The sequence below is a fragment of the Sphingomonas sp. genome (genome assembly GCF_024508665.1).
Lineage (GTDB): Bacteria > Pseudomonadota > Alphaproteobacteria > Sphingomonadales > Sphingomonadaceae > Sphingomonas.
On sequence record NZ_JANINP010000001.1, the window covers coordinates 229,447 to 460,132 of the forward strand.

A 230,686-nucleotide genomic window follows, 5' to 3' on the forward strand; every position below is an offset into this window, starting at 1 on the left:
GGCCAGACGGGGTATTATCAGGCGGCGTCACCACGGGTGTCGAGGAAAGCAAATACCAGGGCAATGAGGAACGCTGCGTCGAGTGGAAGGACGGCAAGCAGGATGGCACTTGCACTAAGCGTGCGAAGGTCGACCTGCCGTGTACTCGTCGCGTCATCAACCTGACTGTCAGCGTCCGCCTGCTCCGCGTTTCCGACAACATGCCGATCTGGTCCGACAACAAGCCGTCGCGTGACGAGACAAGCTGGTGCCAGGGCAAGGCGCCCTGGCGCACCACCGAGGAAGCGGTGTCGGCGATGATCAACGATCTGGCGCAGAAGATCCGGCTCGACGTGCGGCCGCGCTGGGAGACCTACAAGGTCCGCTTCCGCGAGGATCGCGCCGGCATGGACAAGGATATCGGCAGCGAATTCAAGGAAATCGTGAAACTGTCCAACCGCGACGTGACTTCGGCGTGCCGGCAATGGACCGATCTCAACGGCCGCCTGCCCAACCATCCATCGGTGCTCTACAATCTCGGCGTGTGTGCGGAAGCGAGCGGAAGGTATTCCGACGCCCAGTCCTTTTATCGTTCGGCGCAAGCAGCGCTACAGAAACGATCGAGCGACATGGCGGATTCGGCGGATCGCGTCGCGCGTCTGATGATCGCGCGCGCCGATGACGAAGAGCGGGCGCGGCGTACGGGCAATCCGCGCTAGCAGTCTTGCCCCCGCTGCGGCAGACTGAGCGCGATAGGAACGGGAGGGCGACAATGCGTTTCGCGATTGTGTTGGCCGCTGCGGTGGCGCTGGCAGGCTGTTCGATGGGGCAGGACATGTCTGCCACCGATTCCGCGGTGGCCGATTTCCACGCCAAACTGAACAACGGTCAATTCGCGGCGATCGCCGCCGCGGCCGGACCGGAAATGAAGAATGGCGGCGTCGATTTTCCCGTCTTTATCGAAAAGATCCACGCCAAGCTCGGCACCTTCCGGTCAACCGCGCGGCAGGGATTCAACGACAATATAAACAACGGCGATCATACCTTCACGGCGAGCTATGCCAGCGTCTATTCGAGCGGGCCGGCGAGCGAGAATTTCGTCTATCGGTTCAACAGCGGGAAGCCCGTCCTGATCGGCTACCACGTGGAGTCTGCGGCTCTGCTCAAATAGCTGGCCGGGTCTCAGCCATGCGCCTGAGTGTAGGCAGCAGCTCACGATAATCGGCGAAGATCGCATTGGCGCCCGGAACCTCGCCGCCGTCCGGAGCGAACACCGCGACGGGAACACCGGCAGCGCGCGCCGCGCCGACGTCGTAGATCGAGTCCCCGACAAATGCCGCTGGCCGGGCGTCATCGCACTTGCGCAGCATAAGGTCGATCGGTGCGCGATCCGGCTTCATCGCGGCAAGACCCGGTGTGTCGCCGCCGATGATGCAGGCAAAGCGATCGGTAAGGCGCAGTGCGTCGAGCAATGCGATCGACTGGCTTTCCCGTTTGTTGGTGACGATCGCGAGCGAGACACCGCGTGCCCGCAGATCATCGAGTGCCTCGATCACGCCAGGGAATGGCCGCGTATGATCGACGATATGCGTCGCGTAGAACTCGACCAGGCCGGGAAGAAGCTCGTCGAGCCGCTCATCTCCCCCCGTCGCCAGCAGCGCCCGCTGCAACATCACGCGCGACCCGCCGCCGATCATCGGGCGCACCTGGTCGATCGTCAGCGGCGCCCGCCCTATTTCCGCCAGCGCATGATTCACCGCCGCGGTCAGGTCGGCGACACTATCGACTAAAGTGCCGTCCAGGTCGAAGCCGACCAGGCCAAAGGGGAAATCGTTCATCCCGACGCCGCCTGCCAGCAACGCTATGGAAAAGGCAATATGTTCGTGGCAGGGCGCGAGCCACGGAGACCCCAGCCATGACCAAGCCAATCGCCGCGATCATCCTTGCCGCCGGCATGGGAACGCGGATGAAATCCGACCTGCACAAGGTTCTGCACCCAATCGCCGGGCGGCCGATGCTGCTCCATCTGATCGACAATGTGCAGGCGCTCGACGCGTCGCGGATCGTCGTCGTGGCGGGCGCGCGGCGTGAGCAGGTCGAGGCTGCGGTGACTCCGCTCGGAGTCGAAGTCGCGATCCAGACCGAACAACTCGGCACCGGCCATGCCGTGCAGCAGGCGGAGACCGCGCTGAGCGGGTTCGGTGGCGACGTGCTGATATTGTACGGCGACGTGCCGCTGGTCTCCGCTGCCACTATGGCGCGGATGATCGAGCGGCTGCACGGCGAGGGCGAGCCCAGTGTCGTGGTGCTCGGCTTCCGTCCGGCCGATGCCGCCGCTTATGGCCGCGTCATCGCCGATAAGGACGGCCGCATCGCGAAGATCGTGGAGTATAAGGACGCTTCGGCCGACGAGCGCGCGGTGACCCTGTGCAACTCGGGCCTGATGGCTGTGCGCTCCGCCGATCTGTTCCGATTGCTGGCCCAGGTGACCAACGACAATGCCGCCGGCGAATATTATCTCACCGATCTCGCCGAACTGGCGGTGAAGGATGGACGCGGCGCGGTGGTGGTCGAGACCGCCGCCGATGAAGTGGCCGGGGTCAACAGCCGCGCCGAGCTCGCCGCGGTCGATGCCAGCTGGCAGGCGAAGCGCCGTGTCCAGGCGATGGCAGAGGGGGCGACGTTGGTCGATCCGGCCACCGTCTGGTTCTCGTTCGACACGAAAGTCGGTCGCGACGTGCTGATCGAGCCCAATGTCTTTTTCGGTCCGGGCGTGTCGGTCGCCGATGGCGCGACGATCCGCGGCTTCAGCCATATCGAGGGCGCGACGATCGGCGCTGGCGCTGAGGTCGGCCCCTATGCCCGCCTGCGCCCCGGCGCGGTGCTCGGCGAGAAGTCCAAGGTCGGCAATTTCGTCGAGGTGAAGAAAGCAGTGCTCGGCAAGGGGGCCAAGGCCAATCACCTGACCTATCTGGGCGATGCCGAAATCGGCGCCGGCGCGAATATTGGCGCGGGCACGATTACCTGCAATTACGACGGCTTCTTCAAGTACAAGACGGTGATCGGGGAGGGGGCATTCGTCGGCTCCAACTCGGCTTTGGTCGCGCCGGTGACGATCGGCGCAGGGGCGATCGTCGGTGCGGGATCGACGGTTACCAAGGATGTGGAGGCTGACGCGTTGCGCCTCGTTCGCCCCGACCAGCAGACCAAGTCGGGCTGGGCGAAACGATTTCGCGAGATGATGGCCGCGAAGAAAGCTTCGAAATAGATTGACATGATATCATGATATGATATCTATATATCATGCGGTTCTTGGCCGACCTTCCCGACGATGATGTTCAATGGCTCGATCGCCAGGCGGCCGAGCAAGGTAAGTCGCGCGCCGCCATCGTTCGTGAGGCGATTGTCGCGTATCGCGCGGAAGCCAGCAAGGATTGGATCAAGCGAGGGTTCGGTTATTGGAAGGATCGCGACGATATCGGCGATGGTGTCGACTATCAGCGCGCGATCCGCGAAGATCGCGATAACGGCTGATCTTCCTTGGCCGACCCGATCTTTGACACGAACATCGTCGCCGATTGGCTACGTCAGCGTCGGCAGGCGGCGGCCGAACTGGAGCGCTATAAGCGTCACCGTATTAGCCGTATCACCTGGACCGAAATATTGGCGGGCGAGCCATTGGAAACGCGGCATCACGTTCAGGGGTTGATCGCTCCGTTCGAGATCGTCGAGGTCGATAGCCGTATTTCCATGGCGGCAGCGGATATTCGCTACAGGACCCGGATGAAGCTGCTCGACGCGCTGATACTTGCGACGGCGCAGGTCAACGGCGCGATTCTGGTTACCAGAAATACCAAGGATTTTCCGGCGAACATGCCGGGGATCCGTGTTCCCTATATCTTGTAAGAAAGCTCCCCAACCATGTGCGGAATCATCGGAATCGTTGGCAAGGAACAGGTCGCCGACCGGCTGGTCGAGGGACTGCGGCGGATGGAATATCGCGGCTATGATTCGGCCGGCGTCTGCACCGTCCAGGATGGCCAGCTGATCCGCCGCCGGGCGGAGGGCAAGCTCAAGAATTTGGAGGCAGTCCTTGCCGCCGATCCGGCGCCTGGTATGACCGGCATCGCGCATACCCGCTGGGCCACGCATGGCGCGCCGACCACCTCGAACGCACATCCACACGCGACCAAGGAAGTCGCACTTGTCCACAACGGGATCATCGAGAATTTCAAGCCGCTGCGCGAAGCGCTCCAGGCGCGCGGCCGCGTGTTCGAGAGCGAAACCGATACCGAAGTCGTCGCACATCTGGTCAGCGAGCAGGTCGAGGCAGGCAAATCGCCACAGGATGCGGTCAAGGCAGTTCTGCCGCAATTGCGTGGCGCCTTCGCGTTGGCGATCGCGTTCCGCGAACACGCCGACCTGTTGATCGGCGCGCGGCTCGGCTCGCCGCTTGTGGTCGGCTATGGCGACGGGGAGACCTATCTCGGTTCGGACGCGCTGGCGCTCGCCGGGCTGACGCAGCGGATCGCCTATCTCGATGAGGGCGATTGGGTCGTCATCACGCGCGAGGGCGCGCAGATTTTCGACGCGGAGAACAACCCCGTCGAGCGCGAAATCACCGTATCGGGCGCGATCGGTGCGATGATCGAGAAGGGCAATTACCGCCACTTCATGCTCAAGGAGATCCACGAGCAGCCGATCGTCGTCGCGCAGACCTTGCGCTCGTACATCCGCGGCGTCGAGCAGACCGTCGCGTTGCCGCAGATGGACTTCGACCTGTCGACGGTGAAGCGCATCACGATCGTTGCCTGCGGCACCAGCTTCTATGCCGGGCTCGTCGCCAAATATTGGTTCGAGAGTTTCGCGCGCGTTCCGGTCGATATCGATGTCGCCAGCGAGTTCCGCTATCGCGACCCGGTGTTCGAGGATGGCGGGCTGGCATTGTTCATCAGCCAGTCGGGCGAAACCGCCGACACGCTGGCGGCGCTGCGTCACGCGAAGAAAGCCGGGCAAAAGATCGCCGTCGTCGTCAACGTGCCGACCAGCACGATGGCGCGCGAGGCCGACCTGCTGCTGCCGACCCATGCCGGGCCGGAGATCGGCGTCGCCTCGACCAAGGCGTTCACCTGCCAGCTCGCGGTGCTCGCAGCGCTGGCCGCGCACCTTGCGGTGGTCAAGGGGCGGATGAGCCGCGAGGAAGAGGTCGCGGTGGTCAAGCAATTGATCGAGGCGCCGGCGGCGCTCAACGCCGCGCTCGCTTATGACGACGCGATCGCCGGCATGGCGCACCTCATCGCGCCGGCGCGCGACGTGCTCTATCTCGGCCGCGGACCCGACTATCCGCTGGCGCTGGAAGGCGCGCTGAAACTAAAGGAAATCAGCTACATCCACGCCGAAGGTTACGCGGCGGGTGAAATGAAGCATGGTCCGATCGCATTGATCGACGAGAATGTGCCGATCATCGTCATCGCCCCTTCAGGGCCGCTGTTCGAAAAGACCGTCAGCAACATGCAGGAAAGCCAGGCGCGCGGTGGCAAGATCGTGCTGATTTCCGACGCCGACGGACTGGCGGAAGCGGGCGACAGCTGCCTGGCGACGATCGAGATGCCGAAAGTTCATCCCCTGATCGCGCCGTTGGTGTACGCGGTGCCAGTACAGTTGCTCGCCTATCATGTGGCCGTGGTGAAGGGGACCGACGTGGATCAGCCGCGCAACCTCGCGAAATCGGTCACGGTCGAATGATTCTCACCGTCGTCGCCGGTATTATCGTCGGCCTGCTGCTTATCGGCGGGTTGATTGCGATCGTTCTGAGGTTGCCGTCCTCGAAGAGCCGCCTCGAACCGCATTCAATGGGCGGCGACTGGTGGCAGAACGACAACTCAAGCGGCGATGGCTCTGGCGGCGGTCACGGCGGAGGCCATTAGGCGTCGATGGCCGGATTAGAGTAACCAGCAGCATGGCCTACGCCCACACGTTCAAAGCCAACCCGCACTGGTTGCTGCGCAACCCAGCCCAATCGCTGGCGCACATCCCGGGCGATGACGGTCTGCCGATCGTCGGCAATTCGCTTCGCCTGTTGTCCGACCCGGTCAAGTTCGGGCGGGAGATGTTCGAGCGGTACGGGCCGGTCTATCGCAACCGCGCGCTCGGCAGCACCAGCGTAACCTTGCTGGGCCCCGACGCCAACGAGCTTGTCCTGTTCGATCGCGACCGCTTGTTCTCGTCCGAACAGGGCTGGGGACCTCTGCTCAACCTGCTGTTCCCGCGCGGCCTGATGCTGATGGATTTCGACAAGCATCGCGCCGATCGCAAGACCTTGTCGGTCGCCTTCAAGCCCGAGCCGATGCGGCATTACGCCACTCAACTCGATGCCGGTATCGCTGCCCGGATCGGCGAATGGGGCGGTCGGCTGCGCTTCTACGACGCGATCAAGAAGCTGACCCTCGATCTCGCCGCGACCAGTTTCCTCGGCGTATCGCTCGGGGCGGAGGCCGATCGCATCAACCAGGCATTCGTCGACGAGGTGCAGGCAAGCGTCGCGCCGATCCGCTCGCCGCTGCCGGGGACGATGATGCGGCGCGGCGTCAAGGCGCGGGCCTATCTGATCGACTGGTTCGAACGCGAGATCCCGGCGCGGCGGCGAGGCGCACGGGGCGGCAATGGCGAGGACTTCTTCTCGCAATTCTGCCGCGCGACCGACGACGATGGGCAGGAGCTATCGGCCGCCGCGATTGCCGATCACATGAATTTCCTGATGATGGCCGCGCACGACACGATCACCTCGTCGGCGACGACCCTGGTCATGCTGCTCGCCCGCAATCCCGATTGGCAGGAACGATTGCGCGAAGAGATTGCCGGCCTCGACGCACATTTGCCGCTGACCGAGCAGCTCGATCGCCTGACCTTGACCGACTACGCATTCCGCGAGGCGCTGCGCCTGATGCCGCCGGTGCCGTCGCTGCCGCGCCGCGCGCTACGCGATTTCAGTTTTGGCGGCTTCGACATTCCCGCCGGCACCAATGTCGGGATCGGCATCGCCTGGACCCACCGTATGGCCAGCATCTGGCCTGATCCGCTGCGATTCGACCCGATGCGCTTCACGCCCGAGGCGTCGAAAGGCCGGCATCGCTTCGCCTGGGTGCCCTATGGCGGCGGCGCGCATATGTGCCTCGGCCTGCATTTCGCGCAAATGCAGATGAAGCTGCTGATCGCGCACCTGCTGACGCGCTATCGGATCGAGATCGACTCAGGCGCCGGCGATGCCTGGCAGATGTTCCCGATTCCGCGGCCCAGGGACGGCCTGCCGATCAGGTTGATTCCCGCCTAGCCTGCCCGCGCCAGCTCGGCACACACTGCGGCAGTGTGCTCGTCGGCCGGGAAGGTGCAGTCGATGCGGATTTCGTCGAGCGTCACGTCGTGCGGCGCGGCGAACGTGGTGATCGTCTCGAAGAAACGCAGCTCGCCGCGCGGGCTAGCGAAGGTGAAGGTGACGATCGGGTCGCCGTCATCGTCGGCATCGCCGAGTTGCCAACGTTGGGGTACGCCGGGATAGGAGAGGGCGGCATCGAGCAGCGCGCGTGTGCGGCGGTCGGTGGGATTGGCGGCGAGATCATCGTGCAGGTGCCGCACGAACCGCCGCGCGACCTCCGGCCAGTTGAGAATAACCTGACGGAAGTCGTTGGGATCGAACAATTGGTGGATCAGGTTGCTGTGCGCACTTTGCCAATCGCCGAACAACAGTTTGTTCATCCGGATCGCCGCCTGATTGACCTCCAGCACTTCCCAATGCCGGCTGATAACGAAAGCGGGATAGGGTTCCTGATGGGCCAGGATCAGGTCGATCGCCTGGCGCACGCGATCGAGCGCGGGGGCCGCCAGTGCGCTTTCGGGATGGATCGCCGCATAGCCGGCGGCGCGGAGCAGCGCATTACGATCGCGCAGCGGCATGTCGAGCGCATCGGCCAGGCGCGCGACCATCTCGCGGCTGGCCCGCGCCTTGCCGGTTTCGATGCAGCTGAGATGACGGGTAGAAATCCCGGTATCGAGCGACAGGTCGAGCTGGCTCATACGCCGCGCGCCGCGCCATTCGCGCAGCACTTCGCCGACCGGGGAGAGGGGGGCAACGGAGGAACTAGCCACGAATCGTCCCGTATTCAGCAGTCTGCGGACAGCCTAGCCCAACCCACCTTGCGCGACACGCATCGATTACTGCCCGATAGCTGCGATAATCTCCGCATAGATATCGACCAGATCGGCAAGATCGGCCAACGCGACCGCTTCGTCGGTCTTGTGCATCGTCGCGTTCACCAGCCCGAATTCGACCGTCGGGCAGAGTTGCGACAGAAAGCGTGCATCGCTCGTCCCGCCAGTGGTCGACAAGGCGGGCACCACACCCGCGACCTTCTCGATCGCGCGCGTGACCAGCGCCGAAAATTCGCCCGGCTGGGTCAGAAACGCCTCGCCGGAAATGCGCGCGATCACTTGCGCTTCCGGGGCATGCGCCTTCACCGTCCGCTCGATCAGCGCGACCAGGTCTTCGCCATTCTGCTCGTCGTTGAACCGGATCGACATCCGCGCCGATGCCTTGGCGGGAATGACGTTGGTCGCCGGATTGCCGACGGTGACGTCGGTCACTTCGATGTTCGACGGCTGGAACCAGTGATTGCCGTGGTCGAGCTCGATCGCGTCGATCGCCGCCAGCGCCGCCACCAGCTTGGGGATCGGATTGTCGGCCAGATGCGGATAGGCGACATGGCCTTCGCGCCCTGGCACGTCGACCCAGATATTGACCGATCCGCGCCGCCCGATCTTGATCATATCGCCGAGCCGCGCGGTCGAGGTCGGCTCGCCGACTAGGCAATAATCGGGCTTGAGGCCGCGCGCCGCCATCCGGTCGAGGATCGCGCGCGTGCCGTAGATGGCGGGGCCTTCCTCGTCGCCGGTGATCAGCAAGCTGAGTGTCGGGCCGTCGACGCGTGCGGCGGCCGCGGCAAAGGCGGCGATCGCTCCTTTCATGTCGACCGCGCCGCGGCCGTAGAGCAAGTCCCCGCGAACCTCCGGCACGAATGCGCCGCTCGTCCAGCTGTCGCCTGGCGGCACCACGTCGAGATGCCCGGCAAAGGCGAAATGCGGTCCCTTGCCGTGGCGGATGGCGATCATGTTCTCGACCGGACCGTCCGGCTCCTCGCCGACTGTGAAGCGATCGATCTCGAATCCGATCACGCTCAGCGCCTGGGCGAGCACGTCGAACACTTCCCCTTTGGCAGGCGTCACGCTTTCGGCGGCGATCAACGCCTTGGTGAGTTCGACGACGTTGGGCACGGCATTCCTCGGCTGAACAGGCACTGCCTCTTGCCTTGCAACGACGGGAAGGGAAAGGTCCGCGCGTACGGGGGTGCGGAGAATTGCCAATGCCTGTTCTGTTCCTTCTCGCCGCCGCGGCGCTCACGCCGCAACAAGCCGATGACGGTGCGGTGGTCGATATCACTCCCGGCCATTGCCTGGCCGCCGCCGACCGGCTCGACGACGCCGTCCGCCTGGCACGCGCGATGCTCGACAGCAAGAGCGCGGCTGGTGGGCCGGACCGCACCCCTACCGAAGCGCGTGTCGCGCGGGCGCAGGCGGTGGCCGCGGCGATCCGGACGCGTTACCCCAAGGCCGTCGCGACCGAGGACGACCGCGACGACCTGTCGGGCGGCGACGTGATGCCGTTCGCCGAACAATGCCTGACCGCCAACACTCCGAAAGGGAAATAGGCCGTGCCCAAGCTCGACCTCGATGCCATCCCGCAGTCCAATGCCACCGGCTATCCCCCGGTCTACGCCGACATGGTGAAGGAGCGCTGGTACCGTCGCCTCGCCCCGGCCAGCGGCATCACCGATTTTGGCTTCAGCCACGTCACGATCAAGCCCGGTGCCTGGTCGTCACAGCGCCATTGGCACGAGGGCGAGGACGAGTTCGTCGTCATGCTGTCGGGTGAGGCGGTGTTGGTCGACGATGACGGCGAACATCCGATGCGCGCGGGCGACGTCGCCGCCTTCCCCAAGGGCGATGGCAACGGTCATGTGCTTCAGAATCGCTCCGACGCCGACTGCGTGTTCATCGCGGTAGGCGGCAAGGGGGAGAGCGATTGCCATTACCCCGATATCGACATGCATCTGGCCGCGGATGTCGGCGAGCAACGGCGAAAAGACGGTAGCCGATTCTGATCCTCAGCCGTGCGGCCTTTGGTTTTATGATGGCGCCGCGCCGCACTGGATGCTAGCGGAACGATCGGCCGGTCGTCGCTTGCGGGGCCGCCAATGAGGGAGTTCTGACAATTCGCCAGATCGCGGCTTTGCCGTACCGGACCGAAGGCGCCGCCAACGACGCTCCGATCCGCATCCTGCTCGTCACCTCGCGCGAAAACCGTCGCTGGGTCATCCCCAAGGGCAATCCGTCTTCGGGAATGCTCGCCCATGCCGCCGCCGCGATCGAGGCCGAGGAGGAAGCGGGGGTGCAGGGGCTCGTCTGCCCAACGCCGCTCGGCACCTATCGCTATCGCAAACGGCAAAAGAACGGCGCGTCGCTGATGATCGACGTCGAGGTCTTTCCGCTGGCGGTCAATCGCGAGCTCAGCGCCTGGAAGGAGCAGGGGGAGCGCGAACGGCGCTGGGTCAGCCTGGACGAGGCGGCATCGATGGTCGATGAGCCCGATCTCAGCGACCTCATCCGTTCGTTCGGCCCTTCCGAATTCAAGGCGGCCGCGCGCCGCACCGGCTTTGCCGCCGCTACCAAATCGAGGATCAGTCCCATGTTCGCCTGGTTTCAGCGCCTGTTGCCCAAGACGGGCAACTTCTTCGAGATGTTCGAGGCGCATGCGCAGACCGTCACCGCCGCCGCAGACGCATTGTCGCGGCTGCTCCAGGATGGCAACGGCGCGGCGTCCGATCATATTCGCGAAGTGATTGAGCGCGAAAATGACGCCGACGAGATCACGCGCTCGGTGCTAAAAACCGTGCGTGAAACGTTCCTGACGCCGTTCGACCGCGGCACCATCACCAGCCTGATCGGGTCGATGGACGATGCGATCGACGAGATGCAGGCCGCCGTGCAGGCGATCGACCTGTACGAGGTCCGCGAGTTCGAGCAGGAAATGAAGGACATGGCGGGGATCATCGTCGACGCCGCGCGGCTGACCGCAGAGGCGATGCCGCTGCTGCGCGATGTCGGCCACAACGCCGGGCGCCTGCATGAACTGACCGAGCGCCTGGTCCGGATGGAAGGCCATGCCGACGACATCCACCGTGCCGGGTTGAAGCGGGGATTCGTTGAATATAGCCGCGATGACACGGTGCGCTTCATCGTCGCGCGCGAAGTCTACAAGCATCTCGAACGGATCGTCGATGCCTTCGAGGACGTTGCCAACGAGATCGATGGCATCGTCATCGATCACGCCTGAGCCCAGACGATGCACGATCTCGCTTTCCCGCTGCTGGCCGGCCTGATCCTCGTCGCGCTGGCGTTCGACTTTTTGAACGGGCTGCACGACGCGGCCAATTCGATCGCGACCGTGGTCTCGACCAGATTGTTGAAGCCCGTTCATGCCGTGCTCTTTGCCGGCGTATTCAACTTCGCCGCCTATTTCCTAACCATCACTTTCCCCAGTTTGCACAAGGTTGCGTCGACGATTGGGCAGGGGCTGATCGACAAGAACCTGGTGACGCCAGGGGTGGTTTTCGGCGCGCTGATCGGCGCGATGTTCTGGAACATCGTGACCTGGCTGAAGGGCATTCCGTCATCCTCGAGCCACGCCCTGGTCGGCGGGATCATCGGCGCGGGCGTCGCGCATGCGGGCATGACCGGCATTCAGTGGAATGGGCTCAACAAGACGCTGATCGCGATCGTCTTGTCGCCAGTGCTCGGCATGATCCTGTCGATGCTGATCATGCTGGTGACGAGCTGGCTGTTCTCGCGTGCCAGCAACCGCGGCGCGGAACGCAGCTTCCGCGTGCTCCATATGATCTCGTCGGGCACCTATTCGCTCAGCCACGGCCTCAACGACGCGCAGAAGACGATGGGCATCATCACCGTGCTGCTGTTCTCGACCGGCTATCTGCACGGCAAGTTCGAAGTGCCGCATTGGGTCGCGATCAGCTGCTATATCGCGATGGGCCTGGGGACCTTGATGGGCGGTTGGAAGATCATCGAGACGATGGGCAGCCGCATCACCAAGCTGTCGCAGCATCAGGGGTTCAGCGCGTCGGCCGGGGGCACGATCATGGTGTTCACCGCATCGCTGCTCGGCATTCCAGTGTCGACCACGCATACGATTACCGGCTGTGTGATCGGTGCCGGCGTCGCCAAGCGCGCGAGCGCGGTGCGCTGGGGCGTTGCCGGCGATGTCGTCGTGGCCTGGATCGTGACGATCCCGGCGTCGGCAGCGGTCGGTGCGGTCTTCTATCTGCTGACGACGTTGTTCTGATCGGCAACAGCCTATGGTCAGGTCGGGCTGCGTAATCCGCGATAGTCGGTGCTGGCGGCGATCATGACCTCCTCGATCAGCGCGTAAGCCGCCTTCCAGGCCTCGATGGTCGCGTTGTCGATCGCCGGACCGCCATGCACGGTAACCATCCGCATCAAGGCGTCGCCCGCGAACGCATAATGGCGGTCCTCCACCCCGTAATCGACATGCCGCCGGGCGAGTTTGCCGAGTGCCGGCCGCATGGCATCCAATTTGCTCAGTCCGGTGACGATCCTGCCCAGCGTCTCGATCAGATGCCGGCCCTGTTCGGCCATGTCGATCCGGAACATCGATCGGGTTTCGGGAGCCAGTTCGAACAGGCGGCCATAGAACACCCGCGCGGCAGCATCGGTGTCGAGCACGATCTGAACGAAACTGTCTCTGACGAGATCGATCTGGTCGGTATCCATTGCCCGACGGTCAATGCGATCGCGGACGACGAGGCCGCATCATCCCCATCTACGTATTCGCCGGCGTGCGTTCGAACTTCTCGATCACCCATTCCTCTTCCTGGGCACCGGCGATCCAGTCCTGCATGAAGGGGTGGGTCAGCACGGCCTCGACATAGGCTGCCGCGAAGCGCGCGACCGGCAATTGATAGGTCACGATGCGCGTGCAGACGGGCGCATACATGATGTCGGCCGCGCCGAATTCCCCAAACAGGAACGGGCCGGTGCCGCCGAACCGGGCGCGAGCCTGCGCCCAGATTTCCATCAGCCGGGTCAGTTCGGCGACGACGTCGTCGTCCGGCCGCTTGGGCGGATAGACCTGGCGGATATTCATGCCATGCTTGTTGCGGAGCGCGGAGAATCCCGAATGCATTTCCGCCGCCATCGATCGCGCCATCGCCCGCGCGGCCTCGTCCTTGGGCCAGAACTTGCCGCCCCCGGTCTTGTCGTTGAGGAATTCGACGATCGCCAGACTGTCCCAGACGACGATGTCGCCATCCCACAGGATCGGCACCTTGCCCGACGAGGGCGCGAACTCATCGCCCTGGCGGCGCTTGTCCCAATCGCCGTCGTACAGCGGCACGACGACTTCCTCGAACGGCAGTCCCGATTGCTTGCACGCCAGCCAGCCGCGGAGCGACCAGCTGGAATAGGCCTTGTTGCCGATGATGAGCTTGAGCATGGTCGGGGGATAGAGGCGCGGGTGGGGCGCGGCAAGCGACGAACGCCAGGCGCAACCGCTGGGGTCGAAATCTCTTCCCGAGCATTGATGGCTTCATGACCGCGAACGCCTCGCCACGCATGATCCATATCGGCTGCTCGGGCTGGAACTACCGCCATTGGCGCGGCGCATTCTATCCGGAGAGCCTGCGGGCCAAGGACTGGTTCGCTTTCTATGCCGAGCAATTCGACACGGTCGAGATCAACAACAGCTTCTACCGGTTGCCGAAGGCCGAGACGTTCGATGTCTGGCGCGAACAGGCACCCCCCGGATTCCGCTACACGGTCAAGGCCAACCGCTTCATTACCCAAGCAAAGAAGCTGAAGGATTGCGAAGAGCCGGTCGCACGCATGATCGCGCCGACGCGGCATCTAAAGAATAAGTTGGGTCCCATCCTCTATCAGCTTCCGCCGATGCTCCGCATCAATCTCGACCGGCTCGAAACCTTCATGAAGCTTCTTCCGGCCGACCTCACGCATGTTTTCGAGTTTCGTGAGAAGAGCTGGTATGATGATGCAACACTCGCCTTGCTGGACCGCTACGGTGCCGGCTTCGTCGCGCACGATTTTCCCGGGACAGCCTCGCCGCGCTGGGCGTCAGGGGCTGTTGCCTATGTGCGTTTCCACGGCGGAGTCGGCAAATATTATGGCCGCTACCGCGACGAGGTCCTGCTGGACTGGAGCGATTGGCTGAAGCGCCAGATCGAAGCCGGGAAATCGATCTGGGCCTATTTCAACAACGATGGGGAGGCGGCGGCCATCCACGACGCCCTGACGTTGAAGGCCATGATGCGACAGGCTGCGGGCGGTTGAACGCCGCCTGCGGCCGATCACGCCATAGCGATGGAGGTGTTCGTGCCTCTGGCGCTTAGTCGCCGATCACTTCTCGGATCCTGTTGATCAGCGAGTCCACCGCGAAGGGCTTGGTCAGGACGTGCATGCCGCGCTCCAGCTGCTTGTTCCCGATGACCGCGTTTTCCGCATAGCCGGTGATGAAGAGAACCTTGAGATCAGGGCGTTCTACCCGCGCGGCATCGGCCAATTGGCGGCCGTTCATTCCGCGGGGAAGGCCGACATCGGTAACCAGCAGCTGGATCGCCGGTTGCGCCTGGAGGATCGCCAGCCCCGACGCCCCATCGCCGGCTTCGATCGCGGTATAGCCCAGATCGTCGAGAGCGTCCGCGATCAGCGCGCGAATGGCGGGCTCGTCATCGACCACCAGCACCGTCCCGCCTGCGGCGGAAGGGACGGGTGGTGCGTTATGGACGGATTCCGGTTGCGCATCCTCATTCGCATGCACGCGCGGAAAATAGAGGGACATCGTGGTGCCTTGGCCCAATTCGGAATAGATCCGCACCTGGCCGCCGGACTGGCGCACGAAACCATAGATCATGGACAAGCCAAGACCGGTCCCCTCACCGAGCGGCTTGGTCGTGTAGAAAGGGTCGAACGCGCGCTCGATCGTCTCCGCTGACATACCGGTGCCGGTGTCGGTCACGGATAGCGACACATATTGGCCGGGCGGCAAATCGCGATCGCGCGCGCCGACATGGTCGAGCCATTTGTTCGCCGTCTCGATCGTGATCCGGCCGCCATCGGGCATCGCGTCGCGCGCATTTATGCACAGGTTGAGCAGGGCGTTTTCGAGCTGATTGGGATCGATCAAGGTCGTCCATAAGCCGCCGGCGCCGACCACTTCGATCTCGATCTGGGGACCGACCGAGCGCCGCAGGAACTCTTCCATATTGGCGATCAGGCGGTTGATATCGGTGGGTTTGGGATCGAGCGTCTGGCGCCGCGAAAAGGCGAGCAGGCGGTGCGTGAGCGCTGCGGCGCGCTTGGTCGCGCTTCGCGCCATTTCGACATATTTGTCGATCTCCGCCGTGCGGCCCTGCCTGATGCGCATCTCGATCAACTCGAGGCCGCCGGAAATGCCGGTGAGGAGATTGTTGAAATCGTGCGCCAAGCCGCCGGTCAGCTGGCCGACCGCCTCCATCTTCTGTGCCTGGCGAAGCTGTTCCTGCGCCGCCTCGCTTTCGCGCGTGCGCTCCTCGACTTGGCGCTCGAGCGATTCGGCTAATGCGGCGAGGGACAATTCGGCGTGGCGCCGCTCGATTGCGGCCTGCGTACGATCGGCGACGTCGCGAACGAAGGTGATGTCCTCCGTGATCCAGGGGCGCGGTCCCTTGTCGTTGAGATAGAGCAAGGCGACGAAATTGTTATGATCGACCAGCGGCATGTTGAGCACCGCGCGCGCATGGATCGCTTCCAGCGCCGCGGCGGTCGGGGCGGTACGCGGGTCCTCGCGAGCATCGGCAATCGCAACCAGTTCGCCGCGTTTCAGATTCTCGATATAGGACCCATAATCGCGAAAATGCAGCACGCCCGCCAGGCTGGTGGTCCCCGCATTATTCCAGTCGCGCTCGATCGTGATCGTCTCCGCCACCGGATCGATGATGCCATAGCCCGCCCGGCTGACGCCCAACGTCGAACCCAGGATTTCGGCCGCCAGGAACGACATTGCGGCCGGGTCGTCCATCTGCCGTAGACGATCCCCCAGCGCGATCAACGCCGCCTGGTAGCTTTCGGTGCGGCGACGCAACGTGACGTCCTGCGAAACACCGACCATCTGCGAGATTCCGCCGCGGTCGTCATATTCCAGCCGCCCATTGACTTGGATCCAATGGAGCGAGCCATCCCGCCAACGTGCCCGATATTCGACGTCGAGATGTTCGCCGGTTGCCATCGACCGCTCGGCGGCAGCGCGCGCCGGATCGCGATCTTCGGGGTGGATCGCGGCGATCAGCTCATCATAGCCGAACGGTTCGTCCGCCGCTCGGCCGTAATGCGCCTTGCATTCCGGGGATGCGTGCAACGTCTTCGTGTTGAGCTCCATGGTCCACGCGGCGAGCCCGCCGGCGGTCAACGCGACACGCAAACGTTCCTGTGCCGCGCCGACGTTCTCGAGCTGCGTCCGGGCCTCATATTGGCGCAATCGCGCCCGCCGCGCCGCGCGAGCGAGACTGATAAGGGTGGTAGGGTGAAAGGGGCGTTCGAGGAACGTGACATTGCCTAGCGTCTCTAGCAGCCGCACCGCACCCGGATTGCGCTCGAGGCCACCGCCGCGCGCGGTCAGGACGATGAACGGGAAGTCGGACCATTCGGCCTGGTCCGCGATGAATCCAGCGAGATCGCGCAGATCGGCGCCGCGCAACGCCTCCTCAGTGACGATCGCGAATCCGGCGCCGCTGCGCAGCGTGCGGACGAACGACGGGAGATCAGGGGAGGCGGCCGCGTCGAGACCCGCTTCACGCAGCATGGCTTCTGCCACCATGGCATCGCGGCCATGCGGTGCCAGGATGACGGCGCCTTCGGCGATCGTACGATTCAAGGGCGGGTCATCCTCGCTTCACGTCGAGCAGACCAGCCTCGTCGCTGACCAGGCTCGGTACGCCACGGAGCACTCCCTGAAACGCGGTAAGCGGTTCGCCCAGCGTGATCCCTTCTTTATCGATCATGAATTCCCTAATCGTGTCCTCGTGAACGCCTGTTCGCTTCTTAACGACCGAAATCGCACGTCGGACCCGCCCCAACGCCTCGAAATAACGCAGCAGGATCACGGTATCGGCTAGGTAGGTGACATCAACGGGCGCCTTCATGTCGCCGACCAGGCCGTGCTGAGCGACGGTCAGGAAAGTGGTAGTCCCCTGGCGGTTCAAATATTGCAGCAACTCGTGCATGTGCAGGACCAGCGCCTGCTCCTCGGGCATCGCGGCCTGATAGCCGTTAAGGCTGTCGATCACGACGGTTCGCGCCCCGTGCGTCTCGACGCATACGCGCACGCGCTCGGAAAACTCCCCGGGGGTCAATTCGGCGGCGTCGATCTGCTCGATCGCCAGCCGTCCGGTATCGACCATCGCCTGAACGTCGATGCCCAACCCCCTCGATCGCTCGAACAACAGTCCGAGTTCCTCGTCGAAAATGAACATGGCCGCGCCTTCGCCACGTGATACCGCCGATGCGACGAAGCTGAGCGCGAGCAAGGACTTGCCGGTACCGGCGGGGCCAAGGATCAGGTTGCTCGCGCCGCGGTCGAAACCGCCACCGAGCAAATCGTTGAGGCGAGCATTCTCAATCGGCACGGTTTCGCGCTTGAACTCGAAGCGGTGCTCGGCGGACACCAAGCGGGGAAACACGCGAATGCCGCCCGTATCGATCACGAAGTCGTGATATCCGCCGCGATACCGGCGTCCGCGATATTTGAGCACGCGCATGCGTCGACGCTCAGGCCCGTAATTGGGGGATAATTCCTCTAGACGGATCACCGCATGGGCAACGCTGTGCACGGTTTTGTCCATGACGTCGGCGGTCAGGTCGTCGAGCATCATCACGGTCGCATCGTTGTGCGAAAAATAATGTTTCAGCGCCAGGATTTGGCGGCGATAGCGCAGTGAGCTCTGTGCGAGCAGGCGGATTTCGGACAGACTGTCGAGAACCACCCGCGCCGGCTGCAAGCGTTCGAACACCTCAAAAATCCGCCTCGTCGTCTCACCGAGTTCGAGATCGGATGAGTAGAGCAGGCTTTGTTGCTGTTCGTCGTTGAGCAAGCTTTCGGGCGGGACCAGTTCGAAAACCTCGAAATTCTCCGGGAAGGTCCACCCATGCGACGCGGCGCCGTCGCGCAGTTCCTCCTCGGTCTCCGACAAGGTGATGTAGAGTACCTTTTCACCCTGCTCCGCGCCGGCCATGAGAAACTGGCTGGCGAGGGTGGTTTTGCCGGTACCCGGGCTGCCCTCGACAAGAAATAACCTGCCCTTAGCTAGGCCGCCGGCAAGGATTTCGTCCAGGCCGGCGACGCCGGTTGCACAATTTCCCATCGAAACTCCATCGTTCGTAAAAATCGGACGTTAACGGTATCGCGTCCGTTACGAGTTGATATTGCTCAATGCTGGATGGGCGATTTTGATCCCTTCCTGTCGGCACTCGCGGGGTCATGCGGCCTCCCGCAAGGGCTAGGGATTTTCATTTTATCGATACAGATCAGCTGCTTGCGCAGTTGGTCGGTATTGTGGGGCGGGAGGTTGGGCAGTCGCGCAACAGCGAGCTCCGCGCGACGCCGATCACGCGCACGACCGGCACGCGCCGTTCACGACGCGCGGCGGTCGATGGATGGACGATGTTGGCCTGCGCCGGCGGGCGAGGCTCAGCCGCTTGCAGTCGGGACGATCAGATATTTCTCGCCGGTCTTCTTCGCACTGTAGGCGAGCAGGATGTCCTTATCGAGCGCCTCCGCGAGCGAGATCTCCGCGGTGTAATGGCTGGCGAAGGTGGTGCGGATTTCGGCGGCGACGCGCGCGCGCATGCGCCCGACCACCTCGGCGCCGGCCTTCATCAGAAACGGCGTGAGCAGGAAGCCGCCGACGCCCCAGGCAAATCCGACATCGGGGCCGATCAAGGTCGGCCCGAGGTCAAGCCGGCCATAGATATAGACCTGCTTGTGGGTATTCGAACCATAGCGACTATAGGTCGTCGCATTGCGGTTGGCGGCAACTTCCATCGCCGCGAGGATCTGGCCGGCCAGTTTGCCGCCGCCGATCGCGTCGAATGCCAGCGTAGCGCCGGTTTCGGCAAGCGCATCGACCAATTCGTCGCGGAAATTCTCCGACGTCGAATCGACCACATATTTGGCGCCGATATCGTGCAGGATCTTCGCCTGCTCGGCCGACCGGACGATATTCACCAGGCTCACGCCATCGGCGATGCAGATGCGGTTAAGCATCTGGCCGAGGTTGGAAGCAGCGGCAGTATGAACCAGGGCGGTATACCCTTCGGCGCGCATCGTCTCGACCATCGCCAGCGCGGTCAGCGGATTGACGAATGCCGACGCGCCTTCGCGTGCGGTTATGCCGTCGGGGAAGGGCAGCAGGTCGGTCAGCCGCGCCTTGCGATATTGCGTGTACATGCCGCCGCCGATCACCGCGACCATCTTGCCGACCAGATCTTCGGCGCCGTCGCCGGCGGCGATCACCGTGCCGGCGCCTTCATTGCCAACGGGCATCGATTCGTTAAGCCGCGCCCGCACCATCGGCATGCGCTGTTCGGGTATGCTGGCCGTCAGCACGGGACGATCGGCGGTACCGCCTTGTTCGAGCGTGGCGAGGTCCGCCGGGCCCGTCAGCAGGCCGAGGTCGGATGGATTGATCGGCGCGGCCTCGATCCGGACGATCACCTCTCCGGGTCCAGGCGGTGACAATTCGACATCGGCCAGCGACAATTCGAGCTTGCCGTCGGACACCAGCGAACGCAGTTCGAGGCCCTTGGTCGATGCGGTCATTCCATCCTCCCAGATTTTTCGATTGTCCGGTATGTAAACCGGGGCGGGATGGACGCAAGCCCGAACGTCAGGGTTTCGGCCGGCCCTCCGCTTTCCACTCCGGTTTGAAGCCGCCGCTCGCGAGCAGGCTCACCGGCGCGACCAGCGACCGGATCGCGTTGGTCATATAGTCGATATCGAGATTCTCGACGGTGTCGGTCGGCTGGTGATAGGTCGGCACCACCGCCCAGCCCGAGAAGGTGTGCGCGACGATCCCCTTGAGTGCGAGCGAGTAATTGTCCGACCGTTCGAAGAAATGCTGGTCGGGATAGGGGTCGGACGCGATCAGGGCGCCCCGGCTCTTCATCATGTCGAACAGGTTGGAGCGTTCGGAGCCGGTCATCATCAGGGATCCCTTGGGAAGCTTCGGATCCTGCGCGCCGATCATCTCGAACTCGATATTCGCGACGAGATCGGTCAGCGCCACCGGCGGATGCTCGCCGAACCAGGTCGAGCCGAGTCCGCCAATCTCCTCGCTGCCATAAGCGACGAACAGGATGCCGCGCTTCTGCCGCCCCATCGCGGCGAAGGCGCGCGCGAGTTCGATGACGGCGACGGTGCCGGAAGCATCGTCATTGGCGCCGGGCATGACAATGCCGTCCGGCCGCACGCCGAGATGGTCGAGATGCGCCGACAACAGGATCACGCCTGCCTTGGGATCGGTGCCCGGCAGATAGCCGATCGCATTGGTGGTGGTCGCCTTGGTGGTTTCGATCGGAACATGGATCGATATCTCGGCGCCTGCGGCGATACCGGCCAGCGCTTCGGCCGGTATCGTTGCGATCGTCATCGGCGGGCGACGGCTCGGCGTGCCCTCGATCGTCGTCGGCAAGGACGGTTTGCCGCCGATCATGGCCAGGAATTTGCGGCTGGCATCGCTCTCGGCGGTCAGCACCAATTTGACGCCCTTGCCGCGCAGCTTGCGGGCGAACGTCATCAGGTCGTCGGCCGGTCCGGTATAGAGGATCACGTCGGCCGCGGGGATGTCGCCATCGGGGCGCGTTACGATGACTGCCTTGCCGCCTGCGGTGCCGCCGCCCGTCAGCAACAGGTTGGCGCCCGCCACCGGTTTGCCGTCGACGGTCAGGACCGGCGGGGCGGCGATTGCGCGGCGGGTCAGCGGCGCGGTCTGGAGATAGGAATCCATGCCGGGCGCCCGGCGCAGTCCGAAATCGCGAAACAACGACGCGACATAGCCGGCGGCGATCGCCTCATCGGCGGTAGCGCTGCCGCGTCCGCGCAAGCCCGGCCCGGCGAGCAGCATCTCTTCGGCGAGGACTCGGTCGCGGTCGATCGTCGGCGGCGCCTTGTCGCGCGACAAGGCGGGAATCGCCGGCAACATTGCGAGCGCCAGCGCCGCGACCAGACTTATCTTTTTCATTGATGCTCCCCGGACCCGTCTGCGCGATCCTTAGGAAGGCCGGCGCGGGAAAGCTAGCCGAGCGCCTCGATCACCGCTGCGCGCAATTCGGGCATGCCGAGCCCCGTCTCGCTCGAGGTCGACAGGATGTCGGGATGTGCGGCCGGACGCTTGCGCGCTTCCTCGGCGGTCTGGGCAGCGACCTTGTCCAGCTCGGTCGGCTTGATCTTGTCCGCTTTGGTCAGGACCAGGCGGTAACTCACCGCTGCCTTGTCGAGCATGTCCATGATCTCGCGATCGACATCCTTGATGCCGTGCCGCGCGTCGATCAGCACCAACGCCCGCTTGAGCGCCTGGCGCCCGCGCAGGAAGTCGTTGACCAGGTACCGCCATTTCCTGACAACGTCCTTGGGCGCCTTGGCGAAACCATAGCCCGGCATGTCGACCAGCCGAAAGGCGAGGGGCTCGCCCACGTCGAAGAAGTTGAGCTCCTGTGTCCGACCCGGCGTGTTCGAGGTACGCGCCAGCGCGTTGCGGTTGGTCAGCTTGTTGAGCAGCGACGATTTGCCGACGTTCGACCGGCCGGCGAACGCGATTTCGGGCACCATCGGATCGGGCAGATGCTCGAGCGCCGGCGCGGATTTGAGGAATGCGACCGGGCCGGCGAAAATCTTGCGCGCCGTCTCGATCGCGTCCTCGTCGAACTCGCTCACGTTATTTGACCGCCGGTTGCTTGAGTGCGGGGTGCCGCGCGTAGAGAATACGCTGCTGCAGCACGGTCAACAGGTTGCTGGTGATCCAGTAGACCTGGAGCCCGACCGCGAACGGCGCCATCACGAACATCAGCACCCAGGGCATCAGCGCGAAGACCTGCTTCTGCGCATCGTCCATCGGCTGCGGGTTCATCTTGAACTGCAGCCACATCGAGATGCCGAGCAGGATCGGCACCACGCCGATCGCGATCATGTGCGGCGGGGTGAAGTTCAACAGGCCGAACAGGTTGAGTGGCGTCAGCGGATCCGGCGCGGACAGATCCTTGATCCAGCCGACAAACGGCTGGTGCCGCATTTCGATCGTCAGCATCAGCACCTTGTAGAGCGAATACATGATCGGAATCTGGAGGAAGGTCGGCAGGCAGCCGGCGAGCGGGTTGACCCCTTCGGCCTTGTACAGCGCCATTACTTCCTGTTGCTGGCGCTGCTTGTCATCCTTATGCTTTTCCTGCAGCGCCTTCATCTTCGGCTGGATCGCGCGCATCTGCGCCATCGAGGCGAACTGGCGCTGCGCGATCGGGAAGATCAGCAGACGGATTGTCACGGTCAGCAGCATGATGGCCACGCCGAAATTGCCGACCATGCGGAACAGCCAGTCGAGATAATAGAAGATCGGCTTTTCGATGATGCGGAACCAGCCCCAGTCGAGCGCATAGTCGAGCTTACTGACGCCGTCCTTGTCGGTATAATGGTCGAGCAGCCGCACTTCCTTCGCGCCGGCGAAGAAGCGGCTGGTCTGGGTCAGCCGCTGGCCGGGCGCCAGATCCTTGGCGATGCGCGAATAGTCGGCCTGATAGCCGCCCTTGCCGGTCGACTGGAACTCGCCGGCGAAGCCCGCCGCCTGATCGGGGATCAAGGCGGTCAGCCAATATTTATCGGTGAAGCCCAGCCAGCCGCCGGTGGACGAGAATTTTTGCGTCCCCTTGTCGACGTCCTTCCAATTGACGTCGTAATCGGCGGTGCCGTTGTGGACCGACATCGGGCCGACCTGGATCGACCAGGTGTCGAGATCCTTCGACGCCTCGGCGCGATTGACCAGGCCGTAAGGCGCGACCTTGATCGGCTGTGCAGCGCCATTGGCCACCGTCTGGCGGACGGTGAACATGTAGTCCTTGTCGACCGCGAGATTGATTTCGAAACGCTGGCCCTGGCCGTTGGTGGTGGTCAATATAAGCGGCTTGCCGGGGGCGAGGACGCTGCCGCTCGCGGTCCATACGGTGTCGGGCGAGGGCGGCTTGATGCCGGTGTCCTGCCAGCCGAACTCGGCGAAATAGGCGCCGGCCGTACCCGCCGGCGACAACAAGCGGATCGGCGGCGAGTTCTTGTCGACCGTATCCTTGTATTGGGTGAGGAGCAGATCGTCGATCCGCGCGCCCTTCAGGTTGATCGAGCCCTTGAGCGTCGGCGTGTCGATCGCGACGCGCTGCGCCGCGGTTTCGCCGAGCACGGCCTTGATGTCGCGAATCGCGCTCGGGCTGGCGGCGGTCGGAGCGCCGGGGCTGGGTTGGACCTGGGTCTTGCCGCCCTGGATCTTGGTGACCGGCGGATTGGCCGGCGGCAGGATGCGGTTCATCACCAGCGGCCAGGCGAACAGCAGCACTACCGCCAGGATCGCGAACGTGATGAAGTTGCGATTGTCGTTGTTCACGCGTTCAGGAACCTTCGATCAGAATTCTAGGGAACGGGATCGGGCCCGTACCCGCCCCAGGGATGACATCGGGCGATGCGTTTGACCGCCAGCCACCCGCCCTTCAACGCGCCATAGCGGCGAAGCGCGGTGATTGCATAGGCCGAACAGGACGGCTGATAGCGACAGGTCGGCGGCATGATCGCCGAGGGGCCGATTTGCCACAGCCGAACCAGCGCGATCAGCATTTTGGCGATCATCGCGACACCTTCGCCAGTGCTTTGGCCAAGTCGATTTTAAGCTGCGTGAAGTCCCGAGTCAGCGCGTCGGGGCGCCCGATCAGCACATGATCGGCGCCGGCGACGCCGCTGGTGCTCAGCACGTCATGCGCCAGCGCCCGGAAACGCCGCTTGATGCGGTTGCGCACCACCGCGTTGCCGATCTTCTTGGTGACGGTATAACCGACGCGCATCGTCGCATCATTGTCGTCGCGCGGGCGGACCAGCAGGACGAAGGCCGGCATCGGCGCGCGTTTGCCGCTGTTGGCCGCGAGGAAGTCACGACGCTTGGTCAGCGTGATCACGCTCTCCGTCGCCGGCGCCGAAACGGCACCAGCCCGCGTCCCTGACGGGAGCGGGCTGGCGAAATCCTGCGGCAAAGCAGGGTCGGGTGTTACGCCGACAGCTTCTTGCGGCCGCGATTGCGACGCGCACGGATCACATTGCGTCCGCCCACCGTCGCCATCCGCGCGCGGAAGCCGTGCCGGCGCGCACGCACCAGGTTGCTCGGCTGAAAAGTCCGCTTCATCGTTCATTCCCTGTACGTCGAAATTGAAAAGGGCCGCCACAGGGACGGCCTTGTGGGGTGGGCGCTTAAGCAAGAGCGCAGCCGAAGTCAATGTGGAACGGTCAGCCGGCATGGCGCGCAGATGGGAACGGTGTCTTGGCGATGCAAGGCACGTGAGATGGCGCCAAAATGGCGATAATCCCAATCACGCCGGCGGGATAGCAGGCTAAGCAGGGGGCAGGGAGCCCGCATGACCACCATCGTTTCGACCGTCGCCTATCTCGGACTGGAAGCACGCGCGGTCGAAGTGCAGGTGCAGCTGATCCCCGGGTTGCCAAAGTTCATCGTCGTCGGACTTGCCGACAAGGCGGTAGCGGAGAGCCGCGAGCGCGTGCGCGGAGCGATCGCGGCGATGGGGCTGTCGATGCCGCCCAAGCATATCGTCGTGAACCTGTCGCCGGCCGACTTGCCCAAGGAGGGGACGCATTTCGACTTGCCGATCGCGCTCGGCCTGCTCGGGGCGATGGGGGTGGTCGATGCAGAGACGCTGAGCGAATTGGTCGTGGTCGGCGAACTCGGGCTCAATGGCCGTATCGCGCCGTCGCCGGGCGTCCTGCTCGCCGCGCTCCATGCGTCGAGCGAAGGGAAGGGGCTGGTCTGCCCGGCGGCGCAGGGCGCGGAAGCGGCCTGGGCGGGATCGATCGACGTGATCGCCGCGCCCGACCTGATCGGCTTGCTCAATCACCTCAAGGGCAATCAGCTGATCGGCCCGCCGCAACCCGGCGAGGCTGCCGAACCTGTCGCTGGTCCCGATCTCCGGCAAGTCAAAGGGCAGGAAACCGCCAAGCGCGCGCTGGAGATCGCCGCGGCCGGCGCGCACAATCTATTGATGATCGGCCCGCCGGGCGCGGGCAAGTCGCTGATGGCCTCATGCTTGCCGGGCATCCTGCCACCGCTCGACGCCGCCGAGGCACTCGAAGTGTCGATGGTCCAATCGGTCGCCGGCACGCTCGACGGCGGACGGATCACGCGGGCCCGGCCTTATCGCGCCCCGCACCATTCGGCGTCGATGGCGGCTTTGGTCGGCGGTGGGCTCAAGGTGCGGCCGGGCGAAGTCAGCATGGCGCATCTCGGCGTGCTGTTCCTCGACGAGCTGCCCGAATTCCAGCGCGTCGTACTCGATTCGCTGCGCCAGCCGCTCGAGACCGGGACGGTCAGCGTCGCGCGGGCCAATGCGCATGTGACCTTTCCGGCGCGCGTGCAACTGATTGCGGCGATGAATCCGTGCCGGTGCGGCCATCTCGGCGACGCGTCGCTGGCCTGCGCCCGCGCGCCCAGATGCGCCGCCGACTATCAGGCCAAGGTGTCGGGGCCGCTGCTCGACCGTATCGACTTGCACGTCGAGGTGCAGTCGGTCAGCGCCGCCGACCTCGTCCTGCCGCCGCCGGCCGAGGGATCGGCGGAAGTCGCGCGGCGCGTGATGGCGGCGCGCGAGGTTCAGGCGCGGCGTTATGCCGACGAAGCGGCCCGCACCAATGCCGAGGCCGATGGCGATCTGCTCGAGGTAGTGGCGACGCCCGACGAAGCCGGGCGCACCTTGCTGGCCCAGGCGTCCGAGGCGATGCGGCTGTCGGCGCGCGGCTATACGCGCGTGCTCAGGGTCGCGCGGACCATCGCGGATCTCGCCGGCGCTCCCGATGTCGGGCGGGTCCATGTCGCCGAGGCGCTGAGCTATCGCCGCAGGGGCCCGTCCAGCTGAGGGACGGTGCTGCGGCTATAGAGTTGTATTCCCCCCGGAAAGCCGTCAGGCTGCTCTCGCGACTCGGGGGAGCATCTCGATGACGGGATGGATGGCGCCGGATCTGGCGCTGCATATCTGCCGCATTTCAGGACCCGCTGCGGTCAACGGGCGCCCGTCGGTGACGTTCACCGACGAGGATGCCGCAGCATCGGCCTGGGCGGCGTGCCTTCTCGCGAGACGATAGCCAACAGGAGAGTTCAAATGGAATGGATGTTGTTGCCGCTCAAGCGCTATGCCGATTTCCAGGGCCGGTCCCGCCGGATGGAATTCTGGATGTGGGTTCTGTTTACGCTCATCGTTGGGATCGTTTTGGGCCTCGTCGATGGCCTATTGGGTCTCCGGTTTGGGCCGAGCTCGTCGACCTACTACGCGTCCAGCGGAGCCGCCGGTTTTTCGACATTCTCCAGCATCGGCATTCTCGGGGGCTTATGGTCGCTGGCGACGCTGGTGCCTAATATCGCGGTCGCGGTGCGCCGCCTGCACGACACCAATCGTACCGGCTGGTGGCTGCTCTTGCCGGTAATTCCCTACGTCATCGGCTTGTTCATCATGCTGGGCGCTGCCGCCGGCCAAAACCTCGGCTTGGTCGCCATCGGCGGAATATTCACGCTCATCGGCTTGGTCTGTGCGATCGTGTTGCTCGTCTTCTACTGCTTGCCGGGCACGCCCGGTCCGAACCGCTTCGGACCCGATCCAATGGGGAGCACCGGCGATCTGGCGCAAACCTTCCGGTAAGCGCCGCCGCGCCGCGCGGTAGAGACGAGAAGAGGGGGACGGTTTACATGGAATGGATGTTCGTGCCGCTGAAGCGCTATGCCGAGTTTTCGGGGCGCTCCCGGCGGCAAGAATTCTGGATGTTCATGCTGCTGCAATTCCTGATCTGGACGGTGGCGGTTATCGCCATGATGGTGATGGGATTCGGTGCGTTGAGTATGGGCGGCGTGAACCCAGACGGCACGCCGCGCGTCGCCGGCGTAGCGGGGCTGTTTGCCTCGATGGGCATCTTCTTCCTCATCTTCGGGCTGATCTGGCTTGCCCTTTTCATTCCGTCGATTGCCGTCTCGGTACGGCGACTGCACGACACCGATCGCACCGGATTCTGGCTGCTTTTGCCGCCGGCAATCTATGTCTTGGCAATCGCCGTGATGCTTGCTGGTGCGGCCAATCAGAGTGGCACGACGGCGGCGATAGCCATTGTCCTGTCGCTGCTGCAGTGGGTGGCGTCCATCGTCTTGCTCGTTTTCTACTGCCTGCCGGGGACCAATGGACCGAACAAATATGGTCCGGATCCCTTGGGCGGCGTCGGCAATCTGTCGCAGACCTTCCAATAAGTTGCGCGGCGGCTTGTCCGGACGAAATCGTTCGTCCGGGCAGGCCGCTACCGCAGCATCGTTACGCGAAAAGGGCCGAGGGGACGGGCGCCCCCTCGGCAGCGGCGACCTCGCGATCTAAATTGCGCGGCGCTCGAACCCGAGCACTCTCGACAGTACCTGCCGGCTGGTGGATTACGGCAAATCCCCGGAAGCGCCCGGCAGGGCGCGGGCGACGGCGGTAAGCGGCGCGGAGAAGACGTCCCGCACCATGCTCGACGCGAACAATGCTGCCGCCAGACTGGCCACCCCAAGCATGGCATATTGGAAGATCGAGCTCCTATGCCTGCTCCGCTCCATCGCGTTGACCAGGCTGTCCTCGCGCGGCTGCCTGCGTCTTTCCGTGCTCGTTGGCTCGAATGGCCCTTCTTTCGCGGCGCCACTTTGGCCGAGCAGAGCCTGTATGTCGATCTTGTCCTGGCTTCTCAGGCCGGACGAATTGCCATGCTGCCAGACTACCCGGGCGACGATCACGGCAGAGCCACGGCGCAGTTCGGCATATTGCCCGATCGCCGGCGGCGTCGCGGACAAGGCGCCTATGCCGCGGCACGAGATGTTGCGAATGCGCGCGTCATGCCAGCCATCATCTTGACGTATGCGGCATATCAAATTGACCACCAGCCTCGTTTCGCGCCGCTTCTGCATGAATTCAGCCCACTCGCGCCCGAGGCGTTCGCGCGCAGTTGGAATTGAAGGAAACCTGGCGCTGCTCGTCGCCCGTGAGGGCATTGCCGCGTCTACGATACTCTGCAGACGCGGAGGTGCCGGGAGCGCGCTTTTCGCTCCAATCGGCGTCGCCATCGCGATGGTTGCGGGCAACCTGCAGATAGCGAACCGTCTTTGGACAAGGCATTTGGGGTAAAAGCATCGCTCGTGCCGATCGGACTCCCCTGGAAGACGGGCAGATGCGCCGAACAGAATTTGAATTGCCGCTCGGTTGTTTGGCTATTCCAGAGTGGGGCCGCGCCCTATTCCGGAAAACCGCGTAGGCGAGAACTGCAATTCAGAAACCATTCGCCTTGGACGCGACCTTGCATTGCGAGGACGTACCCTGACGCTACAATCGCGCGGAGGGGCGGCCATGTTTAGCAGCCCGCCAGGTCAATGGATGAATTTGTTCGACGCCTTGGCCTCCTGAGGGGCAAGTGTTTATCTTTTCTCTACTATCGCTGTGTCACGTATCGCTAAAGGAGTAGCCCTTTTGCGACCTAGAAGACGTGAGATCGGAAATCGTTTCGGTGCCAGATATATTGGCACCGTTGTTGTGCCGGTTCTTGTGCTGGCGCTCGGCCTCACGATTTTTGCTTTCTCCGCATTGCGATCGGCGGCGCAGCAGGCAGACCGGGTCGCTGTCGACAAACAGGCACAGGAAGTCGGCGTAGCCGTCAACGGGGCATTGGACGAGCTCGCCCAGAGCCAGAGCGGCGTCGCGATCTGGGACCCTGCGGTCAGCGAATTGCGCAAGCCGAAACCCGACTGGAATTGGTTCGACAACAATGTCGGAACCTGGCTGAACTTCGTGTACGCGCACGACGCGGACTTCGTTCTCGGGGCTGATGACCGGCCCGTTTACGGCATGGTAAACGGCCAGCGCGCGGCGCCGGCAGCCTTTTCACGGATAGCGGCAACTGCCCTACCATTGGTCGAGGCGGCGCGGGGTCGTACCCGCCGGCCACCCAATCCGCACGAACGCCTCCCCGGATTTCCCGCCAATCCCGGGTCGAGCGCAAGAACCTCGCCGCGCGCGATTCACGCGACGGACCTCGTCACGGTCGCCGGACGCCCTGCCGTTGTGAGCGTTATGCGGATGATCCCGGACACGCCAAAAGTGAGGGCGACGCCCGGCAAGGAACCTCTCCTCGTCAGCATCCGCTACCTCGACGCACGCTTCGCAAGCGGTCTGGCCAAGACGCAGTCCCTGTCCGGCGCCCGCGTAATGCGGCAACCAATACCGACCTCCGGCTGGCAGTTATTCCCGTTGGCCTCGAGCCGCGGGGAGCGCATCGGATATATAGTCTGGGAGGCTGACCAACCAGGGCGCGCTGTGTGGCGGGCGATGGCGCCCAGTGCAGGTCTTGCCGTGGGAGGCTTGTTGGCAGCGCTTGTCGCGCTCATGATCGGCGTCGCCAAGTTGTTGCGACGCGATGCCCGGTCGCTCGAGCAACTGGAAGCCGCTCACCTGGAACTCAAGGCCAGGGAGGCCCAGGCCCATCATCTGGCCTATCACGATACCCTCACGGGGCTGCCGAACCGCGCCTTTTTCGGCTCGGTTGTGGACCAGATGGTTGCGGCATCGCACGGACGGGATACTTGGGCCGTTCTCCTGGTCGACCTCGACCGTTTCAAGCAGGTAAATGACACGCTGGGGCACCTCGGTGGCGACATGCTGATCCAGCAGGTCGCCCAGCGGCTGAAATCCTTGTGTAGTACCGCCGACGTCGTTGCGCGGCTCGGCGGCGACGAGTTCGCCATTCTTCTGGGAGAACGTGGATCGCGCGATGAGATAGCGTCGATCGCCGACGCGATGATCGCTGCGCTTCGCCAACCGTTCGAGATACTCGGCACCCATGTGTTCATCGGCGCAAGCATCGGCATCGCTTGCTATCCCTCGTGTGGTGGCGACCGCTCCGAACTGATGCGCATGGCGGACATCGCCATGTACCGCGCCAAGGCCGAGGGGCGCGACGACTTCCGCTTCTTCACCGAAGACATGGATGAGAGCGTCAAGTTTCGGCGGGAGATCGAGCGGGATTTGCGCGAGGCGATCACTCACAAACGCGATCTCCACGTGCATTATCAACCGCAAATGGATCCGTCCGGCACTACGGTGATCGGCTTTGAGGCGCTGCTCAGGTGGGACCATCCCGAGCGCGGTCCGCTCTCTCCGCAAGTGTTTGTCCCGGTCGCAGAAGATACGGGCTTGATCCGTGAGCTTGGTTTGTGGGTGCTGAAGGAGGCTTGCAGTGTCGCCCGGGCGTGGCCGACCGTTTCGATCGCGGTCAATCTCTCACCCGTTCAGTTCCGCATGCGGGACTTCGTCGAGGAGGTGACGGCAATCGTCCGGGAATCCGGAACCAGCCCGGCGCAGATCGAGCTCGAGGTGACGGAGAGTGTTCTTCTCGACGATGACGAGATAGTCCGTACCGCCCTGCGCGAATTGCGGGCAGCCGGTTTTCGCATCGCGCTCGACGATTTCGGCACCGGTTATTCGAGCCTGAGCTATCTGAGCAAGTTCGAAGTCGACAAGATCAAGATCGACCGAAGCTTTACGAGCCGGATTGGGGAAACGGCCGACGCCGCGGCCATCATTTACGCGGTGGTCCGGCTCGGCCACGCTATGGGCCTGTCGGTGACCGCCGAAGGCGTCGAAACGACTGAGCAAAAGGCATTTCTCGAAATCGCAGGATGCAATGAGTTGCAGGGATTTCTATTTTCCCCGGCGGTAACGCCGGACGCTCTCGACGACTTCATGCGCACCCATCACCGAGCTGCTGCCTAGCCGGCGCTGCGAGCTAATGCGATAAGTCACGGCGCGGATAGCACGGTCATGTCGGGCCGCCCTGATTCTATGGGTGGCTGGCGACATAATCCATCACTGTCGAAAACGGCGCCACCCAGATGGTGTCGCCATGCTCCTTGAGATAAGCGAGGAGTTGCGCGTGCGCCTCGGCGGACACCTTCAAATAGTCGCCGCCGACGCCGTGAAAACCGATAACCAAGAGATCACCGGTCCGCTCGGCACTTTCGACCGCAGCGATCATATCAGCACCCGTTGTCTTCTCGTCGAACCAGCGGCACGGCACGTCCATCGGGTCCAGCGCATTGCCGCCGGGCCAGCCGGCGCTGCGGGCATAGCGTACCAGCCCGCTAGCGCGCAGTTCCGGTAGATAGTCCACGCCACCGGCAAGATGCTGACCGCATGGCGTGGCAAAGCTGTGCTGCATCTTGCCGTCGATCGCCGTCAGCATGGTATTCATCGTCCGGATTTCGGCGAGCATCATCGGGACGTCATAGGCTTCGCTGGTATCGAGCCTCCTCGCCGGCGGATAATTGGCTTGCGGACAGGCGTGCCGAACGGTGTGGTTCCCAAGCTCGTGGCCTTCGGTCGCTGCAGCCCGCCAGCGCTCGATCTGTTCCGGATTCAACGCGTTGCCGACGAGGAAAAATGTCCCTTTCAAGCCGGCCGCGTCGAGCGCTGGAATCGCGATGTCGAGATCCGATGGCAAAGCATCGTCGTAAGTCAGCACCACGGCCGCCTGTCTGCCGCCAGGCCATTGCCTCGCCTGAGCCTGGGACGCCATTAAAGCCATCCCGAGGAGCGCCGATCCGATACGTAATAGAGTCGCCGCCGTTCGCATCGTCATCCCCGATTTCAGATCGTGATAGCGCTAACTAGCTCGCGCGCGGCACGGAGGCAACGCGTCCTCCCGCGCACTCTCGATGAGATTTTCCCTTCCAGCGCTTTATATTTGTCTGAGTTTATATTAGGTGGAGCTGGAAAAATCGGGGAGCAGGATATGGTATTGGGGCGATGTGCGGTGCGCGGCGTAGTCGCATGGACGGCGCTTACCGCAGCATTTCTGGCCGCACCTACAGCATCGGCAGCCACCGCTGACAGGACTAAATTTGGCAAGCTTGCGGACGGGACCGTCGTCGAAGCCGTCAAGCTCAGCGGCGCCAATGGAGTCGTCGCGCGCGTCATTACTTACGGGGCGACTCTCCAGGCGTTCGAGGTGCCCGATCTAAATGGCAAGATCGCCGACGTCACGCTCGGCTACGATGATCTGCAAAGCTATATCGATCATCCCAACTACTGGGGCCAGACGATCGGGCGCTATGCCAATCGTATCGCCGGCGGTAAATTCTCCGTGGACGGCCGGGACTACCAACTGCCCCGGAACGACAAGACGAATTCGCTACATGGCGGCACCATTGGCTTCGACAAGAAGGTTTGGCGCATATTGGCGGTCGATAGCGGCCCGAAGGCCAAGGTCGTCCTGGGCCTGACCAGCCCGTCGGGCGATCAAGGCTATCCCGGAACGCTTGAAGTGAAGGTCACCTATACGCTCGACGACCAGGGCGACCTGACCATCGACTTCGACGCCACGAGCGACGCGCCGACGATCGTCAATCTGACCAATCATGCGCTCTTCAACATGGCCGGGGAGGGCGCGCCGGGTGGCATCCTGCGGCATCGTCTCACCGTTCCCGCCAGCCGCTACACACCCGTCAATGCCGCGTTGATCCCCACCGGCGAATTGCGCGCGGTCGCCGGCACGGTCTTCGACTTCACCAAGAGCCGAGTCATCGAGGACGGCATTCGTGACGGGCGCGACGCGCAAATCGTGATGGGCCATGGCTATGATCATAATTTCGTGCTCGACGCGGGGAAAACCCCGCAACCCAAGCTCGCGGCACGCCTGGAAGATCCCGTTTCCGGGCGCGTGTTGGAGGTGCTGACCGACCAGCCGGGCATCCAGGTCTATACCGGCAACTTCCTCGACGGCACGCTGGTCGGCAAGCGCGGACATCTTTATCGAATGGGCGACGGCATCGCGCTCGAACCGCAGCTCTTTCCGGACACACCCAACCGGCCGGCTTTCGGTTCCGCACGCGTAGCGCCGGGCGCGCCCTATCATCATCGGATGATCTTCCGGGTGTCCGCGGCGCGTTGACAAATTCGTGGGGCTGGACGGCCCTGCACCGCTGAAAGATCTGTCGAACGACGATCGATATCGTGCGGTGCAGGCGACCGCGGGAGGCGAACAATGTGGTCTCGCCATGGCGGGTTATGGCTGCTGCTTGGGCGACAATTCCTCATAATTGGAATGAGATGGCGTCGAATTGTCCGTCGCGGTTTTGCGCTTGTCGGTCTTTATGCTAGCGCTACCAAAAATAGCAGGGGAGGATTCGGATGCGGACTATTCTTCAACTGGCGGCCGCGGTTGCATGCATGGTCGCGGGGGTGGCGGACGGCCAGGAGCTTCGCCGCATCGACGTCGACTTGGCCAAAGCGAAGGCGCCGCTCGACCGCACCTTCAACTTTTCGGTCGGGGCCGATTATCCCGGAACCCTGATCCGTCCCGCGAGCCTCGCGCAACTCCGGATCGCGAGCAGCGAACTCGGCTTCCGCTATATCCGCTTCCACGCGATCTTTCACGATGTGCTGGGTACTGTGCACATCGAGAACGGCAAGACCGTGTACGATTGGCGCAAGATCGACCAACTCTACGACGCGTTCCGGGCAATGGGCATCCGGCCTTTCGTTGAACTCGGCTTCACGCCGCAGGCGATGGCGACGTCGCCGCAGACCATCTTCTACTGGAAAGGCAATACGTCGCATCCCGACCCCAAGGCGTGGCATGCCCTGGTCGACGCATTCGTCCGCCATCTGATCGCGCGTTATGGCGCGGCCGAGGTTCGGCAATGGTATTTCGAGGTGTGGAACGAGCCCAATCTCGCCGGCTTCTGGGAGAATGCCGACCAGCAGGCCTATTTCGATCTCTATGAGAATTCGGCGCGCACGATCAAGGCGATCGACCCCCGGCTCCGTATCGGCGGCCCATCCACGGCGGGCGCGGCATGGGTACCCGAGCTTCTCCGGTTCGCCGCCAACCGCAATGTCCCGATCGATTTCGTTACGACCCATACGTATGGCGTCGATGGCGGATTTCTCGACGAATACGGTCATGACGACAACAAATTGTCCCCCAATCCCGACGCGATAGTGGCCGACGTCCGGCGGGTGAGGGCGCAGATCGCGGGCTCGAAATTTCCAACCCTCCCGCTTTATTTCACCGAGTGGAGTTCAAGCTACAACCCGCGCGATCCCGTCCACGATTCCTATATCAGCGCTGCCTATATCCTCGGAAAACTGAAGGGCGCGCGCGGTCTGGTCCAGGGCATGAGCTACTGGACCTATTCCGACCTGTTCGAGGAAAGCGGTCCGCCGCCGACGCCATTTCATGGCGGCTTTGGGCTGATGACGCGCGAGGGCGTCCGCAAATCCGCCTGGTTCGCCTACAAATACCTCAACCTGCTGCGCGGCCGCGATGTTCCCTCGAACGATAATCAGACCGTCGCGGCGACCGAAAAGGGGCGCACCGGCGTTTTGTTCTGGGATTGGCGGCAACCCGAGCAGAAGGTCAGCAACCGGCCGTTCTTCACCAAGCTGCTCCCGGCGCAGAGGGCAGCGGAGACCGAGATCCGATTTTCCGGCATAGCGCCCGGCAACTATCGGCTGACAGTGCGGCGCACCGGCTATCATGCCAACGACGCGTACAGCCGCTACCTCGAAATGGGATCGCCTTCGGCGCTGAGCGCGGCCCAGCTGACCGAGCTGCAAAACCTGACGGCGGATCGGCCGGAGACGAACAGGATCGTGCGCGTCGGTGCCGGCGGGCGGTACGCGCTGCGCGTGCCGATGCGCACCAACGATGTCGTCCTCGCGCTGATCGAGCCGATCAAGAGCGCGCGCACCCGGTTGCAACCATGAAGATCGCGGCGACCGCGTTCACCCGTCGCGCCTTGTTGGGCGCTACGGCAGCCATGCCCTTGATGGGCGCTGCGAACAAAGCGCCGCGCGGGTCGGCAAGGCCGCTCGCGCCGACGCCGCCGATGGGCTGGAACAGCTGGAACAGCTTTGCCACCACGATCACCGAAGCGCAGGCGATAGAGACCGCGCAGATCATGGCGGCGAAGCTCCTGCCGGCGGGTTACGACATCTTCACCATCGACATCCAATGGTACGAGCCCGGTGCGACCAGCTACCAATATAGCGCCGACCCGCAGCCGGTGCTGGATGGTTTCGGGCGTCTCCTGCCAGCCCCCAACCGGTTCCCATCGAGCGCTGGCGGTAAGGGATTCGCACCGCTCGCTCAGCGGGTGCACCGCCTCGGGCTGCGTTTCGGCGTCCATCTGATGCGCGGCATTCCGCGCGGGGCGGTCGAGGCGAACCTGCCCATCCTCGGTACGCGCCATCGCGCGCGGGACATCGCGGATCGGACCAGCACCTGTTCGTGGAATCCGGACATGTTCGGCGTCGACATGCGCGCGCCCGGCGCCCAGGCTTATTATGACAGCGTCTTCGCTTTGCTCGCAGCCTGGGGCGTCGATTTCGTCAAGATGGACGACATGAGCCGTCCCTATGACGCGCACAGCCTCGAGATCGAGGCGGCGCATGCTGCCATTGCCAAGACCGGGCGCCCGATATTGCTGAGCCTTTCTCCCGGAGAGACGCCGGTGATCCGTGCCGACCATGTCCGGCGGTATGCGCAGATGTGGCGGATCAGCGACGATTTCTGGGACGAGTGGTCGATGCTCGAACAACAATTCGTACGGCTCGAGAACTGGTCCGGCCATGCCGGTCCCGACAGCTGGCCGGACGCCGACATGCTGCCGCTGGGACGCCTGGCGCTCGGCGCGCGCGATACCCGACTGACGGCGGACGAGCAGCGTACGCTGATGACTCTGTGGTCGATCGCACGCTCGCCGTTGATCATGGGCGGCGACCTGCGTCATCTCGACGATGCCACGCTGGCTCTTCTGACCAATCCCGAAGTGGTCGCGGTCAACCAGCGCAGCAGCTCCAACCGGCCGCATTATCTACGCGACGATGTCAGGATCTGGTCTGCGCGTGCCGACGATGGTGGCCATTATATCGCTCTGTTCAATACGTCAGGCCAAGCCCGTTCGATCACTCTGGATGCGGCCCAACTCGGCTTCGGTCGCGTGACCCGCGCACGGGACCTCTGGGCGCGTCGCGATCTGGCGATGTCGCCCATGGGAATCGAACGGCGCATCGCCAGCCACGGAGCCGACTTGCTGCGCCTATGGTGAGCGCGGCGGGCAGGAACGGGGAAAGCTGTCCGAATCCCTCCGCGCGATCCTAAGAGAACAATTTCTCCTGCCGCGCAAAATGGAGGAACAGCGGCAGCCACAGGCCGTCGGGCGCGCCGGGCTGGGACCATAAGCCAAAGCCATGACCGCCCCGGCTGAACAAATGCGTCTCGACCGTGATCTTGGCCGCGACCATCGCGTCGCGCAGCTTCGTCGTGTTGGCGACCGGCACGGTGTCGTCATCTTCGGCGTGGACCAGGAAAGTGGGTGTCGCCGCCGGTGTGACATTGAGATCCGGCGACCATTGCCGGATCTCGGCTGCGGTCGGCGGCCTGCCAAACAAGGAAGGCGCAGCGCCGCCATAGGCATAGGCCGGGTCGACGGTCTGCACGGGATAGATCGGCGCCGTCAGCAACGGCCGCGCGTCGATCCGATCCGTCGCGTCGGTCGGCGCGTAAAAAGGTGCGGAATGCCGCGTGGCAAGGGTCGCCGCCAGGAAGCCGCCGGCACTGAAGCCCATGACGCCGACCCGCGCCGGGTCGACGCTAAAGCGCGGTGCGTGGGCGCGGATGAGGCGGATCGCGCGCTGCGCGTCGGCGGGACCGACGCTTGCCGGGTCGGTCCAACCGTCCTGAGCCAAACGGTAGAACAGCACGAAGCAGGTAATACCGGCTCGGTTCAGGACATTGGCGATGCGATATCCTTCATGCTCGAAATAGTTCCAGGCGAAGCCTCCGCCGGGGATGATCAGCATGGCAGCGCCATTCGGTCGCGGCGCGCGAAGAGCGATCATTCGCGGCCTCGATATGCCCTTGATCCGCCGGCTGCTATAGGATGGGTCCGACGAGGATTGCTCGACAATCTCGGCCATGTTCGCATGTCGCGCGCCCGCTGGAGGACGCGGCCACAAGTCGACAATCTCACCGGGAGTCGTCGAGGCCTGCTGGGCCATCGCCGCCTCTCCCAAACCCATCGCCGAGGCGCCGGCGAATAGCAGGGGTGTCTGTACAAGATCGCGTCGTGATAGCTTCATCAGAAATCCTTCCTAGCGCCAAGTACCGGAAAACCTCGGCTGATCCTTGGGTCGTTTTGTCGACTCTTTGAAAGCATATTGCGCCTATGAAAGGTAGCGCTATCATTTTTGGTTGACGGATCAAACAATATGATGAATTCACGAGCATGGGATCGTTAGAGCGAGATCGCTCGGCGCCCGGATATCCGGCAAACGGAATGGAGGGGGTTCATGCAGGCGGGCGGACGGGCGTCGGGCATCGCTGCGGCTATGCGGGGCCGAGTTTCGAGCCCCGATAGGTCGCTGCTCGCGCGATGCTTGCCGCCCAGGGCGCGCCTTGGGCGAATGGCGCCCACGCTTTTCGCGATCGCGGCAGCGCTTCATTCGCCGGCCGCGGCGTCCGCACCGTTGACCGCGAGCGCGACTATCGATGCGCAGGCGCCCGGTGTCCGGATCGCACCCGAAGTCTATGGCCAGTTCTCCGAACAACTCGGTCGCGGCATTACCGACGGAATCTGGGTCGGTGAGGATTCGTCCATCCCGAACATCAACGGATATCGCAAGGACGTCGTCGAAGCGCTGAAAGACCTCCACGTGCCCGTGCTGCGCTGGCCGGGCGGCTGTTACGCGGACACGTACCGCTGGCGCGACGGCATCGGGCCACGCGCGCAGCGCCCGGTCACGCTCAACAAATGGTGGGGCAATAACGAAGAGCACAATGCGTTCGGCACCCATGAATATTTCAATTTCGCAGAGCTGATCGGGACCAAGACCTATCTCGGTATCAACATGGGTACCGCCACAGCGGGCGACGCAAAGGACTGGGTCGAATATGTGACGTCCCCCACCGGATCCGCGCTGGCGCAACTTCGCCGGGCTAACGGGCGCGAGCGGCCCTGGAAGGTCGACTACGCCGGTATCGGCAATGAAAGCTGGGGATGCGGCGGAAACCTGACTGCCGCCCAATACGCGCCGCTGATGCGCATGTTCGGCACGTTCGTACGGCAGGATGGGGGGCCGGAGATCGTCTCGGTCGGCCCGTCGGCGGGCGACTATGGCTGGACCGAAGAAATCATGAAGGCGCACGACCAGTTCAACGAACTGTCGCTGCATTATTACACGCTTCCGACGGGAGATTGGTCGCACCACGGGGCCGCGACGGGTTTTTCCAAGGCCGAGTGGTTTTCGACATTCGCGCAGACGCGACAGATGGACGAGCTGATCGCGCGGCACTCACTCATCATGGACAAGGCCGACCCTGCGAAGAAAGTCGGTCTGGCGGTCGACGAATGGGGGACGTGGTACGATACGCCGCCGGGCGCGCCCGCGCTCTGGCAGGCGAATACGTTGCGCGACGCCCTGGTGGCAGCCACCAATTTCAACATCTTTCATCGCCATGCCGATCGCGTCCGGATTGCGAACATCGCCCAGATGGTGAATGTTCTGCAGGCGGTGATCCTGACCGACGGCGCGAAAATGGTCCGCACGCCGACCTATTACGCCTTCTGGATGTATCGGCCGTTCCAGGGAGCCAGCGCGCTTCCTGTGACCATCGATAGCCCGATGGAGACGGCAGGAGCGAGCAGTGTGCCGGCAATAGACGTGACCGCGGCGCGCGCGCCGGACGGCGCTTTGTATGTCGGCATCGTCAACATTGACCCCGACCGGAACGCGACCGTCGATCTGGGCGTCGCCGTGAAGGGTGCGCGGAAGATTACGAGCCAGGTCCTCACCGGCGCGAAGATGGATTCGCAGAATCCGTTCGACGCGAGCGAGCAGGTGCGGCCTGCCGCCTTCCGCGGTGCAACCTGGGCGGCCGACAATAGGCTGCACGTCGACATGCCGGCCAAGTCGATCGTCGTTCTCGCGATCAAATGAACCGTCACTTCTGACGGGGACGGGCACGCAGTGCATTGCGACGATGACCGCCGCTGCCGCCGCGACGAGCCGATGGGGCGACAAAAGAGGAGGGTCCGTTGCCGTCACCGTTTATTGCCGCTGCGCTAGCGGCGCAGACCGCGACACTCGCGGTTTCCTCACCCGATCACCGCAATGAGATCGCGATATCCCGCGATGGCGCGACGTTCTCGATCCGACGCGATGGACAGCCGGTGATCGCGACCTCGCCTTTGGGCATTGAACTTGCCGATCGCCCCGCCTGGGCGCGGATGACGTTATCGCGTCGGGTCGATCGCGCAGTGGACCGAAATGTTAGGCTCGTCGCCGGAAAGTCCGCCATCGCCCGCGATCATTACCGCCAGTCGCTTCTCACGTTCCGCGAGGTCGATGGTCTGCGGCGGACGATCACGCTCGAGATCAGAGCTTATGACGATGGCATTGCCCTTCGTTACCTGATGACCGGCATGTCGAGCGCCGAGGTGACCGGCGAGCGTACCGCGTTCCGTATCGGCAGTCGCGATGACTGTCTCGTCAGCAAGACGACTGGCCCGCACGAGGCCAAGTTCTTCCCGGCCCGCATCGGGTCGTTGGCGGCCGGTGTCCGCTACGACGTTCCGATCGTATGCACTGCTTCCTCGGGCCGCATCGGCTACGCCATCGCCCAAGCCGATCTGGGGGGATATACCGGCTCCTCGCTGGTACGCGACGGCGATACGCTGAAGGTGGACCTGTCCCCAGTCCCCGGTCGTGCGCAGCCGGTGGTTCGCGCCGATCGCGACCTGCGGAGCGCTTGGCGGGTCATCATGCTCGCCGACCGCCCCGGCGACCTCATCGCGTCCAACCTGATCGGCAATCTCAATCCCATGCCGCGCGGCGACTTCAGCTGGGTCAGACCGGGCAAGGCAGCCTGGGACTGGTGGTCGGGTCCCCTTGCGGGAATGCCCGCGACCATGCCGAACTATCGGCGCTTCATCGATTTCGCCGCGCAGAACCGGCTGCCCTATTACCTGATCGATGCCGGCTGGGCGCTCGGCGCCGGTCCGTGTTGCGATGCGCTTCCCACCACGGACATCACGCAAGCGGCGCCCGGCGTCGATATGCCTGCGCTCGTCCGCTACGCGCGCGGGCGCAGCGTGAAGCTCCTGCTCTGGGTCCATTGGAAGCATCTGTCCGAGCGGATGGACGTCGCCCTGGATACCTATCAGCATTGGGGCATCGCCGGTGTGAAGGTCGACTTCATGGAGCGCGACGATGAGGAGATGGTCGCGTTCTACCGCAAGCTCGCGGCGGCGACGGCTCGGCGCCACCTCCTCCTCGACCTGCACGCGGCCTATCCCCCTGACGGTCTCAACCGCACATTCCCCAATTTCATCACACAGGAAGGCCTTCTGGGCGCCGAATACAACAAGCTCAGCAGCGAGGTGACGGCGTCGCACAACGTCTCGCTGGCTTATACGCGCATGCTCCTTGGACCGATGGACTATACCCCCGGGGGCATGCGCAGCGTCGCGCCCGGCGACTTCACGGTGCGCGACGTCGCGCCGCTCGTGAAGACGACCCGCGGCCAGGCGCTCGCGATGTACGTTGTCTACGAAAGTCCCCTCCAGATGGTCGCCGACAGCCCTGACGCCTATGCGGGAGCTGACGGGTTCGACTTCATCCGGTCGGTCCCGACCGCCTGGGACGAGACGCGCTTCCTGGCCGGCGAGACTGGCCGCAGCATCGTCCTCGCGCGCCGTAAGGGTTCGACCTGGTACATCGGCGCGATGACCGACGAGACGCCGCGTGCGATCAACGTTCCGCTGACGTTCCTGGCGCCGGGCCGGTACCGCGCCACGATCTGGCAGGACAGCGATCGACCGACGGCGGTTACACGTTCGGTCAGGGATGTCAGCCGGGGCGACGAACTGTCGCTATCGCTAGCGGGTAGCGGCGGTGCCGCAACGATCCTGGCACCGGTCGATCAGGTAGGGAGAGCGGGGAAACCGCATTGATCATGGGCAGCGTTGCAAGGAAGGGGCGATCAATGCCTGCGGCCGCGTGCTCGTGAAGCTGGATCGGCGATCCTTCATCGCTATGGCGGGCGCGTTCGCGTTCGCTCCGCCAGTCGGCGCCGACACCGTCCAAAGCATCGCGATTGGTCCTCCGACGGATGCCGGCGCGCTCGTTCCGGAGGATTTTCTCGGCCTGAGCTACGAGACGCCGCAGCTCTACAATCCTGCGTATTTCTCGCCCGACAACGGGCCGTTGATCGATGCATTTCGGGACATCGCACCCAACGGGGTGCTCCGCTTCGGCGGGTCGCTCAGCGCCTATACGCGGTGGCGGCGGCCCGGCGCCGATTTTGGCGCGGTGAAGGAGGAAGGCGCGATCGCCCAGCAGCGGAACTGGGAATGGAAGCTGCTCGACCCCGCTTTGGCCCATCCCGCGGCCGGTGCGATCACACCGGCAGCGTTGCGCAGCTTGCGCGGATTTCTCGACAGAACCGGCTGGCGGTGCGTCTACGGCCTCAATTTCGGCTCTGGGACGATTGCGCGCGCCGTCGACGAGGCGGAGCATGTCCACCGGATACTGGGCCCGCGCCTGTTATGCTTTCAGCTTGGAAACGAGCCGGATTTCTGGGCGGGAAACCCACTACTGCGGGGCCGGGACTATTCCTTCTCCCAATATTGGAGCGAATATACGTCTTACGTCGATGCGGTGCTGCGGCGCGTCCCAGGCGCTCCGTTTGCCGGGCCGGACGTCGCCATCAATCTCGACTGGATCGCGCAATTTGCCGAGCGTGCGGCGGGCGATGCGTTGTTCTGCAGCGGGCATTATTACGGGATGGGGCCGGCGTCCGATCCGCGCATGAATGCCCGGAAGTTGCTCGCCAACGGCAACGAGAAACTCGCCGAACAGATCGCCGCGGCCCGACGTATCGCGGCACTTACCGGGATGCGGTTCCGCATGACCGAAGGCAATTCATGTTTCGGCGGCGGAAAGGCCGGTGTCAGCGACGCCTTCGCCTCCGCGCTTTGGGGCCTCGACTACGCCCTGCGGACAGCCAGTGCGGGATATCTCGGCATCAATCTCCACGGCGGCGGCGACGGCCTCTATACGCCGATTGCATCGACTGCTGCCGGCCTCGTGCGGCGCCCGCTCCATTACGGCATGGCTTTCTTCGCGCCGTTTCTCGGCGCTCGCCTGCATGCTTGCCCTGTCGCGGACGGGATCAATGCTACCGCCTACCTTGCCGAGGGGCCGCGCCGCCGCACCCTGGCGATCGTGAACAAAACCGACGCGACAATGTCGTTTCGCTTCGCCGACGGGCTCGGGCTGACCCACCGGCCGACTGCGGGCCGCCTGCTTTGCGCGCCCACGCTCGACGACAAGGCGCGGACTAGAATCGAGGTCGTGGAGCTTGGCGGCGCGGCAACGCCGACAATCCCGCCTTATGCGGCGCTCGCGCTGCACTGGGACGAAAGGCCTAACGGGGAGACATCGCTATGAGCTCGGTCCGGCGCTGCGCCGCTTCAGTCTGTTCCCGTTACCCGATCGCGACGAGGACCATCAAAAGCGTCATCCATGCGCTGATCGCCATGGTGGCGGTAGCCAGCACGGCTGCGCCGGGCTGGTCCCAGATCCGCAACCTGTCGCAGGATTGGCTATTTCATCGCGGCGATGTCGCTGGGGGCGAGCGGCCACGGCTGGACGACCAGCGCTGGCAGCGAGTCGTCGTTCCGCATGATTGGGGAATCATGGACAAGCCCGATGGCTTGCCGCCATTCGACTCCCGGGCGGTCAGCGGACAGGATTCCGGCTATCTTCCTGGCGGAAAGGGCTGGTATCGCCGATATCTCACGCTGAGCCCGGTCGAGGCGGGCCGAGTGGCGCGGCTCAAGTTCGAAGCCGTGTACATGGACGCCGATGTCTGGCTCAACGGCGAGCATCTCGGCCGGCATCACTATGGCTATACGGCGTTCGCATTCGATCTGACGGGGAAGTTGCGGGCAGGCCGCAACGTTGTCGCTGTCCGGGTGAACCATGAGGATCCCGCCTCGCGCTGGTACGCGGGGTCCGGCATCATTCGTCCGGTCACGCTCGAGTTGCTGGACCGAGTCCATCTCGATCCGGACAGTGTCTTCGTCACCACGCCGGTCGCCATGCAACAGCGCGGCGTGGTGTCGGTGCATGCCGCCATCGCTAACCGGTCGAACGTACCAGTCCGCGTCGAACTAATTTCGCGCGTGATCTCCGCTACGGGCAAGGTGGTCGGCGAGGTTCGAGGCGTCCGATCGATCGCTTCTGGCGGACGCACAGAAGGCGACCAGACGCTGGGTTTGGTGCGTCCCGCTTTGTGGTCACCCGCCGCGCCCAACCTCTATACGCTAGTGCAGCAAGTGCGCGTCGGCGGCAGGTTGGTCGACGAGCGCCGCACCCGGTTCGGCCTGCGAACGATCACGCTCGATGCCCGCCAGGGCCTGCGCATCAACGGCCGGCCGCTGAAGCTTCGGGGCGGCAACATTCATCACGACAATTACATGCTCGGCGGCGCCGGCGCGCCCGACGCCGACCGGCGCAAGGTGCTGCTGATGAAGGCCGCCGGCTACAATGCGATCCGTAGCGCCCATAACCCTGCGAGCCAGGCGACGCTCGACGCGGCCGACGAGCTCGGAATGCTGGTGATCGACGAGGCGTTCGATGCCTGGAGCAAGAGCAAGAAAGACCGGGACTATGCTCGCTTTTTCGCCCAAGACTGGCCGCAGGACATCGACAAGCTGGTGCTGAGTGGCCGCAATCATCCCAGCGTGCTGTTCTGGAGCATCGGCAACGAAATACCCGAGCAGGGGACACCGGAAGGTGTCGCGATCGCCAGCCAACTCGCCCAGCGCGTCCGGGCGCTGGATTCCACGCGGCCGGTAACCCAGGCAGTGAGCATCGACCCCCCACAAAGCCGCGCACAATTCACCGACCTCGACGTCGCGGGGTACAATTATCGGGCGCAGCTGTTCGTGGACGAGCATAAGACCATGCCCGAGCAGGTCATGTTCACATCAGAATCCCTGCCCAAAGATGCGTTCACTTATTGGCGTGCGGTCGAAGCGAATCCCTGGGTCGTCGGCGATTTCGTGTGGACGGCGGTGGATTATCTCGGGGAAACGGGGATCGGCTGGATGGGCTATAGCCAGGACTGGCAAAGGCTCGGCCCCTATCCCTGGCATCTCGCTTATTGCGGCGAGATCGACGCCACCGGCCGCAAGCGGCCCGCGGCCTATTATCGCGAGATTCTCTGGAAGACCGGGATCGACCCCATTGCGGCGTTCGTCCGCCAGCCTGCGGGAACCGAGGATCTGCCCGATCGCTTCCTCTTCCCGATCTCGCCGCCGCATCTTGACTGGTCGCTGGACGATGTACACCCCAGCTGGACCTGGCCCGGGCAGGAGGGGAAGCCGCTCGACGTCGTCGTCTATTCCGAGTTTTCCGACGTGGAACTGGTGCTGAACGGACGAAGCCTGGGGCGGAAGGCGGTCGGGCTTGCCACGCAATATCAAGCGCATTTCGCTGTGCCCTATGAACCCGGCGACCTCGTCGCGATCGGCTACCGCGACGGCCGGCCTGCAGGTCGCTGGACTTTGCGCACCGCAGGTAAGGCTGCCCGGGTCGATGTGTCGTCGAACCGCCGGCAATTGCCTGCCAATGGCGAGGCGCTCGCTTATGTGACTGTCGAATTGAAGGATGCAGCCGGCACGTCGCTTTACGCCCGTGCAGCGGATCGCCGGGTGCGCGTCCGGGTGCGTGGCGCGGCGACGCTGGCGGGCATCGGCAATGGCGATCCGCGCGATGCGTCGAGTTTCCAGTCGGGCGTCCGCAGCACCTTTCACGGTAGGGTGGTCGCCGTCATCCGCTCGGGACTCAAGCCGGGTCCGGTCTTCATCCAGGTCGATACCGATGGAGTGCCTTCGCGGCAGATACGCCTGAGTGTCGCCCGTAACGCTCGGCCCGTAGGACGCGAACTAGACTAGCAATCCCTCAGAACCGGACGATGGCCTTGAGGACATGATCCGCTTCCTCGATCAGCTCGGGCAGGCGGGTGGGGAGGTCGTTGCCGGCGACGCTATGGGTGTGCAGCGCCTCGGTGGGAATATGCCCTTCGCGAATGGCCGCAATGACGCGATCGAAATCGGCCGCAAGCGCGTTGCGGCTGCCGATCAGCGTCGTTTCGCGTTTGTGGAATTCCGGATCCGGCAACACGAGGTCGCCGGGCGCCACGCCCACCAATACGAGCGCCCCGCCATGAGCGACGAATTGCAGGCTGTTTGCCATCGCGGCGAGAACGCCGGTAGCGTCGAGCACGACGTCGAACATCTCGCCCTCGGTCGCCAGCCGCATGGCCTCCGATAGATCGGCATCTGCCTTCTGGACATTGGCGAAGCCGAGCACGTCCCGTGCATAGTCCAGCCGGGTCTGCCGAGTATCTACCAACGTCACCTGCGCGCCATTGAGCCGCGAGAAGAGCGCGGTCCCCACGCCGATCGGGCCCGCGCCAACCACCAACACCCGATCGCCTGCTTTTGGTGCTCCGCGGGCCACGGCGTGAGCGCCTATCGCGAGGAACTCGACCATCGCTGCCTGATCGATCGTCAATCCTGTCGCGTCGATCACCGCATGCTCGGTCACGGCAAGCCGCTCGCACATGCCGCCGTCGCCATGCACGCCCAGGACCGTGATGTTCACGCAGGCATTCGGCTTGCCGTTTCTGCACGCGACGCAGCTGCCACAGGCAATATACGGGTTGACGGCGACAGTCTGGCCTACCCGCAGATTGGATCCAGGCGGGACATGTTCGATCTCGCCGCCAAGTTCGTGACCCATGACGCGCGGGTAGGTGAGGAAGGGATGCCGCCCTTCATAGATATGGTAGTCCGTTCCGCACAGGCCGACCCGACCAATGCGCACCAGGACCTCAGTCCCGCGCGGAACGGGATCCGGTCGCTCCACGAGCGTGAGACTGTGCGGTTCGTCGCAGACGATAGCTTTCACGTCATCCCCTCCATCGGGTGCTGCGCTTAGCCGGGGCCAAGCAGATATTGTCGAATCGTATATGCAAGGTAGGTGGCATATATAAAAATACCTCAGAGACTGCAGCAGCGGCGAAATGCGTGCGTGCTGCGGAAAAAAAAGGCCGGGCATCGGTGCCCGGCCCAGGAAGGGTTGTTGAGACCGCCAGTATTGTCCTGTCGGTGCAAATGCTCACCCGCATCAAGCCGTCGCGGGTAGAATCCGAAAGGTTATAGGCCCGACTTCGATCAGCCGGGGTTTAAGATCGCCGGGAAGTCCTTCAGCCAGTTTTTAGGGATATCCCAAAGCAACGACCAGCGGTCGTTTCGGAATTGTTACGGACCGGAATAAGGGGACGCCAGACCGGATAGGATGGGGTCGATCCGGAAGAGCTTGTCGACATCCCGCGCAAATTGCGATTCTCTGGAACTCGCTCGGGAGAGCCCACTACCGTTGCCCCCATCGATCCAAATTGCCGCCTAAAGCGACTGGCCCAGTCTGGTTTCGACTTCGGTACGATAGCTGCGACTGAGCAGGAGGCGCTTGCCGTTCTTGAGCACTACCTCGAATTCGCCATGGGACCGGCGTTCGAGATGCGCGACCGATTTGAGATTGACGATGCTCGATCGATGGATGCGAACGAAATTGAAGGGGTCCAGCCGGTCGGCCACGGCTCCCAGTCCTGCGCGATAGAGATGTTCTCGCCCCTCGACATGCAAGGTGACGTACATGCCGGCGGCCTCGATCCAGTCGATGTTTTCGGTCATCACGAGCTGGGTCGCGTTCCTGGTCCTGACCACCATCCAGTTCCAGATCGCGCCGGGCTCGGTCCGCTTTGCGGCAAGCTTGATCAACTCGGGGCCGAAAGCATTTGGATCACTCGCATCGCCGTTGCGGACCTCATCCAGGCGCTTTTTGACGCGAGCCATCGTGCGTGCGTAGCGCTCGTCGGTGAACGGCTTGAGCAAATAGTCGAGCGCTTCCGTTTCAAATGCCTGCAGCGCGAACTTGTCGTACGCCGTGACGAAGACAGTGAGCGGCATGTTTTCTGCACCCAGCGCGTCGATGACGCCGAAACCGTCGACGCCCGGCATCTGGATGTCGAGGAAGACGATGTCGGGTCGTTCCTCCTGGATCATCGCCGTCGCCGCGAGCCCGTTCTGTGCTTCGAGAACCCGACCGACCTCGCGATCGCTGGTAAGAAGGTCCGCCAGTCGTTTGCGCGCCGGCGCTTCGTCATCGACAACGAGGACGGTGATCGATCCCGGTTGTGGCTTCATGTTCTTGCTGCCCACTTGTCTGCTGCCCATTCGTCGTTGAGTGGCACACAGATGGTCACCTCGGTCCCTCCGCCGCGACGCGGCCGGATCGTCATGGCTCGCTCGCCCATGGCGGGATAGAGCGCGGCAAGACGTTCGCTCGTCACGCGGATACCCAAACCCGCCGCGCTTTCCATTCGCCAATTGGCAGGTAGTCCCACGCCATCGTCGAGTACCTGTATCTGCAGATGTCCGGCGGCTCGCCTAGCGACGACGTCGATAGCTCCTCCCGACAAACGGTGTTCGAGGCCATGGCGGATCGCGTTCTCGACCAGGGGCTGGAGCAGCATCGAGGGCACCATTATCGATAGCGCCGCCGGCTCTATATCGAGCTTCATCTCGATTCGATCCCCAAAGCGAAATCTCTGGATCGAAAGATAATGTTCCAGAAGCACCAGTTCCTGCGCCAACGATATCTCGGTCTTGTCCTTGCAATCGAGCGAACGCCGAAGCAGCGCGCCCAGATCGGCGATCATATTGCGCGCCAGTTCGGGGTCGGTGCCGATCTCCGACGAGATGGCATTCAACGTATTGAAGAGAAAATGCGGTTCGAGCTGAAGGCGCAAGGCGTTCAACCGCCATTCGAGCAGGTTCTTCTCGACCCGCCCCAGCTCGAGTTGCCCCGTCAAATAGCGATCATAGTATCTGAAGCATTGGAATATTCCCACTGCCGCGCAGTAGGTCATCCAGCCCCCGATGAAGTAATATATAGTGAATTCGCCGTTGGTCAGCGGATTCCACCATATTTGAGGGAGGGGGAGAAGGAGTAAGCCGGACAGATAGGTGTGGATCAGGCTGAAAGGGAGGCTCAGGAACAGAAAGAGCAGGATCACGCGAAAGAGGCTCCAGTCTTTCGACACCAGCTTTCGGTCGATCAGGAGCAAAGCCGGCGTGAGCAACGCCCAAGCCCAGGAATCGAGCACCTTCGCCGCCAGCGAGGGCCATTGGAAGCCCTTCAGCATATCCGGCAGGTAAAGGAATATGCCGAGCGCCGTCCATATGGCGATTATGATGGCCGCTGGCCTCACTCCCGTGCGCCAGGCCCGTTTCCACCAGAAGCTGGCGAGCGCGACATACCGAGGAACCGCACGCGTGTGTGGTTTCGTCGAGGAAGCGGTCGCAACTTGCCCGGTAAGATTCATCAATCGGTACTTTCGAAGCTCGGGCCCATCGCCGACCAGCCTATCCTCATTGCTTGCCCCAACAAGAGTTTTTGAACTGCAGTGAAGCGTGACCACCGGCGCTATCGACCGCGGTAGATCGAGGCACGACCATCTCTGGCGCCTGCCGCTATAGCGTCGGCTACCGGCGGCGATTCGCTTCATCCCGCTGCTCACAGTGTCATTGTCGTGCGAAACTGGCCGCAGTCTTCGGTCTGGCCAAGGCCATTGAGGCCGCGTTAGCCAAAAATGTTACGAAGCGGATTTCCGGTTGGGTATGCCGGACTCATGCCCGCCGAGCTGGATCATCCCGTGGTATTTTTTCTCTATTCTTACCACTAAGCTGAGGGAATCCATATAGTTTGGCATAGACGTCAATTTGAAATTATGGCCATCAAGAGAGATCGGCAATGGCGGATCAGGCTAATTCTGGACGACAGGGCGACAATCATCCGGGGAACTAGACGGTGGTGACGGCGCCGGACGAACCCCGGAGTTGAATCAGGCCGGAGAGGCTGCGTGAATGTGGTTCGTACATTTGCGCTGGATTATCCCAGCGCTCGCGGCCATCGGGCCGGATTCAATCTGCACTCGCCCTACCTGGGCAGGGCGCCGTACGCCGGCGATCGATTAATCATGCCCAAAATTGATAGCGCTACCATTAATGCGGCCGGGCGGTCATTTTTTGGCTGCATGTGTCGCGGCGAAAACGGTGTCGATCATTTTCAGATGTGCGCAGGAGATCATCCGCAACGCTTTTGAAGAGTTGCTTAGTTCTCATGAATCTAAACAAATATAAATGGGGAGGAATTGATGGATAAACGGTCGTTACTTTTGAGTTCTAGCATCTCTGCTCTCGTTCTTCTGGCTGCTGTCTATGCTGATCCAGCGACCGCGCAAGAAGTCGGCCCTGTCGCAAACAATCAGGACATGCAAAAAGACCAGGAGAGTGATGACCGCGAAGACAGCGACATCATCATTACCGCCCGCCGCAAGGCGCTGAACGACTCTATCGCGATCAAGAAGAACGCCGACACGATCGTTGACTCGGTGACAGCGGACGAAGCGGGCAAACTCCCGGACAATTCGATCACCGAAGTTCTTCAACGCGTGTCGGGTGTGTCGATCTCACGTTTCACCGGGGTCAATGGCGGCAACACCGCGTTCCAGATCGAAGGTTCGGGCATTACCGTGCGCGGGCTGCCGTTCAATTCGAGCATGCTCAACGGCCAGCAATTGTTCAGCGCTAACGGCGCGAGCGCTATCAGCTGGAACGAAGTCACACCCGAGCTGATGGCAGGCGTTGACGTTTATAAGGCGACGCGCGCCGACCTCATCGAAGGCGGCGCCTCCTCGATCGATCTGCGCACGCATGTGCCCTTCGATTTCAAGGACACGCAGTTTAACGTCACCGTGGGCGGCAGCTATGGTACCCAGGCGAAAAAGGGTTCGCCCCGCATCTCCGCGATGTTCTCCAAGCGTTTCGATACCGGTATCGGCGAAATCGGCGTGTTGTGGGATTTTGCCTTCAGCCGCCTCTATCAGCAGAGCAGCGACCTGGCGGTTGGTGCGATGTTCGGCGAATATGTGCCGACCTCGACGCGTAGCGATAATCTCGCCTTTGTTCCCAGTTCGGTTACCTGGAGCACCAACGAGAACAAGCGTGACAGATACGGCGCGTATCAGGCCATTCAGTGGAAGCCGGCGTCGAACCTGACGCTGACCAACACCGTGTTCTTCTCGCAATATATCGAGCATAGCCGGGGAAACGGCGGCTCCGTAGGGGCGACCCCATCCGGGGTAGCGGCGCTTATGCCCGTCGTCGGCACCCCGGTTCAATATGATGCCAACGGCGCCTTCCGCAAAGGAACGCTCATGGTGGGATCGACCGGCAATTCGCTGGAATTCCAGAACACGACCACCCACACCAGCTGGCTGCCTTCCCAATATCAGATCGATTGCGGCGCTACCTATGGCGCTCCTTCCTCATCGATACAGTGGGACTGGACGCCAAACGCCCCCATACTGGCGCAATGCGGTCCTTACGCCACGTTGAACCCCAGCGGTTCGGCGAACGCCTCGCATACCAAGAATTCCACGCTGGATATTTCGCAGAGCTTCGTCTGGAACCCCGGAGACCGTGTCGCGGTGCGTGGCGGTGTGCAATACGTCAGTTCGCGTTCGACCGGGCAGCAAATCTATATTGGCCTCAATCAGAACAGCCCGTTGGTCAAAACAATGGACGTCGATCTGAGCGGCTCGCTGCCGAAGGTATCCGGCCTGTCCACTGCGGGCATCCTTGATCCTAACACGGCGTACCTAGCCCAATTTGGCTATCACGAACCCAAGAATAAGGGGACGATGCTGGCCGGTCATCTCGACCTTGAATACAGGGTCAGCGACAGCGGATTCCTGCGCACCATAACTATTGGCGCTCGCGCCGCCAGGCGGACTGAGAACGACAATTTCGTGGGGACCTATTGGGCTCCGCTGGGACAGTCATGGCAGTCGAATCCGTGGGGGTCGCATGTAGGCGACCCGACGTTTGGGCCGGGTAATATCCAGTATCTGAATAACCCGAACGTTCCAAAGTCCGATTGGCAAGTTGCCGCCTTCAAAAATTTCTTCGGTGGTCAAGTGACGGTCCCGGCAAATCTTTTGGTCGCTAGCAACTCTCTCTTGCAGAGCTACGACTGGTATCATTTGCTCACGACCTATAATAATCAGATTCCCAATGGGACTCGCGCCCAATATTGGACGCAATATATAGATCAAGGACTGAACAAAACCAACAGTCGCATCGATAATTTGGCGGCGTATGTCGAAGCTAGGTTCGCGCATGACCGGATTGGCTTCATTCCGGCGTTCTCGGGCAATATCGGCGTTCGTGTCTTCCACGATTCCCTGCGCGCGAGCGCTCTGCTTTCAACGCCGAATGCGTCGAACCTCGCGCTGAACCAGGCAGACAGCACGGCCTACTTCAATGCGCAGCAGGGTGTGCCGGGTGCGTCAACCGTTTATCCAACGCTCTACGGATTTACACAGGCCTATTATACGCAATTCCGAGACTATTCCTACACGCGCGTTCTGCCGTCATTTAACATCAAGTTCGATGTATCCGACAAGTTCAAGATCCGTGGCGCCGCATCGGTGTCTTCTGCTCCGCCCAATCTCAATGACATTCGCCCTGGCGGTTCGATCAGTGCCAGAACGCTCACGAACCCCACCAATTCGCTGGCGCCCCCAATTCTGACGGGTGTTGTCGTCAACGGCGGCGGCGCGAATTTGAAGCCGACCATGATCAAGAGCGAAGATCTGACGTTCGAATATTACCCCTCGGCATCGAGCTTCTTCTACCTTGATCTGTTCGCCAAGCAGATCGAGGATGAGCCGCTCTTCTATTCGTTCATCGCCAACAATCTTCCCATACCGGCCGTAGCCTATGCAAATGGCGCGACTCCTCCTCCCGCGGGGCAGCCGAATACGAATCCGGATATCACCAATACGACCCTGGATCTTCCGTGGGTCTATCTGCAGAACAAATCCTCGACGCAGACGGCTTATATCAAGGGCTTTGAAATCGGCGGGCGCAAGTTCTTCGACAAGCTGCCCGGAGTGCTTCGCGGACTGGGCATCGAAGCCAACCTGACCTTCATCGACAGCAGCAACCCTGCCCAGCAGGCCAATAACGTGCTGACTCCGCCTCCGGCCGGCGGCCTCCTTCCCGGGCTCACCCCTGCCGGTACGGTTCCGCAGACCTACCCGAACCTTCCTTACGCCGGGTTGTCGAAATGGGCCTACAACATCCAGTTGCTGTACAGCCGCGGCAAGGTCAATTTCCGTCTGGCGTATAACTGGCGCGACAAGGCGTTGCTGTCGACCAACGTCAATCCGCTGTCTTATGCCACCAGCGGCGGCAATCCCTACACGCTCAACACCAGCCCGACCAACTTTGACTCGGCCCATTCGTACCCCGTGTACAACATGGTGCCGGCCTATACGGCTCCGGCTGGTTACCTGGATATGGGCTTCGATTTCGCGGTGAACAAAAGCGTGTCCGTTTCATTCAACGCGAACAACCTTCTCAACACGGTTTCGCGAACGCTTCAGGAGCCCGTGCCTGGCGTGTTCGAGCCGTACGACTACAACGTCAGCGACCGGCGCTTTGACCTTACCGTTCGAGTGCGTCTGTGACGATCTGAACAGCGAAGGGCGCTTCTTCTCGGATCGCCCTTCCTATCCTCTGCAGGCATGGCAGCGAGCATGTTCATAGCGGGGTGTGTTTATGAACAGCGGTCACAAGCAACATATAGTCATTCTGGGTGGCGGCGCGGCTGGGTGGATAGCGGCCGCGCTGCTCGCCAAGAAGACGGATCGCCAGCGAACGCGCATCACTTTGGTCGAATCCGAGGAAATCGGCATCATCGGCGTCGGAGAGGCCACTGTGCCTGTCCTGGCGCAGCTAAACACATTGCTCGGCATTGACGAATTCGACTTCATTCGCCGGACCCAGGGCACTTTCAAGCTGGGCATTGAATTCTGCGACTGGGGCGTTGCCGGAAACCGGCATTTCCATGCGTTCAGCGACTATGGCCACGCCGTCGAAGGGGTGGCGACCCATCATTATTGGCTGAGGATGCGGCAAGCGGGCGAGGACCATCCGATCGACGATTATTCATTCGCCTACGCGGTTGCCAAGAACAACAATTTCGCTCCGAGCGATCCGCAGAATTCGCGCTATCACCACGCCTATCATTTCGACGCCGCGCTGTACGCCCGCTATCTGCGCGATGTGGCGACCGAGTTCGGCGTCGAACGCATCGAAGGCAAGATGACCCATGTCGACCTGGATGGCGAGTCCGGCAATATCGCCGCCATCCATCTGGCCAGTGGCGTTGCCGTTCGCGGCGACCTCTTCCTGGATTGCACCGGTTTCGCTGCCGCGTTGCTGGGAAAAGCGCTGGACACGCCGTTTATCGACTGGTCGCACTGGCTGCTTTGCAACAGCGCCATGGCCCTGCCATCGCGGCGCGTCGGTGCGCCGACACCGTTCACGCGATCGACCGCGCATGCCGGCGGCTGGCGCTGGACCATCCCGCTGCAACACCGCAGCGGCAACGGCATGGTCTATAGTTCCGATTTCTGGAGCGATGACGAAGCGCGCGAGGCGTTGCTGGGCGGCCTCGACGGCGAACCGCTCGCTGAGCCGCGGCTGTTCCGCTTCACCTCGGGGCATCGCAAGCAATTCTGGAACCGCAATTGCGTCGGGATCGGTTTTGCCTCCAACTTTCTTGAGCCGCTGGAATCAACCGGCCTGCAGTTGATCGTCATGGGGGTGCTGAAGCTGCTTCGGTTCTTCCCTGAGCGAACCGTCGACCCCGTGCTGCGCGACGAATACAACCGGCTGTCGACCTGCGAGATCGAGCGCATCCGTGACTTCATCATCGCGCATTATTACCTCTCGCGCCGTCCCGAGCCTGTATGGGCGGCATGCCGCGACATCGAGATCCCCGACAGTCTGCGGCAAAAGCTGGATGTCTGGAAAGCGAGCGGACAAATCGCACTGGGCGAAGCTGAATCCTATATGGAGCCGAGCTGGCTCGCCATCCTGCTGGGCAACGGCGTTATTCCAGGGCGCTACGACGTCTCGGCCGATCGCTATCCGCTGGAGCAGATCCGCACGGGCATGAAATTGCGCCGCGAAGAGATCATGCGTTCGGCGCAAATGGTGACGTCGCATCAGGAATTCATCGACCGTCACTGCAAGTCTGCCCAAACGGCACCGGCCGATGACGTTGCGTCGCGGCATCAGGCTCGCGCCCGATGAGATCGCAGGCAATTTTTATGAGGGATCGTCGTGAAAGGTAAGGGAAAGATACAGCTTGCGCAGGTCACATTGGCCGGCCTTCTTAGCCTGCAGGTAAACAGCGCCAATGCGAAGGACGCCGCGCCACGGGTCGTATGGGCCAAGGCCGGCGTAACCTTCGAGCAATATCATGACGATGCTCTAGCCTGCGGGATGAACGGCTTGGCCAGCAACATCGACAGTACAAAGGAAGTGAAGACGTTGGTGCGCGCGTCCCAGCAGTTGGAAGGCATCGACGCCAGCGCCCAGGCCTCCATGGACACGGCGGTCGGCCCGACGGGGCAGCCCGATCCGGTATCGGGCGCCGAGAATAGAGCCATTCAGCAACAGGGAATTATCGCCGCCGCTCGACCCGACAAGCAATATGCAGGTATCAAGGAAACGATGTTCCAGGTCGTGCGTCGCTGCATGATCGACCGCGGCTATACCAGGATTGTCCTGACCGAAAATCAGCGCAAGGACTATGACGGGATCAAGGGAGGGGCCGATGCGCGGCGCGCCTATATCCACGGACTGGCCAGCGATCCGCACGTGCTGGAAACGCAGCGGGAGGCTGTTGGGCGGTAGATCAGATCCAATGCTGTTCGGGCAAGTGCGACCTGTCGCGACGCGGTGCTATCCGAGGTCCGAGCTCTAGCCGAGGCGAGGGCAGTTTAACGCAGCGGCGCCTTCGCCTGGCAGGCCTGCGGCCTTAGCGAAATCGGCTCGCTATACCGCTTCATTCGGTTCTGGGTCCGGTTCGCAACATTTGTCATTTCTCGCGGCCCGTCAGCTTGTTCGGCTGAAAGGGATCGATATGATAGCGCTATCATAGGCGAGGCGCGGCGCGTGTGCGGCGGCTGAGCCATTAATCGTGGTTCGGTCATGCGCTCCTCTTTGGAAGGGGCGTGGTCCGAGCCCGGCAGATGCCGCCAGCAAGGATTGCTCGTGCATTCCCGCCGGCATCATGTGTGGAGAGGGTGGCATGAAGCACGGCCAGGTCGACAGCATTAAGAGTGGGTGGAAATGCCCGACCTAAGCAAACGAGACGTTCTGTTCGCATCGCTCGTGGCGGCCATGGGGCTGCAAGCGGGAACGCAGGCAAAGGCGACTGGCGGGATTTCCGGGGCGCAGGATGCGGCACTCGACATGCGTCCAGGCCGGTTCAGGTCGAGCGTCGCATCGCTCGAAACCTATCAGGCACCCGACTGGTTCCGGGACGCGAAGTTCGGCATCTGGTCGCACTGGGGGCCGCAAGCGGTGCCGGGCCAGGGCGACTGGTACGCGCGCTTCCTCTATGTGCCGGGGCACCCGCATTATGACTATCACGTCAAGACCTACGGCCATCCTTCCGAGTTCGGCTACAAGGACATCATCCCGTTGTGGAAGGCCGAGCGTTTCGACCCGGAAGCGCTGATGACAAAATATGCTGCCGCGGGCGCCAAATATTTCGTGTCGATGGGCGTCCATCACGACAATTTCGACCTATGGAATTCCAGGCACCATCGCTGGAACGCGGCGGCGATGGGGCCGAAGCGGGATATCGTCGGCGCTTGGAAGGCGGCTGCGAAGCGGCACGGCTTGCGCTTCGGCGTGTCCGAACATCTCGGCGCCAGTTATTGCTGGTGGTATCCCAACCATCTCTACGACCAATTCTGGCCGAGACTGGGCGTCAATTACGATGGCGCGGATCCCCGTTATGCCGACCTGTATCACGATAACCGGGACCAGCCGTACCTGAACAAGCTCGGCACCTGGTACACGACCAATCCGAAGTTTCAGCGCCACTGGTTCGATCGCATTCGCGATCTGGTGGATAGCTATCAACCCGATCTTCTTTATTCGGACGGCGGCATTCCGTTCGGCGAGGTCGGCCGGACACTGGTCGCCCATTTGTACAACAGCAGCGTCGCGCGGTCGGGAGAGCTCGAAGCCGTTTACGCGCACAAGAACCTTGGCTCGGGCGAGTTCCTCCCAAAGGCGGGGGTCCAGGATGTCGAGCGCGGGGTGCTGGAAGGGATCAACCCGCTGCCGTGGCAGACCGATACGTCGAACGGCGACTGGTTCTACAGCGAGAATGATCGCTTCAAGACCGCGCCCGAAGTGATCGGCATGCTGGCCGACATCGTCAGCAAGAACGGCAATCTGCTGCTCAATGTCGTCCAGCATGCCGACGGCAGCCTGCCGCCACAATCGGAAGAACTGCTCGCCGGGCTCGCGGCATGGATGAAGGTCAATGCCGAGGCGATCCACGGCACGCGTCCATGGAGGGCATATGGCGAGGGTCCCACCCGGCCGAAAGCGGGGGCATTCGCCGAATCCGGCACGTACACCGCCGAGGATATCCGGTTCACCACGAAGGGCGACGAACTCTTTGCCATCTTCCTCGGCGGCTTCGCCGGGGCGAGCGCGATCCGCTCGCTTGGGGGCAACGCACTGCCGGACGCTCGGATCGAGCGCGTAGACTTGCTCGGCGGGCCCAGGCTGCAGTTCCGCCGCGAAGCCGGTGCGCTGCAGCTGACGTTGCCGCGGCAGTCGAGCGGCGCACCTATTCCTGTGGTGCGGATACGCGGGCGAGGCCTGGTCTAGATTCTGCCGGCGGCCTGTCCACGCGCACCTTACCACCTTTGGAATCGCCCTTGCCCCAGACCCAAGACCCTTCATTCCAGGACGGATTGTACGCCATGCTAGGACGCTCGCGCTGGGCAGCCCGTCTGTCAGCCTTCGCTATTGCCCTTGGCATTTCCGCCGCGCTCGCACCGACGATGATCGCTCCTCAGGCGCACGCCCAAAGTGCGGTAGGACACCCTGACTGGCCCGGCAAAGGGGATATCTTCGTCGGCACCTGCTATCAGCCGGTCGATCGCTCGCCGGAACAGATCAAGCAGGACATCGCGATCATGAAGGCCGCGGGCTTCAACATGGTCCGCATGGGCGACCTGTCCTGGGATGCCTTCGAGCCCGAGGATGGCCGTTTCGCGTTCGAGTGGTTCGACGACATCCTCGCTCAAATGCACAAAGCGGGCATTCGGGTGATCGTGGATATCCCGGGCCAGCCCGCGCCGATCTGGATGCACAAACGCTACCCCGGCGTGGACCTGGTCAATCAGGACGGGGTCCGCCTCAATGCCGCGACCCGCTATTGGGACAATGTCAGCGACCCGGACTATCGTCGGCTGCTGCGCCGGCTCGCCGCGAAGATGATGCAGCGTTACGCGCACAATCCCGCGGTGATCGCGCTCGGCTACAATAACGAGATCGGCAACGGCCAGATGTCCTATTCGGCGGCCGATCGCGGCCGGTTCGTCGAATGGCTCAAGAAGCGCTACGGCTCGATCGAAGCGCTCAACAAGGCATGGGCGACGCAGCGTTGGTCGCGCCACATCAACAATTGGGACGAGGTCGACCTGCCTTATGTGCGGGGGCCGGGGCCGAACGAGCGCTATCTGGACCTGCGCCGCTATTGGTCCGACGATACGATCGGCGTCCTCAAGGATCTCGAGGCGGTTCGTAAGGTCTATGCACCCAATCTGCCGGTCGCCTCCAATCTCTGGCCAACCGCCTGGGGCAAGGGGTTCGACTATCTGCGATCGTGGGACGAGATTTCGACCTATGGGGCGCAGGGCTTCTATCCAGGCGACCCGCTGGGCGCGGGATTCGAAGTGATGATGAACAAGGCGTCGCATACGACGCCGATATGGTTCAACGAGTTCACTGCGGGCGGGGGCGGATATTATGGTGAGCCCGGACGCTCGCGCATGTGGGCCTATTTCGGCCTGCTTTATTATTCGCAGACCTTCCTCGCCTGGACGTTCAATTCACATCTCGGCGGCGAGGAGCAGGCCCTGTTCGGCCTGATCGACCATGATGACCGCCCGTCCTGGAAAGTCGACGAGTTCAAGCGGATCGCATCAGAATTCCGCACGCTCAAGACCATGGGCTTTCCACGCTATCGGACGCCGGAGGTGGCGATCCATTATTCCTTCGACACCAACTGGCTCACCAATCCGCCCGATGGGCCAAACACGATGAAGGAATATTTCAAAGGCAATTACACCGACCAGGTGAAAGCGGCGTTCGCGCCCTTCTTCCGCGATAATATCGACGCTGCCGTGATCGATATCGGCCACGACCCGATCGACAAATACAAATTGATCGTGCTGTCGAGCGCGTATCTCATCGATGATGCCACAGCGGCGGCGGTGCGGCACTATGTCGCAAATGGCGGTACCCTGATCATGACCGGATATTCGGCCAAGGTCGATGCGACCGGCAAGTGGTTCAACACGCCGCTTCCTGGCAGGCTCACCGACGTGTTCGGCCTACGCACCAACGAATTCTATCGCTCCTGGAACCCGCTCGTCGTCTCGTTCCAGGGTAAGCAATTGACGGGCTCCGACAATTATTACGAGGTACTTGAGCCCAGCACAGCAAAAACGCTGGCGGTGTTCGAGAACACGCCCACCAAGAGTCCCGCAATCACGGTCAACAAATACGGCAAGGGGCGCGCGATCTACTTGGCGACCGCCGCGCAAGCGCCGTTCATCGAGCCGTTGATCCGATCGCTCTACGGCGAGCTGGGGATAGAGCGCGGTCCGTCGACGCCGGAAGGAGTGGTCGCCCGCATGGTCGACGGTCGCACGCTCTACGTCAACACGATGAACGCATCCGCGACCGTGCGCTTCGAGGGAACCAAGACCGGAATCCTCTCGCACAAGAGCTACGTGCAGAAGATCGATCTGCAACCCTATGGCGCCGAACTGCTGCAATAGCACGACGCGCCAAGGGGCGGGGATGAAATGCCGGCGAGACCAAATGCCGATCACGAGAGGGGAAGAAAATTGAGTGACGGTGGCCATTTGGGAGCGACGCTGATGGCGATTGCGGCCTCTGGCATCGTCGGATCGGCGGTCGTGCTGGGGGCCGATCCGCCCGCTCGGTCGGCCAGCTTTCGCTGGACATCCTCTGCCCCGCTCATTTCCCCTCCCGCGAATGCCGGGCCGGACTTTTACGGCTTGAAGGACCCTTCGGTCGTTTACCATGAGGGCAAATATCATGTGTTCATGACCACTGCGACGAGCAAAGGCTGGGGACTGGCTTATACTTCCTTCAAGAATTGGAAGGATGCGTCAAAGGCGCCGATCGTAGGGTTGGACAGGTCTCCAATGGGACCAGGATATCGCGCCGCGCCGCAAGTTTTCTACTTTGCTCCGCACAAGCTCTGGTACCTCATTTATCAGGGAGGAGATCCGCTCTATTCGACCAGCACCAATATCAGCGATCCGACGTCGTGGAGCGCGCCGGCGCCGCTGTTCCAAACGGTGCCCGATATCGTCAAACAGGCGGATGGGAATCCGGCATGGCTCGATTTCTGGAACATCTGCGACGAGCGGAACTGTTATCTTTTCTTCACCAACGACCAGGGAAGTTTCTTCCGCGCCGAAACCTCGCTGGGGGAATTTCCCAAGGGATTTCATAACGTCACGCGCGTGATGCGGGGCAAGCGGGAGGACATGTTCGAAGCCGGCAACACCTATCGGATTGCCGGAACGAGCAACTATCTGACGCTGATCGAGGCGATCGGCCCCAAGGGTCGCTATTTCCGTGCCTGGAAGAGCGACAGCTTGGCCGGCAAGTGGAAACCGTTGACGCCGGACCGCATGAATGGCTTCGCAGGCTCCGGCACGGTGCGGTTCCAGGGACGAATGTGGTCCGAAGGCGTGTCTCACGGCGAAATGATCCGCTCCACCAGCGATCAGACTTTGGCGATCGATCCCTGCAAGCCGCTGCGATACCTCTACCAAGGGCTCGATAAGGTGGAGGGCAAGTCATACCAATATATCGAGCTGCCTTATCGGCTGGGTCTGATCACGGCGATCGGGCCCAATCCCATCAGCAGTATGTGCAAGAAATAATCGGCCGCTTTGGAAACTCGCCGCGCCGGCCAGACCAAAGCTCCTTGTCGCGCGGTCTAATCAGTTACGATTTGCCAGTTCGGGAGAGAATATTTTGGAGGACGTCGAGGTTGAGCGCGAGGGCCGACCGGAGATCAGCTCGTTGTTGAAGCCGATAGGTCGGCGAACATTGCTGAGCGGCATCGCTGCGCTCGCTTCAACGCGGGGTGTCGCTAGCGTGGCGCCGGCCCAGACCATGGCGGTGGGTCTCGATGCGCACGGTCATTTCCGTGCCGTGACCTTGCCGCCGGGCGGCTTTGCCTACACGCGGCTGCCTCATGGAGTGCAGCTCAGAGTCGGCGGCGTTTGGAAGAACCTGATCTTCTATGCGCCCGACACTGTGCGGATAAATGCTACGCTCGGCAAGAATTACTGGACCGGCGCTAGTCTGGTCGTCACCGCATCCCCGCAGGCGATGCCGTTCTCGATCAGCGAAACGCCGGAAACGCTGACGATCACCGGGCAGAAACTGCGTATCGAGGTCGACAAGGCGACCGGCGCGCTTCGCTTTTTCGATCGCGAGGGGCGGCTTTACACGAGCGAAAAGGCGGACGCGCCACAGAGCCTCAAGAAGCTGATGATCTCGGCCGCCCCGACCTATGAGGCGCAAAACACCCTGACGCTCCAGCCTGATGAATCGATTTACGGCTTCGGCTTCACCGCGGACGACAACAGCAACCGGCGCGGCAAGGATTTGCTGCTCGTCCAGACCAATGTCGGGATCATCATTCCGGTGATGATGTCGTCCCGCCGCTACGGCATCCTGTGGGACACTTATTCGCAGATGCGGTTCAAGGACGGCTCGGACGGCGCGTCTTTATGGGCCGAGAGCGCCCCGGGCGGCGTCGATTATTACTTCATGGCGGGTGAGACACCGGACGACGTCGTGCGCGCCTACCGCAAGCTTACCGGTGACGCGCCGATGTATCCGAAACAGGCATTCGGCCTGTTCATGAGCAAGGAGCGATACCCGACTCAACAGCGGTTGCTCGAGGTCGCGCGAACCTTTCGCCAGGAGGGCTTCCCGCTCGATTACATTGTCCAGGACTGGCAATATTGGGGAAGCGACAAGGATGGTACCTGGAGCGGCATGACCTGGGACCCGGTCCGCTATCCGGACCCGGTCGGAATGGCACGGCAAGTCCATGATCTCAATATGAAGCTGATGGTGTCGATCTGGCCGTCGATCGGCAACGACACCGCGCTCGCCCACGAGCTGGACGCGCATGGTCTGCGCTTCAAGCCATTGCACTGGATCTCCAAAAAAGCCCGCGTCTACGATGCCTACAGTCCGCTCGGGCGCCGCATCTATTTCAAGTACGTGAAGTCGGGACTGCTCGACAAAGGCGTCGACGCATTGTGGATGGACGGCACCGAGGTCGAAGTCAGCAGCGCGATGTGGAACGCCGCCGACAATGTCCGCGATACCAAGGCGCTTGGCTCGAACGCGCTGGGCGACTTCACCCGCTATCTCAGCCCCTATTCGCTGATGACCACGCTTGGCACGTATCAGGGCCAACGCGCGACGAGCGACAAGCGCGTCTTCACGCTGACCCGTTCGGCCTGGGCCGGCGCGCAGCGGACGGCCGCCGCCTCGTGGAGCGGGGACATCGCGTCGACCTGGGAGACGTTCCGGCAACAGATTTCCGGCGGCATCAACGTGACGGTGACGGGCAATCCCTATTGGACCCATGACACCGGCGGCTTCTTCGTCTCGGCCTTTCCCGGCGGCGAAAAGAACCCCGCCTGGCGCGAACTATACGCGCGCTGGTTACAATATGCCGCCTTCTGTCCGATCATGCGGATCCACGGGACCGACATCCAACGCGAACCCTATATCTTCAAGACGCTCGACCCGCAGGTCTACACCTCGCTGCTGGGCAGTGTGCAATTACGCTATCGGCTCCTTCCCTACACCTATTCGCTCAGCTGGAAGGTCACCTCGGACGGCTACACCCTGATGCGGCCGCTGATGATGGATTTCCCAGACGACCGCGCGACCGATACGATCGACGACAGCTTCATGTTCGGGCCCTCCTTCCTGGTCCATCCCGTCACCCGGGCGATGTATCATGTCGAATTGCCGCCGCCCCAAGTCGTGCCCGCGCAATTCCTTCGGACGGTGGACGGTCAACCGGGGCTGACGGCGCAATATTTCGAAGGGACCAATTTCGAAACCGCCAAGGGGCAGGTGGTCGATACCAAGATCGATCACGATTGGCCCGAGCCGCCGCTCGCCGACATTCCTGCAGGACTTTCCAGCCTGAACAACTTCTCGGCCCGGTGGCAGGGGTTTCTGATCGCGCCCGAGGACGGCGACTATGAGCTGAGCCTTGGTGGCGATGATGGCTTCCGGCTGATCTTGGACGGCCAGAAGGTCATCGACGATTGGGCGGCCGCGGCCGCTCGGTATCAAACCGTCGTCCGACGGTTTCGCGCCGGGGAGCGCGTGCCAGTCATGATCGAATATTTCCAGGCTGGCGGCAATCGCAGCCTGCGCTTCGGCTGGCGCTTGCCGAGCGAGCGCGGGGCACTCGCCACCGCCGATCCAACCGTCGACCTCGCCATGGAAACCTACCTTCCCGCCGGATCGGACTGGTTCGATTTCTGGACCAACGAGCGCTTCCGCGGCGGCCGGCGCGTATCGCGTCAGGCGCCGCTCGACCTCCTGCCGCTCTATGTTCGGGCCGGGTCAATCGTTCCGATGGGGCCAGCCGTGCAATTCGCAACCGAAGCTCCTGACGCACCTTACGAGATCCGCATCTATCCGGGCGCGAACGCCCGCTTTACGATCTACGAGGACGACAACGAGACCTATGCCTATGAGAAAGGGCAGCGTGCCACTTATGATCTCGTCTGGAACGACGAGGCGCGGACTCTGAGTATCGGAGCGCGCGCGGGCGCTTTCCCCGACATGGTGCGTCAACGCCAATTGAATCTGACGCTGATGATGCCCGGCAATGCGAGCGGCGCGTCACCGTCGGCGGCGACCGAAACCGTCATTTATAGCGGCAAGCCACTCAAGATCCGGTTGGCGTGACGCGCGCCGACGTCGCCGGTCGATTGGCCGGTCGGAACGAAGCGGGAAGAAGTCCGGTTTGACCGTCCACGCCCGCCGCGGCGTTTATTAAAGCGGCGATTCCTCGCTGCTGCCGAGCACGAACGGCTCGCGCGCCGCCGCTCCGAATATCGCTCGATCCGCTGAGCTCGATTTGTTCCTAGGCGGACTTCGCCTTTGTGAACTGGACTAGGGTTTTGCGAGAGCCGCCAATCGGCTCAGGCAGCCGTGCGACAGAGCTATCGTTTCAGTCGTTTGATCGTGGACAGTAAAAAGAAACTATGGTTCATGGTAGCGCTACCGGCGCATTGTTGGGAACCTTCCCGGAAGAGGAAGGCGAGAGCAGGAAGGGATTGGTAACCGCGGCGGCGGCCTCATCTCGATCTTCTCCCGTACCCGCTTTCTGGCGTCGGGGTGGTGGAGAGGGCAGTTTTTGATGAATCACGGGACGCGCGTTCAGGCGGAATGCCGTTGGGCGAACTTAAAACGACGTTTTCGCGCCGATGCCGCGATCCTGCGCCTCCTTTCGTTTTGCGTAGCCGCCGCCTTGCTCATTCCGGGAATTAGCGGCGCACAGACTGCGACCGACGAGCAACGCTCCGCGCGCAAGGCCGCGAATGCCGATCCGACGCTTGCCCCGGACTTGCTGTTGTCCGGTCGGGACATGGCGTGGTGGCGCGACGCGAAATTCGGGATCTTCGTGCATTGGGGCCTCTATGCCATTCCGGCGAAGGGCGAATGGCACATGTTCAACGACAAGGTGCCGGCGGACGAATATGCGAAGCTCGCCGCGCAGTTCAATCCGCGGCACTACGATCCGGATGCCTGGGCCAGGCTGGCACGGGACGCGGGCGCCCGGTACATGGTCATGACGGCCCGGCATCATGACGGGTTCTCGCTGTTCGACAGCCCATCCAGCTACGGCCATTACGATTCGGTCCATTCGGCCGCCCGTCGCGACCTGATCGCCCCCTTCGTCACCGCCGTTCGCCGCAACGGCTTGCGCGTCGGCCTCTATTATTCGCCGCTCGATTGGCGCTTTCCGGGCTATTTCCATCCGCGCGAGCTCCCGGAGAATGCACGCCTCCTCAAGCAGCAAACCTACGGCCAGGTCGAAGAGTTGATGCGCCACTATGGCAAGATCGACATCCTGTGGTGGGATGGCGGCTGGCTGGCGCATCGGGGGACTGACGCCGACGCGGCATGGTTCTGGGAGCCCGACAAGCTCAACCGCATGGTCCGCCGTTATCAGCCTAAGATCGTGATCAATCCACGGTCCGGTTGGCAGGGGGATTTCGACACCGAGGAGGGCGACCGGCCGATAACCGGGCCGATCCGCATGCGGCCTTGGGAAAAGACGTTCTCGCTCAATCGCTCGGCGTGGGGATACACGCGCGACGACAATACGATGCGTGTCGACGACGTCATCGTGTTGCTGGTCAACGCCGCCGTGCGAAACGGCAACGTCCTCGCAAACATGAGCCCGGATCCCGACGGCGTGGTGCCCGCGAAGCAGGTAGAGACGCTGCGAGGCATCGGGGCCTGGCTCCGACGATACGGCAAAGCGATCTATGGGACCCGGCCGGGGCCCTTGCAGCCGGTCGACGGCGTCTATGGCACCACGCAATCGCGCGGCAGAGTCTTCGTCCACGTTCTGAGCTGGCCGGGCGCCGAGCTGCGCATACCCTGGAACGGCGCCGTCGCGGATGTGCGCAATCTGTCTGGCGCAAGGCTGGCGTGGAGGCGGGGGGACGGAATGCTGTCGCTCGCGGTTCCCAGGGAATCACGCGGATACCCGGTCACGATACTCGAAATCCGGCGAGCTTCCCGGTGAACAATATCCGCTGTAGCGAAATGGGGAGGGACGGCATGAGAGTTGCGAGGCGTCAATTTCTTGCATCGGCCGCCGCGTTGTTTGCTGCGGGTTGCGCCGGCGACGGCGGCAGTCCGACATCGGCATCAGCGTCGACGCCTACGCCCGCCCCGTCTCCCACGCCTACGCCGGCTTCGACTAGCCTATTTCCGAATTACAACACGAATCCGCTACCGGCAGACCCAGCGGGCATGTCGAGCGGAGCCGCCGCCATCGCCGCGCGCATCCGGCTTGGCGTGAATATCGGCAATACGTTGGAAGCCATTGGCGGGGAAACCAATTGGGGCAACCCGATGATCACGCAGGATTTGATCATTACCGACAAGGCAGCGGGCTTCGACGCGATCCGACTGCCATGTGCCTGGGATGGATATTCCGACCCGGCCACCGCCAGGATCAGTGCGTCCTGGCTCGATCGCGTCAAGCAGGTGGTGCAATATTGCATCAACGCGAACATGTACGTGCTGCTCAATATTCATTGGGACGGCGGCTGGCTGGAAAACAATGTAACGCCTGCCAAGAAGGACGCCGTGGTCGCGAAACAGAGGGCATTCTGGGAGCAGATCGCGACGCATCTTCGCGATTTCGACGAGCGGCTGATGTTCGCCAGCGCCAACGAGCCCAATTGCGACACCGTGGAGCAGATGGACGTTCTCTACGCCTATCACCAGACGTTCGTCGACGCGGTCCGCTCGACGGGGGGCAAGAATGCTTACCGTGTGCTCGTGGTGCAACTGCCGAACGTCAGTATCGACTTGGCCAAGACGTTATGGACCCGCATGCCTGTCGATCGGGTTGCCGATCGCTTGATGGTCGAAGCGCATTACTATTCTCCTCCGAATTTTTGCATCTTGACCCAGGATGCGAGCTGGGGGCGGATGTTCTATTATTGGGGTAAGGATTTTCACTCGACGATCGAGCCGGATCGCAACGCCGCCTGGGGCGAGGAGGACGCCGTCGATCAGAGCATGGCGCTGGCAAACCAGTTGTTCGCGAGCAAGGGCGTTCCGGTGCTGCTCGGCGAATATGGCGCACCGCGGCGCTCCAACCCGCTCGATCTGTCCCTGCACCTGGCCTCGCGCGCGCACTGGATGAAATATGTAACGCAAAAGGCGCTGGCCAATGGTCTTCTTCCCTTCCTCTGGGACACGGGCGACCTCATCGATCGCCGAACCTATGCGATCAAGGACCAGCAGGGCCTCGACGCCGTCCTCGAAGGCGCCGGCAAGAAATGAGGGGTGCGTTGCCGCAACGGCGGGAGAGCGCCGTAGCAGGGGCGTGGCCCGTAGCATTCGCGTCTTCTTCCGCGGCGCCGGTCCCTGGATCCGGCCTCGGTGGGCACGGCGGCGCTCGATCCCGGGGTGGCGATAAAGCCCTCGGCCGAACCAGATCAGTCGCGATCCGCGAGGTCGCCGATCTCGCTGGAGGCTCGGTCGCTCGATTTCCAGCAATTGGGGTGTGCATGAAGATTCTGGCTGCAGCGGTCGTTCTCGTCTCGGCCCTGACGAGCTTGGCGCCCGCGGTTGCACGGGAAGTGCGGATCGTTCCTCGTCTCGATTTCCGGCCGGCGGCGCCGCCGCTCCCAATCCGCGTCGGTGGCCGCGCCATACAGCGCGGTACGGCGACCGCCCCCGATTATCAACGCCAATGGCCCGGCAGCTATTTCGAAACGGCATTCAAGGGCACCGCGATCTATCTGAAGATCGGAGCAGGCGACGTTATCCTGCACGTCCTGGTCGACGATCATCCGCCAATGCCGTTGGTCAAGCCGAGGGAAGGCGCGTATTTGCTCGACGGCCTTCCGTCCGGGCCGCACCGCGTGCGTGTCGAGGTCGTGACCGAGGGGCAGGCGGGGCCCAGCGGCTTCGGTGGATTCTATCCGGTGCCGGGGACGAAGGCGATGCCCGTCCGCGCCCGCGCCCGGCAGATCGAGTTCATTGGCGATTCCCATACAGTCGGCTACGGCAATACTTCGCCCGGCCGACAGTGCACTACCGACCAGGTCTGGGCCACTACCGACACCTCGCAAGGAATAGCGGGGTTGATCGCCCGACGGTACGGGGCGGATTATCAGGTCAATGCGATCTCCGGGCGCGGGGTCGTTCGGAACTATGGTGGTTTCGCGGCCGACACGCTGCCGATGGCCTATCCCTTCGTCCTGTTCGACAAGGCCCAACTTTATTCCGATGCCGGCTGGCGGCCGCAACTCATCGTCATCGCTTTGGGGACCAACGATTTCTCCACGCCGCTCAAGCCCGGCGAGAAATGGGCCACGCGAGATGCGCTGCATGCCGATTTCGAGGCAAGCTATGTCCGCTTCGTCCAGGACCTGCGGCGACGCAATCCGCGGGCGCAATTCGTGTTGTGGGCGACCGATCTTGCCGGCGGAGAAATCGACGCCGAAGTGCGGAAGGTAGTCGATAAATTGCGCGCAGCCGGCGAACGCCGGATCGGCTATGTAGCGGTGCGAGGGCTGGGGATGACTGGATGCGACTGGCATCCATCGACGGCCGATGACCGGACGATCGCCGACGCGATCATCAAGGTGATCGACGGGGGAAGGGCGGACTGACGCATCCTGCGGGCCGGATGAAAGGGATCGTCGGCAACGGCGAGCAGCGCTCGCGTGCGATCGGCGCCTCTGTGACTGCAATATTGAATTTGGGGTGAGGCATGACGGGATCTTTTCGTACACTCGTCGCCAGTCTGTCGCTGGCGTTGACGATCCACGGCGAAGCATGGGCCGCAAACGACCCGTTGGCACCTACGGGACGTTGGACCGCGGTCACGACGGGGCGGGCAGCAACCCCGCCCATGGGCTGGAACTCCTGGAACGCTTTCCACACGGATGTCACGGAAGCGAAGATACTCGCTTCGGCCCAGGCGATCGTCGACAGTGGATTGGCTCGAAAAGGCTATCGATACATCAACGTCGATGATGGCTGGTGGTTGAAGCGGCGGATGCCGGACGGCCGGATGATCGTGCGAACGTCGACCTTTCCATCGGCTGCGGTCGGCGGAACTGACCAGACCAGCCTGAAGCCGTTCACCGACCGTATTCACGCAATGGGTCTGAAGGCCGGCATCTATTCGGACATCGGGGCCAATACCTGTTCGCAGGCCTTTGCTCCCAATTCCCCGAATCTTCCCGAAGGCACTGCCGCCGAACGCGAAGTGGGGCTGTACGGCCATATCGATCAGGACATCCGACTTTATTTCAGCGATTGGGCATTCGACTATATCAAGGTCGATGGCTGCGGCATCCGCGCGTTCGGCCCGCAGAGCGAAGGTGTCAGATCGGGGCAGTATCGCGCACTCGGGCCGCTCGTCGACATCGAGGAAATTCGCCGGACCGACATTGCCGCCGTTCGCAAGCTCTACCAGCAAGTTGCCGATGCCTTGCGCCGCTCAAAACCCGAGGGCGATTACGTGTTTTCGATCTGTGCCTGGGGAGCGGCCGATGTCCGTGCCTGGGGCAAGGACGTGGGTAATCTTTCGCGGACCAGCGACGACCTCACTCCCAACTGGACCCGGATGCTGGCGAATTTCGACAGCGCGGCCAATCGGCCGCTGTATGCGCATCCGGGCTCCTGGAATGACCCCGATATGCTGTTCGTCGGACAAGGCGATTTCGACGAGCACCATTTAATGGAAGCGAAATCGCATTTCGCACTCTGGTCCATGCTGTCGGCGCCGCTTTTGATCGGATACGATCTGAGGGGCGCGCCACAACCGCTCATGGACATTCTCGGCAATCGCGACATCATCGCGATCGATCAGGACCCGGAGGGCAACCAGGCGGTGCTGGCTTACGACACCGACGACGTTCAGATCCTGGTGAAGATGCTTGGTAACGGGCACAAGGCCGTGGCGGTCTTCAACCGCGGACTCGCCCCCGCGGACGTGACGCTGACCGCCGACCATCTCAAATTCTCCCGGACCGCCCCGGTGACCCTCAGGAATCTCTGGACCGGTGCGACGCTCCCCGCTTTTTCCGGGGGAATGAAGATCCATCTCGCGCCGCGCGAGACGGTCGTGTTTGATGCCGTCGGAACGCGTGCCCTGGCGGACGGCATTTACCTGTCGGAAATGCCTGGGAGGGTGAATCCGGCGGTCGACGGGGTAACCATTCCTCAGCCTGACCCCACGATCCATCGCATGATCAATCCTTGGGCGAGCACAACCGACACGGGCGAGCCCCCCGCCTATACCGGATGGGGTGGTGCGCAGGCCGATGCCACACCCTATCGACAGGCCCTACGTATCCAGGGAAACATGTACGGGACCGGCCTGGGCGTTCTCGCCAACTCACGGTTCGAGGTCAGGGCCGACGGTAAATTCCGCCGCTTCGTCGCGGATGTCGGGGTCGACGATTCGACATTCGATACGGACGACGTCGTGACCTTTGCGGTCTATGGAGACGGCAAGCTTCTAACGATGTCCAAGCCGATCCGGTTTGGCCAGGCCGCACAGGTGTTGCGTGCCGATATCAAGGGAGTGAAGATCGTCGAGTTGGTGGCGCGCGGCAAGTCGGCGAGGAACAAGGTGCCTACCGTCGTAACTTGGGGAAACGCGGCGCTGCTCTACAACTAGAGGCGACTCGATCCGCGCGGACCGACGTCACTCTAACGAACACTCGCCGTTGCGCTGATCCGGTGCCCGTGACTTCCTGCAGATGCGGCCGAGGGCCCCGGCACAACATTCGCGCTCAAAAGCTCCATGGGCCAATTGGCGGATCAACCGTCGGGCTTTCCTTCCAAATTACCGGGAAACGGCGACGCTGTCAGCCACCACAGGATTCCCGCACGATCAGGTCGGTCGGCAGATGCACCGGCAAGTGTTCGGGCGAGAAATCGAGCACGCGCGACACCAGCAATCGCCCCGCCTCGGCAGTATCCTGGCGGATCGTGCTCAGTGTCGGCGTGCTCAACCGGCTGAGCAGCATGTCGTCATAGCCCACTACCGATACGTCCCCAGGTACTGTGCGACCGGCGCGCTTGATCGCGCGAATCGCGCCCAGGGCGATCAGGTCGCTCGACGCGACGATGCCGTCGAACACCACGCCGCGATGGAGCAGCCGAGCGACAGCTGCCTCCGCCGCCTCGAGTTCGAACTCGACGGCGACGACCAGATTGGGATCGGCCTCGAGCCCGCTTTCCTTGACGCCTTCGAGATAGCCGCGGCGGCGCTGCAACGCCTCGGGGTCGCTGCCGCCGAGGAACAGAATGTTGCGCCGGCCCATCCGAGCGAGATGCAGGGTCGCGCGCCGCCCGCCGAGCACATTGTCCGAACCGACGGAGCAATATTTCTGGCCGGCCATATGCGCGCCCCAGACCACGAAATGCCCGTTGGTCGAGGTCGCGAGTTGATTGAGCTGTTCGTGCAGCGCGCCCTGGCCCAGGAAAATCACCCCACTCGCGCGGCTGGTGGTGACGGCATGGACCAGATCGTCGTAATTTTCCGGTGAGGTGTGGCTGACGATGAAATCGCACGACCGCGCACGCGCCGCCTCGCCGATCTGCGCGATCAGTTCGAGGAAGAACGGGTGAGTCAGCGGTACCGGCCGACCACGCATGTGCGGGGTGACGATCGCGATCGAACCCTCGGCACCGATCGGTGCGGCGGGCATGTAATGGCGGAACGGATAGTCATGCTCGCGCGCCAATGCCCAGATGCGCTGCTTGGTCTTGGCACTGATTACCGGCTCGTCGTTGAGCGCGCGCGACACCGTCGATACCGAGACGCCCGCCAGCTTGGCGAGGTCCTGCAGCGTCGTATTGTTGTTGCTGTTGCTGCCCATTACGCCCAAGCTGACCCGCTAACCGGCGCCGACTTAAGGAGCGAAGGGCAGGTTTTGCAAGCGAACGAGGGGGACGCGGGCATTTCAGCAGCGACGCCGATGCGGCGGCCGCGGCTCACGATCGGCCAGATCTGGAACATGTGCTGCGGCCTGTTCGGGGTGCAGATCGTCTGGGGGCTGCAGAACGGCAGCACCAGCCGGATCTTCCAGACATTGGGCGCCGAGCTCGACCAATTGCCGATCCTGTGGATCGCGGCGCCGATCACCGGCCTGCTCGTCCAGCCGCTGATCGGGCATTGGAGCGATCGCACCTGGGGACCGCTCGGGCGGCGGCGGCCGTTCCTGCTGGCGGGATCGATCCTGACCGCAATCGCGCTGGTCGCGATGCCCAATGCCGCGAGCATCTGGACGGCGAGCCTGGCACTGTGGCTGCTCACCGCCTCGATCAATATCGCCGCCGAGCCGTTTCGCGCGCTCGTCGCCGATGCCCTGCCGGAGGAGCAGCGGACCGAAGGCTTTGCCGTGCAGGTCTTCTTCATCGGTGCCGGAGCGGTGTTCGCATCGGCGCTGCCCTGGATCCTTACGCACTGGTTCGGGGTCGCAGCCACCGCCGCGCCCGGGCTGCTGCCGCCGTCGGTACGCGTCACTTTCTATATCGGCGCGGTCGGGCTGCTCGCCGCGGTCGCCTGGACGGTCGCCACGACGACCGAGCGGCCGCCGGCCAGCCTTGCCGCCGACGCGCCCGACCTGATCGACCACGCAGTGCCAAGCACAACCGGCGCGGCGACACTTGCCCTGAGCGGAACATTATGGATGCTTGGCGGCGGCGCGATCGCGGGCTTCGCTTATGCGGAGCAGCTCGAGCGCGAAATATATGTGCTCGCCGCGATCGCCTTTCTGTTCGGACTCGCGCAACTCGCCGCGGTGGCGATGCGGCGCCGCGGCAGGCATTCACTCGGCGTGTTCGAGATTGTCGAGGACATATTGCACATGCCGCGCGTGCTGCGGCACCTCGCAATGGTGCAGTTCTTCACCTGGACCGCCTTGTTCGCGATGTGGATCTACACCGTGCCCGCTATCGCCGCCCACCATTATCACACCACCAATGCCAGTTCCGCGGCCTATAATGCCGGCGCCGATTGGGTGGGCGTGTTGTTCGCTGGCTATAACGGCGTGGCGGCAATCGCCGCCCTGGCGCTGCCATGGATCTCCGACCGGATCGGGCGGCGCACGGTCTATGCGGCCAGTCTTGGGCTCGGCGCGCTGGGCCTTGCCGGGTTCGTGTGGGTCGACGATCCGCGCTGGCTGTGGTTGCCGACGATCGGGATCGGGTGCGCCTGGGCAGCGATCCTGTCGCTGCCTTATGCAATGCTCGCCAGCGCGGTGCCGCCGCGAAAGATGGGCGTCTATATGGGCATCCACAACATGTTCCTGGTGCTGCCCCAACTCGTGGCAGCGACCGTGCTCGGCGCGATTGTCCATCATTGGCTCGATAACCAGGCGATCTTTGCCCTGGGACTAGCCGCGACCGCAATGGCGATCGCCGCGCTGACCGCGCTCTTCATCCCAAATTCGTGAAGACAGTTATGCAACTTTTGCATAAATGAACTTCTGCGCGAATCCCGAAATTTGGATTCTCCCGAGATACGAGGCGCAAAAACGGGGCTTGCGCGTTACGGAAATTTACGCAACAAAGCGCAAATCGTTGCAAAGGGCTGCAAGCGATGGAGACGCGCGCACCGCGAAAAGCCGGGCCGCACAGGAGGGGTGAAGGGGCAAATGGCACGCGACGACGCGCCGCATCAAATCCACCAACGATGATTCGCGCCGCGTGCCGGGCATGCAGCCTCGGCACGCGAGCAACGGGATAAGCCCCCGCATGAGGGGCGGGCATAGGGGAGTGATCGATGAAACACCTGGGTACCAGCCATAGCCGCGGCCTTCTGTGGAGCGGTGCGTCGCTGATGACGTTGGCGATCTTCGCCGCGACCGGCGCGCAAGCGCAGACCGCGCCGGAGGCCGCCGCCAGCCCGACCGCGGCGCCGCAAACGGATAGCGGCTCCCAGGCCCCCGATGACAACGACATCCTGATCGTCGGCGTGCGCCGCGCGCTGGGCGACGCCGCGGAGACCAAGCGCAACGCCGCGACGATTGTCGACTCGATCAGCGCGACCGACATCGGCTCGTTCCCCGACACTTCGGTATCGGGCGCCTTGTCGCGCATCCCCGGCATCACCGTGTCGCGGCTGCAATCGACCGACGATTCGACCCACCCGTCGGGTGAGGCGGCCGGCGTATTGGTCCGCGGCCTGACCCAGGTCCGTACCGAGTTCAACGGCCGCGACAGCTTCTCGGCCGATGCCGCGCGCGGGCTCAACTTCAACGACATCTCGCCCGAGCTCATGTCGCGCGTCGACGTCTACAAGAATCTGACCGCCGACATGATCGAGGGCGGCATCGCCGGCACGGTCGACCTGCGCACGCGCCTGCCGTTCGACCAGAACGGCCTGGTCGTGACCGGCAACGCAAAGGCGACCTATGGCGACCGCTCGAAGAAATGGACCGGTGAATTCTCCGCGCTGATCAGCGACACGTTCGATACGGAGATCGGCAAGTTCGGCTTCATGGCCGACTTCGCGCGCAGCCATGTGATCACGCGCACCGAGAGCGTGATCATGGACAAGATCGACACTTATTGTTCGGCCGGTGCGCTCAAGCCCGACGGCAGCGCCAATGTCGGCTCGGACGGAGCGATCGGCTGTACCGCCAATCCGTTCGGCGGCACCGGCTGGGCATACGCGCCCGACGGCGTGCGCTATTCGCAGGTCGATTACGACCGCACCCGCCGCGGCATCGCGCTGGCCGGGCAGTTCCAAGACAAATCGGAACGGTTCCTGCTGACCGTCCAATATACCGACTCCAAATATCACAATGCCTGGCTCGAGCGCGCCAGCCACGTGATCTTCGACGGCAATGCCTATGGCACGCCGGCGTTCAACCCGCGCAGCGGCACGATCCTGGGCGCGGCCGACGGCACCCCGGCTCTGGTGTTCGGCTCCAACGGCATGCTGCAATCGGGCGTGCTGACCCAGGGCCATGGCAGCTGGCTGGGCAGCTGGAGCGGCAACGACCAGGACGCGATCAATACCGGGTCGGCGGTCCCCGGCATGCCGTTCGTCAACAATTGCGGTACCGGCCATTGCACCACGCTGCGCGACGGCCTCTATTTCCAGAACGAAGCGCGCAATTTCGACCATAGCGAGGGCACGCGCGACTTCTCCGCGAATATCGACTGGAAGATCACCGACAATCTCAGGCTGACGCTCGACGGGCAGCGCATCACCGCGTCGACCAACAATAACGACATCCTCGTCGCGGTTGGGTCGATGGCTAACATGCAGTATAGCGTGAACGGCGACGGCACGCCCGAGGTCAAGTTGCTGCCGGGCTCCAACGTCAATTACGCGAGCGGCGGCCTGTCCAATCCGCACAATTACTGGATCCCGTTCATCCAGGGCCATGTCGAGGACAATGATGCCGACGAATGGGCGTTCAAGGGCGACCTGCAATATGATTTCGACAAGGGCGGCTGGCTCGACTCGCTGAAGGTCGGCGTGCGCTATGCCGACCGCAACCAGACGGTCCGCTATTCGACCTTCAACTGGACCCCGATCGCCGCGTCGTGGAATTGCAACGGCGCGGGCTTCAACGCCGATAACACCGCGCCCAATCCGGCGGCGGCCTGCAATTCCAACTTCAAGGGCTATGGCGCCGGCATCTGGGAATCGACCAGCCTGGGCAACGATTTCTACAATGGCAGCGCCTATAATAACGGCCCGCTGGTCTATCTGAACCGCGATACGCTGCAGAACTTCCCCAAGCTGCTGCAGTCGCTGAGCGGCGCCACCACCAACTCGCCGATCGCACCCGGCTATACCGCAATCTGCGACCGGCCCGAAGCGACGGTCGACAATTGCTTCACGCCGTCCGAAGTCACCAGGACGTCGGAACGGACCAAGGCCGCCTATGCCATGCTCAATTTCGGCGGTGATCAGCCGATCTTCGGCGGCGGCATCCGGGTGAAGGGCAATATCGGCGTCCGCGTGATCCGGACAGAAGTGACCAGCGACGGCGCGGTATCCTATCCGACGAGCACCGCCCTCAACCTGCTGCCGACGTGCGCGACGCCGCTGTCGGGCACCGCGATCGTCCAGCCGAGCTGCTATCTGACCCCCGCGGTCCTCGCCTTCGCGGCCGGCGGCGGGTCGCCGAACCAGCTCAAGGCGAGCTACACCAACGTGCTGCCCAGCTTCAACCTGCGGCTCGGCTTCGACAGCAAGACCTATGTTCGCTTCGGCTATTCGCGCGGCCTGTCGCGGCCCGATTTCGGCCTGCTGCGCAATTTCGTGTCGATCAACTCGCCGGTCATCAACACCGGGCCGGACTCGCCCTATATCGTCTACAACTCGCCGACCGCGGCGCATGTCGCGGCCAACGTCACCGGCTATAATTTCGTGTTCAACGCGGAATCGGGCTATGCCGGTCTCCGGCCGATGACCGCCGACCAGTTCGACCTCACCTTCGAACGCTATATGGGCAAGTCGTCCCTGTTCACGGTCGACCTGTTCTACAAGAAGCTCCACAACGCGATCTCGTACGGTCAGTTCGAGCGCCAGTTCACCAATAACGGTTCGACCCAGACGGTCCTGCTGCGCGGCCCGCGCAACGAGAAGAGCGGCGGCGAACTGAAAGGCTTCGAAGTCGGATATCAGACCTTCTTCGACTTCCTGCCCGGCCTGCTCTCGGGCCTCGGTATCCAGGCCAATTACACGTTCGTCGACCAATCGGGGATCAACAATTCGAACCTGATCGCGGTCGGCGCGCTCGATGCCGGCGGCACCGGCGGGCAGGGTGCGGGTCTGGACGTCAGCGGCGGACGCGGCGCGGTGATCGACTCGCACATGCTGGCCGGCATCTCGAAACACTCGTTCAACGTGGTCGGCCTCTACGAAAAGGGCCCGGTCGCGTTGCGCGTCGCGTACAATTGGCGGTCGCGCTTCCTGACCAACAACCTGGATTGCTGCATCGGCTTGCCGGTGTTCCAGAAAGCCGCCGGCTTCCTTGACGGGTCGCTCCGCATCTCGCTCGACAAGAGGTTCGAGATCGCGCTCGAGGGATCCAATCTGCTCAACACGCGAACCGTCTATCAGCAGCAGATTTTCGGCGACTCCAAGGCAACGCCGGGGGCCAAGCCGGTCTACATCGACTCCAACTGGGGCGTGGTCGACCGCCGCTTCTCGATTGGCGGCCGGTTCAAGTTCTGATTTCCTCCACTGGGCGCCGCCGCCACCCTTCCAAGTGCGGCGGCGCCTGATTTTTGTGAGGGAAGACCATCATGGCGCCGGCACCAGGACCAGAACCATCCCGCCCAGACCCGTTCAAGGTGGCCATCGTCGGCGGCGGCACTGCCGGGTGGATGGCGGCGTCGGCGCTGGTCAAACTGCTGCCCGCGCAAGACTATGCGATCACGCTGATCGAATCCGAGGAGATCGGCACGGTCGGCGTCGGCGAAGCGACTCTGCCGCACATCAAGATCTTCAACGACGCGCTGGGGATCGACGAGGCGCAATTCATGCGCGACACCCAGGCGGTCTTCAAGGCCGGGATCGAGTTCGTCGACTGGGACGTCCCTGGCGAGAGCTACGTCCATCCGTTCGGCACGTTCGGCGAACCCTGGGCCGGAGTCGATTTCCAGCATCACTGGGCGCGCGCCCGTGCCGCCGGCAAGGCAGCCGAGCTGCACGATTATTCCTATGCGATCGCGGTCTGTCGCAACGCCGCGTTCGAGCATCCGAACGAGGATCCCAAGTCGATCCGCTCGACCTATTCCTACGCCTATCATTTCGACGCCGGCCTCTATGCACGCTTTCTGCGCCGCTGGGCCGAGCCGCAAGGCGTCACGCGGATCGAGGGCAAGGTGGTCGACATCGTCCGCGATCCCGCGAGCGGCCATGTCGCCGCGCTTCGCCTGGAGTCCGGGATCGCGGTCGCCGGCGATCTGTTCATCGACTGCTCGGGTTTCCGCTCGCTGCTGGTCGGCGGGGCGATGGGTGTTGCGTGGCACGACTGGAGCGACTGGCTGCCCTGCGACCGCGCCTTCGCGATCCCCAGCATCCGCACCGAGCCACTGCTGCCCTTCACCCGGCTGACCGCGCGGGAAGCCGGCTGGACGTGGCGGATCGGGCTCCAGCACCGCACCGGCAACGGCTATGTCTTTTCCAGCCGCTTTACCGACGAGGAGCGTGCGCGCGACGTGCTGCTCGGTGCGCTCGACGCGCCGCCGCTCGGCGAGCCAAGGCTGCTGCGCTTCGAGGCGGGCCGCCGCGCCACCGCCTGGGCGGGCAATTGCGTCGCGATCGGGCTCGCCAGCGGGTTCCTGGAGCCGCTCGAATCGACCTCGATCTTCCTGATCCAGGCCGGGGTGATGGACCTGATCGGGCTGATGCCCACGCTGCGCACCGGAATCGATCCGCGGCTGGCGGCCGAATATAACCGGCTGTTCGAGGTCCATTACGATCGCATCCGCGACTTCCTCGTCCTCCATTACACCGCCAATCGCCGCCATGGTCAGCCGCTCTGGGACCATGTCCGCAGCATGGAACTGCCCGATACGCTCGCGCACAAGATCGCTTTGTTCGAAGCGTCGGCGGCGGCGCCCGATTACCGCTACGGCCTGTTCTCGCGCGACTCCTGGCTTGCGGTGCTGGTCGGTCAGGGGGTCCTGCCGCGCAGCTGGAACCCGCTGGCCGAGGCGATCCCGATCGACGAACTCGAAGCGCGGCTCGCCGACCTCAAATACCGGATCGAGGTCAATGCCGCCGACATGACCCCGCACGGCGACCTCGTGCGCTCCTATTGCCTCGCCCCCGCGCTGGAGCCGGCAGCATGACCGCGCCCGTTCAGCGCGGCGTGCAATCGCTCGTCCTGCTCGGCCGGGACGCGCCATTGTGGCTTGCGGCCAGCGTGCTCCGGGCGGCGCTCGCGCCCGCCGGCGTCGCGGTCACCGCGATCGAGCTGCCGAGCCTGCTCTATCCGGCGGACGTCTATGCGACCCTGCCGGGACTCGAGGCGCTCCACACCCGCCTCCGCCTCGACGAGGCTGGCCTGCTGCGGGCGACCGGCGGCGCCTTCTCGCTCGGACAGAATGTGGTCGACCTGCTCGGCACGCGGCCGCCCTTCCTCAATGCCTATGGCGGCTACGGCGCGCCGATCGAGGGCAACGACTTCTTTGCCTATTGGCTGAAGGCGCGCGGGCTCGGGCTCGATGTCGCGCTCGAGGATTTCTCGCTGACCGGCGCCGCCGCGCGCCAGGGTCGGGTGATGATCCCCGACGAAGCGAGCGAGATCTATGGCCGCGCCGATTACGCCTATCATTTGCCCGCCATCGCTTATGCCGCCGGCCTCAAATCGGTCGCGCAGCGGCTCGGCGTGGCGGCGCGCACCGCCAGTCATATCGCGATCGAGCGCGGCGAGGATGGCGACATCACCGCGCTGGTCGCCGATGGCGCGCGCGTCCCGGGCGATTTCTTCGTCGACGCGACCGGGACCGACGCCGCCTTGATCGGACGGACGCTCGGTATCGGCCAGGAAAGCTGGCGGGCGCATTTTCCGGCCGACCGCGTGTTCGTCGCGCGTGCCCAAGCCTTTGCGCCGGTGCCGACCTATGCCGAGATCCGCGCCTGGGACCGCGGCTGGACCGGCCTCTATCCGGCGCAGGCGGCGACGCATGTCGTCCATGCCTTCGACAGCGCGCTGATCGGCGACGAGCAAGCGTTGCAGGCGGCAGCGGCGGCGAGCGGGTTGGCGCTGGGCGACGCGGTGCTGCGGCCGTCCGACCCGGGGCGGCGCGAGCAGCCCTGGGCGCAGAATTGCGTCGCGATCGGCGCGGCGGCGTGCGCGCTCGATCCAATCCATACTCTCGACCTCCATGCGGTGCAGCTCGGGCTGGTCGCCCTGCTGACCTATTTCCCGACCGGCGATGCAGTCGCGCCGAGCCGCGCCGAATATAACCGGTTGATGCGATCGTCGTTCGAGCGGTTGCGTGACTATCAGGCAGCCTTCTATGCCTGCGCGCCGTTCGCCGGGCCGTTCTGGCGCGCCGCCCAGGCGGCGCCGCTGCCGCCCGCGCTCGCGCATATCGTCGACACCTTCCGCGCGCGCGGCGAGGTGCCGCCGATGGAGGATGACAGCATCGCGGCCGATCATTGGCGCGCTTTGCTGATCGGGCTCGGCATCGCACCCGAAAGCTATTCGCCGCGGATCGACACGACCGATCCCGAGGCGGTCAAGGCGCGGTTCCGGACGATGCTCGGTTTCGTCAAGGAAACGGTGCTGCGCCAGCCGATGCATGCCGAGGCGCTGGGAACCGCGCGTGGTTGACCCGATCCGCCTGCAGCGCGATCCGGCCGCGCTCGACAGCCTGCCGCGCATCGCCCGGCGCGGCGTGATCGCACCGGACGAATTCGCCGCGATCGTCGCCGCGGGCGCGCCCGTAGTACTCCACGGCCTGTTCGACACTTGGCCCGCGCTCGCCGCCGGGATGCAGGGTGCGGCGACGCTGAACGCCTATTTCCGCCGGCTCGACAGCGGGGCAGCGGTGCCGGTGATGGAGGCCCCCGCGCGGCATCGCGGGCAATTCGCTTATGGTCCCGACCTGCGCGAATTCACTTTCACCAGGCGCCAGGCGCCGCTGGGTTCCACGCTCGACCGCATCGAAGGGCTGATCGGCCAGCCCGATGCGCCGACCGTCGCGATCCAGATGCTGCGGCTCGACCAGGCGATGCCCGGTTTCGCCGAGCATAACCCGATGCCTTTGCTACCCGGAATCGGCGCGCGACTGTGGCTGGGTGGCGCGGTCCACACGCGGACGCACAACGATCGCGACCACAATCTCGCCTGCGTGATCGCCGGGCGGCGGCGCTTCGTTCTGTTTCCGCCCGAGCAGGTGAGCAACCTCTATGTCGGTCCGCCCGACAACCCGCCAGCGCTCTCGCTGGTCGATCCCGAGGCGCCCGATCTCGCCCGCTTCCCGCGTTACGTGGACGCCGTCGCCGCCGCGAGCCTCGCCTTGGTCGAACCAGGCGAGGCGCTCTTCCTGCCGCGCTACTGGTGGCACCACGTCATCTCGCTCGACGCCTATAACGCGATGGTCAATTACTGGTGGGGCGGCAGCGACGAGCCCAACCACGCTTTCCTGACCGCCTTGCTCGCGTTCCGCGATCTGCCGCCGGGCGAGCGCGATTACTGGCGCGAGATGATCGCGGCATACGTATTCGGCGAGCGCGGCGATGTGCTGTCGCATATCCCCGCACCACTCCAGGGGCCGTTCGGTCCGCTTTCTCCCACCGCGCGCACGGCGCTGCGTCAACAGCTTCGCGCCGCGCTCGGCAAACCTTCCTGATCTCTCCCCGAGGAACCTCCAGATGATCCTTCGTTCGCTTGCCCTGATTGCCGCACTCGGCTGGACCGCTTCCGCCGCGGCCGCCACTCGCGAATGCGCGCAATCGCCAGGCAAGGTGATCGAGATCTGCGTGTGGGTCGAGAACGGCCAGGCGCTCTACGAGGTGACCCGCAAGGGCGCGCAGCTCCTTGCGCCGTCCGAGCTCGGCCTGACCTTCAAGGGCGAGCCGGCCGCGCGCTTTTCGGCGATGGGCAATCCGCGCCGAGCCTCATCGGACACGAATTGGGAACAGCCTTGGGGCGAAGAGCGGGTGATCCGCGACAACCACAATGAACTGACCGTCACGCTCAATGGCGACACCGCGCTCAACAAGGCGGTCGACGTCACCTTCCGCCTGTTCGATGACGGCTTCGGCTTCCGCTACGACTACAAGGATGTGCCCGCCGGCCAGGACGTCGCGGTCACTGCCGAGCGCACCCAATTCCACACGCTCGGCGCCTATCAGGCCTGGTGGTATCAAGGACTGGGCCAGGAACGCGACGAATATCTCTATACCCAGACCGACGCGCGCCGCATCACACTCGCCGAGACGCCGCTGACGATGAAGGGTGCCAACGGCCTCTACCTCTCGTTCCACGAAGCGGCGATGATCGACTTCCCGTCGATGCTGCTTCAGGGCAATGGCGAGGGCACGTTGACCGCGTGGCTGATGCCTTGGCCCGACGGCACGCTGGCCAAGAAGACCGGCCCCTTCATCACGCCGTGGCGGACGGTGCTGATTGGAGAGACGCCGGGCGCGCTGGCCGACAGCCGGATCGAGCTCAACCTCAACGAACCGAGCAGGATCCCCGATATCCGGAAGTGGTTCACCCCCGGCAAGTTCGTCGGCGTGTGGTGGGAAATGCATCTCGACAAGACGACCTGGTCGAGCGGCATGCGGCACGGCGCGACCACAGCCAATGTCGAGCGCTATATCGACTTCGCCGCCAAATACGGCTTCAGCGGAGTCCTGGTCGAAGGGTGGAACCAGGGCTGGGACGGCGACTGGATCGCCAATGGCGACAAGTTCAGCTTCACCAAGCCCTATCCCGATTTCGACATCGCCGCGGTCACTGCTTACGCCAAGGCCAAGGGCGTGCAGTTGATCGGGCATAACGAGACCGGCGGCGGGGTGGTCAATTATGAAAACCAGCTCGACGACGCGATGAAATTCTACGCCAGCTACGGCGTCCATGCGGTCAAGACGGGCTATGTCCGCCATGCCGGCGACATCCTCGACCGCGAGGGCAAGGGCGAGTGGTTCGCCGGCCAGTTCATGGTCCGCCACAATCTTCTCGTCGCCGAGACCGCGGCGAAATACCGTATCGCGATCGACGCGCACGAGCCGGTCAAGGATACGGGTTTGCGCCGCACCTGGCCCAACATGATCGCCCGCGAAGGCGCGCGGGGACAGGAATATAATGCCTGGGGCGTGCCGACCAATCCGCCCGAACACATGACGATCCTGCCCTTCACTCGGCTGCTCGGCGGGCCGATGGATTTCACGCCGGGCATCTTCGATCTGGCGCACGGCAAGGACGACGTGACGCGGCGCGTGCAATCGACGCTTGCCACGCAGTTGGCCGAATATGTCGTGGTCTACAGCCCGATCCAGATGGCCGCCGATCTGCCCGAAAATTACGAGAAGAACCTGGCCGCGTTCCAGTTCATCCGCGACGTGCCGACCGACTGGGAAGTCTCCCGCACGCTGCAATCGGAAATCGGCGATTACGTCGTCGTCGTGCGCCAGCCGCGTGGCGGGCAGGACTGGTATCTGGGCGCGATCACGGACGAAAATGCGCGCACGCTGTCGCAGCCGCTGACCTTCCTGGCGCCGGGCAGGAAGTATGAGGCGCAGATCTATCGCGACGGACCCAACGCCGATTACCGCGTCAATCCGCTGCCGATCACGATCGAGAAGAAGGTGGTGACGTCAAACGACGTGCTACCGCTCGACCTCGCGCCGGGGGGCGGCACCGCGATCCGATTCCACGTTATACGCTGAGCGTCGCAAATGGCCGTGTGTGGACGGGCGCCTTTCCGACACGCTGCTGGCTAAGGTTTAGGCCATTTCGCTCTTTGCGATGTGACAGAGCTATGCGAACGCGCAGAGAACGGCGATAGATAGTCGGCGGTTAATTGCTAGCGATCAGAGCTATTCTGCAGCACGAGGCGTCTTCCTTGGATTTCGCGGCGGACGACGCGGGTAACCAAAGCACTGGCGTCCATTGCAGGCTTAGTTAATGGCGAGGGCCGCCCAGTTTCCGAGGGAGTCCAGTTGGAGCATGGTGACGCTTCGCCGCGTTCGCGGCTGACCGACGACGCCTTTAAGACGAACCCATCAAATGTGATCCGCGCCTCAATTGCGTACGTCCGAAGCGGCGCATACACCGGTTGGACATAAGCGAACGGACTGATCGAGTTGAACGATGCCGTGGCGAAATAAGCGTCGCTCAAAATGCGCGTGAAGCCGGCGAGTGAGAGCTTCGCGATGATGATCGCCACACGGGTATCCGCCGTCCAGTAACTGGCGCCGAGCTGGAAACCGAGCGAAAGGCGCTCCGAGTGGAAGCATGTGGTCAGCCATCATGAACGCCGTCACGTGCGGCGAGAAGGCGCGCTGATTGCCGGCACAGCCGGAAACCCACGCGCGAGAAACTTCGGGTCGTCGGCGGTGGTTCGCAATTTCACAAACTCGGCCGGCGCTCGTGTATGTGGTGGAAGAGCTCAAGAACCGGGTCGTATTGCGGCAGTGCGATTCTACGTCGGATTCGGCATGACGCGCCGCCCCGAGCAAGCGGTGAACTGTGGTCTAGAAATCCTCCGGGTGCTCGCCTATAGGCGTCCAAATCCTCGGTTCTAGGCCGCTACCAAGGCGGTCTGAACGATATGCGGGCGTGGTGGAACTGGTAGACGCGCCGGACTCAAAATCCGGTTCCGAAAGGAGTGTGGGTTCGATTCCCACCGCCCGCACCATCTTCAAGCTGGTTTGGTTTGCACAATCGGGCGACGGGCCCGTCGGGAATAGGCGAGGGCTTAAACCCGGCGCGCGATTACCGCCGCATAGCCGCCGAAGCGCCAGTCGGTCACATGGCCGACGGTTTCCTCCGTGCGCCAGCGATCGGGCTGGACGGGGCGCCATTCGACCGGCTCGGGCGACATGTTGAACACGCACAACACCGTCTCGTCGGGCGCCGACCGCTCGATCGCCAGGACCGTTTCACTCGCTTCGATCACGCGAGCATCGCCACACATCAACGCGTCACTCGATCGGCGGAACGCGAGCAGATGCCGCGTCAGGTTGAGCAAGGATTCCGGATCTCCGTCCTGGCGATCCACCGCCAGCGCGAGATGGTCGGCGCCGATCGGCAACCAGGGCGTGCCGGAGCTGAAGCCGGCATGATCGTTGGCGTCTTGGCGCCAGGGCATCGGTGTGCGCGCCCCGTCCCGCGATAGCGTCAGCGGCCAATTGGCGATCGCTTCGGGATCGCGCAGCGCATCGAACGGGATGTCGACCTGGGTCAGGCCGAGTTCCTCGCCATTGTACAGGAAGATGTTACCGCGCAGCGAGATGAGTAGCATCAGCTTCATCCGCGCGAAGGTGTCGCGGTGTTGGGGGGCTGCCCAGCGCGAGATTGCGCGCGGCGCGTCGTGATTCTCGAACGCCCAGCTTGGCCAGCCGGTGCCGGGCGCATCGGGCCATTGCGCGAGCGCGTCGCGCACCAGCGCAGGCGTCAACTTGTCGGCGTAGAGGAAATTGAAGCCATAGGCCGAATTAAGCCGGCGGTCCCCCTGGGTGAAGGCGTGCATTTCGGCCTCGGGGCTCGGGCCGCCGACCTCGGCGACGGTGAAGGTCGCGCCATATTTGTCGAGCAGTACCCGCAACCGCTCGAGGAATGCCGGTATCTGGGGTTGGCTCTGGTTATGGATATGTTGCTGGAAGTCGAATGAGCGCGTGCGCGGTCCCGCCGGGGCTGGCGGATTGTCGGTCAGCGCGGGGTCGTGCATCGAGAAGTTGATCGCATCGATGCGGAAACCGTCGACGCCGCGGTCGAGCCAGAATTTCGCCACGTCGAGCATCGCGTCCTGCACCGCCGGCAAGTGCATGTGCAACTGCGGCTGCTCGGGGAGGAAATTGTGCATGTAATATTGCCGGCGCGGTGCGCTCCAGGTCCAGGCCGGGCCGCCGAACACCGATTGCCAGTTGTTGGGCGGCGTGCCGTCGGGTTTGGCGTCGGCCCAGACATACCAATCGGCCTTGGGATTGGTGCGATCGGCGCGGCTCTCCAGGAACCAGGGGTGTCGGTCGCTGCTGTGCGAATAAACCTGGTCGATCAGCACCTTGAGCCCGAGCGTGTGTGCACGGGCGACCAGCGCGTCGAAATCGTCCAGCGTGCCGAAGATCGGGTCGACGTCGCAATAATCGGCCACATCATAGCCGAAATCGAGCATCGGCGAGGTGAAGAAGGGCGACAGCCAGATCGCGTCGACGCCCAGGCTCGCGACATGATCGAGATGCGCGGTGATGCCGGGCAAGTCGCCGATGCCGTCGCCATTGGTATCGGCGAAGCTGCGCGGATAGATTTGGTAGATCGCCGCTCCGCGCCACCATTCGCGCGCTGTCTGGACGGAGGGTAGGCGGGCGACGTCGTTCACTGGGCCTCGCAAATGATGAAGTCGAGAGGAGCGAGGCTGACCTTCAGGCTGCCCGGCGCGGTTGCTTTCGCTTCGCACGCACCGTGGAGCGCGGTGAAAGCGGAGGATTTGTCGTCGACCAGCACATTGGCGGTGAGCGGCGCGGTCGAGGTGTTGAACGCGATCAGCATTTCCTTGCCGGTATCGGGATCGAACCGTGACACGGCGAACAGGCCGGGTTTGTCGCCCCACGCGCGCGGTACCTGGCGCCCGCGGGTGAGCGCACGGTGGCTGGTGCGGGTGCGGGCGAGCTCGGCGATCGTCTTGAAGATCGGATTGTCGGTGCCGAAACTCGGTGTCGCTGTGGTCTTGGTCGTCCCGAGCAATTTGGTGTCGTTATAGACCGCGACCTTGCTGCCGAACATGTCCTCGCGCGCGAGCTGGTCGTTGCCCGTGCTGACGAAGCCCTGTTCGTCGCCATAATAAATGGTCGGCACCCCGCGCAGCGTCAGCAGCATGGCATGGCCGAGAATGACGCGCTTCAACACCTCTTCGTCGCTCGCCTGGGGGAAGCCGGCTTTTACGAACATCGAGAAGCGGCCCATGTCATGATTGCCGAGAAACGTCGGCAAGGTCCGCGCGGTAGCCTCTCCATCGGCATAAGCGGGGTCGCCGAAGAACATGTGGAACAGCTCGCTGGTCGGGGCGCCGCGGGCGACGGTGTCGGCCACCGCGCGCTCGAACGCGAAGTCGAGCACGGCGGGCAGTTTGTCGACCCGCGTGTGCGCCGCAAGCCGCGCGACGTCGAGGTCGCCGGTGAACACCTCACCGAAGATATGGAAGTTGGGGATGCCTTTGGCCTTGGCGCGCGCTAGCATCGCCGGGACGAACGCCTGCCAGAAGGCGGGGTCGACATGCTGCGCGGTGTCGATGCGATATCCGTCGATGCCGAAATCGTCGATCCACTTGCCGAAAATGTCGATCATGCCCGCGATCACGCGCGGGTTCTCTGTCATCAGATCATCGAGCCCACCGAAGTCCCCGAGCTGCGAATCCTCGGTCGAGAAGGTCGAATCGCCGCGATTATGGTAATAGATCGGGTCGTTGAGCCAGGCCGGGACCTTGGCTTTCTCCTCGCCCTTGGGAAGGTATGGCGTGTAGGCCCAGTCGGGGTCGGTCAGCTTGGCAAAATTCTCGGGCGTCGCGACGCCATCGCCGAGGAAGCCCGGATTGATCGCCGGACCGCTCGCGCCGCCCCTGCGCGTATAGGGATAGTCGGCACGGCCGCGGTAGGCGCACGGCTTGTCCGCTTCGCACTCGCGATACTTGATCACGTCCGCGGTGTGGTTGGCGATAATGTCCATATAGACCTTCATCCCACGCGCGTGTGCCGCGTCGACCAAGGCCTTGAAGTCGGCATTGGTGCCGAAATGCGGATCGACGCGGGTGAAGTCGGTGATCCAATAGCCGTGATAACCGGCGGACTCGCTGCCCTTGGGACCCTGGACCGGCTTGTTCTTGAAGATCGGCCCGACCCAGATCGCGGTCGCGCCGAGCGCCTGGATATAGTCGATCCGTTTGAGCAGCCCCTTGAGGTCGCCGCCGTGATAGAAGCCCTTGGCGGTCGGATCGAAGCCGGTGACGAGTCGGTCACCCTTCAGACCGCCGGCATCGTTCTTCGGATCGCCATTCTCGAACCGGTCGGGCAGGACGAAATAGATGACCTCGTCCTCGGGCAGGCGGTCGCGATAGGTCGATGCGGCCGCCGATGCCGGTGCAGGGCCGGAAGAGGCCAGTCCCGGTTGCGCGAGCGCAGACGCGAGCAAGGCGGCGAGTAGCGAGCGGCGGATCATGCGTGTTTCTCCAGAACGTTACCCCTCATCGACATCACGAAGTCGCGATGGCTGGGCAGCGTTTCCGCCTTGATGCGATAGGATTTGGCCAGGGTGTCGAGAAAGGGACCGACATCCTGCCCTGGTACGTTGTCGGCGAGCGGCGACCAGCTGTGCGGCATGATGCCTTGGCCGATCATCACTTGACCCCAGCTATCGTCGAGGAACAACTCGTCCTCCTCGCGGACGAACGCGCCGGCTTCGCGAAACAGCTCGATCTTTTCCGCCAGCGTTGCGGGAAGGGCGATCGCCCGGCAATGGTCCCAGAACGGCTCGCCGACGCGCTCGTTGGCGATATAATGCAGGACGATGAAATCTCGGATGCGCTGCCACTCGATGGTGGACAGGCGATTAAACGTGTCGCGCGCCGTGGCGACGTTCGACAAGTCGCCGGATAGCAAGGTGAGCAGCCGACCCAGCCCCGACTGGACGAGGTGGATGCTGGTGGATTCGAGCGGCTCCATGAAGCCTGCGGCGAGACCCAAAGCGACGCAATTATGCGACCAGAAATCCTGTCGGTGCCCGCTGGTGAAGCGGATCGGACGCGGGTCCGCGAGCGGCTTGCCTTCGATGTTGGCGAGCAGCAGTTCGCTCGCTTCTTCAACCGACATGAACTCGGAGCAGAAGACATGGCCGTTGCCGGTGCGGTGCTGCAGCGGAATGCGCCATTGCCAGCCGGCGGGTCGCGCCATCGACTGAGTATAGGGACGCAACTCCGGCCGTGTTTCGCTGGGCACCGCCAGGGCAGTGTCGCAGGGCAGAAAACGGCGCCAGTCGACGAAGGGTACGCCGAGTGCATTGCCAAGCAACAGGCTGCGAAATCCGGTGCAGTCGATGAAGAGCGTGCCCGCCACCTCGCGGTCGTGATCCAACCGCAGCGCACGGATATCCCCCGTTTCGCCATCGCGCTCGACGCTTTCGATCAGCCCTTCGACCCGCCGCACCCCGCGCTCTTCGGCATAGTCGCGAAGCATTGCCGCGAAGAGCGCCGCGTCGAAATGGTAGGCATAAGCCAGTTCGGTCGGCTTGCCATCGCGGCCTTCGGTAGTCGCGAACCGACCCAGGCGCGTGGCGGCGATGTTATAGCTGTAATCGCCATAGTCGCCTGCGACGCCGAGGTGCCGGCCGCGCAGCCAGAGTTGGCGGAAAGGGATCAGTCCGACGCCGCGCCCGACCTGGCCGAAGCTGTGGATGTAGCGACGCCCGGGACGCAGCCAATCGCTGAACTCGATCCCCAGCTTGAACGTAGCGTTGGTGCGCCGCAGGAACTCGTCTTGGTCGAGCCCAAGCCCAATGATCAAGTTGTGGATCTGCGGGATCGTCGCCTCGCCGACGCCGACCGTGCCGATCGCGTCGGATTCCACGAGGGTAATCGTCGCGCGGTTGCCGAGGAAGCGGGCGAGGATGGCGGCTGCCGTCCATCCTGCTGTCCCGCCGCCGGCGATGACGATGTCGAGCGACGTGGAATCAGTCATGTCAGGCCTTCACCGTCGAATGAGCCTCGCCGGCCACAACCGGCGAGGCTGTTCGTGTATCAGAACTTGAAAGTGAAGCCTCCGACGACCCGGCGGCCATAGGTCTGGTATTTGAGCCAAGCGCCGGGGAATGCCGCACCGTTCACGTCCGCGACCGTCGCCGACCGCGTGTTGGTCAGGTTCTGACCCTGAACGTATAGCGAGAGGCCATGCAGAGCCGATTGCGCCGGGAAATCGTAGCCGACCTGCGCGTCGTAGACGGTTTCGGCCAGCACTTGCTGACGATCGAGACCGCCGCTGAACAGGGAGAAGTCGCCGAGGAAGCCTGAGCGATACCGCATGCTGCCGCGCAGGCTGAAGCCATCGGCCTCGTAATAGACCGTCAAGTTGCCGACATATTTCGAATAGCCCGGAATAACCGTGACCCGGCCGGCAAAGTCCTTCACCTTCGTTTCGGTGTAGCCAAAACCACCGGTCAGACCGAAGCCGGAAAGCGCTTTGGTGAACAGGTCGAAGGGCAGCGTACCGGCGGCCTCGATGCCGTAAATATGCCCGCCATGCGTGTTCACCGGGCCGCTGAACTGGCCGATTGGCGAAGACGGCACGTTGCCGGCGGGTTTGGGGAAGCCAGAGTAATCGAAATTCAGGTCGAAGGCGCTGGGATCGATGTAAGTATTGATGTGCTTATAGAACGTCTGGAGCGCGATATAGCCCTTCGAACCGAAGTACTTTTCGAAATTGAGATCGAAGGCGGTCGCCTTGTACGGCCGCAACAGCGGGTTGCCGCCGCTGCCGACGTAGATCGGCGGCGTCCGCGAGTTGTCGATGCCGAAGTTCACGATATTGGTCAGCTGATCCATGCGAGGGCGCATGATCTGCTGCGACGCGGCAAACCGGATCACGAAGTCGTCCGAAAAACGGAAGTTGAGATTCATACTGGGCAGAACGATCCAATACGAGTCCTCGACGGTCGGCTTGGTCGCGCCCTTGGAAGTGAGCGAGGTACGAATGCCCTGCACGCCGATATTGCCGGTCAGCCTCACCGATCCGAGATCGGCGTTCAGGTTGGCCATCGCGTAGGGAGTCCAGACCTCTTCGGTGACGTCATAAGCTTGCGACGCCCCATATGGATTGGGAATGTACGACAGCACGCCCTTAGCGACGAGGACACGCGGATCGTAGGCCAGGATCGGGCCCAATCCCCTGTCGAGCTGCACCGGGTCGAGGAGGAGGTTCGACGGGATCGTCGCGGTCGTCGCGCCGCCCGGCGGCGAAAGGAAGGCCTCGTCCTGCGTCAACACCTTGGTGCGGTAGGTATAGTCGACGCCGACCTTGATCGACTTGACGAAGGCGCCGATGTCCTGCTCGATTTCTCCGCGGAGCTCGACCAGGTCGTCCTTGCTCTTGCGAATCTTGTCGTAACCGGCCTGAATCGGCGTGCCCGACCAGCCTTCGACGTCCGTCAGCACCAGCGCGGAGCTGGCGCCATTATAGTCGCTGGTGAAAACCGGCCCCTTGTCGGTCAGCTGGTAGCTAAGCGTTGCCGTTGGATTGGGTAGGGCGCGGCCAAGGCCGGCGGTGGTTTCCAGACGGTCATCCTTGCGGTCGGTGCGCGACCAGCTTGCGTCGAAAAGGGCGCGCGTCGACCCGCCATTGTCCCACTTCAGGTTGCCGGCGAGCGAGTACGTGCTGGCCACGCGATCGTTCGCGTAATTTTCGATGACGGGCGTTCCCTTCACCGTCGCCGACGTCACCAGCCCACGCGAGTCCGCAACGTAGCTCAGGATCTGATCGTGTCCGCAGCCGCCGCCGCAGTTGAGCGGCATCTCGAAACCACGCTGATCGATGCGGTCGACGAAACGGGAATAGAAGCCATCGACCGTCAGCATCAGGTCGTCGCTTGCCTTGACCTGGATCGTGCCATTGGCGCCGAAGCGCTTGAGCTTATCGGACTCCGACCAGGTCTTGATCCCGTTCATCCCATATTGGTTCGGCCCATAGGCGCCGTATCCCCAAGCGTTCCAATCGCGGGTCTGATACGGCTCATCGGTATAAGCCGCCGACAGGGCGATACCGATGCGGTCATTGGCGAACTTGTCGACATACGTGCCGTAGACGCGATAACCCAGGTCGCTCGTTCCCGGCTGTAGCTTCTGGTCGACATAGGTGCCGCGCGCGCCGACCGCGAGGATGCGCTTGCTAACGTCAAGTGGGCGAATGGTGCGCAGGTTGATGCTGCCGACCAAGCCGCCAGCGGTGAGATCGGCTTCCGACGACTTGTAGACGTCGACGCCCGCCAGGACTTCCGAGGGATATTGGTCGAATTCAACGGCGCGGCTGTCATTGGTGGTAGTCTGCTGACGGCCGTTGAGCGTGGTCGTCGAGAAATCCGGCCCGAAACCGCGGATCGAGATGATGTTGGCACGTCCGGCGCTACGCTGCGCAGAGATGCCCGGCAGACGCGCGATCGACTCGCCGATGCCGTTGTCGGGCAATTTGCCGATATCTTCCGACGACACCGACTCCACGATCTGCTCGGAATTCTTCTTCTTCGCGGTCGCGCTGGCCAACGCAGCGCGGAAACCGCTGACCACGATGTCCTGAGACGTATCGGCGTTGGCCTGATCGTCGGCTTGGGGAGCCGCCGCTGTCGGGGTCGTCTGAGCAAATGCCGGCGAAGCGATCACCGTCAGCGCGCCGGCAAGCGCGATGCCGCTTGCGCGCAGGGCAAGCTGGGTGCGACGGTTCGAACGGAAAGCAGTCATCAATTCCTCCCCTTGCGGCCGCGCCATATTTGGCTTGCGGCATCGACGCGGCCGACACGGCGCGTGCAGTTGCATTGCGATTATGTTGCAGCGGGGATGGGGCCAAGTTGGCCACATACGTATTCAAAGATTATGCATCGGCAGGTGTTGCCTGGCTGCATCGCCCTTCAGTGCGGTCCGGACGCCAGGATGCGGTAGCTCCATGGCGCCAGCGAGATGCCACTGGTTCGCGTCACCGTCACCGTCGAGCCGTTCGAGAAATCGACATAGGCACCGTCGCTTGGTCCATCGGCGAAGCTGACCGTCTGGGTGTCGCCGGACAGGTTGAACACAGCGAACACCTTGTCGCCATTCTTTTCGCGAACGAACGACAGCACTTTCGACGGAGCGCTATTGACCACTGGTGTCATCGCCGCGCCCCAAGGCGCGTTCCACAAAGCGGGGTGCGCCTTGCGAAAGGCAATCAGCCGCTTGAACAGATCGGCGTTAGGATGGTCGCGCCACTCGATCGCGTCGCGCTCGAAGAATTTGAGCCGTTTGGGATTGCCCGCTTCCTGGCCGTTGTAGATGAGCGGAATGCCTTCGCCGACGAACGACAGGGCGATCGCGTCGGGCAATGCCTTGCCGAAGCGCTCGAACTCGGTGCCTTCCCAGGCATTCTGGTCGTGGTTCTCGGTATAGACCATCCGCATCGCCTCGGCGGGCCAGGCGCTTTCGGTTTCCGAATAATAGCCGAATAGCGCGCCGACGTCGGCCTTGCCGGCAGCGATGTCGGCCATCGCGTTGTTCCATTTCAAGGCGTAGCTGGCATCGAACGCCTTGCGATGGACGTCGCGCTGGTCGAATTCGGCGAGCATGAAGACGGGCTTGATCCGGTCGAGTTCGCTTCGCGCATTCTCCCAGAAATCGAGTGGGACGTAGCCGGCGACGTCGCAGCGGAAGCCGTCCACGCCCGCCGTCTGCACCCAATATTTCATCGCGCCGGTCATGTAGCGGCGCAGGCCGGGCTTCGAATAGTCGAGATCGATGATGTCGGACCAGTCCCACCACGGCGTCGGACGGTTGGCGCCTTTCCAGTCATGCTCGTACCAATCGGGATGCGCGGCATGGATCGGATTGTCCCAAGCGGTGTGGTTGGCGACCCAGTCGAGGATGACATGCATGCCCAGGCGATGTGCCGCAGCGACGAAGGACTTCAGGTCGGCGCGGGTCCCGAGTTCGGGGTTCACGCCATAATAGTCGCGCACCGAATAGGGGCTGCCGAGGCTGCCTTTACGATGCTCGACGCCGATCGGGTGGGCCGGCATCAACCAGAGGATATCGACGCCGAGCGCCTTGAGGCGCGGCAGTTGCTTTTCCGCCGCACGGAACGTGCCCTCGGCCGTGAATTGACGAGTATTAATCTGATAGAGCACCGCGTCCTTCGACCAGGCTGGATGCCTCAGCGTGACATAGGGTTTGGGTGCATAGGGATCGGGCGCTTTGGTGGCTGCCGTCGCCTGGCTCAGTGAGAGGCCCGCCAGCAACGCAAGCGCGAACGATTTCAGCATCCTGTCCTCCCTTTTTATAACCCTCTCCCGCGAGCGGGAGAGGGCTTGTTGTCCGCATTGTGCCATGCTCGTCGTATCGTGCCGGCTGAATACGTATGTGATGGCGTTCCGGCCCTCGCTCCGCTCGCCTAGGCTCCCCCGATCGCCCCGCGACAGAGGGCGGCTGGGAGGGATGATTTGGCGGACACTCTTTACGCGCGCGGGCCCTATCGCGGTGCCTCGCTGCCCGCTACAGTCTTGCCCAACCGGCCGCAGGCGATGGCCGGTACGGGGAGAAGCCGTCGGGCGATGCTAACCGACAAACCGACGTCGTTCGATATAGCGCAACGCGCGGGCGTGTCCCAACCGACCGTGTCGCGCGCGCTGCGTGGCGATCCGACCGTCAGCGAAGCGACGCGCAAGCGGATCGAGGCGATCGCCGCGCAACTCAATTACAAGGTCGACAAGAACGCGTCCTCGCTGCGCAGCCGTCATACCAATACGTTGGCGTTGTTGTTCTTCGAGGATCCGACGCCTGACGATTCGTTGATCAATCCGTTCTTCCTATCGATGCTGGGGTCGATCGCGCGGACCTGCGCCTTGCGCGGCTACGACCTGCTCACGTCCTTTCAGCAGCTGTCGTCCAATTGGCATGTCGACTATGAGGACAGCCACAAGGCCGACGGCATCATCCTGCTCGGCTATGGCGACTACGAGACGTATCGCGCCCGGCTCGAACAGCTCGAGGCGCAGGGCACGCATTTCGTGCGTTGGGGATCGGTCCAGACCGGTCAGCCGGGGACGACGATTGGCTGCGACAATGTGCGTGGCGGGCGCGACGCGGTGGAACATCTGATCGGTCTCGGACGCCGGCGCATCGCCTTTTTGGGGCAAACATCCAGCCATTCGCCCGAACTTGCCGATCGGTATCGTGGCGCGTGCTCGGCGATGCTCGAAGCAGGCATCGATCCCGATCCGGCGCTTCAGGTCGACGCTATCACCACCGAGGCGTCGGGCTATGCGGCGGCGATCGAATTGTTACGGCGCGGGGTGGCTTTCGATTCTGTCTTCGCGGGCAGCGACCTCATCGCGATCGGCGCGATGCGGGCGTTCGAGGAAGCCGGGCTAGACGTGCCCGGCGACGTGTCGATCGTCGGGTTCGACGATATCCCGGCGGCCAGCCTGTCGCATCCGCCGCTGACCACGATCGCGCAGGATTATGCCAAGGCCGGGGCCGCCTTGGTCGACACGTTGCTGCGCCAGATCCGCGCGCAGCCAGTCGAAGCGGCGATGCTGCCGCCCCGCCTGGTGGTTCGGCGCTCGACGGCGCCCAAGGCATGAGCGAGCTTTCGGCGGAGAAACCGCGCCAGAGCTGGCGCGGGTTGTGGAATATTTCGTTTGGCTTCTTCGGCATCCAGATCGCGTTCGGACTGCAGAACGCCAATCTCAGCCGCATCTTTCAGACCTTGGGCAGCGATGTCGGGAGCCTCGCCCTGTTGGCGATCGCGGCTCCGGTCACCGGGCTGGTCGTGCAGCCGCTCATCGGCCATTTCAGCGACCGCACCTGGGGGCGGTTCGGACGACGCCGGCCGTATTTCCTGGCCGGGGCAGTGCTCGCGTCGCTGGCATTGCTCGGTATGCCCAATGCAACGACGCTGCTCGCCGCAGCTTTGTTGCTGTGGGTTCTGGACGCGTCGATCAACGTCTCGATGGAGCCGTTCCGCGCGTTCGTCGGCGATATGGTCGCACCGTCTCAGCGCACGGCGGGCTATGCGTTTCAGACGGGCTTTATCGGCGCGGGCGCGGTGATCGGCAGCCTCGCGCCGTTCGCGATGGCGAAGCTGGGAATCAGCAACGTCGCGCCGGCGGGCGAGATTCCGCCGTCGGTCCACTATGCCTTCTATCTCGGCGCGGCGTTGATCTTCGCGGCGGTGCTGTGGACGGTAGTGACGACGCGCGAATATTCCCCGGAACAGATGCGCGCATTCGGCGATATCGACGCAGGCGGAGAGCATGAAACTCCGATGGCGCCGCAGGGCGGCTGGTGGTGGCTGCTGGCGGGCTCGGCAGTCCTCGCCAGCGTCTGGTGGTTCGGACTGGAGCGCGATCTCTACGTGCTTGGGGGGGCGCTCGCAGCCTTCGGTATCCTGGGCCTGATCGCTGCGGCAATGGTGCGCGGTGGCGGCGACAACGCGCTCGTCCAGATCATGAGCGACCTGTCGCGGATGCCCGACCAGATGAAGCGGCTGGCGCTGGTCCAGTTCTTCTCCTGGCTCGCGCTGTTCATCATGTGGATCTACACCACCCCGGTGGTGGCGCAGTACGTGTTCCATTCGACCGACACCGCGGCGAAGGCGTATAACGATGGCGCCGATTGGGTCGGCGTATTGTTCTCGGTCTATAACGGCGTTGCGGCGCTTGCCGCATTCGTGCTGCCGATACTGGCGAAACGAATCGGGGCGCAAAAGACCCACATTCTGTGCCTGGTGATCGGCGCGGCCAGCTTCACGTCGCTGCTGGTCATTCGCGACCAGACGATGCTGCTGCTGCCGATGGTCGGGATCGGCTTCACCTGGGCGTCGATCCTGACCATGCCCTATGTCATCCTGGCCGGCGTGCTGCCGCAGCATAAGCTCGGCATCTATATGGGCATCTTCAATTTCTTCATCGTCGTGCCGCAGTTGCTGGTCGCGACAGTGATGGGCGCGATCATCCGAACGTTCTTTCCGACGGAGCCGGTCTGGACGATGGCGTGCGGCGCCGTGGTGCTGATGCTAGCGGCGGCGGCGATGCTGCGAGTGCAGGAGCCGAGAGCAGTCAGCGCGGCAGCGTGATCGTTGCCGCCAACCCGCCTTCGGGGCGGTTTTCCAGCCGGATATCGCCGCGTGCCTCGCGCACGATCGCCCGTGCCAACGCCAGGCCAAGGCCGATGCCGCCGGTTTCCTTGTTGCGCGATCCCTCGATCCGGGTGAACGCCTCGAACACCTCGGCAATGCGGTCAGGCGGAATGCCCGGGCCGTTGTCGCACACCACGATTTCGACCGCCTTGACATCGGACCGCAGGAAGACGTCCGCGCCGCCGCCATATTTGACCGCATTCTCGATCAGGTTGCGGATCGCGCGGCGCATCAGCGATGGCCGCAAATGCATCGTCAGCCGTTCGACTTCGGTGAACTCGACCGGCATGCCGAGGTCGCGAAAATCCTCGACCACCGCATCGACCAAAGCCGCCAGATCGACCTCGATCGCCTGCTCGCTCGGCCGCCCCAACCGCGCCAGCGACAATATGTCGTCGAGCGTGCGGTTCATCTCGTCGATCGTGTCCGCCATGCGCGCGCGGTCGTCGTCATCCTCGACTGACTCGATGCGAACACGTAACGCCGCTAGCGGTGTGCGCAGATCGTGCCCGATCGCGCCCAGCATGCGGTCCTTTTCCTCCAGCATCGCGGTTACGCGCGTGCGCAGGCCGTTGAACGCGGTGATCAGTGTGCGGACGTCGTGCGGACCGCTCTCGGTGATCGGCCCGTCGGCTTCGCCCGGATGGAAACGCTGCGCCGCCTTGGCCAGCGATCTTAGCGGCTGAGCGATACGGCGTGTCGCCAGCAACACCGGCAACAGGACGATTGCGTAGAGCACCAATGTCTGACCGATCAGCCGCGACAGGAACGGCCATTCCGAATCCTGCCACGGGACCGAGGCAGCCCACCAGCCGACCTTGGGCTGCTCGACGGCAATCAGCAGCTCGTGTTGTACGAAGCGATAGCGTTGCGCCCGGACGCGGGACATCCTGCCGAAACGCGGGTCGCCGGATTGCAACCGCCGGATTCCCGTGACCACCTGGCCGACGGGGATGCCGGCCTCGTTGAGGCGCGTACGCAGCGCTTCCTCTATATCGGGCCGTCGCCTCAGCCCGCCCTCGATCGGGTTGGAGGGCCAGGGGCGCGAGCGGAATCGGTCCCAGGGCGTCTCGTCGCCAATCGGGGGAGCGGGCGCAATGTCGAGCGGCTGATCATGCCGGTTGCGCGGCCCTTGCGAGGCGTCGACGATCCGTGCCGCGACGGGGCCGACCGTCTGTTCAAGGCGGAACGCCTGGCGGTCACGCAGGCTCAGCCCGAAATTGACCGCCTGCGCGACGAACAAGGCGATCGCGACCAGTACAGCCATCTGGCCGGGCAGGTTGCGCGGCCACACTCTCACAATCGCGTGACTTCCGCGGCGAGCGTGTAGCCGCCGCCCCATACCGTCTTGATCACGGTTGGGTTCTTGGGGTCGGGCTCGATCTTGCGCCGGAGCCGGCTAACCTGGTTGTCGATCGCGCGATCGAACGCCATCGCCTCTCGGCCCTGCGTCAGATCGAGCAACTGGTCGCGGGTCAGGACCTGGCGCGGCCGGAGGACAAGCGCCAGCAGCAGATTGTATTCGCCGGTCGACAACGGCACCGACACGCCTTCGCGGTCGACCAGCGCGCGTTCCCCGGACTTCAACACCCATCCGGCAAAGGCATAGGATCCGCTTTCGGGTGCATGCTGGCGCGCGCCATTACCCGCGGCGCGGCGCAGGATGACGCGGGCGCGGGTCGCCAGCTCGCGAGGCGAGAAAGGTTTGACGACATAATCGTCGGCACCCATTTCGAGCCCGACGATGCGGTCGGTCTCCTCGCTCTTGGCGGTCAACAGGATGACCGGAATGTCGCCAGTCGCCCGGATGTGACGGCACAGGCTCAACCCGTCTTCGCCGGGCATCATGATGTCGAGAATGATCAGGTCTATGGCATAGGCCGCCATCCGCGTGCGCGCGCTTTCGGCGTCGCCCGCCTGAGTGACGCGGAAGCCTTGTTTGGTCAAATATTGTGCCAGCGGCTCGCGGATCGAGCGCTCGTCATCGACCAGAAGAATGTGGGGAATGCCGCCCATCGGCACTTCGCTAAGCATCAATTGTCCCCCTGAAAAGCCCTGACGGCGAAAAGGCCCGATGAGGAAAGGTGGAGGGCCGGGCGGGTGAGGAGGGGCACCCGCCCGGCAGCCTGGGCATTATGGGGATTACTGCCCGGGCTTGTCCGTCGACGCGGGCGGCGGCGGGGGCATGTCGCCGCCACCGCGCATACCGCGCATCTGTCCCATCGCGTCGCGTGCCGCCTGGCGCTCGGCAGCATCGATCTTGCCGTCCTTATTGGTATCCATCCGGTCGAAGCGCCGCGCGGCCAGCGCGCGATATTCCTCGCGGTCGATCACGCCGTCGCCGTTGGTATCCAGCCGTGCGAACATCCGTCCGCCGAAGCCGCGGCCGGCGGGGCCGGCTGCCGGTGGTGGAGAGGACGCGCCGTCAGCGGGCGGTGGGGGAGGCGGCGCAGCGTCGGCCCCGCCCATCGCTCGACGCGGCTGCATCTCGTCTGGCGTCAGCTTGCCGTCCTTGTTGGTATCCAGGCGATCGAACCGGGCATCGGCCTGCGCCATCGCTTCGTCGCGCGACAGCACGCCATCGCCATTGGCATCGCCTCTCGCGGCCGGCGCGGTCTGCGCCGCGGTCGGCCCGACCAGTGCTACCGCCATGAAGCTTGCGCTCGCAAGCGCCGCGGCAAGAAACACTCGATTCATCCCGTTGTCCTCGATCGGGTGCAGGGCCATTCCCTGCCGTCGGGGGACTTGTGGTTCCTCTGTGTCGCTCGCGCATGTCAGTCCATGGCGAAATTGTCGCAAATTGTCGCAATAGAAGGGAAAATCCTGGCCTCAGGCGAAGATGGCGACGCTTTGCATCTGTTCGGCGATGGGCTCGCCATCGGCGTTCCAGATCATCATTTCCTGGCTCGAGCTCCCCGCCCTGGCATAATCGGCGTTGGTTCGGAGCAGCCACCATCCGTCGGTGGTTCGCGGCTGCGCGCCGAGCAGGTTGAGCTGCCAGGTCATCGAACTGCACGGTGCCGGCCCGCCGATCAGCTTGAGCGCGGCGGGCGGGAGGCAATCCGCCACCGCGATCAACTCGACCATTGGATCCAATCCATCGCGCTCGTTCAACCGCACCCAACGGAGCCACTCCGCCGGACCGACCGTCGCGTCGCGCCGATCGAGCAACTCGAAATTCTGCGCGAAGGAGACCGCGGAATTGCCTTTGAAGGTCGTGTCGCCAGGCCCCGGCCGCGGAAAGTCGGGGGCGGTTCCGACCTGATGATCGAGCTTGGAATCCACCGCGCTCATGAAGACGAAGGTCGCACGCAGTCCAAGCCCCGCCTCGCTTTCGACATCGGCCTGAATGAAGGCAGCGTTGCGGCCGCGCCGTAGTCGACTTGCGCGGATCACGATGTCGCCCGACAAGGGACCGATGAACGCGACCAGCGCGGACCGCAGCGGCGGGAGGTCGGTGTCGGATTGTTGCGCCGCATGGAGCGCGAGTGCCGCCGACAGGCCGCCATAGCTCGTGCGTCCCTGCAACCAGCTGTCGGGAATACTGCCCCGCCAACCGCCCTCGATCGGTTCGAATGCGTCGATGATCTGCTTCAAGCCCGGCATGAATTCCCCTTGTTCTTGTGATTATGCCGGCTGCGCGGCGAGCCGGTCTCGCAATTCGCGCTTGAGCACCTTGCCGATCGCGCTCCGTGGTAATTCGTCGATCGGGTGGAGTGCCGACAGGCGCTGCGTCTTGCCGAGCTGGTTGTTGGTCCAGGCCATGATCTCATCGGCCGAGGCATCGACGCCACTATTGGGGACGTAGAAGCCGACCGGGGTCTCACCCCATTTTTCCGACGGCACGCCGATCACGGTGCATTCCTGAACTGCGGGATGCTGCTTGAGCACCGCCTCGATATCGACCGGATAGATGTTGAAGCCGCCCGAGATGATCAGGTCCTTTTTGCGGTCCATCAGGATCAGGAAGCCGTCCTCGTCGAACCGGCCGATATCGCCGTGGCGGATGAAGCGATTGCCGTCCTTGTCGTACCATTCGGCCTCGGCGGTTGCCTGTTTGCGGCCGTGATAGCCGGTCATCATCGCCGGCGAGCGGCCGACGACCTCGCCCGTTTCGCCCTGCGCGACTTCGTTTCCGTCATCGTCGATCAGCCGCATGTCGTGGCCGGGCAGCGGTTGTCCGACCGTGTGAAGCTTGTCGGGGAAAGCGGTGCAGTCGAGCCCGGTCGAGGCGCCACCCTCGGTCATGCCGTAGAATTCGACCAGCCGCCCCGGCCAGCGTGCCAGGATGTCGGCCTTGAGGGCTGGTGAGAAAGGCGCGCTGGTCGAAGTCTTGAGCTTGAAGGCCGACAGATCGAACCGGTCGAAATCCGGCACCGCCATGATCCGCTGGTATTGCACCGGGACCAGCATCGCGTGCGTCACGTGGTGCTTTTCGGCGAGTTCGAGGAACGCGCGTGCGTCGAACTTCTTCATCAGCACCACGGTGCCGCCCCAGCCGAGCGTGGGAAGGAAACTGACCAACGTCGTGTTCGAGTAGAGCGGAGTCGAATTCATCGTCACCGCGTCACCATATCCGCCCGCCGAATTGCGCCCGATATGCGACCAGCGCATGGCATGCGACTGGACGATGCCCTTGGGCGTGCCTGTGGTCCCCGACGAATAGATGATATTGAAGCCGTCGGCCGGCGCGATCGCAACCGGGCGGGGTTTGCTGCCCGGTGGTGCCAGCCAGGTTTCGAATTCCGAGGTGTCGAGACGGATCTGTTTTGCGGCAACCGCCTGGTGGGCGATAGCTGCTTGGTTGTCGCCATCGAGAAAAACGATTGGCGCGCCGCAATCGGCGATCATCGCGGCAAGCGCCTCGGGGGTTGAGGATGGCGCGAGCGGTGCTGCGACGCAGCCGGCGCGCAACGTGCCGAGGAACACGGCTGCATAAGCGATCGACGAGGCCGAGATGATCGCTATCGATTGCCCCTGTCGGACGCCGTCGCGCTGCAGCGCCGCCGCGACGCGATCCATCATCGCATCGAGTTCGGCATAGCTATAGCTGCCTTCCGCATCGGCCACCGCGGTCTTGCCGCCGCGCTCCTTGGTATGTTCGCGAATAATGTCGGGCAGGGTAGCGAAGTCACTGGTGAGCAAGGCTTCGGCGCTCATGATCTCTCCTCAAACTTGCCGCGAACCGCTAGGCGAAGCCAACACGAAATGCCATACGCGATATTCGAAAAATAGAATCAGGGGGAAGCCGATGCTGTTCTACGATGCGGTCAATCCCGCGCCCAACCCACGGCGCGTGCGAATCTACCTCGCCGAAAAAGGGTTGACCGTTCCGAGCGAAAAGGTTTCGATTCCCAAGGGCGAGCATAGGGGAGAGGCATATCGCGCGGTCAATCCGCTCGGTCAGGTGCCGTGCCTGAAGCTGGATGACGGCACCGTCATCACCGAGAGCGTGTCGATCTGCCGCTATTTCGAGGCGCTCAATCCCGAGCCGCCCTTGTTCGGCGTCGGTGCGCAGGGGCAAGCGGAGGTCGATATGTGGACGCGCCGGGTCGAACTTCGCCTGATGACCCCGATCGCGATGGTGTGGGTGCACACGCATCCGCTCACGGCGCGCGTCGTGCCCAAGCAATATACCGAGTTCGGCGAAAGCAACCGCCCGCGGATCGACACCGTGATGCGCGAGTTCGACACCGCGCTGACCGAGCGCCAGTTCCTTGACGGAAAGGGATATTCGATGGCCGATATCGTGCTGCAGACGACGATCGATTTCGCCAAGTTCATCGGCGTCGACATGCCGGAGGACGCGACCGCGCTCAGCGCCTGGTACGACCGCGTCGCGTCGCGCCCGAGTGCGGCGGCATGAGCACAGGGATAGAGGGACGCGTCGCAATCGTCACGGGCGGCGGGACGGGGATCGGGGCGGCGACCGTCAGGATGCTCGCCGCCCAAGGCGTGCGTTGCGTCGTCAATTACGCGTCGAGCCGGGATGATGCCGAAGCAGTCGCAGCAGAAGCCGGCAACGGAGCGATCGCGGTCCAAGCCGATATCGTCGAGGATACCGCTTGCCGCGCGCTGGCCCAGGCCGCGCTCGATGCGTTCGGCCGGATCGACTTCCTCGTCAACAATGCCGGGCGGACCAAATTCGCCAATCATGAGGATTTCGATGCGCTCGACGCCGAGGATTTCGTCGACATCTATCGCCTCAACACCGTCGCCGCGTTTCAGATGGTGCGCGCCTGTGCGCCGGCGATGCGCGAACAGGATGCGTCGGCGGTGGTCAACGTCGCCAGCGTAGCCGGCGTATTCGGTATGGGATCGTCGGTCGCCTATGCCGCGTCGAAAGGCGCGCTGATCACCATGACCAAGAGCCTGGCGCGCGTGCTGGCGCCGCAGATTCGCGTCAACGCGGTCGCGCCCGGCTATGTCGGTACGGGATGGTTCGAGAAGAGGTTGGGCGCGGAAGGGTTCGAACGGCTCAACCAGAATATCGCCAGCCGCGTGCCAATGGGATTCGCCGCCGGCCCCGACGATATAGCGGGTCCGATCGTGCAATTGCTCGACCCGATAGCCCGTGCGATCACCGGCGAGGTGACGTTGCTCGATGCCGGCGGCCATCTCGACGTCGCCCTGACGCGGCGGCCGGGGAAGGAACAATAAGCGGGCCGGACGGGGGACTAGCCTTCGGCAACCGCAACCGATGGCGAGGGCACCCGGTCGAGTACTTTCCACAGGATGATGCCGAGCGCGATCGTCACCAGCAGCGCCGCCAGCAGGAAGTTCGCGCCGGTGAAACCGTGACGATCGCCCGCCGCTAGTGCCTGGGTAAGGACGAGCGGTCCGAGGATCGACGACACGCTACCCATGCTGCCGATCCCGCCCTGCAATTGCCCCTGGCGCGTGGCATCGACCATGCGCGACAGCAGGCCGTTAAAGGCAGGGAAGACGAAGCCCTGAAACGCGCTGATCGCCATCAGGACATAAGCCTGCCAGCCGGCGGTGGCGAAGGCGAACAGGTAAAAGGCGATGCCGGCGGAGCACATGCCAACGACCATCGCCTTGCGCTCACCGATGCGCCTGATCACCGGGCCGGTCAGACCGGCCTGTACGCACGCCATGATGAAGCCGACGAACGCCAGGCTCCAACCGATTGCGCGCGCGTCCCAGCCGAACCGCATCGTCGCCCAGAACGACCAGGTCGAGGGGTAGACCATGTGCGCGAGCTGCCAGATGAACCAGGCGAGCAATAACGGCGCGGCATTGCCGGCGTGGAACAGGGGCCGGAACGCGCCGACGATATGCGCATCGCGCAGGTGGAACGGGCGGCGATTCTCGAGCTTCAACGTTTCCGGCATGAACAGGAACATCGTCGCCGCATTGAGCAGCGCCAGCGCGGCGGCCGCGACGAACGGCGCCCGCGGACCGAAACTCGACAGCAGGCCGCCAAGCGCCGGACCCAGGATAAAGCCGATGCCGAATGCTGCGCCGATCAGCCCGAAGGTCGCGCCGCGTTTCTCCGGCGGGGTGACGTCGGCGATGACCGATCCCGCTGGGCCATAGACAGCTCCCGCCGCGCCGGCGATCGCGCGGCCTAGGAAAAGCCAGCCGAGCGTCGGCGCCCAGGCCATCAACGCATAGTCCATGCCGAAGCACAGCATCGAGGTCAGCAATATCGGCCGTCGCCCGAAGCGGTCGGACAGATTGCCGAGCACCGGCCCTGCGAAGAACTGCATCACAGAGAAAACGACGAGCATATAGCCGGCAACCCGCGTGGCCTGCTCGAGGTCGATGTGGCCGAGCTGCGTGATCAGCTTGGGGAAGACCGGCATGACGATGCCGAACCCGATCGTGTCGATCAGCACGGCGGTGAGCGCGATCGGCACGGCACGATTGTCGAAGCGCATTATTTCTCCCCGGCGACCGATTCTTGGCCGGCATCCGATTGCGGTGCCTGCTGCTCCTGATCCATACTCGTTTTGTTCCGATATCGCAAAGCGCCGCTCCGACAGAACAAGGAGCGGCGCTTGGGGGGACGTCAGGCGAGGTGGGCGACGAGATTGTCGAGCGTCATGCTGGTGCCGTTGGCGACGCCGAGCCGGATATAGTCGTCGAGATGCTCGTCCGAGCGGCAGACGATCTCTACCGTCATGCGGGTGCCGCCGTCATGATCGGCGAGCATCACGCGACCGAGCGCATCCATGGCCTCGAACTCGAGCAGATGCGGCGGTTCGATCCGCTTATAGGTGCCGGTGAATGCCATATGCGCGTGGCTGGGAGAGACGAAGACGAATTTGCCTCCGATGCGCAGATCGATCTCGCAGCGCGACAGCGGGTCGCCGCCGGCGTCCCACCACAGGCGCAGGCTCTCGGGCGTGGTCCAGGCGGTGAACACGGCGTCGGGCGATGCGGCGAAATCGCGGACGAAGCGAATGGCGTGGGCGGCGCGATCGATTGTGAAACCGGGGGCGTCGGCGGCGATAGCGGGGGCGGGCATTCAAGTCTCCTTCTTGGTGGCAAGGTGGCGGTCGAGATTGTCGAAGCGGCGGTCCCATTGGTCGCGAAAGCGGTCGATCCAATCGGCGGCATCCTTCATCGCCTCGGCGCGCAGTCGCCGCGGGCGGCGTTGTGCGTCGCGTCCGCCCTCGATCAGCCCGGCATGTTCGAGCACCTTGAGATGTTTCGAGATGGTCGGCTGGCTGAGCGCAAAGGGCTGCATGAGTTCGGACACGGTCGCCTCGCCCAGCGCCAGCCGGGCAAGGATCGCGCGACGAGTGGGATCGCTGAGTGCGGCGAAGGTCGCGTCGAGATAGGGCGATTCTATAGCCATGTGGCTATATAGCTAAATGGCTATCTAAGAGTCAAATTGATGCTTCGGCATTTAATCTCCCCTCTCTGCAAGGGAGGGGATTCAGGGGTGGGTAAGCGCGGGCGAGGCTCGATGCCCCGTCCGTCGCTGTTCTGGCGAGCGGCAGGAGAATCTCTAGCGACCGGCAGACGCGCTTCGCGCGCACCACCCCAACCCCTCCCTTGCGGGGAGGGGGGCTTCAACCTAGTCGGGCATCGTCTCGTACGCGGTCAAACCCTCCGGCAGCGTGACCCAGTCCGGCTTGTCGCGGACGAAGATCGCAAGCGTCGGCTTGAAGTGGGCCGGCTCGTCGAGCGAACCGGCATAGATGGTATGACTGTCATGCACGCCATGGATGCCGCCAAACACCAGCCCGCCGCACTCCGGGCAGGAATTGCGCGTGGCGTTGCCGCCACGCATCGCCGGGGAGTGGAACTGATGCGTGCGGCCGGTGATCGTCAGCGCGCTGGCGGCAAAGCCCATGAACGGAATGAACCCCGATCCCGATGCCTTGCGGCAGTCGGCGCAATAACAAAAGCCCATGCCGTCCGGCGCTCCCCGCGCTTCGTAGCGCAATTGCCCGCACAGGCATCCACCGGTGATCGTCGTCATCCGCCTCTCCGCTTGCCTTCATTCTTGAGCGCTTCGCGTTTGGTCAGGCCGCTCAATCGATGTTCGTTCGCTGCGACATAACGTGCGATTTCATCGGGATCTGTCCAGGCATATTGCCGCAGCGCCCAGCCGATCGCCTTGCGCAGGAAGAATTCAGGCGATCCGATCGACGGCTCGATACAGGCATAAAGCAGCTCGAGGTCCGTCGCACCTTTGGCCGGCAACTGGCAGAGGATTGCACTCCTCCGCTTCCACATATCGGCGTCGGTCGACCAGGCCAGCATCGTTTCGCGCATCTCCGCGCGATCGTTCTGCAGCAATGACCATAGCCGGTGCCCGGCGATTTCGTCGACATAGTCCCACCATGCGCCGGTGACGATCATCTCCTCGTACATCGGCAGCGCGTTGATCCGCTGAAACCGCCGCGCCGCCTTCACCGCGCTGAGCTCGATCGCCGCATAACGCTCCTCACGATATGTCGCGCCGCGCCACAAGGCGAGGACATCGGCTTGCCACGCCGCACTGTCGGACCAATCGAGTCCGGTGAAGACCAGCTTCAGCGCGGCGCGCCGCGGCACGGTCGGAACGCCGAGATAGGGCATCGCCGATTTCATGTACGCCTGCATCGCCGGCGCCCGTGCCGGTTCCGCTACGGCCTGCAGTGCTTCGCGGACCTGCGTCGTCAGGGGCTTTCCCGCCGGCTTGGAATGTGTCATCTCCGGACCATACCCGATATTCAGATTCGGTGAAGAGGAGAGGTTTGAATGGCATCCGCCGCCGAACTCGATCGTCCGTCCGACGCACTCGAGAATTTCCGTTCCGAAGTCCGCGACTGGCTCGCCGCCAATTTCCCCGCGTCGCTCAAGGGCAAGGGCAATGCTCTCGCCAGCGTCGAGGGGCCGACCCAGGAAACGCCGGAGATGACGGCGTGGCGCAAGGCAATGGGTGAAAAGGGCTGGGGCGTGCCGACCTGGCCGAAGGAATATGGCGGCGGCGGGCTCAGCCGTGCCGAGGCCAGGGTGCTGGCGGACGAGATGGCGCGCGTCGACGCGTGGAATCCGATCGGCGGCATGGGCGTGATGATGTTCGGTCCGACGTTGCTCGAATATGGCAATGAAGCACAGAAGCGCGAGCATATCCCGGCGATCGCCAAGGGCGAAGTGCGCTGGTGCCAGGGGTATTCCGAGCCGAATGCCGGCTCGGACCTCGCCAATCTCCAGACCTTCGCCGAGGACAAGGGCGATCATTATCTGGTCAACGGCCAGAAGACCTGGACTTCGGGCGGACAATGGGCGGACAAATGCTTCTGCCTCGTCCGTACCGACAAGACCGAAAAGCACAAGGGCATCAGCTTCCTGCTGATCGACATGACCTCACCCGGCGTCGAGGTGAAGCCGATCAAGATGATCAGCGGCATGTCTCCTTTCTGCGAGACCTTCTTCACCAACGTGAAGGTGCCCAAGGAGAATCTGGTCGGCGAGGAAGGGCAGGGCTGGACGATCGGCAAGCGCCTGCTCCAGCACGAACGTACCAATCTGTCGGGCGGCGGCTCGCGATTGCAGCCGAGCGGGCCGGGGCTGCCCGACATGGCCAAGAAATATGTCGGCACCGATGCCGAGGGTCGGATCGCCGATCCTGATCTCCGCGCGCGGATCGCCAAGTTCGAGATGGATTGGCGCGCCTTCCTGCTGACCGCGATGCGCGTCCAGGCCGAATCCAAGGCGAAGGGCGGCGTGTCCGAAGTATCGTCGATCCTCAAGACGATCGGCACCAAGCTCGGCCAGGAACGTGCCGAGCTGACGATCGAGATCAGGGGATTGCAGGGTCTGGGCTGGGGAGGCGAGGGCTTCAGTGAAGCCGAACTGCACGAGGTGCGCGCCTGGCTCTTCGGCAAGGCGACGACGATCTATGGTGGGTCGACCGAGATCCAGAACAACGTGATCGCCAAGCGCATCCTGGGGATGCTGGATCATCAATAATTTCCGTCGCCCCGGCGAAGGCCGGGGCCGCTGCGTAACTGAGCGCAGCCCTAATACTCTAGCGGCCCCGGCCTCCGCCGGGGCGACGAGGTAGAAAAATGGCCGTCCTCAACGAAGAACAGACGATGCTGCGCGACATGGCGCGCGAATGGACTCGCAACGAAAGCCCGGTGACCGCGTGGCGCAAGGTGCGCGATGCCGATACGGCGACGGGGTACGACCCCAATGTCTATACCGAGATGGCGCAGATGGGCTGGGCCGGGATCGTCATTCCCGAAGCCCAGGGCGGCTCCGATTTCGGCTGGCTCAGCCTGGGCCTGGTAATCGAGGAGCTCGGCCGCACGCTGACGGCGAGCCCCTTGTCGGCAAGCGCGGTCGCGGCGTCGGCGATCGTGCTCGGCGGCAGCGATGCCCAAAAGGATGCCTGGCTGCCCAGGATCGCGAGCGGCGAACTGGTCGCGACCTTCGCGCTCGATGAGGGGCCGCGTCACGATCCCGAGAATATCAAGACTGCGGTCAATGGCGGCAAGCTCAGCGGGACCAAGGCGTTCGTGGCGGAAGGCGACAGCGCCGGACTGTTCGTCGTCGCGGCGGCGGACGGGCTTTATCTGGTCGACGGCAATCAGGCGGGCGTGTCACGCTCGCGCCGCCACCTGACCGATTTCCGCAGTCACGCCGAAGTGACGTTCGACGCGGTCGAAGCCGACAAGCTGGCGAATGGCGGTGACAAACTGCTCGATCAGGTGCTCGACCGCGCCCGCGTGGTCGCCTCGGCCGAAATGCTCGGCATGGCGCAGCAGGCGTTCGAGACGACGCTCGATTATCTCAAGCAGCGGCGTCAGTTCGATCAGGTCCTGTCGACCTTCCAGGCGCTGCAACACCGTATGGCGGGCCTGTTCAGCGACATCGAACTGATGCGCTCGGCGGTGGAAGCCGGGCTTGCGGCAATCGACGCCGGCGGCGACACGCGCCAGGCGGCTCTGCTCGCCAAGACCAAGGCCAATGAAGTCGGTCACGCGATGAGCCGCGAAATGATCCAACTGCATGGCGGCATCGGCATGACGGACGAATATGATGCCGGCTTCTACCTCAAGCGCATGCGTGTGCTGGAAGCGGTATGGGGCAATACCGCCTACCTCCGCGACCGCTTCGCGCGCCTCGGCGGGTACTGAGGCAAATCTCCCTTGTGGTGATGTTTTCCGGGATCGGGTTTGGCCGGTCCCGGAAACATAAGCCTGTGCTATTTCCGCGTCGAACCGAGAATCCATAGCATTTTGCAACGCGAGTTGCGCTTGACGTAGCGTTACTCATAGTGCCTATTCGAGTTCCGGGTATGGAACCGCTCAAGCGTTCCGACCCGCTTGGGGAGAGGCACATGACCAAGACAAGGTTGCTTTGCGCCTGCGCGATTTCCGTATTTGCGGTATGCGCGGCATCTTCGGCGGCTGCGCAATCGACGCCGGCGGCGGACCCGCAGGACACCGGCAGCACACCGGATATCATCGTTACTGGATCGATCATCAGGGGGACGCCCGAGGATGCGGCGCTGCCGGTCAACGTGATCGGCGCCGATGAACTCCAGAAGCAAGGGTCACCGTCCGCTGTCGAATTGCTCAAGGCGTTGCCGACATCAAGCGCGGTACTTGGCGACTCGAACCAGTTCGACAGCCGTTCGCAAGGCGCGGAAGGCATCGCCACCGCCAACCTCCGTGGCTTATCGCCGCAGCGAACTCTCGTGTTGCTCAACAATCGGCGCCTGGTCACGGCCGGCAATGGTGTTCCCGCCGTCGATATCAATCTAATTCCGTCCGCGGCGATCGGCCGTATCGAAGTGCTCAAGGACGGTGCGGCGGCGACCTATGGATCGGACGCGGTCGCCGGCGTGGTCAATTTCATCACGCGTACCGACCAGGAAGGGTTTCGCGCTTCCGCCGCCTATCGTTGGGTCAAGGATACAGACGGCGATATCGACGCGTCGCTGAGCTACGGCCATGTCGGCAACGGCTTCCGGATGCTTGCCGCTATCGGCTTCAATAAGCGCGGCCAGTTGCTGGCACGCGATCGCGATTTCGCGGTCCAACCCTTTCTCAACAATCCGCAAGGCGGTTGGACCGGCGGTGGTAACCCGGCCAACTTCCTCCTGGTTGGTCCGAGTGCAACCCCGGGCGTCGTTACCCCTTATACGGGTGTCGTGGCCGATACGAGCTGCGTTCCGTTGGGCGGGTATCTCGGCGCAAACGGCCGTTGCTCGACACAATATACCGGGTTCGACACCCTGGTGGATCTCGAGAAGCGCATTACCGCCTTCACCGATGTCGAGGTCGATCTGGGTGGCAGCCACAAATTCGAGGTCACCGCGCTGTATGGACGCACGACGGTCCCGCATTACCTGACCTCGCCGTCCTACCTGCTGACGCAATTGCCCTCGACAGTGTCGCTCGGCGGTTCGGTGGCGAACACCAGCCTCGGCCTGGGTTTCTACGTACCGGCCAACAATCCGGGATTCATCGCATACAAGGCCGCCAATCCCTCGCTTTTCATCAGCCCGGTGACGGGCAATCCTTTACCGGCGAGTGGAGCTGTCTTCCCATTATTGTTGTTCCGCCCATATATGGCGGGCGGCAACCCCTCCACGCTCGGGGATTCGGGTGAGACCGGTTCGGCGCGCGGCATGCGCAAGTCGGAATCAATCCGTTTCACGGCCGAATTCAGCGGCAAATTGGCGCCGAATCTCAATTACAGCCTGTCGGCGACCTACCACCAATATTACCGCTATATCGACGGCTACGACTCGTTCGGCGACCGCATCCAATTGGCCTTGCGCGGTTTCGGAGGGCCCAACTGCACCGGGAACGTGCCGGGCGCGAACGGCTGTATGTGGCTCAACCCGTTCGGCAATGCGGTAACCGCTGGCGCGATCAACGGTACGACCAACCCGCAAGGCAATGCCGCTTTGGCCAATAGCAAGGCGCTGACTGACTGGTTCTTCGTGCGGTCATCGACCGCGGTCGATTCCCAACTGTTCGTGCTCGACGGCAATATCAGCGGCTCGACCGGTATCAAGCTGCCAGGCGGCGACATCCAGTTCGGCGTAGGCGCGCAATATCGCTACAATTGGTTCGATACGAAATATGCCGCGAACAACAATCTGGCGGCCAATCCCTGCCGCGACACGCCCATTACCGGCAACACAAACCCCGCGGCATGCGCACCGACATCGGGCGTCACGCCGAGTCCCGCGACAGGCGCGCTGGCATTCCTGGGTACCAACCGCGACAGTTTCCTGAAGGGCGGCGTCAAGGCCGTGTTCGCCGAATTGCAGCTTCCGGTGTTCGACAGCTTCAATGTCCAGGCGGCCGTGCGATACGAGGATTATGGCGGCTCGGTCGGTTCGACCGTCGATCCCCAGGTCCGCGCGCGTTGGCAGGTCACCGACTGGCTGGCGATCCGCGGCGGATACGGAACGACGTTTCGCGGCCCGACGCTGGCGAACATAACCAACAATTTCGTGACCGCGCTCCAGCTAATTGGGACGACGTTCAAGCCGGTAGACGTCTACGGCAACCCCGCGCTCAAGCCCGAAAGCTCCGAAAACTACTCGGCCGGCATTCTGTTGAAGTTCGGCGGGTTCAACGCCAGCGTGGACTATTTCCGTTACAACCTGACCGACGTCATCGTCAGCGATCCGCTGAGCGCGATGGTCGCTACATTGTTCCCGACGGGAATGCCCAATACCTGCGCCGCGAATGCGGGTCTTGCCGCCCGGTTCACCTTCTCGACCGGCGCGTGCACGGGGGCGACGACCGTTGCCAACATCGCGCGCGTCAAGACGATGTACCAGAACGGCGCTACCCAGCGTAACGACGGGCTCGATTTCAGCGTCAATTACCGGTCGAACCAGTTCCTTGGCTCAGATATCCGCTTCGGCATCGGCGCGGACGCCACGCGGACGCTGCACAACCGGATCAGCGCGATCTTCGTGGCAGGAACGAAGGTTCAGGACGCGTTCGATGGGGTCGGGCTGCTGAACTATCAATCGACATTATATCCGGTGCCGAAGTGGAAGGGGCAGGCGTATCTCGACCTTGGTGCCGGCCCGGTCGATGCAAGACTGACCGTCAACTATACCGGCGGGCTGCACGACCAGCGCTACGATACCAGGACGGGGCCATTCGCACCCAATTGCGCGCTGGGTTTGAAACCTGGGGCGACCGGTCCCTGTGTCGATAGCGGTCTGACACCGAACGCCGCGAGCATTCTGACCGGAGCGGACCTCAACGACTTCATCTCGGCCGACCTCAACGTCCAGGTGAAGCTTCCCTGGAAGAACATTGTCCTGACCGGAACGGTGTTCAACATCTTCGACGCGTCGCCGCCCTTCGCGCGAGAGGATTACAATTACGAGCCGTTCGTCGGGAATCCCTACGGCCGCATGTTCAAGCTCGGCCTGTCGACCAAGTTCTGACCTTGACTGACTGAGCCTTCTCTCCGGCCTCGCCGCGCCAGACCAGCGCGGCGGGGCCGTTCTTTTAGATAAACAGAAAGGTCGCCCTTCCCGTGTCCTCCCCCACGCACCTTCCCGAAGTCGAGGCGACGTTCGTCCCCAGACGCCGCGCACTGACGCTACTGCTGCTCACTTTCGCCTATTTCTTCAGCTACATGGACCGGCAGATCCTCGCGATCCTCAATGAGGATATCATCAAGAGTCTCCACCTGTCCGACGCCCAGATGGGCATTCTGGGCGGCATGGCGTTCGCGATCTTCTATGCCGGACTGGGGATACCCGTCGCCTGGCTCGCCGATCGCAGCAACCGCGTGCGGATCATCGCCGGAGCGCTGGCGATCTGGAGCGCCTTCACCGCATTGGGCGGGCTTGCCGGCAATTTCTGGCAGTTGCTCGGCGCACGGATCGGCGTCGGCATCGGTGAGGCCGGGTCGAGCCCGCCGAGCCATTCGATCATTGCCGACCTCTACCCGCCCGACAAGCGCGCATCGGCGATGTCGATCTATTCGCTCGGCGTCGGCCTTGGCGCGGCGTTCGGCACGATCATCGGCGGTGTTGTCGCGACCTATTATGGCTGGCGCATCGCGATGTACGTGATCGGCCTGCCCGGTTTGCTGCTGGCGGCGATCATCTGGGCCGTCGTGCCTGAGCCCAAGCGCGGCCTGTCCGACGCGCAGATCGCGATGGATGAGGCCAAGCCCTCGCTGATCGATGGCTTCACCACCTTGTTCGCCAACCGTGCCGCGCTCCACATCGTCGCCGGCTTCACGCTGACCTCGATGATCGGTTACGGCCTGACCGCATTCGGGCCCAGTTTCATGCAGCGTTCGTTCGGCTTCACGAAGCTCGACATCGCGCTGAAGGTGGCGCCCGCGGGGGCGATCATCGTCGCTGTCGCCGCTATCGCCAGCGGACGGATCGCCGACCGGCTGACGCGCCGCTATGGACAGTACAGCCAGTCGTTCATGGTGGCGGTTTTCAAGACGATCGGGCTGCCGCTGACCCTATGCGTCTATACCGCGACCAACCCGACCTTCGGCGTAGCGGCCTATTTCCTGTCGATCCTGTTTTCGACCGCCTATCTCGGCGTGACCTTCGCGCTGATCCAGTCGGAAGCGCCGGTTCGGCTGCGCGCGACCTGGGCAGCGATTACGTTGCTGGTCAACAATATGATTGGGCTGGGGCTCGGGCCATTTCTGGTCGGCATGTTGAGCGACGCGCTCAAGCCGACTTACGGCGCTGAGTCTCTGCGGTATTCAATGTTCGTCTTCAGCGCGATCACGCCCTGGGCGATCTTCCATTACTGGCGCGCGGGCGTGTTGCTCAAGCGCAAGGCGCTCGAGCGGAAGGCAGTGCAAGACGCGATTGCCGTCTGAGTATCGGCGGCGGATCAGCTCTCCGCCGCGCGGTCGTCGAACATGCCGAAGGCGAGGGTGGAAGCGTACATCGCTACCGCCCGATCGCGCGGCATCGCCGATGCCCATTTGCGCATGTCGAAGGCGGCATTCTGCAGCGCCATCAGCGACTGACTGACGATGAGCGCGTCGACCGGACGGACGGAGCCCTCGGCGGCGCCGTCCGACAGCATCCCGGCATAGCGCCGCGCGATGCGGTTCGAACGGTCGAGCATCGCCTGGCGGACCTGGCGCGGCAGGCCGGTCAGCGCGGTCGTGCGCAGCAATGGCCCGCGCTCGGAAAATTGGACGTCGAGCAAGGTCGCAATGATGCTCGACAGGCGATGCCACCAATCGCCATTGCTGTTTTCGCCGACCTGGATCGTTTCGGTGATCGTGTCGAAGCTGCGCTTGTAGCATTCGATGACCAGATCGTCCTTCGCATCGAGATGGTGGTAGAAGCTGCCCTTGGTGACATTGAGTTCCGACGCGATGCGCTGGACCGAGGCGCCGCGATAGCCGAGTTCGTTGATCAGGCGGGTCGCCGCGCGCAGGAACGCCTCGCGGCCCGGCTCCGCTTCCTCGTGCTCGATATCGAGGATCGACGGCTCCCATTTGGCGCCGGGGACCGCGATGCCGTGGCGGAACATGTCCATCAACCGCGCCTCGACGCGGTCGAACTGATCGAGGTCGTAACGCACGATCCAGGCCGGGATCCAGAAGGTGTTTTCGAGCAGCACGTGCGCGCGCGCGCCGAACAAATCCTTGAGGCGGCGGTTCTCGGGTTCCTCGCCCCATAGAGCGCGCGTCTTGCGGAAAATCTCGCGCCAGGCGGCCATCAGCCGGCCGAGCATGGGATCCTCCATTGCGCGAAGGTCGCTGAGCGTCGCCAGCGCGCGCTCCTCGTTCTCACGGATGCGCGCGAACCGCTCCATGTTGAGCGACAGATAGCGCGCGACCCGCGCCTCCGGGGTCGCCTCCATCTGGGCGGTGTCGAGCATTTCCCCCAAGGTTTCGAGCGTATGTTCGAAACACGCCTGGGCGAGGTCTTCCTTGCGCTTGAAATAATAGGTGACGCTCGTCGTGTTGAGTCCCACGCGGCGCGCAACATCGGCGAAGGTCATGCCCTTCGCGCTCTGTTCGTTTATCGCTTCGGACGCAGCGGCCAGGATCGCATTACGTTTCGCCTTGAAACGTTTCGTTCCCGTAACCTCGTCCAGTTCAGCAGTGTCGGCTTGCCCCATCCGTCCAGCTTAACATTTCCGTCACACGGAGCCAGCGGATTCCGCAACGCCATTTCGCTTTTCGTTGTTCGGGCATAGCGACAAAAAGAGGATTCAACGGCTTTACCGAAAACACGGTACGGTTTAGTCGGAGTCGCGACAGCCATAGGAGAGCAGCATCATGGACTTTACGCTGAGCGATCGCGAAACCTATTTCCGGGACCGTGTGCGAGCCTTTATCGACAAGGAGATCGCACCCCGCAACGCCGAATATCACAAGCAGTCCCACGAGGGTGAGCGCTGGAAAGTGATCCAGGTGATCGAGGACGTGAAGGAGATCGCCAAGGCGCAGGGCCTGTGGAATTTCTTCATGCCGCCGCATTCGGGCCAGACCCATGTCGATGACAGTTTCGAGTTCGAAGGAACGCAGCTTTCCAATCTCGAATATGCTCTTTGCGCCGAGGAAATGGGCAAGATCGGCTGGGCTTCGGAATGCTTTAACTGCTCGGCCCCCGACACCGGCAACATGGAAGTCCTGCACCGTTACGGCACGCTCGAGCAGAAGGAGCGCTGGTTGCGCCCGTTGATGGAAGGCAAGATTCGCTCGGCCTTCCTGATGACCGAACCTGCGGTCGCCTCGTCCGACGCCACCAACATCGAGACTTCGATGGTGCGCGACGGCGATCATTATGTCATCAACGGCCGCAAATGGTGGTCGTCTGGCGTCGGCGATCCGCGTTGCGCGGTCGCGATCGTGATGGGCAAGACCAATCCGGATGCCAAGCGTCATGCCCAGCAGAGCCAGATCCTGGTCCCGCTCGACGCGCCGGGCGTGAAGATCGAGAGGATGCTTTCGGTTTATGGGTATGATCATGCGCCGCACGGCCATGGTCAGGTGCTGCTAGAGAACGTCCGCGTGCCGGTCGACAATCTGCTGCTCGGCGAAGGGCGTGGTTTCGAGATCGCGCAGGGCCGGCTCGGACCGGGCCGCATTCACCATTGCATGCGCACGATCGGCGTCGCCGAGACCGGGATCGAGGCGATGGCCAAGCGCCTGCTCAGCCGTGTCGCGTTCGGCAAGCGCATCGCCGATCATTCGATCTGGGAGCAACGTATCGCGCGTGCCCGCATCGACATCGAGATGACGCGCCTGTTGTGCCTCAAGGCCGCGGACATGATGGATAAGGCGGGCAACAAATCGGCGCAGCTCGAGATCGCCATGATCAAGGTCCAGGCGCCGACCATGGCGCTGCAGATCCTCGACGACGCGATCCAGGCGCATGGCGGCGGCGGCGTGTCCGACGACTTCCCGCTGGCGCATCAATGGGCGGCAATGCGGACGTTGCGCTTCGCCGACGGTCCCGACGAGGTCCACAATCGCGCGATCGCGCGCAACGAGTTCGGGAAATATGCCGATTACAAGGCGGATATCCCTTCGAGCGGCGATCTAGGGGTTTCGCGTTAGGTGACCGTCGCCCCGGCGGAGGCCGGGGCCGCGATGTTGCAGGAACCAAAAGTTAGCGGCCCCGGCCTGCGCCGGGGCGACGGAGACAAAATGAAAGCAGCAGTTCTGTTCGAGCCGAAAAAGCCGCTCGAAATCCGTGATGTGACGGTCGACAAACCCGGACCGCATGAAGTGCTGATCCGTACGGTGGCGTGCGGCGTATGCCGGTCGGACCTGCATTTCGTCGATGGCGCCTATCCGACGCCGCTGCCGGCGATCCCGGGCCACGAGGCGGCGGGCATCGTCGAGGCGGTCGGCGATGAGGTTCGTACCGTCAAGGTCGGCGATGCCGTCGTCACCTGTCTGTCGGCGTTTTGCGGTCATTGCGAGTTTTGCGTCACGGGCCATATGTCGCTCTGCATATCGAGCGACACCAAGCGCCCACGCGACGCGGCACCGCGGCTCAGCATGAATGGCGAGCCGGTCAATCAGATGCTGAACCTCTCGGCCTATGCCGAGATGATGCTGGTCCACGAACATGCCTGCGTCGCGATCGATCCGGAAATGCCGCTCGACCGCGCGGCCCTGCTCGGCTGCGCGGTGACGACGGGCGCCGGCGCGGTGTTCAACGCCAGCCCGGTCACCCCCGGTGAGACGGTTTGCGTAGTCGGCTGCGGGGGCATCGGCCTCGCTGCGGTCAATGCCGCCAAGATCGCCGGGGCGGGCAAGATCATCGCGCTCGATCCGGTGCCCGAGAAGCGCGCGCTGGCCGAGAAGCTCGGCGCCACGCACAGCTTCGACGCAATGGCCGAAACCACGATTCCCGAAGTGGTCGAACTGACCAAGGGCGGCGTGCATCACGCGATCGAAGCGGTCGGCCGCGAGGCATCGGCGCAGACCGCGGTCAAGGTTCTGCGCCGCGGTGGCACCGCGACCATCCTGGGCATGATGCCGCTCGGCAGCCAGGTCGGCCTGTCCGCGCTCGATCTGCTCGGCAGCAAGAAGCTGCAGGGTGCACTGATGGGCGGCAACCGCTTCCCGGTCGACATCCCGCGGCTGGTCGATTTCTACATGCGCGGCATGCTCGATCTCGACACGATCATCGCCGATCGCATGCCGATCGAGCGGATCAACGATGCTTTCGACGAATTGCGCAAGGGCGACGCCGCGCGCTCGGTGATCACGTTCGGATAAGGATCGCCCGATGACCGCACATCCCGACGATGCCCCCAAGACGATCGAGGTCGCGGAGAAAGACCGTCTCGATCTGGTCAGGCTGACCGCGTGGATGGAGGCGAATGTCGAAGGATTTGCCGGACCGCTCGATTATTCCAAATTCGCCGGCGGGCAGTCGAACCCGACGTACAAGCTCCACGCCGCTTCGGGCGAGTATGTGCTGCGCCGCAAGCCGTTCGGCAACCTGCTGCCGTCGGCACATGCGGTCGACCGCGAATATCGCGTCATCGCCGGGTTGTACCCGACCGGGTTCCCGGTCGCGCAGCCCTATGGGCTGTGCACCGACCCGGAGGTGATCGGCACCGACTTTTACGTCATGGGGTTCGCCGACGGCCGCAACATCTGGGACGGCACCATGCCGGATTATGCGCCCGAAGAGCGCACCGGCGTCTATAACGCCATGTGCGATACGCTGGCGGCGCTGCATAATACCGATTTCGAGAAAGCCAGCCTGGCCGATTATGGCAAACCCGGCAATTATTTCGAGCGCCAGGTCGGTCGCTGGACCAAGCAATATCGCATGGCCGAGACCGAGCACATGCCGGCGGTCGAGAAGCTGATCGACTATCTGCCGCGCACCATTCCAGCACAGACGCGAACCTCGATCGTCCATGGCGATTACCGCATCGACAACATGATCTTCCACAAGACCGAAGGTCGCGTGATCGCCTTGCTCGATTGGGAATTGTCGACGCTCGGCGATCCGCTCGCCGATTTCAGCTATTTCCTGATGAGTTGGGTAACGGCACCCGAGGGCCGCTCGGGCGTAATGGGCAAGACGGGCGGCGACAGCGGCATCCCGACGCTGGAGGAGATGGTCGAGCGCTATTGCGCGGCGACCGGGCGCGACGGCGTGCCCGACCTCAACTGGTATTTCGCCTACAATCTGTTCCGCCTGACCGGCATCGTCCAGGGCATCAAGAAGCGCATTGTCGAAGGCACAGCGTCGTCGGCGCAGGCGGAGAAGTCCGCGGCGGGCGTTTATCGCCTGGCCGATGCGGCGTGGGACTTCGCGCAGAAGGCGGGGGCTTAACAACAGGCCGTCACCCCAGCGAAAGCTGGGGTCTCAAGCGGCGGCGCAATTCGGCACGAGATCCCAGCTTTCGCTGGGATGACGAGTAGGAGAGAAAGATGTCGCTATTCGACCTGACCGGAAAGGTCGCCGTCGTCACCGGATCATCGCGCGGGATCGGCAAGGCGAGCGTCTTCGAGCTTGCCGAGCACGGTGCGAAAGTCGTCGTATCGAGCCGCAAGCAGGACGCGTGCGATGAGGTTGCCGCGGAGATCAACGCCAAATATGGCGACGGCACCGCGATCGCGGTCGCGGCGAACATCTCCGACAAAGTCGGGCTGCAGCATCTGGTCGACGAGAGCCGCCGGGCGTTCGGCAAGATCGACATCCTCGTCTGCAACGCCGCGTCCAACCCCTATTACGGGCCGCAGGCGGACATCAGCGACGAGCAATTCCGCAAGATCCTCGACAACAATATCGTCTCCAACCACTGGTTGATCTCGATGGTCGTGCCGGAGATGCGCGCGCGCAAGGACGGCGCGATCATCATCATCTCGTCGATCGGCGGGTTGCGCGGGTCGACCGCGATCGGCGCCTATTGCATATCCAAGGCAGCCGACATGCAGCTCGCGCGTAACCTGGCGCACGAATATGGGCCGGACAATGTCCGCGTGAACTGCATAGCGCCCGGCTTGGTGAAGACCGATTTCGCGCGTGCCCTGTGGGAAAATCCGGAGCGGCAGAAGGCGGCCAACTCCAGTGTGCCGCTGCGTCGAATCGGCGAGCCCGAGGATATTGCGGGCGGTGTAGTGTTCCTGGCGTCGAAGGCGGCAGCGTTCACGACGGGTCAGACGATCGTGATGGATGGCGGAGTGACGATCTGATCTTGGCGTCACCCCGACGAAGGTCGGGGCCGCCAGGTTTCAGGGACCATAACATAGCGGCCCCGGCCTCCGCCGGGGCGACGGAGGTGGGAATGCGCTTCGAAGGCAAATCGATCATCGTCACCGGCGCGGGCTCGGGAATCGGCCGGGCCTCGGCGACCCTATTCGCGGCCGAGGGCGGCAGCGTCATCGCTGCCGACAAGTCCGAAGCGGTGCACGATACCGTCGAGGCCATCCTCAAGGCCGGCGGCACTGCCAAGGCGATCCAGATGGACGCTGGCGATGAAGGTGATGTCGAACGCACCGTCGCGCTCGCGGTAGCCGAACATGGCGGCCTCGACATCATCTACGCCAATGCCGGCATTTCTGGGGGAATCAGCGGCATCCTCGACAGCAGCGTCGAACTCTGGACGGAGGTCCTGCGGGTCAACCTTATCGGTCCGTTCCTGGCGATCAAACATGGCGCGCCCGAGATTATCAAGCGCGGGAAGGGCGCGATCGTCTGCACCGCCTCGGTCGCCGGCATCCGTTCCGGGGCAGGCGGCCCGGCCTATTCGGCGTCCAAAGCCGGCGTCATCAACCTTGTGACCACCGCCGCGCAGCAGCTCACCGGCACCAATGTCCGGGTCAACGCGATCTGCCCTGGGCTGATCGAGACCGGCATGACCGCGCGCGTGTTCGAATACGCCCGCGCCAACGACAAGATGGACAAGGTCGGCCGACTCAATCCGCTCAAGCGCGCCGGCGTGCCCGAGGAGATTGCCCGCGTCGCCTTGTTCCTGGCGAGCGACGACGCCAGCTACGTCAACGGCCAGGCCTGGGCGGTCGACGGCGGCCTGTCGTCGAGCCACCCGGTGACCCGTCAGGAATTCGGCAAGCCCGCCGTCTGAGGAGCAGAAGAGATGCTGTTGATCATGGGCACGGTGCGCTTACCCGAGGGCGGCCTAGAACGCGCCCGGGCGGCGATGGAAAAGATGGTCACCGCGAGCCGCGCCGAGGACGGCTGCTTCACTTATGCTTATGGCCAGGACGTGCTCGACCCTACCCTGATCCATGTCGTCGAACGCTGGCGTGACCGCGACGCGCTCAAGGCGCACGGCGCGTCCGCGCACATGGCGGAATGGCGCGCTGCGGGCGCCGATCTCGGCCTGCACGATCGCGATCTCAAACTCTACGATGCTGACGAAGGTACGCCGCTTTGATCGCCGTTTGACAGACTGGCGCGGACACCGCACCCTGCACGACGGCAGGGGAGGGTCGGGATGCGCAAGTTTCTCATCGGCTTGGTGACGCTTGGCGTGCTCGCATCTGCGGCGCCCGCCTTTGCGCAAGACAATGGTGGCGGTGGCGACGGTACCGGGGAAATCATCGTTACCGGGTCGCTGATCCGCAAGCGTAACAGCGATGATCAACCCAAGCCGGTCGTCCCACCCGCATCGGTGCAGATGCTTCGCCGGACGGCCGATTTCGCCATCCAGCAGGTCGTCGTGGAAAGCGACACGGTCAACGAGGACGACGCCAGGAAGGAAGTCCTGGCGATGGTGCGCAAGGCGATCGACCTGGCAGGCTCATCAGGGGTGCTGGTCGCGAGCGGCGATATCGTGGTCGAGCCGTTGACTATCGGCAACTACACTGACCTCAAGCCGCTTGACGGCGACGATGACGACAACGACCCGGACGACAAGATCGAGGGTCAATTCGTCAAATTCCTCGTCAAGGTGCCACTGGCCCCAGGGATCGAGGCCAGGATCGCGCTCGCCAAGATCGACCAATTCATCAAGAAAGTGCCGCAAGTCGGCCGGGCCCAGATGAAGCCGTTCAGCGACCTCACGCTGAGCGTGGTCAATCCTGAGCAGTATCGCGGTGCTATCATTGATCTCGTAGCCAAGGATACCGCCGCTACCAGCGCGAAGTTCGGGCCGGGCTACGGCGTCGAAGTGACCGGGCTCGACAAACCGGTGCAATGGAAGCGTGCAAGCATGACCGAGGTGCAGCTGTTCCTGCCGTCCAACAGCACCACACGGCCGCGCAACTGAGCGCCGGGAAAGGGGGGAAGTTGTGCGCATCATCGTCTATAGCCTAACCGCCGTCGCGATCCTTGCCGGCACCGTGCCGGCCACCGCGCAGGAAGTCATCGTCACGGCGCAGCGGCGCGCGGCAGGCGACTATAATGGCGGTTACGCCAACGGTGTCGTCTCCGCCCAGCGACCCATCATCACGCTCAAGCGCTCCGCCGATTATATCGTCCGCAGCGTCAAGCTGATCGGCGATGCGCGCGACGCGACGGTGAGGATGAACGATATCAACGCGACATTGCGCAACATGATCGCCACCGCACCCAAGGCCGGGGTCGAACTCGCGCTTGGCGACTATGTCGTCGAGCCGTTGACCGAGGCCAATTATCGCAACCTCGCTTATGCCAGCGATGGCCGGCCGGACACGTCGATGACGACGTTCCTGGTCAAGGTGAAGCTGGTGCCGGACATGGACATTCCGGCGGCCAAGACGAAGATCGATCGCTTTATCGACTCGGTGGCCAAAGTCGGCCGCTCGACGCTGGCGACGACGGGTGAGCCCACCCTGTCGGTCGTCAATCCTGATCAGTATCGCGGCCAGATCGCCGATCTGATCGCCGCCGACGCGGCGAAGATGTCGGCAAAGTTCGGCCCGGCTTATGGCGTCGAGGTCACCGGCCTCGACCGGCCGGTCGAATGGGCACGGGCGAGCCCGCTGGAAGTATTTTTGTACCTGCCCTCGACCTACATCGTTACGCGGCGATAATCCTCAGCCGCGCGGCTCGCGTTTCCGGATCAGCCCTTCCTGCGCGACGCTCGCGACGAGGCGGCCGTCGCGGGTGAAGATGCTGCCGCGGTTCATGCCTCGGCCATGGCCGGCCCAGGGGCTGTCCATCGCATAGAGCATCCATTCGTCGGCGCGGAACGCCTCGTGGAACCACATGGCGTGGTCGAGGCTGGCGGTCTGCATTCCCGGAGTCATCCAGTTGACGCCGTGCGGCATCATACTCGTCGACATCAGTCCCATGTCGCTCGCATAGGCCAGGATCGCGCGGTGCATCGCGGGATCGTTGCCAAATGGGGCGACGGCGCGGATCCAGCTATAGTTGATCGGCTCGCGCGCGGCGGGGGAGAACCAGTTGCGCGGGTAGAGCGGGCGAACGTCGATCGGGCTCGCCCAGCGCAGGAAACGCGCGCGATGTTCCTCGGGCATGTGTTGCGCCGCCTCGACGCGTAATTCGCTCTCGGATTTCAGCTCCTCGGGCGGCGGGATGTCGCTGGGGAACGCGTCCTGATGATGCAGCCCGTCCTCGGCCACCTGGAACGATGCAGCCATGTTGAGGATCGGCTGGCCGTTCTGTGTCGCGATCACGCGCCGCGTCGCGAAACTCTTGCCGTCGAAGTCGCGCACCACGCGATAGATGATCGGCAGCGCGTCGTCGCCAGCGCGCATGAAATAGGCGTGGAGCGAATGTGCGTCCTTGCCTTCCGCCGATCGCTGCGCCGCCTGCAGCGCCTGGCCGATCACCTGGCCGCCGAACACGCGGCCCTGGCCACCGGGGAGCTTCATGCCGCGATAGAGATCGGCATCGAGCTCCTCGACGTCGAGCAGGGCGACCAGCCCCTCGATGAGTTGCTCGGGCGTGCGCTTGGGGCGCGGGGTGGGATCTTCCTCAGCCATCAATAGCCGGCGTTACGCGCGATTTTGTCGGCGTGGAAGTTGGCGTCGCCGAACATCTCGGCCAGCACGCGCTGGCGCTTCATGTAGAAGCCGATGTCATATTCGTCGGTCATGCCGATGCCGCCGTGCATCTGCACGCCTTCCTGCACCGCCAGCATCGAGGCGAGTCCGGTCTGCGCCTTGGCGACCGACACAGCTTCGTCCGCACGATCAGCCCCGCTGTCGAGCATCTGCTGTGCGCGGAGCGTGGCGGCGCGCGCCACTTCCATTTCCGAATAGAGATGCGCGGCGCGGTGCTGGAGCGCCTGGAACGTGCCGATCACCACGCCGAACTGCTTGCGCTGCTTGAGATAATCGACCGTCATGTCCATCGCGCCCGCGCCGACGCCAAGCATCTCCGCCGACGCGCCCGTGCGACCAGCACGCAGCAGCCGGTTGAGCGGATCGCGCCCTGCGTCGACCTCGCCGATCACCGCGTCGGCGGTGACTTCGACATTGTCGAAATCGAGCCGTGCGGCGATGCTCGAATCCGCCAGCCGCTCGGGCGTGGCGGTCAGTCCGGCGGCGCCCTTGTCGACCGCGAACAATGTCACGCCATTTTCATCGGCATCCGACCCGGACGTGCGCGCGGCGACGATGATCAGGTCGGCGACATGCCCGTGCGTGACGAACTGCTTCTTGCCCGACAGGCGAAAGCCGTTGCCCGAGCGCTCGGCCTTCATGCCGACGCTGTCGCGAAACTTGGCCTGCTCGTCGATCGCCAGCGCGGCGACGGTCTCGCCGGCCAGGATGCCCGGGTAGAATTTGCCCGCTAGCGCGCTGCCCTTGAGCGCCTCGACCGCAGCGACGGCAGTGGCGAGGAACGGGGAGGGAGACAGGTTGCGCCCGATTTCCTCGAGCACCACGCCCGCCTCGACATGGCCGAGCCCGAGCCCGCCCTGGTCCTCGCCGATCAGGATGCCGGTGAAGCCCATTTCGGCGAAGCTCTTCCACAGATCGCGGCTGAAGCCGTCGGCATTGTTGGTGTCGCGCAGCTCGCGCAGGTGTCTGACCGGGGCATGTTCGCGCACGAAGTCCTTCGCGGTGTCCGCGAGCATGGATTGTTCGTCGTTGAGGTAGAGCGGCATTCGTTTCTCGCTTTCGTCATCCCAGCGAAAGCTGGGATCTTGTCGATCTTGGCGTGCGCTTGCGGCGCGAGATCCCAGCTTTCGCCGGGATGACGATCATCTGTCCGGCAATTCCAGAATCCGTTTCGAGATGATGTTGAGCTGCACCTCGCTGGTGCCGCCTTCGATCGAGTTCGCCTTGGTCCGCAGCCAGGCGCGTGGCGCGGCGCCGTTGTTCGACTCCTGGCTTTCCCATTCGAGCGCGTGGGATCCGCCCGCCGCCATCATCAACTCGTGGCGCGACTTGTTCAGTTCGGTGCCGTAATATTTCATCATCGACGGCTGGGCAGGGTGCGCCTTGCCGGCCTTCAATTCGTCGATGAACTTCTCCGACATCGCGGTGAACGCCTTGGCGCGCACCTCGAACAGCGCCATCTGCGCGCGCAGGATCGGATCGGCGAGCGTACCGTCATCGGCCAATCCAACGGTCTTCTTCGCGCCGTCGACCAGTGGGTTGCCGCCGGTCGAGCCGAGGCCCATGCCGCTGATCATCTCGCGCTCGTGACCGAGCAGATATTTGGCGACGTCCCAGCCCTTGTTCACTTCGTGAACGAGGTTTTCCTTGGGGACTTTCACATTGTCGAAGAAGGTTTCGCAGAACGGCGAATAGCCCGAGATCAGCAGGATCGGCTTGGTCGAGACGCCGGGGGTCGCCATGTCGAACAGCAGGAAGCTGATGCCGGCCTGCTTCACGCTCTTGTCGGTGCGGACGAGGCAGAAGATCCAGTCGGCATAATTCGCGTAGCTGGTCCACACCTTCTGGCCGTTGACCAGATAATGATCGCCTTTGTCCTCCGCCGAGGTCTGCAAGCCAGCGAGATCCGACCCGGCGCCGGGCTCCGAATAGCCCTGACACCAGCGGATCTCGCCCCGCGCGATTTTCGTCAGGTGTTCGAGCTTCTGCGCCTCGGTTCCGTATTTGAGCAGCGCCGGCCCGAGCATCGAGATACCGAACGAATTGAGCGGATTGCGGCATTTCAGCCGCGCCATTTCCTCACGCAGGATCTTGGTTTCGGCCGGCGACAGTCCGCCGCCGCCATATTCCTTCGGCCAGTCGGGCACGGTCCAGCCGCGCGCACCCATGACGTCCATCCATTGCTTCTGCGCCGGCGTCATCTTCGACTGGTCGCGCCCGCCCCAGACGACGTCGGCGTCGGACCGGACTGGCTCGCGCATTTCGGCGGGGCAGTTCGCTTCGAGCCAGGCGCGCGTCTCGGCGCGAAAGGTGTCGAGATCATCACTCATTGCATTGCTCCATGGGCCAGCCGCGCGACGGCAATGGCTTTGTGGTCGAGATAGGTATCGGCGATCGCCTGGACGCCGATCGGCAGGCCATCGGGATCGATGCCGATCGGAAAGCTGGTCGCGGGCAGCATCGGGAATGTGGCGAGACCGGGAAAAGCGAATTGCAGTCCAAACGGGGTCGGTTCGCCGTCGATGTCGAGCATCCGCTTGGGCAGCGGCGTGGCGTCGTGCGGGAAGGCAGTGACGCCGAGCGTCGGCGCGATTACAGCGTCATAGCTGCGGAACAGCTGGTTCCAGGCGCGTTTGTTGCGCGCCTGCTCGTCGCGCAGGTCGAACCATTGCACCAAGCTGGTCGGCGCCGATCCATCCTGCGGCACGCCGCGCGCGATCGTGATGTTGAGCATCTTCATGTAGTTGCGCTGCTGCGCCTCGAGATCGGGCAGCAGTTCGCTCTTGCGGTCGACCGAGACGCCAAGATCGTGGAGCGCGTCGGCTAGGCGGTCGAGCGCGTCGGCGATCGATGCCGCGACCTTTGCGAGAGGATGCGTATTGAGGACCAGGATGCGGTACTCGCTCGCCGGGCGGTTGTCGGCCTGTTTGAGCGGATGGTCGGACAAGATGTCGAGCGCGAGCGCCAGGTCGTCGGGATTGCGCGCCATCGGGCCGATCACCGACAATTCGCCCGGCGCGCCGTCGGTGCCGGGGAAGAAATGGCCATCGCGGTTAAGCGCCCCGAAGGTCGGCTTGTGCCCCCAGACGCCGTTGAAGGCGGCCGGCACGCGGATCGAGCCGCCGATATCGCTGCCGAGTTCGAGCGGCACCATGCCGGCGGCAAGCGCCACCGCTGCTCCGCCTGATGAGCCGCCCGCGACGCGATCATGATTGTGTGGGTTGTTGGTGCGCCCGTAGATCGGGTTGTTCGCCTGGAGGTCGGCGAGGAGCGGCGGAACATTGGTCTTGCCGAGAATCACCGCACCGGCGGCCTTGAGCCGCTTGACCGCCTCGGCATCCTCCCGAGCGACGAAATCGCGCGCCGCTTCCAAGCCCCAAGTCGTCTTGAGTCCGTCGAGGTCGAAGCTCTCCTTGACCGTCATCGGCACACCGAGCAGCGGTGCGGAATCGCCCGCCGCCAACCGTTGGTCCATTTCGTGCGCCTGGTGCCGGGCGCGGTCGAAATCGCGCACCACCACCGCGTTGAGCGGACCGTCGCGCGCCTCGATCCGCGCGATCGCCGCTTCGCATTCGAGCATTGCGGTAGTCTCGCCGGCGCGAATCGCCCTGGCGGTTTCGATCGCCGATTTTTCGGTCACGCGGTCAAGGACTTCCATAACTCCCTCTCCCCATCGGGGAGAGGGTTGGGGAGAGGGGCAGTGTGTCTCACCGCGCTCTCCAACTGCCCCTCTCCCGACGTCGCGCGGCCGACGCCGCGCTCGTCTGCCCTCTCCCCGGAGGGGAGAGGGCGATAATGCCTTAAAACTTCTCGCCAGCCTCCGCCTTGCGCCTCAGCAATGGCGACACCTCGACGCCGTTCGCCTCGAGCCCGGCCACCACCTTGTCGAGCCCGACGGTGTTGCCCCAGAACATCGGGCCGCCGCGATAGACCGGCCAGCCATAGCCGTAGATCCACACGACATCGATGTCCGACGCACGCTGCGCCATCCCTTCGTCGAGGATCTTCGCGCCCTCGTTGACCATAGGGTAGATCGTCGCGGCGATGATATCCTCGTCGGTGAAGTCCTTCTTCGGCTGATTCGAGCGGCTGCGGAAATCCTCGATAATCTCCGCGACTTCGGCCGAGGGCGTCGGGTTGCGGTTCTCGTCATAATCGTACCAGCCCTTGCCGGTCTTCTGCCCCCAGCGCCCGCGCGCGCACAGCACGTCGCGGATCGTGTCCTGCTTGGTCGGATCGCGGTGCCAGCCGATATCGACGCCAGCGAGGTCGCCCATCTGGAACACGCCCATCGGGAAGCCGAAATCGACCAAGGCCTTGTCGATCTGCTCGGGCCGCGCGCCCTGCATCAGCATCGCGTTTGCGGGCGCGTTGCGCGCCGACAGCATACGGTTGCCGATAAAGCCCGGGCACACGCCCGAAACCACCGCCACCTTGCCGATCGGCTTGGCGAGCGCCATCACCGTGGCCAGCACGTCGGGCGCGGTCTTGGCGCCGCGAACGACCTCCAGCAGCTTCATGACATTGGCCGGCGAGAAGAAGTGCATGCCCAGCACGTCCTGGGGACGGCCGGTCACCGACGCGATTTCGTCGACATTGAGGTAAGACGTGTTGGAAGCGAGGATCGCACCGGATTTGACGATTGTGTCGAGCTTGCCGAACAGCTCCTTCTTGACGTCCATATTCTCGTAGATCGCCTCGATGACGAGGTCGCAATCCTTGAGATCGTCGAGGCTCAGGCTGGGGGTCAGCAGCCCCATCATCTGCTCGACCTTTTCCTGTGTGAAGCGGCCGCGCTTGGCCGAATTCTCGTAATTCTTGCGGATCACGCCGACCCCGCGATCGAGCGCCTCCTGCGCGGTCTCGACGATCGTCACCGGAATGCCGGCGGTGAGGAAATTCATGCTGATTCCGCCGCCCATGGTGCCGGCGCCGACCACGCCGACCTTCTTGATCGGGCGCAGCTGGACATCGGCCGGGATGCCGTCGACCTTGGCCGCCTGACGCTCGGCGAAGAACATATAGCGCTGGGCAGCGGATTGCGTGCCCATCATCAGCTTCATGAATTCCTCGCGCTCGACCGCGATGCCCTCCTCGAACGTGCCACGGGTGGCTGCCTCGACGCAGCGGATGTTGGCGGCGGGCGCATCGAAACCGCGGAACTTGCGGGCATTGGCCTTCTTGAATTCCTCGACCGCGGCGGGATCGGCCGCGGCGGTCTTTTCCGAGGCGCGGGGCAGGGGGAATTTCCCGGCCACCTCATTGGCGAAGGCGATCGCGTCCGCTTCCAGGCTGTCCTCGCCGACGATCTTGTCGATTAGCCCGGCCTCGTGCGCGGCCTTGGCGGAGATGGGATCGCCGATCGCGGTCATCTGGAGCGCGAGCTTGACCCCGGCGATGCGCGGGATGCGCTGCGTGCCGCCGGCGCCCGGCAACAGGCCGAGCTTCACCTCGGGCGTGCCGATCTTCGCGGAGGGCACGGCAACGCGATAATGGCATCCGAGCGTGACCTCGCAGCCGCCTCCCAGCGCGGTGCCGTGGATCGCGGCGACGACCGGCTTGTCGAGCGCCTCGATCATGTCGATCACCGCGCCGAGGCCAGGACCCTTCATCGGCTTGCCGAATTCGGTGATGTCGGCACCGGCAAAGAAGGTGCGGCCGTCGCAACGGATCACCACAGCCTTGATCGTCGCATCGGCCTCGGCCTGCTTGATCCCGGCTTCGAGACCTTCGCGCACCGCCGCGCCGAGTGCGTTGACCGGCGGGTTGTTCGAAATGATCACGAGCACGTCGCCATGGCGTTCGGTGCGGATCGGCGAGGCGGGATTGTCGGACATTCTTCTCTCCTGAAATCGTCGCCCCGGCGGAGGCCGGGGCCGCTATGTTCTGGTCCGTTGCCGGCGATGCGGCCGGCGGCCCCGGCCTCCGCCGGGGCGACGGATTAGGTCAGCGACGAATAGATCAGCGTCTTCAGTTCGCGGCGGATCGGGTAAAGGCCCGACGGGCTGAGCTGGGTCATGAACACCATGTGCAGCCGCTCGACCGGGTCGATGAAGAACGCGGTCGAGAACATCCCGCCCCAATAATATTCGCCCGCCGATCCGGGGATCATCGTCTTGGCGACATCCTCGGTGACGGCGAAGCCCAGGCCGAAACCGGTCCCCGCATTTTGCGTCTCGCTGAACAGTGACCGCGACAGCGTCGACAGGTCTGATTTGCCCGGCAGATGGTTCATCGTCATCAGGTCGAGCGTCTTGCGCCCGAGCAGCCGAACGCCGTCCAACTCGCCGCCATTCGCGCACATCTGGCAGAAGCGATGATAGTCGAGCGCGGTCGATGCCAGTCCGCCGCCGCCCGACAGCAATTTGGGCTGGCGCCGCCATGCGCTTTCGCTCGCGCGGTCGTACATGACCCGGCCCTTGCCGGCGACGAAGGTGTAACAGTCGGTCAGGCGATCGACCTTGCCCTCGGGCACGACAAAGCCGGTATCGTCCATCTTGAGCGGTTTGAAGATCTTCTCGGCGAAATACTGGTCGAGCGGCATGCCCGACACGCGCTGGATCACCGCGCCGAGCACGTCGGTCGACACCGAATAGTTCCATGCCGTGCCGGGCGAGAATTCGAGCGGCAGCTGGCCGAGCGCGGCGACGAAGCCGTCGAGATCGTTACCACCATGCCAATTGTCGATCTTGCCCTCGCGATAGGCGGCATCGACATTGGTGCGGTTCTGAAAGCCATAGGTCAGGCCGGACGTGTGGCGGAGCAGATCCAGCATCCGCATCGGCTCGGCGGTCGGCGTCACCGGCAGGAACGGCACGCCGCCACCGCCGCCATTATAGACGCCGATCCCCTTGAATTCGGGCAGGACGTGATGGACCGGCGTGTCGACCGCGACCTTGCCCTCCTCGACCAGCATCATGAACCCGACCGAGGTGATCGGCTTGGTCATGCTGGCGATGCGGAAGATCGACCCCTCGTCGATCGCCTTGTCGGATCCTTCGACCGCCGCGCCCTGGCTCGAGAAATGGACGATCTCGCCGTCGCGGCTGATCAATATCTGCGCGTTCGGCAATTTGCCCGAATCGAGGTACCGTTCCTTCAGGAATGCCGGAATGCGGTTGAGGCGCGCGGCGTCGAAGCCATGCTTTTCGGGCGCTTTCATCAGCATCGCTCTTCCATACCCCTATTTCAAATTCCGACTCTCTATTGCCTTGAGCGCCGCTCGAATCAACTCTAACGTTGCAAAATCGCGCAGGCGAAGACCTGCATAGCCGAAGCTGGAGAGCGGATCCTTGTCAATGAATGGCGCACCCGAACCCGTAATTGCCCTCGATCCCGCCTGGCCGAAGGTTTCGCTGAAGGACGCGACCGCCGCGCTGACCGCGCCAGGCACCAAGTTCGAGATGGAAATGATCGAGATTCGCGGCGTGCCGACGCGTATCTGGAAATACGCGCCGCACGATCTGGGCGTGCTGCTCGATCTGTCGCGCACGCATGGGGCGCGGCTGTTCACCATCCTCGAGGACGAGCGCGTCAGCTATGAGGCGAATTACCGCGCCACGGCGGCGCTTGCCCGCGCATTCCAGGACATGGGCGTGGGCAAGGGCGATCGCGTCGCCTTCGCGACTCGCAACCTGCCCGAATGGCCGGTGATCTTCTTCGCGATCACGACGCTCGGCGCCATCGCGGTGCCGCTCAATGCCTGGTGGACCGGTGCCGAGCTTGAATATGGCATCAAGGATTCGGGGGCCAAGGTCCTGCTGGTCGACGCCGAGCGCTATGAGCGGATCAGGCCGCATCTGGCAGAGTTGACCAACGTCGAACGTCTGATCGTCGCCCGCTCGCCCGCGCCGATCGACGGCGCCATTGCACTCGAAGACATTATCGGCGGGCCGAAAAGCTGGGCGGATCTGCCGGCGGACGATCGGCCGCGAGTCGAGATCGACAGCGATGACGACGCGACGATCTTCTACACCAGCGGCACCACCGGCAATCCCAAGGGCGCGCTGGGCACGCACCGCAACCTCATGACCAACATCATGTCGGGCGGCTTCTCGGGCGCGCGCAGCTTCATCCGCCGCGGCGAGCCGATCCCCGACCCGACTCCGCGCACCAGCCTGACGGTGATCCCGATGTTCCACGTCACTGCCTGCTCGGCCGGGCTGATGGGGACCATGGCGAGCGGCAGCACCACCATCTTCATGCGTAAATGGGATACGGTGAAGGCGATGGAGATCATCGAGCGCGAGAAGGTTCACTTTACCGGCGGCGTGCCGACCATCGCCTGGCAGCTGCTCGAACATCCCGATCGCCACAAATACGACCTCTCCTCGATCGAGGCGATCGCTTATGGCGGCGCGCCCTCGGCGCCCGAGCTGGTCAAGAAGATCTATGAGGAATTCGGCGCGCTCCCCGGCAATGGCTGGGGCATGACCGAGACGATGGCGACGGTCACGCACCATTCGAGCGAGGATTATCTCAACCGCCCGACCAGCGCCGGCCCGCCGGTGGCGACCGCCGACCTCGAAATTCGCGCCGATGACGGGGTCACCGTGCTGCCGATCGGCGAGGTGGGCGAATTGTGGGCGCGCGGGCCGATGATCGTGAAGGGCTATTGGAACAAGCCCGAGGCCACGGCGGAAACCTTCGTCGACGGTTGGGTGCGCACCGGCGACCTCGCGCGGCTCGACGAAGAGGGGTTCCTCTATATCGTCGATCGCGCCAAGGACATGGTCATCCGCGGCGGCGAGAACATCTATTCGTCCGAAGTCGAGAACGCGCTCTATGAGCATCCGGCGGTGACCGATGCGGCGGTGATCGGCATCCCGCATCGAACCTTGGGCGAAGAGCCGGCGGCAGTCGTCCATCTCGCGCCCGGCACGTCCGCGACCGAGGCGGAATTGCAGGCCTGGGTGCGGGAACGGCTCGCGGCGTTCAAGGTGCCGGTGGCGATCCGTTTCGTGCACGAAACGCTGCCGCGCAACGCCAACGGGAAGATCCTGAAGAAGGATCTGAAGGGCTTGTTCGAGGATCGGGCGAGCGAGGCGGCTTAAGAGCTATCGACCTCGCGACGGCGCACGCTCCGGCGCGGTTTCGCGCGCAAAGCAGAGCGCCGCGAACCCGACCACCGCGGCCGCTGCCATATACCAGGCAGGGGCCAGCGGGTTGCCGGTGACGCCCGTCAGCCACGCCACGACGAACTGGGTCGAGCCGCCGAAGATCGAGATCGCCAGCGCATAGACGATCGCCAGCGCGCCCGAGCGGACGCGCGCCGGAAAATCCTCGGTGATGTGGACCAGCACCGCGCTCAGCGCGATTCCGATCAAGAGGCGCAACCCGCATCCCACGACGAACAGGCTCGCTTTGCCTGGCGCGATGGTCAGCAGCCAGAAAGCGGGCAGGGTGGCCAGGCAGACGACCAAAGTCGGTAGGATCATCGCCGGACGACGGCCGTAGCGATCGGCGAGCCACCCACCGAGCGGCGCGCCGATCGTTCCGCCAATGCCGACCGCGATCGTCGCCCAGAACGCAATGTCGGACGGCAGATGCAGCGTGGTCTTGGCGAAAGTCGTCAGGAAGTTGGTGACATAGGTCATGATTGTCCCCGACAATAACGCGAGGAAGGCGATGATCGCGGTGCGGCGATAATCGCGGAGCGGCGGCGCACGGATCGCCGGCGCGTCGCTGGGCAGGGTCTCGGGCAAGGTCCGCCGCAGGATGAGCCCGATCGGCACGACGCCGACGCCGAGCGCCAGCGCGATCCGCCAGCCCCAACTTGCGAGCGCCGCATCGTCCATGACTTGCGCCAATGCGAGTCCGATCAGGCCGGCGACCAGGACCGCGACATTCTGCCCGAACATTTGCATCGAAACGTACAGGCCGCGGCGGTGCGGCGGCGCCGCTTCGGCCAGGAACGCCGTGCTCGGGCCGACTTCTCCGCCCAGCGCGAATCCCTGGACGAGCCTCCAGAACAGTACGAGCAGCGGCGCGGCGATGCCGATCGCGGCGTAGGACGGCGTGAGCGCGACGCCCAGGCTGGCGATCCCGATCAGCGCGAACGACAACAGCATCATCGGCCGCCGTCCGAGGCGATCGCCGAGCACGCCGATCACCAGCCCGCCGAGCGGGCGGGTCAGAAATCCCGCGCCGAACGTGGCGAGGGCGGCGAGCAGGCTCGTTTGCGGGTCGGTGGCGGGGAAGAAAGTATTGCCGATCTCGACGGCGAAGAAAGTGAAGATCAGGAAATCGTAGAATTCGAGCGCGTTGCCGAGCGTCACGCCTACAACTTGGGAAGCGGTGACCCGCGGCGCGGTAATAATGCTCATCCTGCTCCCCAGCTCGTCGGCGGCATCAAGCGGTGTCGCGTGGCGCAAGTCAATCGCGGTGCGCTGGGGTTCGATGCACGCAGGCTATAGGTGGCCGGCGACGCCATTCGAATGGCTGACAACAAGGCTGGGCGTGAGTTGGAAGTCGATCTGGAGTGCCAAACCGGACGTCACCTCGGACTTGTTCCGGGGTCCAAGCCTCCACAGCGGAGTTCATGAGTTGCTGCACATTGGATGCCGGGACAAGCCCGGCATGACGGTTAAACTATCAGCACCAAAATCCGGCCGACGAAACTGTCCGAAATGGTGGCTTCCTTGCTGGCATGTTGACGGCGGAAGGCGTAACATTCTCTCATAAATACGGGGGGATGCCATGATGCGCTTCGCTGTCCGCCGCCCATTCCAATCGGCCGCTTTGATCGCCGCGATGCTGATCTTCGCCGCTGCGTGTACGACCAAGAAATCGTCGACTGCGCCGGCGCCAGGCATCGCCAACGCCGCTTGCCCGACACCGCAGAATATCCCGTCCGGGTTCGACTATCCGCAAAAGGCCGCCACGGTCGAAGGCTGGGTGACAAGCGGCAACGTCGCCCGCACGCGCCAGCACGGATGGAATGTGTGGGCCGCGCTCAACACGATGGCCGGCGGCAAGCCGATCTGGCAAAGCTGGTGCACCGAAACCCAGGCATTCGCGCCCGACCCCTCGGTCACCGCCAAGCTTGCCAAGACGCAGCCGGCGGTCGCGACGGTGCCAATGCGCAAGTTCAAGCTCAACAACGGATCGAGCGCCGGCGCCGATCCGATCAACTTTCCGGTCTCGCCGACCTATGCCGTGCCGCAGCCGGTGGTCGATCGCTATAAGGGCACGCCTTGCCTGCAAGGGACGACGCCCGCCGATTACGCTTTGGCCAACGGACCGACCTTGCAGAATAATGGCGACGTCATGGTCGCGGGGGTGATCTACAACCAGCCCGCATTCGACTGGATCCGCAACAACAAGCTCTATCTGCAATCGACGCTCAACGGCCTGATCCCGCCGCCCGATCAGACGAAGCAGATGGCGGCGATGCCCGACGGCTCGATCGTCCTCAAGCCGATGATGTGGCCGGTGGCGGCGGGCCAGTTCACCGCGCTGCCGATCTGGAACGATCCTGCATCGGATGACGGCGTCTATGCCGGCTTCGAAATCCAGAAGAAATGGCCAAAGGCCGTGGCGGTGACCACGACGCCGGCGGCGCAGGTCATACCTGCTTCGGTCAGCTTCCTCCACGGCGTGACGATGAACGGCAAGCCGCTCGGGCCCAACACCTATGCCAAGCCACGCGCGGTCGGGGTCGACCGCTTCTACAATTACAAGCCGGATCTCTCGAAGATGGCGCAATGCGATCGCGCGATCCTCGATGCCTCGGCTTATTATGCCTATGGCCGGATGTTCCAGCAGGGCGATTATCTGATCCTGATCGCGATGCACATCATGACCAAGGAGCAGCCTGCCTGGACGTTCCAGTCGGTATGGTGGAACGATATGCCGGGGACCAGTCCCTATGCCGCCGACCGGCCGAACCTGTCGCCGGTCGAGGCGCCGGGGCCGTGGCGCAATTATCTGATGGCGGCGACCTATGGCATCCCCGCGAGTCCGGGCAGCAACCAATGGCCGGTGGCGTTCAACCCTTATATCGAGCTTGCCGCCGACCATCCGATCAAGACCAATTGCATGAATTGTCATCACCGCGCGGCGTGGCCGGCGTCGAACACCGAATATCAGGCGCCGGGTGGTCCCAGCGCGCTCGACATCTTCGCGCTCAATAACGCGATCCTGAACGGCAAGATCGGCGTCGACTCCTTATGGTCGATCAGCGACCGCGCGCTGGCATCCGACGGCCGGACCGAGGCGGTCGCGGCCCGCAAATAGCCCGGGCTATCATAAGGGGGACCGGGGGCGGGCGACCGCCCCCGGCGATCAATCGAGCGCCAGGTCGACCGCGGCGAGCGCGTGGAGGCTGGTTGTATCGAACAACGGCACTGCGCTGTCCGATTGGTCGACCAGCAGCATGATCTCGGTGCAGCCGAGCACGATCGCTTGTGCGCCGCGCGCGACCAGCCGTGCGATCACCTCGCGATATGCGGCCCGCGACGCTGCTTCGGTCTTTCCCGCGACCAGTTCCTCGTAGATCACGCGATGAACCTCACGCCGGTCGTCGGCGTCGGGAATCAGTGTCTCGATCCCTGCGGCCGCTAGCCGGTCGCGATAAAAGGCCTTCTCCATGGTGAAGGCGGTGCCCAACAACCCGATGCGACTCAGCCCTGCCCGGCGGACCGCCGCCGCGGTCGGGTCGACCACATGGAGCAGCGGGACGCCGATCGCTGCCGATACGTCGTCCGCCATCAAATGCATCGTGTTGCTGCAGATCAAGACGAAATCCGCGCCACCCGCCTCCAGGCGTCGGGCCGCGTCCACCATTCGCGCAGTGAGCGAAGCCCAGGCGCCATCGCGTTGAAGTCGCTCGATTTCGCCAAAGTCGAGCGAGTAAAGAAGTATCTCGGCGGAATGCGCCCCGCCAAGACGTTCACGCACCGCGCGATTGATGATCGCATAATATTGCGCCGAGCTCTCCCAGCTCATGCCGCCGATAAGGCCGATCGTCTTCATCGTGTCGCTATGGCGTTTCCTGCTAAGGAAACCAAGAATCGGATATGATCGTTACGCTTCCGAAGAGGTTTGAAGAATAGCATGCTGACCGACAATTTCCTGCGGGGCCGCCGCCGCCGTGAGCTGAGCGATGAAGAAAAGGAAGCCATAGAGAGCGTCCTGACCGCGCCCGTGACGCTGCCGCGGCGCAAGGTGGTGACGAGTCGCGGCGATGTCGTCACGCGATCGACCTTCCTCATCTCGGGCTTCATGTGCCGTTACATGGACGGCGCCGACGGCCACCGGCAACTCGTGAGCATTCAGACACCGGGCGATTTCGTCGATCTGCACGGCTATCCGCTGCAACGGCTCGATCACGATATCGCCACGTTGAGCGAGTGCACCGTCGCCTATGCGCCGCATGACAAGCTGACGCAGATCATCGAGCGCTTGCCGCATCTTGGCCGCGTGCTGTGGTTCTCGACTCTGCTCGACGCTGCGATGCACCGCGAATGGATTTTCCGGCTCGGGCGGCTCGATGCGGTGGGACGCGTCGCCCATATGCTGTGCGAAACCTATTCGCGGCTCGACGCGGTCGGTCTGGTCGAGGATAACAGCTTCGCTTGGCCATTGACCCAGCAAGATCTTGGCGAGGCATGCGGACTGACCTCGGTCCACGTCAATCGGACGTTACGTGTCTTGCGCGAGGCGGGGATGGTCGAGGTTTCCGACCGCATCGTCACGATGATGGATTTCGATCGCCTTGCCTCGACCGGCGAATTCCAGCCCGATTACCTCTATTTCGACAACCATACCCGGACGCCCTGAGCGGGCGGTCCGAGCAAAATATACGCTTCCCCGGCGAAGGCCGGGGCCCAGCCGCATTCCGTTCTCGATACCTGGACGCCATCTCGAATTCGCCGAAGCTGGGCCCCGGCCTTCGCCGGGGAAGCGTGAAGCTGATCGAAGGTGCGAATATCAGTGCGTCGCGTTGATCACCGATTTGACCGCCGCCGCCCATCCGTCGAGCCGGGTCCGTCGCGCCTCGGCTGAAAGGCCGCAGCGGAAAGTGTCTATCTTGCCGCGCATGACCGAGGCGGCCTTCAGATCCGCGAACAGGCCGACGCCCACTCCGGCCAGCATCGCGGCACCCAGCGCGGTAGTTTCGGAGAAGCATGGCCGTTCGACCGCGACGTCGAGCATGTCGGCAAGATCCTGCGCGATCCAGTCGTTCGCCACCATGCCGCCGTCGATTCTCAATGTCTTCCAATCGGCGCCGTCGGCCGCGAAAGCGGTTTTCAGGTCGTTCGCCTGGTGCGCCATCGCCTCCAGTGCGGCCCGGACGATATGCGCTCGGGTCGCGGTGAAGCTCAGCCCCGAAATCGAGCCCCGCGCTTCGGCTTCCCACCATGGCGCTCCCAGGCCCGACAGCGCGGGGACCAGGTAGACTCCGGCATTGTCCTCGACCGATCGCACCAGTGCTTCGGTCTCGTCGGCGGTGGCGATCAGCTTGAGCGAATCGCGCAGCCATTGGACCAGGCTGCCGGCGACGAACACCGATCCCTCCAGTGCATAAGCGCGCCGCCCGTCGAGCTGCCACGCGACCGTCGCGAGCAGCCGGTTCTTCGACATCGGCTGGTGCGCGCCATATTGCGTCAGCACGAATGCTCCGGTGCCAAACGTCGCCTTGGTGTCGCCGGGCGCCAGGCAGGCCTGACCGATCGTCGCCGCTTGTTGATCGCCGGCCATGCCGCAGATCGGGATCGGCGCGCCGAACAACGTCGTGCTGCCATAATCTCCCGCGCAATCGACGATTTCGGGAAGCGCTTGGCGCGGTGCGGCGAACAATTCGATCAGACCGTCGTCCCAATGCCCGCTGCCGATCGCCATCAGCGCGGTCCGGCTGGCGTTGGTCGCGTCGGTGATATGCAGCCCGCCGCCATTTCCGGTCGCGGTCAATTTCCACACCAGCCAGGAATCGATCGTGCCGATCGCCAGCCGGTCACCGGCCGCCTTGAGCTGAGGCCAATTTGCCATCGCCCATCCGATCTTGGAGCCGGAGAAATAGGGGTCTAGCAGCAGTCCGGTGCGCGCCTGAACCGTGGGCTCGTGGCCGGCTTCCTTGAGCTCACGGCACCACGATGCTGTGCGGCGATCCTGCCAGACGATCGCAGGCGCCAGCGGCTCGCCGGTCTGTTTATCCCAGAACACCACTGTCTCGCGCTGATTGGTGATGCCGATCGCGGCCACTGCCTCCGGCCCGCCCGCCAGCTCGATCATTTTCCGAGCGCAGGCGACGGTGCGATCCCAAATCTCGGCGGCGTCGTGCTCGACCAGACCGGGGGCGGGGTAATGCTGCGTCAGCGCGGCCGACTCGCTGCCCAGGCATGTGCCGTTGGGCGCGAACAGCATCGCGCGGGTGGAAGTGGTACCTTCGTCGATGACCAGCAGTTTGTCGCCCATTTTGCGAAGCTAGCCGGGATTACTTTGCCCGCCAATGGCGCTACGGAAGCGTTATGACGAACGGCGAGAGCGGTGTGGGAGCGAATCTTTCGGCGACGGTTGGCGGCGCCGCCGCGGTCGCGCCCACCGGACCCGACCAGCCGCCGCTGCCCCCATCGCCGGAGGATGAGCCGCCGCCGGTCATCGACCCGCGGCGCGATCGCCTGCTTGCGGCGCTGACGCTGATTGCCGGGGTCGGGCTGGTGATCGGGCTGCCATTCGCGCTCAAGGCCGGCGCGGAATTCTTCCTGCCGATCACGATCGCGTTGGTCATATCGATCGCGCTCATCCCGGTGCTCGAATGGCTGGAGCGGCGGCGGCTTCCGTCGTGGCTCGCCGCGCTGATCTGCGTGCTGACCTTCCTGGCCGCGGCGAATGTGGCGCTGGCCGCGATCGTCGTCCCGGCGATCGAATTCTTCCGCCGCCTGCCCGAGCGAATCGACCGGATCCAGGCGAACCTGGCGCCGGTACTCGATCTGTATGCGAGCCTGGAAAAGTATATCAACAAGGCGGCGGCGCATATCGCCACCATCCCCAAGGTGCGGACCGCGACGCCGGTATCGCCGCCGAGTTCGCTGCTCGACCTCATCGCGACGTCCGCACCGACCGCTTTGGTGCAGATTTTCTTCGGCGTGCTGGTGGTGTTCTTCTTCCTGGCCGGCTGGACGCGGACGCGGCGTCGGACGATCACCAGCCGCGCGAGCTTCGGCGGCGCGATGGCGACGGCGCGCGTGATCCAGGACGTGGTCGACGACGTCTCGGCCTATCTGGGCACGATCACCGCGATCAACATCGTCCTCGGGCTGATCGTATCAGGCGCCCTGTGGCTGATCGGCATGCCCTATCCGCTGATGTGGGGCGGTATCGTCACCTTGCTCAACTACATTCCCTATTTCGGGCCGATCGTCGCCGCTCTGCTGCTTGCGGTCGGCGGACTGATGACCTTTCCCGACATCTGGGTGGCCTTGTTGCCCGCGGGAATCATGATCGGCTGTCACTTGCTGGAGGCCAATGCGGTGACGCCGTTCATCGTCGGCCATCGCCTGACGATCAGTCCGGTGCTGATCCTGATCTCGCTGAGTTTCTGGAGCTGGGTGTGGGGCACGCCCGGCGCGTTGCTCGCGGTGCCGTTGCTGATCATCATTCAGACCGTAATCGGCGCGGCGGGCAAGCCCGATATCGCGGGTTTCCTGTTCGAGCACGGCACGTTGGTCAGCGAACGCAAGCGCGGTCGCTGGGGCGTGCGACAAAACTGATTTGACCGCTGTTGACAGGGGGAGGCGGCTCGCTTAGTGGCCGCGCCTCACGCTTCCAAGCGGGTGTAGCTCAGTTGGTTAGAGCGCCGGCCTGTCACGCCGGAGGTCGCGGGTTCGAGCCCCGTCACTCGCGCCATTTTCGGCGTGAACTTCTCCAGATCGACGATTGCTGCGGGCCTCAGCGCCAGTGCCCGGTTTCCATCCAGCGCAGCATGCGGCGCATCGGCAGCAGCCACAGCCACACGATCCCTGTCACGACGTAGAACAGCAATTGCGCGACCGCAGGCCAGCGTCCGACCCAGGGCGACAGGCTGACGATGGCAATGCACCAGATCGCGATCAGGGCCAGGATGGCGAGCATGCCCACCGGCTTTTGCCAGCGCGGTGTCGGCGGCGGGTTCATAATGTGATCCATCCCTGTTCGGTAATGACGGCGTGGAGCGGTATATCCCACGGATCGACCGGCAGGTCCTCGACCTGCTGGACGCTCCAGGCGATACCGACCCGCCAGGCATCGCGAAAGCGCGCGAACGCGCCGTCATAATAGCCTGCGCCCTGGCCCAGACGATCAAGCTTCGCGTCGAATCCGAGCATCGGGGTCAGTATGATGTCGGGGAGCAGTTCGGCGGCGAGCGCCGAGGGCTGGCTGAGCCCGAACGGGCCGGCCTCCAGCGCCGCTTCGGTTTCCCAGGCCAGGAAGCGCATCGGTTCGCTGCGCACGGTGACATGGGGAAGGGCCAGCACGCATCCCGCCTCGACGGCGGCGCGCGCGAGCGGCGAAGGATCTGCTTCGCTGCCGATCGGGACATAGGAAGTGACGGTCATGCCGCGGTCGAGTCGGGCGCGGAAGGCGTCCGGCACCGCGATCGGAGGGGGCTTGGTGGCGACAAAGGCGTCACGCGCGGTGCGAAGCCTCGCTCGCAATGCCTGTTTGCCCTGAATATTCATGATTGGGTGGAGTGGCGGGACCACCGTGGACCGTTTGCCGGGTTATCCTCTGACGCACGGTACGTCAGGTGGGGACCATGTGCGTCGGACCAGGATCCGGGCAGGGACAGCCCCCATGGATGATGAATAGCCTCAGGGATAATAAAGGCTCGTATCGGGCAGTACCCGCCGGCCATGAACCTAGGCGCTCGGCGCCGGTTTCTCAAGGGTCTCGGCCAGCGCTTCGAGGCGGTCGGCGAGGCGATTGAGGAATGCCGGGCTGGGGCCGCCATCCGCCGAAGGCCGATTCTCGGCCTGATCGAGATTGTCGGCGAGCATCAGCGCGATCAGCAGCATGGTGCGCTCGGCGTTGAGACCGCCCGAAGCGCGGTTGGCCATCGCCCAACGCTGATCAAGCATTTCTCCCAACCGGCGAAGCTGGGCTTCCTCGCCATCGCGGCAAGCGACATTGTGACGGCGGTCGCCGATCGTCAGCGTGACCTCAGCCATTTCGCGCCCCCAGCGCGTCGAGCGCCGCGATCGCTTCGCCGACGCGGGCGCGCAGCGATTCGTGTCGTGTCTTCAGGTCCTGCGCGCTCTTGTCGCGCGCCGCGACGGCGCGTTCGATGCGGGCGAGCGCGGCGTCGATCCGATCGGTCGGGGAAGCGTCTGCCATCGGGGGGAGATAGCACGGCAAGGGGGCGCTACAACATCGTTTCGCCGCGCAAAGGGCTCGGACTCGCCGCCGGCGGGCGCCTTGAGCAACCCAAATAGTGCCGCATGGCTCCGACCGATGACGTCGCGATCGCCGCCATTGTGGCCGCTTCGGGAGCAAATACGCAGCGCCAGCGGTTGACGCGCCGCGTCGGCATCCCCAAAGGCTCCCGCGACAGACCGGCCCCATTCGCGCGTGCCGGCATCAGCAGCTCGAGGAGCGAAAACATGGCGGTGAAGGTTGCGATCAACGGGTTCGGGCGGATCGGACGTCTGGTAGCGCGCGCGATGCTCGCGCAGGGCGATACCGGCCTCGATCTGGTGGCGATCAACGATCTCGGCGATGCCAAGGCCAATGCCTGGCTGTTCAAGCGCGATTCGGTCCATGGTACCTGGCCGGGCGAGGTCCATGCCGAGGGGCAGGACATGGTGATCGACGGCAAGCGCATCCGCGTTACCGCGGAACGCGATCCGGGCAACCTTCCGCACAAGGAATTGGGCGTCGACCTGGTGCTCGAATGCACCGGCTTCTTTACCGATCGCGCCAGCTGCCAGAAGCATATCGATGCCGGCGCCAAGAAGGTGCTGATCTCGGCGCCGGGCAAGAATGTCGACCTGACCGTCGTCTATGGCGTCAACCACGACAAGCTGACCGCCGAGCATACGATCGTGTCGAACGCATCGTGCACGACCAACTGCCTGGCCCCGGTCGCCAAGGTGCTCAACGATGAAATCGGCATCGAGCGTGGCCTGATGACCACCGTCCATGCCTATACCAACGACCAGAAGATCCTCGATCAGATCCACTCCGATCTGCGCCGGGCGCGGGCCGCGGCTATGTCGATCATCCCGACCACGACCGGCGCCGCGCGCGCGGTCGGCGAAGTGCTGCCCGAACTGAAGGGCAAGCTTGACGGCTCGGCGATCCGCGTGCCGACCCCCGACGTGTCGTTGATCGACCTGACCTTCACGCCGAAGCGCGACGTGACCAAGGACGAGGTCAACGCGCTGCTCAAGGCGGCATCGGAAGGCAAGCTCAAGGGCGTGCTCGATTATACCGACGAGCCGCTCGTCTCGATCGACCTGATGGGGTCGCCCGCCTCGTCGACGGTCGACAGCCTCGAAACCGCGGTGCTCGAAGGCAAGCTGGTGCGCGTCGTCAGCTGGTACGATAATGAATGGGGCTTCTCGAACCGCATGGTCGACACCGCCAAGGCGATGGCGGCGCTGATCTGACTTTAAATTCCCCTCCCGCGTGCGGGAGGGGTTAGGGGAGGGCGTGTCGCCCCCGATCGAGGGCGACGCCCAGTCCGACAGACCCTCCCCCCAACCCCTCCCGCAAGCGGGAGGGGAGTTTTTCTTAGGAGTTTGGCATGGCGCGCAACTTCAAGACGCTCGACGACATGGGCGACATCGCCGGCAAGCGCGTGCTTGTCCGTGAGGATCTCAACGTGCCGATGGCCGATGGCCAGGTGACCGACGATACGCGTCTGCGCGCCGCGGTGCCGACGGTTGCCGAGCTCGCCGACAAGGGTGCCAAGGTCCTTATTCTCGCGCATTTCGGGCGGCCCAAGGGGCAGCGTAACCCGGAAATGAGCCTGGCGCTCGTCACGCGCCCGTTCGAGCAGGTGCTGGGCCGTCCGGTCCGTTTCATCGGCGACGAAGGCGCGGCGGAGGCGATCGCCACGCTGAAGGACGGCGATGTCGCGATCCTGGAGAACACCCGCTTCGATCCGGGCGAGGAAAAGAACGCGCCCGAGACGGTCGAGCGGCTCGCCGGGCTCGGCGACCTCTATGTCAACGATGCCTTCTCGGCCGCCCACCGCGCGCATGCTTCGACCGAAGGGTTGGCGCACAAGCTGCCGGCGTTCGCGGGGCGGCAGATGGAGGCGGAACTCGACGCGCTCGACAAGGCGCTCGGCAATCCCGAGCATCCGGTTGCAGCCGTGGTCGGTGGCGCCAAGGTGTCGACCAAGCTCGACGTGCTCAAGCACTTGGTCTCCAAGGTCGATCACCTGATCATCGGCGGCGGCATGGCCAATACGTTTCTCGCGGCGCGCGGGGTCGATGTCGGCAAGAGCCTGGCCGAGCACGATCTGACCGGCACCGCAGACGAGATTTTCGACGCCGCCGAAGCGGCGGGCTGCACGATCCATCTGCCTTATGACGTTGTCGTCGCGAAGGAATTCAGGCCGAATCCCCAAACCCGCACGGTCAATGTCCATGAGGTTCAGCCGGACGAGATGATCCTCGACATCGGTCCGGCCGCGACCGAGGCGCTGGGCGATGTGCTGAAAAATTGCCGCACTTTGGTCTGGAACGGCCCGCTCGGCGCGTTCGAAACGCCGCCCTTCGATGCCTCGACGATGACGCTGGCGAAGACGGTGGCCGCGCTGACGCGCGAAGGCTCGCTGGTGTCGGTGGCGGGTGGCGGCGATACCGTCGCCGCGCTCAACCAGGCGGGAGTCGCCGACGACATGACTTTCGTGTCGACTGCCGGCGGAGCCTTCCTCGAGTGGATGGAAGGTAAGGAACTTCCAGGAGTTAAGGCGCTAAGCTCTTAACGCTCGGCAAGCAGCGGACCGAGGACGGCCTCCAGGCTCCGCGCAGTAAAGGCAGTCGTCTTGGCGTAACGGACGCGGCCGTGGCGATCGATCACATAGCTCATCGGTACCGCCGATAGCGCGATATCGGGCCCGTCGACCCAAGTCGCCTGGGGATAAGGGATGTCGGACGCTGTTGCCTGGCCCGTGCCGTTGGAACCCGGATCGACCGAGATGCCGATCACTACCAGTCCCCGCGACAAATGAGTCCGGTAGTAGCGCGCCAGCAGGGGGATTTCGGCCCGGCACGGCACGCACCAGCTTGCCCAGTAATTGATCACGACCACGCGCCCGCGCAGGTCGGCCAGCGACATGCGTTGTCCGCCGGTCAATGTCATCCGCTGGGGGAGGCCGGGGCCGCCGGCCGTTGCCGGCGCGTGCAGGCCCAGCATCGCCAGTGCCAGCGTCATCATCGTGAACCGCCTTTGCATCGTGGCGATGTGATCCGTCGTTTCCACAGGGTCAACGGCGAGGTCGAGCGTGGCCGCCCGAATCGGGACGATTCTCTCAGCTTGTTGGCGCAGCAGGAGACGGCGCCGGCATAGGCTCGCTGAGCAGGGGCACGATCAACTGGTTGAGCGTGTCGAGCGTGAAGGCGCCTGCTTTGGCGTAGCGAATGCGCCCATCGCGCCCGATGATGATGTTGGTCGGCACGCCATTGCCGATGATATCATACGGGCCCTTGATCCGCCGCGTAGGCTGGATGTGCATCACCGCGAATAGCTTTTTCATCTGATAGGCCGGCACCGAATCCTCGGTCGCTACGGCGAAGACGCGCAGTCCGTATTTTTTCTGGAGCTCGTAATAGCGGTCGAGCAGCGGCAGCTCCTCGCGGCACGGCCCACACCACGTCGCCCAATAATTGAGCACGATGACCTGGCCGCGCAATTCGTCGCGAGTGATCTTGGTTCCGTCGATCAAGGTGAGCGTGAAATCGGGTGCCGGCTGGCCGACGACGACTTTCTCGTTGCGCGCGCCGAGTGCCGCCGCGGTTCCGGCTGCAAGGGCCAGCGCGATCAACGTTCCGCGGATCAACCGGCTGATCGCACGCATGATTTTCCCCTTAAGCCCCGTGCCGAAAGCTAGCCGCGCAACCCGGCGTGCGTCAATGGACTGTACATTCCGTTTCGGACCGATTATCCGCGCCGCCGTTTTCGCCATTTCGCTCGGGCTCGTGAGACCCGGCGGGCGCGGTCGGCTCTGCCAACCCGTGTTCCATGGTGACGACATTGGCATCGGCAGCCACTTGGATAATGACCAAGCCAGACGGTTCGACTCCGTCAAGACGGATAGCTCAATGGTTAGAGCATCAGGCTGTTAACCTGAGGGTCGCGGGTTCAACTCCCGCTCCGCCACCAAGCCCTGCAAAGGCTTTCCATGATGGGAGGCCGGTGGGGTGTTCAGGCGAAAGGCGAGCGACGGCTTCGGCCCGAGCGACCCCGAACGCCAACCGGTTCCCGGCTTTGCGCCGGCGAGGATACCGGCAGAGGTGCCCGGCGAGGCGCCGTTCCCACCGGGGTCGGGCCATGGCCCGATGGTCCGCGGAAACGGTCAGTCGCCGGGGCGCGCTGCCTCAATCGCCGGACCGCCGCGTGACTCGGTGAACATCCCCCGGCCGACCTTTCCCTTGATCTTCCTTCTCCAGCAGAATTGTTCAGGCATCACGTGGCGCGAGCGATAGCGTCGGCGAGCATTGGATTTCGATGCAAGGTCGCGGCGGCGATGTATTCGCTCGCGCGATTTCGCAGCGTTTCCGCGCCTCATGCACTTTGCTTTATATAAAGATTTCTACATATGCTGCGCTGCAGCATTTTTTGTCTTGCCTGCGCAACGATCCGCGCCTAACCGCGCCGCCCCGCCTGGATAATGGGATCCGGCGGAGAGAAGAGGAGGACCGGCGATGCGCAAGATCGTTACCATTGCCGAAAACCAGCGCGGTCTCCTCGTCAAGGATGGCCGCCTCATCAGCATCCTCGATTCCGGGCGTCATGGCCTGTGGGATTGGGGCAACCGGATGCGCGTCGAGATCGTCAGCGCCGAGGGCGTCTTCATGTCGCCTTGGGGCCCGATCATCGAAAAGCTCCATCCGGAGCTCGCGGCCGAGAATTTCGTGGTCGTGCGTCCGGGTGAAGGCCAGGTCGCGGTGGTCCGCACCGACGGCCGCGCAACGCAGATCGTGCTGCCGGGCAAGGTCGCGATGGTCTGGACGGTGTTGCAGGACGTCTCGGTCGAGATGTTCGACGTCGATGCCCGTCCGCAGCTGACCAGGGCCGAGCTCGTCGCGTTCGAGAATGCGGCGGTGGTTGGCACGGCGCCGGCAATCGTCACGGTGACGGTGCCCGAGGCAAATGCGGGCCTGGTGTTCTTCGACGGTGAACTCGTCGAGACGCAGGGTCCGGGCCGTCACGGCTACTGGCAGGTCGGGCGCAAGGTGTCCGCGCGGACGTTCGATACCCGGCCGGTGCCGGTCGAGATCACCGCGCAGGAGATCCTGACTCGTGACCGCGTCTCGCTGCGCGTCACGCTCACCAGCTTCGTGCAGGTGACCGACCCGAAGCAGGCGGCGCTGGGCGTGCCGGACTATGAGGCGCACGTCTACAAGCTCGTCCAGTTCGCGGTCCGTGAGGCCGTGGGCGGGCGGACGCTCGACGAAGTGCTCAACGACCGCGTGTCGGTCGACGAGCAGATCGTCGAACATGTCCGGCGCGAGCTCGGCGACATCGGAGTTCGGGTGACCGAACTCGGGGTCAAGGACGTGATCCTGCCGGGCGAGATGCGCGAGCTGATCAACAAGGTGGTCGAGGCGGAAAAGGTCGCGCAGGCGAACCTGATTCGCCGGCGCGAGGAGACTGCGGCGACGCGGTCGCTGCTCAACACCGCGAAGCTGATGGAGGATAACCCCACGCTGATGCGGCTGAAGGAGCTCGAAACCCTCGAGCGGATCACCGAGAAGATCGGGCGGATCGACGTCATGGCGTCGTCCGGCGAGGGACTGGACGCGGTGCTCGACCGCCTCGTCCACCTCAAGCCCAAGGCCTGACGAGAGAGCGGGGAGGGGCAGCCATGCCTCTCCCCGCTTTGTCTGTCGGGCCAATGGCGCAGCGCGGCTGGCATAATCGTTCTAACCGGTTACAGCGATCGTCGGCCCATTGCGGACCCGCCGGACGCTGTCTAACAGCCGCCCATTCATACGTATGCACAGATGGGGATCGACCATGCAGACCGCCGAAATGACCGCCAAGATCGCCGCCGGACACGGCTTCATCGCCGCGCTCGACCAGAGCGGCGGGTCGACCCCCAAGGCGCTCATGGGCTATGGCATCGAGGAAGGTTCGTGGTCGAGCGACGAAGAGATGTTCGACCTGATCCACCAGATGCGCGTGCGGATCATCACCGCGCCAGCCTTCGCCAGCGGCAAGGTGATCGCCGCGATCCTGTTCGAGCGCACCATGGATGGTCAGGCGAACGGAAAGCCGGTGCCCCAGGTGCTTCACGATATCGGCGTCGTCCCGTTCATCAAGATCGACAAGGGCCTGGAAGCCGAGGCCAATGGCGTCCAGCTGATGAAGCCGATGCCTGGCCTCGACGCTCTGCTCGATCGCGCGCGCGGGCTCGGCATGTTCGGGACCAAGGAGCGGTCGGTCGTCAATCTCGCCAATCGCGAGGGCATCGCCGCGATCGTCGCGCAGCAGTTCGAAGTGGCGCGGCAAGTGCTGAGCCACGGTCTGGTGCCGATCATCGAGCCCGAAGTGAACATCAAGAGCCCGGAGCGCGCCGGGGCGGATGCAATCCTGATGGACGAGATTCTCAAGGCGCTCGACGCCATGCCCGGCGACGACAAGGTGATGCTCAAACTGTCGTTGCCGGCCGAACCGGGGCTGTTCAAGCCGCTCACCGAGCATCCGCGCGTGCTTCACGTCGTCGCGCTGTCGGGCGGCTACAGCCGGACAGATGCATGCGCCGAACTGGCGAAGAACCCGGGCATCATCGCGAGCTTCAGCCGCGCGCTGCTCGAGGATTTGCGCCACCAGATGAGCGACGCCGAATTCGACCAAGCGCTGGGCGAGGCAATCGACGAGATTTATGAGGCGTCGGTCGACAAGGTCGCGGCGTAAATTTTAGACTCGGTTTCAGCAAAGCTGAACCGGTTGCGGCTCCGCCCGCTCCCCCACCCGGCCTCCCATAGAATACCCTAGTTGGGAGGCCGGGTGGGGGAGTGGGCCGGTGCCGATTCAGCGAAGCTGAAAAAGACTCTAGTCGCCCTCGCCAAGAATCTCGGCGAGACGATCGAGCCGTTTTTCCAGCATCGACCGCCGGTTGCGCGCCCAGCGTTCGACCGGCGTCAGGCCATCGGGCACGAGCGAGGCGGTCCGCACGCGTCCAACCTTTTCCGTCCGCACCACGCCGCATTGCTCGAGCACCTGCAGATGCTGGGCGACGGCCGTCACCGTGATGCCCAGCGGCTCGGCGAGCCGTGAGACCGATGCCGGCCCCTCCGCCAAGCGATCGACGATCGCGCGGCGCGTCGGGTCCCCCAGTGCCTGGAACAATCGGTCGAGATCGGGCGTCACCCGCTTAGCCTTCGATCACCTCGCCCAATTTGTCGAGCAGCACGCGCCAGCCATGCTCGCGCATCACCGGCCCGTCGGCATTTTCGAAGAACGCGACCTGATTGGTGCAGAGCAGATCGGTGCCCTCGCCATTGGCAAAGAGCTCGAACGTCGTCAGCGACACCGACATCGGCGCGCCGCCGATCGCCATCATGCTGGTGGTGACGACGCGGCTGCCCGGGACGATAGCCTGGAAGATGCCGTCGTCGGTCAGCGACACGCCCGGAAAGGGGCTGTCGTCGCCGAATCTGTAGCCGAGATGCTGTGCCCCGCCCGGGCGGAAATCGCTCTCGAAGGCGACGAGCTCGGTTTGATCGCTGGCCGCATACCAGCGCCGCTTGATGGCGGGGTCGCTGAGCGCCTCGAAGAGCTTGGCGGCATCCGCCTTGTAGCTGCGCTCGATCGTGAAGGTGGCGTGGGTGACGTGTCCATCCGGCATGACTCGCTCCGTTAGTGAAGTTTGGACTTCAGTAAAGCGGGGTCGATGATTAGTCAAGTCAAGACTTCACTGTTTCATATTGACGCTGCGTGGCCGAGGAGGAAAAGAGCGCTGCGCGGCAAGCGCGCTCAAGTCGGAGAGTGTCATGGTCGAGCGAGTCGGAGAGCAGAATCCGGATTGGAGCGCCGTCGACGCGTTCATCGTCGATCGCCTGCTCGGCGGCGACCCCGCGCTGTCGGCGACGCTCGCCGCCAATGCCGCCGGCGGATTGCCGGACATTGACGTGTCACCCGCACAGGGGCGGCTGCTTCACCTGTTCGCGCGGATGGCGGGCGCGCGGCGCATTCTCGAGATCGGCACGCTCGGCGGCTATTCTACGATCGAACTTGCCCGCGCTCTGCCCGCGGGCGGCAAGCTGATCTCGCTGGAGATCGAGCCGCACCATGCCGAGGTCGCGCGCAGCAACGTCGCGAAGGCCGGCTTGGGCGATCGCGTCGATATCCGCACCGGTCCTGCGCTCGCCTCGCTCCAAGCGATGATCGCCGCGGACGAAGGCCCGTTCGACTTCGTGTTCATCGATGCCGACAAACAGAATAACCCCGCCTATGTCCGCGCCGCGATCGCGATGTCGCGGCCCGGCACGGCAATCGTCGTCGATAACGTGATCCGCGAGGGCGGGGTGCTGGACGCCGCGAGCGAAGACGAGCGGATCCAGGGGACACGGGAACTGTTCGACGCGGTGGGAGCAGAGAAGCGCCTCACCGCAACCGCGGTGCAGACGGTCGGGGTCAAGAAATGGGACGGCTTCCTGATCGCAATAGTCGATTGACCCTCAGCCCGGCACCGGCAGCAAGGATTGGAGTGGTTGCCGGTATAGGGGACAGGTCTTAGGGGCGGCGGATGGACATTGAAGACCCGCTCGGCCCGCTCGACCCCGATTTCGCCGCCTCGTTCAAGCGCGACGATCGGCGTCCGCCCTGCCAGCTCTATCTGATCTCGCCGCTCGACGTGGGGGGCGCGTTTCCCGATCGGCTGGCGCGCGCGCTGGATGCCGGGCCGGTGGCGGCATTTCAGTTCCGGGTGAAAGGCATCGACCAGCATGAGGCGGCGCGGCTAGCCGAGCCGCTCCAGCGCCTCTGCGCGGAGCGGGACGTCGCATTCATCGTCAACGACAGCATCTCGCTGGCGAAGCGGCTTGGTGCCGACGGCGTCCATCTCGGCCAGGAAGATGGCGATCCGCGTGAGGCGCGGTCGGTGCTCGGGCCCGACGTGCAGATCGGTGTCACTTGCCACGACAGTCGCCACTTGGCGATGGAAGCCGGCGATGCCGGCGCCGATTATGTCGCGTTCGGTGCTTTCTATCCGACCACGACCAAAGATACGAAGCACCGTCCCGAGCCGGCGATCCTGAGCTGGTGGTCGACCTTGTTCGAACTGCCCTGTGTCGCGATCGGCGGAATCACGCCCGCCAATGCCGTGCCGCTCGTGGCGGCAGGCGCCGATTTCCTGGCCGTGTCCAGCGCGGTTTGGGGCGACGACGAGGCCGCGGCGGTGCGCGCGTTCGGTGCGGTGCTTGCCGGATCGGGGTCTGCTAGCTAAAGGCGCGGTTTCGCTCTTTCCAGCAGGTACATCGCATGAAGATCAGCGGCGTGGACATTCGTCCCGGCAATATCATCGAATATGAAGGCGGCATCTGGCGCGCCGTCAAGATTCAGCACACCCAGCCGGGCAAGGGTGGCGCGTATATGCAGGTCGAGCTCAAGAACCTGCGCGATGGCCGCAAGAATAATGTCCGCTTCCGCTCGGCGGAGACGGTCGAGCGCGTCCGCCTCGACACCAAGGATTTCCAGTTCCTGTTCGCCGACGGCGACACGCTTACCTTCATGGACAAGGAAACGTACGAACAGACCACGCTTCCGCGCGACCTGCTGGGTGACGCCGCGGCGTTCCTGCAGGACGGCATGGACGTGGTGATGGAGCTTTACGACGAGGACCCGATCAGCGTGCAGCTGCCCGACACGATCGAAGCGACGATCGTCGAGGCCGATGCGGTGGTGAAGGGCCAGACGGCCTCGTCGAGCTACAAGCCGGCGATCCTCGACAATGGCGTCCGCATCATGGTCCCGCCGCATATCGCCGCGGGAACCCGGATCGTTGTCGACGTGTACGAGCAGACCTACGTTCGCCGCGCGGACTGAGACCGAGCAGACGAGTCAAATAGCGGCGCTATTTGTTCGGTCCGCCGGTCCGGCCGGCGAGCGCAGCTCGAGCGACGGCGCTGGCCCTGCCAGCGACGGGATCGCGACTAAAGCCCCGCCCCAGCCCCTCTCCTGAAGGGGAGGGGCTCGATAGGATTGTTATGCCCAGCCATTCCGGCCTCTTCACCGTAATCGAGCGCGCCGCGCGCAAGGCGGCGCCGCGCTTGCGCCGTGACTTCAACGAGGTTCAGCACCTCCAGGTCAGCCGCAAGGGGCCGGCCGACTTTGTCTCGATGGCCGACAGGCGCGCCGAGGAGACCCTGGTCGAGGAACTGCGCAAGGCGCGTCCCGACTGGTCGATCCTGGCCGAGGAAGGCGGCGAGATCGCCGGCGATCCGAACAAGCCGCGCTTCATCATCGACCCGCTCGACGGTACGTCGAACTTCCTTCACGGTATCCCGCATTTCGCGATCTCGATCGGGGTCGAGGAGCCGATGGCGAACGGCAAGCGCGAGATTACGACTGCGCTCGTATATCAGCCGCTGACCGACGAGAGCTTCTGGGCGGAAAAAGGCAAGGGGGCCTGGCTGCAGGATGCGCGGCTGCGCGTGTCGTCGCGCCGTGACCTCGCCGATGCGCTGATCGCGACCGGCATCCCGTTCCTCGGTCACGGAAATTTCGCGCAATGGAGCCGTATCTTCGGCGCGGTCGCGCCAGAAGTCGCCGGCATCCGCCGACTCGGTTCGGCGGCGCTTGACCTTGCCTGGGTCGCGGCGGGCCGGTTCGACGGTTTCTGGGAATCGGACCTGCAGCCGTGGGATGTTGCCGCGGGGATGTTGATCGTCAAGGAAGCCGGCGGTTTCGTGACCGACTTCCGCGGCGGCGACCGCACGATGGAGCGTAACGAGTTCCTCGCCGCCAATGACGTGCTTCATTCCAAGCTGCACAAGTTGATCGCGGGTGCGTTGCGCTGAGGCACGGCTGGCGGTCGGGTTGCTGGCAAGTGCCGCGACCATCACTGCCTGCCCCGGTTGTTCCGGTGCCATTATGGGTATCTCGGGAAATTACATAACCCGACCTTAACGACGGCGGGACTATGCGAGCGCATGGTTTCGACGCCCTCTTCGACATCCCGGGACGACGCATTCCTGCGGACGCGGATCGAGGCGATCTATTCGATCGCGCTGGCAATGATCGGCATGGACTTGCTGGGCTCGGCGCTGATGGCCAGCCTTTTCTGGCAGCAGGGCAACAGGGTTTGGCTGGCAATTTGGGTGATCGCCAGCGGGATCGTCATCGGGTCGCGCGCGGTCGCGACCATGGCATACAAATCCGGTCGTTTTGCCAGCATTCCGAGTCGGCGTTGGGCGGCGTCGCTCACCGCGTTCGCAGCTGCATCGGGTCTGCTATGGGGTATCGCGCTCGGGCTGATCGTCGCGACCGGCACCGATAGTCAGGTCATGTTCGCGATTTGCGTTGCGCTGAGCGGCCTGACGTTGTCGATCGCACATGTCGCTTATTGGCCGATGTACGCCGCGTTCGAGATACCGGTGATGGTGGCCGCGGCGCTTGGATTCGTCGTCAGCGATCGGCCGGGTCATTGGCCGTTGGCGGGCGCCGCGACGGTGATGACGATCGTGTTGCTGAGCGTCAGCCGTCGGCTCGCGGCCCAAGTCCTCCACGCGCATCGGCTGGCGGCCGCCAATCAAGCGCTGGTCGAATCGCTTGGTGCCCGAGGCAAGGCGCTCGAACAGGCGTGCGACGCGCTCGAACGCGTCAGCCGTACCGATCCCCTGACCGGCCTGGCCAATCGCCGCCAGCGCGACAGCCGGCTTGCCGACGAATGGGAGCGGGCGCTGCGGTCCGGCGGCCCGCTGGCGGTGGTCGCGATCGACGTCGATCGTTTCAAGCGGTTCAACGATACGCATGGCCATAGCGAAGGCGATCGCTGCCTCAAGGCGGTTGCCGAGATGCTCCAGGCGGGCGTTCGCGGTCCGATCGATCTCGCCGCGCGCCATGGTGGCGAGGAATTCATGCTGATACTGCCGGGAGTAGACCGGGCGGGTGCGGCGTCGATTGCCGAACGCGTCCGGGTCATGGTCGCTACGTGCGACGGCGATGCGGGCTTTGCGCTGCCCGAAAAGGTGACGATCAGCCTGGGCGTCGCGGCGATCTATCCCGCGCCCGGTCGGTCGGTCCACGAACTGACCATCGCAGCCGACGCCGCTCTGTATCGTGCCAAGATGGCGGGCAGAAACCGCTATGAGATTGCAGTGATCGACAGCGTGGCCGCCGCTGCCTGAGCCTGGCGTCGGAGTCTGCGCCGCTAGGCCGTAAACGCCGCTAATTGCGAATCATTCTCATGGGATCGAGGCCTTGCCCGACTCCGGGTGCCGTCCTAGAGACGCCGCAACGTTTCGCACCTGCGAGAGACAATAGTGGTCGATCTGTCACAATATCTGCCGATCCTGCTGTTCCTCGGCGTCGCGATCGCGCTGTCCAGCGCGTTCGTGTTCCTGCCGATGATCGCAGCCCGGTTCACCGGCGCGCACAAGCCGAATCCGGAAAAGCTCAGCGAGTATGAATGCGGCTTTCCCGCGTTCGAGGATCCGCGCAGCCAATTCGACGTCCGATTCTACCTGATCGCCATCCTGTTCATCGTGTTCGATCTGGAAGCGGCATTCATTTACCCCTGGGCGGTGAGCGTGTTCTCTCTCGGCTGGGTCGCGTGGATCAGCATGATGATCTTCATCGCCGAACTTGCGCTTGGCCTTGTCTATGCCTGGAAGAAGGGAGCGTTGGATTGGGAATGACCCCTTCGATTATCGGACATTCGGGGCCGGTCGAATTGCCGATGGCGGCCAGCGGGCAGGCGATCGTGCCGCCCGACCAGGGTTTCTTCGACGGCCTGAACGGTGAGCTGCAGGACAAGGGCTTCCTCGTCGTCGGCGCCGAAGAGCTGTTCCAATGGGCGCGCACCGGCTCGCTATGGTGGATGACATTCGGTCTGGCGTGCTGCGCGGTCGAGATGATCCACGTCAACATGCCGCGCTACGACCTTGAGCGCTTCGGTGCCGCGCCGCGCGCATCTCCGCGCCAGTCGGACGTGATGATCGTCGCCGGCACGCTGTGCAACAAGATGGCGCCAGCGCTGCGCAAGGTCTACGACCAGATGTCGGAGCCCAAATACGTCATCTCGATGGGCAGCTGCGCCAATGGCGGCGGCTATTATCATTATAGCTACAGCGTGGTGCGCGGTTGCGACCGCATCGTGCCGGTCGATATCTACGTGCCTGGCTGCCCGCCGACAGCCGAAGCATTGCTCTATGGCATCATGCAGTTGCAGCGGAAGATCCGCCGCGCCGGGACGATCGAGCGGTGAGGTCGTCCGCTCCCCTTCATGCGCCCAATGACGGTGTGATCGAGGCGGCCGAGAAGGTTCTCGGCCGGCGCGTCTTGTCGAGCCTGGAAGCGGTCAGCGAAGTCTCGTTCACCGTCGACCGCGAAAGCCTGGTCCAGACGATGACCCTGCTGCGCGACACGCCCGGCCTCGAATATCAGCAGCTGATGGAGATTGCCGGGGTCGACTATCCGGACCGGCCCGACCGGTTCGAAGTGGTCTATTGCCTGCTCTCGCTGACCCGCAACCACCGCATCCGCGTCCATGTCCAGACGGACGAGGTGAAGCCTGTGCCTTCGGTGACCGGGATCTGGCCGGTTGCCGGTTGGCTCGAGCGCGAAGTGTACGACATGTACGGGGTGCTGTTCGACGGCAATCCCGACCTGCGTCGCATCCTGACCGATTACGGTTTCGTCGGCCACCCGCAGCGCAAGGACTTCCCGCTGACCGGCTATGTCGAGTTGCGCTATTCGGAAGAGACCAAGCGCGTCGCCTATGAGCCGGTCAAGCTGGCGCAGGATTTCCGGACGTTCGACTTCATGAGTCCGTGGGAAGGTGCGGAATATATCCTGCCGGGCGACGAGAAGGCGCCCGCCGCTGCGCCGCCTCCGCCGCCGGCTCCCGCGGCGCCGCCCCCGGCTGCGCTGCCGCAGGAGAAGGGCGCGCCGACGCCGGTCGCCGCGGATCAGATCGCCAAGGCCGATGCTGCGCAGGCCGCCAAGGCCGCGCCGGTGGAGGCCAAGACCACCGAGAGCGTTGCACAGACCGGGGTGGGGAAGGCGGAGCCCGACGCGAAGCCCAAGCCCGCCAAGGCCGGTGCCCGGACGACCAAGGCTAAAGGCGCCGACCCTGAGCCCGCACCGCCGTCCGAAGCCGAGCCCAAGCCAACGCGCTCGCGCAAGACGGCCGATGTCGCCGCTGCGCCCGAGGCTGCCAAGGCGCCATCGACACGCAAGGTCGCGGCCAAGCCGCGCGTCAAGCCGGATGCGCCGACCGCCGACGCGCCGGCCAAGCCGAGCCGCGCCAAGAAGAAGAATCCCGATGCTTAACGTTCTTCCCGCTTCCCCGGCGAAGGCCGGGGTCCAGTTGCCACCGGCTCGAAGCTGGGCACCGGCCTTCGCCGGGGAGGCGTTTGTTATGAGCGCGGAGATGACTCGTGGCTGATCAGCTCGACAAGATGCTGGGGGTGACTGACGCCGAGGATCCGACCACCGGCGACGTCACGATCCAGAATTACACGATCAATTTCGGGCCGCAGCATCCGGCGGCGCACGGCGTGCTGCGCCTGGTGATGGAGCTCGACGGCGAAATCGTCGAGCGCGTCGACCCACATGTCGGCCTGCTTCATCGCGGCACCGAAAAGCTGATCGAGTACAAGACCTACGCCCAGGCGTTGCCCTATTTCGACCGGCTCGATTATTGCTCGCCGCTCTGCATGGAACATAGCTTCGTGCTCGCGGTGGAAAAGCTGCTCGACCTCGAAGTGCCGATCCGGGCGCAATATCTGCGCGTGTTCTTCGCCGAATTGACCCGCATTTCCAATCACATGTTGAACCTCGGCAGCCATGTGATGGACGTCGGCGCGATGACGCCGAACCTGTGGCTGTTCGAGATCCGCGAGGATTGCCTTAATTTCTTCGAACGCGCCTCTGGCGCGCGGATGCACTCGAACTACTTCAGGGTCGGCGGCGTCCATCAGGACGTGCCGCTCAAGCTGTTGACCGACATCGCCGACTGGCTCGACACGCGCCTCCCGCGCTTGTTCGAGGACGCGATCAGCCTGGTCGCCGACAATCGTATCTTCAAGCAGCGCAACGTTGATATCGCGGTGGTCAGCCGTGAGGACGCGGTGCGCTGGGGCTTCTCCGGCCCGATGATCCGCGGCTCGGGCATTCCCTGGGATTTGCGCAAGTCGCAGCCCTATGACGTCTATGCCAAGATGGACTTCGAAGTCCCCGTCGGCACGCGCGGCGATTGTTACGACCGCTTCATGGTGCGCGTCGAAGAGGTCCGCCAGTCCGCGCGGATCATGAAGCAGTGCCTGAACGAGATGCCCGGCGGCCCGATTGCGAGTTCGGATCACAAGGTGGTGCCGCCCAAGCGCGCCGAGATGAAGCAGTCGATGGAAGCGTTGATCCATCATTTCAAGCTGTTCACCGAAGGCTTCCACGTTCCCGCCGGCGACGTCTATGTCGCAACCGAGAGCCCCAAGGGGGAGTTCGGCGTGTATCTCGTCGCCGACGGTTCGAACAAACCCTATCGCTGCAAGATCCGGCCGACCGCGTTCAGCCATTTGCAGGCGATGGACTTCATGTCGAAGGGCCACATGCTCGCGGACACCACCGCGATCCTCGGCGCGATCGACGTGGTGTTCGGGGAGTGCGACCGGTGAGGACGCCCGTTCTAGCAGCGGCGTTGGTCATGTTGGTTGGTGCACGGGATTGGCCGTTGCACGTGGTGATGGTTGACGTGCAGGGATCGAGTCCTGGTAAGGCGATGGTCCTTCCCGAAGATCGCCAATCCGGTTCTCCAAGCGTTGTTGTTAGCCCGGCTAACCGTGCAATTGCTTTCAACGCGGTAGCTCAGTTGTTGTCGGGAAAAGGGATTGGACTAATCAATCGCGCCAAAATTGGCGTTGTGAATGGAAATCAGCTGGAAAAGCAGTATCCGACTCGCTGGATTGATATAGCGACAGCGCGCCGTGAGCTACAGGGTTGCCTAGCGCGGCCCGCAGAAGATTTGGGTGCTGAAAACGGTCGGGAATACTTTCTAATTCGCTTGAATTGTAGTCGGCCTATTGCTGGTTGGAATCGCGTGTACCTCGGCGTCGGTGTTCAGGGCGCTAGTACGAAAATTATCTATTTGAACGAGGGGGCGCCGATGGGCGCGGGCTTCGCGAGGAATAAGAATGGCTGAAGCACCCCAAATCCCGGACGAGGCAGAGACCCGCGCACGCTGGGGCGATTTCGCGTGGACCGCGGAGAACGCTGCCAAGGCGAAGGAAATCATCGGCCGCTATCCCCCGGGCCGCGCGCAATCGGCGTCGCTGCCGCTGCTCGACCTCGCCCAGCGCCAGGTCGGTGCCGAGACGCAGACGCAGGGCTGGTTGCCGGTGCCGGTGATCGAGTTCGTCGCGAAGCAGATCGGCGTGCCGTATATGCGCGTCTACGAAGTCGCGACCTTCTACACGATGTTCAACATGGCGCCGGTCGGCCGCTATCACGTCCAGGTCTGCGGCACGACGCCGTGCATGCTGGCCGGCAGCGACGATGTGCTCAAGGCTTGCAAGGCGAAGGGGCTGGCCAAGGGCCACACCACCGCCGACGGCTTGTTCACCCTGAGCGAAGTCGAGTGCCTGGGCGTCTGCGCCAACGCGCCGATGGTCCAGATCAACGACGACAATTACGAGGACCTCGACTACGACCGCACGATCGCGGTGTTGGAGGCCCTTGCAAAGGGCGAGCAGCCGCAAGTCGGGTCGCAGATCGGCCGTCGTGCGAGCTGCCCCGAGGGTGGTCCGACCACGCTCAAGGAAATGGTCACCGAGAACCACGATTACAGGGGGCAATGGTAATGCGTGGTAACGTCAATCCGATCATCGCCGTCTTCGCCATCATCGGCGCGCTGGTGATTCTGGGGCTCGTCCTGCGCGTCGCGTTCGCGCTGATCGGGCTCGCGCTTGTCGTCGGCGCGGTGCTGGTGATCTTCTATTTTGTCCAGAATGCGATGGGGAAGCGATAGGATGCTCGCGGACAAGGATCGCATCTTCACCAACGTCTACGGCTTTCAGCCCTGGGGGCTGAAGGCGGCGCAGGCGCGTGGCGATTGGGACAATACCAAGAAATTGCTCGAGATCGGCGCGGACACGATCATCGACCGGATCAAGGCGTCCGGCTTGCGCGGGCGCGGCGGGGCAGGGTTCCCGACCGGCACCAAATGGGGCTTCATGCCCAAGGAGCCGCGGCCCGACCGTCCCAATTTCCTGGTGATCAACGCCGACGAATCCGAGCCGGGGTCGTGCAAGGACCGCGAGATCATCCGCCACGATCCGCACAAGCTGATCGAGGGCGCTCTCGTCGCCGGCTTCGCGATGCGCGCGCGCGCCGCCTATATCTACATCCGCGGCGAATATATCCGTGAGGCGGAGACGCTGTTTGCGGCCGTGGCCGAGGCTTATGACGCCGGGCTGATCGGCAAGAACGCCTGCGGCTCGGGCTATGATTTCGACGTCTTCGTCCATCGCGGCGCAGGCGCCTATATCTGCGGCGAAGAGACCGCGATGCTCGAGAGCCTGGAGGGCAAGAAGGGCCAGCCGCGGCTCAAGCCGCCATTCCCGGCAGGCGCGGGCCTCTATGGCTGTCCGACCACGGTCAATAATGTCGAATCGATCGCCGTCGCGCCGACCATCCTGCGCCGCGGCCCCGAATGGTTCGCCAGCTTCGGCGCCGAGAATAATCGCGGAACCAAGCTCTTCCAGATCAGCGGCCATGTGAACAAGCCGTGCGTGGTCGAAGAGGCCATGTCGATCCCGTTCCGCCAGCTGATCGAGGAACATTGCGGCGGCATTCGCGGCGGCTGGGACAATCTCCTTGCGGTGATCCCGGGCGGATCGTCGGTGCCGCTGGTGCCGGCGGCGCAGATCATGGACTGCCCGATGGACTTCGACGGGCTGCGCGCGCTCGGCTCCGGCCTGGGTACGGCGGCGGTCATCGTCATGGACAAGTCGACCGACATCGTCCGCGCGATCAGCCGGCTCAGCTATTTCTACAAGCATGAGAGCTGCGGCCAGTGCACGCCGTGCCGCGAAGGCACTGGCTGGATGTGGCGCGTGATGGAGCGGTTGCGCACCGGCGATGCCGATGTCAGCGAGATCGACACGCTCTACAACGTCACCAAGCAGGTCGAGGGCCACACGATCTGCGCCTTGGGCGACGCCGCTGCATGGCCGATCCAGGGCCTGATCCGCCATTTCCGCCCCGAAATCGAACGCCGCATCCAAGAGCGCCAGGGCACGACCGCTGCGCCGATGCAGGAGGCCGCAGAGTAATGAAGTGCGTCGCTCTTCTCGGCGTCGCGCTGACGAGTGTGTGGGCTGTGCCGGTATCGGCGCAGTACACGCCCTATGCCATCGCCGTGCCGTCGGAGCGTAATCTATCGGACATCGATCGCGCGCGCGAGCTGATGAACCGCTACGGCCTGTGCGTCGTGAAGCAACATTACGGACTCGTGCAGCGTGCGATCGCGCAAACCGACGATGCCGCACAGACTCGGGCGCTGGCCAAGATCGCGCAGGACGATTGCTTGTCGACGGGAACCTTGAAAATGTCGCCGCCGCTGTTCCGCGGCGCGGTCTATCGCGCGCTTTACATGCGCGATTACGCTCTGATGCCTCGCGAGACACTGTCCGCGCTTGTGGCGACCAAGCTGACCGACGATCAGGCCTCGATCAATTTTGGGGCATGCGTGGCGAAGCTGTCGCCCGACGGCGCGCGGGCGCTGGTGCTGTCGGACCCCGCGACGGCCGCCGAGAAGAGCGCAATCGCAGCCTTGCGGCCCTCGCTATCGGATTGCCTGCCGCCCAAGGCGCAGGTGCGGGTCACGATGTGGGGATTGCAGGCGACCCTGTCCGAGGCGCTCTACAAGCGAATGGTCGCGCTGAAGCAGGCGGCGCAAGGCGGCGCGAAATGATGACCGCGATGAACATCCTTGGTGCGGTGACGGCCGCTGGCCGCGAGACGGGAGGGGTAGGATGATCGCTCTCTATGCGTTTTTGATGTCGGGTATGGCGCCAGTCCCGATTCCGCCTCAGTTGGCGAGCGAACCACCGGCCGGGTCTGATGTCGCCGAATGCGTGGTTGACAACGACCTGTGGGAAGTTCGCAAGCTACTCGACACCGTTCCGGGGTCCCAGGCCGAGGCGCGCGCCGCGCGTGGCGTTCTTGTGTATTATGGCGGGTGCAGCGACAACCGCATAGCTATAGGCAATCTGGCGTGGCGCGAGCGCGCAGAAATTGCTTATGCCGCGCTCCAAAATCGGCTCGGTAAAGGAGCGGTCGATACTGCGTCTCCACCGCCGCGCGCGCGCTGGGCCCTTTTGTCGACCGATGGGAATCAGCGCCTAGTGGCAGTGCGCCAGTTCGGCGATTGCGTCGTCGACTTGGCGCCGGCTAAGGCACTGCGTTTGATCCAGTCGCCGGCCGGAAGCCGCGACGAGGCAGCGACGATCGATGCACTTCGGCCGTCGCTCGACGATTGCCTAGCACCGCGTCAGAATTTCACGGTGAAGCGGGGTGATCTGCGGCTGATCCTGGCCGAACCGCTCTATCACATGCTGTCGAAGTAAGACGAATGACGTGCCAACACATTGTCAGCTGCCCCGATATGGGAACTAGGAATGCCTAAGCTCAAAGTAGACGGGATCGAGGTCGAAGTCCCCGCCGGCGCTACGGTGCTCCAGGCGTGCGAGGCTGCCGGCAAGGAAATCCCGCGTTTCTGTTATCACGAGCGGCTGTCGATCGCCGGCAATTGCCGCATGTGCCTGGTCGAAGTGAAGCCGGGGCCGCCCAAGCCCCAGGCGTCGTGCGCGCTGCCCGCGGCGGACAATCAGGAGATCTTCACCAACACCCCGATGGTGAAGAACGCGCGCGAAGGCGTGATGGAATTCCTGCTGATCAATCACCCGCTCGATTGTCCGATCTGCGATCAGGGCGGCGAGTGCGACCTGCAGGACCAGTCGGTCGCTTATGGCCGCGGCGCCTCGCGCTACACCGAGAACAAGCGCGCGGTGACCGAGAAGTACATGGGTCCGATCGTCAAGACGGTCATGACCCGCTGCATCCAGTGCACCCGCTGCATCCGCTTCGCCGAGGAAGTCGCCGGGGTCGAGGAGATCGGCGCGATCTATCGCGGCGAGGACATGCAGATCACCTCGTACCTCGAACAGGCGGTGACGAGCGAATTGTCGGGCAATGTCGTGGACTTGTGCCCGGTCGGCGCGCTGACCTCGAAGCCCTATGCGTTCGAGGCGCGGCCCTGGGAACTCAAGAAGACGCTGGCGATCGACGTGATGGATGCGGTCGGCACCAATATCCGCCTCGACAGCCGCGGGCGCCAGGTGCTGCGCGCGCTGCCGCGCGTCAATGACGACGTCAACGAGGAATGGGCGACCGACAAGACCCGCCATGCGGTCGACGGCCTGGTCCGACGGCGCCTCGACAGGCCCTATGTCCGTAAGGACGGCAAGCTGGTCGCGGCGACCTGGGACGAGGCATTCGCGGCGATCGCGGCGGTGAAGGCCGGCAAGAGCGTCGCGGCGATCGCCGGCGACCTGGTCGATTGCGAGACGATGTTCGCGGCCAAGGCTCTGGTTCAGGCGATGGGCGGCTCGCTGCTCGAAGGGCGCCAGACCGGCATGGACTATGACGTGTCGAACTTGGCCGCAGTCAATTTCAACACGACGATCGCCGGCGCCGAAACCGCCGACGCGATCCTGTTGGTCGGCACCAATCTGCGCTGGGAAGCGCCGTTGGTGAACACCCGCATTCGGAAAGCGATCAAGAAGGGCGCCAAGGTCTTCGCGATCGGGCCCGAGACCGACCTGACCTACAAGATCGAATGGCTGGGCAACGATTTGTCGCTGCTCGGCAATCTGCCCCAGGCGGCGGCCGATGCGTTCAAGGACGCGCAGCGCCCGATGATCATCGTCGGCGGCGCGGCGCTCAAGGGCGGGCATGGCGCGACGCTGGCGCTCGCCAAGACGCTCGGTGTCGTGAAGAATGGTTGGAACGGGTTCAACGTGCTGCACTTCTCCGCCGCGCGGATGGGCGGGCTGATGCTCGGTTATGCGCAGAAGGGCGGGATCGCGGATGTGGCCGCGGCCAATCCGAAGCTGCTCTTCCTGCTCGGCGCGGACGAGGTCGATTTCTCCAACTTCGCCAAGAGCTTCAAGGTCTATATCGGCCATCACGGCGACAAAGGTGCCGCGGCGGCCGACGTCGTCCTGCCGGGTGCGAGCTATGCCGAAAAGGCCGGCACCTATGTCAACCTCGAGGGCCGGGTGCAGCGCGGCGAGCGCGCGGTATTCCCGCCGGGCGATGCGCGCGAGGATTGGACGATCCTGCGCGCGCTGTCGGAGAAGCTCGGCCACACGCTGCCGTTCGACACTTTCGAGGAATTGCGCGCGCAAATGGCGCTCGACGTTCCCGCGCTCGGCCAAACCGGGCTGGTCAGCTTCGACTGGAACCCGCCGGCGCTGACGGCCAGGGGCGAGGGCGAAATCGCTTATCCGATCAAGGACTTCTACCTGACCAACGCCATCTGCCGTGCCAGCCCGACGATGCAACAATGCTCGGCCGAACTGCTCCACGGCCAGGCCTTCGCGGAGGCGGCGGAATGAGCCGGCATATCTCCGTCGTCCCGGCGAAGGCCGGGATCGCTGGCGGCTCTAGCGTCGCACTTTCGCCTGAGGCCCCGGCCTTCGCCGGGGCGACGATGTGTTTTGAGGCCGCAGCATGACCTCCTGGTTCACCTATCTCGGCATGGACTATGGCTGGGCCTGGTTCATCGCGACGATCATCGACATCCTGGTGATCGCGTTGCCGCTGATGCTGGCGGTGGCGATGATCATCTATGCCGATCGCAAGATCTGGGCGGCGATGGCGCTGCGCCGCGGTCCGAACGTGGTCGGCCCGCTCGGCCTGCTGCAGTCGTTCGCCGACGGCCTGAAGGTCTTCCTGCAGGAAACGATCATTCCCTCGGCGGCGAACAAGGGCCTGTTCCTGCTCGCGCCGATCATCACCTTCACGGTCGCCCTGATCGTCTGGGCGGTCGTGCCGTTCCAGGCCGGCGTGGTGCTCGCCAACATCAATGTCGGCCTGCTCTACGTGCTCGCGGCGTCGAGCCTCGGGGTCTATGGCATCATCATCGCCGGCTGGGCGTCGAACTCGAAATATCCCTTCTACTCGGCGCTTCGTGCGGCCGCGCAGATGGTGAGCTACGAAGTGTCGATCGGCTTCGTGCTGATCTCGGTCGTGCTGTGGGCGAACAGCTTCAACCTCGGCGCGATCGTCGAGGCGCAGAAGGGCTTCGCCTGGGGCTGGGTCAACGGCAATTTCATCAATCCGCTGCTGTTCCCGATGTCGGTGGTGTTCTTCATCTCGTCGCTGGCAGAAACACAGCGTGCGCCGTTCGACCTGACCGAAGCGGAATCGGAACTCGTCGCGGGCTACCAGACCGAATATTCGTCGATGAGCTTCGCGCTCTACTGGCTTGGCGAATATGCCAACGTAATCCTGATGTGCGCGCTCAACGCCATCCTGTTCTGGGGCGGCTATCTCCCGCCGCTCAATGTCGGCTGGATGTATGCGGTGCCCGGGATCATCTGGCTGTTCGTCAAGATCCTGGCGTTCTTCTTCCTGTTCAGCTGGGTGAAGGCGACGGTGCCGAGGTACCGGTACGACCAGCTGATGCGGCTGGGCTGGAAGATCTTCCTGCCGCTGTCGCTGTTCTGGGTGTTTCTCGTGTCGGGTTATCTGATGGTGACGCGCGTAGGAGTTGGATCATGAGCGTCGGTCAGATCATCAAGTCGTTCACCTTGTGGGAGTTCATCAAGGCCCACGCGCTGACCTTCCGCTACATGTGGAAGCCCAAGGCGACGATCAATTATCCGTTCGAGAAGAACCCGATCTCGCCGCGGTTCCGCGGGGAGCATGCGCTGCGCCGCTACCCCAACGGCGAGGAACGCTGCATCGCGTGCAAATTGTGCGAGGCGATCTGTCCGGCGCTGGCGATCACGATCGAGGCCGAGCCGCGCGACGACGGCAGCCGCCGCACGACGCGCTACGACATCGACATGACCAAGTGCATCTATTGCGGGCTGTGCCAGGAGGCGTGCCCGGTCGATGCCATCGTCGAGGGGCCGAATTTCGAATTCTCGACCGAAACGCGCGAGGAGCTGATCTACGACAAAGCGAAGCTGCTCGATAACGGCGACCGCTGGGAGCGCGCGATCGCCGCGAACCTTGCCGCCGATGCACCGTATCGGTAGGCGGCGCGCAATGATTCCTTTCTCTTCCGGATCACCCTCACCCTTCCGCGGCTTCGCCGCTCCCTCCCTCTCCCATTGGGAGAGGGAAGGGGCCCGCGCGCCGCAGGCGCGTGGGAAGGGTGAGGGCGACATGCAGGTCCGCATATGATCCAAGCAATCGCCTTTTATCTGTTCGCGGCCGTGGTGCTGCTGTCGGGTCTGATGACGATCACGTCGCGCAATCCGGTGCATTCGGTGCTGTGGCTGATCCTGGCGTTCTTCAACGCCGCGGGGCTGATGCTGCTGTGCGGCGCCGAGTTCATCGCGATGCTGTTGGTCATCGTCTATGTCGGCGCGGTCGCGGTGCTGTTCCTGTTCGTCGTGATGATGCTCGACATCGATTTCGCGGAATTGCGCGCGGGCTTCGTGCGCTATGCGGCGATCGGCGTGGTGTTCGCGGTGGCACTGGCCTGCGAGATCTTCATCGCGATCGGCGCGTGGAGCGCGGGCGGGCTCAAGCTCGACCAGCGGATCGCGCCGACGCCGGACAAGCTGTCCAATATCGAAGCGATCGGGCACCTGCTCTATTCGCATTATCTGTTCGTGTTCGAAGGCGCCGGGCTGGTGCTGCTGGTGGCGATGATCGGCGCGATCGTCCTGACCCATCGCACGCGCGGCGGGGTCAAGGGCCAGAAGATCGGCCGCCAGGTCGCACGCCGTCCGCAGGACGCGACGCGCAACATGCAGCCGCCGGTCGGCCAGGGGGTGGAATTGTGATCGGCCTGACGCATTATCTGGTGGTCGCCGCCATTCTGTTCGGGATGGGCGTGCTTGGCCTCATCGCCAACCGCAAGAACCTGATCATCATGCTGATGTCGATCGAGCTGATCCTGCTCGCGGTGAACCTCAACTTCGTCGCCTTCTCGGCCTATCTGCACGATCTGGTAGGGCAGGTGTTCGCGATGTTCGTGCTGACCGTCGCCGCGGGCGAGGCGGCGATCGGTCTTGCCATTCTGGTGATCTATTTCCGCGGGCGCGGGACCATCGCGGTCGACGATGCCAATCGGATGAAGGGGTGAGCGCGTGATCACGATCCAGCTCATCGTTTTCCTGCCGCTGCTGGCTGCGATCATTGCCGGGCTCGGCAATCGTGCGATCGGCAACGTGCCGGCCAAGGTGCTGACCACCGGGGCGCTGTTCGCGTCGTGCGCGCTCAGCTGGCCGATCTTCATCCATTATCTGACCGGCGGCGATCCGTATCCGGTGACCCAGGTCTTCACCTGGATGAAGTCCGGTGACCTCGACGTCTCCTGGGCGCTCCGCGTGGACGCGCTGACCGCGGTGATGCTGGTGGTGATCACCAGCGTCTCGGCGCTCGTCCACCTCTATTCCTGGGGGTATATGGACGAGGATCCGGACCAGCCGCGCTTCTTCGCCTATCTGTCGCTGTTCACCTTCGCGATGCTGATGCTGGTGACCGCGAACAACTTGGTCCAGATGTTCTTCGGCTGGGAAGGCGTCGGTCTCGCCAGTTATCTGCTGATCGGCTTCTGGTTCAAGAAGCCGAGCGCCAACGCCGCCGCGATCAAGGCGTTCGTCGTCAACCGCGTCGGCGACCTCGGCTTCATGCTCGGCATCTTCGGCACCTTCCTGGTGTTCGGCACCGTCTCGATCCCCGAAATCCTGGCGCAGGCACCGCACATGGCGGGCTCGACGATCGGCTTCCTCGGCTATCGCTTCGACACGATGACAGTGCTCTGCCTCTGCCTGTTCGTCGGCGCGATGGGCAAATCGGCGCAGCTTGGCCTCCACACCTGGTTGCCCGACGCGATGGAGGGCCCGACCCCGGTGTCGGCGCTGATCCATGCCGCGACGATGGTGACCGCCGGCGTATTCATGGTATGCCGCCTGTCGCCGATGTTCGAGACGAGCGAGGTCGCGCTCGACTTCGTCGTCTTCATCGGCGCTGCGACCTGCATCTTCGCGGCGACGATCGGCACCTGCCAGAACGACATCAAGCGCGTGATCGCCTATTCGACCTGCTCGCAACTCGGCTACATGTTCTTCGCGGCCGGCAGCGGCGCGTATGGCGCAGCCATGTTCCACCTGTTCACGCACGCTTTCTTCAAGGCTCTGCTGTTCCTCGGCGCCGGCTCGGTGATCCATGCGATGCACCATGAACAGGACATGCGCTTCTATGGCGGCCTCCGGAAGAAGATCCCGCTCACCTTCTGGGTGATGTTGCTGGGCACGCTGGCGATCACCGGTGTCGGTATCCCGGGCATCTTCGGCATGCAGCCGATCGGCTTCGCGGGCTTCCATTCGAAGGACGGGATCCTCGAGCTCGCTTATGCCTCAGGCCGTGGCACCGGGGCATTCTGGGTCGGCGTCCTCGCCGCGCTGCTGACCAGCTTCTATTCGTGGCGGCTGATGTTCCTGACCTTCTGGGGCAAGCCGCGTTGGGCCGCGTCGGAGCATATCCAGCACGCTCTGCACGATGCCCATGGCCATCATGGCGACCACGGTCACGACGAGGGCACGCACGGCCATGCCGACACGGCCGCCGAAGGCGCGGGCAGCGATCCCCATGCCGATCAGCGCGGCGCGCCGGACATCCACGCCGGCAGCGGCGGCTATCATCCGCACGAGAGCCCGGTGTCGATGCTGATCCCGTTGATCCTGCTGGCGACGGGCGCGGTGCTGGCGGGCTTCGTTTTCCACGGCTGGTTCATCGAGCCGGATTCGGGCGAGCGCTTCTGGCGCGGCGCGATCGCGTTCAACGAGCATCTCTACCATTCGGCGCACGAGGTGCCCGTCTGGGTGAAGCTGTCGGCTTCCTTCGTGATGCTGCTCGGCCTGATCGGCGCCTGGATGGCCTATATCTGGCGCACCGATATCCCGGCGCGGTTCACGAGCACGTTCCGGCTGTTGTACGACTTCGTCTACCACAAATGGTATTTCGACGAGCTCTATGACTTGTTGTTCGTCCGCCCCGCCTTCGCGTTCGGCCGCCTGTTCTGGAAGGCTGGTGACGAGGGCCTGATCGACCGCTTCGGGCCGAACGGCTCGGCCTGGGTGGTGTCGTTGGGCAGCCGCGTCACCGGCCGCCTGCAAACCGGATATGTCTACACTTATGCCTTCGTCATGCTGATCGGCCTGACCGCCGCCGTTACCTGGGCGATCGCGCAATGAGCGGCATTCTCTCCCTGATGCTCGCCATCCCCGCCGTCGCGGCGGTGGCGTGCCTGTTCCTCAGCGCCAGCGGAGCGCGTTGGCTGGCGCTCATCGCCACCTTGCTCGACCTTGCGCTCGGGGTGGTGCTGTGGAGCCAGTTCCAGATCGGCGGCCCGCAATGGCAGTTCGTCGAGAGCGTGCCGCTGTTCGGCAGCTTCAGCTGGTCGCTCGGCATCGACGGCTTCGCCTTGCTGCTGATCGAGCTGTCGGTGTTCCTGATGCCGATCTGCATCGGCGCCAGCTGGGAATCGATCCAGAAGCGCGTGCCGGAATATATGGCAGCCTTCCTGCTGACCGAGGTGCTGATGATCGGCACCTTCGCAGCGCAGGATCTGTTCCTGTTCTACATCTTCTTCGAAGGTGGCCTGATCCCGATGTTCCTGATCATCGGCATCTGGGGTGGCGCGAACCGCATCTATGCCTCGTACAAATTCTTCCTCTACACCTTGCTCGGCTCGCTGCTGATGCTGGTGGCGATGCTGTGGATGGTCAACGAGGCGCACACGACCAGCATCCCGCTGCTGCTCAACCACGATTTCCCGGTCCATGCCCAGACCTGGCTGTGGCTTGCCTTCTTCGCGTCGTTCGCGGTCAAGATGCCGATGTGGCCGGTCCATACCTGGCTTCCCGACGCGCACGTCCAGGCGCCGACTGCCGGTTCGGTGATCCTGGCCGGCGTCCTGCTGAAGCTCGGCGGCTACGGCTTCCTGCGCTTCTCGGTGCCGATGTTCCCCGAAGCCTCGTCGAGCCTGGTCTGGCTGGTATTCGGCCTGTCGGCGGTGGCGGTGATCTACACCTCGCTGGTCGCCTTGGTGCAGTCGGACATGAAGAAGCTGATCGCTTATTCGTCGGTCGCGCACATGGCGATCGTCACCATCGGCCTGTTCGCCTTCAACCAGCAGGGTATCGAAGGCGGGATGATGGTGATGCTGGGCCACGGCCTGGTGTCGGGCGCGCTCTTCCTGTGCGTCGGCATCATTTACGATCGCCTGCATACGCGTGAGATTTCGCGGTACGGCGGTCTGGCGATCAACATGCCGCGCTACGCCGTGTTCTTCATGCTGTTCACGATGGCGTCGGTCGGCTTGCCGGGCACCAGCAACTTCGTCGGCGAATTCCTCAGCCTTGCCGGCACCTACAAGGTATCGACGACGATCACCTTGCTCTGCACGACCGGCATCATCCTAGGCGCGGCGTATATGCTGTACCTTTATCGGCGGGTCGTATTCGGCGAGCTCAAGTTCGACGACGTGAAGGCGATGGCCGATCTGTCGGGGCGCGAGATCGCGCTGCTGGCGCCGCTCGCCGCCGCAGTATTGTGGATGGGCGTCTATCCGGAAAGCTTCCTCGCGCCGATGCGCGGCGACGTGAAGGTCCTGCTCCAGCGGATCGATCGCGCCCAGCCGGCGGGCGATGCCCGGCCGACGCCGCCCAAGGATCCTCAGGTCAAGGCCGGGGAGGGCCACGCGTAATGGATTGGATCGCTTCGCTTCAGGCGACGCTTCCCGAATTGGTCCTGTCGGTCGGCGCTTTGGCGCTGATGCTGGTGGCCGCCTGGGGCGGTCAGGCCTCGACACGCGCGGTCAGCTGGACTTCGGTCGCCGTGCTGATCGGCGCAGGCATCGCGCTGTGCGGCCCGGCCTCCTATGCCGGAGTCGTGTTCGACGGACTGTATCGCGCGGATGCCTTTGCCGCTTTTTCCAAGGTGCTGATCTACATCGCCGCCGCGGTCTCGATCGTGATCGCGCCGCGTTTCTTCGCGCGGGGCGACGGCGACAGCCTGCATCCCGAATATCCTGTGCTGATTCTGCTGTCCGCTGCCGGCATGGGGATGATGGTTTCGGCGGGCGACTTGCTGACGCTCTATGTCGGGCTCGAACTGCAGAGTCTCGCCGCCTATGTGCTCGCCAGCTTCATGCGCCGCGATCAGCGTTCGGCCGAAGCCGGCCTCAAATATTTCGTGCTGGGCGCGCTCGCCTCGGGCATCCTGCTGTACGGCATCAGTCTGGTTTACGGCTTTTCCGGCACGACGCTCTTTACGGACATCGCAGTCGCTTATGGCGCCGGCAAGTCGGTCGGCCTGACGTTCGGCCTGGTGTTCGTGTTTGCCGGGCTGGCGTTCAAGATGTCGGCAGTGCCGTTCCACATGTGGACGCCCGACGTCTATGAAGGTGCGCCGACGCCGGTGACCACCTTCTTCGCCTCGGCACCCAAGGTCGCCGCGGTGGCGCTGGGCGTTCGCGTCGCGATCGAGGCGATGGGGCCGGCGATCGGCGAATGGCGCCAGATCGTGATCTTCGCCAGCCTCGCCTCGATCATCTTCGGCGCGGTCGCGGCGATCGGTCAGAAGAACGTCAAGCGGCTGCTCGCTTATTCGTCGATCAACAATGTCGGCTTCATGCTGGTCGGCCTCGTGGCTGGCACGCAACAGGGCATCTCGGCGGTCTTACTCTACCTGACCGTCTATATCGCGATGACCGTGGGCAGCTTCCTGATCGTACTTCAGATGCGCGACACGGAAGGCAATCCCGTCGAATCGATCGAGAGTATGGCCGGCATGTCGGCAACACGGCCCGGACTGGCCTATGCAATGCTCTTCTTCATGTTCTCGCTCGCCGGCATCCCGCCGATGCTCGGCTTTTTCGCCAAGCTGGCGGTGTTCAACGCGGTGGTCGCTGCGGGCTTCTACCCGCTGGCAGTAGTCGGTTTCGTCGCCTCGGTCATCGGCGCTTATTATTATCTGCGGGTGATCAAGGTGATGTTCTTCGACTCGCCGGCGCCGGCGTTCCAGCGTAGCAACGCCATGGTCGAATATGTGCTGATCACCGTGCTGGCGCTGTTCATCTCGCCGGTCGGCTGGTTTGCGCTCAAGCCACTGGGTGTTGCGACGATGGCGGCGGCGAAGGCGCTGTTCTGACCAGCGACGCCAACGGCCGCATCCGCACGGTTGCGGAAACCGGCTCGACCAATGCCGACATGATCGCGCTGGCCGCGTCGGGCGTGGAAGAGGGCATATGGTTGCGCGCCGAGCGCCAGACGATCGGCCGCGGACGGCTGGGCCGTTCCTGGGTCTCGCCGCCAGGCAATCTCTACGCGAGTACACTGGTCCGCGTTCGCCCCAGCGACCCGCCGGCCGCGACGCTCGCCTTGGTTGCCGCGGTCGCCCTCGAGGAAACCGTATCGGCCTATGTTCCCGGCATGGCGCTGCTCAAATGGCCCAACGATCTGTTGATCGACGGTGCCAAGCTGTCCGGCATCCTGCTGGAGCGCGCAGGCGAATCCGTGGTGATCGGGATAGGGGTCAATTTGGCGCATCACCCGACCGACACCGATCGCCGCGCGACCAGCCTGGCGGCCTATAATGTCGCGATCGCAGCTGAGGATTTCGTGGAGACGCTAGTAGAGGCGTTCGCGCGCTGGGTCGATTGCTGGCGCGGACAAGGGGTCGACGTGATTCGCCGCCGCTGGGTCGCCAACGCGCATCCGGCCGGCACGCCGCTCAACGTTCGGCTCCCGGAGGGACCGACGGTGGACGGGTTGTTCGACGGGCTCGATCCGGACGGCGCGCTCATCCTTCGCTTGGCGGACGGCACCCGGCGTGTCATTCACGCGGGCGACGTGTTCCTGCTCTAGTTTTTTGGTCGCATCGTTATTCGCGGAAAACCGGTTCCCATTTTTCCGCACGATGCTCTGATGAGGCAAATTCATGCTGCTCGCGATCGACGCCGGTAACACCAATGTCGTTTTCGCTCTGCTCGATGGCCGCGAGGTCAAGGGCCGCTGGCGCATCGCCACCGATCCGCGCCGCACGGCGGACGAATATGCGGTCTGGTTGAGCCAATTGCTCAGCCTCGAAGGCTATGACCGCAGTCAGGTCGATGGCGTGATCGTCTCGACCGTGGTGCCGCGCGCGACGCACAATCTGCAGTGGCTGGCGGAGAAATATTTCAAGACCGATGCGCTGATCGCCGGGCAGAAGCCGGTCGAATGGGGGATGGCGATCGACGTTCAGGAGCCGCAGAGTCTGGGCGCCGACCGCGCGGTCAACGCCATTGCGGCACATGCCCTGCACGAAGGCGATCTGATCGTGATCGATTTCGGCACCGCCAGCACGATCGACTGGGTCGACTTTCGCGGCGCCTATAAGGGTGGGATCATCGCGCCAGGGATCAATTTGTCGCTCGATGCACTGGTCAGCGCCGCGGCCAAGCTTCCCAGAATCGCGATCGAGGCGCCGGCCGATCCGACGGTGATCGGACGCGACACGGTCAGCCAGATGAATATCGGAATCTATTGGGGCTATATCGCGATGATCGAGGGGCTCGTCGCGCGGATGAAGGCGGAGATCGGCCGCCCGGCCAAGGTGATCGCGACCGGCGGACTCGCGGTACTGTTCGAGCAGCATACCGACGTGTTCGACGCAATTGAGCCCGATCTGACGATCCAGGGGCTGGCCATGCTATGGGAACGGGCGCAGAGGGCTTAGCCGAAGGGCGGGTCGTGAATGCTGCTGACGTGAGCCCAACCACGGACGTCACCCCGGCGAAGGCCGGGGTCTCAGGCGATCTGACGTGGAATCGAACGACGATTGGGAATTGAATGACACCAGGCAAGGAACTGCTTTTCGTCGCGCTCGGCGGGTCGGGCGAGATCGGCATGAACGTCAATCTCTACGGCTGTCAGGGCAAATGGCTGATGGTCGACATGGGCGTGACCTTCGCCGACCCCGCTTATCCTGGTGTCGAGATCATCCTGCCCGACCTTCAGTTCATCGAGGAACAGCGCGACAATCTGGTCGGTGTCGTCCTGACGCATGGGCATGAGGATCATATCGGCGCCTTGCCCTATCTCGCCGACGACCTCGGCGCGCCGCTGTTCGCCAGCAAGTTCACCGCGGGGCTGATCCGCGGCAAGCTCGAGGAAGAAGGTGTCCAGGACCGCGTCGAGCTGAACGTGGTCGAGCCGAACAGTGTGGTCGACCTCGGGCCGTTCAAGTTCCGCTTCGTGCCGCTCGCGCATTCGATCCCCGAGGCGAGCGCGCTGCTGATCGAGACGCCGTACGGCAAGGTGTTCCACACCGGCGACTGGAAGCTCGACAGCAGCGACGCGGTGCTCGGCACGCCGTCGACGCCGGAACAATTGAGCGCGGTCGGCGACGAAGGCGTGTTCGCGCTCGTCTGCGATTCGACCAATGTCTTCAATCCGCAGGCGTCGGGCTCGGAAGCAAGCGTACGCGACGGGCTGATCGACGCGGTGAAGAAGGCGAAGGGCAGGGTGGTCGTCACCACCTTCGCGTCCAACGCCGCGCGTCTCCAGACGCTGGGTGAAGTGGCCAAGGCGAGCAAGCGCAAGATCTGCGTCACCGGCCGCTCGCTGGATCGCATCCTGACGGTGGCGCGCGCCAACGGCTACCTCAAGAGCTTTCCCGAGCCGATCTCCCCCGAGGCGGCGATGGGGCTTCCCGGACGCGACACGCTGGTCGTCGCGACCGGCGGCCAGGGCGAGCCTCGCGCCGCGCTCGGCCGCATCGCCGACGGCAACCACACGATCAAGCTGGAGGCGGGCGACACCGTCGTCTTCTCGTCCAAGCAGATTCCGGGCAACGAACTCGCGATCGGGCGCATCCAGAACCAACTCGCCGCCGCCGGCGTCGAAATGGTCACCGAGCGTCAGGAGCATGTCCACGTTTCGGGCCACCCCGGACGCCCCGAGCTTGAGGCGATGTACGGCTGGATCCGGCCGCAATTGCTCGTGCCGGTCCATGGCGAGATGCGGCACATGATGGAACAGGCGCGGTTCGGCCTGTCCAAGGGCATTCCCCAGGCGCTGGTCCAGAACGACGGCGATATCGTCCGCCTCGCGCCGGGCAAGCCCGAAAAGCTGGGCCATGCGCCGGTCGGGCGGCTGATGCTCGACGGCGACGTCATCCTGCCCGCCGACGGCGCGACGATGAACGAGCGCCGCCGCGTAGCGACCTATGGCCAGATGTCGGTGGCAGTCGCGGTCGACGGCAATAACCGGCTGGTCGGCGTTCCGCAGGTCAAATTGCAGGGCGTTCCGGTCGAAGAAGATCGCGAGGCTTTTCTCGACGAGGCGGTCGATGCCGCTGCCGACGCGGTCAGGGCGAATCGCGGGAATCTGGACAGCCTGCGCGAGAGCGTCAGGCTCGGCGTGCGCCGCGTGGCGACGCGCTGGACCGGCAAGAAGCCGGTGGTCGACGTATTGGTGATCGAAGCCTGAGGACCCTGAAATGCGCTGGACGTCGCTGCTCGCGATCTATTTTTTGTTCTGGGCCTTCTCGGTGTTCCTCGTCCTGCCCTTCGGCGTGCGCACCACGCAGGAAGTGGGGGGAACCCATGTCCCGGGCCAAGCAGAGAGCGCGCCGCACGAATTCAGCCTCAAGCGGACCGCAGTGCGCGTAACGATCGTGGCGACGGTCCTGTGGGCCTTATTCGTGCTGAATTATATCTACGGCTGGATAACGCCGGATATGCTCGATCTCGCCGACGCGATGAACAGCGCGGGTTGAGCCAGGGGCAGATCGCCAGCTAGTCGCTTCTATCTTCCTAGGACGGGAGTCACCGTAGGCTAGGTCCTTAGTCGCTCGATCGCCTGGGCGAGCGCGACATAGAGCTTGCCCATGTCGGACGACAACAGGGTCACGCCGATCGCCGCACCGTCGCGTTGCGCCAGGATGCCGCGCAGCATCGCTTCGAAATCGTGGATGTAACGGTTGATCTGTTCGCGGACGGTGTCGTCGCTATCATAGGCCTGGAGCACCGCGCGCATTTCACCGGCGTCGAGCAGCTTGACCGCTCGCCGCGCGAACGCGCCGCGATTGCCCTTCAGATAGGCCATCCAGGACGAATCGGGGACTTCGGACGAATAGATGCGGGTGAGGTCGATCGCCGCCGAGTTGAGCGATTCGATCAACAGCGACACACGCCGCGCAAAGCCGTTCGCTTCTTCCGTGTCGGCGAGCCTCGCTTCGATCTGGCTCGAGGCTTCCGCGATCGCCAGCATCTGCCGATTGAGCTTGTCCGACGCTTCGGCTGACGAGGCCGCAGCTGTTTCGGTAGCCTGCGCGATCGTCGCCAGGCTGCGCTCGACTGCCTGCGAAGCCGCCGCTTCCAATGCGTCGGCGGCGTCGGGAGCGATGCGCGCCATCGCCTCGCGTGCATGTTCGGCCGCGGCATTGGCGGTATCGCGGATGCGCATCAGCGTCTCGAGCAATTGGGGCGCCGCCTCTCCGGCGAAGCGGTGCGCCGCGCCGCTGGTATCGTCGATTGATCGGGTGAGAGCGTCGACCTGTTCCTGGCCAGCGGCAAGAGTGGCGGCAACGTGGTTGGCGACGGCTTCGATGCCGGCGATGCGATCGGCCAGCGCGGCGGTACTGTCGGTCGCGGTCCGGTCGAGCGCTGCCTGGTTGGTCGACAACATAGCAAGCATGGCGTCGCCTTGCGCGGCGATGCCCTTGCGCGCTTCATCCACCGCGCTGGCGGTGCGATCGAGCAGGCCGTCGACCGCATCGGACATCGCGCTGGTGACTTGCTCGAGCCGGGCGCCAGCCGTTTCGCTGGTCGCTTCCATCCGGGCGATATGCGCAGACAGGCGTTCCGCAGCGCCGCTGGTACGACTGTCGACGTCTCGGGCGCGCTCGCCGAGCGCGACGACCTGGGCGTCGAGCGCCGCGGCGCGCTCGCTGGCGGTCAGACCCACCGCCTCGACCTGATTGGCGAGCGCGGTCGTCTGATCATGCGCGTGGGGGAGGGTGGCGACCAGAATCTGAAGGTTGGCCTCCAGATTTGCGGTCGCCTTGTCGATCCGGGCGGCGTCGGTCTCGGCCTTGGAAAAGTGGCTGTCGAGCACCGACGATGCCTCGCTCAAGCGGTCCGAGGCCGCGCTGGCGGTTGCCATCATCACCGTAACCTGATCGGCCAGCTTCTCGCGATTGCTGTCGATCGTCTGCGCCATGACGTCGATGACGGCCTGGAGATGCTCGGCCTCGGCGCGCATCGATCGCGCGGTATCGTTGAACCGGCGCGCCTCGATCCGGCTCGACCGACGTGCGACCAACCAGAGGACTGCGATCAGCGCCAACGGCGCGGTCAGTCCCGTAGCCAGCTCGGCCAGCACCGTCGGCGTGGGCGCAGCCTGCATCGCAGGCCAGGCATACCAGGCGAAAAAGCCGATCCACGCCAGGGCGGCCAGGATCGCGACAGCGGCGAAAATCCGCCACTTCGTCGCGCCCGATCGTCCCACAGGCTCCTCGAAAACCTCGCCCTCGTAAGGCTCGGTCGGCTGCAACGGCTCATCCGCCACGGCGTATTCAACGTCGCTGACGTGCAAGTCGATGATCTTGGACCCCCCGTTCATGACGCTTTGTTTACCACAAAACCGACCATTTCAAAGCGATTGCGCAACCTTCCGTTAAAGCCCTTGGGGTTAGTGTCCGGGTCATGGCCTATGATCCCGGTGCAATTGATGCGACCCTCGCTGCGGCAGTCGGTGACGAACCGGGGCTGATCGCAGAATTGCGTGCGGCTTTCGTCGACAGCGCGGAAAAGGCCATCGACGCGATTCAGGCGGCTGACAGCGATGAGGCATGGCGCCTCGCGACGGCGCGTCTCAAGGGGCTGGCGGCGAGTTTCGGCGCGGTCCGACTGATGAGCCTCGCGTCCGAAGCGGCGAATGCGCCCGGCAATGACGATGTCGTGCGGACCTTGCGGCGCGCGGTGGCTCGGCTCTAACCCCATACCCCGCCGAGGAATCCGGCGGCGCAATCACGATCCTTGCGATAGCCGAGTGCGGGGCTTAACAGCCGCGGATGCTTGCCGGGCTCCTGTTCGCCACAGCCGATGCGACCGATCGCCCAGATATGCTGGCGGCGACGCTGCCGGTCGGGGGCGTGACGCTGATCGAATTCCAGGCGCGGCTGCTGATCGCCGCCGGCGCTTCGCAGATCATCGTCGTCGTTTCGCGCCTGACGCCCGAATTGCTTGGCGCGATCAATCGCATGGGTCGGCGCGGCATCGCGGTCGACGCGGTGCGCGGACCCGCGGAAGTGCTCGCCAAACTGCACCCGCTCGCGCGCGTGATGTGGTTGGCGGACGGGCTGATGACGACCAGCGTCATGGTCGAAGCGATGCGCGATCGCGATCGTGATACATTATTGGTGGCCCCGACCGGCGACGAACTCGAGCGGATCGGCCCCGGCGCGGTTTGGGCGGGAATCGCCACGATCGATCCGCAGCGCATCGCCGATGTGGTCAAGCTTCCGGCGGACTATGATTTCGCCTCGTCGCTATTGCGAGTGATCGCGCAACGCGGCGCGGAGCAATTGCCGCTGCCTGAAACCGCGGTGCGCGAGGGCCATGGCGTCCAGCGCGATTCGCGCGCGCTGGCGGCGAAAGGCCGCGCGGCGCTTGTGGCAGCGCTCGGCACCCGGACGAACTGGGTCGACCGCTTTCTGGTCGCGCCACTCGCCAAACTGGCGCTGCCGCCGCTGGTCGCGCGGGGCGTGCCTCCGGTTGCGCTGGCGGGAGCCGGTGGTGTGTTCGGCATGGGCGGGCTCGCCGCAATCGCGATCGGGTGGACAGCCTCGGGCATGGCGGCGATCGTGCTGGCGCTAGCATTTCTCGCGCTGGCCGATGTGCTGGCGTGGCTGCGCGACGAGCGGGGGTTAGGCAGGATATTACGCTGGAGTACGCCGGCGGCGGTCGCCCTGGCGACCTTGCTGTTGGGTCAGCGTGTGGGATTCCTCGCCGCGAGCGCGACACCGCCATTGTTGGCGCTAACGACGGTTTTGGCCGCAGCTCTGGCGGAGCGCGCGGCAGGAGTGGTGACGCGACCCTGGTGGTGGGCAGTCCCCGCCGCCTATCCGCTGATCCTGCTGCCGGCGGTATTGATCGGCTATCCGGTGTGGGGATTGGCGGCGGCCGCGAGCTATGCTGGTGTCACGCTCGGCTTCGCGGTGGAAGCTTTGCGTTTGCGTATCGGCGGTTAATCGCTTGCCCGCGAAATCGGTGAATTCTGGCTAACCTCGCTTTAACGACACAATCGTACAACCATAGCATGTCGATCGACCAACGCGATTGGGACGATGGCGCCCGTGCGAGCGCCAGCACGCTGTTCGCGCGAGCGGCGGCAGCGGCGCGTCATGCCGATCGCCGACTGGCGGAGGCGATCGAAGATTTCTTCCTCCCCGAAGATTCGAAGCTCGACGACCGGACGCGCGCGGCGCTCGCGGCGACGCTGACCGCGATCGTCGCGGCGGTCGAACGCGATCTGCGTCGGCGAGCCGTCGCACATTCGTCAGGTGCGGATTCCACCGCGATCCAGCGAATTGAAGATGGAGCACCCGTGCTCGACCGCTTGGTCGGCAGTGGATTGCTGCGCGATTTCGACATGATGCGTGAATTGATCGCGCGCACCCGGCAGGATCTGCTGGTCGATTTGTTACCCGCCTTGCCGCCCGATGAGATCGGTTCGGCCAGCTTGCTCGCGCGATTGGCCGGAAGCGCCGATCCCAGGGTCGCAGATGCCGCTTTGGCCGTGATGGCCGCCGAAAGCCGACGTCGAGGGCTGATCGACAGCCATCGGCTGGAGCGGACCGAACTGCCGGCCGAACTGCAGCACAGATTGGTCTGGTGGGTAGCGGCAGCGATCCGCGAACAATTGGGCCCCAGCGCCGCGGACCGGATAATCGCAGAGGTGGCGTTGCGCGCGCTCGCCGATCATGACGAAGGCGACCGCTTGGAAAGCGCGGCGATGCGGCTCGCCGCGACGGTCGATCCCCAACCCGCGGAACTGGCGACGGTGCTGAGGCACGCCCTGGGGGATCGGCGGGTGGCGCTCGTCATCGCATTCCTCGGCCACGCCTTGGGCATCGACTATGCGACGATGCGGCAGATCGTCCTGGACGGCGGCGATCAATTATGGCTGGCGCTGCGCGGTGCCGGGCTCGACCGGGCGACGGTCGCCCGGGTCGGTCTCAGCCTGTGCGAGGCGGATCCGCGGCGCGACGTCGAAGCCTTTGCCGATCAATTGGAAGCGATTGCCGCGGTTACGCCCGACGAGGCGCGCGGAGCGCTTGCGCCGCTTCGGCTCCATCCCGACTTTCGTGCGGCCATGGCAGAGCTGGAGAAGCGTCGATGAGCGTGGTCGACGCGGGCTTGCCGCCCGTTCACGGTTTCATCGATCGCGACGGCCGCCTGGTCGATGCCGGGCCACGGCTCGACGACCTCAACACACGCGCCGGCGGAGCGCTTGGCGAGCCTTTTGCCGTGCCGCAGGTCGCCGTGCTCGCGCGGCTGGCCCAGCGGCTTGGGATCACGGTCGCGCGCCATGTGCAGGTGGCTGACGGACCCGATGAGCTGGAATTGTGGGTTCGCGCCGATCCGGTCGAGGAGGGCGTACGTCTGGAACTGGGTGGCTGGAAGCTGCGCGCGCCCTGGACACCGCCGGTGGACCCGGCACGGCGCGACCGCGATTTGTTGCTGCAAGGCGCCGATTGGTGGTGGGAAACCGATGCGACTTTGCGCTTGACGGCGGTCGCCGCGGAGGCCGCGCGGTACGGCGTGACGCCCGAGACCGCGCTCGGCAAGCCGCTCGCGTCCCTATTCGCGCTCGAGATGGATGCCGAGGGCGCCATGCCGATGCTCGGTGTCTTGACCGTGCATCAGCCGTTCGAGGGGCAAGCGGCGACGGTGCGCGCGACGGGGCAGGCCGTGAGCTTGTCAGCCAATCCCACCCTCAATGCGGAGGGCCTGTTCGCGGGTTATATCGGCGCGGTCAGGGCCGAAACGCGTGAGCCACAGCCGGTCGACGATCGTATCACCGACCCGCTCGACGCTTTCAGTGCTCGGCTCGATCGCGCGTTGCGCACCCCGCTCGGGCGCATCATTGCCAATGCCGACAGCATTCATGCCCAGACGGAAGGGCCGATCCGGCGCGATTATGCCGAGTACGCCTCGGACATCGCCAGTGCCGGGCGGCATTTGCTCGGGCTGGTCGACGATCTGGTTGATCTCCAGGCGGTGGAGCGGCCCGACTTCGCGCCCGCTGCGGAACCGATCGACCTCGCCGATATCGGGCGGCGCGCTGCCGGCCTGCTCGGCGTCCGCGCGGCGGAACGCGGCGTCAAGATCGACGCGCCGCAGGACATCGACCGCGCGCCCGCCACCGGCGAGTTCAAACGCGTACTGCAGATCCTGGTCAATCTGATCGGCAATGCGGTGCGCTATTCGCCCGATGGGGGAATGGTCTGGATACGCACCCATCGCGATCGCGGAACGGCGGTCATCATCGTCGCCGACCAGGGTAAGGGTATCGCCCCCGAGGATCAGGCGCGCATCTTCGAAAAGTTCGAACGCATCGACCCCAGCGAACCGGGCGGGAGTGGGCTGGGACTCTATATCGCGCGGCGCCTGGCGCGCGCGATGGGCGGCGATCTGACGGTGGATTCGGCGCCGGGGCAGGGCGCGCGCTTCATGCTGACCCTGCCGGGAGCTGTCGGCTGACGCGTCGAAGATTTGGCTCGCACGAAGCCACGAAGACACAAAGAAGAGCGATTCCGCGCAGAGGCCAGGGGACGCAGAGGTGTCGCCCGCTGCGTCAGCAGCCATTCGATTTCCCTAGGGCAAAGCGAAAGCGCGCTGTCGCGCGCATGATCTCAGCGCTCTCCGCCGCCCCTGCGCGAACCGAATCTTCGCGCCTTCGTGGCTTTGTGCGAGAACTTCTATCGGCCAAGCACACGCGCCGCAGACCGGAATAGTCGCGACGCTAGCGCCGCCCGATCCACACCAGCACGACTCCGCCAGCCGCGAGCAGCGCGCCCCAGAGCGCCCAGATGCGCATGTCGAGCATGAAGCTCGATGCCGGCCAGTGGACCAGGCCGAGGCCCTGGCCCACCCATAACAGCCCCATCGCGATGCACAGCGCACCGACGATCTGGAGCAGCAAGCGCATCAGCGCTGGCCGATCTCGACATAATCGCGCTGCGTCGGGCCGGTGTAGAGCTGGCGCGGGCGGCCGATCTTCTGCGCCGGATCGCTGATCATCTCGTTCCACTGCGCGACCCAGCCGACGGTGCGCGCGAGCGCAAACAAGGCGGTGAACATCGTCGTCGGGAAGCCGATCGCCGACAGGATCACGCCAGAATAGAAATCGACGTTCGGGAACAGCTTCTTTTCAATGAAATAGGGGTCGTTGAGCGCCATGTGCTCGAGCTGCAGCGCAACCTCGAACACCGGGTCGTTGACCTTCAGCGCGTCAAACACTTCACGCACGGTCTTTTGCATCACCGTCGCGCGCGGGTCGTAATTCTTGTAGACGCGATGACCGAAGCCCATCAGGCGGAACGGATCGTTCTTGTCCTTCGCACGGGCGATGAATTCCGGAATGCGATCGGGCGTCCCGATCTCGCGCAGCATGTTGAGCGCGGCTTCATTGGCGCCGCCATGTGCCGGACCCCAGAGACAGGCGATGCCCGCCGCGATGCACGCGAACGGATTGGCGCCCGACGAGCCGGCGAGGCGGACAGTCGAAGTCGACGCATTCTGCTCGTGATCGGCATGGAGAATGAAGATGCGGTCGAGTGCACGCTCGACGATCGGGTTCACATGATAGGGCTCGGCCGGCACGCCGAACGTCATGCGCAGGAAATTGCCGGTATAGCTCAGCGAGTTGTCCGGATAGAGGAACGGCTGTCCGACGCTGTACTTATATGCCATCGCCGCGATCGTCGGCATCTTGGCGATCAGCCGGTGCGAGGCGATCATCCGCTGGCGCGGATCGTTGATGTCGGTCGAATCGTGATAGAAAGCCGATAGCGCGCCGACCACGCCGCACATGATCGCCATCGGGTGCGCGTCACGGCGGAACCCGCGATAGAAGGTCGCGAGCTGCTCGTGCAGCATCGTGTGGCGGGTGATCGTGTGGGTGAATTCGTCGAGTTCGCTCTTGGACGGCAATTCGCCGTTGAGCAGCAGGTAGCTCACTTCCATGAAGCTCGATTGCTCGGCGAGCTGGCCGATCGGGTAGCCGCGGTGGAGCAGAACGCCTTCATCGCCATCGATATAGGTCAGGGCCGATTCGCAGCTGGCGGTCGAGGTGAAGCCCGGGTCGTAGGTGAACATACCCGTTTCGCTGTACAGCTTGCGGATATCGACCACCTGCGGGCCGACCGAGCCGGACATCACCGGATAGTCGTGATCCCCGAACTTGAGGGTGTTCGTGTCGGCCATATCAGGTTCCTTCGATGTTCAGGCCGCCATCCGGTCGGATATGCGGCCCAGGCTTTCTTCGCGGCCGAGGACGGCGAGCACGTCGAAAATGCCAGGGGAGGTGCGCCTGCCGGTCAGCGCCGCACGGAGCGGCTGCGCGACCTGGCCAAGCTTGACCCCGGCGTCTTCGGCGACTTGCCGAACCGCGTTTTCGAGCGCCTCCGTATCCCAGTCGGCGACGGCGTCAAGCGCCGTGTGAACGCGCTTGAGCAGCTCAGGTGCGTCACCCTGGAGCAACATTGCTGCATCTGCGTGCATCGGCAACGGCCGGGCGTGGAAAAGGAATATGCTGCCCTCGGCCAATTCGACCAGATTGGCGGCGCGCGGCTTGAGAAACGGCATGGTGCGGCGCAACAGGTCGAGCTGCGGCGGGGTCAGATCGAGCGGGATTCGGGCTGCGACGAGATCGGCCAGACGGGCATCGTCCGCTTCGCGGATATAATGACCGTTCAGGTTTTCCAGCTTCTTTAGATCGAACCGACTTGGTGATTTTCCGACCCCGTCGAGATCGAACCATTCGATCGCCTGGGCGCGGCTGATGATCTCATCATCGCCATGGCCCCAGCCGAGCCGCAGCAGGTAATTGTCGACAGCTTCCGGCAGCAGGCCCATTTCGTCGCGATAGGCGTCGACGCCCAAAGCGCCGTGGCGCTTGGAAAGCTTCGCGCCGTCGGGCCCATGGATCAGCGGGATATGGGCGTAGATCGGCTCCGGCCAACCCATCGCACGATAGATCGGCAGCTGGCGGAACGCGTTGTTGAGGTGATCGTCCCCGCGGATGACGTGCGTCACGCCCATGTCGTGGTCGTCGACGACGACCGCCAGCATATAGGTAGGCGTTCCGTCCGATCGCAGCAGGACGAGATCGTCGATCTCGCTATTCTGAACGGTGACCTCACCCTGGACGCGATCTTGGATGGTCGTCGCACCCTCATTTGGCGCTTTCAGGCGGATGACGTGCGGGGCTTGCGGGTCGTTGGGCACGCGGTTGCGCCAGGGCGAGCGGATCCGGAGCGGCTTCTTCGCCGCTTCCGCCTCGGCGCGCATCTGGGCGAGTTCGTCCTGGGTCAGGTAGCAGCGATACGCCGCGCCCTTTTCCACCATCTGATACGCGACCTCGGCATGGCGAGCGGCGCGCGAGAATTGATAGATTTCGGGCCCGTCCCATTCTAGGTCGAGCCAGCGCATCCCCGCCAAAATGGCGTCAATTGCGGGCTGTGTCGATCGCGCGCGATCGGTATCCTCGATGCGCAGGAGGAATTTGCCCCCGTGGTGTCGCGCGAACAGCAGATTGAACAACGCGGTCCGCGCGCCGCCAATATGCAGAAAGCCGGTCGGCGAAGGCGCGAACCGGGTGACGACGTTGGTGACGGGTGCGCCGGCGGTGGGCGCCCCGGAGTCAGAACTGGCGCTCAACCGCGCATGCTCCCAGGCTGGATGACTGATGGCGACCGTCGCCGCCGCGCGCCCTAGCACGCGGTTCCGGCCGCTTCAAACGCTGGCGGCACGATGTACGCGTGCACGCCTTGCACTCGAACATGGGTTGGAGGCGGAGCGCGATCAACTCCCTTTGTGGCTGCCGGTGGCGCTGGCCGGCGGCATCGCCCTGTGGTTCGCGCTCTATGATCCGGTGCAATGGACCGCCGCCATGCTCGCGCTGGCCGGCATGGCGTTGGCGGCGATCGCGATCGGGCAAGGAGGGCGCGCCAGCCGCGCGGTGGCGCTCGCCGCCGCGCTGGCGGCCATGGGGGTCGGGCTGGCGTGGTGGCGCGCCAGCTATGTCGCGCAACCGGTCCTGGCGCGACCGGCGATCGTCATGCTGACCGCGCGGGTTGAGAATATCGAGCCGCTGCCGGCGCGCGAGCTCGTCCGGGTGAGCCTGACGCCGATCGCGGCGCAGGCTGTCGCCAGTCCGAAACGGCCAGATTGCGGGAAGGAGCGCGGCGCGTCCTATGGCGGCGGAGCGCGACGATGCGACCACGGGCCGAGGCCGCCGCTCCTGCTGCCGCCACACGTGCGGGTGAATATCGCCAACACGGACGTGCCGGTCGGACTTGGACCGGGCGCGATCATCAAGCTGCAGACCCGGCTGATGCCGCCCAACGAGGCGACGGTGCCCGGCGCTTACGATTTTCGGCAAGTCGCGTGGTTCGCCGGGCTCGGCGCGACCGGCAAGGGAAACGCGCCGGTCAAGGTGATCGTACCGGGCAAGGAGTCGAACGGCCTACGCGCGGCATTGGCGGCGCATATCCAGAGCAAGGTCGAAGGCAGCGCGGGCGGGATCGCCGCCGCCTTGGCGGCGGGCGACGAAGGGGCGATATCGTTGGAGGATGCGGACGCGATGCGGCGCTCCGGGCTCGCGCATCTCTTGTCGGTCAGCGGTTTGCACATCACCGCCGTGGTCGTCGCGACGATCTGGGCGGTCACGCGACTGCTCGCTTTATGGCCATGGCTGGCGTTGCGGGTCCGGATTCCGGTGGTCGCGGCGGGTGCCGGCGCGATCGCCGCGATCGGATATACTTTGCTGACGGGCAGCCAGGTTCCGACTGCGCGGTCGTGCATCGCGGCGTTGCTGGTCCTGGCCGCGCTCGCCATGGGGCGCGAGGCGATCACGTTGCGGCTGGTCGCGGCCGGCGCCTTCATCGTCCTGCTGATCTGGCCCGAGGCGCTGGCGGGGCCGAGCTTTCAGCTCAGCTTTGCCGCGGTCGGATCGCTGATCGCTTTCCACGAGCAGCCGCGCATCAAGCGATTGTTCGAGAAACGCGACGAGGCCTGGTGGCGCCGTATCGGGCGCGAAGTCGGGTCGTTGCTGCTTACCGGTCTGGTCGTCGAAGCCGCGCTGGCGCCCATCGCGCTGTATCATTTCCACAAGGAGGGAATGTACGGCGTCGTCGCCAATATCGTTGCCATCCCGCTGACCACGTTCGTCATCATGCCGGCCGAGGCGCTGGCGCTGGCCGGTGACGCGATCGGCCTGGGTGCGCCCTTCTGGTGGGTGACCACGCACGCACTCGATCTGTTGCTGTGGATCGCGCGTACCGCGGCCAAGGCCCCTGGGTCGGTGGCGATGCTGCCCGGCATGCCGGCGGGCGCGTTCGGGCTGATGATCCTGGGGTTGTTATGGCTGATGTTGTGGCGCTCGCGGGTGCGTTTTGCCGGACTTGCGCCGATGGCGATGGGTGCGGCCTGGGCGCTGGCGATCCCGGCGCCGGACCTGCTGATCTCCGGAGACGGCCAACATCTTGCGGTCAGGACGCCTGATGGCGGCGTCGCGATCCTGCGCGACAAGGCGGGGGACTATACTCGCGATACCATGACCCAGAATGCCGGGGTGGATGGGGAAGCACTGCTGCTGTCCGATCAGCCCTTCGCGAAATGCACGCCGGACGCATGTCTCGCTCTGGTGCAATCGGGAGGGCGGACATTCCGCGTGTTGGCGACGCGCAGCCTGTACCAATTGCCTTCCGACCAGTTGATCGCCGCGTGCCGAGCCGCGGACATCGTTGTCAGCGACCGGCGATTGCCCTCAGCGTGCCGGCCGACATGGCTGAAACTCGATGCCCCGTTCCTACGCCGCACCGGTGGGATGGCGATCAGTCTGGCCAGCGGGCGGGTCGTTACCGTCCGTCAGCCTGGGGATCGCCACCCCTGGGTAATCCCAGACTCGCGTTTTAATCGTAGCGGCGCAACAGGCCGGCGAGGCGCCCCTGGATTCGCACCTGCTGAGGCGCATAACGCTGCGGATCGTAGGAGCGATTGGCCGGATCGAGCCGCACCATAGCGCCTTCGCGGCGGAAATATTTGAGGGTCGCTTCGCTGTCCTCGATCAGAGCGACGACGATCTCTCCGTCGCGAGCAACGTCGGTGCGGCGGATCAGCGCGTAATCGCCGTCGAGGATACCGGCCTCGACCATCGAGTCTCCCGCGACTTCCAGCGCATAATGCTCGCCGCTGCCGAGCAAGGCGGCGGGGACGGGAAGCATCGACGATCCCTCGAATGCCTCGATCGGCACGCCGGCCGCGATCCGGCCGTGCAGCGGGATCTCGATCACGTCGTTGGCGGGTTCGGGGGCGGGACGGAAGTTGCTCGGCTTGGCCTGAGCCGCCGCCGGCCGCTTGCTATCGGCACGCTCAGGCATCTTCAGCACTTCGAGCGCGCGCGCCCGGTTGGGCAGGCGCCGCAGGAACTGCCGCTCCTCGAGCGCCGAGATCAGACGATGCACGCCGGACTTCGACTTAAGGTCGAGCGCCTCCTTCATCTCCTCGAACGACGGCGATACGCCGGTTTCGTTCAAGCGATCGTTGATGAAGCAGATCAACTCATGCTGCTTCTTGGTGAGCATCGACGTTCCTCCGTCCAGAACAGACGCGGAACTTTTACGGAACGTTACGGACCAAGTCAAGCGAGCGGCAGGATGTCCACGCTATCGCCGATGGCGGCGGGCGGCGCATGTGGCGGGCGGACGATCAGACACGTCGCGCGCGCGAGCGTCGCGAGCATCGAACTGTCCTGCACGGCGGCGGCTGTGACACGGCCATCGACGAACGTTCCACGCAGATAATCCTGGCGATGCTCGTTAGCGGGAAGGGGTTCGGCAAGCTCCGCGCGGAGCTTGCGCGGCAACGGATCGGCCGCGCCGGCCATCGCCGCGATCAGCGGGCGCAGGAACAGTGTCGCTGTCACGAAGGCCGATACCGGATTGCCCGGCAGACCGAGCACTACCGCCTCGCCCAGGCGGCCCGCGAGCATCGGCTTGCCCGGCCGGATCGCGATGCGCCAGAAATCCAGGACTCCGCCCGCCGCCTCGAGCGCAGGGCGAACGAGGTCGTGATCGCCGACCGACGCGCCGCCAGTAGTGACGATGATATCGGCGCTGGCGGCGGAGAAGGCCGCGACCAAGGCGTCGAGTTGATCGGGGACGATCCCCGCCACCGTCACGTCGGCGGGCAGGTCGGCGAGCATCGCCGACAGCATCGCGCTATTGCCCTCAGGCAGCGCCAACGGATCGTCGCTCGCCGTGCCGGGCGCGACAAGCTCATCCCCCGTTGCCAGGATTACGATGCGCAAGCGGCGGTTGACGTTGAGCGCACCATGCCCGCCGGTAGCCGCCAGCGCGATCGCGGCGGGAGTGAGGCGAGTGCCGACGGCGATCAGCTCTGCGCCGCGGTCGAAGTCCAGTCCCTTGCGACGCACGCTCGCCCCGCGGCGCGGCGGCCCCTCACCGGCAAGGACCAAAGTACCGCCATCGCGTTCGGCCTCTTCCTGGACGAGCACGCTGTCGGCGCCTGCGGGCATGGCCGCGCCGGTGAAGATCCGCGCAGCCTCTCCGCGCCCAATCGAGCCGCCAAAGGCACGTCCTGCCGCACTCTCGCCGATCACGCGCCACGGTCCTGGCAAGTCATCGAACCGGATCGCATAGCCATCCATCGACGACAGGTCGGCGCCAGGCTGCGCGCGCAGCGCGACTACTGGCTCGGCGGTCCAGCGCCGCGCTGCCGCGGCGAGCGGCACGCGCTCGCTGGGGACGCGTGGCGCCATCGCGAACAAACGGGCCTGGGCATCAGCGACGGAGAGTAGCGGGTTCATCGTTTACGCCATGCCATAGCGCATCGCTCCACCGCCAGCGCTGTGCCGCACCAAGCTGATCAAAGGATCAGGTCGCTGTCCACTCGCCCGACTTGCCGCCAGTCTTCGCCAACAAGCGGATCGCGCCGATCGTCATCGCCTTGTCGATCGCTTTTGCCATGTCGTAGATCGTCAGCAGCGCGACCGAAACCGCGGTCATCGCCTCCATCTCCACCCCGGTGCGGCCGGTGGTGGTGATCGTCGCGGTTGCGGTCACTCCATCCGCGTCGACCGAAAGATCGATCGCGGCGCTAGTGATCGGCAACGGATGGCACAGCGGGATCAACTCGCCGGTGCGCTTCGCGGCCATGATGCCCGCGATCCGTGCGGCGGCGAGGACGTCGCCCTTGGGAACATTGCCTGCGCCGATCGCGGCGGCCGCTTCGCGAGACATGGCGATCCGCCCACTGGCAACCGCCCGGCGCTCGGTTTCGACCTTGCCGGATACGTCGACCATCCGCGCGGCTCCCGTCTCGTCGAGATGCGTTAGATTCCCCTCCCGCTCGCGGGAGGGATCAGGGGAGGGGATGTCAGTCACGGGCATGGCGATTGAGACATGCCCTTCGCCACTGCCTGCCGCAAGGAGCAGGGATTAGCTCCCCAGCAATTCCTTCGTCGCCGCAGCGATATTCTCCGCGCGCATCAGGCTCTCGCCGACCAGGAAGCAATTGACCCCATGGGCGCGCATCGCGTCGAGGTCGGCGCGCGAGGACAGGCCGCTTTCAGCCACGAACGTGCAATCCTTCGGCGCCTCGCCGACCAACTCGTACGTCCGATCGAAGCTGACCGTGAAATCGCGCAGATCGCGATTGTTGACCCCGATCAGCCGCGACTTGAGCTTGAGCGCGCGGTCGAGCTCCTTCTCGTCATGCACTTCGACCAGGACGTCGAGCCCGCAATCGGTCGCCGCCGCCTCGATCTCGGCCATGCGCGCGTCGTCGAGCGCGGCAACGATGATCAGGATCGCATCTGCGCCGAGCGCGCGGCTTTCATGTGCTTGCCACGGATCGATCATGAAATCCTTGCGCAGCAGCGGCAGCGGCACGGTCTCGTGGATCAGCGCCAGATAGGAATCGTCGCCCTGGAAATATTGCTCGTCGGTCAGCACCGACAGGCAGGTTGCCCCGCCCTTGAGATAGGCGAGCGCATGCGCGGCCGGGTCGAAATCCTCGCGGATCACGCCCTTGGATGGGCTCGCCTTCTTGACCTCGGCGATCAATGCGGGGCCGGTCTTCGCCTTCTTGTCGAGCGCCTTTCTGAACCCGCGCGGCGTGTCGCGCCTGCTGATCATCGCTTCCAGGCTGGCGAGCGACGTCGTGGCTTTCTTCGCCGCCACTTCGGCGCGCTTGGTTTCGAGGATACGGTCGAGGATATTGGTCATTTATAAGCGATCCAGCAATCGAGCAGCGCGTTGGCGAGACCCTTGTCGATCGTCTCGGCAGCTTCCTCGGCACCTTCGGTGAGCGTGTCGGCGGCACCCGCGACGACCAACGCGGCAGCGGCGTTGATCAGCACGGCATCACGATAGGCGCCATGCTCGCCCTGCAATAATCGGCGCAGCGCCGCGGCGTTATAGGCCGGGTCGCCGCCATGGATCGCGGCGATCGGGTGGCGCGGCAGGCCAGCATCTTCGGGCGTGATGTGGCCGGGCAGCGACAGCCGGCCGACTGTGACGGCGACGGTCGGGCCTGCGCCGGATACCTCGTCCAGCCCTTCCTCGCCCGACACGACGAGCGCCGCTTCGGTGCCGAGTTGCTCGAGCGCCTCGGCATAGGTGCCGGTGTAATCGGGTCGCGCGATGCCTATCAGCTGGCGCGTTACATGCGCCGGATTGGCGAGCGGACCCATCAGGTTGAAGATCGTGCGGCGACCGATACGGCGGCGGATTGGGGTGATCCGCTTCATCGCCGGATGATGGTTGGCCGCGAACAGGAAGCAGATGCCGAGGTCGTTGAGCGTCGCTTGAGCCAGCGCACCGGCGCGTTCCATGTCGAGGCCGAGCGCCTCCAACGTGTCGGCGGCGCCTGCCTTGGAGCTTGCCGCTCGATTGCCGTGCTTGGCGACGGGTACGCCGCTCGCCGCGACCACCAGGCTGACTGCGGTCGAGACGTTGAGCGTGTGATGGCCATCGCCGCCGGTACCACAGACGTCGATCGCATTGGCCGGGGCGTCGATCGGGATCAGTCGTTCGCGCAATGCACGCGCCGCCTCGGCGATCTCGATGCTGGTCTCCCCACGATCGGTCAGCGCGATGAGGAACTCGGCGATCGCCTCCTCGGACGTCTTGGCGTCGAGGATGTCGGCAAACGCCTGCGCGGCGGACTCGCGCGACAGAGGTGTCGATGGATCGGGCAGCGGCGCAAAGCTGGTCACGCCAGCGCCTTCGCCTTCAGCCCGGCAAGCTCCAGGAAATTGGCGAGCAACTGGTGTCCGTGTTCGGTAGCGATGCTCTCGGGATGGAATTGCACACCATGGATCGGCAGGGTCGCGTGACGGAATCCCATCACGAACCCGTCCTCGGCGCGCGCATTGACGATCAACTCGGCGGGAATGTCCTCTACGACCAGCGAATGGTAACGCGTCGCCTGGAAGGGCGAGGGCACGCCCTTGAACACGCCGGTTGCGTCATGCGTGATCGCGGAAGTCTTGCCGTGCATCAGCCCGCCGCGCACGACGTGCCCGCCGAAATGCTGGCCGATCGACTGATGGCCGAGGCACACGCCGAGCAGCGGCCGCCCCGCTTCGGCAGCGGCGGCGACCAGATCCAGGCTGACTCCGGCTTCGTTGGGAGTGCAGGGGCCGGGCGAGATCAGGAACGCCTCGGCATTGCTCGCCAAGGCGTCGCGCGCGGTCAGCGCGTCGTTGCGTACGACCTGCACGTCCTGCCCGAGTTCCATCAGATAATGGACCAGGTTCCAGGTGAAGCTGTCGTAATTGTCGATCACCAAAATCATCGCGGACCCGCTAGCGCTTTCGCTGCACCGCGACAATCGTCGTTGCGCCCTCGTTTTGCCGTGTTTCGGCCTGCCAAGCGCTGGAATGATACGGGATCGATCCTATCTAGGGCGCGTTGAAGTGCCCAAGGAAAGGTCGCACCGATGATTCGTTCTGCGTTTGCTGCTTTGGCTCTGCTGGCCGTTCCCGTCGGCGCGATGGCACAGGACAAGACCGATAAGCAGGCCGACAGTGCCCAGCCCGTCAAGCGAATCCGGTCGGTGATCGTCGAGCCAGATCAGAAATGTCCGCCGTCCACTAACGACGAGATCGTCGTGTGCACGACGGTCGATGATCCCTACCGTATTCCCAAGGCATTGCGCGGCGCCGGGCCGATCCCGCCCGCCCGGCAGAGTTGGGTGAACCGGGTGGCCGCCGACGAGCAGACCAGCCGCGAGGCCGCAGGCCTGCCCGACACCTGCTCGCCGGTGGGGTCAGGCGGTCAGACTGGCTGCGCGCGGTCGGCGGCGAGGGCCTGGGCGGCCGAACGCCGCGCCAAGGCCAACGGTCAGTCGCCGGACCAGTAGGTCTATTGCCCGAAGCGGGCGTCGCCCGCCCGGGCGATCGCTTCACGGGCGGCGGCGAGCAGCGCGCCAGCCTTCGCTTCGCATTCACGCTGTTCGTAGACAGGGTCGCTGTCGGCGACGATCCCGGCACCGGCCTGCACATGCATGACGCCGTCCTTGACCACCGCGGTCCTCAGCACGATGCACGAATCCATCGATCCGTCCGGGGAGAAATAGCCGACCCCGCCGGCATAGGCACCGCGTGCTTCGGGCTCCAGCTCGGCAATGACCTGGCAAGCGCGAACCTTCGGCGCGCCTGACACCGTCCCGGCCGGAAACCCCGCGAACAGTGCATCGATCGCGTCCCTGTTGGCGTCGAGTTCGGCGACCACGTTCGACACGATGTGCATCACATGGCTGTACATCTCGATCGTATAACTGTCGGTCACCTTGACCGTGCCCGGCGCGGCGACGCGACCGGCGTCGTTGCGGCCGAGATCCAGAAGCATGAGATGCTCAGCCCGTTCCTTGGGGTCGGCGAGCAGCGAGCGGCGATTGTCTTCGTCCTCGGTCGCCGATTTGCCACGCGGGCGCGTGCCGGCGATCGGGCGGATCGTGACCTCGCCGTCGCGCACGCGTACCAGGATCTCCGGACTGGAGCCCGACAGCGCGAAATCGGGCAAATCGAGAAAATAGAGGAACGGCGAGGGGTTCACGCGGCGAAGCGCGCGATAGAGTTCGATCGGCGGCAGCGCGAACGGCGCGGTGAAACGCTGCGCCAGGACGACCTGAAATATATCGCCGGCGGCGATATAATCCTTCGCCTTCAGCACCATCTCGCGATACGCGCCGTCCGGGAGGACCGGGGTCAGCGCGATCTCGCTCGGGTCGCTGCGCGGCGCCGCCGGGATAGGGGCGCTCGCCAGCCTGGCGGCGACGCCGTCGATCCGTTCTTCGGCAAGCGTCAGCGCCGCCTCGGGGGAGAGGCCGCTATCGGGCCAGAGTGGCGCAACCAGGAACAATTGATCGGCCAGCCGATCGAAGATCAGCACCGTGGTCGGCCGCACGAAGATCATGTCGGGCAGATCGAGCCCGGGATCCGGGGGGCGGGGCAGGTCCTCGACCAGTCCGACCGTCTCATAGCCGAAATAGCCTACCAGGCAGGCCAGAGCACGCGGCAGTTCGGGCGGAACCTCGCCCATCCGGCACGACGCGACGAGCGAGCGGAACGCGGCTAGCGTCGGTTCGGCGCAAGGTTCGAACGCCGTGCGATCGGTCAGCCAGTGGCGATTGATCGCCGCGCGCTCGCCATCGGCGCGGAACACCAGGTCGGGCGCGAGCCCCAACAGGCTGTGACGCCCGCGCACCGCGCCTCCTTCTACTGATTCGAGCAGGAAGTCGCCGCGTTCCGGCTCGATCAGCTTCAGTGCGGCGGCGACCGGCGTCTCGGTATCCGCGACCTGACGCCGCCAGACGAGCGCGGGACGCCCGGCCGCGAGTGCGGTCAGCGCAACGTCGGCTCCTTCGATCATCGCTTTATTGCGGCTGGTCGCTGCCGTCGCCGCCCTGACCGAGCAGGTCGCGGCGCAGCGCGGCAATCGCGGCATCGTTCTTCTTCACACCGATCTTGTCGCGGATCGCGCGGGCGAATTGCTGGCGATATTCGTCGCCCAGGCTCGCACCGAGATCGCCGCGCATCTTGTCGACCAATTGCGCATTGCCGGCCGCATTACCCTTTTCGACCGAGTCGACGACGATGACGAACCAGCCGCCCTTATAAGGCGCCTCGACCAGCGACGCACTGCCCTTGGGCTTGCTGAAGAGCAGGACGAGCGGCGCGGGCGGCTGCTTGGACGCGAACAGTTGCGCACGATTGGCCGACATCGGCTTGGTCGCGTCGAGCTTGATGCCCGATTCGGCCATCGCCTGGGCGAGCGGGACGCCCTTGTTGACCTTGCCGGTGATCGCGTTGGCGACATCGCGCGCGGCCTTGACCTGGCGGTCGATGACCACGTCCTTCTTCACCTGGTCGGCGATCGTCGCGAAGGGCCGCGCGGCCGCCGGGATCACCTTGTCGAGCTTCGCGACCGCAAAGCTGCCGTCCTGGCCATAGGGCACCAGCTGGGGATCGTCATCGGTCTCCGACTGGAAGGCGAGTTGGTAGAGCGCGGTCTGGTTGGGATCGGGCTTGACCGGAGTCGCAGCCGTCGGATCGGTACCGTTGGCGGTCAGCGGCGCCGTTGTCTGCACGCTCAGGTTGAGCTTGGCCGCGATCTGGTCGAGCGTCTGGCGATTGGTGATCGCATCCTCGATCTGGTCGCGCAAACTCTGCGCGATGGCCGCCAGTTTCTGGTCGGTGAGTTCCTTGACCAGATCGGGCTTGGCCTGGTCGAGCGTCTTGCCCGCGACCTTGGTGATCTTGTCGAGATGCGCGACCACCCAGCCGAGCGGCGTCTTGACCGGACCGATCACCGCCCCTTGCGCGGCGCCGAATACCTGATCAGCCAGCGCAGGCGACGATTGGCCGGCATAAGCGGTCTTGTTGACGTCGTTGATCGCGGCGGCTTCGAGTCCGAGCGTCTTGGCGGCGGCTTCGATCGCGGTGCCGGCGCGGACTTTCGCCGCGAGATCGGTGGCGGCCTTCTGGTCCTGCAACACGACCTGCTTGAGCGAGCGGTTTTCACCCGCGTCGAACTTCGCCTTCTGCGCTTGATAGGCCTTGGCGATCTCGTCGTCGGTCGGCGTAGCGCGCTTCTTGAGCTCGTCGAGCGTGATCAGCGCGTAACGAGCCGAGCGGCGCTCGGGGATCGTATAGCGCGGCGCGTTGCGGGTATAATAAGCTTGCGCCTCGGCGTCGGTGACCGGCGCGCCGGCCGGCATCTTCTTGGTATCGACGAATGCGACGGTGCCGCTGCGCTTTTCGAGCAGCATCGATGCATAGAAGGTTGCTACGCCGCTCGGCCCTTTGAGCTTGTCGGTGGCATTTGCCGCGATCGGGCCGAGCATCAGCTGGGTCATCAGGTCGCGGCCCATTTGTTCGTGGAATTGCTGGTCGTTGGACTTCAGCATCGCCAGCAGGCGGTTGTAATTGTCCTTGTCGAACTTGCCGTCCAGCCCTCGAACGCCGGGAATGTTTGCGATCTGGTTGTCGATCAACGACTTGCCGACGCGGATGCCCTGGCTGTGGCCGAACTGCTCCATCGCCATCGAGGTCAGCCGGCTTTCGAACGGACCGTCGAGGCCGCCACGGCTGATGAATTCCGCCATGGTGAGCTGCGGCGCCTGGTTGCGATACATGTTGAGCATGCCGTCGGTGGCATTGCGCAATTCGGTCACCGAAACCGTGTCGCTGCCGACGGTCGCCGCGGTCGCGGCGCTCTGCCCGCCTAGCGAGTTGGACCTCAGGCCGGTGACGTCGCCCAGCCCGAACGCCACGCCGATCAGGCCGACGACAACCAGCGTGACGAGCGCGCCGATGCGCGAAAAGATGATCTTGCGAAAGAAGGTGAGCATGGGGCCCGATCGTTGGTCCTGAAAAACGAGCCGACGCTTTAGGACGTGTGCTCATAACCGGCAATGCCCTGAGATCATGCCTGGCAACGCCGTGCCGAGCAACGAGCACGACGCTTGCGCACGCTCTTGTGGGCGTTATCGGGGAATACATAAAACGGGAGGACACATGACACGGCGCAAGCTGATCGCAGGCAATTGGAAGATGAACGGCAGCCTGGCGGCGCTGGCCGAACTCGACGGCATCGCGGGTGCCGCCGCCGCGGCGCCGGGGATCGATGTCGGGGTCGCGGTGCCGGCGACGCTGATCGCGCCGGCTCATGCCCGCGTGCCGAATCTGGCGATCGGCGCGGAGGACGTGCACCAGGACGAAGACGGCGCGCATACCGGCTGCGTTTCGGCCAGGATGGTGAGGGAGGCGGGCGCCGCCTTCACCATAGTCGGCCATTCCGAACGCCGTAGCGATCAGCACGAGACCAGCCATGACGTTTATCTCAAGGCGGCGACGGCGCATCGCCATGGCTTGAAGGTCATCCTCTGTGTCGGCGAAACGCAGGAAGAGCGCGATGCCGGCCGCGCGGCGCATGTCGTGCGGGCGCAGATTGAGGAATCCTTGCCCGACGATGCGCATGCCGACTGGCTGACGATCGCCTATGAGCCGTGCTGGGCGATCGGCACGGGTCGGACCCCGACAATGGACGAGATCGCGGCGATTCACGCGATCATCCGCGTCAAGCTGCAGCAAATGATCGGCGACGGCGCGCGTGACATGCGCATTCTCTACGGCGGATCGGCCAACCCCGCCAACGCCGCGGAAATCCTGGCGCTTCAGAATGTCGACGGCGCGCTGGTCGGCGGCGCCAGCCTGACCGCGGACAAGTTCGTCCCGATCATCCAGGCGGTCAAGGCGCTGTCGGCATGACCGACGGACCTCTGCCGTCGCCACGCCGCGTCGTTACCGCGATCGATGCGGACGGCCAGTCTTACATCGTCCACGACGGACCCAGCCCAGCCGAGTTCGTCCTGCCAGGTTCGACCTATCGCAGTACCAATATGTGGCGCACGCATGCGGCACCGAGCGCGATCGACGCGCCGGATGACATTGCCGAGCATCGCGGCGTGCTGCCGCCAAATCGCGGCACGGTGCTCCGTGTGATCGACTTCCCGCCGATCGGCGACGCGACCCCCGAACAGCGCGCGGCGATGGTCAAGGCGGTGTTCGCCGCGCTCTATCCCGATGCCGATCACCACGAGGGCAGCACGCGCTCGGCGAGCATGCACACCACCGATACGGTCGATTACGCGATCGTGCTGCAGGGCGAGATCGTCGCGGTGATGGACCGCGATGAGACGATTTTGCGCGCGGGCGACGTCCTGATCCAGCGGGGAACGCCGCATGGGTGGGAAAACAGGTCGGATCACCTCGCGCGCATTGCCTTCGTCCTGATCGACGCGGTACGCTCAACCGCCGCCTGATCGCTGGCGGTTCGCGTTCAAGGAGTCGCGGTCATGGATATCCTGGGACAGCTTCTACAACAGGCGACCGGCGCAACCGGTGGTGACGCCGGCGTAACACCGCAGGTCGATGTCGGTGCGCTCGCGCAGCAATTCGGGCTGACGCCGGATCAGGCCAATGCCGCGGTCGGCGCCTTGCTGCCGGCCGTGCTTGGCGGGTTGAAGAAGGTCGAACAGGGCGGTGGCCTGGGATCGGTCGCGGGCATAGCCGCCGCGACCACGTTCCCGGCGACCGATACCGAGGCCGGTAATGCCGTGCTCGGACAGATTTTCGGGTCGAAGGACGTCAGCCGCTCGGTCGCCACCGCCGCCGCGGCGCAAACCGGGATCAGCGACACGGTCCTGAAGGCGATGCTGCCGATCGTCGCCGGGCTGGTCGCGCAACAGGTAGCGAAAAAGATGGGCGGCGGCATGCTCGGCGGCATCGCCGCGAGCGTGCTCACCTCGATGATCGCGGGCAGCGGCGCGAGCACCGCGCCCGCCGCCCCGGCGGCGCCCGCCGCGGCGCCGACCGGCGGTATCTTCGGTAGCCTCGGCGGGCTGGCGTCGATGCTCGACGCCAATCACGACGGCAATCCGCTCGACGACATCCTCGGCATGGTGCGCGGCGGCGGTCGGTCGGCCTGACACTTTTTATTTCACGCCTCCCGGCAAAGACCGGCGAGGATATGGCTTAGGTCAGCTTGCGTACCGCTTCTTCAGCATCGCCCAGGCGGCGCGCAAGCCCAGAGCATCGCCGCCCTTGGGACGTCCCGGCTTGGCGGTCGGCCGCCACGCGAAGGTGTCGAGATGCGCCCAGGGCACGCCCTCGGGCGCGAAGCGGCGCAGGAACAAGGCCGCGGTGACTGCGCCAGCATAGCCGTTGTCGGGCGCGTTGATCAGGTCGGCGATGTCGGATTTGAGATATTCGTCATAACCGTCCCATAGCGGCAGCCGCCACAACGGGTCGTGGACCGCCGTGCCGGCCCCGATCAGCTCGGACGCCAGCGCCTCGTCGCTGATGAAGGTCGCGGGCAGATCGGGGCCGAGCGCGACGCGGGCCGCGCCGGTCAGCGTGGCATAGTCGATCACCAGCTCGGGCTTCGCTTCACCCGCCTTGGTCAGCGCATCGCCGAGCACCAAGCGCCCCTCGGCATCGGTGTTGGTGTTCTCGACGGTCAGCCCCTTGCGCGTCTTGAGCACGTCACCGGGGCGGAAGGCATCGGCCGAAATCGCATTCTCGACCGCCGGGATCAGCAGGTGCAGCCGGACCGGCAGCCGCGCTCCCATGATCAAATTGGCCAGCGCCAGCGCGTGGGCGGCGCCACCCATGTCCTTCTTCATCAGGCGCATGCCGCTCGCCGGCTTGATATCGAGACCGCCCGAATCGAAGCAGACGCCCTTGCCGAGCACCGCAACGCGCGGATGTTTGGGATTGCCCCATTCGAGCTCGATCAGCCGCGGTGCGCGATGCTTGGCGGCGGCGCGGCCGACGGCGTCGATCATCGGATACCCGGTCGCCAGCGCATCGCCGCGCGTGACGGTCAACGTGGCGTCGAATGTCTTGGCGAGCTTTGCCGCCTCGGCCTCGATCTCGGCAGGTCCCATGTCGGACGAGCCGAGATTGACCAGGTCGCGAACCAGAGCCGTCGCCTGCGCCAGCCTGACCGTCTCGTCGATGGCGGCAGGATCGCTGGTCAGCAGCACTCGCGGCGCGCCGTTCTTGTCGGGCTTGGTATATTTGTCGAAACGATGCTGCGCGAGCAGCCAGCCGAGACCGGCCGGTCCGACATCGCCGCCCTTCAGCCGATACGTTCCCTCCGGCAGGAAATCGGGCTGGGATGCGATCCGCCACGGCGAGTTGGCCTCCTCGTCGCAGACGTGCAGCACCGACCAGTCTTCGACGCCTTCGCCGGGAAGGATCGCCTTGTTGCCGGCCTTGCCCGTCACCCGAGCGGCGCTGACCATCGCACGCACGCGCGGCGGTTGCGCGGCCAGCCAGTCGGCAAATCCGTCGGGATGGACGACCTCGATCGTGCGCGCGGACTGGCCGCGGTCTGGTTGGAGGAGGGCGGCAAAGTCAGTCATGCGAGTGTCTCGTTGGTAAGCGGGTCGATCGGAGAAACGCGGCTCAATTGGCCGGCATCACGATGAACTGTTCGTAGCGTCCGGCGCCTTCGGGTTCGGCATAGGTCACCACCGACAGCTTGGTGCCGTTCGGGTACGTGACGGTGTAGTTGCGGTTGACGAAGCCGCCTCGCAGCCGTGCGGGCCGCGTCAGGGTAAACGATGCCGGGTCACCGAGCTTGCCCAAGCTGTCGCGATAGTCGCCGACCGCGGTGGCGTCGAAATAGTAATTGGCATCCTCGGTCATCGTTGCCCGATCGAGTTTGCCTGTGCGCAATTGATCGAAAATTGCACGCGCCTGCGCGGTCTTCGCTGTCTCGGCATCGCCGCCGGCGGCAGGCCCGCTGGCCGGCGGGAGTATCAGCTCGGAAATCTGGCTCGCAATGCCGGTAAAGGCGTCGGAAAAGTCCGAATTGACCAGCACCACGACGGCCGCTTTGTCATCGGGATAGACAATATTCTCGGACAGAAAGCCGACCGCCTCGCCGGTATGTTCGACGTAACGATGCCCCTTGGCGGTGCCCGTGAAGACCCCCAGGCCGTAATTGGTCGACTTGCCGCTGGTCAGCAGGATCGGAGTCTCCTGAACCTGCCAGTCGTCCGCCGGCATCACGCTGCGGTTCAGTCGCGCGATATCCCATTTGGCGAGGTCGCTGGCCGACATGGCGAGTTCACCCGCCGCGAACAACCAGCCCCGCGCCGCCGGCTTCTCTACCCGAACGGGGCCGAGCGCATAGCGGTGATAGCCCTGCGGAAAGCCTTTGCCGACGGCCAGATCCTGGTCGATCACCTTCATGCCGAGCGGCTTGAATACCTTGTCCTGCAAATAGGCGAGCAGCGGTTTGCCGGCCGCTTTCTCGACGATCACACCGGCGACGACATAGCCGGTGTTCGAATATTGCCATTGCGTGCCAGGCGCGAAATCGAGCGGCTTCTTGGCCCAGCGGTCGATGATCTGCTGCGGCGTGACCGGCTTTTCCATCGCCGCGAAGCTGTAATCCTGCGGCCAATAATCCTGCAGGCCCGACGTATGGCTGAGCAACTGGCGGATAGTGATCTTGTCGCCGTCGGTGATGCCGGGCACCCATTTGGCGACAGTGTCGTCGAGGCTGAGCTTGCCCTCATCCTCCAGCATCAGGATCGCGGCGGCGGTGAATTGCTTGGAGATCGACGCGATCTGATATGGCGCGTCGCTACGCGGCGTCGTGATCGTCTCGGATTGCTTGCCATAGGCCTTGGTGAACACGATCTTGCCGTCGCGCACGATGGCGATCGATGCCGATGGCACGCCGTTGCGCGCCAAGGTGTCAGTGACGATCGCGTCGACCTTGGCGGTTTCGGCCGGGGTCAGGTCCTGCGCGAGGGCAGGGGTGGCAACGAGAAGCAGGGCAAGCGGCAGTATGCGCATCGGCGGGCGGCTCCGAAAGAATGGCCCGCTCGCTATAAGCCGCCATTCGCCGCGCGCAATCAGCGGACCAGCGATGCGCCTGGCATGAGCGCCAGGCGCGGTACGTACCGCCAGGTCTCGGCGCGGAGCGTGCGCACCGGGCCGCCGCTCAGCGACAAAGGTCGCGGAGCACCGCGTGACCGCGCCGGGAGCATCAGCAGATAGCGTCCCGGCGCCCCGTCGAGGCCGCGATACCAAGTTGCGCCTCGCAACGGTCGCGCGGCGATTGCGGCCTCGAAGGCGGCCTTATCCTCCGCGGCGATCATATAGACGTGCGCATACGCCTCCGGTCGCCGCTGTTCGAGTGGCGTCGCGCGGCTCGCTTCGCACCACAATTCCCAACCTTCGTTGCCGATCGCGGAAACATAGGGTCCTGCATTGATCCGGAAGTCGGCACCGTCGCCCTTGGGATCGGGGCGGCCCGCAAGACCGTCGGGTGTCGTCCCGAACGTGCCATCGACAAACGCGCCCGCGCGATCGCCGTACGTCACGTACCAGGCGAACCAGGCGAGCTTGTCGTCATGAGCCGCATGCCAGCGCAGATGCTGGCGATAGCCGGCTTCGAACGCTGCCCGATCCTTCACCGTATAGGCATAGAGATGCGCGGTGCCGCCCGATTGTGCGGCCGCGACGGCGGGAATGGCGATCGGCAGACAGGCGAGCAACGTTCGGACAAGCATCGGATTTCTCCTTCGCTCGCAATCTAGACTCGCATCGATAATTCCGTAATTCGAAAGACAGGAGATAATCGTTAGGTGAACCGGACTGTTCGAGGGTGCGGATCTGCGACGGGCGGCGATATTCCACGCGGTTGCGCGCGCCGGCGGGATCGCCGCGGCGGCACGCGCTATCGGCAAGTCGGCGCCCGCGGTCCATGCCGACCTCCGCCGGTTCGAGCGCGATGTCGGGGTGGCGCTGATGGAGCGATCGGGCCGCTCGCTTCGGTTGACGCCGCAAGGACGGGTGTTGTTCGATACGATCGGCCGCGCGCTCGACGAAATCGACCGGGTGCGCGTCTATCTCAATCGCGACGACGGGTTCGTCACGCCGCTCAGGATCGGTGCGGTGACCGGCTTCGGCCGCTACCGGCTCGCGCCGCATCTGTTCGCAACGATGCCGGGCGCCCGGCCGATTCTGTTTCGCACCGGGTCGCACGACGATCTGCTCGCAGCGTTGCTGGCAGGGGAGATCGACCTGGCCGTCACGTATCGCGCGGTGACTGCGGTGCCGGTCGAATCGGTTGAGCTTGCCGGCGAAGACGCCGTGCTGGTGGGCGCTGTCGGTGATGTCGGCAGTCTCGATACGATCGAGCGGCTGCGCTTCGTCACCTATGACGAATATGACTATGTCTTCGGTCATTGGTTCGACCGCGTGTTCGGCCGCCAGCCCAAGTCGCTGATCCGTCACGACCATTGCACCGAACTGGAAGAAGCCCTGATCAGCGTCCGCGCCGGACGGGGGGCGACGATCGCTCCGCTCGACGCCTGCCTCGCCGCCGGGCTTGAGCCCGCAAGCGCGGGACGGGCTCCCAATACGCTCTACCTCTGCGGGATCGGCGGAGCGCTGGCTTCGCCCGAGGCTGCGACGATCCGCGAATTGCTCGCTTAACGATGCTTCTTGCGCTTGGCGGAAGGCTGCGTGCGGACCGGCGGAGCTGGTGGCCGTAGCGCGATGCCCTGGATCGGCGCGCAACGCCTCATCACCGTGCCGATCATTGCGAGCAGCCGCGATCGCGCATCACCAAGTCCGATCGGATCGGTGCCACGATCCTGGGTCTCCAGATTCACATAGGGCAGGCCGCGGAACAAAGCGTAGTTGGACAGCGATCCGTCGCTCTGTACGACATGCTCGAACATGATGTTCATGTCGGCATCGGAGAGCGGCCGCGCGCAGAAGCCGCTCGCCGGGCTGCGGTCGCCGAGATAGGAGACGATGGCGACGCTGTCGGTATCGTCGAACGGCCAGGCGGCGCTGATCGATGGACGCGGCGAATAGAGGTCGTTGCAGAGGAGGACGGAAATCTCGCCCTTGCCGGTATAGCCGGCATTGGGTGGCGTGCAGGTCGATTCCGAGGCGTCATAGCCAGCCTCATTGGTATGGAGAGCCACGATAAGTCGCGGCGGAGCGCCCAGATCCGCCAGGACGGTCGCAGCATAATTGGGCGTGTCATCGCGAAAGTTGCGGTTGGGATCGATCGACCGGCCATAAGCGACGTCGGGATTCATCCGGCTGTCCGGCCCATCGATCGAACGAGCTTCCTCGATCGCGATCACCACGCCGCCATACGACCGCACCGCGAATACCGCTGCCTGGAATGCGGCATTCTCGTTGTCGTGCGGCACGAACCACAACGGCCCGTCGGGATGGCGCAAATTGACGATGCGGTAGAGCCGCCAGAAGGCGCGATCCTCGCGAAATTCGATGCGGTTGACCGACAGCCCGTCCCAGATCGCCGGACTGGCGAGGCGTATGAAGTCGTCGGTACCCATCGTCATCGGGTCGACCGGCGTGACGATCTTCTGCAGCGGCGCAGACACCACTTGCGCCGATGCGATGGGCGCGATCAGCGCCGCGACCAGCCCCAACAGGATCGCCCCAACCTTCATTACGCGACTCTGTTAGGCGGCGCGGCGCGTCTGGCAATAGCCCTGTCCGAGATCGGGACAGATCAGCCCGACATACCCGACAAATCAGGCGGGCACGCCGTAAAGATCGTGCTCATCGGCGTCCTCGATCAGTACCGGGGTGATATCGCCGACCGCGAGATGTCCGGCATCGCGCAGGAACACCTCACCGTCGATCTCGGGTGCGTCGGCTTGGCTGCGGCCAGTGGCACCGCCATCCTCATCGACCGCGTCGATGATCACCGGCAGAGTGCGACCGACCTTGGCGGCGAGCTTGGCCGCGCTGATCGCCGCGGTCTTTTCCATGATCCGGGCGTAGCGCTCTTCCTTGACCTCTTCGGGCACCGGATTGGGCAGGGCGTTGGCGGCGGCGCCCTCGACCGGCTCGAAGCGGAAGGCGCCGACGCGATCGAGCTGGGCCTCGTCCAGCCAATCGAGCAGATACTCGAAATCCTCCTCGGTCTCGCCGGGAAAGCCGACGACGAAAGTCGAGCGGATCGCGATGTCGGGGGCGACCGCGCGCCACGACTTGATCCGCTCCAGCACTTTAGCCTCATTTGCCGGGCGGCGCATCAGCTTGAGCACGTTGCGGCTGGCATGCTGGAACGGGATGTCGAGATAGGGCAGCACCAACCCCTCGGCCATCAGCGGAATGACCTGATCGACATGGGGGTAGGGGTAGACGTAATGCAGCCGCACCCAGGGCGCGATCTTGCCAAGCTCGCGCGCCAGGTCGGTCATGTGCGCGCGGACTTCCTGCCCGTGCCACATGCGCGGATGGTGCTTGATGTCGACGCCGTAAGCCGAGGTGTCCTGGCTGATGACGAGCAATTCCTTGGTTCCCGCCTCGACCAGTTTCTCCGCCTCGCGCAGGATCGCATCCGGTCGCCGGCTGGCCAGACCGCCGCGCAGGCTCGGGATGATGCAGAAGGCGCAGCGATGGTTGCAACCCTCGGAGATCTTCAGATAGCTGTAATGGCGCGGGGTGAGCTTGAGTCCGCTTTCGGGCACCAGGTTGAGAAAGGCGTTGGGCGGCATCGGCGCCGCCTCGTGCACCGCTCCAACGACTTGCTCATATTCGTGCGCGCCGGTGATCGCGAGCACGGCGGGGAAGCGGTCTCGGATGACCTCGGCTTCCTTGCCCATGCAGCCGGTCACGATGACGCGGCCATTCTCGGCAATCGCCTCACCGATCGCCTCCAGGCTTTCCTCCTTGGCGGAATCGAGAAAGCCGCAGGTGTTGACCAGCACGACGTCCGCGCCGGCATAGTCGGGCGACATCTGATAGCCGTCGCTGCGCAGCTTGGTCAGGATGCGCTCGCTATCGACCAGGTTCTTGGGACAGCCGAGCGAGACCATGCCCACGCGGGGCGGGGAGGGGAGTGTGGTAGCCATTGGAAGGGGGCGCACATAGGCGCTTCGTCGCAATTTTACCAGTCTGGCGTGGCCGCGCTGCGGTCCGCTCTTGCGTGTGGCTTCGGTCGGACGGAAAACCGGACGTTAGGAACCTGCCGGGAAGCCATGTCCGACCTGATTCTTTTTCCTCATCCCGATTTTCCGAGCATCGCCGTTACCAGCATCTCGGTCGATGCCGGCAGGGGCCATGGAGGCAAGCTGTCGGTGCGATTTCACGTCGAAGGAACGCTGGACGATGTGATCTGGCCCGAATTCGACGGCGATGCCGGCCGCGCCGACGGACTTTGGCAGCATAGCTGTTTCGAAGCGTTTGTCGGATTCGTCGACGAACCGAGCTATTGCGAACTCAATTTTGCGCCGTCGATGAAATGGGCGGCGTATCGTTTCGATGATTATCGCGCCGGAATGCGCAACATCGACGACATACAGACATACGGGCACTGGACTCCCGGTGAGGGCAGGTTGGAAATGCACGCTGTGCTGCCTGAACTCGGCGACCGACGCGAATGGCGGCTGGGCCTGTCGGCGGTGATCGAAGCCGTCGATGGAAGCAAATCCTATTGGGCCATACACCATCCGCCGGGTAAACCAGATTTCCACAACGCGGATTGCTTTGCTGCGCGTGTCGCGGCACCCCAGCATCCATGAAATTCGGTATCGACCGGCTGCTCGCCGACCCAGAGCTCAGGAAACCGCTAGACGGTAAGCGCGTGGCCTTGCTCGCGCACCCCGCCTCGGTCACCGCGGACCTGACGCATTCGCTCGACGCTTTGGTCGCGGCGGGCCTCAACGTCTCCGCCGTATTCGGGCCGCAGCACGGCGTGCGTGGCGACCTGCAGGACAATATGATGGAGTCGCCCGACTTCACCGATCCCACGTACGGCATGCCGGTGTTCAGTCTGTACGGAGAGGTGCGCCGCCCGACCGGCCAGTCGATGGGGACGTTCGACACGATCCTGATCGACTTGCAGGATGTCGGGTGCCGCATCTACACCTTCGTCACGACATTGCTCTACGTGCTCGAAGCCGCGGCGGAGCATGGCAAGTCGGTATGGGTGCTCGATCGCCCCAATCCCGCGGGCCGCCCGATCGAGGGACTGACCCTGCGGCCGGGCTGGGAAAGTTTCGTCGGCGCTGGGCCGATGCCGATGCGGCACGGCATGACCCTGGGCGAGATGGGCCACTGGTTCATCGACCATTACAAGCTCGACGTCGACTATCGGGTGATCGCGATGGAGGGCTGGAAACCTGATGCCGCCGCCGGTTTCGGTTGGCCGCCCGAACGGCCCTGGATCAATCCCAGCCCCAACGCCGCCAACGTCAATATGGCGCGCGCTTATGCCGGGACAGTGATGCTTGAAGGCACGAACTTGAGCGAGGGACGCGGGACGACACGCCCCCTCGAACTATTTGGAGCGCCGGATATAGATGCGCGCGCGGTCATCGCCGAAATGCGCCGGATCGCTCCGCAATGGCTCGACGGCTGCACGCTGCGCGATCTCTGGTTTCAGCCGACTTTCCACAAGCATGTCGGCCACTTGTGCAACGGCGTGTTCATCCACGCCGAGGGCCCGGCCTATGATCATGAGGTGTTCCGCCCGTGGCGGGTACAAGCGCTGGCATTCAAGGCGATCCGTACGCTGTACGGCGATTACGATCTCTGGCGCGATTTCGCGTATGAATATGTCTTCGACAAACTGGCGATCGACGTCATCAACGGCGGTCCCGATCTGCGCGAATGGGTCGACGATGCGGCGGCGCTGCCGGGCGATCTCGATTCGCTCACCGTTCCCGATGAGGCAGTCTGGGCCGAAGCGCGGCGCCCGCACCTGCTCTATTGACCATCGGATAGGCCGAAAACGCCCTCAAAACCGCATTCTATCGCGAGTCGCTCCCCTTTGATCCCAAAACGGGTGCATCGCGTCATCAGCATGACATGGTTTGTGGATAACCGAATCGCGGGGATCGGGATCGCACCAATGGAATCAGATATTCGTTTTTATGCGCGCCGGGTCGCGCAGGAGCGCATCGCCGCGAAGAACGCGGTGACCGCGGAAGCGCGCGCGCGGCGGCTGGAACTCGCCGAGAAGTTTCAGGAAAAACTCACGCAGCTTGAGGCGTGCTGAAGTTCGACTTCTTATAGGCCTCGGCCTTACCGCTTGCGCGTCAGCTCACGCATGGCGTCATCCAATCCTGCGAGCGCCAGCGGGTACATGCGGTCGTTCATCAGCTCGCGGACGATCTTGATCGATTGCGAATAGCCCCATTGCTCTTCCTTGATCGGGTTGAGCCACACGGCAGCGGGATAGGTGGTGGTGAGCCGATGCATCCACACCGCGCCCGATTCTTCGTTGAAATGCTCGACCGAACCGCCCGGATGCGTGATCTCGTACGGACTCATCGATCCGTCGCCGACGATCACCAATTTATAATCGTGGCCGAATTTGTGCAGCACGTCCCAGGTCGGCATGCGCTCGGTAAAGCGGCGGCGATTGTCCTTCCACACGCCTTCATAGGGGCAGTTGTGGAAGTAGAAGAACTCCATGTTCTTGAATTCGGACGTCGCCGCCGAGAACAATTCCTCGCATAGCTTGACCCACGGATCCATCGATCCGCCGACGTCGAGGAACAGCAGCAATTTGACCGCATTGTGCCGCTCGGGCCGCATATGGATATCGAGCCAGCCCTGGCGCGCGGTGCCTTCGATCGTCGCGTCGAGATCGAGTTCGTCGGCGGAGCCTTCGCGGGCGAAGCGGCGCAAGCGGCGGAGCGCGATCTTGATGTTGCGCGTGCCGAGTTCGCGTGTGCTGTCGAGATTCTTGAACTCGCGCTGGTCCCACACCTTGATCGCGCGACCGTGCTTGGATTCGCCGCCGATCCGCACGCCTTCGGGATTGTAGCCTGAATTGCCGTACGGACTGGTGCCGCCGGTGCCGATCCATTTGTTGCCGCCCTGATGGCGCTTTTCCTGTTCCTCCAGGCGCTTCTTGAGCGTTTCCATGATCTCGTCCCACGAGCCGAGCGACTTGATCTGCTCCATCTCCTCGGGCGACAGATATTTCTCGGCGATTGCCTTCAGCCAGTCGGCGGGGATTTCCGCCGGCTGGGCGCCATAGGTCGTGGCGATCCCCTTGAAGACCTTGGCAAAGACCTGATCGAAGCGGTCGAGCAGGCCCTCGTCTTTCACATAGACCGCGCGACTGAGATAATAGAAATCCTCGGGCGTGCGATCGATCACGTTCTTGTCGAGCGCTTCGAGGAGGATGAGATGCTCCTTCATGCTCGCGGGAATGCCGGCGGCGCGAAGCTCGTCGAGGAAGTTCAGAAACATGGGTATGGTCTTACGCACCCCGAGTGCGGTACTCAATAGCCCCGCGGCGGCGGCCAGATTTCAGCGATAGGCGTCGATCAGCGCACCGACATAATCCGGGTCTCGGCCGGTTAATTCCGGCGCCGCTTTCACTTTCTCGCCGTCGGTCGCGACAGGATAGATAAACCCATAAACGGGGAAGGTGGTCGATCCCAGGCCCTCGGCATCCCGATACCAGACGCGGACTTCGCTCCAATCGTTATCGGGGCTGACATCGGTCAGCGTGACATCCTGTTCGGCATGTCCGCGCTCGCCATTCATCCGCGACCAATTAGCGTGCGTGACCATCGCCACCCGGCTGTCGATCACGCGGCTGATCACCGCCACATGGCCGAGCGGCAGCCGCGCGGTCTTGCGGAAGACAACCACCGCTCCAGCGCGCGGGATCTGGCCGCGGCGATATCGGCCCTCGGCTTGATCCCACCAGGTCCAGGCATCGCCATAGATCCGGATGCCGGATGCCGCTCGTGCGAACGGCACGCACTGCCCGACATAGTCGAGCAATGTCCCGGCGCGCGCTGGGGCGGCTACGCCCGCCAACAGGGCAAGAGCAGCCGCCGGCACGCGGAGATGGGGGGGATATCTCCTCATGCCGGACCGCCATAAGGACGGTTGCCTGACCGGATGGTTGGCGGACGGGGTTAATCCGCCGGTGACCGTATATTTGTTTCGCCTGCGTCATGATGAATCAGCGACACCATCACTACGGAGATGATCATCAGCAGATACCAGGAGCCGAGCTTGGCGGCACTCACCATTGCCCAGCCATGGCGCTGATTGGGGTAGGACCAGGCATGCGCGAACGTGCCGATATTCTCGGCAAACCATATGAAGAGCGCGACCAGGAAGAAGCCGAGCAGGATCGGCATCCAGCGTTCCTGGCGGAACGGCGTGAAAAAGAAACGCGACCGCCAGAACATCAGCACGATCACGGCGAACAGCAGCCAGCGTATGTCGGGCAGCCAATGGTGCGCAAAGAAGTTGACGTAGATAGCCGTGGCGAGCGCGATAAGCTGCCAGCGTGCCGGCCAGTGCGTCATGTGGATGTCGAAGATCCGCCAAATCCGGGCGATATAGCTGCCGACCGCGGCGTACATGAAGCCCGAATAGAGCGGTACAAGTCCGATATGAAGTACGCCGCCTGCGTCATAATTCCACGATCCCGCGCGCGTCTTGAACTGTTCCATGATGGTGCCCGTGACATGGAACGCGAGGATAACCTTGGCCTCCTCCCAATTTTCCAGCCGGAAGGCGAGCATGCCGACCTGGATTACGACAGCAGCTAGCGTCAGGAAGTCGTTGCGAGCGAGCCAGATATGATCGGGGTAAAAGAAGTGGGTTCCAAGCAGCAGCGCAAGCATCAAGGCGCCGAACAGGCAGGCCCAACCTTGCTTGAACCCGAACAGCAGGAATTCGTAGACCCACGACCGCCACCCGCTGGTCGGCTGCGCCGCCTCGAGCCGCGCGCGAACGCGGGCGAAACGGGTGGCGCCTCGTTGCTGGGAAGTGTCGCTCATCGACGCGTCATGCCAGCGTAGGACGGTATCTCAAGTGGTCTCGCGGAGGAATTCAGCGTCACGCCGGCCTTGTGCCGGCGTCCACCGCGCCGCACGCGGGGAGCATGACGCTCTAAAGTCGAGCCAAGTGGCATAGCGGACGCCGGGACGAGCCCGGCTGAAGAATCAGATGTGTTAGATGTGCCGTAAACGCGCCCTCAGCGCGGACCGCCGCCCTGCTGGCGCTTGGCCATGAAGGCCAGCCGTTCGAACAGCATCACGTCCTGCTCGTTCTTGAGCAGCGCGCCGTGGAGCGGCGGAATCGCCTTGGTCGGGTCGCGATTTTGCAGCACGTCGAGCGGCATGTCCTCGTGAAGCAGCAGCTTCAGCCAGTCGAGCAATTCGCTGGTCGACGGTTTCTTCTTGAGACCGGGCACGTCGCGGACGTCGTAGAAAATGTCCATCGCCTTCGACACCAGGATCTTCTGGATCCCGGGGAAGTGGACATCGACGATCGCCTGCATCGTGTCGCGGTCGGGGAATTTGATATAGTGGAAGAAACAGCGGCGCAGGAACGCGTCGGGCAATTCCTTTTCGTTGTTCGAGGTAATGACGACGATTGGCCGTTCGGCCGCCCGCACCGTCTCCTTGGTCTCGTAGACATGGAATTCCATGCGATCGAGTTCCTGGAGCAGGTCGTTGGGGAATTCGATGTCAGCCTTGTCGATCTCGTCGATCAGCAGCACGGGGACCTGGGGCGAGGTGAACGCCTCCCAGAGCTTTCCCTTGCGGATATAGTTGGAAATGTCGTGGACGCGCTCGTCGCCAAGCTGGCCGTCGCGCAGGCGAGCGACCGCGTCATATTCGTACAGGCCCTGCTGTGCCTTGGTCGTCGACTTGACGTTCCACTCGATGAGCGGCGCATCGACCGCCTTCGCGATCTCATAGGCGAGCACCGTCTTGCCGGTGCCGGGCTCGCCCTTGACCAGCAATGGACGGCGAAGAGTCACCGCCGCGTTGACCGCGACCTTCAGGTCCTCGGTCGCGACATAGCTCTGGGTGCCTTCGAAGCGAATCATCACTGTCCCCGAATTTTTCGAAACTCGGGTTTGCTTAGGGCGGGTCCGACGAGAAAGGCAAGCTCAGCCGCGGTCGCGCGCGCTCTTGCGGGCTTCGGCCAGGTCCCACAGCGCGCGATGCTGGGCGAGCAGCTGTTGCGCGCCAAAGCTCATCGCGCGCTCGACCGGCGCCTCGGCAGCCAGTGTCACAGCGATCGTCTGCGTCTCGGCGTCGATCGGCAGGTTCGACGGCAGCGGCGCGAAGCCGGCGCGATCGGCGGCGGCACCCATCAGCGCGCGTACCGCGTGCCAGTCGAGGACCAATGCGATCGACGCACCCACCGCGCACCCGGCGCGATCGGACTGCGCCAGCATGTCGAGCGCGTGGCGCTGCGCGTTGACCGCGGCTTCCGATTCGGCCTGGCCCGGAGTGGAGGGGATTGGTCCCGCCGCTGCGGTGAGACGTGCGAGCAAGGCGCGTTCGTCGGCGAACGCCTCGCACGCCGCTTCCAGCCACGGCTGCGCCGTCTGGCTGTGCCCATGGCCGACCGCATGATCGATCACGCCTGGATGGCGCCCGTGCAGGGCGCATAGCAGGTGGATCGCGTCAGCGAGGTCGCGCGTCGGAGCACCCGGCGCGCACATGGCGCGGATGAACGGGTGGCGTGCGCTGCCATCGGCATCGGCGAGCGCCGCGAGCACGCTCCAGCCGCCACCGCGGCGATCAAATGATAGTGTTTCGACTGACATGGTTCCCCGATGTCCAATGTGACTCCGCGCACTCTGGGGCAAAGGGATATACCGAACCACGTAAAGACGCGGTTTATGGGCCCTTAAGTATGTCGCAACCGCCGCAGAAGTGAGGCGTTTCGGCGCAGCGTGCGGTGGGCAGCATGTTCTTGCCGGTCCCGGCGGTCGCCTGTAGCAACTTGGCGTCAGACGGGGGAGGAACGCCATGACGAGATGGTGGGGAGCGCTGATTGCTCTGGCCGGTGCGGTAATCTTCGCGATCGTCGCGACGACGCCGCCGGGTCCGATGTCGGCCGATGCTCCCGCCACAGCATTCTCGGCGAGTCGCGCGATGGCGGACGTCCGCGTGATCGGCCGCGCGCCGCATCCGACTGGCAGCGCCGAGGATGCGCAGCTGCGCGACTATCTGATCACACGTCTCAAGAGCATGGGTCTGGAAGTCGCCACCGCTACGGGCACGATGAGCCCGCAGGCCAAAAATCGCCTGGATGGGTGGCGCAAGGCAGTCGCGCCGGCGCCCCCGCTCACCAATATCGTCGCGATCCTGCCCGGCCGCGATCGCAGGCAACCGGCCGTCTTGCTGATGGCGCATCACGACAGCGTGTGGGGGTCGCCGGCCGCGGCCGACGACGGCGCGGGCGTGGCATCGGTCCTGGAGACGATCCGCGCGATCAAGGCGGGCGCTCAGCCACGCCGCGACGTGATGGTCCTGTTTACCGATGGCGAGGAACTGGGACTGGAGGGAGCGAAATCATTCTTCGCCGGCGATCCTCGCCGCCTGCACGTCGGTGTGATCGTCAATCTGGAGACGCGCGGTGGCGGCGGACGGGCAACGATGTTCGAGACCGGCGGCGATAACGGCGCGATGATGGACCTGTTCGGCCGGGCCGTGCGCCGGCCGGTTTCCACTTCCCTCAGCGTGTTCATCTACAAGAAGCTGCCAAATTCCACCGACCTGACGGTAGCCAAGCAAACCGGCTATCCCGGATTCAACTTCGCGTTCATCGGCCGCCCGGGCCTCTACCATTCGCCGCTGGCGACTCCCGATGCACTCGACCAAGGCGCGTTGCAGGATATGGGGCGTCAGACGCTCGATTTGACGCGTGCGCTGGCCGACGCGCCGGCTTTGCCGGGCAGGGCCGCCGATCGCACCTTTTTCGACGCTTACGGCCTGTTCTTCGTCAGTTATCCGGCGGCGCTGGGCTGGGTGTTCCTGGTGATCGGGGCGGTCGGATATGGCGCCGCGGCGTGGCGGCGCGCGACGGTGGACGAGGTCGCGAAGGGAGCGGCCATGCTGCTCGCGCTGATCATTGTCGCTGCGGCAGGGCTCTACATCGTCAACGGCATCTCGGGCGCGTGGGGCAAGGTCAATTATTACGACAGGCTCGCGGCGATTCCACTGCTTCAGGTTCAGGCATTGCTCGTCTGTCTCGCCGCATTTCTGACGATCCGCCATTGGTTGCCGTCGCGAGTTGGCAGCACCGCCGGCGCCGCGATCCCATTGCTGGTGCTGGGTGCAATCATGCAGGCAGTGGCGCCGACCGCATCCTATCCGCTCGCTGTGCCGTTGATGCTTGGGGGTATGGCCCTCTTGGCCGATCGCTATGCAGGCAGGAGTGTTGGGATCGCGGCGACCATCGTCGCGGCGGTGCTGGGCGTCGGCTATATGCTCGGCTTCGGCTTCTTCCTGATGCAGGCGGTGGGACCCGGTATGCCGATGGTAGCCACGCTTCCGCTAGCGATCAGCGCGGTGCTGATTCTGCCGCTGATGCCCGAACCGCGACGCGCGCTGACTGTGGCGGCGGCATTGCTGATTGTTGCGACTGGGCTTGCTCTGTGGATCCTGCTGGATCCAATTGCGCCGAGCGTCGCGGTCTACAGCGACGCGAAGAAATAGGGCGGCAAAGCAGGGCTTCGCATGACGCCGCCCACTCGTCCCAAACCGCAAGATCGGTCGAGCAAGCCGTCACCGTGAACGACTATCTGGTGCCGCCACGGAGGAAGAAGGATGAAGGCGGCGCTTCGAAACTATCAGGACCGGATGCAGCGGGTGCTGGACTATATCGACCAGCATCTCGACGGCGATCTCGATCTGGAAACGGTGAGCCGCGTCGCCGCTTTCTCGAAATTCCATTTCCATCGTCAGTTCATGGCGACGTTCGAACTGTCCCTGCACCGCTATGTCCAGCTTGCCCGGATGAAGCGGGCATCGCACCAGCTCGCCCATTGCGGCGCGGACAGCGTCACGGACATCGCGATGGACGCCGGTTACGACGCACCCGATGCCTTTGCCCGCGCCTTTCGGCAACGGTTCGGGCAATCGCCGTCATCGTTCCGGAAATCTCCCGACTGGGAACCGTGGCTTGCGGCCTTCGGGCCTCTCGACAATGCGAGGAGCAAGCTCATGCAACATAGCTTTACCCATGAAGACGTGACGATCCGGGATATGCCGCTGATACCGGTGGCGATCATGGAGCACCGCGGCGACCGGGCGACTTTGGGCGACACGATCCAGCGGTTCATCGCCTGGCGCAAGGCCGCCGGCCTGTCACCCGCAACCAGCCCGACGATCAACGTCTTCCGGTCCGAGCGGACGCCTGCGGTCGCGGCTGATTATGCCATGGATCTGTGCGTTGGCACCGACCAGCCGGTCGAACCGAACGAAGAGGGGATGAAGGCCGGGGTGATCCCCGGCGGCCGCTGCGCGGTACTGCGCGTCGTCGGCGCCACCAACAATATGGAGCCCGCCGCGCTCTTTCTGTATCGCGATTGGCTGCCAGCCAGCGGCGAGGAGGTGCGGGATTTTCCGATCTATTGCCGGCGGTATCTGACCTTTGCCCCCGATGCGCCAGTCCACGATGCGGTCGCGGAATTGTTCCTGCCGTTGAAATAGATAGCCCTCTCCCGTTTACGGGAGAGGGTTGGGTGAGGGTCTTCTTTCTTCTTCCAAGCGTTTGTGGAAGCAGAAGAAAGGAGACCCTCACCCTCCCACCGCTGCGCGGCGGGTCCCTCCCTCTCCCGCAAGCGGGAGAGGGGTTGAGTTCACTGGTCCAAGAAGCTCCGCATCTTCCGGCTGCGGCTCGGGTGCTTGAGCTTCCTCAGCGCCTTCGCCTCGATCTGGCGGATGCGTTCGCGAGTCACGCTGAACTGCTGTCCGACTTCTTCCAGCGTGTGGTCGGTGTTCATCCCGATGCCGAAGCGCATGCGCAGCACGCGTTCCTCGCGCGGGGTGAGGCTCGCCAGTACGCGAGTGACCGTTTCCTTGAGGTTGGCCTGGATTGCGGCGTCGACCGGAATGACCGCAGTCTTGTCCTCGATGAAATCACCCAGATGCGAATCCTCCTCATCGCCGATCGGCGTTTCGAGAGAGATCGGCTCCTTGGCGATCTTCATCACCTTGCGGACCTTTTCGAGCGGCATCGACAGGCGCTCGGCCATTTCCTCGGGTGTCGGCTCGCGGCCTTGCTCGTGCAGGAACTGGCGGCTGGTCCGCACCAGCTTGTTGATCGTCTCGATCATATGGACCGGGATGCGGATGGTCCGCGCCTGATCGGCGATCGAACGCGTGATCGCCTGACGAATCCACCAGGTCGCATAGGTCGAGAATTTGTAGCCCCGGCGATATTCGAACTTATCGACCGCCTTCATCAGGCCGATATTGCCTTCCTGGATGAGGTCGAGGAACTGCAGCCCGCGATTGGTGTATTTCTTGGCGATCGAGATCACGAGGCGCAAGTTAGCCTCGACCATCTCCTTCTTGGCGATGCGCGCCTCGCGCTCACCCTTCTGCACCATGTTGACGATACGGCGGAATTCGGGGAGCGCCATGCCGGTCTGCTGCGAGATTTCCGAAATCTCGCCGCGGATGCGGTCGACCGCGCCCGCTTCGTTGGCCACGAAAGCAGTCCATTTCTTGTCGATGCCGCCGACCGTCGCCAGCCAGGAATCGTCGAGTTCGTGACCCTGATAGCGGTTGAGGAAGTCGGCGCGGCTCACCTTGTGGCGCTCGGCCAGGCGCAGCATCTGTCCGCCCAAAGCGGTCAGGCGCCGGTTGAAGCTGTACAGCTGATCGACGAGATATTCGATCTTCGCCTGGTGGAACTGAACGCTCTCGACCTCGGCGGTGAGGTCTTCGCGCAGTTTCTGGTACTTGCGCTCCTCGGCCGCCGACAGTTCGCCACCGGCGCCCATCGCGTCGAGGCGCTGCCCCTGCATCTTGGAGAATTTCTTGTAGATCGAGGTGATGTTGGCGAACCGCTCGAGCGCCATCGGCTTGAGCTGCTCTTCCATCTGCGCGAGGCTGAGCGTGTTGTCCTCTTCCTCGTCGTCCGAGATGCGCGGCGCACGACGCTCGGTCATGTCGTCCTCGTCCTCGTCGGCCGACTGGACCTCCTCGACTTCTTCCTCTTCTTTGAAGCTGGCGCCGGCGGTCTTTTCGCTGATCTCGCCCGAATCGTCGTCCTCGGCACCCTCGACCTGCTCGGCCGACGGACCCTTGGACAGCATCGCGTCGAGATCGAGGATCTCGCGCAGCTGCATCGTGCCTTCGTTGAGCGCGGTCGACCAGTCGATGATTGCGTTGAAGGTGATCGGCGATTCGCACAGGCCCAGAATCATCGTGTCGCGGCCGGCCTCGATCCGCTTGGCAATCGCGATCTCGCCCTCGCGGCTGAGCAACTCGACCGCGCCCATCTCGCGCAGATACATGCGCACCGGATCGTCGGTGCGGTCGACCGTTTCCTTCTTCTTGGTTTCGAGCGCGGGCGCATTCTCCTCGGACGAATCGACGGGATCGATATCCTCGTCCTCATCCTTCTGGTCCTCGCCGTCCTCGCCGCCTTCCTCGTTCTCGACGACGTTCACGCCCATTTCGTTGAGCGCGGACATGACGTCCTCGATCTGCTCGGACGACATCTGGTCCTGCGGCAGCATCTCGTTGAGCTGATCGACGGTGATGTACCCGCGCTTCTTGGCGCGAGCGACCAGCTTCTTGATATCCGCGTCGTTGAGATCGATCAGCGGAGCGTCGCCCGTCTCAGCCGGTTCTGCCGCTTCCGCCATAGTCGTCTTCACCATCAATTGCCCTCGGTTTTACGCGCTGTGCGTAATTTTACGCGTCATTGTTCGCTTGTATCAGATTTGCAAGCCGCAGTTCCAAAGCTCGTTGCTCGCGCAACAGTTCCATTTGCCGTTGGAAAGCTTCATCCGACGCGGACATTTCCAGTTCGGATGTCGCCTGCGCCAGCGCCGCATCGACTTCGGGCCGCGCCACCATGATCGCGATCGCTTCGTCCAGGTCGGCGCTGGCCCGCTCGGGCTCTGCACCATCCTGGGTAAAGGAATAGGGTGTGGCATCGGCTCTCAGCAGATCGGTTGTTATCTGACCAAGTCCTGATGAGCCCAATATGGTGATCAGGCGCTGGCTATCAAGCGCCCGGTCCTCGAGCGCCAGATCGACCACGGCCTCGAACAATCGGCCCAGCGCGCCGTCAACCAGTTTGAGGCTGCCGAGCACTTCCATATGGCGCGCGATTTCGGTGGGATGGCGGATCAGGCCAGCCAAGACCGCCTTGGCCAGCAAGCGGTCGATCCCGGCGGCACGCACAGCCTTGGCCTCGGCGGTGACGGGCGGGAGAGGGGGCGTCCATTTGGTGCCCGGCCGGCGCGGGGTGAATTGGCGCGGGGTGAAATCGCGCTTCGGACGCGCGAACAGGTCGTCGATGCGGCGGCGGAACTCGGCCTGATATTCGTGGCGCACGTCGGGATCGGCGATCGCCTCGGCATGGGTCATCAGCCGGCGCTTGAGCCCGGCTCGCTGCTCGGGCGTGTCGAGCGGTTCGGCGGCATATTCGTGCGCCCAAAGCCGGTCGACCAAAGATTCGGGCTTTTCGAGCAACGCGTCGAACGCGGAGGGGCCGCGGGCGCGGACGAGATCGTCCGGGTCCTGTCCCTCGGGCAAGGTCACGAAGCGCAGGCTGCGTCCGGGCGCGAGACCGGGCAGCGCGCGCAATGCCGCGCGAATCGCCGCTTTCTGTCCCGCCGCGTCGCCGTCGAAACAGAGAATCGGCACGTCACTAAGCCGCCACAGCCGCTCGAGCTGATGCTCGGTCAATGCGGTACCGAGCGGCGCCACCGCCTCGCCGAACCCGGCTTGGGCCAGCGCGATCACGTCCATATAGCCTTCGACCACAATGACGCGGCCGGACTTGCGGCTGGCGGGCGCCGCGCGATCGAGATTGTAGAGTGTACGGCCCTTGTCGAAGAGCGGCGTGTCGGGGGAGTTGAGATATTTGGGCTCGCCCTGACCGATCACGCGCCCGCCGAACGCGATCACGCGCCCGCGCGCGTCGCGGATCGGGATCATCAGCCGCCCGCGGAACCGGTCGTACGGATCCTTGTCGTCGACCTTGATCAGCATGCCCGCTTCGATCAGCGCGGGATCGCCATAGCTTTTGAGCGCTTCGCGCAGCTTGCCACGCGAATCCGGCGAATAGCCCATCCCGAAGGTGCGCGCGGTCTCCGCCTTGATGCCGCGCCGCTCCAACAGCGCCCGCGCCTCGGCACCGGCGATGCCGTTCAATTGGTCGGTGAAGAATTGCGCGGCATCGGCCATCAGATCGTGCAGGCCCTTGGCGCGCTCGGCCCGCTCGACCGACTGGCGGTCCTGCGCGGGCATCTCCATGCCGGCCGCCTGGGCGAGCTCCTTGACCGCGTCGATGAACGGCAGGCCCCGTTGCTCGGTCATCCAGCGGATCGCATCGCCATGCGCCGAACAGCCGAAGCAGTGATAGAAGCTCTTGTCGTCGTTGACGTAGAAGCTCGGCGTCTTCTCGTTATGGAACGGGCAGCAGCCTTTGAACTCGCGGCCCGCCTTGGTCAGCTTGACGGTCTTGCCGATCAGCGCGGACAGCAAGGTCCGCGCACGGAGTTCGTCGAGAAAGGCGGGGGTGAGACTCACCGGCGCATTATAGCACGCTCATGCCGCATGGCCGTAGCGTTTGGCAACCGACGCCGAGCCTCTATTTCGCCATTGCGAATCAGATAAGTATGCGCTTATCTGTCGGCATGATGGAGAACGAGTTGTTCAAGGCTCTGGCCGACCCGACCCGCCGCGCGATATTCGAGAAGCTGGCGGGCGGGAGCATGAACGCCAGCGCCTTGCGCGACGGCATGAAGATCAGCCAGCCGGCAATGTCGCAGCACCTCGCCGTGCTGCGCTCCGCACGGCTCGTCCGCGAAGAGCGGCAGGGGCGTTTCGTGAACTACGAGGTCGACCCGGAGGGGCTGGCGCTCATCGCCACATGGTTGACCAAGTACCGCGCCTACTGGCCGGCGCGGATCGATGCGTTGAAAATCTTGCTGAAGGACATGGAGCCATGAGCGTTACCGAGACCGAAAAGCAGGCCACGGATCTGGTGTTCGAATATGAGCTCGATGCCTCGCCCGAAAAGGTCTGGCGCGCGATCAGCGTCCCTGGCTTTCGCGACAAATGGCTGCCGGCAGAGGATCTGGCCGATGCCGATCCGGTCTCCACCGAGCCCGGCAAGGAGATCTGCTATACAATGCGCGATGGCGAACCACCGTTCCTCGAAAGCGTGGTTACCTTCCAGGTAAGGCCCGGAGCGGACGGCGGCGCGATCCTCAGGGTTGTTCACGGCCTGTCGGACAAGCGGGTGGCGCCACGGAAGGTGCCGGCGGCGAACAATAACGGTCCCTGGATGATGCTCGCCGCCTGACGCCGCGACTCACCGCAGAATTCAGCACCTAGGAGTTCGCCGATGCGCGAAGTGATGCAACTCGTCCCCATGGTCATCGAGCAATCCAGCCGCGGTGAACGCTCGTTCGACATCTTTTCGCGCCTGCTGCGCGAGCGGATCATTTTCCTCAACGGAGAAGTGAACGACGCCGTGGCCGCGCTGGTCTGTGCGCAATTGCTGTTCCTGGAGGCCGAAAATCCTCGGAAGCCGATCCAGCTTTACATCAATTCGCCCGGCGGTGTCGTGACCAGCGGCCTCGCGATGTACGACACCATGCAATATATTCGCGCACCGGTTCACACGCTCTGCATGGGAACGGCGCGATCGATGGGCTCGTTCCTGCTGATGGCGGGCGCACCCGGCGAACGCGCGGCCTTGCCCAACGCCAGTATCCTCATCCACCAGCCGTCGGGCGGTTATCAGGGGCAGGCGTCGGACATGCTCATCCACGCCGAGGAAATCCTACGCACTAAGCAGCGCATGACACGGCTCTATGCCGAGCATTGCGGGCGGACCGTTGAGGAGTTCGAGCGCGCGATGGATCGCGACCGCTTCATGACGGCGGAGGAGGCGATGCAATGGGGACTGATCGACCGCATCCTGACGGAGCGGGAGGTTGGGACGATGGGGGGCGATGGAAGTGGCTGAAGCGCGGGGTTTGTGTGCGGTCCCGTTGGATGGAGACTGATCTCCCTGTCGTCATCCCCGCGAAGGCGGGGACCCATCTCCTGCTCGTTCCGGCTTTCCGAACAGCTGTGGTGTGCGTGACTTCTCTCGGAGATGGGTCCCCGCTTTCGCGGGGATGACGAGCTTGGAAATAGTCCGCTCAAAGATCAACGGCTTGTTGCTATTTTCGTCCCAGTGTTCAATTTGGGAGTCTACGAAAGCGCCGCCTTCACCAGCCCGCTGGCCTTCGACATGTCCAGATTCTGCGCGTGGCGGGCCTTCAGTTCCGCCATCACGCGGCCCATGTCTTTCATCCCCGACGCACCCAGCTCGGCCTTGATCGCCTCGATCGCCGCGCTGGTTTCTGCGTCGCTCATCTGCGCCGGCAAGAATCGCTCGATCACGTCGATCTCGCCTTGCTCGACATCGGCGAGTTCCTGGCGGCCGCCCTTCACGTACATCTCGATCGATTCGCGGCGCTGCTTGACCATTTTCTGCAGCACTTCGGTGACGAGCACGTCGTCCTCGGTCGGCTGGGATTTTGTGCGCTCCTCGATGTCGCGGTTCTTGATCGCGCTCTGGATCAGGCGGATCGCGGCGGTGCTCTGCTTGTCTCCGCCTTTCATGGCGGTGACGAGGGCGTTCTTGATGTCGTCTCTTATCATTCGGCGCCTTATAGTCCGGTTCTCGCGAACCGGAAGCGGGCCGGTGCCGCAAGTCGGCATGAGCCGACCAAAGGGCGTTGACGCGAGGGGGGTAGGGGTCTAGGCGCCGAGCCTTAGCGACATCGCTGCCCAAACCATATGGAGTGCCCGCCGACAATGGCCGACGCCAAGCCTTTTGCCGTGCCCGAAGGGGCGACCGGATGCCTCGTATTGGCATCGGGAGACGTTTTGTGGGGCAGGGGATTCGGGGCCGAGGGCCAAGCGGTCGGTGAGGTCTGCTTTCACACCGCAATGACCGGGTACCAGGAGATCATGACCGACCCGAGCTTCGCCGGTCAGATCATCACCTTCACTTTCCCGCATATCGGCAATGTCGGCGCCAATCCCGACGATATCGAAGCGGACAATCCGCACGCGCTTGGCATGATCGTGCGCGAGGACGTGACCGAGCCGTCGAACTTCCGCTCGGTCGAGAGGCTGGACGACTGGATGAAGCGCCATGCGCGGGTCGGCCTGGCGGGCATCGACACGCGCGCGCTGACCAAGCGGATCCGCACCGGCGGCGCGCCCAACGGCGTCATTGCCCATGCCGCCGACGGCAAGTTCGACGTGCCACTCCTGCTCGACATGGCGCGCGCCTGGCCGGGCCTGGAAGGCATGGACCTGGCGATCGCGGTCACCACCGAGATGGATTATGGCTGGGAAGGCGGCGTCTGGCGGCTTGGCTTCGGCTATGGCGCTGAAGGGCGCGAGGATCACCGACCGCACGTCGTCGCGATCGATTACGGCTCCAAGCGCAACATCTTCCGCAACCTGGTGAAGGCCGGCGCCAAGGTCAGCGTGGTCCCCGCCACCGCGACCTTCGATCAGGTGATGGCGCTCAAGCCCGATGGCATCTTCCTGTCGAACGGCCCGGGCGATCCCGCCGCCACCGGCGAGTACGCCGTGCCGGTCATCCAGCAATTGCTCGAAACCAACATCCCGCTGTTTGGCATCTGCCTCGGCCACCAGCTGCTCGGGCTGGCGGTAGGCGCGCAGACGACCAAGATGTTCCAGGGCCATCGCGGCGCCAACCATCCGGTCAAGCGCCTGTCCGACGGCGCAGTCGAGATCACAAGCATGAACCACGGCTTCGCGGTCGAACGCGACAGCCTGCCGGCCAATGCCCGCGAGACGCACGTGTCGCTGTTCGACGGCTCGAACGCTGGGCTGGAGCTGACCGATCGGCCCGCATTCAGCGTGCAATATCACCCCGAGGCGAGCCCGGGTCCGCAGGACAGTTTCTATCTGTTTGAGCGGTTTGTTGGTGGGTTGGGAGTCAGCTGATGGCGACTGTGCGCAAATTTGAAGTCGAGCGCGCAGATGACGCCCGCCCGCATGACGAAGTCGAATTGGCGATCGTGAGGTTAGTCGATTGTGGGCTGGAAAAATTCATCCAGATAGACACTTACGGCCGAGAAACGCGAGAGGTGCCGCGAAAGCTCTCGCAGACCATTCGCCTTGATAAGGCGGCTTTCGAACGGATCGTCGAACTAGGACACGAACACTTCTAATGCCCAAACGCACCGACATCTCCTCGATCCTCGTCATCGGCGCCGGGCCGATCGTCATCGGCCAGGCCTGCGAGTTCGATTATTCGGGCACGCAGGCGATCAAAGCGCTCAAGGAAGAGGGCTATCGCATCGTCCTGGTCAATTCGAACCCGGCGACGATCATGACCGATCCCGAACTCGCCGACGCCACCTATGTCGAGCCGATCACGCCCGGCGTCGTCGCCAAGATCATCGAGAAGGAGCGGCCCGACGCCGTCCTGCCGACGATGGGCGGGCAGACCGCGCTCAACACCGCGCTGGCGCTCGCGCAGGACGGCACGCTGGAGAAGTTCGGCTGCATCATGATCGGCGCCGATGCCGAGGCGATCGACAAGGCCGAGGATCGGCTGAAGTTCAAGGATGCGATGACCAAGATCGGGCTCGAAAGCGCGCGCTCGGCAATCGCGCATTCGGAGGCCGAGGCGCTGGAGGGGCTGGAGAAGGTCGGTCTGCCGGCGATCATCCGCCCGAGCTTCACGCTCGGCGGGACCGGCGGCGGCGTCGCGTACAACAAGGACGAGTTCATCGACATCGTCCGCAAGGGGCTCGACGCCAGCCCGACGACCGAGGTGCTGATCGAGGAATCGCTGCTCGGCTGGAAAGAATATGAGATGGAGGTCGTTCGCGACCGCAAGGACAATGCCATCATCGTCTGCTCGATCGAAAATGTCGATCCGATGGGCGTCCACACCGGCGATTCGATCACCGTCGCGCCGGCGCTGACGCTGACCGACAAGGAATATCAGATCATGCGCAACGCGTCGATCGCGACGCTGCGTGAAATTGGTGTGGAAACAGGCGGTTCGAACGTACAGTTCGCAGTCAATCCGAAGGACGGCCGCCTCGTCGTCATCGAGATGAACCCGCGCGTGTCGCGCTCCTCGGCGCTGGCGTCGAAGGCGACCGGTTTCCCGATCGCCAAGGTCGCAGCCAAGCTGGCGGTCGGCTACACGCTCGACGAGATCGAGAACGACATTACCGGCGCGACCCCGGCGTCGTTCGAGCCGACGATCGATTACGTCGTCACCAAGATCCCGCGTTTCGCCTTCGAGAAGTTCAAGGGCGCCGAAGCCGTGCTGTCGACCGCGATGAAGTCGGTCGGCGAAGTGATGGCGATCGGTCGCAACATCCACGAATCGATGCAGAAGGCACTGCGCGGGTTGGAGACTGGCCTGTCCGGCTTCAATACCGTCGACCGGCTGATCGGCGCGCCGCGCGATGAGATCGAGGCAGCCCTGGCCACCGCCACGCCCGATCGTCTGCTGGTCGCGGCGCAGGCGTTGCGCGAGGGTTTCACCGTCGCCGAAGTCCACGCGATCGCGAAGTACGATCCCTGGTTCCTCGAACGGATCGAGGAAATCATCGCCGCCGAGAACGAAGTGATCGCCAACGGCCTGCCGCAGGACGCCGCGGGCATGCGCCGCCTCAAATCGATGGGGTTCAGCGACAAGCGCCTGGCCTATCTCGCGGTGCAGTCGGTCGGCTTGCGCGACCGCTTCCCGGCGCGCAGCGGCTTGATCCACGAAGCGGTCAAGGCGATGGCCGGCGGGGTCAATGAGGACGAAGTCCGCGCGCTGCGCCACAAGCTCGGCGTGCGGCCGGTGTTCAAGCGGATCGACACCTGCGCCGCCGAGTTCGACGCCAAGACGCCCTATATGTACTCGACCTACGAAGCACCGAGCTTCGGCGCGCCCGAGGACGAGAGTCAGCCGTCGACGCGGCGCAAGATCGTCATCCTGGGCGGCGGCCCCAACCGGATCGGGCAGGGGATCGAGTTCGATTATTGCTGCTGCCACGCCTGTTTCGCGCTGGCGGACGCCGGGTTCGAGACGATCATGATCAATTGCAACCCGGAGACGGTGTCGACCGACTACGACACCTCGGATCGGCTCTATTTCGAGCCGCTGACCGCCGAGGACGTGCTCGAGATCCTGCACACCGAGCAGCAGGCGGGCGAACTGGTCGGCGTGATCGTCCAGTTCGGCGGCCAGACCCCGCTCAACCTGGCGCGCGCGCTCGAAAAGGCCGGCATCCCGATCCTCGGCACCAGCCCCGACGCGATCGACCTGGCCGAGGACCGCGAGCGCTTTGCCGCTTTGGTCAACAAGCTCAAGCTGCACCAGCCCGCCAACGGCATCGCGCGCAGCCGCGACGAGGCGGTCGCCGTCGCCGAGCGGATCGGTTATCCGGTGCTCATGCGCCCGAGCTATGTGCTCGGCGGCCGCGCGATGGAGATTGTCGACGGCACCCAGCAGCTCGACGATTACATCCAGACCGCGGTCCAGGTGTCGGGCGATTCGCCGGTTCTGATCGATCAATATCTGCGCGACGCGATCGAGGTCGACGTCGACGCGATCAGCGACGGGACCGATGTCGTGGTCGCGGGCGTGCTCCAGCATATCGAGGAAGCCGGGGTCCATTCGGGCGACAGCGCCTGTTCGATCCCGCCTTATTCGCTGCCCGACGAGATCGTCGCCGAGATCGAGCGCCAGGCCGACGCGCTGGCGCGCGCGCTCAACGTGGTCGGCCTGATGAACATCCAGTTCGCGGTCAAGGACGGCAAGGTCTATCTGATCGAGGTCAATCCGCGTGCCAGCCGCACGGTTCCGTTCGTCGCCAAGGCGATCGGATCACCGATTGCCAAGATCGCCAGCCGGGTGATGGCGGGCGAAAAACTCGCAAATTTGCCCAAGATCGATCGCGACATCGGCTATTATGCGGTCAAGGAAGCGGTGTTTCCGTTTGCGCGCTTCCAAGGGATCGACCCTGTGCTCTCACCGGAGATGAAGTCGACCGGAGAAGTCATGGGAATCGATCAGGATTTCACCGCGGCGTTCGGCAAGGCCGAGCTCGGCGCGGGGACCATTCTGCCGGAGAGCGGCACGGTGTTCATCAGCGTCAAGGACAGCGACAAGCCGGTGATCCTGCCGGGCGCGCGCGCGCTGGCCGATTTCGGCTTCACCGTCGTCGCGACCGGCGGCACAGCGGATTATCTCAGCGAGCACGGCGTGCCGGTCGAACGCGTCAACAAGGTGGCGCAGGGCCGCCCGCATATCGTCGACCGGATCAAGGATGGCGGGATCGACATGATCTTCAACACGACCGAGGGCTGGCAGTCGCTCAAGGACTCGCAACCGATCCGGCAAGCGGCTGTCGCGCAGAAGATTCCGCACTTCACCACGGCCTCTTCCTCGGTCGAAGCCGCGAAGGCTATTGTCGCGCTTGCAACACGGTCCCTTGAAGTTCGGCCGTTGCAATCCTATCATTCGCACTCGCACAATTGATCCCCTCACAAGAGAAACAGGTGCGGGCGGTTCGGGAACGGGCCGCTTGGGGATGAATATTTGGAACGAGGGACCAGGGGTTATGGCGACTGTTGAGAAGATGCCGATGCTGCAAGAGGGCTATGAAAAGCTCACTGCGGATCTGCGCCGTCTCAAAGACGAGCGGCCCCAGATCGTCGATGCGATCGAGGAGGCCCGTGCGCACGGCGACCTGTCGGAAAACGCCGAATATCATGCCGCCAAGGAGCGTCAGGGTCAGATCGAGGCGTCGATCGCCGACATCGAGGACAAGCTCAGCCGCGCGCAGATCATCGATCCGAAGGAATTGTCGGGCGACAAGGTCGTGTTCGGCGCGACGGTGACGCTGCTCGACGACGACGACAAGCCGGTAAAGTATCAGATCGTCGGCCAGACCGAGGCGGACGCCAAGAGCGGCCGCATCTCGTACAACTCGCCGCTCGGCCGCGCGTTGATCGGTCGCAAGGTCGATGACGAGGTCGAAGTGTCGGTGCCGGCCGGCGACCGCTATTACGTCGTCTCCAAGATCGAGTTCATCTAAGCCCAATGCATTTCCGCGACGCGCCGGCGACGTACGGGATCGCGATCCTGACCGTCGCCGTGTCGGTGTGCGCGATCTTGTTCGTCGCGCCCGATGTCGCCGCAGTGACCGGCGGGTTCATTCCCGGCCGCGTGCCCGACGTGCCGATCGCCAATTATGCCGGCTGGCTCGTGCCCGTCTGGCTGACTCCGCTCAGCGCCACCTTGCTGCATGGCGGGTGGATGCATCTCTTCTTCAACATCGTGATGCTGGTCTATTGTGGACGCGAGGCCGAGCGTGCGCTCGGATCGGTCAGCGTTGCGGCGCTCTATGTGATCGGGGCGTATGCGGCTGCGGCCGGACAATGGGCGCAGAATCCGGCTGTGGTCATGCCGATGATCGGCGCGAGCGGCGCGATCTCCGCGCTCGTGGCGGCGTACGCGATGCTTTACGGCAGAAGCCGCACACAAGGCGTGGGGCCGCTACCGGCCGGCTTGGTCCACGCTTTATGGCTCGGTCTGGCCTGGACCGGCATCAACCTGCTGATCGGGGTCACGACGATGATGGGCCAGCCGGTCGCGATCGGCGCTCATATCGGCGGGTTCATCGTCGGCCTCGTTTTGGCACGCCCGCTACTGCTGTGGCGGTACCGTAAGGCGTGACTTCTCCAATCCCCCCCCCGCCAGGACAGGGGGATGGTATAGGAACTTCGTCGCGTGAAGCGGGATGACGCGCAGTATCTTTGCGTCACCCCGGGCTTGTCCCGGGGTCCACCGGGCCACCTCACCAAAGGCCGATGGGTGTGCGGGACGGTGGATGCCGGGACGAGCCCGGCATGACGGGGCTGATCTTGCCCTGCCTCATCCCCGCCACAGCAAAGCCAGTCCCATTTGCAATAGCCCTACCTAGTGGGAGGATTAGCGCAGCAGGAGCATTACGCTTCGCCTCAGCCGTGCGGCTTCTGCAGTTCGGGATCGGGCTCGAGCAGGCGGTGGAGGTGGACGACCACGAACTTCATCTCGGCGTCGTCCACCGTGCGCTGTGCCGCTGCGCGCCATGCTTTCTCGGCCGAAGCATAATCGGGATAGATACCGACGACCTCGATCGTCGTCTGATCGAAGTCGAGCGTTTGCGGATCCTTGACGCGGCCGCCGAATACGAGGTGGAGCTTACTCATAGCCCCACCCATAACGAGGCCTATCGCGGCATTGAAGCTCCTATTTGGACTTCTTTGCCGGCTTGATCTCCGCGACGCCGGCGGGGCTGGCGTTGAGTGCCGCTTCGCCCGCGCTGGATACTGCCTTGGCGACTTGGTCGATCAGCTTCGAAACCTGTGCTTTCGCGGCCTCCTTGCTGAGCGGCAGCGAACCGAGTTCCGCCTTGGCCGCGTCGCGCGCGGCCTCGGCGGCACCGGCCGCGACTCCGGTCAAGCGCTTGCCGACCGGGCCGAGCAATTCGCTCTCGCGCTTGGTCTTGGGTAGCAGGGCACCCGCCGCCAGACCGATCGCAATGCCGCCGGCGACCACCGCCAGCGGATTGGTCTCGATCGCCTTGCCGGCGCGCTCGGCGACTTTGCGCGTTTCGTAAAGCGCGTCGCTGGTCGCACCGCGGGCGGTCGCCAAGGCACTTTCCACGCGGCCGGTCTGTTTGGTTTCTGCATTCTGTGGCGTTGCTGTCTCGGTCATATCCATGTCCCTCTTATATGGGGTCGAACTCTTCATGCGTCGGTCGGTTGCCTTCGCAGCAGGCGGGCGAGCGGTTTGCGCGCGAAAAATGCGGTCAACAGCGCGGCGACGCCGACGGCGGGCAGGGGATTGCGCTTCACGGACTCGATCCCGGATCGCGCCATTTCGCCACCGACCTCTTTCAGTTCCCCGACTGCGTCCCGAGCCAGAGCGCTGGGTTTCAGGCGCGATTGCAGCGCGACGACGGTCTTGGCGAGTTGACGGCGCGCATCGACGGAGTTGCTTTCCGCCTTGGCCAGTTCGTCGTCGATCAGGCTCACGGCCGTTCGTCCTTGTCCTTGATCTCGGTCGCCTTCTTGATCAACAGCCACGCGCCCCAGCCCATCATCACGGTAACCAGTACGCCACCGCCGACAACAATCAGAGTCGCCCAGCCGGGGCCGACCAGCCAGTTCAAGGTCATCAGCAACCCGACGAGCGCGGCCACCAATACCGCTTGCGCAAGCACCAGCGCGCCGATCCCGAGCAGGATCGCGTTGCGCGCCTCGTCCAGCCGCGCGAAAAGCCGCGCGCGATAGAGTTTGACCTCGGCCCGAACGAAATTTTCCCCGTCGTCGATCAGTCGGCTGACCAGCGACGTGATGCTCTCTTCAGGCTGCGGCTCCCCCTCCACGCGCGGCCGCTCGGATCAGGCTTTGGTATCGTTGGACGGCTTGTCCGACGATTTTTCGGACTGACCATCGAGGCCAGCTTTGACCAATCGCGCCAGGACGAAGCCGATCGCGGCAGCGGTGCCGATCGCCACCGCCGGGCTCTTCTTCACGAACTCGCGGGCATCGTCGATAATGTCGTCGACCTGCTTTTCCTTGAGCGCACCGGAGAAATTGGCGACCGCATCGGCGGCGGAGCGGGCATATTGACCATATTGCTCGCCGACCTTCTCGTCGACCGTTCCGGCCGCCTCCTGCAGCATCTTCGCCAGTTCATCGAGGGCGGTGCCGGCGCGGCTCTTGCCGTCCTCGGCATAGCCTTTCGCCTTTTCGCCCGCGTCGTTGGCGAACTTGATCACATTGTCCTTGAGCGCCTGGGTCGCGTTCGGCTTCTCGCTTGTCGTCCCGGATGTGCCGGAGCCAGTCCCGGTGCCGTTCGGCGTCTCGTTCGATGCGGTATCGGCCATGATACTCTTCCTTACTGGTTCGCTGTCGACGGGCGCCGACAGTCACTGTTCCATATCGACAACCAAGGCGACGCCCGCCGGTTCCGTCATGCGAGATAAGCGATTTGCCGCCCGCGCGCGAAGCCGTTAGAGCGCCGCCGCGACGCCCCAAGTCAATTCCTGTTACCCCAATCTAGGAAGACCGTTCCATGACCGCAATCATCGACATTCACGGCCGCCAGATCATCGACAGCCGCGGCAATCCGACGGTGGAAGTCGAAGTGATGCTCGAGGACGGGTCGTTCGGTCGCGCCGCGGTGCCGTCCGGCGCCTCGACCGGCGCGCACGAAGCGGTCGAGCTGCGCGATGGCGACAAGAGCCGCTGGTCCGGCAAGGGCGTCCAGAAGGCGGTCGACGCGGTGAACGGCGAGATCGCCGAGGCGCTGCTCGGTTATGATGCCGAAGATCAGGCCGAGGTCGACGCCGCGATGATCGCGCTCGACGGCACGCCCAACAAGGGCCGGTTGGGCGCGAACGCGATCCTGGGCGTCAGCCTGGCAACCGCCAAGGCCGCAGCCGATGCGCGTGGCCTGCCGCTCTATCGCTATGTCGGCGGCGTCAACGCGCATGTCCTGCCGGTGCCGATGATGAACATCATCAATGGCGGCGAGCATGCCGACAATCCGATCGACTTCCAGGAATTCATGATCATGCCGGTCGGCGCCTCGTCACTGTTCGATGCGGTGCGCACCGGATCGGAAATCTTCCACACCTTGAAGAAGATGCTTCACGACAAGGGCTTGTCGACCGGCGTCGGCGACGAAGGCGGCTTCGCTCCCGATATCGCCAACACGACCGACGCGCTCGATTTCATCATGCGGGCGATCGAAGGGGCAGGGTACAAGCCCGGCGACGACGTGATGCTGGCGCTCGACCCGGCCTCGACCGAATTCTTCAAGGACGGCAAGTACCATATCTCGGCCGAGGGCAAGGTGCTGACCCCGCACGAGATGGCGGCATATTATGCCGACCTCGTCGCCAAATACCCGATCATCTCGATCGAGGACGGCATGGCCGAGGACGATTTCGAGGGCTGGAAGGCGCTGACCGATATGGTCGGCGACAAGGTCCAATTGGTCGGCGACGACCTGTTCGTGACCAACCCCAAGCGTCTGGCCGACGGCATCGAGCGCGGGCTCGCCAATTCGATCCTGGTCAAGGTCAACCAGATCGGCACGCTGACCGAGACGCTGGCGGCGGTGTCGATGGCGCAGCGCAACTCGTACACCGCGGTGATGTCCCACCGCTCGGGCGAGACCGAGGATGCGACGATCGCCGACCTCGCGGTCGCGACCAATTGCGGACAGATCAAGACCGGCAGCCTGGCGCGGTCGGACCGGTTGGCCAAGTACAACCAGCTGATCCGGATCGAAGAGGAACTGGGCGACGTCGCGGTGTTCGCCGGACGGAGCGTCATTCGCCGGAAGTGAGCCGCTAAACGTCGCCCCGGCCTTGTGCCCGAGGTGACAGTAGGGGGTGCCATTTTGCCGCACTTGATTCAGTTCGCCGCTAATCCGATTCGATTCGGCGGCACATGGTAAATACGGGGTTGATCCGCGAGTCGCGGTGCGCGAAAAGACAAACCCAAGATGTCGTCCCGTCGCCGCACCACCTTTGGTTCCGTTTTTCGTCGCGCCGCCTTTCCCGCGCTCGCGCTGGGGATCATGGCGTTTTTCGGCACCTATGCGATTGTCGGCAGCAACGGCGCGCTGGCCTATGGCGATTATCAGCGCCTGCTCGCCAAGAAGCAGCAGCAGCTTGCCGAGCTCAAGCAGAAGCAGACCGTGCTCGCCAATCGCGTTCAGTTGCTCGACCCGAACAAGGTCGATCCGGACATGGCGGACGAATTGACCCGCAAGCAGCTCAACGTGGTCAATCCCAACGAGGTTGTCGTCCCGCTCAAATAAGCGGCCGCGCGTTGATCTGAAGCAAGCGCACTGGCGTCGTGCCGCGCAATCTGGCAGCACTCCCTCCTATAAGGTTCGGAGAGTCCAATGAAGTTCAAGCTGCTGGGCGCGGTCGCCTGTATCGCGCTGGCGTCGTGTCATTCGTCCACCAACTCCACCAACGTCAACGCGACCAATGTCAACGAAACCGCCGTCGCCAACACGACCGCAGCGGCGCCGACCACACCGTCGCCGCAATGGGCGCATTTCCGTGACGGCTTCATCGATGGGTGGTTCAAGCTCGACCCCGCCTTCGCGGTCTATCAGGGCAAGCATGAGTTCGACGGGGTGATGCCCGACTGGAGCCCGGCCGGGCTGAAGGCGCAGGCCGATTTCCTGCACAAGGCGATCACCGATGCCCAGGCGTTCGACAAGGCCAAGCTGTCCAAGGAGGATGCGTTCGAGCGCGATTATCTGATCCAGGTCGCGCGCGGGAAACTGTTCTGGCTGGAAGATGCCGACCAGCCGCACACCAATCCGGCTTATTATGTCGGCAACGGACTTGATCCCAACACCTATATCGCGCGGCCTTACGCACCGGCGAAGGTCAGGATGGAGGCGCTGATCAAGTTCTTCCGCCAGGTGCCCTCGGCGGTGTGGAATATCCGCACCAACCTCCGCACGCCGAT

General features: G+C 64.0%; 205 protein-coding genes and 3 tRNA genes (2 of these 208 running past the window's edge). 122 read left to right on the forward strand and 86 right to left on the reverse strand.

The annotated features are described in order from the left end of the window. Both Q0L25_RS01080 and Q0L25_RS01085 read left to right on the forward strand, forming a co-directional pair. A protein-coding gene (locus tag Q0L25_RS01080; protein ID WP_296611076.1) for a hypothetical protein crosses the window boundary here: on the forward strand, positions 1-698 show its 3' portion. The gene continues 211 nt to the left of window position 1, outside the view; 698 of the gene's 909 nt are visible here — the last part of the coding sequence; the start codon falls outside the window, past its left edge; its stop codon occupies positions 696-698. Positions 699-751: 53 nt separating this feature from the next. After that, a complete protein-coding gene (locus Q0L25_RS01085; protein ID WP_296611077.1) occupies positions 752-1,150 on the forward strand; it encodes a hypothetical protein in 399 nt (132 codons plus the stop codon). Here Q0L25_RS01085 and Q0L25_RS01090 read toward each other — a convergent pair. Next, positions 1,143-1,817 (reverse strand): HAD-IA family hydrolase, encoded by a 675-nt coding sequence (locus Q0L25_RS01090; RefSeq protein WP_296611078.1) that lies wholly within the window; start codon positions 1,815-1,817, stop codon positions 1,143-1,145. The genes Q0L25_RS01085 and Q0L25_RS01090 overlap by 8 nt on opposite strands. A gap of 77 nt (positions 1,818-1,894) precedes the next feature. Between Q0L25_RS01090 and glmU the strand changes: the two genes are divergently transcribed. From glmU to Q0L25_RS01120, 6 genes are read left to right on the forward strand one after another with little or no spacing between them, the layout of a single operon-like run. Next, on the forward strand, positions 1,895-3,247 hold the full coding sequence (gene glmU, locus Q0L25_RS01095) for a bifunctional UDP-N-acetylglucosamine diphosphorylase/glucosamine-1-phosphate N-acetyltransferase GlmU (protein ID WP_296611079.1): 1,353 nt from the start codon (positions 1,895-1,897) through the stop codon (positions 3,245-3,247). Between the two features lie 35 nt (positions 3,248-3,282). Then, positions 3,283-3,513, forward strand: a complete 231-nt coding sequence (locus Q0L25_RS01100) for a ribbon-helix-helix protein, CopG family (RefSeq protein ID WP_296611080.1) — start codon at positions 3,283-3,285, stop codon at positions 3,511-3,513. 6 nt (positions 3,514-3,519) lie between these two features. Further along, the gene (locus Q0L25_RS01105; RefSeq protein WP_296611081.1) at positions 3,520-3,885 is read left to right on the forward strand and encodes a type II toxin-antitoxin system VapC family toxin; all 366 of its coding nucleotides are present in this window, start codon (positions 3,520-3,522) and stop codon (positions 3,883-3,885) included. 15 nt (positions 3,886-3,900) lie between these two features. Next, positions 3,901-5,724: a glutamine--fructose-6-phosphate transaminase (isomerizing) gene (gene glmS / locus Q0L25_RS01110; RefSeq protein WP_296611082.1), complete on the forward strand. Its 1,824-nt coding sequence runs from the start codon at positions 3,901-3,903 to the stop codon at positions 5,722-5,724. Further along, on the forward strand, positions 5,721-5,906 hold the full coding sequence (locus tag Q0L25_RS01115; RefSeq protein ID WP_296611083.1) for a hypothetical protein: 186 nt from the start codon (positions 5,721-5,723) through the stop codon (positions 5,904-5,906). Before glmS ends, Q0L25_RS01115 begins: the two co-directional genes overlap by 4 nt. A 32-nt stretch (positions 5,907-5,938) precedes the next feature. Continuing rightward, positions 5,939-7,309 (forward strand): cytochrome P450, encoded by a 1,371-nt coding sequence (locus tag Q0L25_RS01120; RefSeq protein WP_296611084.1) that lies wholly within the window; start codon positions 5,939-5,941, stop codon positions 7,307-7,309. Here Q0L25_RS01120 and Q0L25_RS01125 read toward each other — a convergent pair. After that, positions 7,306-8,121 carry a helix-turn-helix transcriptional regulator gene (locus Q0L25_RS01125; RefSeq protein WP_296611085.1) on the reverse strand — a complete coding sequence of 272 codons (816 nt, stop codon included), beginning with the start codon at positions 8,119-8,121 and terminating at the stop codon, positions 7,306-7,308. The genes Q0L25_RS01120 and Q0L25_RS01125 overlap by 4 nt on opposite strands. 66 nt (positions 8,122-8,187) lie before the next feature. Further along, positions 8,188-9,327 carry a succinyl-diaminopimelate desuccinylase gene (gene dapE, locus Q0L25_RS01130; RefSeq protein WP_296611086.1) on the reverse strand — a complete coding sequence of 380 codons (1,140 nt, stop codon included), beginning with the start codon at positions 9,325-9,327 and terminating at the stop codon, positions 8,188-8,190. Between the two features lie 65 nt (positions 9,328-9,392). Between dapE and Q0L25_RS01135 the strand changes: the two genes are divergently transcribed. The 4 genes from Q0L25_RS01135 (at position 9,393) to Q0L25_RS01150 (ending at position 12,445) form a co-directional block, all read left to right on the forward strand. Continuing rightward, entirely contained in the window at positions 9,393-9,737 is a 345-nt protein-coding gene (locus Q0L25_RS01135) for a hypothetical protein (RefSeq protein ID WP_296611087.1), read from the forward strand. 3 nt (positions 9,738-9,740) lie between these two features. Beyond that, complete coding sequence (locus Q0L25_RS01140) at positions 9,741-10,190, forward strand: cupin domain-containing protein (RefSeq protein ID WP_296611088.1); 450 nt, start codon at positions 9,741-9,743, stop codon at positions 10,188-10,190. 128 nt (positions 10,191-10,318) lie between these two features. Beyond that, positions 10,319-11,422 (forward strand): DUF47 family protein, encoded by a 1,104-nt coding sequence (locus Q0L25_RS01145; protein WP_296611089.1) that lies wholly within the window; start codon positions 10,319-10,321, stop codon positions 11,420-11,422. Positions 11,423-11,431: 9 nt separating this feature from the next. Beyond that, positions 11,432-12,445 carry an inorganic phosphate transporter gene (locus Q0L25_RS01150; protein ID WP_296611090.1) on the forward strand — a complete coding sequence of 338 codons (1,014 nt, stop codon included), beginning with the start codon at positions 11,432-11,434 and terminating at the stop codon, positions 12,443-12,445. A 17-nt stretch (positions 12,446-12,462) separates the two neighbouring features. On the opposite strand, the gene Q0L25_RS01155 is transcribed toward Q0L25_RS01150, so the two are convergent. Together Q0L25_RS01155 and Q0L25_RS01160 are read right to left on the reverse strand one after the other, a co-directional pair. After that, positions 12,463-12,894, reverse strand: a complete 432-nt coding sequence (locus tag Q0L25_RS01155; protein ID WP_296611091.1) for a globin domain-containing protein — start codon at positions 12,892-12,894, stop codon at positions 12,463-12,465. 49 nt (positions 12,895-12,943) lie between these two features. Next, on the reverse strand, positions 12,944-13,615 hold the full coding sequence (locus Q0L25_RS01160) for a glutathione S-transferase family protein (protein WP_296611092.1): 672 nt from the start codon (positions 13,613-13,615) through the stop codon (positions 12,944-12,946). Between the two features lie 95 nt (positions 13,616-13,710). On the opposite strand from Q0L25_RS01160, the gene Q0L25_RS01165 reads away from it, so the two are divergent. Further along, positions 13,711-14,466 carry a DUF72 domain-containing protein gene (locus tag Q0L25_RS01165; RefSeq protein WP_296611093.1) on the forward strand — a complete coding sequence of 252 codons (756 nt, stop codon included), beginning with the start codon at positions 13,711-13,713 and terminating at the stop codon, positions 14,464-14,466. Between the two features lie 55 nt (positions 14,467-14,521). Here Q0L25_RS01165 and Q0L25_RS01170 read toward each other — a convergent pair whose 3' ends face one another. From Q0L25_RS01170 to rpmH, 9 genes are all read right to left on the reverse strand, one after another. Next, a complete protein-coding gene (locus Q0L25_RS01170; RefSeq protein WP_296611094.1) occupies positions 14,522-17,044 on the reverse strand; it encodes an ATP-binding protein in 2,523 nt (840 codons plus the stop codon). Positions 17,045-17,051: 7 nt separating this feature from the next. After that, a complete protein-coding gene (locus Q0L25_RS01175; protein WP_296611095.1) occupies positions 17,052-18,530 on the reverse strand; it encodes an ATPase domain-containing protein in 1,479 nt (492 codons plus the stop codon). Between the two features lie 326 nt (positions 18,531-18,856). Continuing rightward, positions 18,857-19,987 carry a zinc-binding dehydrogenase gene (locus Q0L25_RS01180; RefSeq protein ID WP_296611096.1) on the reverse strand — a complete coding sequence of 377 codons (1,131 nt, stop codon included), beginning with the start codon at positions 19,985-19,987 and terminating at the stop codon, positions 18,857-18,859. Between the two features lie 67 nt (positions 19,988-20,054). After that, positions 20,055-21,407 carry a M28 family peptidase gene (locus tag Q0L25_RS01185; RefSeq protein WP_296611097.1) on the reverse strand — a complete coding sequence of 451 codons (1,353 nt, stop codon included), beginning with the start codon at positions 21,405-21,407 and terminating at the stop codon, positions 20,055-20,057. A 53-nt stretch (positions 21,408-21,460) separates the two neighbouring features. After that, entirely contained in the window at positions 21,461-22,099 is a 639-nt protein-coding gene (yihA, locus tag Q0L25_RS01190; RefSeq protein WP_296611098.1) for a ribosome biogenesis GTP-binding protein YihA/YsxC, read from the reverse strand. A gap of 1 nt (position 22,100) precedes the next feature. After that, the gene (yidC, locus tag Q0L25_RS01195) at positions 22,101-23,807 is read right to left on the reverse strand and encodes a membrane protein insertase YidC (protein WP_296611099.1); all 1,707 of its coding nucleotides are present in this window, start codon (positions 23,805-23,807) and stop codon (positions 22,101-22,103) included. Positions 23,808-23,833: 26 nt separating this feature from the next. Beyond that, positions 23,834-24,046 carry a membrane protein insertion efficiency factor YidD gene (gene yidD / locus Q0L25_RS01200; protein ID WP_296611100.1) on the reverse strand — a complete coding sequence of 71 codons (213 nt, stop codon included), beginning with the start codon at positions 24,044-24,046 and terminating at the stop codon, positions 23,834-23,836. Beyond that, complete coding sequence (rnpA, locus tag Q0L25_RS01205) at positions 24,043-24,369, reverse strand: ribonuclease P protein component (RefSeq protein ID WP_296611101.1); 327 nt, start codon at positions 24,367-24,369, stop codon at positions 24,043-24,045. The genes yidD and rnpA overlap by 4 nt, the downstream gene beginning before the upstream one ends. Before the next feature lie 89 nt (positions 24,370-24,458). Next, positions 24,459-24,593, reverse strand: coding sequence for a 50S ribosomal protein L34 (rpmH, locus tag Q0L25_RS01210; protein ID WP_066589281.1), 135 nt, complete (start codon positions 24,591-24,593; stop codon positions 24,459-24,461). Positions 24,594-24,822: 229 nt separating this feature from the next. On the opposite strand from rpmH, the gene Q0L25_RS01215 reads away from it, so the two are divergent. The 4 genes from Q0L25_RS01215 to Q0L25_RS01230 all read left to right on the forward strand — a co-directional run bounded on the left by Q0L25_RS01215 (position 24,823) and on the right by Q0L25_RS01230 (position 27,704). Then, complete coding sequence (locus Q0L25_RS01215) at positions 24,823-26,331, forward strand: YifB family Mg chelatase-like AAA ATPase (protein ID WP_296611102.1); 1,509 nt, start codon at positions 24,823-24,825, stop codon at positions 26,329-26,331. Positions 26,332-26,410: 79 nt separating this feature from the next. After that, positions 26,411-26,557: a hypothetical protein gene (locus Q0L25_RS01220; protein WP_296611103.1), complete on the forward strand. Its 147-nt coding sequence runs from the start codon at positions 26,411-26,413 to the stop codon at positions 26,555-26,557. Between the two features lie 17 nt (positions 26,558-26,574). Beyond that, the gene (locus Q0L25_RS01225; RefSeq protein WP_296611104.1) at positions 26,575-27,108 is read left to right on the forward strand and encodes a DUF805 domain-containing protein; all 534 of its coding nucleotides are present in this window, start codon (positions 26,575-26,577) and stop codon (positions 27,106-27,108) included. Between the two features lie 47 nt (positions 27,109-27,155). Beyond that, complete coding sequence (locus Q0L25_RS01230) at positions 27,156-27,704, forward strand: DUF805 domain-containing protein (RefSeq protein WP_296611105.1); 549 nt, start codon at positions 27,156-27,158, stop codon at positions 27,702-27,704. A gap of 174 nt (positions 27,705-27,878) precedes the next feature. On the opposite strand, the gene Q0L25_RS01235 is transcribed toward Q0L25_RS01230, so the two are convergent. Continuing rightward, a complete protein-coding gene (locus tag Q0L25_RS01235; RefSeq protein ID WP_296611106.1) occupies positions 27,879-28,388 on the reverse strand; it encodes a PilZ domain-containing protein in 510 nt (169 codons plus the stop codon). Between the two features lie 619 nt (positions 28,389-29,007). Between Q0L25_RS01235 and Q0L25_RS01240 the strand changes: the two genes are divergently transcribed. Then, on the forward strand, positions 29,008-31,242 hold the full coding sequence (locus tag Q0L25_RS01240) for an EAL domain-containing protein (protein ID WP_296611107.1): 2,235 nt from the start codon (positions 29,008-29,010) through the stop codon (positions 31,240-31,242). A 67-nt stretch (positions 31,243-31,309) separates the two neighbouring features. On the opposite strand, the gene Q0L25_RS01245 is transcribed toward Q0L25_RS01240, so the two are convergent. Next, positions 31,310-32,101, reverse strand: coding sequence for a polysaccharide deacetylase family protein (locus tag Q0L25_RS01245; RefSeq protein ID WP_296611108.1), 792 nt, complete (start codon positions 32,099-32,101; stop codon positions 31,310-31,312). Positions 32,102-32,281: 180 nt separating this feature from the next. Here Q0L25_RS01245 and Q0L25_RS01250 point away from each other — a divergent pair, with 180 nt between their 5' ends. The 3 genes from Q0L25_RS01250 to Q0L25_RS01260 all read left to right on the forward strand — a co-directional run bounded on the left by Q0L25_RS01250 (position 32,282) and on the right by Q0L25_RS01260 (position 36,581). Further along, positions 32,282-33,418 carry an aldose epimerase family protein gene (locus Q0L25_RS01250; protein ID WP_296611109.1) on the forward strand — a complete coding sequence of 379 codons (1,137 nt, stop codon included), beginning with the start codon at positions 32,282-32,284 and terminating at the stop codon, positions 33,416-33,418. A gap of 239 nt (positions 33,419-33,657) precedes the next feature. Next, positions 33,658-35,238 (forward strand): beta-xylosidase, encoded by a 1,581-nt coding sequence (locus Q0L25_RS01255; RefSeq protein ID WP_367184055.1) that lies wholly within the window; start codon positions 33,658-33,660, stop codon positions 35,236-35,238. A gap of 53 nt (positions 35,239-35,291) precedes the next feature. Further along, entirely contained in the window at positions 35,292-36,581 is a 1,290-nt protein-coding gene (locus tag Q0L25_RS01260) for a glycoside hydrolase family 27 protein (protein WP_296611404.1), read from the forward strand. A gap of 49 nt (positions 36,582-36,630) precedes the next feature. On the opposite strand, the gene Q0L25_RS01265 is transcribed toward Q0L25_RS01260, so the two are convergent. Further along, the gene (locus tag Q0L25_RS01265; RefSeq protein WP_296611110.1) at positions 36,631-37,614 is read right to left on the reverse strand and encodes an alpha/beta hydrolase; all 984 of its coding nucleotides are present in this window, start codon (positions 37,612-37,614) and stop codon (positions 36,631-36,633) included. 324 nt (positions 37,615-37,938) lie between these two features. Between Q0L25_RS01265 and Q0L25_RS01270 the strand changes: the two genes are divergently transcribed. The 4 genes from Q0L25_RS01270 (at position 37,939) to Q0L25_RS01285 (ending at position 45,497) form a co-directional block, all read left to right on the forward strand. Next, a complete protein-coding gene (locus Q0L25_RS01270) occupies positions 37,939-39,471 on the forward strand; it encodes an alpha-L-arabinofuranosidase C-terminal domain-containing protein (protein ID WP_296611111.1) in 1,533 nt (510 codons plus the stop codon). A gap of 98 nt (positions 39,472-39,569) precedes the next feature. Next, positions 39,570-41,486: a glycoside hydrolase family 97 protein gene (locus tag Q0L25_RS01275; RefSeq protein ID WP_296611112.1), complete on the forward strand. Its 1,917-nt coding sequence runs from the start codon at positions 39,570-39,572 to the stop codon at positions 41,484-41,486. A 46-nt stretch (positions 41,487-41,532) separates the two neighbouring features. Continuing rightward, complete coding sequence (locus Q0L25_RS01280; RefSeq protein WP_296611113.1) at positions 41,533-42,984, forward strand: hypothetical protein; 1,452 nt, start codon at positions 41,533-41,535, stop codon at positions 42,982-42,984. Next, positions 42,981-45,497 (forward strand): glycoside hydrolase family 2 TIM barrel-domain containing protein, encoded by a 2,517-nt coding sequence (locus tag Q0L25_RS01285; protein WP_296611114.1) that lies wholly within the window; start codon positions 42,981-42,983, stop codon positions 45,495-45,497. Before Q0L25_RS01280 ends, Q0L25_RS01285 begins: the two co-directional genes overlap by 4 nt. Before the next feature lie 7 nt (positions 45,498-45,504). Here Q0L25_RS01285 and Q0L25_RS01290 read toward each other — a convergent pair whose 3' ends face one another. From Q0L25_RS01290 to Q0L25_RS01300, 3 genes are all read right to left on the reverse strand, one after another. Next, the gene (locus Q0L25_RS01290) at positions 45,505-46,665 is read right to left on the reverse strand and encodes a zinc-binding alcohol dehydrogenase family protein (protein ID WP_296611115.1); all 1,161 of its coding nucleotides are present in this window, start codon (positions 46,663-46,665) and stop codon (positions 45,505-45,507) included. 347 nt (positions 46,666-47,012) lie between these two features. Then, positions 47,013-47,813, reverse strand: coding sequence for a LytTR family transcriptional regulator DNA-binding domain-containing protein (locus Q0L25_RS01295; protein ID WP_296611116.1), 801 nt, complete (start codon positions 47,811-47,813; stop codon positions 47,013-47,015). Then, positions 47,810-48,994 (reverse strand): sensor histidine kinase, encoded by a 1,185-nt coding sequence (locus Q0L25_RS01300; protein ID WP_296611117.1) that lies wholly within the window; start codon positions 48,992-48,994, stop codon positions 47,810-47,812. The genes Q0L25_RS01295 and Q0L25_RS01300 overlap by 4 nt, the downstream gene beginning before the upstream one ends. Positions 48,995-49,825: 831 nt before the next feature. Between Q0L25_RS01300 and Q0L25_RS01305 the strand changes: the two genes are divergently transcribed. The 7 genes from Q0L25_RS01305 (at position 49,826) to Q0L25_RS01335 (ending at position 63,851) form a co-directional block, all read left to right on the forward strand. Further along, on the forward strand, positions 49,826-53,206 hold the full coding sequence (locus Q0L25_RS01305; RefSeq protein WP_296611118.1) for a TonB-dependent receptor: 3,381 nt from the start codon (positions 49,826-49,828) through the stop codon (positions 53,204-53,206). A 91-nt stretch (positions 53,207-53,297) separates the two neighbouring features. Continuing rightward, on the forward strand, positions 53,298-54,839 hold the full coding sequence (locus Q0L25_RS01310; protein ID WP_296611119.1) for a tryptophan halogenase family protein: 1,542 nt from the start codon (positions 53,298-53,300) through the stop codon (positions 54,837-54,839). A gap of 69 nt (positions 54,840-54,908) precedes the next feature. Further along, entirely contained in the window at positions 54,909-55,445 is a 537-nt protein-coding gene (locus tag Q0L25_RS01315) for a hypothetical protein (RefSeq protein WP_296611120.1), read from the forward strand. A gap of 438 nt (positions 55,446-55,883) precedes the next feature. Continuing rightward, positions 55,884-57,446, forward strand: coding sequence for an alpha-L-fucosidase (locus Q0L25_RS01320; protein WP_296611121.1), 1,563 nt, complete (start codon positions 55,884-55,886; stop codon positions 57,444-57,446). A gap of 176 nt (positions 57,447-57,622) precedes the next feature. Further along, positions 57,623-59,629 carry a beta-galactosidase gene (locus Q0L25_RS01325; RefSeq protein ID WP_296611122.1) on the forward strand — a complete coding sequence of 669 codons (2,007 nt, stop codon included), beginning with the start codon at positions 57,623-57,625 and terminating at the stop codon, positions 59,627-59,629. A 102-nt stretch (positions 59,630-59,731) separates the two neighbouring features. Then, entirely contained in the window at positions 59,732-60,772 is a 1,041-nt protein-coding gene (locus tag Q0L25_RS01330; protein ID WP_296611123.1) for a non-reducing end alpha-L-arabinofuranosidase family hydrolase, read from the forward strand. 217 nt (positions 60,773-60,989) lie between these two features. After that, complete coding sequence (locus Q0L25_RS01335) at positions 60,990-63,851, forward strand: TIM-barrel domain-containing protein (RefSeq protein ID WP_296611124.1); 2,862 nt, start codon at positions 60,990-60,992, stop codon at positions 63,849-63,851. Positions 63,852-64,350: 499 nt separating this feature from the next. Here Q0L25_RS01335 and Q0L25_RS01340 read toward each other — a convergent pair whose 3' ends face one another. Continuing rightward, the gene (locus tag Q0L25_RS01340; RefSeq protein WP_296611420.1) at positions 64,351-64,575 is read right to left on the reverse strand and encodes a hypothetical protein; all 225 of its coding nucleotides are present in this window, start codon (positions 64,573-64,575) and stop codon (positions 64,351-64,353) included. Between Q0L25_RS01340 and Q0L25_RS01345 the strand changes: the two genes are divergently transcribed. The 4 genes from Q0L25_RS01345 to Q0L25_RS01360 all read left to right on the forward strand — a co-directional run bounded on the left by Q0L25_RS01345 (position 64,534) and on the right by Q0L25_RS01360 (position 70,335). Beyond that, complete coding sequence (locus Q0L25_RS01345; protein WP_296611405.1) at positions 64,534-65,703, forward strand: alpha-L-fucosidase; 1,170 nt, start codon at positions 64,534-64,536, stop codon at positions 65,701-65,703. The two genes, Q0L25_RS01340 and Q0L25_RS01345, sit on opposite strands and share 42 nt — an antisense overlap. A 230-nt stretch (positions 65,704-65,933) precedes the next feature. After that, a complete protein-coding gene (locus Q0L25_RS01350) occupies positions 65,934-66,977 on the forward strand; it encodes a glycoside hydrolase family 5 protein (RefSeq protein ID WP_296611125.1) in 1,044 nt (347 codons plus the stop codon). A 227-nt stretch (positions 66,978-67,204) separates the two neighbouring features. Then, positions 67,205-68,314 (forward strand): SGNH/GDSL hydrolase family protein, encoded by a 1,110-nt coding sequence (locus tag Q0L25_RS01355; RefSeq protein ID WP_296611126.1) that lies wholly within the window; start codon positions 67,205-67,207, stop codon positions 68,312-68,314. Positions 68,315-68,415: 101 nt separating this feature from the next. After that, positions 68,416-70,335 carry an NPCBM/NEW2 domain-containing protein gene (locus Q0L25_RS01360; RefSeq protein ID WP_296611127.1) on the forward strand — a complete coding sequence of 640 codons (1,920 nt, stop codon included), beginning with the start codon at positions 68,416-68,418 and terminating at the stop codon, positions 70,333-70,335. Positions 70,336-70,525: 190 nt separating this feature from the next. Here the strand turns inward: Q0L25_RS01360 and Q0L25_RS01365 are convergent, their stop codons facing one another. Beyond that, entirely contained in the window at positions 70,526-71,542 is a 1,017-nt protein-coding gene (locus Q0L25_RS01365) for a LacI family DNA-binding transcriptional regulator (protein ID WP_296611128.1), read from the reverse strand. Between the two features lie 99 nt (positions 71,543-71,641). Here Q0L25_RS01365 and Q0L25_RS01370 point away from each other — a divergent pair, with 99 nt between their 5' ends. From Q0L25_RS01370 to Q0L25_RS01395, 6 genes are all read left to right on the forward strand, one after another. Next, positions 71,642-73,120, forward strand: a complete 1,479-nt coding sequence (locus Q0L25_RS01370) for an MFS transporter (protein WP_296611129.1) — start codon at positions 71,642-71,644, stop codon at positions 73,118-73,120. A 329-nt stretch (positions 73,121-73,449) separates the two neighbouring features. After that, positions 73,450-76,866, forward strand: coding sequence for a TonB-dependent receptor (locus Q0L25_RS01375; protein ID WP_296611130.1), 3,417 nt, complete (start codon positions 73,450-73,452; stop codon positions 76,864-76,866). A 71-nt stretch (positions 76,867-76,937) separates the two neighbouring features. Further along, complete coding sequence (locus Q0L25_RS01380) at positions 76,938-78,491, forward strand: tryptophan halogenase family protein (RefSeq protein WP_296611131.1); 1,554 nt, start codon at positions 76,938-76,940, stop codon at positions 78,489-78,491. Then, a complete protein-coding gene (locus Q0L25_RS01385; RefSeq protein WP_296611132.1) occupies positions 78,488-79,981 on the forward strand; it encodes a tryptophan 7-halogenase in 1,494 nt (497 codons plus the stop codon). Before Q0L25_RS01380 ends, Q0L25_RS01385 begins: the two co-directional genes overlap by 4 nt. Further along, the gene (locus Q0L25_RS01390; protein ID WP_296611133.1) at positions 79,974-81,002 is read left to right on the forward strand and encodes a cupin-like domain-containing protein; all 1,029 of its coding nucleotides are present in this window, start codon (positions 79,974-79,976) and stop codon (positions 81,000-81,002) included. The genes Q0L25_RS01385 and Q0L25_RS01390 overlap by 8 nt, the downstream gene beginning before the upstream one ends. 22 nt (positions 81,003-81,024) lie before the next feature. Further along, entirely contained in the window at positions 81,025-83,046 is a 2,022-nt protein-coding gene (locus Q0L25_RS01395) for a glycoside hydrolase family 97 protein (RefSeq protein ID WP_296611134.1), read from the forward strand. A 137-nt stretch (positions 83,047-83,183) separates the two neighbouring features. On the opposite strand, the gene Q0L25_RS01400 is transcribed toward Q0L25_RS01395, so the two are convergent. Continuing rightward, positions 83,184-83,546: a hypothetical protein gene (locus tag Q0L25_RS01400; RefSeq protein ID WP_296611135.1), complete on the reverse strand. Its 363-nt coding sequence runs from the start codon at positions 83,544-83,546 to the stop codon at positions 83,184-83,186. A gap of 386 nt (positions 83,547-83,932) precedes the next feature. Between Q0L25_RS01400 and Q0L25_RS01405 the strand changes: the two genes are divergently transcribed. Next, a tRNA-Leu gene (locus tag Q0L25_RS01405) sits at positions 83,933-84,017 on the forward strand. Positions 84,018-84,077: 60 nt separating this feature from the next. Here the strand turns inward: Q0L25_RS01405 and Q0L25_RS01410 are convergent. The 5 genes from Q0L25_RS01410 to Q0L25_RS01430 form a co-directional block, all read right to left on the reverse strand. Continuing rightward, entirely contained in the window at positions 84,078-85,697 is a 1,620-nt protein-coding gene (locus Q0L25_RS01410) for an alpha-glucosidase (protein ID WP_296611136.1), read from the reverse strand. Then, complete coding sequence (locus tag Q0L25_RS01415) at positions 85,694-87,529, reverse strand: alpha-amylase family glycosyl hydrolase (RefSeq protein ID WP_296611137.1); 1,836 nt, start codon at positions 87,527-87,529, stop codon at positions 85,694-85,696. The genes Q0L25_RS01410 and Q0L25_RS01415 overlap by 4 nt, the downstream gene beginning before the upstream one ends. After that, positions 87,526-89,043 (reverse strand): tryptophan halogenase family protein, encoded by a 1,518-nt coding sequence (locus tag Q0L25_RS01420; protein WP_296611138.1) that lies wholly within the window; start codon positions 89,041-89,043, stop codon positions 87,526-87,528. Before Q0L25_RS01420 ends, Q0L25_RS01415 begins: the two co-directional genes overlap by 4 nt. Before the next feature lie 59 nt (positions 89,044-89,102). Further along, on the reverse strand, positions 89,103-91,808 hold the full coding sequence (locus Q0L25_RS01425) for a TonB-dependent receptor (protein WP_296611139.1): 2,706 nt from the start codon (positions 91,806-91,808) through the stop codon (positions 89,103-89,105). Between the two features lie 167 nt (positions 91,809-91,975). Further along, the gene (locus tag Q0L25_RS01430; RefSeq protein ID WP_296611140.1) at positions 91,976-93,358 is read right to left on the reverse strand and encodes an alpha-amylase family glycosyl hydrolase; all 1,383 of its coding nucleotides are present in this window, start codon (positions 93,356-93,358) and stop codon (positions 91,976-91,978) included. A 288-nt stretch (positions 93,359-93,646) separates the two neighbouring features. Between Q0L25_RS01430 and Q0L25_RS01435 the strand changes: the two genes are divergently transcribed. Together Q0L25_RS01435 and Q0L25_RS01440 are read left to right on the forward strand one after the other, a co-directional pair. Beyond that, positions 93,647-94,678, forward strand: coding sequence for a LacI family DNA-binding transcriptional regulator (locus tag Q0L25_RS01435; protein WP_296611141.1), 1,032 nt, complete (start codon positions 93,647-93,649; stop codon positions 94,676-94,678). Continuing rightward, positions 94,675-96,171 carry an MFS transporter gene (locus Q0L25_RS01440; RefSeq protein ID WP_296611142.1) on the forward strand — a complete coding sequence of 499 codons (1,497 nt, stop codon included), beginning with the start codon at positions 94,675-94,677 and terminating at the stop codon, positions 96,169-96,171. The genes Q0L25_RS01435 and Q0L25_RS01440 overlap by 4 nt, the downstream gene beginning before the upstream one ends. Here Q0L25_RS01440 and Q0L25_RS01445 read toward each other — a convergent pair. The 5 genes from Q0L25_RS01445 to Q0L25_RS01465 all read right to left on the reverse strand — a co-directional run bounded on the left by Q0L25_RS01445 (position 96,155) and on the right by Q0L25_RS01465 (position 101,394). Then, positions 96,155-97,501 (reverse strand): HAMP domain-containing sensor histidine kinase, encoded by a 1,347-nt coding sequence (locus Q0L25_RS01445; protein WP_296611143.1) that lies wholly within the window; start codon positions 97,499-97,501, stop codon positions 96,155-96,157. The genes Q0L25_RS01440 and Q0L25_RS01445 overlap by 17 nt on opposite strands. A gap of 29 nt (positions 97,502-97,530) precedes the next feature. Next, positions 97,531-98,250 carry a response regulator gene (locus Q0L25_RS01450; protein WP_296611406.1) on the reverse strand — a complete coding sequence of 240 codons (720 nt, stop codon included), beginning with the start codon at positions 98,248-98,250 and terminating at the stop codon, positions 97,531-97,533. Positions 98,251-98,376: 126 nt separating this feature from the next. Beyond that, on the reverse strand, positions 98,377-98,931 hold the full coding sequence (locus Q0L25_RS01455; protein ID WP_296611144.1) for an EF-hand domain-containing protein: 555 nt from the start codon (positions 98,929-98,931) through the stop codon (positions 98,377-98,379). A gap of 132 nt (positions 98,932-99,063) precedes the next feature. Beyond that, complete coding sequence (locus Q0L25_RS01460; protein ID WP_296611145.1) at positions 99,064-99,840, reverse strand: thioesterase family protein; 777 nt, start codon at positions 99,838-99,840, stop codon at positions 99,064-99,066. A gap of 21 nt (positions 99,841-99,861) precedes the next feature. After that, complete coding sequence (locus Q0L25_RS01465) at positions 99,862-101,394, reverse strand: class I adenylate-forming enzyme family protein (protein ID WP_296611146.1); 1,533 nt, start codon at positions 101,392-101,394, stop codon at positions 99,862-99,864. A gap of 91 nt (positions 101,395-101,485) precedes the next feature. Here Q0L25_RS01465 and Q0L25_RS01470 point away from each other — a divergent pair, with 91 nt between their 5' ends. After that, positions 101,486-102,100, forward strand: coding sequence for a glutathione S-transferase family protein (locus Q0L25_RS01470; RefSeq protein ID WP_296611147.1), 615 nt, complete (start codon positions 101,486-101,488; stop codon positions 102,098-102,100). Then, positions 102,097-102,894 carry an SDR family NAD(P)-dependent oxidoreductase gene (locus Q0L25_RS01475; protein WP_296611148.1) on the forward strand — a complete coding sequence of 266 codons (798 nt, stop codon included), beginning with the start codon at positions 102,097-102,099 and terminating at the stop codon, positions 102,892-102,894. Before Q0L25_RS01470 ends, Q0L25_RS01475 begins: the two co-directional genes overlap by 4 nt. Before the next feature lie 17 nt (positions 102,895-102,911). On the opposite strand, the gene Q0L25_RS01480 is transcribed toward Q0L25_RS01475, so the two are convergent. The 5 genes from Q0L25_RS01480 to Q0L25_RS01500 all read right to left on the reverse strand — a co-directional run bounded on the left by Q0L25_RS01480 (position 102,912) and on the right by Q0L25_RS01500 (position 106,407). Further along, positions 102,912-104,138, reverse strand: coding sequence for an MFS transporter (locus tag Q0L25_RS01480; protein WP_296611149.1), 1,227 nt, complete (start codon positions 104,136-104,138; stop codon positions 102,912-102,914). A 131-nt stretch (positions 104,139-104,269) separates the two neighbouring features. Next, positions 104,270-104,728 carry an SRPBCC domain-containing protein gene (locus Q0L25_RS01485; protein ID WP_296611150.1) on the reverse strand — a complete coding sequence of 153 codons (459 nt, stop codon included), beginning with the start codon at positions 104,726-104,728 and terminating at the stop codon, positions 104,270-104,272. Continuing rightward, complete coding sequence (locus tag Q0L25_RS01490) at positions 104,729-105,061, reverse strand: helix-turn-helix transcriptional regulator (RefSeq protein WP_296611151.1); 333 nt, start codon at positions 105,059-105,061, stop codon at positions 104,729-104,731. 222 nt (positions 105,062-105,283) lie between these two features. Continuing rightward, positions 105,284-105,691, reverse strand: a complete 408-nt coding sequence (locus Q0L25_RS01495) for a GFA family protein (protein ID WP_296611152.1) — start codon at positions 105,689-105,691, stop codon at positions 105,284-105,286. Beyond that, the gene (locus Q0L25_RS01500) at positions 105,688-106,407 is read right to left on the reverse strand and encodes a DNA alkylation repair protein (RefSeq protein ID WP_296611153.1); all 720 of its coding nucleotides are present in this window, start codon (positions 106,405-106,407) and stop codon (positions 105,688-105,690) included. Before Q0L25_RS01500 ends, Q0L25_RS01495 begins: the two co-directional genes overlap by 4 nt. 48 nt (positions 106,408-106,455) lie before the next feature. Between Q0L25_RS01500 and Q0L25_RS01505 the strand changes: the two genes are divergently transcribed. From Q0L25_RS01505 to Q0L25_RS01520, 4 genes are all read left to right on the forward strand, one after another. Next, positions 106,456-107,670 (forward strand): acyl-CoA dehydrogenase family protein, encoded by a 1,215-nt coding sequence (locus Q0L25_RS01505; RefSeq protein ID WP_296611154.1) that lies wholly within the window; start codon positions 106,456-106,458, stop codon positions 107,668-107,670. 98 nt (positions 107,671-107,768) lie between these two features. Next, positions 107,769-108,842, forward strand: a complete 1,074-nt coding sequence (locus Q0L25_RS01510) for an acyl-CoA dehydrogenase family protein (RefSeq protein WP_296611155.1) — start codon at positions 107,769-107,771, stop codon at positions 108,840-108,842. 203 nt (positions 108,843-109,045) lie between these two features. Continuing rightward, complete coding sequence (locus Q0L25_RS01515) at positions 109,046-112,135, forward strand: TonB-dependent receptor (protein WP_296611156.1); 3,090 nt, start codon at positions 109,046-109,048, stop codon at positions 112,133-112,135. Between the two features lie 92 nt (positions 112,136-112,227). Next, complete coding sequence (locus Q0L25_RS01520) at positions 112,228-113,550, forward strand: MFS transporter (protein ID WP_296611157.1); 1,323 nt, start codon at positions 112,228-112,230, stop codon at positions 113,548-113,550. A gap of 14 nt (positions 113,551-113,564) precedes the next feature. Here the strand turns inward: Q0L25_RS01520 and Q0L25_RS01525 are convergent, their stop codons facing one another. Beyond that, the gene (locus Q0L25_RS01525; RefSeq protein WP_296611158.1) at positions 113,565-114,812 is read right to left on the reverse strand and encodes a TetR/AcrR family transcriptional regulator; all 1,248 of its coding nucleotides are present in this window, start codon (positions 114,810-114,812) and stop codon (positions 113,565-113,567) included. 160 nt (positions 114,813-114,972) lie between these two features. On the opposite strand from Q0L25_RS01525, the gene Q0L25_RS01530 reads away from it, so the two are divergent. From Q0L25_RS01530 to Q0L25_RS01565, 8 genes are all read left to right on the forward strand, one after another. Next, on the forward strand, positions 114,973-116,256 hold the full coding sequence (locus Q0L25_RS01530) for an acyl-CoA dehydrogenase family protein (RefSeq protein ID WP_296611159.1): 1,284 nt from the start codon (positions 114,973-114,975) through the stop codon (positions 116,254-116,256). 90 nt (positions 116,257-116,346) lie between these two features. Further along, positions 116,347-117,429 (forward strand): Zn-dependent alcohol dehydrogenase, encoded by a 1,083-nt coding sequence (locus Q0L25_RS01535; RefSeq protein ID WP_296611160.1) that lies wholly within the window; start codon positions 116,347-116,349, stop codon positions 117,427-117,429. Positions 117,430-117,439: 10 nt separating this feature from the next. Next, on the forward strand, positions 117,440-118,504 hold the full coding sequence (locus Q0L25_RS01540) for a phosphotransferase family protein (protein WP_296611161.1): 1,065 nt from the start codon (positions 117,440-117,442) through the stop codon (positions 118,502-118,504). A gap of 98 nt (positions 118,505-118,602) precedes the next feature. Continuing rightward, a complete protein-coding gene (locus tag Q0L25_RS01545) occupies positions 118,603-119,367 on the forward strand; it encodes an SDR family oxidoreductase (RefSeq protein ID WP_296611162.1) in 765 nt (254 codons plus the stop codon). A 92-nt stretch (positions 119,368-119,459) separates the two neighbouring features. Then, positions 119,460-120,257, forward strand: a complete 798-nt coding sequence (locus tag Q0L25_RS01550; RefSeq protein ID WP_296611163.1) for an SDR family NAD(P)-dependent oxidoreductase — start codon at positions 119,460-119,462, stop codon at positions 120,255-120,257. Positions 120,258-120,269: 12 nt separating this feature from the next. Further along, positions 120,270-120,569, forward strand: a complete 300-nt coding sequence (locus tag Q0L25_RS01555) for a putative quinol monooxygenase (protein ID WP_296611164.1) — start codon at positions 120,270-120,272, stop codon at positions 120,567-120,569. Between the two features lie 60 nt (positions 120,570-120,629). After that, entirely contained in the window at positions 120,630-121,403 is a 774-nt protein-coding gene (locus Q0L25_RS01560) for a hypothetical protein (protein WP_296611165.1), read from the forward strand. Between the two features lie 22 nt (positions 121,404-121,425). Further along, positions 121,426-122,148 carry a TonB-dependent receptor gene (locus Q0L25_RS01565; RefSeq protein WP_296611166.1) on the forward strand — a complete coding sequence of 241 codons (723 nt, stop codon included), beginning with the start codon at positions 121,426-121,428 and terminating at the stop codon, positions 122,146-122,148. A 3-nt stretch (positions 122,149-122,151) separates the two neighbouring features. Here the strand turns inward: Q0L25_RS01565 and Q0L25_RS01570 are convergent, their stop codons facing one another. The 6 genes from Q0L25_RS01570 to Q0L25_RS01595 all read right to left on the reverse strand — a co-directional run bounded on the left by Q0L25_RS01570 (position 122,152) and on the right by Q0L25_RS01595 (position 130,312). After that, a complete protein-coding gene (locus Q0L25_RS01570; protein ID WP_296611167.1) occupies positions 122,152-123,063 on the reverse strand; it encodes an acyl-CoA thioesterase II in 912 nt (303 codons plus the stop codon). Then, on the reverse strand, positions 123,063-124,190 hold the full coding sequence (locus Q0L25_RS01575) for an acyl-CoA dehydrogenase family protein (protein WP_296611168.1): 1,128 nt from the start codon (positions 124,188-124,190) through the stop codon (positions 123,063-123,065). Before Q0L25_RS01575 ends, Q0L25_RS01570 begins: the two co-directional genes overlap by 1 nt. 96 nt (positions 124,191-124,286) lie before the next feature. Next, complete coding sequence (locus Q0L25_RS01580) at positions 124,287-125,474, reverse strand: acyl-CoA dehydrogenase family protein (protein ID WP_296611169.1); 1,188 nt, start codon at positions 125,472-125,474, stop codon at positions 124,287-124,289. Next, entirely contained in the window at positions 125,471-126,802 is a 1,332-nt protein-coding gene (locus Q0L25_RS01585) for an amidase family protein (RefSeq protein WP_296611170.1), read from the reverse strand. The genes Q0L25_RS01580 and Q0L25_RS01585 overlap by 4 nt, the downstream gene beginning before the upstream one ends. Before the next feature lie 142 nt (positions 126,803-126,944). After that, positions 126,945-128,981, reverse strand: coding sequence for a 3-hydroxyacyl-CoA dehydrogenase NAD-binding domain-containing protein (locus Q0L25_RS01590; RefSeq protein ID WP_296611171.1), 2,037 nt, complete (start codon positions 128,979-128,981; stop codon positions 126,945-126,947). Between the two features lie 104 nt (positions 128,982-129,085). Further along, positions 129,086-130,312 carry a serine hydrolase gene (locus Q0L25_RS01595; protein ID WP_296611172.1) on the reverse strand — a complete coding sequence of 409 codons (1,227 nt, stop codon included), beginning with the start codon at positions 130,310-130,312 and terminating at the stop codon, positions 129,086-129,088. 130 nt (positions 130,313-130,442) lie between these two features. Between Q0L25_RS01595 and Q0L25_RS01600 the strand changes: the two genes are divergently transcribed. Further along, entirely contained in the window at positions 130,443-132,197 is a 1,755-nt protein-coding gene (locus tag Q0L25_RS01600) for a class I adenylate-forming enzyme family protein (protein WP_296611173.1), read from the forward strand. A gap of 3 nt (positions 132,198-132,200) precedes the next feature. On the opposite strand, the gene Q0L25_RS01605 is transcribed toward Q0L25_RS01600, so the two are convergent. After that, a complete protein-coding gene (locus tag Q0L25_RS01605; RefSeq protein WP_296611174.1) occupies positions 132,201-133,469 on the reverse strand; it encodes an MFS transporter in 1,269 nt (422 codons plus the stop codon). A 373-nt stretch (positions 133,470-133,842) separates the two neighbouring features. Here Q0L25_RS01605 and Q0L25_RS01610 point away from each other — a divergent pair, with 373 nt between their 5' ends. Further along, positions 133,843-135,381, forward strand: a complete 1,539-nt coding sequence (locus Q0L25_RS01610) for a hypothetical protein (protein WP_296611175.1) — start codon at positions 133,843-133,845, stop codon at positions 135,379-135,381. Between the two features lie 48 nt (positions 135,382-135,429). Here Q0L25_RS01610 and Q0L25_RS01615 read toward each other — a convergent pair whose 3' ends face one another. Beyond that, a complete protein-coding gene (locus tag Q0L25_RS01615; protein ID WP_296611176.1) occupies positions 135,430-136,119 on the reverse strand; it encodes an aspartate/glutamate racemase family protein in 690 nt (229 codons plus the stop codon). 81 nt (positions 136,120-136,200) lie between these two features. Between Q0L25_RS01615 and Q0L25_RS01620 the strand changes: the two genes are divergently transcribed. After that, entirely contained in the window at positions 136,201-136,926 is a 726-nt protein-coding gene (locus tag Q0L25_RS01620; RefSeq protein ID WP_296611177.1) for a Crp/Fnr family transcriptional regulator, read from the forward strand. Between the two features lie 150 nt (positions 136,927-137,076). On the opposite strand, the gene Q0L25_RS01625 is transcribed toward Q0L25_RS01620, so the two are convergent. Beyond that, positions 137,077-138,561, reverse strand: coding sequence for a glycerol kinase (locus Q0L25_RS01625; RefSeq protein WP_296611178.1), 1,485 nt, complete (start codon positions 138,559-138,561; stop codon positions 137,077-137,079). Positions 138,562-138,614: 53 nt separating this feature from the next. Between Q0L25_RS01625 and Q0L25_RS01630 the strand changes: the two genes are divergently transcribed. Both Q0L25_RS01630 and Q0L25_RS01635 read left to right on the forward strand, forming a co-directional pair. Next, positions 138,615-139,856 (forward strand): AI-2E family transporter, encoded by a 1,242-nt coding sequence (locus tag Q0L25_RS01630; RefSeq protein WP_296611179.1) that lies wholly within the window; start codon positions 138,615-138,617, stop codon positions 139,854-139,856. A 59-nt stretch (positions 139,857-139,915) separates the two neighbouring features. Further along, positions 139,916-139,992, forward strand: a tRNA-Asp gene (locus Q0L25_RS01635). 42 nt (positions 139,993-140,034) lie between these two features. Here Q0L25_RS01635 and Q0L25_RS01640 read toward each other — a convergent pair. The 4 genes from Q0L25_RS01640 to Q0L25_RS01655 all read right to left on the reverse strand — a co-directional run bounded on the left by Q0L25_RS01640 (position 140,035) and on the right by Q0L25_RS01655 (position 141,459). Next, positions 140,035-140,271 carry a DUF2842 domain-containing protein gene (locus Q0L25_RS01640; protein WP_296611180.1) on the reverse strand — a complete coding sequence of 79 codons (237 nt, stop codon included), beginning with the start codon at positions 140,269-140,271 and terminating at the stop codon, positions 140,035-140,037. Then, positions 140,256-140,804, reverse strand: coding sequence for a 5-formyltetrahydrofolate cyclo-ligase (locus tag Q0L25_RS01645; protein ID WP_296611181.1), 549 nt, complete (start codon positions 140,802-140,804; stop codon positions 140,256-140,258). Before Q0L25_RS01645 ends, Q0L25_RS01640 begins: the two co-directional genes overlap by 16 nt. Before the next feature lie 180 nt (positions 140,805-140,984). Continuing rightward, the gene (locus Q0L25_RS01650) at positions 140,985-141,293 is read right to left on the reverse strand and encodes a cell division protein ZapA (protein ID WP_066590022.1); all 309 of its coding nucleotides are present in this window, start codon (positions 141,291-141,293) and stop codon (positions 140,985-140,987) included. Beyond that, positions 141,286-141,459 (reverse strand): hypothetical protein, encoded by a 174-nt coding sequence (locus Q0L25_RS01655; protein WP_169803427.1) that lies wholly within the window; start codon positions 141,457-141,459, stop codon positions 141,286-141,288. Before Q0L25_RS01655 ends, Q0L25_RS01650 begins: the two co-directional genes overlap by 8 nt. Before the next feature lie 266 nt (positions 141,460-141,725). On the opposite strand from Q0L25_RS01655, the gene gap reads away from it, so the two are divergent. After that, entirely contained in the window at positions 141,726-142,733 is a 1,008-nt protein-coding gene (gene gap / locus Q0L25_RS01660) for a type I glyceraldehyde-3-phosphate dehydrogenase (protein WP_296611182.1), read from the forward strand. Between the two features lie 137 nt (positions 142,734-142,870). After that, positions 142,871-144,061 carry a phosphoglycerate kinase gene (gene pgk, locus Q0L25_RS01665; protein WP_296611183.1) on the forward strand — a complete coding sequence of 397 codons (1,191 nt, stop codon included), beginning with the start codon at positions 142,871-142,873 and terminating at the stop codon, positions 144,059-144,061. On the opposite strand, the gene Q0L25_RS01670 is transcribed toward pgk, so the two are convergent. Then, complete coding sequence (locus tag Q0L25_RS01670) at positions 144,058-144,531, reverse strand: TlpA disulfide reductase family protein (protein ID WP_296611184.1); 474 nt, start codon at positions 144,529-144,531, stop codon at positions 144,058-144,060. The two genes, pgk and Q0L25_RS01670, sit on opposite strands and share 4 nt — an antisense overlap. Before the next feature lie 76 nt (positions 144,532-144,607). Beyond that, positions 144,608-145,153 (reverse strand): TlpA disulfide reductase family protein, encoded by a 546-nt coding sequence (locus Q0L25_RS01675; RefSeq protein WP_296611185.1) that lies wholly within the window; start codon positions 145,151-145,153, stop codon positions 144,608-144,610. A 231-nt stretch (positions 145,154-145,384) separates the two neighbouring features. Between Q0L25_RS01675 and Q0L25_RS01680 the strand changes: the two genes are divergently transcribed. From Q0L25_RS01680 to Q0L25_RS01690, 3 genes are all read left to right on the forward strand, one after another. After that, positions 145,385-145,458, forward strand: a tRNA-Asn gene (locus Q0L25_RS01680). Positions 145,459-146,000: 542 nt separating this feature from the next. Then, on the forward strand, positions 146,001-147,140 hold the full coding sequence (locus tag Q0L25_RS01685) for a slipin family protein (protein ID WP_296611186.1): 1,140 nt from the start codon (positions 146,001-146,003) through the stop codon (positions 147,138-147,140). A 175-nt stretch (positions 147,141-147,315) separates the two neighbouring features. Beyond that, on the forward strand, positions 147,316-148,215 hold the full coding sequence (locus Q0L25_RS01690) for a fructose bisphosphate aldolase (protein WP_296611187.1): 900 nt from the start codon (positions 147,316-147,318) through the stop codon (positions 148,213-148,215). 138 nt (positions 148,216-148,353) lie between these two features. Here the strand turns inward: Q0L25_RS01690 and Q0L25_RS01695 are convergent, their stop codons facing one another. Beyond that, positions 148,354-148,671 carry a helix-turn-helix transcriptional regulator gene (locus Q0L25_RS01695; protein ID WP_296611188.1) on the reverse strand — a complete coding sequence of 106 codons (318 nt, stop codon included), beginning with the start codon at positions 148,669-148,671 and terminating at the stop codon, positions 148,354-148,356. A 4-nt stretch (positions 148,672-148,675) separates the two neighbouring features. Beyond that, entirely contained in the window at positions 148,676-149,149 is a 474-nt protein-coding gene (locus Q0L25_RS01700) for an SRPBCC domain-containing protein (RefSeq protein ID WP_296611189.1), read from the reverse strand. 145 nt (positions 149,150-149,294) lie between these two features. On the opposite strand from Q0L25_RS01700, the gene Q0L25_RS01705 reads away from it, so the two are divergent. The 27 genes from Q0L25_RS01705 (at position 149,295) to Q0L25_RS01835 (ending at position 174,534) form a co-directional block, all read left to right on the forward strand. After that, the gene (locus Q0L25_RS01705; protein ID WP_296611190.1) at positions 149,295-149,978 is read left to right on the forward strand and encodes an O-methyltransferase; all 684 of its coding nucleotides are present in this window, start codon (positions 149,295-149,297) and stop codon (positions 149,976-149,978) included. 71 nt (positions 149,979-150,049) lie between these two features. Then, positions 150,050-150,748, forward strand: a complete 699-nt coding sequence (thiE, locus tag Q0L25_RS01710) for a thiamine phosphate synthase (RefSeq protein WP_296611191.1) — start codon at positions 150,050-150,052, stop codon at positions 150,746-150,748. Positions 150,749-150,783: 35 nt separating this feature from the next. Beyond that, entirely contained in the window at positions 150,784-151,347 is a 564-nt protein-coding gene (gene efp / locus Q0L25_RS01715) for an elongation factor P (protein WP_066590005.1), read from the forward strand. A gap of 161 nt (positions 151,348-151,508) precedes the next feature. After that, positions 151,509-152,321 carry an inositol monophosphatase family protein gene (locus Q0L25_RS01720; RefSeq protein WP_296611192.1) on the forward strand — a complete coding sequence of 271 codons (813 nt, stop codon included), beginning with the start codon at positions 151,509-151,511 and terminating at the stop codon, positions 152,319-152,321. A gap of 132 nt (positions 152,322-152,453) precedes the next feature. Further along, complete coding sequence (locus Q0L25_RS01725; protein WP_296611193.1) at positions 152,454-153,650, forward strand: diguanylate cyclase; 1,197 nt, start codon at positions 152,454-152,456, stop codon at positions 153,648-153,650. A gap of 135 nt (positions 153,651-153,785) precedes the next feature. Next, positions 153,786-154,160 (forward strand): NADH-quinone oxidoreductase subunit A, encoded by a 375-nt coding sequence (locus Q0L25_RS01730; protein ID WP_296611194.1) that lies wholly within the window; start codon positions 153,786-153,788, stop codon positions 154,158-154,160. Continuing rightward, on the forward strand, positions 154,157-154,729 hold the full coding sequence (locus Q0L25_RS01735) for an NADH-quinone oxidoreductase subunit B family protein (protein ID WP_174531891.1): 573 nt from the start codon (positions 154,157-154,159) through the stop codon (positions 154,727-154,729). Before Q0L25_RS01730 ends, Q0L25_RS01735 begins: the two co-directional genes overlap by 4 nt. Beyond that, positions 154,726-155,796: an NADH-quinone oxidoreductase subunit C gene (locus Q0L25_RS01740; protein WP_296611195.1), complete on the forward strand. Its 1,071-nt coding sequence runs from the start codon at positions 154,726-154,728 to the stop codon at positions 155,794-155,796. The genes Q0L25_RS01735 and Q0L25_RS01740 overlap by 4 nt, the downstream gene beginning before the upstream one ends. Positions 155,797-155,924: 128 nt before the next feature. After that, complete coding sequence (locus Q0L25_RS01745; RefSeq protein WP_296611407.1) at positions 155,925-157,139, forward strand: NADH-quinone oxidoreductase subunit D; 1,215 nt, start codon at positions 155,925-155,927, stop codon at positions 157,137-157,139. 68 nt (positions 157,140-157,207) lie between these two features. Beyond that, positions 157,208-157,663: a hypothetical protein gene (locus tag Q0L25_RS01750; RefSeq protein ID WP_296611196.1), complete on the forward strand. Its 456-nt coding sequence runs from the start codon at positions 157,208-157,210 to the stop codon at positions 157,661-157,663. Then, positions 157,656-158,321 (forward strand): NAD(P)H-dependent oxidoreductase subunit E, encoded by a 666-nt coding sequence (locus Q0L25_RS01755; protein ID WP_296611197.1) that lies wholly within the window; start codon positions 157,656-157,658, stop codon positions 158,319-158,321. The genes Q0L25_RS01750 and Q0L25_RS01755 overlap by 8 nt, the downstream gene beginning before the upstream one ends. Next, positions 158,321-158,488: a hypothetical protein gene (locus Q0L25_RS01760; protein ID WP_296611198.1), complete on the forward strand. Its 168-nt coding sequence runs from the start codon at positions 158,321-158,323 to the stop codon at positions 158,486-158,488. Before Q0L25_RS01755 ends, Q0L25_RS01760 begins: the two co-directional genes overlap by 1 nt. 1 nt (position 158,489) lies before the next feature. After that, on the forward strand, positions 158,490-159,794 hold the full coding sequence (gene nuoF / locus Q0L25_RS01765) for an NADH-quinone oxidoreductase subunit NuoF (protein WP_296611199.1): 1,305 nt from the start codon (positions 158,490-158,492) through the stop codon (positions 159,792-159,794). Continuing rightward, on the forward strand, positions 159,794-160,435 hold the full coding sequence (locus tag Q0L25_RS01770; RefSeq protein ID WP_296611200.1) for a hypothetical protein: 642 nt from the start codon (positions 159,794-159,796) through the stop codon (positions 160,433-160,435). Before nuoF ends, Q0L25_RS01770 begins: the two co-directional genes overlap by 1 nt. Positions 160,436-160,598: 163 nt before the next feature. Next, on the forward strand, positions 160,599-161,090 hold the full coding sequence (locus Q0L25_RS01775; RefSeq protein ID WP_296611201.1) for a hypothetical protein: 492 nt from the start codon (positions 160,599-160,601) through the stop codon (positions 161,088-161,090). Between the two features lie 51 nt (positions 161,091-161,141). Next, complete coding sequence (nuoG, locus tag Q0L25_RS01780; protein ID WP_296611202.1) at positions 161,142-163,142, forward strand: NADH-quinone oxidoreductase subunit NuoG; 2,001 nt, start codon at positions 161,142-161,144, stop codon at positions 163,140-163,142. Positions 163,143-163,257: 115 nt separating this feature from the next. Then, positions 163,258-164,310: an NADH-quinone oxidoreductase subunit NuoH gene (nuoH, locus tag Q0L25_RS01785; RefSeq protein WP_296611203.1), complete on the forward strand. Its 1,053-nt coding sequence runs from the start codon at positions 163,258-163,260 to the stop codon at positions 164,308-164,310. Next, complete coding sequence (nuoI, locus tag Q0L25_RS01790; RefSeq protein ID WP_174531921.1) at positions 164,304-164,792, forward strand: NADH-quinone oxidoreductase subunit NuoI; 489 nt, start codon at positions 164,304-164,306, stop codon at positions 164,790-164,792. Before nuoH ends, nuoI begins: the two co-directional genes overlap by 7 nt. A 144-nt stretch (positions 164,793-164,936) precedes the next feature. Then, positions 164,937-165,548 (forward strand): NADH-quinone oxidoreductase subunit J, encoded by a 612-nt coding sequence (locus tag Q0L25_RS01795; protein WP_296611204.1) that lies wholly within the window; start codon positions 164,937-164,939, stop codon positions 165,546-165,548. Next, the gene (gene nuoK, locus Q0L25_RS01800) at positions 165,545-165,850 is read left to right on the forward strand and encodes an NADH-quinone oxidoreductase subunit NuoK (protein ID WP_066592512.1); all 306 of its coding nucleotides are present in this window, start codon (positions 165,545-165,547) and stop codon (positions 165,848-165,850) included. The genes Q0L25_RS01795 and nuoK overlap by 4 nt, the downstream gene beginning before the upstream one ends. A gap of 4 nt (positions 165,851-165,854) precedes the next feature. Further along, positions 165,855-167,963 (forward strand): NADH-quinone oxidoreductase subunit L, encoded by a 2,109-nt coding sequence (gene nuoL / locus Q0L25_RS01805; protein ID WP_296611205.1) that lies wholly within the window; start codon positions 165,855-165,857, stop codon positions 167,961-167,963. After that, positions 167,960-169,477, forward strand: coding sequence for an NADH-quinone oxidoreductase subunit M (locus tag Q0L25_RS01810; RefSeq protein ID WP_296611206.1), 1,518 nt, complete (start codon positions 167,960-167,962; stop codon positions 169,475-169,477). The genes nuoL and Q0L25_RS01810 overlap by 4 nt, the downstream gene beginning before the upstream one ends. Continuing rightward, positions 169,477-170,922 carry an NADH-quinone oxidoreductase subunit NuoN gene (nuoN, locus tag Q0L25_RS01815; protein ID WP_296611207.1) on the forward strand — a complete coding sequence of 482 codons (1,446 nt, stop codon included), beginning with the start codon at positions 169,477-169,479 and terminating at the stop codon, positions 170,920-170,922. Before Q0L25_RS01810 ends, nuoN begins: the two co-directional genes overlap by 1 nt. A 59-nt stretch (positions 170,923-170,981) precedes the next feature. Continuing rightward, positions 170,982-171,638: a biotin--[acetyl-CoA-carboxylase] ligase gene (locus tag Q0L25_RS01820; protein ID WP_296611208.1), complete on the forward strand. Its 657-nt coding sequence runs from the start codon at positions 170,982-170,984 to the stop codon at positions 171,636-171,638. A gap of 73 nt (positions 171,639-171,711) precedes the next feature. Continuing rightward, complete coding sequence (locus tag Q0L25_RS01825; protein WP_296611209.1) at positions 171,712-172,491, forward strand: type III pantothenate kinase; 780 nt, start codon at positions 171,712-171,714, stop codon at positions 172,489-172,491. Positions 172,492-172,604: 113 nt separating this feature from the next. After that, positions 172,605-174,245 carry a ribonuclease J gene (locus tag Q0L25_RS01830; protein ID WP_296611210.1) on the forward strand — a complete coding sequence of 547 codons (1,641 nt, stop codon included), beginning with the start codon at positions 172,605-172,607 and terminating at the stop codon, positions 174,243-174,245. Between the two features lie 10 nt (positions 174,246-174,255). Beyond that, entirely contained in the window at positions 174,256-174,534 is a 279-nt protein-coding gene (locus Q0L25_RS01835; protein ID WP_296611211.1) for a DUF1467 family protein, read from the forward strand. 59 nt (positions 174,535-174,593) lie between these two features. Here the strand turns inward: Q0L25_RS01835 and Q0L25_RS01840 are convergent, their stop codons facing one another. Next, positions 174,594-176,381: a hypothetical protein gene (locus Q0L25_RS01840; RefSeq protein ID WP_296611212.1), complete on the reverse strand. Its 1,788-nt coding sequence runs from the start codon at positions 176,379-176,381 to the stop codon at positions 174,594-174,596. A gap of 83 nt (positions 176,382-176,464) precedes the next feature. Between Q0L25_RS01840 and Q0L25_RS01845 the strand changes: the two genes are divergently transcribed. The 4 genes from Q0L25_RS01845 (at position 176,465) to Q0L25_RS01860 (ending at position 180,526) form a co-directional block, all read left to right on the forward strand. Then, entirely contained in the window at positions 176,465-176,755 is a 291-nt protein-coding gene (locus tag Q0L25_RS01845) for an Hpt domain-containing protein (RefSeq protein WP_296611213.1), read from the forward strand. A 77-nt stretch (positions 176,756-176,832) separates the two neighbouring features. Continuing rightward, entirely contained in the window at positions 176,833-178,011 is a 1,179-nt protein-coding gene (locus Q0L25_RS01850; protein ID WP_296611214.1) for a hypothetical protein, read from the forward strand. Between the two features lie 68 nt (positions 178,012-178,079). Continuing rightward, entirely contained in the window at positions 178,080-179,162 is a 1,083-nt protein-coding gene (locus Q0L25_RS01855; protein WP_296611215.1) for a DUF2336 domain-containing protein, read from the forward strand. Beyond that, complete coding sequence (locus tag Q0L25_RS01860; RefSeq protein ID WP_296611216.1) at positions 179,159-180,526, forward strand: HAMP domain-containing sensor histidine kinase; 1,368 nt, start codon at positions 179,159-179,161, stop codon at positions 180,524-180,526. The genes Q0L25_RS01855 and Q0L25_RS01860 overlap by 4 nt, the downstream gene beginning before the upstream one ends. Positions 180,527-180,788: 262 nt before the next feature. Here Q0L25_RS01860 and Q0L25_RS01865 read toward each other — a convergent pair whose 3' ends face one another. Genes Q0L25_RS01865 through gltX form a run of 3 tightly spaced genes read right to left on the reverse strand, consistent with a single transcriptional unit; the run spans position 180,789 to position 183,706 of the window. Continuing rightward, positions 180,789-180,974 carry a hypothetical protein gene (locus Q0L25_RS01865; RefSeq protein WP_296611217.1) on the reverse strand — a complete coding sequence of 62 codons (186 nt, stop codon included), beginning with the start codon at positions 180,972-180,974 and terminating at the stop codon, positions 180,789-180,791. Continuing rightward, a complete protein-coding gene (locus Q0L25_RS01870) occupies positions 180,974-182,251 on the reverse strand; it encodes a citrate synthase (protein ID WP_296611218.1) in 1,278 nt (425 codons plus the stop codon). Before Q0L25_RS01870 ends, Q0L25_RS01865 begins: the two co-directional genes overlap by 1 nt. An 18-nt stretch (positions 182,252-182,269) precedes the next feature. Continuing rightward, on the reverse strand, positions 182,270-183,706 hold the full coding sequence (gene gltX / locus Q0L25_RS01875) for a glutamate--tRNA ligase (protein WP_296611219.1): 1,437 nt from the start codon (positions 183,704-183,706) through the stop codon (positions 182,270-182,272). A gap of 28 nt (positions 183,707-183,734) precedes the next feature. Between gltX and Q0L25_RS01880 the strand changes: the two genes are divergently transcribed. Then, positions 183,735-186,071 (forward strand): ComEC/Rec2 family competence protein, encoded by a 2,337-nt coding sequence (locus tag Q0L25_RS01880; RefSeq protein WP_296611220.1) that lies wholly within the window; start codon positions 183,735-183,737, stop codon positions 186,069-186,071. Here Q0L25_RS01880 and lexA read toward each other — a convergent pair. The 6 genes from lexA to Q0L25_RS01910 all read right to left on the reverse strand — a co-directional run bounded on the left by lexA (position 185,962) and on the right by Q0L25_RS01910 (position 190,870). Next, entirely contained in the window at positions 185,962-186,633 is a 672-nt protein-coding gene (lexA, locus tag Q0L25_RS01885; RefSeq protein ID WP_296611221.1) for a transcriptional repressor LexA, read from the reverse strand. The genes Q0L25_RS01880 and lexA overlap by 110 nt on opposite strands. 56 nt (positions 186,634-186,689) lie before the next feature. Then, positions 186,690-187,877 carry a gephyrin-like molybdotransferase Glp gene (glp, locus tag Q0L25_RS01890; protein WP_296611222.1) on the reverse strand — a complete coding sequence of 396 codons (1,188 nt, stop codon included), beginning with the start codon at positions 187,875-187,877 and terminating at the stop codon, positions 186,690-186,692. Between the two features lie 67 nt (positions 187,878-187,944). After that, a complete protein-coding gene (moaC, locus tag Q0L25_RS01895; protein ID WP_296611223.1) occupies positions 187,945-188,460 on the reverse strand; it encodes a cyclic pyranopterin monophosphate synthase MoaC in 516 nt (171 codons plus the stop codon). A 48-nt stretch (positions 188,461-188,508) separates the two neighbouring features. Continuing rightward, positions 188,509-189,297, reverse strand: a complete 789-nt coding sequence (gene trpC, locus Q0L25_RS01900) for an indole-3-glycerol phosphate synthase TrpC (protein ID WP_296611224.1) — start codon at positions 189,295-189,297, stop codon at positions 188,509-188,511. Then, positions 189,294-190,289, reverse strand: a complete 996-nt coding sequence (gene trpD / locus Q0L25_RS01905; RefSeq protein WP_296611225.1) for an anthranilate phosphoribosyltransferase — start codon at positions 190,287-190,289, stop codon at positions 189,294-189,296. The genes trpC and trpD overlap by 4 nt, the downstream gene beginning before the upstream one ends. After that, positions 190,286-190,870: an aminodeoxychorismate/anthranilate synthase component II gene (locus Q0L25_RS01910; RefSeq protein ID WP_296611226.1), complete on the reverse strand. Its 585-nt coding sequence runs from the start codon at positions 190,868-190,870 to the stop codon at positions 190,286-190,288. Before Q0L25_RS01910 ends, trpD begins: the two co-directional genes overlap by 4 nt. 144 nt (positions 190,871-191,014) lie before the next feature. On the opposite strand from Q0L25_RS01910, the gene Q0L25_RS01915 reads away from it, so the two are divergent. Beyond that, complete coding sequence (locus Q0L25_RS01915) at positions 191,015-191,437, forward strand: hypothetical protein (protein WP_296611227.1); 423 nt, start codon at positions 191,015-191,017, stop codon at positions 191,435-191,437. Positions 191,438-191,439: 2 nt separating this feature from the next. Here Q0L25_RS01915 and Q0L25_RS01920 read toward each other — a convergent pair whose 3' ends face one another. Both Q0L25_RS01920 and Q0L25_RS01925 read right to left on the reverse strand, forming a co-directional pair. Then, positions 191,440-192,948, reverse strand: a complete 1,509-nt coding sequence (locus tag Q0L25_RS01920; protein ID WP_296611228.1) for an anthranilate synthase component I family protein — start codon at positions 192,946-192,948, stop codon at positions 191,440-191,442. A gap of 4 nt (positions 192,949-192,952) precedes the next feature. Further along, positions 192,953-194,929: a SurA N-terminal domain-containing protein gene (locus tag Q0L25_RS01925; RefSeq protein ID WP_296611229.1), complete on the reverse strand. Its 1,977-nt coding sequence runs from the start codon at positions 194,927-194,929 to the stop codon at positions 192,953-192,955. A 166-nt stretch (positions 194,930-195,095) separates the two neighbouring features. Between Q0L25_RS01925 and tpiA the strand changes: the two genes are divergently transcribed. From tpiA to Q0L25_RS01940, 3 genes are read left to right on the forward strand one after another with little or no spacing between them, the layout of a single operon-like run. Next, positions 195,096-195,848: a triose-phosphate isomerase gene (gene tpiA, locus Q0L25_RS01930; protein ID WP_296611230.1), complete on the forward strand. Its 753-nt coding sequence runs from the start codon at positions 195,096-195,098 to the stop codon at positions 195,846-195,848. Beyond that, a complete protein-coding gene (locus Q0L25_RS01935) occupies positions 195,845-196,402 on the forward strand; it encodes a cupin domain-containing protein (protein ID WP_296611231.1) in 558 nt (185 codons plus the stop codon). Before tpiA ends, Q0L25_RS01935 begins: the two co-directional genes overlap by 4 nt. A gap of 33 nt (positions 196,403-196,435) precedes the next feature. Then, the gene (locus Q0L25_RS01940) at positions 196,436-197,068 is read left to right on the forward strand and encodes a DUF937 domain-containing protein (protein WP_296611232.1); all 633 of its coding nucleotides are present in this window, start codon (positions 196,436-196,438) and stop codon (positions 197,066-197,068) included. Between the two features lie 51 nt (positions 197,069-197,119). On the opposite strand, the gene Q0L25_RS01945 is transcribed toward Q0L25_RS01940, so the two are convergent. From Q0L25_RS01945 to Q0L25_RS01955, 3 genes are read right to left on the reverse strand one after another with little or no spacing between them, the layout of a single operon-like run. Beyond that, a complete protein-coding gene (locus Q0L25_RS01945; protein ID WP_296611233.1) occupies positions 197,120-198,508 on the reverse strand; it encodes a M17 family metallopeptidase in 1,389 nt (462 codons plus the stop codon). Positions 198,509-198,551: 43 nt separating this feature from the next. After that, positions 198,552-199,955 carry a serine hydrolase gene (locus Q0L25_RS01950; RefSeq protein ID WP_296611234.1) on the reverse strand — a complete coding sequence of 468 codons (1,404 nt, stop codon included), beginning with the start codon at positions 199,953-199,955 and terminating at the stop codon, positions 198,552-198,554. Positions 199,956-200,014: 59 nt separating this feature from the next. Beyond that, the gene (locus Q0L25_RS01955) at positions 200,015-200,674 is read right to left on the reverse strand and encodes a hypothetical protein (RefSeq protein WP_296611235.1); all 660 of its coding nucleotides are present in this window, start codon (positions 200,672-200,674) and stop codon (positions 200,015-200,017) included. 103 nt (positions 200,675-200,777) lie between these two features. Between Q0L25_RS01955 and Q0L25_RS01960 the strand changes: the two genes are divergently transcribed. After that, positions 200,778-201,602, forward strand: a complete 825-nt coding sequence (locus Q0L25_RS01960; RefSeq protein WP_296611408.1) for a LysR family transcriptional regulator — start codon at positions 200,778-200,780, stop codon at positions 201,600-201,602. Here the strand turns inward: Q0L25_RS01960 and Q0L25_RS01965 are convergent. Further along, positions 201,599-202,600 carry a hypothetical protein gene (locus tag Q0L25_RS01965; protein WP_296611236.1) on the reverse strand — a complete coding sequence of 334 codons (1,002 nt, stop codon included), beginning with the start codon at positions 202,598-202,600 and terminating at the stop codon, positions 201,599-201,601. The two genes, Q0L25_RS01960 and Q0L25_RS01965, sit on opposite strands and share 4 nt — an antisense overlap. 84 nt (positions 202,601-202,684) lie before the next feature. Next, entirely contained in the window at positions 202,685-204,013 is a 1,329-nt protein-coding gene (rimO, locus tag Q0L25_RS01970) for a 30S ribosomal protein S12 methylthiotransferase RimO (RefSeq protein WP_296611237.1), read from the reverse strand. A gap of 48 nt (positions 204,014-204,061) precedes the next feature. On the opposite strand from rimO, the gene Q0L25_RS01975 reads away from it, so the two are divergent. From Q0L25_RS01975 to Q0L25_RS01985, 3 genes are all read left to right on the forward strand, one after another. After that, positions 204,062-204,682: a DOMON-like domain-containing protein gene (locus tag Q0L25_RS01975; RefSeq protein WP_296611238.1), complete on the forward strand. Its 621-nt coding sequence runs from the start codon at positions 204,062-204,064 to the stop codon at positions 204,680-204,682. Beyond that, positions 204,679-205,875: a DUF1343 domain-containing protein gene (locus tag Q0L25_RS01980; RefSeq protein WP_296611239.1), complete on the forward strand. Its 1,197-nt coding sequence runs from the start codon at positions 204,679-204,681 to the stop codon at positions 205,873-205,875. Before Q0L25_RS01975 ends, Q0L25_RS01980 begins: the two co-directional genes overlap by 4 nt. Before the next feature lie 72 nt (positions 205,876-205,947). Next, on the forward strand, positions 205,948-206,160 hold the full coding sequence (locus tag Q0L25_RS01985; RefSeq protein WP_296611240.1) for a hypothetical protein: 213 nt from the start codon (positions 205,948-205,950) through the stop codon (positions 206,158-206,160). A 26-nt stretch (positions 206,161-206,186) separates the two neighbouring features. Here Q0L25_RS01985 and Q0L25_RS01990 read toward each other — a convergent pair whose 3' ends face one another. The 5 genes from Q0L25_RS01990 to Q0L25_RS02010 form a co-directional block, all read right to left on the reverse strand. Further along, positions 206,187-207,365 (reverse strand): VWA domain-containing protein, encoded by a 1,179-nt coding sequence (locus Q0L25_RS01990; RefSeq protein WP_296611241.1) that lies wholly within the window; start codon positions 207,363-207,365, stop codon positions 206,187-206,189. A gap of 60 nt (positions 207,366-207,425) precedes the next feature. Then, positions 207,426-207,995, reverse strand: a complete 570-nt coding sequence (locus Q0L25_RS01995; protein ID WP_296611242.1) for a CHAP domain-containing protein — start codon at positions 207,993-207,995, stop codon at positions 207,426-207,428. A 50-nt stretch (positions 207,996-208,045) separates the two neighbouring features. Next, positions 208,046-208,921: a DUF817 domain-containing protein gene (locus Q0L25_RS02000; RefSeq protein WP_296611243.1), complete on the reverse strand. Its 876-nt coding sequence runs from the start codon at positions 208,919-208,921 to the stop codon at positions 208,046-208,048. A gap of 197 nt (positions 208,922-209,118) precedes the next feature. Beyond that, positions 209,119-209,976 carry a MoxR family ATPase gene (locus Q0L25_RS02005; protein ID WP_296611409.1) on the reverse strand — a complete coding sequence of 286 codons (858 nt, stop codon included), beginning with the start codon at positions 209,974-209,976 and terminating at the stop codon, positions 209,119-209,121. A 66-nt stretch (positions 209,977-210,042) separates the two neighbouring features. Next, positions 210,043-210,708 carry a hypothetical protein gene (locus tag Q0L25_RS02010; RefSeq protein ID WP_296611244.1) on the reverse strand — a complete coding sequence of 222 codons (666 nt, stop codon included), beginning with the start codon at positions 210,706-210,708 and terminating at the stop codon, positions 210,043-210,045. Positions 210,709-210,913: 205 nt separating this feature from the next. On the opposite strand from Q0L25_RS02010, the gene Q0L25_RS02015 reads away from it, so the two are divergent. Next, positions 210,914-212,605, forward strand: a complete 1,692-nt coding sequence (locus Q0L25_RS02015) for a M28 family peptidase (RefSeq protein WP_296611245.1) — start codon at positions 210,914-210,916, stop codon at positions 212,603-212,605. Between the two features lie 111 nt (positions 212,606-212,716). Beyond that, a complete protein-coding gene (locus Q0L25_RS02020) occupies positions 212,717-213,601 on the forward strand; it encodes a GyrI-like domain-containing protein (RefSeq protein WP_296611246.1) in 885 nt (294 codons plus the stop codon). Between the two features lie 149 nt (positions 213,602-213,750). Here the strand turns inward: Q0L25_RS02020 and rpoD are convergent, their stop codons facing one another. Further along, positions 213,751-215,784, reverse strand: coding sequence for an RNA polymerase sigma factor RpoD (gene rpoD / locus Q0L25_RS02025; RefSeq protein WP_296611247.1), 2,034 nt, complete (start codon positions 215,782-215,784; stop codon positions 213,751-213,753). A 34-nt stretch (positions 215,785-215,818) separates the two neighbouring features. Further along, positions 215,819-217,666, reverse strand: coding sequence for a DNA primase (gene dnaG, locus Q0L25_RS02030; protein WP_296611248.1), 1,848 nt, complete (start codon positions 217,664-217,666; stop codon positions 215,819-215,821). A gap of 107 nt (positions 217,667-217,773) precedes the next feature. Here dnaG and Q0L25_RS02035 point away from each other — a divergent pair, with 107 nt between their 5' ends. From Q0L25_RS02035 to Q0L25_RS02045, 3 genes are read left to right on the forward strand one after another with little or no spacing between them, the layout of a single operon-like run. After that, positions 217,774-218,088: a helix-turn-helix transcriptional regulator gene (locus Q0L25_RS02035; RefSeq protein ID WP_296611249.1), complete on the forward strand. Its 315-nt coding sequence runs from the start codon at positions 217,774-217,776 to the stop codon at positions 218,086-218,088. After that, complete coding sequence (locus Q0L25_RS02040) at positions 218,085-218,444, forward strand: hypothetical protein (RefSeq protein WP_296611250.1); 360 nt, start codon at positions 218,085-218,087, stop codon at positions 218,442-218,444. The genes Q0L25_RS02035 and Q0L25_RS02040 overlap by 4 nt, the downstream gene beginning before the upstream one ends. 42 nt (positions 218,445-218,486) lie before the next feature. Then, entirely contained in the window at positions 218,487-219,113 is a 627-nt protein-coding gene (locus Q0L25_RS02045) for an ATP-dependent Clp protease proteolytic subunit (protein WP_296611251.1), read from the forward strand. A 230-nt stretch (positions 219,114-219,343) separates the two neighbouring features. Here Q0L25_RS02045 and Q0L25_RS02050 read toward each other — a convergent pair whose 3' ends face one another. Beyond that, complete coding sequence (locus tag Q0L25_RS02050) at positions 219,344-219,796, reverse strand: GatB/YqeY domain-containing protein (RefSeq protein ID WP_296611252.1); 453 nt, start codon at positions 219,794-219,796, stop codon at positions 219,344-219,346. A 156-nt stretch (positions 219,797-219,952) separates the two neighbouring features. On the opposite strand from Q0L25_RS02050, the gene carA reads away from it, so the two are divergent. From carA to Q0L25_RS02075, 5 genes are all read left to right on the forward strand, one after another. Continuing rightward, positions 219,953-221,122 (forward strand): glutamine-hydrolyzing carbamoyl-phosphate synthase small subunit, encoded by a 1,170-nt coding sequence (carA, locus tag Q0L25_RS02055; RefSeq protein ID WP_296611253.1) that lies wholly within the window; start codon positions 219,953-219,955, stop codon positions 221,120-221,122. Next, positions 221,122-221,349, forward strand: a complete 228-nt coding sequence (locus Q0L25_RS02060) for a hypothetical protein (RefSeq protein ID WP_296611254.1) — start codon at positions 221,122-221,124, stop codon at positions 221,347-221,349. Before carA ends, Q0L25_RS02060 begins: the two co-directional genes overlap by 1 nt. Then, positions 221,349-224,672, forward strand: a complete 3,324-nt coding sequence (gene carB, locus Q0L25_RS02065) for a carbamoyl-phosphate synthase large subunit (protein ID WP_296611255.1) — start codon at positions 221,349-221,351, stop codon at positions 224,670-224,672. The genes Q0L25_RS02060 and carB overlap by 1 nt, the downstream gene beginning before the upstream one ends. 82 nt (positions 224,673-224,754) lie before the next feature. After that, positions 224,755-225,231, forward strand: a complete 477-nt coding sequence (greA, locus tag Q0L25_RS02070) for a transcription elongation factor GreA (RefSeq protein ID WP_066584887.1) — start codon at positions 224,755-224,757, stop codon at positions 225,229-225,231. Positions 225,232-225,236: 5 nt separating this feature from the next. After that, a complete protein-coding gene (locus tag Q0L25_RS02075) occupies positions 225,237-225,872 on the forward strand; it encodes a rhomboid family intramembrane serine protease (protein ID WP_296611256.1) in 636 nt (211 codons plus the stop codon). A 284-nt stretch (positions 225,873-226,156) separates the two neighbouring features. Here Q0L25_RS02075 and Q0L25_RS02080 read toward each other — a convergent pair whose 3' ends face one another. From Q0L25_RS02080 to Q0L25_RS02100, 5 genes are read right to left on the reverse strand one after another with little or no spacing between them, the layout of a single operon-like run. Continuing rightward, entirely contained in the window at positions 226,157-226,387 is a 231-nt protein-coding gene (locus Q0L25_RS02080; protein WP_296611257.1) for a DUF4170 domain-containing protein, read from the reverse strand. Between the two features lie 40 nt (positions 226,388-226,427). Next, positions 226,428-226,895: a hypothetical protein gene (locus Q0L25_RS02085; protein ID WP_296611258.1), complete on the reverse strand. Its 468-nt coding sequence runs from the start codon at positions 226,893-226,895 to the stop codon at positions 226,428-226,430. 32 nt (positions 226,896-226,927) lie between these two features. Then, entirely contained in the window at positions 226,928-227,215 is a 288-nt protein-coding gene (locus Q0L25_RS02090) for a DUF3618 domain-containing protein (RefSeq protein ID WP_296611259.1), read from the reverse strand. Beyond that, on the reverse strand, positions 227,212-227,568 hold the full coding sequence (locus tag Q0L25_RS02095; protein ID WP_296611260.1) for a phage holin family protein: 357 nt from the start codon (positions 227,566-227,568) through the stop codon (positions 227,212-227,214). The genes Q0L25_RS02090 and Q0L25_RS02095 overlap by 4 nt, the downstream gene beginning before the upstream one ends. Positions 227,569-227,583: 15 nt before the next feature. Continuing rightward, a complete protein-coding gene (locus Q0L25_RS02100; protein ID WP_296611261.1) occupies positions 227,584-228,072 on the reverse strand; it encodes a hypothetical protein in 489 nt (162 codons plus the stop codon). A gap of 188 nt (positions 228,073-228,260) precedes the next feature. Between Q0L25_RS02100 and eno the strand changes: the two genes are divergently transcribed. The 3 genes from eno to Q0L25_RS02115 all read left to right on the forward strand — a co-directional run. Beyond that, positions 228,261-229,541, forward strand: a complete 1,281-nt coding sequence (gene eno, locus Q0L25_RS02105; RefSeq protein ID WP_296611262.1) for a phosphopyruvate hydratase — start codon at positions 228,261-228,263, stop codon at positions 229,539-229,541. A gap of 159 nt (positions 229,542-229,700) precedes the next feature. Beyond that, positions 229,701-230,018 carry a septum formation initiator family protein gene (locus Q0L25_RS02110; RefSeq protein ID WP_066584866.1) on the forward strand — a complete coding sequence of 106 codons (318 nt, stop codon included), beginning with the start codon at positions 229,701-229,703 and terminating at the stop codon, positions 230,016-230,018. A gap of 87 nt (positions 230,019-230,105) precedes the next feature. Next, on the forward strand, positions 230,106-230,686 hold the 5' end (the start) of the coding sequence (locus Q0L25_RS02115; RefSeq protein ID WP_296611263.1) for a DUF885 domain-containing protein. Its footprint extends 1,192 nt past the window's final position; the window shows 581 of its 1,773 coding nt (coding positions 1-581); its start codon is at positions 230,106-230,108; its stop codon lies off the right edge, out of view.

Coding starts and splice junctions, on each gene's coding strand:
- Q0L25_RS01085 (WP_296611077.1), top strand. CDS start 752: ATGCGTTTCGCGATTGTGTTGGCCGCTGCGGTGGCGCTGGCAGGCTGT.
- Q0L25_RS01090 (WP_296611078.1), bottom strand. CDS start 1,817: ATGAACGATTTCCCCTTTGGCCTGGTCGGCTTCGACCTGGACGGCACT.
- glmU (WP_296611079.1), top strand. CDS start 1,895: ATGACCAAGCCAATCGCCGCGATCATCCTTGCCGCCGGCATGGGAACG.
- Q0L25_RS01100 (WP_296611080.1), top strand. CDS start 3,283: ATGCGGTTCTTGGCCGACCTTCCCGACGATGATGTTCAATGGCTCGAT.
- glmS (WP_296611082.1), top strand. CDS start 3,901: ATGTGCGGAATCATCGGAATCGTTGGCAAGGAACAGGTCGCCGACCGG.
- Q0L25_RS01115 (WP_296611083.1), top strand. CDS start 5,721: ATGATTCTCACCGTCGTCGCCGGTATTATCGTCGGCCTGCTGCTTATC.
- Q0L25_RS01120 (WP_296611084.1), top strand. CDS start 5,939: ATGGCCTACGCCCACACGTTCAAAGCCAACCCGCACTGGTTGCTGCGC.
- Q0L25_RS01135 (WP_296611087.1), top strand. CDS start 9,393: ATGCCTGTTCTGTTCCTTCTCGCCGCCGCGGCGCTCACGCCGCAACAA.
- Q0L25_RS01150 (WP_296611090.1), top strand. CDS start 11,432: ATGCACGATCTCGCTTTCCCGCTGCTGGCCGGCCTGATCCTCGTCGCG.
- Q0L25_RS01155 (WP_296611091.1), bottom strand. CDS start 12,894: ATGGATACCGACCAGATCGATCTCGTCAGAGACAGTTTCGTTCAGATC.
- Q0L25_RS01160 (WP_296611092.1), bottom strand. CDS start 13,615: ATGCTCAAGCTCATCATCGGCAACAAGGCCTATTCCAGCTGGTCGCTC.
- Q0L25_RS01165 (WP_296611093.1), top strand. CDS start 13,711: ATGACCGCGAACGCCTCGCCACGCATGATCCATATCGGCTGCTCGGGC.
- Q0L25_RS01175 (WP_296611095.1), bottom strand. CDS start 18,530: ATGGGAAATTGTGCAACCGGCGTCGCCGGCCTGGACGAAATCCTTGCC.
- Q0L25_RS01180 (WP_296611096.1), bottom strand. CDS start 19,987: ATGACCGCATCGACCAAGGGCCTCGAACTGCGTTCGCTGGTGTCCGAC.
- Q0L25_RS01185 (WP_296611097.1), bottom strand. CDS start 21,407: ATGAAAAAGATAAGTCTGGTCGCGGCGCTGGCGCTCGCAATGTTGCCG.
- yidD (WP_296611100.1), bottom strand. CDS start 24,046: ATGATCGCCAAAATGCTGATCGCGCTGGTTCGGCTGTGGCAAATCGGC.
- rpmH (WP_066589281.1), bottom strand. CDS start 24,593: ATGAAGCGGACTTTTCAGCCGAGCAACCTGGTGCGTGCGCGCCGGCAC.
- Q0L25_RS01215 (WP_296611102.1), top strand. CDS start 24,823: ATGACCACCATCGTTTCGACCGTCGCCTATCTCGGACTGGAAGCACGC.
- Q0L25_RS01220 (WP_296611103.1), top strand. CDS start 26,411: ATGACGGGATGGATGGCGCCGGATCTGGCGCTGCATATCTGCCGCATT.
- Q0L25_RS01225 (WP_296611104.1), top strand. CDS start 26,575: ATGGAATGGATGTTGTTGCCGCTCAAGCGCTATGCCGATTTCCAGGGC.
- Q0L25_RS01230 (WP_296611105.1), top strand. CDS start 27,156: ATGGAATGGATGTTCGTGCCGCTGAAGCGCTATGCCGAGTTTTCGGGG.
- Q0L25_RS01235 (WP_296611106.1), bottom strand. CDS start 28,388: ATGCAGAAGCGGCGCGAAACGAGGCTGGTGGTCAATTTGATATGCCGC.
- Q0L25_RS01245 (WP_296611108.1), bottom strand. CDS start 32,101: ATGCGAACGGCGGCGACTCTATTACGTATCGGATCGGCGCTCCTCGGG.
- Q0L25_RS01255 (WP_367184055.1), top strand. CDS start 33,658: ATGCGGACTATTCTTCAACTGGCGGCCGCGGTTGCATGCATGGTCGCG.
- Q0L25_RS01260 (WP_296611404.1), top strand. CDS start 35,292: ATGCCCTTGATGGGCGCTGCGAACAAAGCGCCGCGCGGGTCGGCAAGG.
- Q0L25_RS01265 (WP_296611110.1), bottom strand. CDS start 37,614: ATGAAGCTATCACGACGCGATCTTGTACAGACACCCCTGCTATTCGCC.
- Q0L25_RS01270 (WP_296611111.1), top strand. CDS start 37,939: ATGGCGCCCACGCTTTTCGCGATCGCGGCAGCGCTTCATTCGCCGGCC.
- Q0L25_RS01285 (WP_296611114.1), top strand. CDS start 42,981: ATGAGCTCGGTCCGGCGCTGCGCCGCTTCAGTCTGTTCCCGTTACCCG.
- Q0L25_RS01290 (WP_296611115.1), bottom strand. CDS start 46,665: ATGCCCGGCCTTTTTTTTCCGCAGCACGCACGCATTTCGCCGCTGCTG.
- Q0L25_RS01295 (WP_296611116.1), bottom strand. CDS start 47,813: ATGAAGCCACAACCGGGATCGATCACCGTCCTCGTTGTCGATGACGAA.
- Q0L25_RS01300 (WP_296611117.1), bottom strand. CDS start 48,994: ATGAATCTTACCGGGCAAGTTGCGACCGCTTCCTCGACGAAACCACAC.
- Q0L25_RS01305 (WP_296611118.1), top strand. CDS start 49,826: ATGGATAAACGGTCGTTACTTTTGAGTTCTAGCATCTCTGCTCTCGTT.
- Q0L25_RS01310 (WP_296611119.1), top strand. CDS start 53,298: ATGAACAGCGGTCACAAGCAACATATAGTCATTCTGGGTGGCGGCGCG.
- Q0L25_RS01320 (WP_296611121.1), top strand. CDS start 55,884: ATGCCCGACCTAAGCAAACGAGACGTTCTGTTCGCATCGCTCGTGGCG.
- Q0L25_RS01325 (WP_296611122.1), top strand. CDS start 57,623: ATGATCGCTCCTCAGGCGCACGCCCAAAGTGCGGTAGGACACCCTGAC.
- Q0L25_RS01330 (WP_296611123.1), top strand. CDS start 59,732: ATGGCGATTGCGGCCTCTGGCATCGTCGGATCGGCGGTCGTGCTGGGG.
- Q0L25_RS01345 (WP_296611405.1), top strand. CDS start 64,534: ATGGCGTGGTGGCGCGACGCGAAATTCGGGATCTTCGTGCATTGGGGC.
- Q0L25_RS01340 (WP_296611420.1), bottom strand. CDS start 64,575: ATGCACGAAGATCCCGAATTTCGCGTCGCGCCACCACGCCATGTCCCG.
- Q0L25_RS01350 (WP_296611125.1), top strand. CDS start 65,934: ATGTCGAGCGGAGCCGCCGCCATCGCCGCGCGCATCCGGCTTGGCGTG.
- Q0L25_RS01355 (WP_296611126.1), top strand. CDS start 67,205: ATGAAGATTCTGGCTGCAGCGGTCGTTCTCGTCTCGGCCCTGACGAGC.
- Q0L25_RS01360 (WP_296611127.1), top strand. CDS start 68,416: ATGACGGGATCTTTTCGTACACTCGTCGCCAGTCTGTCGCTGGCGTTG.
- Q0L25_RS01365 (WP_296611128.1), bottom strand. CDS start 71,542: ATGGGCAGCAACAGCAACAACAATACGACGCTGCAGGACCTCGCCAAG.
- Q0L25_RS01370 (WP_296611129.1), top strand. CDS start 71,642: ATGCGGCGGCCGCGGCTCACGATCGGCCAGATCTGGAACATGTGCTGC.
- Q0L25_RS01375 (WP_296611130.1), top strand. CDS start 73,450: ATGAAACACCTGGGTACCAGCCATAGCCGCGGCCTTCTGTGGAGCGGT.
- Q0L25_RS01380 (WP_296611131.1), top strand. CDS start 76,938: ATGGCGCCGGCACCAGGACCAGAACCATCCCGCCCAGACCCGTTCAAG.
- Q0L25_RS01385 (WP_296611132.1), top strand. CDS start 78,488: ATGACCGCGCCCGTTCAGCGCGGCGTGCAATCGCTCGTCCTGCTCGGC.
- Q0L25_RS01395 (WP_296611134.1), top strand. CDS start 81,025: ATGATCCTTCGTTCGCTTGCCCTGATTGCCGCACTCGGCTGGACCGCT.
- Q0L25_RS01415 (WP_296611137.1), bottom strand. CDS start 87,529: ATGATCCGCCGCTCGCTACTCGCCGCCTTGCTCGCGTCTGCGCTCGCG.
- Q0L25_RS01420 (WP_296611138.1), bottom strand. CDS start 89,043: ATGACTGATTCCACGTCGCTCGACATCGTCATCGCCGGCGGCGGGACA.
- Q0L25_RS01425 (WP_296611139.1), bottom strand. CDS start 91,808: ATGACTGCTTTCCGTTCGAACCGTCGCACCCAGCTTGCCCTGCGCGCA.
- Q0L25_RS01430 (WP_296611140.1), bottom strand. CDS start 93,358: ATGCTGAAATCGTTCGCGCTTGCGTTGCTGGCGGGCCTCTCACTGAGC.
- Q0L25_RS01435 (WP_296611141.1), top strand. CDS start 93,647: ATGCTAACCGACAAACCGACGTCGTTCGATATAGCGCAACGCGCGGGC.
- Q0L25_RS01440 (WP_296611142.1), top strand. CDS start 94,675: ATGAGCGAGCTTTCGGCGGAGAAACCGCGCCAGAGCTGGCGCGGGTTG.
- Q0L25_RS01445 (WP_296611143.1), bottom strand. CDS start 97,501: ATGGCTGTACTGGTCGCGATCGCCTTGTTCGTCGCGCAGGCGGTCAAT.
- Q0L25_RS01450 (WP_296611406.1), bottom strand. CDS start 98,250: ATGGGCGGCATTCCCCACATTCTTCTGGTCGATGACGAGCGCTCGATC.
- Q0L25_RS01455 (WP_296611144.1), bottom strand. CDS start 98,931: ATGAATCGAGTGTTTCTTGCCGCGGCGCTTGCGAGCGCAAGCTTCATG.
- Q0L25_RS01460 (WP_296611145.1), bottom strand. CDS start 99,840: ATGCCGGGCTTGAAGCAGATCATCGACGCATTCGAACCGATCGAGGGC.
- Q0L25_RS01465 (WP_296611146.1), bottom strand. CDS start 101,394: ATGAGCGCCGAAGCCTTGCTCACCAGTGACTTCGCTACCCTGCCCGAC.
- Q0L25_RS01470 (WP_296611147.1), top strand. CDS start 101,486: ATGCTGTTCTACGATGCGGTCAATCCCGCGCCCAACCCACGGCGCGTG.
- Q0L25_RS01475 (WP_296611148.1), top strand. CDS start 102,097: ATGAGCACAGGGATAGAGGGACGCGTCGCAATCGTCACGGGCGGCGGG.
- Q0L25_RS01480 (WP_296611149.1), bottom strand. CDS start 104,138: ATGCGCTTCGACAATCGTGCCGTGCCGATCGCGCTCACCGCCGTGCTG.
- Q0L25_RS01485 (WP_296611150.1), bottom strand. CDS start 104,728: ATGCCCGCCCCCGCTATCGCCGCCGACGCCCCCGGTTTCACAATCGAT.
- Q0L25_RS01490 (WP_296611151.1), bottom strand. CDS start 105,061: ATGGCTATAGAATCGCCCTATCTCGACGCGACCTTCGCCGCACTCAGC.
- Q0L25_RS01495 (WP_296611152.1), bottom strand. CDS start 105,691: ATGACGACGATCACCGGTGGATGCCTGTGCGGGCAATTGCGCTACGAA.
- Q0L25_RS01500 (WP_296611153.1), bottom strand. CDS start 106,407: ATGACACATTCCAAGCCGGCGGGAAAGCCCCTGACGACGCAGGTCCGC.
- Q0L25_RS01505 (WP_296611154.1), top strand. CDS start 106,456: ATGGCATCCGCCGCCGAACTCGATCGTCCGTCCGACGCACTCGAGAAT.
- Q0L25_RS01510 (WP_296611155.1), top strand. CDS start 107,769: ATGGCCGTCCTCAACGAAGAACAGACGATGCTGCGCGACATGGCGCGC.
- Q0L25_RS01515 (WP_296611156.1), top strand. CDS start 109,046: ATGACCAAGACAAGGTTGCTTTGCGCCTGCGCGATTTCCGTATTTGCG.
- Q0L25_RS01525 (WP_296611158.1), bottom strand. CDS start 114,812: ATGGGGCAAGCCGACACTGCTGAACTGGACGAGGTTACGGGAACGAAA.
- Q0L25_RS01530 (WP_296611159.1), top strand. CDS start 114,973: ATGGACTTTACGCTGAGCGATCGCGAAACCTATTTCCGGGACCGTGTG.
- Q0L25_RS01535 (WP_296611160.1), top strand. CDS start 116,347: ATGAAAGCAGCAGTTCTGTTCGAGCCGAAAAAGCCGCTCGAAATCCGT.
- Q0L25_RS01540 (WP_296611161.1), top strand. CDS start 117,440: ATGACCGCACATCCCGACGATGCCCCCAAGACGATCGAGGTCGCGGAG.
- Q0L25_RS01545 (WP_296611162.1), top strand. CDS start 118,603: ATGTCGCTATTCGACCTGACCGGAAAGGTCGCCGTCGTCACCGGATCA.
- Q0L25_RS01550 (WP_296611163.1), top strand. CDS start 119,460: ATGCGCTTCGAAGGCAAATCGATCATCGTCACCGGCGCGGGCTCGGGA.
- Q0L25_RS01555 (WP_296611164.1), top strand. CDS start 120,270: ATGCTGTTGATCATGGGCACGGTGCGCTTACCCGAGGGCGGCCTAGAA.
- Q0L25_RS01560 (WP_296611165.1), top strand. CDS start 120,630: ATGCGCAAGTTTCTCATCGGCTTGGTGACGCTTGGCGTGCTCGCATCT.
- Q0L25_RS01570 (WP_296611167.1), bottom strand. CDS start 123,063: ATGGCTGAGGAAGATCCCACCCCGCGCCCCAAGCGCACGCCCGAGCAA.
- Q0L25_RS01575 (WP_296611168.1), bottom strand. CDS start 124,190: ATGCCGCTCTACCTCAACGACGAACAATCCATGCTCGCGGACACCGCG.
- Q0L25_RS01580 (WP_296611169.1), bottom strand. CDS start 125,474: ATGAGTGATGATCTCGACACCTTTCGCGCCGAGACGCGCGCCTGGCTC.
- Q0L25_RS01585 (WP_296611170.1), bottom strand. CDS start 126,802: ATGGAAGTCCTTGACCGCGTGACCGAAAAATCGGCGATCGAAACCGCC.
- Q0L25_RS01590 (WP_296611171.1), bottom strand. CDS start 128,981: ATGTCCGACAATCCCGCCTCGCCGATCCGCACCGAACGCCATGGCGAC.
- Q0L25_RS01595 (WP_296611172.1), bottom strand. CDS start 130,312: ATGCTGATGAAAGCGCCCGAAAAGCATGGCTTCGACGCCGCGCGCCTC.
- Q0L25_RS01600 (WP_296611173.1), top strand. CDS start 130,443: ATGAATGGCGCACCCGAACCCGTAATTGCCCTCGATCCCGCCTGGCCG.
- Q0L25_RS01605 (WP_296611174.1), bottom strand. CDS start 133,469: ATGAGCATTATTACCGCGCCGCGGGTCACCGCTTCCCAAGTTGTAGGC.
- Q0L25_RS01610 (WP_296611175.1), top strand. CDS start 133,843: ATGATGCGCTTCGCTGTCCGCCGCCCATTCCAATCGGCCGCTTTGATC.
- Q0L25_RS01615 (WP_296611176.1), bottom strand. CDS start 136,119: ATGAAGACGATCGGCCTTATCGGCGGCATGAGCTGGGAGAGCTCGGCG.
- Q0L25_RS01620 (WP_296611177.1), top strand. CDS start 136,201: ATGCTGACCGACAATTTCCTGCGGGGCCGCCGCCGCCGTGAGCTGAGC.
- Q0L25_RS01625 (WP_296611178.1), bottom strand. CDS start 138,561: ATGGGCGACAAACTGCTGGTCATCGACGAAGGTACCACTTCCACCCGC.
- Q0L25_RS01630 (WP_296611179.1), top strand. CDS start 138,615: ATGACGAACGGCGAGAGCGGTGTGGGAGCGAATCTTTCGGCGACGGTT.
- Q0L25_RS01640 (WP_296611180.1), bottom strand. CDS start 140,271: ATGGATCACATTATGAACCCGCCGCCGACACCGCGCTGGCAAAAGCCG.
- Q0L25_RS01645 (WP_296611181.1), bottom strand. CDS start 140,804: ATGAATATTCAGGGCAAACAGGCATTGCGAGCGAGGCTTCGCACCGCG.
- Q0L25_RS01650 (WP_066590022.1), bottom strand. CDS start 141,293: ATGGCTGAGGTCACGCTGACGATCGGCGACCGCCGTCACAATGTCGCT.
- Q0L25_RS01655 (WP_169803427.1), bottom strand. CDS start 141,459: ATGGCAGACGCTTCCCCGACCGATCGGATCGACGCCGCGCTCGCCCGC.
- gap (WP_296611182.1), top strand. CDS start 141,726: ATGGCGGTGAAGGTTGCGATCAACGGGTTCGGGCGGATCGGACGTCTG.
- pgk (WP_296611183.1), top strand. CDS start 142,871: ATGGCGCGCAACTTCAAGACGCTCGACGACATGGGCGACATCGCCGGC.
- Q0L25_RS01670 (WP_296611184.1), bottom strand. CDS start 144,531: ATGCAAAGGCGGTTCACGATGATGACGCTGGCACTGGCGATGCTGGGC.
- Q0L25_RS01675 (WP_296611185.1), bottom strand. CDS start 145,153: ATGCGTGCGATCAGCCGGTTGATCCGCGGAACGTTGATCGCGCTGGCC.
- Q0L25_RS01685 (WP_296611186.1), top strand. CDS start 146,001: ATGCGCAAGATCGTTACCATTGCCGAAAACCAGCGCGGTCTCCTCGTC.
- Q0L25_RS01690 (WP_296611187.1), top strand. CDS start 147,316: ATGCAGACCGCCGAAATGACCGCCAAGATCGCCGCCGGACACGGCTTC.
- Q0L25_RS01700 (WP_296611189.1), bottom strand. CDS start 149,149: ATGCCGGATGGACACGTCACCCACGCCACCTTCACGATCGAGCGCAGC.
- Q0L25_RS01705 (WP_296611190.1), top strand. CDS start 149,295: ATGGTCGAGCGAGTCGGAGAGCAGAATCCGGATTGGAGCGCCGTCGAC.
- thiE (WP_296611191.1), top strand. CDS start 150,050: ATGGACATTGAAGACCCGCTCGGCCCGCTCGACCCCGATTTCGCCGCC.
- efp (WP_066590005.1), top strand. CDS start 150,784: ATGAAGATCAGCGGCGTGGACATTCGTCCCGGCAATATCATCGAATAT.
- Q0L25_RS01720 (WP_296611192.1), top strand. CDS start 151,509: ATGCCCAGCCATTCCGGCCTCTTCACCGTAATCGAGCGCGCCGCGCGC.
- Q0L25_RS01725 (WP_296611193.1), top strand. CDS start 152,454: ATGGTTTCGACGCCCTCTTCGACATCCCGGGACGACGCATTCCTGCGG.
- Q0L25_RS01735 (WP_174531891.1), top strand. CDS start 154,157: ATGACCCCTTCGATTATCGGACATTCGGGGCCGGTCGAATTGCCGATG.
- Q0L25_RS01745 (WP_296611407.1), top strand. CDS start 155,925: ATGCTGGGGGTGACTGACGCCGAGGATCCGACCACCGGCGACGTCACG.
- Q0L25_RS01750 (WP_296611196.1), top strand. CDS start 157,208: ATGGTTGACGTGCAGGGATCGAGTCCTGGTAAGGCGATGGTCCTTCCC.
- Q0L25_RS01755 (WP_296611197.1), top strand. CDS start 157,656: ATGGCTGAAGCACCCCAAATCCCGGACGAGGCAGAGACCCGCGCACGC.
- Q0L25_RS01760 (WP_296611198.1), top strand. CDS start 158,321: ATGCGTGGTAACGTCAATCCGATCATCGCCGTCTTCGCCATCATCGGC.
- nuoF (WP_296611199.1), top strand. CDS start 158,490: ATGCTCGCGGACAAGGATCGCATCTTCACCAACGTCTACGGCTTTCAG.
- Q0L25_RS01770 (WP_296611200.1), top strand. CDS start 159,794: ATGAAGTGCGTCGCTCTTCTCGGCGTCGCGCTGACGAGTGTGTGGGCT.
- nuoG (WP_296611202.1), top strand. CDS start 161,142: ATGCCTAAGCTCAAAGTAGACGGGATCGAGGTCGAAGTCCCCGCCGGC.
- nuoH (WP_296611203.1), top strand. CDS start 163,258: ATGACCTCCTGGTTCACCTATCTCGGCATGGACTATGGCTGGGCCTGG.
- Q0L25_RS01795 (WP_296611204.1), top strand. CDS start 164,937: ATGATCCAAGCAATCGCCTTTTATCTGTTCGCGGCCGTGGTGCTGCTG.
- Q0L25_RS01810 (WP_296611206.1), top strand. CDS start 167,960: ATGAGCGGCATTCTCTCCCTGATGCTCGCCATCCCCGCCGTCGCGGCG.
- nuoN (WP_296611207.1), top strand. CDS start 169,477: ATGGATTGGATCGCTTCGCTTCAGGCGACGCTTCCCGAATTGGTCCTG.
- Q0L25_RS01820 (WP_296611208.1), top strand. CDS start 170,982: ATGATCGCGCTGGCCGCGTCGGGCGTGGAAGAGGGCATATGGTTGCGC.
- Q0L25_RS01825 (WP_296611209.1), top strand. CDS start 171,712: ATGCTGCTCGCGATCGACGCCGGTAACACCAATGTCGTTTTCGCTCTG.
- Q0L25_RS01830 (WP_296611210.1), top strand. CDS start 172,605: ATGACACCAGGCAAGGAACTGCTTTTCGTCGCGCTCGGCGGGTCGGGC.
- Q0L25_RS01835 (WP_296611211.1), top strand. CDS start 174,256: ATGCGCTGGACGTCGCTGCTCGCGATCTATTTTTTGTTCTGGGCCTTC.
- Q0L25_RS01840 (WP_296611212.1), bottom strand. CDS start 176,381: ATGAACGGGGGGTCCAAGATCATCGACTTGCACGTCAGCGACGTTGAA.
- Q0L25_RS01845 (WP_296611213.1), top strand. CDS start 176,465: ATGGCCTATGATCCCGGTGCAATTGATGCGACCCTCGCTGCGGCAGTC.
- Q0L25_RS01850 (WP_296611214.1), top strand. CDS start 176,833: ATGCTTGCCGGGCTCCTGTTCGCCACAGCCGATGCGACCGATCGCCCA.
- Q0L25_RS01855 (WP_296611215.1), top strand. CDS start 178,080: ATGTCGATCGACCAACGCGATTGGGACGATGGCGCCCGTGCGAGCGCC.
- Q0L25_RS01860 (WP_296611216.1), top strand. CDS start 179,159: ATGAGCGTGGTCGACGCGGGCTTGCCGCCCGTTCACGGTTTCATCGAT.
- Q0L25_RS01865 (WP_296611217.1), bottom strand. CDS start 180,974: ATGCGCTTGCTGCTCCAGATCGTCGGTGCGCTGTGCATCGCGATGGGG.
- Q0L25_RS01870 (WP_296611218.1), bottom strand. CDS start 182,251: ATGGCCGACACGAACACCCTCAAGTTCGGGGATCACGACTATCCGGTG.
- Q0L25_RS01880 (WP_296611220.1), top strand. CDS start 183,735: ATGGCGACCGTCGCCGCCGCGCGCCCTAGCACGCGGTTCCGGCCGCTT.
- lexA (WP_296611221.1), bottom strand. CDS start 186,633: ATGCTCACCAAGAAGCAGCATGAGTTGATCTGCTTCATCAACGATCGC.
- glp (WP_296611222.1), bottom strand. CDS start 187,877: ATGAACCCGCTACTCTCCGTCGCTGATGCCCAGGCCCGTTTGTTCGCG.
- moaC (WP_296611223.1), bottom strand. CDS start 188,460: ATGCCCGTGACTGACATCCCCTCCCCTGATCCCTCCCGCGAGCGGGAG.
- trpC (WP_296611224.1), bottom strand. CDS start 189,297: ATGACCAATATCCTCGACCGTATCCTCGAAACCAAGCGCGCCGAAGTG.
- Q0L25_RS01910 (WP_296611226.1), bottom strand. CDS start 190,870: ATGATTTTGGTGATCGACAATTACGACAGCTTCACCTGGAACCTGGTC.
- Q0L25_RS01915 (WP_296611227.1), top strand. CDS start 191,015: ATGATTCGTTCTGCGTTTGCTGCTTTGGCTCTGCTGGCCGTTCCCGTC.
- Q0L25_RS01920 (WP_296611228.1), bottom strand. CDS start 192,948: ATGATCGAAGGAGCCGACGTTGCGCTGACCGCACTCGCGGCCGGGCGT.
- Q0L25_RS01925 (WP_296611229.1), bottom strand. CDS start 194,929: ATGCTCACCTTCTTTCGCAAGATCATCTTTTCGCGCATCGGCGCGCTC.
- tpiA (WP_296611230.1), top strand. CDS start 195,096: ATGACACGGCGCAAGCTGATCGCAGGCAATTGGAAGATGAACGGCAGC.
- Q0L25_RS01935 (WP_296611231.1), top strand. CDS start 195,845: ATGACCGACGGACCTCTGCCGTCGCCACGCCGCGTCGTTACCGCGATC.
- Q0L25_RS01940 (WP_296611232.1), top strand. CDS start 196,436: ATGGATATCCTGGGACAGCTTCTACAACAGGCGACCGGCGCAACCGGT.
- Q0L25_RS01945 (WP_296611233.1), bottom strand. CDS start 198,508: ATGACTGACTTTGCCGCCCTCCTCCAACCAGACCGCGGCCAGTCCGCG.
- Q0L25_RS01950 (WP_296611234.1), bottom strand. CDS start 199,955: ATGCGCATACTGCCGCTTGCCCTGCTTCTCGTTGCCACCCCTGCCCTC.
- Q0L25_RS01955 (WP_296611235.1), bottom strand. CDS start 200,674: ATGCTTGTCCGAACGTTGCTCGCCTGTCTGCCGATCGCCATTCCCGCC.
- Q0L25_RS01965 (WP_296611236.1), bottom strand. CDS start 202,600: ATGAAGGTTGGGGCGATCCTGTTGGGGCTGGTCGCGGCGCTGATCGCG.
- rimO (WP_296611237.1), bottom strand. CDS start 204,013: ATGGCTACCACACTCCCCTCCCCGCCCCGCGTGGGCATGGTCTCGCTC.
- Q0L25_RS01980 (WP_296611239.1), top strand. CDS start 204,679: ATGAAATTCGGTATCGACCGGCTGCTCGCCGACCCAGAGCTCAGGAAA.
- Q0L25_RS01990 (WP_296611241.1), bottom strand. CDS start 207,365: ATGTTTCTGAACTTCCTCGACGAGCTTCGCGCCGCCGGCATTCCCGCG.
- Q0L25_RS01995 (WP_296611242.1), bottom strand. CDS start 207,995: ATGAGGAGATATCCCCCCCATCTCCGCGTGCCGGCGGCTGCTCTTGCC.
- Q0L25_RS02000 (WP_296611243.1), bottom strand. CDS start 208,921: ATGAGCGACACTTCCCAGCAACGAGGCGCCACCCGTTTCGCCCGCGTT.
- Q0L25_RS02010 (WP_296611244.1), bottom strand. CDS start 210,708: ATGTCAGTCGAAACACTATCATTTGATCGCCGCGGTGGCGGCTGGAGC.
- Q0L25_RS02015 (WP_296611245.1), top strand. CDS start 210,914: ATGACGAGATGGTGGGGAGCGCTGATTGCTCTGGCCGGTGCGGTAATC.
- Q0L25_RS02020 (WP_296611246.1), top strand. CDS start 212,717: ATGAAGGCGGCGCTTCGAAACTATCAGGACCGGATGCAGCGGGTGCTG.
- rpoD (WP_296611247.1), bottom strand. CDS start 215,784: ATGGTGAAGACGACTATGGCGGAAGCGGCAGAACCGGCTGAGACGGGC.
- Q0L25_RS02035 (WP_296611249.1), top strand. CDS start 217,774: ATGATGGAGAACGAGTTGTTCAAGGCTCTGGCCGACCCGACCCGCCGC.
- Q0L25_RS02040 (WP_296611250.1), top strand. CDS start 218,085: ATGAGCGTTACCGAGACCGAAAAGCAGGCCACGGATCTGGTGTTCGAA.
- Q0L25_RS02045 (WP_296611251.1), top strand. CDS start 218,487: ATGCGCGAAGTGATGCAACTCGTCCCCATGGTCATCGAGCAATCCAGC.
- Q0L25_RS02050 (WP_296611252.1), bottom strand. CDS start 219,796: ATGATAAGAGACGACATCAAGAACGCCCTCGTCACCGCCATGAAAGGC.
- carA (WP_296611253.1), top strand. CDS start 219,953: ATGGCCGACGCCAAGCCTTTTGCCGTGCCCGAAGGGGCGACCGGATGC.
- Q0L25_RS02060 (WP_296611254.1), top strand. CDS start 221,122: ATGGCGACTGTGCGCAAATTTGAAGTCGAGCGCGCAGATGACGCCCGC.
- carB (WP_296611255.1), top strand. CDS start 221,349: ATGCCCAAACGCACCGACATCTCCTCGATCCTCGTCATCGGCGCCGGG.
- greA (WP_066584887.1), top strand. CDS start 224,755: ATGGCGACTGTTGAGAAGATGCCGATGCTGCAAGAGGGCTATGAAAAG.
- Q0L25_RS02075 (WP_296611256.1), top strand. CDS start 225,237: ATGCATTTCCGCGACGCGCCGGCGACGTACGGGATCGCGATCCTGACC.
- Q0L25_RS02080 (WP_296611257.1), bottom strand. CDS start 226,387: ATGAGTAAGCTCCACCTCGTATTCGGCGGCCGCGTCAAGGATCCGCAA.
- Q0L25_RS02085 (WP_296611258.1), bottom strand. CDS start 226,895: ATGACCGAGACAGCAACGCCACAGAATGCAGAAACCAAACAGACCGGC.
- Q0L25_RS02100 (WP_296611261.1), bottom strand. CDS start 228,072: ATGGCCGATACCGCATCGAACGAGACGCCGAACGGCACCGGGACTGGC.
- eno (WP_296611262.1), top strand. CDS start 228,261: ATGACCGCAATCATCGACATTCACGGCCGCCAGATCATCGACAGCCGC.
- Q0L25_RS02110 (WP_066584866.1), top strand. CDS start 229,701: ATGTCGTCCCGTCGCCGCACCACCTTTGGTTCCGTTTTTCGTCGCGCC.